Raw genomic sequence first — 230,686 nt, forward strand, 5'->3', positions numbered from 1 at the left:
CTGGGCTGGACTGGTGAGAAAAGCAAATGTAGGCATAAGTAACGATAATGCGGATGAGAAATCCGCACACCGAAAGACTAAGGATTCCTCCGCTATGCTAATCAACGGAGGGTTAGGCGGGGCCTAAGGTACAGCCGACAGGCGACTACCGATGGACAGCAGGTTAATATTCCTGCCCTTGCAATGAGTGTGAAATAGTGACGGAGTGCCGTGGATGGTACGTACTGACGGAATAGTGCGTTGAGCAGAGCCTACGGGCGAAGCGAATCATCGAAGATACTTCCAAGAAAAGCTATTGAAACATCAGCTTATTGCAACCCGTACCGTAAACCGACACAGGTAGTCGAGAAGAATATTCTAAGGTGCTCGAGTGAATCACGGCTAAGGAACTCGGCAAATTAACCCTGTAACTTCGGGAGAAGGGGAGCCTCCTCGCAAGAGAGGCCGCAGAGAAATGGCCCAGGCGACTGTTTAGCAAAAACACAGGGCTCTGCCAAAACGCAAGTTGACGTATAGGGCCTGACACCTGCCCGGTGCTGGAAGGTTAAGAGGGGATGTCATCGCAAGAGAAGCATTGAATCGAAGCCCCAGTAAACGGCGGCCGTAACTATAACGGTCCTAAGGTAGCGAAATTCCTTGTCGGGTAAGTTCCGACCTGCACGAATGGTGTAACGATCTGGGCACTGTCTCGGCCGTGAGCTCGGTGAAATTGTAGTAGCGGTGAAGATGCCGCTTACCCGCCACGGGACGGAAAGACCCCGTGCACCTTTACTATAGCTTTGCATTGTTTTCGGGTCAGGGATGTGTAGGATAGGTGGGAGGCTGTGAGCCGGTGTCGCCAGGCATCGGGGAGCCAACGTTGAAATACCACCCTTCGCTGGCCTGGGATCTAACTGCTCAATGAGCAGGACCGTGCATGGTGGGTAGTTTGACTGGGGTGGTCGCCTCCAAAAGTGTAACGGAGGCTTCCAAAGGTCTGCTCAACACGCTTGGTAACCGTGTGTGGAGTGCAATAGTACAAGCAGGCTTGACTGCGAGATCGACGGATCGAGCAGGTGGGAAACCAGGGTATAGTGATCCGGTGGTTCTGTATGGAAGGGCCATCGCTCAAAGGATAAAAGGTACGCCGGGGATAACAGGCTGATCTCCCCCAAGAGCTCACATCGACGGGGAGGTTTGGCACCTCGATGTCGGCTCGTCACATCCTGGGGCTGGAGAAGGTCCCAAGGGTTCGGCTGTTCGCCGATTAAAGTGGCACGCGAGCTGGGTTCAGAACGTCGTGAGACAGTTCGGTCCCTATCTGTGGTGGGCGTAGGAAGATTGACGGGGGCTGCCTTTAGTACGAGAGGACCGAGGTGGACCCACCGCTGGTGAGCCGGTTGTTACGCCAGTAGCATGGCCGGGTAGCTATGTGGGGAATAGATAAGCGCTGAAAGCATCTAAGTGCGAAACTAGCCCGAAGATGAATCTTCCACATAAGGGTCGTTGTAGACTACGACGTTGATAGGCTGCAGGTATACGTGTAGAAACACATTGAGCTGAGCAGTACTAATTACCCAACAGCTTGCATTATTAATATCATTCTTTATCTCTTCTACTTCCAATATGACATGAAAACTAAGTAAACAGTTTTAAGTAAGCAGTAGTTAATATGATTATTGCGAACTCTGAACTAAATACTTATGACTCAAAAGATCTTGTTGGTGGCTATTGGCCGGGTGTTCACCTCTTCCCATCCCGAACAGAGAAGTTAAGCCCCGAACCGCCGATGATACTTGGGTCAAACCTGGTAAAGTAGGTAGCCGCCACAATACCATAAGAAGAAAAAGCCCGTCTCAAAAGGATGGGCTTTTTTCATTTGAGCCATTGGCCTGGTGTTCACCTCTTCCCAGGCTACGCGCCCCGTCCCGAACAGAGAAGTTAAGCGGGGCTGCCTAAGCCGGGGGCGCCTAGCCAGCGTGGCCCGGCCCCGAACCGCCGATGATACCGGGAGACGCTCTCTTGGGTCAAACCTGGTAAAGTGGGCGGGACGCGTAGTCTAGCCGCCACAATTATTAAAACTTAAAAGCCTCGCAGTAATGTGAGGCTTTTAAGTTTAGCCTCGTATTAGCCTGGTTCGGAGTCGCGACCGACTTGACCTCTTCCCAGGTCGGACAGAGAAGTTAAGCGGGGCCGGGACGCGCAGTCTAGCCGCCACAATTATCAAAAACTAAAAGCCGCTCAGTAATGTGAGGCTCTACGGTACGTGAGTGAATTCCCCACCTAAACTGCGCCGTTTACGGCAGGATCATAGTGTTGCAAAGCTTTCATTCGTTATCGCCAAACAGTAATCCCGCAATCCCGGTTTTTTCCAGTATCATCCTCCCTATTTTTTCACGGGCAATTCCTTCATTAATTTCAAAAGTGTTTCCAAAACCACCTCTCAGAACCTGTGTTTTGAAGCATCTGAGAGACACAGCACTATTTTTGGACATATCCTCCACAAGCTCTAACAAATGCGTTGAAATCATAAAAAAGGATCGCTCCTGACGTGTAAATCCATTCAATACGAGATTAGAGCAATAGTGTCCGTCATCTGCGTTGGTTCCACGAAATAACTCGTCAATAATAACGAAGCATTTTTCTTTGTTGTATAAGGCAGAAGCAATTTCTCTGATGCGCATCATTTCGTTGTAAAAATGGCTATATCCCAGCGCAAGGTCGTCGGTTAACTGAATGGAAGTAAAAAGGCGGTCAAAGTAAGACAGCCGTAATGCTTTGGCCGGAACTGGCCACCCCAAATGAGCCAGGTATACCACCAAACCACATGTTTTGAGAAAAGTGGTCTTACCGCTGGTATTCGCGCCTGTCAGCAAGCATAAGGGCTTGTTACGCTCTGCAAAAAGGTCATTGGCAATTGCATTTTCAATGAGTGGCTGCCACAAACCTTCTGCCGAAAAATAAGATGGTTGTTCTACAAATTCGGGAAAGACAAGATCGTTGGACCGTGCGGTCTTAACGATCGCCAGATAGGCATCCAACCGATAATATATATCCAGGATTTGCCGGAAGCTTTCCCGTTGTGAAATCCTGAGATAATAATCCAGGTAAAAGATTCTGCTTTTTGATAGCTTATGAGGCCTAAGGCCAAAAAGTGCTTTGACTGTGGACCTCTGGAAAAAATTCCTTAGAAACTGGAAATCACTTTGGAGCCCGGACGGAATTTCTTCCATTACAAAATGATCAGTCATTTCTTTCAGTGCCTGAATAAACCTGATGCTTGCCGACAATCCACTCTGGACAAGATAAAACTCCGTTGAATTGCGCCAGGAAAATATCAGGCTGTCGAACCAATGCTGGAAAACGTCCTGCGACATGGTGTAGCCAATAGAGGAATTAAAATAGGTTTCTGCCGCAGAAATATAAGATCGGGAAAGGTTGGTTTCCCATTTGGTACTATCCCGAGCCATGTACTTTAATACCTGCTGAAAGGAAAGAATTTCGTACAGCGAGGTTTTAGGCGAAATGATGAGTTTTTTTAATATATCCCGCCCACCCTGAGAATGTGTGCAGTCGAAAAAATCAAGAGCACTTAGGCGGTTGTGATCAGGTAAAATATGAAGCTCGAGTAGCGTATGCGAAGCCAGGGGGTCCATATTCCGGAGATAAGTTCACTCCAAAAATAGAAAGCAGGAAATAAGGACCCCGTTAAATAAAGTTAAATTACAGCCGGGAAGCTTTTGGGAAAGCGAGCCAGATAAAATAACCGGTCAGCAAAACAATCGTGCTTTGCATGATGTAATCAATAAAAAGTTCTGCTGATGACACGATATCATTCAGAGAGAGATAACAGGGCATTCCCAGGCGCCACCAGTAAGACGGATGCACAACGCAAAGGATGTTAAATAGCAGGATTAAAAAGACCTGTTTCCTGCTGTTCCAGTCAATGATGAAGAACACGAGGGGGATAAGAAACAGGAAAATGTAGTTGCTGTAAGCGCTTTGTTGAACAATCATCATGGTAGCGTATAAAACCACCCATACACGGGATAACATTATACGGAAGTCACTTTTTCTTAAGCGCCATGCGGTCAGCAGTCCTAAACCAACGGAGCTCAGCAAGCCGATCCAGTTCCAGAATTTCTGACCAACCCCAATATTATTATTAAACACCGGATTAAGAATGGCCGGAATATTAGGTGCACGTAAGGTCTGCGCCTCATCCATTGGCTGCGTAAATTCCCATCCTACCAGCGGATATAAAATAGCGAGGGTAACAATACCCACAGCGAGCATCGGGACCAGCAATTGTATTTTTTCCTTTTCAAGAATGAATAACGGAACCAGGATCAGCACGAAGATTGCCTTGGTGAGTAACAGGCCAAATGCAAGTACCAGGGCATATAATACCACTTTGAGCGTACGTTCGCGGACCAGGTAGGCCAGGATCACGAAGAGCCACATCCAGACATCCTCCTGAGCACCGATGATACACAAAATAAGGGAGCCGGGAAGTACCAGATAGATCAGCGATTTGAACAAAAACTGTCCGCGGGTTTGAAACGGACGAAAGAAATGCCAGGATGCCAGAAGTGCTATGCCATCCATAACGGCCATAACCAGGACGATCATTTTGGGATGATACCAAAGCTTTAGCCAGATTCCGATGAAATAGGCATAAAGCGGAGAGTATGGAGACCAGAAATCGCGGTATACGATTTGCCCCATGGAGGCCTTGCTGGCCTCGTCCCAGAAACCGTTAACGTCCGATGTCGTTTCAAAATTGGCAAGCAGGTATATCGCAACAAAAGGCAGCAGTCGGAAACAGATCCATCCGAGCGTGAGTATCCCAGCCGGGCTCTTCTGGTTTAGCCAGGCAGACAGCTGCTTTTTTCTGAGCAGAAACAGCAGAACGAGTATTGTGCAGGCCAGGCTGATGGCGATCTTCCCGTAAACAATACTCATAAAACAGCGGTATTTTGATGCAAGACCACTTTGAGATATACCTGCCTCAGGATCCAGAAGAAACAGGACAGATTTAGCAGTTGCAACGTGTATTCAACAAGGTAGGAAGTATTGCTAAACATGCTGAAAGAGGTATAGGCAGGCTGACCCAGATAGACCCAGACAAAGGGCTGACCCACCGTGAGCCAGTTTAATGCGATGAGAACTGCCACATGAAACGATTTACGTACATCAATGATCTCAAACAGTGCGGCCATCAGGTAAACAATCACATAGGCGCCCATCGCACTGGCCTGGAAGATCATCATACAGACAAAACAGCTGATAAAAATGGCCGGAAGTATTTCACTAATATGCCGTTTCCGTCCCTTATAGGCAAGATAAACCGGAACCAAAATGGTAAACAAAAGCCCGATCCAGTTGATAAGGGTAGATTTTTTTTCATTAACATGAAAGAATAACTCGACAAACGGGCGGCCGACAGAGAATAAATTGGGGGTCATTAACTGTTCCGTATGTTGAATGGGCATCAGGAAAAGGTCTCCTATTTTCCAGTACAAAAACCCGATCGCAGGTAATCCAATGGAGGCCATTACGAGCAAAAGTCTTACCGGGCGCTTTACAAGAACTAGAAGGGCAGGAAGCAGCAATATAAACGTTACCTTAATAGTCAGTAAGGCAATGGCATAAATAATGGCTATACCTACCTCATAATTCGTTTTTTGTTTGATGGTATATCGCCAGATCAGCAATACCGCACCCCAGAACCAGACTTCTTCCTGGCCGTCAACCAGAATATACATGAATGCAGCAGGCAGCATGAGGTATATGAGGGCATACTGAAGGGCACGATCGCTTCTTGCCTTAAAGGTTTGATAGGTAAGCCACAAAATACCGCTTTCCATCAGCACCATGAACAGAACAATCGCCCGTGAATTATGCCATATCCACACAGGCAAGCTAATGATGTAGGCATACAAGGGAGCGTGATAAGACCAAAAGTCGCGGTACACCATACCACCTCTCAGCGCTGCTTCTGCCTTATAATAAAAGAAGGGAATATCTCCACGGGGCTCTTCACTGGTAAGAACAAAGATGGCAATCCATGGGATCAGGCGCAAGATTACAAAACCAAGCAAGAAAACACGTTTTTCATTTTCCTGCTGCCATTTTTTAAAAAGATCGGTGTGGTTGATCACCAGGAAAATCCCTATTGTCAACCCCAAATTAATGATAAGTTTTATGTAAAATACCGTTAATACGTTCATATTGAGTTATATATACTTTTCATAAGCACAAACATGGTGCACAGGCTAATATAGGCGCAAACTTAAGACAACTTTCCTTCATATCGGATACCACAGGCAAAGATTTGAACATTTTGACAATAGTATGTTTGCATACTAATTGTTTAATTTTTATTTTGGCTTTGATATTTCATAAAACTTCAGCTAGTTATGCCGTTTGATTCAGCAATTATCGGGATGGATTTTACCTTAAGTGAGGAGCATCGCGCAGTGAAGGAAGCTGCCCGAGACTTTGCCCGTACGGAGCTTTTACCGGGGGTAATCGAGAGAGATACCGTACAAAAATTTGATCCCGTACTGATAAAAAAAATGGGAGAGATGGGTTTTATGGGGATGATGGTGAGCCCGGAATACGGCGGCGGCGGGATGGACACCCTGTCTTATGTGATTGCAATGGAGGAAATTTCCAGTGTTGATGCTTCTGCTGGTGTGATCATGTCCGTCAATAATTCACTGGTATGCTGGGGCCTGGAATATTTCGGAACAGCATTTCAAAAGCAGAACTACCTTACGGATCTGGCAACAGGTAAGAAGATCGGTGCCTTTTGCCTGTCCGAACCGGAAGCAGGCTCTGATGCCACTTCACAGCATACCTCGGCATTGGAAATGAAGGACCATTATCTGCTCAATGGGACCAAAAACTGGATCACCAATGGAAGTTCGTCCGGAATATGTCTTGTAATAGCCCAGACACATCCCGAAAAACAGCATAGAGGAATTAATGTTTTTATCGTGGAAAAAGGTTGGGAGGGGTTTGTGGTGGGTAAAAAGGAAGATAAAATGGGGATCCGTGCATCAGATACCCATACCCTGATGTTTACGGATGTGAAAGTGCCAAAGGAAAACAGGATTGGAGAGGATGGTTTCGGCTTCAAATTTGCCATGGGTACCTTAAACGGTGGAAGAATTGGTATTGCAGCACAAGCGCTTGGTATTGCGGCCGGAGCTTTCGAGCGCTCCTTGCATTACGCCAGAGAAAGAAAAACTTTTGGAAAACCCATCAGCGAACACCAGGCCATCCAGTTTAAATTGTCGGATATGGCCACACGGATCGAAGCGGCCCGGCTGCTGGTTTATAAAGCGGCCCGCCTGAAAGACCAAGGGAAGGATTATGTGAAAGCGGCAGCAATGGCCAAATTATATGCGTCCGATGTAGCCATGTGGGTTACTACCGAAGCGGTTCAGATTCACGGGGGTTACGGATATGTGAAAGAATATCATGTGGAACGCATGATGCGGGATGCCAAAATTACCCAGATTTACGAGGGTACCTCTGAAATCCAAAAACTTGTAATCGCCCGGGAACTTCTAAAATAATATCATTTAGAGTATGATATGCATTTTATTCTTAATCTAGGATTAAATTCATAGCAAAATATCACTTTTTTTCATTTTTTTGTCTTTATTCACTTGTATTAGTTTTGTACAATTTATTAGATTTGTACAAAAATTGAACATCTGGCTTTTTGGCCGTTAAATATATACAGGTATGGAAGACTATAATAAGATTATTGAATCGCTGGGGGTGAAATTTGTAAAAGCTCGCCACATCAGGATTTTGCAACCCATTACAATTAAAAATTTCTACGACGTACAGAATTCCCTTACCATTCTTTATGATGGAGAGGTATCTTTTGGAGGGGAGGAACCCCAGAAAGTGGAAGAGGGAGATATGCTTTTTATTCCTGGAGGAAAGCATGCAACCGTAACCTATGGGAATATCCAAAGTGCGAAGCCGGTTTCAAATGAGGAATTTATGACCAACCGTGACAATTATATTGAAGCGGGTCATGATCCTGTATTAATCGGAAAATTGCCTAATTCTTTTGGTTTGATATCCTTTGAAGCAAAAGTGTTTGATACCGTTAACTTCTTTACTTCACTTGACGTTCCACCGTTTCTGATCAAAAGGGATGATCAGATAGCTGCTACTATCAACCAGATCCTGACAGAAGATATGCTGGATACACCGGGTAAGGGGCGTATCATCAAAATCAAAACGGAAGAAGTTGTTATTGAGATCATCCGTTATATACTTAAAAACAAGCTGTTTGTTGAACAATTGGTTACAAACAGTACTTATTTCAAAGATCCCCGCCTGATCGATATCTTCGCGTACATCAAGGACAACCTGGGAGGAGATCTTTCCAATAAAGTGCTGGCCAACGTTGCCAACGTATCGGAAGATTACGTAGGGCAGTACTTCAAAATGCTAACCGGTATCAACCCGCAGGACTACATCGAGTACCAGCGTATGGAAAAAGCGGTAGACCTGCTGAGGACTTCTAAAAAGAGCATTCGTGCGATTGGTTCGGATGTGGGTTACAAGGATACTGCATACTTCTGCCGTCGTTTCAAAATGATGTTTGGTATTCCGGCGGGCAAAATGCGCCGCCGTGAGTCACTGATGAACGTCTAGAAAATCGAAAGTAATAAAACCAAAAGCCTGTAATCCAGATGTTTACAGGCTTTTGGTTTTAAGAACATATTCGTTTGGGTAGGATAAATGGTTAGCCCGGCCAGGTAAGAATTATATTCAGGAAGTAAAAATTTTGTAATCCCGTGTCATCTTTTTCAATAAAACGCAACTAATAGTGCGATTTAACAGAAAAAAAGATGAACAGACCACAAATTTTTGTACTCGTTTTTATTTGCTTAACAGGCTATCTAACAAAATCCGTAGCCCAGATTCGAAAAGAACAGACCGAGTTGATTGACCGCTATTTGAGCGTACAGCAGCAATCAATTGGCTTTAACGGTACCGTTATGATTGCCGGGAATGATAGTATCGTCTATCGACGCTCCATAGGAAAAGCGTCTTTGGAGCTCGACGTCCGGTTTTCCCCGGATCCCGTTTTTCGGATAGCATCAATCACCAAACAGTTTACGGCCATGTTGGTGGTATTGGCCGCCGAAGAGGGCAAGTTAGCGCTTGGTGATCAACTCAGGAAATATTACCCCCAACTTGGCCAATCAGACTGGGGTAACATAACTGTCAGACAATTACTTATTCACACCTCAGGCCTCCCGCACAATGAAGGGATAGCGGATTACTGGCAGAAAATTTCGTTTCTTCCACTCTCGGACCAGCAGGCCACAGACGAGGTATTCAAACTGAAACTCTTGTCTGTTCCAGGGGCCAAAACGCAATATTCCAGTCCGGGATACTTTATTCTGGCAAGTATTCTGGAAAAAATTTACCATCAAAGCTACGGCGACATCCTGAGAGAGAAGATTACCGCTCCATTGCGTATGGATCACACGGGAGTATGTACTGCAACGGCCATCATCAATGGAATGGTTTCCCCCTATCATCAATTGGCAGATCGACTGATCACGGCACCACATCGGGACTACGCCTTAATGAAAGGATCTGGCAACCTGTATTCAACCGCAAGCGATCTATTAAAATGGAACATGGCCCTGAATGGCAGCGGGCATTTCAACAAAACGGTCACAGATCAGATTTTCGCTATTCAAAATGCACAACAGGTTAACGGACGTAACGAATCCTATGGCTATGGCTGGTTTCTCCGGAGATCTTCCAGCCGGGAAAGGGATTTTAATTTTACTGGTGGAGGCACTTATGGATGTTCTGCTATTTCGGGATACTATCCCAATGCAAATATATCGGTAGTCATCCTGAGCAATGTTTCGACGTTGCCTGTCGGAGAAATGCAGTCTGGCATTGAAAGCATTGTTTTTGGAGACAGGTTTGATATACCCGTTGTACGTAACGCTGTAAAACTGGAGCCATTGCAGCTATACAAACTCCAAGGAACCTATACAGCCGACAATGGGCACCAGCTGGCAATTTTTTTAAGAGGAGATCAGCTCTATGCTAAAATGGGCCAAAATCCATTTTTCGAGTTGTACGCATCGGATAGCACAGTTTTCTTTGGGAAGAAGGTGCCCGTGCAGGTTGAATTTGAAAAAGATTCAAATGACACCATTAAAGGCCTCACAGCCAGTTTCAAAGGACAATTAGTTCATTTTGTCAAAAACAAATAGCATGGAAAAACAGTTTTTGGAAATGATCGCCATGCATAGAGGTACCATTCACAAGGTGTCAAGGCTTTACCGGGACAGCCCAGAGGACCGCGAGGATCTTTTTCAAGAGATCATTTTACAGTTGTGGCAAGCGTTTCCAAAATTTGAGGGCAAGTCCAGGGTAAGTACCTGGATATATCGAATCGCCCTTAACACCGCGATGGCCTGCTACCGAAAAAAGAGTATAATGTTATCATTTACCGAGCGGCTGCCAGATAAAGAAGCCAGCAACATTGATGGCGAAAACCGGGAAAGAGAGGAGCAGCTGTTTATGATACTAAAAAAGCTAAATGAAGCGGACAGAGCTTTACTAGCATTGTATTTCGAAGAGTTCGACTACAGCGAGATGGCAGAAATTACGGGACTGAGCGAAAACCACATTGCCGTAAAGATGGGAAGAATTAGATCCAGGTTAAAAAAAATCTTAAATCCAGCAAAATGAATATCGATCAACTTAAAAACGATTGGAAAGACTTTCAGCCAGACCATACCGGCATAGAAGAGCCGTCAATGTTAAAAAAGGGAAAAAGCATTAGCCAGTTAAATGCTATCAGGCTGCGGCTTGCAATAGAAATGGTATCGTCGGTATTGTTTCTGGCAGTTTACTATACGATGTTTGATGGGGAAAAAAAGCCTATGTATGCGAACTTATTGCTTGTCGGGTCATTTCTAATGGTCATCATTCATGGTATGACCGGCTACGTGGCGGCAAAAAACATCATATCCGGAGAAAATATCTTGCAGTCAATGACGAGCTATCATAAAAAGCTTAAAGGATACGCCAAGGTTTCCTTGCTTGCACGGACGGCCTCATTGATTTGCCTGTTAATCTTCTTTGGTTGTACCGTAGAGCTCAATGCTGAGAAAAGCTGGATCTTTGCTGCCCTCCTTCTGCTCGTCGCCTTTCAGGCATTTATAAATTACAAACTGTGGGCCGAGAGGATCAAAAAAATAGGTGATTGCATTGAAAATTGGCAGTCGGTAACATAAGCAAAAGGCAACCTACCAACGAAGTTGATGGAATGTGCCCTAAGGCATGTAGGGTACACCAGTATATTCAAAGCAATGCTCTCCGCAAAAAAACTATGAGATGCCGGCCCGGGCAACAGCGCTGAGATGCCAGCTCCTCTTCCGGACCGGCCCCTTGAGCGGCAAACACCTTATTTTTCAAGGGAAAGAGGTTTTTTTGAAATAAGTGCGTAACTGTTCTTAGCCACCCGAACCACGTAATTATTTAATGGGCGTGAGCTGTACCGCAGCAACCTTCCAGTTCCCGCCGGATTTCGTACAAACGGTCATAAAAACAACTTCTCCCCCAAAACTGTTATTGGATATGGTAGCCTTCACAGTCCACGATCCGCTGATCACGCCTACATCACCGTAGGAACGCGTTCTGACTCCAGACAGTATGCCGGTCTGCACATTGACATACCCTTCAGATATGGCGTCTATCAGCATATCCCGGTCAACCATCTGCCCATCCATGCCCACCACTGAGAAATCGTCAGATAATAAACTTTTCAGGGTATTACTGTCCTCATCCAGCAAAGCCTTAAAAAAGATAGCCGAACAGTCGGTTGCATCGGCCGGTTGTCTGTAGGTGGTTTGGGCAAAGTTCAGCAGGGAGGAGCAGGATAATAAAAGGGAAAGGGCAAATTTTTTCATTTCGGTTCTACAGGTTAATGATGAATTCTTACGAAAGCTGTAAAAAACGGGAATACAGTCCAAATTTCTGCTATAAATTTTTTCGATAAGTATAACCTGCCGTGCGGTCATCAGCTCACCGTAATCATTGTTGCAGGAAAAACACTTGCATCCGATCCGTTTCTGTGGCTACATTCGCCAATATTATTAAAACCAACCAAGGCAATGGAGTTTTTCGCAAAGCGGGCCAGACTGTATTTTATATGCTATATGGGCATCATTCTTACCAATTGTTCACCGGCTCCGGACAAGCTTGGTAACCTGGACCTCAAAAAATGGCGGGCAGACCGCGCCGCCTGTAAGAATGAGCGCAAGGCATTGGCAGCCGCGTTCAAATCCGAGGAAAGTAAATTATTAGGGAAGTTCAGTGACGAGATCGGGAAGCTTCTGGGAAGGCCGGATATCAACCAGCTTGGTGACAGGAATACCAAATACTATGTTTATTTTCTGGAAAAGGGCCCCCAATGTGAGGATATGACCAAAAAATCGGAAGCAAGGAAAGTGGTGCTGAAATTTAACGCCGTCGGGCTGCTTTCGGAGATTACCTATCAGGATCGAGCGTTGTAGGTTTTGCTCTGGATGAGCTGATGCAAATATCCGGGAGAAAAATGACCAACCAATGTCTTCAATCCTGTACAGAGCGAAATTCTGATAATCCAGTATTAGCCAAAAACCATGACTACCGCGCCAACCCGCATCCGGCCCATGATGCGTATACGGGAGCCATGCGCCTGCGCTACGTACACGGTCTCACAGGTTACAAGGCACAGGGCGGCGATTGGAACCACGTGATCCTGCATCCCTGGTTTCACGAAAACGATTACCGGTATGCGCGCACGGGAAACGAGCTGGGAACAAGGAAGCGACTGGTGGCGGAAGTGAAAACCGATGCTTCCGAAAATTTGTATATTTGAGAAAATGACTTGCTATGACGATTCTTGAACTAGAAGCCATATTGCGTAAGGAGAAAATTTTCGAGGAATTTGGCCTTAATCGCCTGGCCATCTTTGGCTCATTTGCCCGTGGAGAGGATTACCATGACATTGACATTTTGCTCGAACAAGACATGCATTACAAAGTACGTGACCAATTGAAGGCAAAGTTGCAAACAATACTAAAAACAAAGGTCGACGTCGTTCCTGAGAAATTCGCAGACCCCATTATTGTGTACCGCGCACGGAAAGATTTGAAGTATGTTACAAAGTGAAGATCGGAATCTGCTATCATTATTGGTGATGCTCGAATCTGTCTCGAAAATCGAGATATATGGGAGTGGATTTGATAATGCAGTTGATTTTTTCCAGCACGATGACCAGGCTAAATTCAATGCCAGTTTATTGCTGTTGCTTAACATCGGTGAGCAAATTGGCAAACTTTCAGATGAAATAAGACTCAGAAATGCGTCTTTCCCATTTAACGAAATACGCGGTCTTAGAAATCGTATTGCCCACGACTACACTGGAATTGACTATGAGATGGTGTTTGATATTGTCAAAAAGGACATTCTTGACATAAAGCCATTGCTTACCTCTTTGATACATGATGAGTTACTTATTGGCAAGTTTAATATTGAAGAAATACGTGCGGCAGCTCAAAGTCCATTTTACAAACACATAGACTTCAATAAACTATTACCAAAAGAATAAACACCACCATGCAAACCCACCTCAAAGGCTTCGGCCTGGAAAATTTCAGCGTTTTTAAAGATTACACTTGGTTCGACTTTGCTCCCATCACCATTCTGACCGGGCCTAATAACTCGGATAAGAGTTCTACTATTATTGCAAATGGCAGTTGCGGCCGTAAATTTCGCCTTAATGCAAACTTACCCAAGTAGTCTCGAGTTATCAAAATTCGGCATTTAGGCGCAAATCAACCACCCCATGAACCTCCAAAACTTCAACCAACAAATCGACCCCTCCATCCTTAAACGCGGGAAGGCGTATTCGGATGACGGGCTGGTTGTGAGCATTGAGGAAGAGGAAGACGGGTTGTGGCGTGCTGAGGTGGAGGGCTCCGGGGTTTACGCGGTGGAGGTGGAAATTTCCGGCATTGGGGATATTGAGCGCTATTCGTGCGACTGTCCGCATGATGCGGATATATGCAAACACATTGTGGCGGTGTTTTATGAACTGAAAGATCTGGTGGAACCGGTTAAAATAAAGCCGGTAAAATCGAAGTCTGTTTCTTTCGCTGAGTTGTTGAAAAGGGTGAGTGTTTCGGAGTTGCGTACGTTCGTGGAACTGGTCGCTAAAAATGATAAGCATTTTAAAAACCGGTTTGAGCTTCATTTTGCGCACAAGGATGAGCAGGGAGATGTCGAAAAGAAATATACGGATCTGGTTAAGAAGCTGATCCGGTCCTGCATGAGCCATGGATATGTCGATTACTACTCCGCCCGTGATTTGTCGAATAAAATAGATGGTGTTCTTGCCAAAGCACAGGAAACGATGGATGCCGGGAATTTTAAGAATGCCGTCCTGATTTGCGGCGTGGTTCTGAAACAGCTGATCGTCGATGTCATACCCAGCGCAGATGATTCCAATGGCGATATCGGAGACAGTATTTTCACAGCCACATCCTTGCTGCAGCAGATCGCAGAAGACGAATCTTGCCCAACGGATGTAAAGGAAAGCTTGCACGATTTCCTGGGGAAAGAGCTCGCAAACGACACGTATTTCGATTACGGAGATTTCGGAGATCATTTGTTTGAAACGTTCCGCTATCTATCCGTACAACTGAACCGCTCCGAGACATTTCTTTCATTTGCCCAAAAACTGCCTGCAACGGGATCAGACTCATGGGAAGTCGACTATCGTACCGAATATTTTATCGAACAAACCATCCTTTTTTTTCAGGAAACCGGAAACACCACAGAAGCCGGGAAGCTTATCAGGCAGCATGTAGATATCGTCGAGGTCAGGCAGGCATTGGTGGAAGAGGAAATCGGGAAAAGAGACTACATGGAGGCAAAAAGGCTGGTTTATGAGGGGATCACTGTCGCAGAAAGAAGAAAACACCCCGGTACGGTTTCCGCTTGGCAAAAGATACTCCTTCGCATAGCTGTTCTGGAGGGCGACGTTGTTACGGAACGGCATTTCAACCTCCAGTTTGCTTTTGATGGTAGCTTTAATCCGGCGTATTATCAAGCCTGGATGGATACATTTCCGGAAGCAGAACGGGATACGGAGCTGCGCCGTCTTGTTCAGAAAATCACGGATGAAGTGGAGCAGGAAGCCGAAAAGCATCTGAATAACCAATGGTGGTCTAAAAACAATACTTTGCTTAGGCGGCTCGCACCGATATATGTACAGGAAAAACTTTGGGATAAGCTTTATGAGGTAGTAGAAGCGTATCCCAGTCTGGAGGTACTGCTCGCATACATGAACTATTTGGCCAAAGATTATCCAACTCAGCTAATCGATCTGCTTGTTCCCGCGCTCGTGCTTGCCGGCGACCGGGCCGACTCGCGTTCGGGTTATGCACAGATAGCTTCCAACATGAAGGATATCATGAAGTTGATGCCGGCGAGTAAAGCTAAAATTCTGGAAGCTGCGCAAATTTTAAGAGTAAAATACCCACGAAGACCTGCGATGCTGGATGAATTGAAAGTGATCAGATGAGATTCGCAGCCGTGGCGAATTGCGGGATGCCATTCACCTGTTCTCTGAAAATTGAAATTGACAAAACCCTGTTTGCCCATTCAAACATAGAACTTCCTGAGCCGGATCATTTGCTCTACAGCTTGCGGGACCATATACCGGATAGATCTCCCGTTTTTGATGCAGTTTCGTAAAAACGTGGCAGAAATGTCAAGCAGGGGGGCTTCCACAAATCGTACCGCTGGATGCTGTTTGAAAAGGTGCGGCCGGGAGTTCGGGCGAGGGTATACGTATAGACCTACGTACTCAAGAATTTTGTCGTGATTTTTCCAGTTTGGAAACTGTTCCAGATTGTCTTCTCCCATGATGAGCTTAAACTCATGCTGAGGAAATTTCTCCTGTATTCTTACCAGGGTATCAATGGTATAACTGGGCTTGGGCATGTGGAACTCCACATCCGTGACTTTTAATGCCGAATTGTCAGCAATGGCCCGTTCAACAAGATCGAAGCGATCAAATTCGTGGAGGAGCCCGCTATTTTTCTTGAAGGGATTTTGCGGGCTGACAACAAACCAAACCTGCTCAAGGTCGGTGGTTGTGGCCATGGTATTGGCTATAATCAGATGTCCCGTATGAATGGGATTAAAAGAACCGAAAAACAGCCCGATTTTCATAATGCACAGATTTAGGGGAAGAGTACCGGTTTAATCCGCGGAGATATAATCCAGGACCATCTGCTCGGCTTCCTTAAGGGCCATCTCAAGGTTATCATTCACCAGCACCCGGTCGAATTTATTTTCGAAGCTCAGTTCATAACGCACTTTTCCAAGGCGTGTTTCCAGTGATTTTTCGGTTTCGGTACCACGCCCGCTGAGCCTGCGAATGATCTCTTCCTCCGACGATACCTTCACAAAAACAGCCAGAGCTCTGTCGCGGTAGGTTTCTTTTAATTTAAGGCCGCCTTTTACATCCACATCAAATAAAACATGCTTTCCCTGTTCCCAGAGCCGTTCAATTTCAGCTTTGAAGGTACCGTAGTAATTTCCGGCATAAACTTCCTCCCATTCCGCAAATTCATTAAGCGAGATACGCTCCCTGAATTCTTTCTTGGGAATAAAGTAGTAATCCTTCCCGTCCACCTCGTGTTCCCGCCTTTCGCGGGTGGCGGCAGAAACAGAAAATGCCAGCAGATCAGGAAATTTATTTAACAAATGACGGACAACCGTCGTCTTTCCGGAACCGGAAGGAGCAGAAAAAATGATAAGCTTACCTTTCACGCTAACAGACTTAACTGTTTATTTTAGAAATGATCGTGTTAAGAATACTTTGGGGGCAGGGCTTTTTCTCCAGTTTGAAATTAAGAGAATCCTTGATACATTTTTCGAGCCTATAGGATTCGATACAAGGGATGCATTTGTCCATGTTATCCCTGAAATGGTCTTTTTCTTCCTCTGTCGCCTCGCCGTCCAGAATGGCCTGAATAATTTTCATACATTCGGCATGGTGCTCACAACTATGCTTCATGTGTGGGGGCTGCGCTTCGTCTGTCACCGAAGGCGTATTCAATGAGTCATTCATCACAATATGATAATAAGATAATGGTATATATGCACGCTTGTACCCTATAACCGAATTGATTACAGAAAAAGTTTCACAACTTATGAATCATATCCCATAGAACTGGCATAACTTCTGAGTTTTTCTTTCAAAAGGTTACGCGCACGGTGTAGTCTTGAGCGGACTGTGCCAATGGGGATGTCCAGGATCTTTGCCATTTCTTCATAGGTGAAGCCCTCAATATCACAAAGAATAATAACCGTTCTGAAATCAACAGGCAGTGCATTGAGCGCATTGGCCACTTCATCGCCGATCAGCTCCTGTACGGCGTCGGCCCGCAGGTCGACGGTATAGGTGGTGTCTGACGCTTCTTCTGAGTTGTATGTGGTCTCAACTTCCTGATAATCTACTTTGGACGGCTCCTTACTTTTTTTGCGATAATCGTTAATAAAGCTGTTTTTTAATATTCTAAACAGCCAGGCTTTCGCATTGGTACCCTGTTCGAAAGAAGAAATAAAGCGAAAGGCCTTTAAGTAGGTATCCTGCACCAGGTCATTGGCGTCGTCTTCGTCCATTGTAAGACGGAAGGCGAAGTTATACATGGAGTCAATATGGGGCATGAACTCACGGTTGAAAACTTCGTAGCGAAGGTCGTCCGTATATTCATTGTTCGCGAGCGTTTCTGACATGGCAACTATCATAGGAATGCTGAATTTACAAAGATTAACAACAGCTCCAAATGGTACAAACTAAAATTTGATAAATGGCTGATGAAGCTGTATAAACGCCATCTTTTTCACGACAGGTAAATCCGCTGGTACGTATAAGCCTGAATCGTTAATCAATGTAGATACATCAAATTTCGAGCCAGGGGTAATGGTTCCGACAAATTGGCAGATTACCTTCTTGAAAAAAGTTCCAGGATAATGATAAAGACAAGTGTAAAGATGGCACTGGCAATAATTCTGACGAGGGAGTAAAGAATCATTCCCATATTGTTGATTTCGGCCAGGAACAACACGGCATGATGTATCAGGATGAGCGGGAACATGTAACCAAGAAAGGAAATAAAGCCCTGTGAGCGCATGCCGATATCTATCCTGTCCATTCCTTTTGACTCCATCTGATACCGGATCACAAACGGGCGCAGGTAGGCTATCAGAACCGATGCGGCGGCATGCATGCCAAAGGTATTGGAGAATACGTCGACCACAAAACCAACTCCGAATGCGATCAGCAACAGATACATCCGGTCCGTTTCCACGGGGAGAAGTAAAATGGCCGCGATATACACGAAGCAAAAGCCGTAGTTAAACAATACCATGTTCCGCATGAAAAAGATCTGCAGCAACAGGTATAGCAAAACCATCAAAGTGGATTGTATCGCTTCGCGTAAACTCATTTAGTAGTTTCTGTTCTTTGTTTAAGTTGTTCCTGCTCCCCAAGCTGTTGATTTTTGACTACATATACATAGGAAAGATTCCGAAAGTCAGTAGCCAGCTGCAGGACGATGTTGTAAAAAGTCTGATTAGGGTTTACTTCTACGCTTTCGACTTTTCCTACCATGATGCCCGGCGGGAAAACGGAGTTCTGGTTAGAGGTCACGGCAGAATCGCCTTTGTAAACCTTGGTATATTTTGACACGTCAACCAGGTCAATCAGGTCGGGATCTTTGCCGGGCCATTTGGCATACCCTATCTCGTTACTTCTGACGAGCTTGGTTGAAACCATAAACTGGGAATGCAGTATGGAAGTGATGATGGAATAGTTTTCCGAACAGAAACGTACCTTACCCACCACACCTGTGGCCGAAATCACACCCATACCCGGCGCGATGCCGTGGGCGGTACCTTTATCAATGGTGATTACATTGTTGGGTTTATTGGTCTCGTTGTCAACCACCTTGGCAACGGTATAGGAAAATCTCTCAGCAAAGGCAGAGTCGGGTACATAACCGGCAGGAGCATCCAGCGGTTTTGCCTGGCTCAGCGTAGCCACCAGCGCGTGAAGGTGCGCATTTTCACTGGCCAGGTCGGCATTGATATCGTCCAGGTGGGTATACTCGCTCACCGAGTTGGAGAGTGCGAGCGTTTTGGCTACGTAATAATTGGAGGTATTAAAATACGTCGCTCCCCAATAGGTATTATTGCGCACAACCATCCAGATACTGAGTGTTTCCAGCAGCACGAATACCAGGAAAAATCGATTCCGTACAATGAAATCTACTAATTGGAGCATGGGCTATCCTATTCCTTCGCAGAATGTCACGGATGCGTTTCCAAATGACGTCCTGCGAACGATCCAGCACTAAGATATTAAAACTGGCTTATAAAGCTCAAGATTTTTGAGAACTTCTCCGGTTCCTTTTACAACCGCCTTTAAAGGATCGTCAGCGATGTGGACGGGGAGTTTGGTTTTCTGTGCAATCCTGCGGTCGAGCCCGTGGATAAGAGCCCCTCCTCCTGTCAGATAAATACCATTTTTAAAGATATCTGCCGAAAGTTCCGGCGGAGCAATTTCCAGTGCTTTCATCACCCCTTCCTCAATTTTGGAAATGGATTTATCCAGCGAGTAGGCAATTTCACTATAAGTAACCCTGATCTCCTTGGGAATACCCGTCATCAGGTCACGTCCGCGGATCAGGTAGTCTTCCAACGGTACTTCTAGCTCAGGAGAAGCGGATCCGATCGCCATTTTTATCAGCTCGGCAGAGCGCTCGCCGATCAGAAGATTATGTTCGCGGCGCATGTAATCCACGATGTCACGGGTGAAAACATCACCTGCGATTCTTACGGATTGTTCACAAACAATACCCGACAAAGCAATGACGGCAATTTCAGTAGTACCACCGCCGATATCGACGATCATAACGCCATTCGGCTGGGTAATATCAATCCCGATACCTATTGCGGCGGCAATCGGCTCATGAACCATGTACACCTCTTTTGCGCCGGCGTGTTCACAGGAATCTTTTACAGCGCGTTTTTCAACTTCGGTAATGCCCGAGGGAATACATACCACCATGCGGTGCGAAGGGGTAAAAAACCTGCTTCCTGTATCGATCATCTTGATCATACCCCTGATCATCATCTCTGCTGCTGTGAAATCGGCAATCACACCATCTTTTAACGGGCGGATGGTCTTAATATTTTCGTTTGTTTTTTCATGCATCTGCATTGCCGTATGACCGATGGCCAGCACCTTTCCGGTGGTTTTATCCATTGCAATAATGGAAGGTTCATCAACGACAACGGTATCTTTGTGAATGATAAGCGTGTTGGCCGTACCCAAATCTATTGCTATATCACTTGTCAAAAAATCAAACAATCCCATATATATGTTAAATATTTTATCTCATTGTAATTTTAGGTGTGCAAAATTACAGATAATTACCCACAAACAAAGGCATTTAATAAATTTAGGGGATTGCGCAGTAACAAGCCAGTAGGGCCGTCTTAGGTCTTGTTTAAATATAGAATTTGCAAATCCTGTGTACCTTTGTTTTCACTATGGGAATCAGAGCACTATTAAGCGAGCCATTGGCTAAGTACATCGTTCAAAAGCAAAGGGAATGGATTGAACGGAGTGTGGAAGTTCAGGAAGAATGGCGAAAAAGGCTGGTAAAACAAGCGGGGGCAACTCAGTTTGGAAAGGATCATTTTTTCAGGGACATCCATTCCTATGCCGATTTCAGACAGGCTGTGCCTATAAGCGATTATGAAGACATCAAAGGATATATAGCGCGTATCAAACAGGGAGAGGAAAATATACTCTGGCCAGGGAAACCTCTGTACTTTGCCAAAACATCCGGCACCACATCCGGCACCAAATACATTCCGATTTCGAAAGATTCCATATCCAATCATATCGACTCTGCGCGTAATGCGATACTTAACTATATAGCCGAAACGAAGAAAGCGGCTTTTCTGGACAAAAAGCTTATTTTTCTTTCCGGAAGTCCGGTTCTGACCGAGACAGGCGGAGTGCTCACAGGCAGGCTCTCTGGCATTTCAAACCACCATGTTCCGGCCTATCTGCGCTCCAATCAGCTTCCAAGTTACGAAACCAACTGCATTGAAGACTGGGAAACGAAACTTGAAAAAATCATTGACGAAACGCTGGGTCAGCCGATGTCACTCATCTCTGGGATACCTCCCTGGGTACAGATGTACTTCGACAGGATCATTGAACGGACAGGCAGACAGATCAAGGATGTATTTCCTGACTTCTCCCTGTTTATTTACGGAGGTGTGAATTTTGAACCTTACCGGGCCAAATTATTTGAGTCGATAGGCAAGCCTGTGGACTCCATTGAGCTATACCCTGCATCGGAGGGGTTTCTGGCTTACCAGGATTCTCAGTATGAAGAGGGGATGCTGCTGTTGCTTAACACAGGTATCTTTTACGAATTTATACCTGCCGAGAACTATTATGATGAAAACCCGGTGCGGTTGTCAATAGGGGAGGTAGAGGTTGGCCGGAATTATGCTGTGATCATCAACAGTAACGCCGGGCTCTGGGGATACTCGATCGGCGATACTGTCAGGTTTGTTTCCACAAATCCTTACCGCGTAATTGTCAGCGGGCGGATCAAGCATTTTATATCTGCATTCGGGGAGCATGTTATTGGCGAGGAAATAGAGAAAGCATTGCAATACGCGATGACCCGTCACCCGGAGGTGGAGGTTACTGAATTTACCGTGGCGCCCATGGTGTCTCCGGCGGAAGGCCTGCCGTACCATGAATGGCTGATCGAATTTGCAAGGGAACCGGCTAGTCCGGAGCAATTTGCCCAGGACATAGACCAGAAGCTGACGGAACTGAACGTATATTACGATGACCTTATTACCGGAAATATTCTTCGCCGTCTGATCATTAAGAATTTACCTAAGAATGCATTCATCAATTATATGCGGTCACAAGGGAAACTGGGCGGACAAAATAAAGTCCCGAGGCTTTCCAATGACCGGAAAATTGCGGATGAACTGTCGGGGCTAGCAACTTCCTGACCAACACGTTTTAATGAAGCCCATTGTATGAATAAAAAAGGGATTGCCATTCTGGGTTCAACCGGCTCAATCGGGACACAGGCGCTGGAGGTGATCAGAGCCAACAGTAGTTCTTTTTCAGTAGAAGTCTTAACCGCACGGAGCAACGCGGAGCTGCTTATCCGGCAGGCGATCGAATTCCGGCCAAAGGAAGTAGTAATTACTACCCAGAGCCTATATAATCAGGTTGCCGGGGCGTTGCGCAATCTTCCCATCAAAATATATGCAGGTGATGAAGCCCTGGGCGATGTGGTGCAGTCGGGCTCGGTGGATATGGTATTGACGGCTATGGTAGGTTATTCCGGCTTGCTGCCAACGATTAAAGCCATTGGGGCGGGAAAAGATATCGCGCTGGCCAATAAAGAAACCCTGGTAGTTGCGGGAGAGCTTGTTACCTCTCTGGCAAGGGAAAACGGGGTCCATATTTTTCCGGTTGATTCAGAACATTCAGCCATTTTTCAATGCCTGGCCGGAGAAGCAGATAACCGCATTGAAAAAATCATCCTGACAGCCTCGGGAGGACCTTTCAGAGGAAAGGACAGGGCGTTTTTGGCCGGTGTTACCAGGCAGCAGGCGCTCAGGCACCCGAACTGGAGCATGGGTGCCAAAATTACCATTGACTCGGCAACTTTAATGAATAAAGGCCTCGAGGTTATTGAAGCCAAATGGCTTTTTGATCTGGAACCTTCCCGGATCGATGTAATTGTGCATCCGCAAAGCATCATTCATTCCATGGTTCAGTTTGGCGACGGCAGCATTAAAGCACAGATGGGATTGCCGGACATGAAACTACCCATACAGTACGCCCTTGGCTATCCCAAAAGGCTTCAGTCCGATTTTCCGAGATTTGATTTCAGCAACTATCCCTCACTTACTTTTGAAAAACCTGACCTGGAAACTTTCCGAAATCTGGTTCTTGCTTACGAAGCATTGGAAAAGGGTGGAAATGCAGCCTGTGTTGTTAATGCAGCCAATGAAATAGCGGTAGAAGCGTTTTTACAGGAGAAAATAGGTTTTCTTGAAATATCTGATGTAATTATTGATAGTGTCGCCAAAATTAAGTTTATAAAAAAACCATCTTTTCAGGACTACGTTGAAACGGATCAGGAAACAAGGCGTTTTGCAACAAATATGATACAAGTCAGGATTTAGATGAAAAGCGAATTTTTAAAATATCTTTCGGTAGCACTTGCCAGCACTCTGAAGTTTTTCGGGGGGCCTATCACCGGTGTTGTCCTGAAACTTAACTGGGTAGAAACCGCAATATGTTCTGCTGCGGGGATGATGTTTACGGTATTTCTGCTTACTTATGTAGGAAAGGGGATACAGGCATTGACCGCAAAGAGAAGGAAAACACCCCCCAAAAGATTTACAAGAACAAATCGGCTGGCGGTCAGAATCTGGAAAAAGTTTGGGATCGTTGGGATTGCGTTTCTTACACCACCGTTATTTACACCCCTGTTTGGCCCGATTCTGGCGGTGGCCTTTAAGGTACCGCGTGCTTCTATTTTTTTGTGGATGGCTGTGAGTGCAGTAGCCTGGGGCCTCGGAATTTCCTACATTGCGCACAAGGTTACGTTTATCCAGGAATGGTTCAGATAGCAGGCGCGGCGTCGGTCCGGCATTAAATCCTTGTTTCCGCTCTATATCCCGTACGCCTATCTGCTGACTTCCTTTTTAGGGGCAAGGTCCTTTTTCATAAAATCGCCCTGGGAGAAATACTTTTCTATCAGGCAGTACATCAGGATGAAAAAGTAACGGCTGCCCATTTCCTTTATTTTAAGTTTGGATTCGCCGTATTTCCGGTTGGTCCAGCTGTTGGGCACTACCGCGTAGTTATAACCACGTACTATTGCTTTCAAGGGTAGCTCGATGGTCAGGTTAAAATGGGGTGCAAGAAACGGTTTGATACCTTCAATCGTCTCGCGTTTATAAAGCTTAAAAGCATTGGTGGTATCATTATATTTGATACCCATTACCATTCTTACAATAAAATTAGCGACCCGGTTAATCACTTTTTTAAGTGCGGGGTAATCAATAACCTGTCCTCCTTTTTCCCAGCGCGACCCGAAAACGCAGTCATAGCCGCCTTCTACCATTTTTTTGTAATATTTCACGAGGTCCTCAGGATCGTCTGACATATCGGCCATGAAAACAGCCACACAGTCTCCACTGAAACGTTCCAGGCCATATCTTACGGCATACCCAAAACCGTTGGGACCGGGGTTGGTATAATACACCAGCTCGGGAATTTGCTCGGAAAGTTGCTGAAGAACCGCCAGTGTCCCGTCTTTGGAGTTGTCATTGGTGACACAAATCTCATGCGGGATATCGTATTTGTTTAACGTATTATGCAGCGATGTCAGGGTGTGTGTAATGGACTCCTCCTCGTTATAAGCTGGTATTACGACGCTTAGCTTCATTCGTTGTTAAAGTTGAAAACACTACAAATTAAAGATTATTAATCCGATCTGCCAATTTATGCGGGTGGAAGTATCTGGTCGTACCTGGCCACTGTTTCGGAAATGATGGTGTCGTATCGGTAATCCAGCCATTTATTTACGTTTTCAAACATTTCTTTCCTGTTCTTCACAAAGCCGATGTTTGTTTGGGCATGCACATTACTTAGCCCCGCATGATGCTTGCGGTAAACCCCCATGGTTTCGGGGATATACCCTATACCTCCCTGGGCAGCAAGCTGTATCATGATGGCCCAGTCACCCGCCGCGGCGCTGGCATGCCACGGTGCAAAATCATGATCCAGGAAATGATTTCGGTAAAGCCAGCTGGCGGTTGCCATAAACCATTTGTCTGCCAGAATATCGGCTATTGAGGAAGTAAGTTTCTGATCTTCGGCATTAAATAAATGAGAAGGAGACCCATCCTCATAAATCACCAGCATGTTGTGATGACAAATGTAAAAGTCGGGGTGGGAATCTAAAAAATCGACCTGTTTTTGTAGTTTAAAAGGATCCGTCCAGTAATCATCTCCTTCGCACATGGCCACATACTGGCCGCAGCAGGCTTTTATAAGGCCCAAAACGTTGTTTCTTCCTGCAAATTCCCTTGGCTCAGCCGGCCCCTGATTGACCTCGTGCAAAAATGCGCGTATGCGGCCCGGGTATGCCGCTTCATATTGGCGGATGATTTCGGCTGTCTGGTCGGTAGAGGCGTCATCTCCGATCACAATCTCAAATGGGAAATTTGTTTGCTGGGAAAGTGCGCCTTCCAGCATCTGGGCAATATACTTTTCGTGATTATAAGTAGGGACGCAAACCGAAACCTTCATAATAAAAATAGCATTGGCCCGAGTGAGCCAATGCTGTAATTAAGTTTTTATATCATTAACTGAATACCTCCTGCAACTGCGCTACGGTCGGGAAGTCCGGCGTAACCAGTTCTTTTTCAGGTTGATAGATATAGGCCATCGGGTAGCCACGTTCAATAAAAGTAGGCTCGTCCAGGTTATTATACCGCAGCTGTACCGACCAGCGGATGTTATTGGTGATGTTGTTCCCTGACTGGTGGATCAGGAAAGCGGAAAACACAAGGATGTCTCCCACCTGAAATTCTGTCTGGATGAAGGCATCTTCTTTCAGATCAGCAGTGATACCGCCCTGATAGCCCGATGTACTGGATTCCTGAAGTCCTATCTTGTGGCTACCCGGAATAACCTGAAGGGCGCCGATGTCTGCTCCGGCGTCCACCATCGGGAACCAAATGACCGTACTGTCCAGCGAGCCCTGGCCGGTTCGCCAGTCCTGATGCGCATCCAGTTTCCAGTGTTTGCTGCCGTTCTTTGACAAAAACCTGCTGTTAAACTGCATGGCGGCCCGTGCGCCTATGATCGGACTGCTCAATCCAACTTCTTTCAAAACAGCTTCGATTTTGGGGTCTACGCCCAGCCGGTGCAGTGAAAAAGAATGCTGAACCGTTTTCCCGGTATTGACAAATGCGGTGAAATCCTTTTCAAAAAATTCGAACATAGCATTCTCGAATTCCGACTTGTTGTCAATATCAACAGATTTGCCCGTTACACGTTTGATCTGCACCGCGAATATTTTGCGGGCTTCGGTATAAATTTCGTTGACAATTTCTTTGTCCAGAAAGTTTCTTAATATGACGAACCCGTCTTCATTGAATTGTTTCCGTATTTCACTCATAATTTTTCTGTTTAAGATTTATGATCACTGAAAGTGTACTAGCCACGTTTCCCGATCAAAATTATAACTCAACTTCCACCTGATTTATGACATCAGTCAGCAAAATTTCAGGATCATCCGCATGAAAACCGGGTTGTATTTATTTTCTTAATCTTCCCAGACAGCATAACCGAATCCGGCGGCACCGAATCCGTTCCCGTTGTACAAAAGGTATTTTTTTCCTTTATGCTGATAGGTATATGCGTAGTCAATCATTTGATAATCAAAATCTTCCGGATTTTCAGATTTTGCAATACCCACCAGGTGATCTTTCCTTTCCCAGTTGGTACCGTCTATGGATTCTGCATATCCCAGGCGGTAGCTCTGGTTGCGGTCTGTACGGTAATCGCGGCTATGGCGGTACGAATAGAACATTTTATAGATGCCATCTTCCTTGAAAACGCTTGGACGACCCACTGCATGAAGGAAATCGTCAAAATCCAGGGTGGGAATGTCACTGATTTCCCAGTGAATGCCATCCTTTGAAACAGCAGATTGCGCCCGGTAGTAGGGCTCCGGATAACCGTGTATGTATTCACATTTATGGCCTGAGATATACCACATGCGCCAGGTTCCATCGTCCTCAATCATCACTGAAGGCTGAGCCGCCCAGATCGGGTTCTGAATACTGCGGTCCATGATAGGGCCCCGGAACATTTTCGTGAAAGTAAGGCCGCCATCGTGGCTTACGGAAAGCCCCATAGAAAGCCGGTACGAATTCCAGGTACGGTTCCAGCCGGTATAATACAGCCAGATATCCCCGTTTGGCCGGTTTACGAACCAGGCCGGCATCGCTCCGGTTTCATCATATTCACCCGGGCCTCCCAGTTCAAGAACAGGCTTGTCGTGGATATAAAGGATCTTTTTCGGATCGTCGTAATCAACGTCAATAAAGGTTGGGCGAGACTGGCCGCTGTCATCCCGGGACGAAAAATAAACCCTTAGAAAGTCATCATGTTTGTAGGCAAAGGGAACCTGAGCGTGTGTCCGGCTATGCGGCAAGCTGCCATCCGGTTTATATATAACTCCTTGTTTGATCCACATTTTAGTAAGCGGTTGCAGTATGAAGTAGGCTATTAGAACTACCTATCCATGCTTTAGATTAGAAAATTTGTCCGGGTTGTTAATCATGAATGAAAGTAATCTCCCTATAGTTTGAGATTGAGAATTCAGGTTTTCATAGAGTTCAGCAGTGATGTATTTGCATGCAAAAGAAAATTCCAGCCATACCTGCGTTTCACAATTTTCCATGTCCGCATCGGAAACCTTTGACACAAAATGGGCTGGATACCTCCTTTTACGATAAGCCTCTCCTATGCAGGCACAAACGGATCGGCTAGATCTGCGAATTTGATCTGTAAGTGAAAATCGTTCGGCTGCAGGAAAATTTTTAGTTATTTCAAAAATGCTCATTGCTAATTCAAAACCGAACTTGTACGCCATCAGATCGCGAAAGTCATGTGATGCCATTATCCTGATTTAGTGTGTACTGCCTACTTCTACTAGTCCTCCGCCTTCTCCGCTCTCAGGCGCCAGTTATCTACGAAATCTTTTCCAGGAATGGGCAGGTCTATGTCAACTTCCGGAGCTTTTGCAGTAACGCGGTAGTCCATGACATAAAATGCATTTCCGAAAACATAATGAAGTTTGAAATTTTCAATATTAGCCGGAACGTCCTCCAGGGGTACTTCGGCACGGAAAAGGGGATTGGCCTTCAGCAACGTAGCATAGGAAGGATGCTTTCTCAGCCAGGGCGCTACGCTTTCGTCGCCCACAACTACTTTTCCGCCGGGGCGTACCACACGGGTGAGTTCGTCGAAAGCTCTTTTTCTTTCCGAAAAGGTATTGATCCCGCCGAAATGGAAAACGGCATCGAAAGTATCATCAGGAAAAGGCAGATAAGAGCCATTTCCAAGGAAATAATGTACGTTGAGGTCTTCTGTCGAAAGTTTTTCCTGCGCCAGTTTCAACATATTCGGAGATAGGTCCGACAGCACCGCTGTTCCTCCCGGCCTGATTTTGTCCAGTATCAAAGCAGAGTCTTTACCTGTGCCTGCACCCACTTCCAGCGCCTTCATTCCCGGTTTCAGCTCCATAAGATCAATAAAAAACTTGCGGGTAGCCGCTTCGTCAGAATGGTTCAGCGTTTCAAATACCCAGGATACACCCTTGTCATACCTCAAAAATGCCTGATCGTAAAGGTATTGCTCGCGAGCATCAGCCGGAAGTAATTCTTTAGGATATAGCATGTTAACAATGCCTGTATCTCCCACTTCATATAGGGTACCGTCTTCACTGGTAAGTGTTTTGCCGTCTTCTGATATTTTTAAGGGGCCGCCGGTTAATGGGCATACCAACGCTTTAAGGAAATCCTGATGGGTCATTTGGTGTTTGCTTGTTTATGTATAGGGCCAAAATTACTTTTTTTTCTTATAAGTACTTTCAAAGTCTGGACGGTAATTAGCCAAAGGTTTATAAATGGCCGTGTGTAATTCTGTTTTGATTGATAGCAAAGGCCGTTTATTTCCTTCGTACCTTTGCTATCAAACATTTTGATGTTACGCATTCAGCAATATACCATTCAGTAAAAGTCATGTTTGATCTGCAACAAAAGATAAAGGCACTGGCCAGGGAACAGTCAGCAAAAGTGATCGCCACCAGACAGCACCTTCACAAAAACCCCGAACTTTCATTTGAGGAATTTAAAACAGCAGGTTTCGTAGCCAGGGAATTACAGGCTATGGGGCTCAGTCCGCAGGAAGGCGTTGCCGGTACTGGTGTGGTAGCGCTGATCGAAGGAAAAAACCCGAAAAGCAGGATTGTCGGGTTAAGGGCGGATATGGATGCATTGCCAATCCATGAAGCCAATGACGTTCCCTACAAATCGATCAACCCGGGGGTTATGCACGCTTGCGGGCACGACGTCCACACTTCGTCGCTTTTGGGCACAGCCAATATTCTTCGCCAGCTGCGTGATGAATTTGAAGGGACGGTTAAGCTGGTTTTTCAGCCGGCAGAGGAAAAAGCACCCGGCGGAGCCTCACTAATGATAAAAGAAGGAGTACTGGAAAACCCGAAACCCGTGAGTATGGTAGGGCAGCATGTAGCACCGAATATTCCGGTTGGAAAAATAGGCTTTCGGGAAGGAATGTATATGGCCAGCACCGATGAACTTTACCTTACCGTAGTCGGCAAAGGAGGGCACGCCGCTGCACCGCACCAGCTGATAGACCCCGTACTGATGGCTTCACACATCATTGTCGCGTTACAGCAGATTGTCAGCAGAAACAGGAACCCGTCCAATCCGGCCGTTTTATCCTTTGGCAGGTTCATTGCTGATGGTGTTACCAATGTAATACCCAACGAGGTTACGATCCAGGGAACCTGGCGCTGCATGGATGAGGCCTGGCGCGAAGACGGCCTGAAGCGTATGAAAAAAATGGCTGAGCTGATAGCCGAATCCATGGGGGGCAGCTGTGTTTTTGAAATTGTGAAAGGGTACCCATTCCTGAAAAACCATCCCGAACTGACGCGCCGCATGCGGTCTTCGGCCACGGAATATATGGGCGCAGAAAATGTGATTGACCTGGATCTCTGGATGGCAGGAGAAGACTTTGCTTTTTATTCCCAGGTGGTTGATTCCTGTTTTTACCGACTGGGTACCAGGAACGAAGCAAGGGGCATAGTATCCGGTGTACATACACCAACTTTTGATATAGACGAGGAAGCGCTGGAAATTTCTACCGGGCTAATGAGCTGGCTGGCTATTTCCGAGCTTAGCTTTTAGGAATATAACGTTTAAAGAAGCTCCCGATCTTCAGACTGATAACACCCAGAATAGCTTCTTTAAAAATCCCTGGGGACATTTTGGAAGCGCCACGCGTGCGGTCGGTGAAGATAATGGGTACTTCAACGATCTTGAACCCATATTTCCAGGAATTGAATTTCATCTCGATCTGGAAGGCATAACCAATAAAACGGATGTTGTCCAGATCGATCGTTTTTAATACTCTGGCAGTGTAACAGATGAATCCCGCGGTAGGGTCCATGATTTGCATGCCGGTGACCATACGCACGTAATAACCAGCAAAATAGGACATCAATACACGGTTAATAGGCCAGTTCACCACATTGACACCGGTGATATACCTGGACCCTATAGCCAGGTCGTGGCCTTCGGCGGCGCATGCATGATGCAACCTGATCAGGTCTTCCGGAGGATGGGAGAAGTCCGCATCCATTTCAAAGATATATTCATAACCTTTTTCCAGAGCCCATTTAAAGCCGTGAATGTAGGCGGTTCCAAGGCCCAGCTTACCTTTTCTTTCTACCAGGTGGAGCGCCCCCGAGAACTCCGGCATCAGATTCCTCACCACATTTGCCGTACCGTCAGGAGATCCGTCATCAATAATCAACACGTGGAAAGGATGCGTTAAACTAAAAACTTTTCTGATGATGGCATCAATATTCTCAATTTCGTTGTAGGTAGGAATTACTACAATACTTTTGCTCACGGGTGATCTGATTTAGGGTTGAGTAAGAAAAGGTGCCGGTCAGAGTTTAATGTTATTTATTTTTTCTCGTTTTTCCAGATTCTTATTGACCTCCTGGTAAATCTGTTTCATCTGCTGAGGATGACTGACATAATAGGTATAGCTGCTATTATATACCGTGGTATCTACTTTATGTTTTTTCCAAATGTCTGTTTTCAGTTTATCAAAAACAATAATGGAAGAGTCCGTAGATTTTAACTGAAGCCGGGTTACCCTGGACTCAGCAATATGAATATCAGCAAGTATCAGCGCCATTTTTTCCGGAGACAGCGTACCTTCCGGGGCTGTATCTTCCTGAGAACAAGCGGATAGTACAAGTAGTAGTAAGCCCAAAAAAACTAAAATAGGCGATATATTATTCGCTTTCCGGTGACTAACTCTCAAAATGGCTATCTTTGTTAATGTCAATGATGTCACAAAGGTGGTAATTTTTTCGCAAAACGTATGTTTGAACAGTTTTTGGGAAAGTTGCGGAAGTATGAAATCCGGATGAGAAAAGCCGTTACCAGCGAACGTCACGGAAATTTTCATTCTGTCTTTAAAGGTTCGGGTCTGGAGTTTGATGAATTGCGACCTTATCAGTATGGCGACGACGTGCGGGCTATTGACTGGAATACTTCGGCCAAAGGACATGGAACTTTCATCAAGATTTTTAAAGAGGATAAGGAACAGACCGCTTTCTTCATGCTGGATGTCAGTGCTTCACAGAAGGTAGGAGAGGCAGGGATGCTCAAAATAGATATAGCCAAGGAAATCTGTGGCGTACTTACCTTGTCGGCCATTCAGGAAGCAACCAGGGTTGGCCTGTTGTGTTTTTCTGACCGTAATGAACGCTACATCAGGCCGTCTGATGGGATGAAACATGGCTATGGCGTGTTGTCCGAGCTTTTCAAACTTATTCCTGCTTCGGGGCGGACCAACATTTCCGAAGGCATTTTAATCGCCCTGAACGTCCTGAAAAGACGCAGCCTGATATTTCTGATATCGGATTTCATCGATGACCATTATCAGCATAACCTGAAAGCACTAGCGCTGAAACACGACCTGATCGTGATACATCTGTATGACCCCCGCGAGACCAGTTTGCCCAGCCTCGGCATTATCCCCTTGTATGACGCCGAAAGCCAGAAAACGGTTTGGGTCAATACTTCATCCAGGCAGTACAGGGAAGAGATGGTGAACCGTTTTAAAAAGAGAAGCACCGATCTCCAGCGCCTGTGCCATCAGAACAGGGCCGATTACATTTCCATTAATACCCAGGAGGATTATGTTCCTGCACTGATACATTTGTTTAAGATAAGACGTTACACCAAAGGCTCCACCGCTGTTTCATGAAATACTATCAGAGGAAATGGGCAAATTAAAACTTGCTGAAGAAGTATCAGGCATTGATCCGTTGTACCCTTCGGGATATTTGCAAAGGATTCTCTACTTATGCAGCGTTCTTTTGGGGCTGACAATTGCGGCCTGTCAGGGGCAAAATTCGCTTCCTCAGGGTAGGTTTTTGTCTGACAGTATTGACGTCGGTAAGCCCGTTTTTTATGCTTTGAGCTTCCGTCATTCTCAGGAAAAAGAAGTTTTCTTTCCGGATACTACTTATAATTTTGCCCCGTTCGAAGTTTTATCTCAAAAAATATTTACCTCATCCACAGATGAAAAAGGGATGCTGGACAGCGCTATTTACCAGCTCATAAGTTTTGATGTAGCTGCGGCGCAGGTTTTACAGGTACCCGTCTTTGTTTTTGAAAAGAGAGATTGTACGGCTGTATTATCAGCACCCGATACCGTTTTTCTCAAAAAGGAGGACCTGAATATATTGGAGAGCCAAAAAGCGCTGACACCGGATACGGTATTACTGCCACTGAACCGGGAGTTCAATTTTTCCAAACTCATTGGTACACTTGCTATGATAATCGGCATTGGAGGGAGTATTTACTGGGTATTCGGAAATGACATATCCAAGCAATGGCGGCTCATAAAGCTGCAGAGGCGGCATCTGGAGTATCTCCGGTCTTTCAACAGGCTTCTGAGAAATGCCAGGGATAAGGGAAGCATCAAAGACGCTGAAAAGGCGATCATCGTGTGGAAGAACTATCTGGAACGACTGGAAAAAAAACCATTTGCCACCTACACAACGCGTGAAATAATGGATAATATGCCGGATGAAAATCTGGCGGAGGCGCTCAAAAACATGGACGGGATGATTTACGGGCAGGCCAGATCAAAAAAGATGGATGCTTCCCTTGAAGTTCTTAAGGCAGGGGCAACCAAAATTTACAGAAACAGGCGCCGTCAGATTCTGGACCGTCAGGAATCTTAGCAGAGGGAATTGATATGGAACAATGGTTTTCGTTGGAATGGTTTGGATATAGCGCCTTCAGCTCTTATCAATGGGCATACCCTTACTTTTTGTACGGTATTCCGGTTGTTCCGCTGTTGTTCTGGCTCAGGAATGCCTTACACCGAAAGCAGAAACAACGATTGGTTATTACCCATCATCCGGTACGCGGCCCGCTGGAATGGCTTGTGTTGTTGCGGTTTGTTCAGCCTGTTTTGGTGGGTTTGGGTATTATATTCATGCTGGTGGCACTGGCCAGGCCGCAGGTAATTTCGGAAAGGACCGATCGCTACTCCGAAGGTATTGATATCATGCTGCTCATGGATATTTCCGATTCCATGACCGAGAAGGACTTGAGTCCTAACCGGCTTACAGCTGCCAAAAACGTGGCACGGGATTTCATAAAGGGCAGGTTACAGGATCGTATCGGACTGATCATTTTTGCTGGAGAAGCCGTTTCACTATGCCCTCTTACGACGGACTACGAACTCTTGTATGGTTTCCTGGACGAAATTGAACCCAATATGATCCCTACTGCCGGAACGGCAATAGGAAGCGCTCTTGCCGTAGCCGTGAACAGAATGCGGGAAACAAAAGGAGAAAGTAAGGTTGCGATCCTGATCAGTGACGGAGATAATACTTCTGGAAGCCTTGGCCCGGGCACGGCCGCACAACTTGCAAAAGCCTTTGGAATAAAAATCTATACCATATCTGTCGGTGTTGCCAAAAAGTCGGGAAATACGGATTCAACCATGGTCTCAAATGCGATGGTCGACGAGAGTGAACTGCAGAAAATTGCGGGGATAGGAGAAGGCAAATACTTCAGGGCTACGGACAATAAAGCGCTGGGTAACGTTTTTCAGCAGATTGACCAGCTGGAAAAAATAAAATCCAAAGACGTTGTTTCGCGGGATGTGAAGGATTTTTATCGGGTATACCTGTACTGGGCCGTCCTGTTTTTTTTGCTTGCCATCGGCACAAAAAGTACTTTTATGGCCAATATTCTAGAAGATTAAAATGCTTAAATCTTTTTATAATCATAAAGTAATGGAAGCCGGGCTCGACGAGGTCGGAAGGGGTTGCCTGGCGGGGCCCGTTGTTGCGGCTGCTGTTATCCTGCCGAGGGATTATAGACATGCCTACCTTACAGACAGCAAGCAGCTCTCCAAAATGCAGCGTCTTGAGCTGGAAAAGGAAATTATGAAAGAAGCCATTGCGTGGGCAATCGGCGAAGTCGATAATATTGAAATAGATAAGGTGAATATTTTAAAGGCCAGTTTTCTGGCCATGCACCGGGCGGTTGACCTGCTGCATACCAAGCCCGAACACCTACTGGTGGATGGGAACCGGTTTACGCCTTATCCTATGATTCCGCATACCTGTATCATAAAAGGGGATACAGAATATCTTTCCATTGCGGCGGCATCGGTGCTGGCAAAAAACCACCGCGACGAACTGATGAATCAGCTGTCAGCCCAGTTTCCCCATTATGGCTGGCACAGCAATGTCGGGTATCCCACAATCGAACATAGGAGGGCCATCAGTATTTACGGGCCGACTTCCTATCACCGAATGACCTTTAAGCTGCTCAAAGTGCCGGAAGAAAACAAGGACTAGGCTTTGGGTTTTTTATAAACGGGAACGGTGCTGCACGGCTCACCAAACATCAGGCTTTGCACAACGGGTTTCAGCAGCTTGCTGATTTCCATATACGCCGAGACAGGTACCTCCACCTTGCTGCACCCCTTCACTACCACTCTTTTCCCGGCATATTCCTGCGGATCCAAAGCCCGGATCGCTCTGGAAAATAACTGTGCTTCCAGCGTTTCAAGAGAACCATAAACGATCTCATTTGCATAAGGCTCCAAGTGCGTAGCCAGCAGCATGTAGGCCCAGGTAGGTACAATGGCATCTTCGGAGCAGAGCACGGCAATGTTTTTTCCCTGGTACTGCGTCCAATCATGGGTTTTGAGGAAGTCGCGAAAGTCTTTCTCCTTGAGTATCAGACCCTGAAACAAATTATTTTTTATATCATAAATGATTCTTTCTCCCGGATGGTACAGGTCTTCAAGGTCCAGTGATACAATGCCACTGTTCGCTACGCGGTTGACAATTTCTTCGGTTTCCATATTGATACTTTAATCCTTGTGGTTAACACAGAAATGGAAAAGATTGTTTGATACCACTCAATAAAACGTAAAATCAATTACTGAAAACACTTTTACGCGGAGAGGGTGCCATAAAATCTTTCAGATAATAGGGCTCAAAGGAAGCAACGTTTTCAAACTGCTGATTTTGAAAAGCGAGGCTCGCCAGTATGCCCACAGTTTTGGCAGAAGGTTTAATATCCTCTGATGGAAAAACAGCATTTCCACGATTACCAAAAAGCGGTTGACATTTTGCGGCTCCATCACCAAAAAAAACAACCTTATTGCTTTCTAATTCGGTGTCGAACGAATTTTCGGTGAGTATAATGGCTTCGGTGGGGTGGATCAAATTTCCGTGAAAATCAAAAACGGCAGCGTAAACCTCCATTCTTCTTGCATCAATCATCGGGCAGAAAAGGGTGGTTTCCGGAAAAAAGCCTTTGGTCTGCAGATACATTGCTTCCAACGTGTTGACCGCAAGCATGGGTTTGTTAAGCCCATAACACAGTCCTTTGGCAGTGGAGACACCCACACGCAATCCGGTATAGGAGCCGGGGCCCTTTGCTACTGCAATAGCGTCCAGGTCGGAGAGAAAGAAACCGCTATCCTTCACGACGTTTTCGGCCAGGGTGGTGAGCATGGCCGACGAGGAACGTTCAGTGTAAAGGTCATACCCTGCCAGCAGTTCGGCGTTTCTGTGCAAGGCTACGGAGCAGCCGCGGGTAGAGGTATCAATGCTGAGAATAAGCATGGTGTAACTTTAAAAACCCCGGGAGAGTATTTCTTCCGGGGTTTAGACAGGTTATTTTTTATTTTTTAAAATGCTGCTGTATCTGCCCGTATCCTTAAATAGGGTCAGGGCGGCTTTCACCTCCGGGTCATCCTGGAAAGACGCCTCACGCATCCCTTTTTCCAGATAATAGTGTTTGATGATCTCCTCTTCCAGAATTTTTTTGATCTCTCCTTTGAATAACTGAAGGTCATTATCCTTGTTATGCGTCAGCTTTGATTTCAAAGCTTTCAGTTGGTCTTCAATCGCATCCAGGGATTTTTCCTTTTTCGCGGAAGCTTCCAGGCTATTCAGATCACGTTCAACCTGCGTGGTGTAATCATATTCCTTGTCGGCCAGCCATTTTACAAAAGCAGCATAATCCGAATCGGTTAAATGGAATTCCGCTGCAGGTTTGATGGTAGGATGTTCGAAACGGTACTTAAGCGCGTAGTCAAAGAATAACCGGTTGCGCCCAAGAGCCGAAGCAAGTGGAGAAAACGTTTCTTTTTCCGTCAGAATGTCGGGCAGAATTCCACCCCCGTCGTAAACCACCCTGCCGTTTTTGGTTTTAAATGCTGTCATCAGGGAGTCGGGTATCTTACCAACGCTGCCGTCCTCATTTCTGTGACTGTAATCAATTGCCTGGATACACCTGCCGCTGGGGATGTAATACTTGGCCGTGGTGATCTTCATTTTGGTATTAAAGGACAGGTCGCGGGTCGTTTGTACAAGGCCCTTTCCATAGGTCCGCTGGCCAATCAGTACCCCTCTGTCATAATCCTGGATAACCCCTGAAACAATTTCTGCTGCTGATGCGCTACGGTTATTGGTCAGTACTACAATCGGAATTTCGGTGTCCAGTGCGGGATTATAGGCAGTATATGTTTTATTCCATTCACTCACCTTTCCCTTGGTGGAAACAATTTCTTCTCCTTTGGCAATGAAGATATTTGAAATTTCGATGGCCATATTCAGGAGCCCCCCCGGATTGTCCCGCAGATCCAGTACAAGCGATTTCATTCCCTTCCCTTTCAGGTCCTGGAAGGCATTTCTTACTTCCCTTGAAGCGGTAGCGGTGAAATCCTTGAGGTCGATATAACCAACATCGGAGCTGAGCATGCCGTAATAAGGAACATTGGTTACCTTAACGATATCCCTGGAAAGTGTAATTTCAAGCGGCTTGGTCTGGCCGTAGCGTTTTATAGTGAGTTTGACGTTCGTTTGGGTCTGGCCTTTGAGCAGCTTTCCGGTATCGAAATCTTCCCGCGCGGAAATATCTATATCGTTGATCTTAAGGATCTCGTCTCCCAAATGCAGCCCTGCTTTTTGTGCCGGGGTATCTTCATAAACCATCATCACCGTATGTTTCCCTCCAGACGAACTGACCATAGCCCCAATGCCGTTATATTTTCCGGTGGTCATGGTCATGTAATCTTCTATATCATCCTCTGCATAGTATACCGTGTAGGGGTCCAATGATCTCAGCATATTGTCAATGCTGGTTTTTATCAGCTGATTGGGATTAATCTCATCTACATAATAGGCGTTGAGCTCCTTAAACAACGTGGCGTATATATCCAGGTTTCGCGCAATTTCGAACAGGCGGTCGTCCTGTCTGAAGGATACAAATGCGAGACCAGCCACGAGGGGAACTGCAAACCACGCCGTACGGATATACTTTTTCATCGATGTTCAGGAATTAACAGTATCGCTTTTTGAGGCTGGCGGCAGTTTACTCAAACGAGCTAAAGATTGCCCCATGGCCTTTTCAATAACGCTGAAAGTACTTGTTTCTTTTGCAAGATACAAAAAAGCAATGTAAGCAGGACGGGCGGCGGAGGAGCCTGAGACCAATATTTCCTTTTGCAGGCGGTAAGCTTCACGGCAACGGCGGCGTATGAGATTACGGTCGACGGCTTTTTTGAAGTTTTTTTTGGAAACAGAAAAAAGAACCTGTGTAGGCTCTGCTTCTTTCAGTGGGTCGTACAGGTAGAGTACCCTAAAAGGAAAGAGGTAGAACGTGTGCACATCCGAACTACCTCTTTGAAATAGCCTTCCAATGATTTTGGGGCTACATAATTTTTCATTTTTACGGAAAGTTTGTTTCAAGTTTTTGCTGATATGGTGCCCTCAAGTTTGACAGTCTCTCACTTCAAAGGCTTTGAAAGACAAGCTTTCTTCCTATCTCAAACCATCAAACCCGCTTATTGCTTGTGACGTTTTTCGTCAGATACTGTTAGTTTCCAGCGTCCTTTTTTGCGGCGGCCAGCAACTACTTTGCGTCCGTTCGCTGTAGACATTCTCTCACGGAAACCATGTTTATTTCTCCTCTTGCGATTCGAAGGCTGATAAGTACGTTTCATCTGTATATCAATTTATTGCGCTATAAAATCTACTTTACTCAGAATTTAGGCTTGCAAAGGTAGATAAAGAATCTGATTAAGACAAAGTGTCAGAAAAAAAAACTAATAAATACCTTGAGAATCAGAAAGAAACCGTTAATTCACCCCGCTGATGCATTTATTATTTATAAATAAATTTCTTTTTAAAGAACCATTCCGCACAGCCATTGTCATGTTCAACCGAGGCCCAGGCAGGATCGGTATCTTCATTCATGCTCAGAATGGTATAGGGTGTATTTTTAAGCTTGGGAACATACACGATCTGATCTTTACTGGCCGAAACCAGCTGCGTGCGTGCCATCATCTCACTGTAATACCTTGATGCCCTGCCTGTAAGCAGATCGGACCAGGCCGACCGGTAATTAAAATTACTGCAGTAAACGCTAAAAAAATAAAAGACGACGGCAAAAGAGAGGATTCCCAGTTTTTGGGGAACATGGGCGTTATATTTTTCAAGTACCCAAAAAGTGAGGACAAAGACGTTAAAGGTCCATCCCAGCAGTGTCCAGAAATTGATCAGGCACTGGCCCCTTAAGTTGGGAGGCTGTGCAATGGACCAGTAGGTTGGGAAATAAGTCAGATAGAGGGTTCCGAAAAAGACCAGCAGGGCTATAAACGGGTGTATCTTAAAAAAGCGAAATTCTCCCTTTTGTTTTGAATGATAGAGCTGAGCGGCAACGGGTATAAGTACTAGCGCTAAAATACATAGCGTTGGGGCCATTTTAGTAAAGTTGTGGATGGACCACGCCAAACTGTTTTTAAGAGAGTATATCAGGTTATATTTTAAGGGTGTGGGGTACAGGCCCGACTCTGCCCTGGCACCATTGCCGGGTGCCGTAATGGAAAGAATACCTGAAGCGAGGGCAACCACGAAAAGAAGCAGCTCGTTTATTAAAAATCTTTTTCGGACGAAACTTCCAAACACAAAAAGAGCCCCTGTGAGCGAGACCAGCCATACAAGGCTATACTCGTTCATCCCGATAATAATGAAAAGCGCCACGCACAGGCCTGCCATCCGGAAGGTTCCCTGTACCGGATAATTCCTGATCAGGTAGGCAAAAAGATAAAGTGTGCAGATATCCGCAATAGTATAATAATAGCCTGTATACCAGTAAAAATAACCGGATACGACCGGCAGCTCAGCTATCAGTACGAACATAAAAAGGAAGGTGAGCAGTAACTCCTTCCAGGCAGGTAACTTATCCATTGTCACCGCCTTCATAAATTTCAGAATGGCATGTGCATATAAACCGAACAGCAGCATAGGGACGAGTTTATAACCCAGGTAAGACCCGTAAGCGAGCGGTTGCGTGGCAGAGATAAGGGTGCCTATGTACCTTCCCGACCAGGTTTTCCAATAATGTTCCTGATAGCCAAAATATCCCATATCAATGACAGAGAGGGCATGGCAATAATCATCCGTTGTGGGGAAAACATAAAGAGAAAGCGCGAAAAAAGGGAAGAGCAGAATCACAAAAGCAAGTAGTACGGCTTTGTATTTGTGATCCGGCTTTTCCAGGAAGGAAAAGTAATTCATAACTTCAGGTATGTGGTTGAGTTTTGGCAGGAGGCTCAAACTTAAGCTAAAAATCTTAAACAAGCGATTCCATTTGCTCAAAAGACAAAGTGAGACAGCCTGAAAAGGAAATATCCGCAGGATTGAAAAAGGAGAAGAGCCTAAGTATGAGGACGTTTGGGGATATGCCTGATTTCCCGTCTGGAATGGTACAACATGGGGGGGGTAAGAAACTAGAAAAACTTCGAGAATTCCTCAAATTAATCCGAGAATGAAATAGTCAGGATGCCGGTTATCTCCGTATACCAGTGAGAGAACCGGTTATCCCGGTGCGAACCTTATATACCCTAAACCGTTAAAATATTTTTGTACTGATGGGAGCGACAAGATCCATCGAATTATTACTGCAATCCCTCTTTTTTAGCGTCTTTTTCCGGCATTTCTATATTAAATTTGGGATTAAATCATTACTAATTTTACCTCCTCTTTTTTATGAATCGTAGTATCCTTTTTTGTACCCTCCTACTTTCCTTCCATTTTTATGTCAACCCCGGTTACAGCCGTGCGGTGAAACGTTTTTCGGAAGATGTGAAAATTACATCCGGCTATTCAGCATTTTCTTTTAATGTTTTTAAAGATGCTGATATCCAAAAACTTCTGCTGGATCAGGCGGATCTTGATGCGCATACCTATCACTTGTTTTCCCATGGTCGGCCCGGCAAACTGCTGATCAACGGAAAATGGCTTGATGCAAAGGGTATTGTTACCTTTTTGAAAAATCAGACGGATGTATCCCGGTTCCAAAGGGTAAACATCTACGGCTGTGAATTTGGTAAAGGTGCAGCGGGGCAGGCGGCTGTTTCCTACCTGAGTAAAGTACTCGGCGTTTTGGTTTCTGCTTCTGACGACCTCTCCGGCAAAGATGGCGACTGGGACCTGGAAGTGGGAACTTATGTATCCGTTAAAGGTTTGGAAGGCTTTTCCGGTAATCTGCAATGTGCAGGTACTGTGGGAGGTACCTTGGACAGTGATGACTTTGACGGAGACGGAATATGCAATGACACCGATATCGACGATGATAATGATGGTGTTCTCGACGCAATAGAAAGCCCGGGTTGTTTTTATACTGAAGCAGAGGCAAGGGTCATTTCTTTGGTAACCACGGAGTTGCAAACTGCTTCTTCTATTAGCTATACCTTCGATGGAAATACCACCAATCAATTTTCATTTGCTAACACCAGCCCTGCGCAAGACTGGATAAATAAATCCATTTTTGAAATAACGCCTACTACCCCGATAGCTATTTCCTCGGTAAACTTTGATATGGGTAGTTGGCCGCTTTCTTCCAACGGAACTTCCACTTTTAAGTTACAAGGCTGGAACGGGACCTCCTGGGTTGACCTATCAGCAGCAATGGATGACTATCCTGTGGCTGACTTTAGCATAAACAATACCGAACATCTCGGCACCAAATATGCTAAATACAGAATTACGGGCGTATCAGGGACTCTTCTTAACGCTGGGGGTGGGGTTTATGAGATAACCCTTACACCCTATCAATATATTGCATCTGCTTATCCCAAACCGACCTGTTCAGCAGATCTTGATAACGATTTAAAGAATAATCACCAGGATCTGGATAGCGATGGTGACGGCTCTTCCGACCTTTCAGAGTCAGGCGTGAGCCCTTTGACAGATTTGCTTGCAGGGCCGCCTGCCAATACTCAGCTTGACCCGGCGGGGACCGATGCCAATAACGATGGACTGAATGACAGTGTTGATGCGAATCAGAATGGGGTGGTCGACTATATTTCCACCTATAACCAATATGCCTTGAATAGTATATTGAAAATCGGTGAGGATCTGGATGGTGATGGTAAAACAGAATTGGCAGATTACGATGACGATAACGACGGGATACTGGATGTTGTGGAAAGCCCTGATTGTTTTTACACCGAAGCACAGGCAAAGGTCATAACTTCTGTAACCACTGAGCTGCAAACCGCTGCTTCTATTAATTATACCTTCGATGGAAATACCGACCATCAATTTTCATTTGCTAACACCAGCCCTGCGCAAGACTGGATAAATAAATCCATTTTTGAAATAACGCCTACTACCCCGATAGCTATTTCCTCAGTAAACTTTGATATGGGTAGTTGGCCGCTTTCTACCAACGGAACCTCCACTTTTAAGTTACAAGGCTGGGACGGATCCTCCTGGGTTGATTTATCCACAGCAATGGCGAACTATCCTGTGGCTGACTTTAGCATTCAGAATACCCTTCATACTTCCTCTAAATATGCCAAATACAGAATTACAGGCGTATCGGGGACTCTTTTTAACGCTGGGGGCGGGGTCTGGGAGATTACCCTTACGCCTTATCAATTTGTTCAGGCCTTACATCCTAAATCCACCTGCGCAGCAGATACCGACCTGGATGGGATTTTCAATCATCAGGATCTTGACAGTGACGGTGACGGGTGTACCGACGCCGTAGAAGGCGGTGGCGACTTCGGAATCGACGATCTCAAAGAATCTGAGGTACCGGGTGGTAACTCGGGTGGCGGTTACACCGGAGTTACTTTTGGAGTGGACGATAACCTGGGCAATGTGGTGGATGCCAACGGTGTGCCATCCAGTGCCAATGGTGGACAAACCTTAGGTTTGTCACAGACCAGGGCCGAAATCGGCTCCACCTGTCCAGAAAGGGAGCTTCCTGTAACGCTGATCAGTTTTAATGCAGAGCAAACTGCCGAGGGCACCAGGCTGGTCTGGCGCACAGCAGATGAAAAGGATTTTGACCGTTTCGAGATAGAGTATTCGGAATTGCCCCAGTATGGTTTTAGCAAAATAGGCGAGTTGAAAGGCGGAGATTCCCGTTACGTATATGTAGATGCAGCCGTCCGTGTGGCAGCAAGTTATTACCGGCTGAAGATGGTAGATACGGACGGTACCTACAGTTACTCGAGGATTGTGGCCATCCAAAGCCGGAATGGCCGCGAGCTTTACAGGGTATACCCCAACCCATCCAATGGGAGGATCACCCATGTTGTTACCAACGGGCCGATAGAGTCTTACAAGATCCATGATTCATCGGGCAGGGAGATTTCTGCAAAGATGAGGGGGCAGTCCGGGCAATATGAGTTCGTCTTTGCCGCTCATGTGACACCTGGCTTGTACGTTATCACTTACAAAACCAGCGGCCTGGTAGTTAGCCAAAAGTTTGTTTTGAACGATTAAGGAGACTGATGTAAAACGGGCGTTTGGCAAACTAACCAAGCGCCCGTTGTGTATAGATTTTGAATTAAAATCGGCAGGCACATCATTTTACGGATGGAATCCAGTTAATCGGATGCAGCCGGGGCTTGTCTTTTGGCCAATCCTTTATGACCAGATTGTGATGAATGCCGGATAACCTGAATTAAATCCGCATTTTCCGAACCTGATGTAATAGCTAGCGAATAGATTTTTCGGGCAGCTGGGATTTAACACCTTCATCCAGCGGCATACTGTCCGGATAGGCTCCTGTTTGTTTAAGGAGATTGTTCAGTTCGGTTTTTAGTTTTTTCAGCTGACGCGCATATCTGCGGTCATGAATCAGGTTGTGGTTTTCCTCCGGATCTGCCGCCAGGTGGTACAGCTCCGCCAAATGCTTGTCGGGCTGGCCGTCGCCGGTGGGATAGTGAATGTATTTCCACTCGTCTGTCCGTATACCACGGACGTTGGGAGTATAGGGAAACTGTTTCTCATAATTATACTCATAATACCACGCCTTTCGCCAATGGGTGGTATCCCCCTGAACAAGGCGCTTAAACGACTGTCCATGGATTTTGGGCAAGGCGGGCGCACCGCACAGATCCAGCACACTGGGAGCAAGATCGAGCGTCAGCACCTGCTTGTTAACCACCACGGGCCTGGTCACGGGGGTTAATCCGGGAAAGCGGACGATGAGAGGGATGTGGATACTGGGTTCATGCATGGTTCTTTTGTCAACCATGCCGTGCTCTCCGTTCAGCAGGCCATTGTCCGACGTAAAAATAAAGATCGTATTATCCAGCTCACCCATTTCCTGCAGGGTACGGTAAATTTCCCCGACACTGTCGTCAACCGATAAAATAGTAGCCCAATAGGCATGAATCATTTTTTCAAAGTCTTTCACGGCTTCCGGCGAAGCATCCGGGAATTTCTTTCGCCATTCAAATAACGGCCCGTATATGCCGTGCCAGGTGGTCAGGCGTTGTTCAATCCATGCTGGTTTGTCAGTCAGTTCAAATGCACTTTGAGGGTAAGGGATCGGGACATTTTCAAATGCATGAGCATATTTTGGTTCGGGCGTATAAAAGCTGTGCGGAGCTTTATGGCCAAGCATGAGAAAAAACGGTTTCGATTTCCGGGTACCCAGCCAGTCCGTCGCAAGCTTTGTCACAACATTGGTATAATATCCTTTTATTTCCTTACTGCCCTGACCGTTAATGTTAAATTCTGTGTCCCAGTATTTTCCCTGTCCTTTATGTGTTACAAAAAAATCAAAACCAGGGCGGGGACTGTCATTTTCTTCACCCATGTGCCACTTGCCAATGTAAGCTGTTTCGTAACCTGCCGATTGCAGAACAGCAGGCATATTAGGCCGGTTGAGGGGAAAATCGGTAAAATTATTAACTACCCCGTGCGTATGGGCATACACCCCACTCAGAATGGAAGCACGGCTGGGTGAGCAGAGAGAGGTAGTACAAAAGTAGTTTTTGAAAAAGACCCCTTCAGCGGCAAGTTTGTCGATGTTCGGCGTCTTGAGATACTGATTCCCGGCTACCCCCAGCGCATCCCAGCGCTGATCATCGGTCAGGATTATTACGACGTTTGGCTGCCGGGGCACGGAATCCTTTTGTGTCCGCGGCTGCTTACCTGAAAACCCAAAAATAACCAGGAGGCCAACAGCGCATCCGGAGAGTAGTATTGATCCTATTTTCATATAAAGATACTTTTGATCTTATGGCACGAAGGGTTCACAGCACAAAAGTACTATTTAACCAAATTTTAAAGTACCAATCCTTCCATTCCATAAATGGTTTTCAATAAAAAAGCCGTCACGGGTATGACGGCCTGTTAATTAAGATGCTTCAAAAAGTACTATTCGATGGTATCAAAACCACAGTAAGGTACCAGAGCCTCCGGAATTTTTATCGTACCGTCCGCCTGTTGGTTATTTTCGAGCAAGGCAGCTACTATTCTGGGTAAAGCAAGAGCAGAGCCATTCAGGGTGTGCAGCAGCTGTGTTTTTTTATCAGCCGTTTTGTAACGCAGTTTAAGACGGTTAGCCTGGTATGTCTCAAAATTGGATACGGAGCTGCATTCCAGCCAGCGCTCCTGCCCGGCAGACCATACTTCGAAATCATAGGTAAGTGCGGAAGTGAAACCCATATCTCCCCCGCAAAGCCGCAGGATGCGGTAAGGTAATTCCAGTTTTTCAAGCAATCCTTTCACATGCTCCACCATCTGATCCAGCGCTTTGTAAGAGTCCTCCGGCCGGTTGATCTGCACAATTTCTACCTTGTCGAATTGATGCAACCGGTTCAGGCCGCGGACATGCGCACCCCAACTGCCCGCCTCCCGACGGAAACAGGGTGTATAAGCTACATTTTTTACAGGCAAACTGGCCTCGGGCACAATCACATCCCGATACAGGTTCGTCACCGGTACCTCCGCCGTTGGGATCAGGTAAAGATCATCCTGAGCGTCATGATACATCTGCCCTTCTTTATCAGGTAACTGCCCGGTTCCAAATCCGGAATCTGCATTGACGACAATCGGAGGCTGTATTTCAGTATACCCTGCCTTGCCTGCTTCATCCAGGAAAAAGGCGATCATGGCCCGCTGCAGACGCGCCGCCTTTCCTTTATAAACAGGAAAACCAGCAGCGGCAATTTTGTTGCCCAGCTCAAAGTCAATGATCGGAGCCTGGCCCTGGCCAAGTTTTTTGATGAGTTCCCAATGTGGCAGAGAGCCTGCGGGTAAGCTGGGCTTGCTGCCACTCTCTAGAACGGTGACATTGTCCTCGGCAGACCGGCCTTCGGGCACACTTTCGTGAGGCAGATTGGGTAATTTTACGAGTTCGCTAAAAAGGGCCTCTTCTGCTTCTTTGTGTTGTTCCTCTAACGCTTTTGATTTTTCCTTCAGATCTGCCGTTTCGGCTTTTGCAGCCTCAGCTTCGGTTTTTTGCCCGGCTTTCATCAAAGCTCCTATTTCCTTTGCTTTGGTATTGGATGCCGCCAGCACCTCGTCCAGTTCCTGCTGTATCTCCCTGCGTTTTTTGTCGAGCGAAATAACAAGATCAACAGCCTCGGCGGCGTCCTTAAAATATCTCTTTTCCAGTCCCGCAATAGTGTAGTCTCTATTTTCGCGGATGAATGCTGTTTGTAACATTGGGTGGGTATCTTCGGCATTGGAGCCGGAGGACAATTATATTTTTGGATACTTTATTAAGACCAACTGATAAATCTGCTTACGGAGCCGTGAAAATATCCTTCATTGCGTCTTCGTAGAAGAACAACCGCTCATTTAACACATTCAGGGCCTCGGCCTTATATTTTGAATGGATGAGCAGCGAAAGGTTATGTTCTGATGCACCGTAGGAAATCATTCTTATAGGGATATGCTTCAGCGCATCCAGCACTTTAAGGGCAATTCCCTCTTTGTCTGCGCTGAAATTTCCCACAATGCAGATAATATTCTGGTCGCGGTCATGCTCTTCCAGGTCTGCAAATTCTCTTAAATCCGCACTGATAGCCTGGAGGTTCTCATCATTATCAATGGTTACAGATACCGATACCTCAGAAGTGGTGATCATATCCACCGGTGTCTTGTACTTTTCGAAAATCTCGAATACCCGGCGCAGAAAGCCGTAAGCATTCAGCATACGGGTTGAATGGATATAAATGGCCGTAATATTATCCTTGGCGGCTATGGCTTTTATTTCCCTTTCCGACGTCTGATTGGCGATCAGCGTGCCCGGGGCTTCGGGTTGCATGGTGTTTTTGAGCCTAACTGGAACACCTCGTAGCTTTGCTGGCGTGATGGTGCTCGGATGTAATATTTTAGCACCGAAATAGGCCAGTTCTGCCGCCTCCTCAAAAGTCAGCTCGCGGATCGGGAAAGTGCGTTTTACAATCCGGGGATCATTATTATGCATGCCGTCTATGTCCGTCCAGATCTGAATCTCCTCGGCACGTATGGCCCCTCCGATCAGCGATGCCGTATAGTCCGACCCTCCTCTTTTCAGGTTATCCACTTCCTCACGTGGGTTGCGGCAGATAAAGCCTTGTGTAATGATGGTCTGCTTATCCGGATGCTGGCTTAACATTGCTGACAGCTTTTCTTCAATAGCGGCCAGCTCAGGTTCTCCGTCGGCATCGATGCGCATGAACTCCAGTGCCGGAAACAATACTGAATTCTCACCCTGCTCTTCCAGGTATGCCTGAAACATCTTGGTGCTAAGTAATTCTCCCTCGGCTACAATCTCTTTTTCCTGTTTCGGAGCAAATGGTTTTATCCCAACCAGCGAACGAATATACCCAAACTCGGCATCCACAATTTCCTTCCCTTTTGCAAGTCCGGTTTCGGTAGCGTAAAGTGCTTTGATAAAGGACTCGTAGTGTGCTTTCAGGTCGTCTATCTTGCCTGCTGCTGCTACATCTTCATTTGCCTTTGCCGACTCTCCGATTGAGATCAGCGCATTGGTGGTACCCGATAGGGCGGACAATACCACAATCTTACGACTAGGATCATTGTTCAGAAGTTCGCGGATCGAATGCATACGTTCAGGCTTTCCTACCGAAGTGCCGCCAAATTTCCAGACTTGCATAATAATGAATGTTATTGAATTTTTGAATGAATGAATTTTGTTTCACGGACGGGCGTATTCGGGCTATTATCAGCCCTTCCTGGCTATCCTCGCCTGTTTGTTATTTTCTCCTGAAGACCAAGCATTTTGATGGCCGTTATCGCTGCTTCATCACCTTTGTTGCCATGAACGCCGCCAGATCTTTCCAGGGCCTGTTCCATATTATTAGGCGTAAGTACTCCGAAAATCACAGGCTTGTTTGTTTTAATGCTCACATTGGTAATACCCTGTGCAACGGCGTGGTTGATATAATCGTTATGTTTTGTTTCTCCCTGGATAACCACCCCCAGCGCAACAACTGCGTCTATATCTTCCCTTTGCGCATACCAGTGAGCCCCGAGCGTTAATTCAAAACTGCCGGGAACATTACCTCTTTCAATATTTTTGGCAAGCGCTCCGTAGCGGATCAGCGTTGCGTATGCACCTTCAAAAAGCTTTTCTGTGACTTCACTATTCCATTCTGCAACAACGATGGCAAATTTCCTCTGGCTGATATCCGGAAGGCCTTCTGTCGAGAATACACTCAAATTTTTATCCGCACTTGACATGACTACTTGAATATGGATTAAACATGCATTTTTAACAAACAAAAAAAGGATAAAACCGGTGTCGGCTTTATCCTTTTCGGGAACAGCAATGATCACTCATTATTTGCCGACCTGTCCCTCTAATAATCCCATGTATTTCTTCGCGTTAACCACTTCCGACGACAGAGGAAACTCATCAATAACACGTTTATATGTTGACAAAGCATCCTTTGCCTGATTTGCCTTTTCCTGAGCCAGGGCAAGTTTCATCAGATACACCGGAGTGAAGTACTCGTTTTTGTCGTAATCTGCCGCTTTCTGATAAAAAGATATCGCTTCTGCAGGTTGATTTTTTTCAAGATAGGCGTCACCGATCAGCGATTTGGCGCGTGCCGCAACCAGCAGATCAGAAGAGCTGAAAGATTCCAGATGGTTGATTGCATCGTCAAACTTAGCTTGTTTGAGTAAAGCCACGCCTGCATAAAAATGGGCCAGATTGCTTGCATCAGTTCCTTTGTAACCATCGGCAATCGAAAGCAGTCCCTCGTTTCCGCCGCTTCCGTTCAGTGCTTTCTGCAGAGAATCGGCTTCAAAGTCATAAACCACGCCCGAAAGAGCTATTTGGGCGGCATCTTCCTGGCTATCAATATAAAGACGGTATCCTCCAAAAGCCGCAACGGCTAATAAAATAGCTCCACCAATACCTAATACTACTTTTCGGTTGTTAAGAAAAAAGACTTCTGCCTTGTTGATCTGCCCCGCCAGTGCTTCCGGAGTTTCAATAATTTCAAGCCCGGATGCATCCGTATTTTTCTTGCTCATATCAATTAATTCGATTTTGGAGTGCAAAGTTATGAAAACTTTATTAAGTCAAAACATGTTAGCGCACAATTCTTTACGTTCATCAGGATGCTTCCTGGAATAATAGGTTTGCCAACACCCTGGCGTACGCTGTTTTTAGCTCCTGACGGATGGCCACGCGGGTATCCTATAAACAAAAACTGCACAAGCTCCGGAGAAATTGTGCAGTTGGATAGGCTTCAAGAATAACTTTAAACGTACAATGGATACTGCTTCATCCAGGTATTCACCTCTTCTTTCACACCGGCAATTTTTGAATCGTTGTCGTGGTTCATCAGTACGGTATCCAGCAGGTCGACGATACGTTCCATATCTGTTTCCAGTAAGCCACGGGTAGTCATGGCAGCTGTTCCCACACGGATACCTGACGTTACCATCGGAGATTTGTCATCAAAAGGTACCATATTCTTATTAATGGTGATATCCGCCTTGATCAGGGTATTCTCTGCCAGTTTTCCCGTCAGTCCCGACTCGATACCGTTTTTGGTACGAAGGTCTATCAGCATCAGGTGATTGTCTGTGCCGCCTGAAATAATTCTGTATCCTTTGTCGGTAAATGCTTTGGCCATGGCCTGGGCATTTTTGGCAACCTGTGTGGCGTAGTTATAGTAGCCATCGCTCAATGCTTCCCCGAAAGCAATTGCTTTTGCAGCAATGATGTGCTCAAGAGGCCCGCCTTGTGTGCCGGGAAATACACCTGAATCCAACAGCGACGACATGGTACGTAGCTGCCCTTTCGGTGTTTTGATCCCAAACGGGTTTTCGAAATCATTACGCATCATGATCACACCGCCACGAGGGCCGCGTAATGTTTTGTGTGTGGTGGTGGTAACGATATGGCAATAGTCAAAAGGATCTTTCAGTAAACCTTTGGCAATAAGTCCTGCCGGGTGAGATATGTCGGCCATTAAAAGAGCTCCAACTTTATCCGCTATATCACGCAGGCGTTCGTAATCCCAGTCGCGGCTGTAGGCAGAGGCACCACAGATAAGAAGTTTTGGCTGTTCTCTCAAAGCCGTTTCTTCCACCTTATCCCAGTCGATCAGCCCGGTTTCGGCTTCAACTCCGTAAAAAACAGGGTGGAAATATTTACCCGAGATATTGACGGGTGACCCGTGCGTCAGGTGCCCACCATGCGCCAGGTTAAAGCCCATGATTTTGTCGCCGGGATTCAGGCAAGCCAAAAACACGGCGGTATTGGCCTGTGCGCCGGAGTGAGGCTGAACGTTTGCCCAGGTAGCTCCGAAAAGTTCCTTTAGCCTGTCGATCGCAATTTGTTCAATTTCATCCACAATCTCGCATCCGCCATAATAGCGTTTCCCAGGAAGTCCTTCTGCATATTTATTGGTAAGCACACTTCCGGCCGCTTCCATTACCTGTGGAGAAGTAAAGTTTTCTGAAGCAATCAGTTCTATACCAGACTCCTGGCGATATTTTTCTCTGGTAATCAGATCAAATATGGTTGTGTCACGTTCAACGCTTGTGAGTGTAGACATTGGATTAACGGGAATGTTTGAAAGATGTTTCTGAAACAAAGCGCAAAAATACAAGCATTTATCGGGGAATGAAAATGAACGTTCAGATTAAATTGACAGGGGGAATTGAAAGATTAAATTTATATTCGGGTAAAGCTTACCTTAAAGTAAAAGTTAGGCTTAAATTGGACACAGTTATTTTTAAATTATTTTAATAATATTCAGTTTCCATCGTACTTTTGTGGCGGAATAATTACAAGGACCACAATGGCCCGAAAGTTGTATCCGTACCTATTTATGCAGGAGGAGATCGAATCTTCTGATGAAATAATCGTATAATTTCTACCGGATAGTATCACTATTCTTAAAAACTCTGGACAACATACATCTTAAACACATGGACCAACAAGCGCTCAATACGCAAACCATTCTGATGCAAACCGCCGATCACGCAACCAATCCTACCAGTGGGACGATTGGCCAACCCATTACCTACGAGAAAATCCCAACTCAGATCTTCGCAAACTCTAAGGAAGCCTCCGGAGCCGTAGCCAGAGAAATTGCGGATCTGATACGCCAGACGCAAAAGGAAGGAAGATCCTGTGTACTGGGGCTTGCGACAGGTTCTTCTCCTAAAACGGTATATGCTCAGCTCGTTCGTATGCATAGGGAGGAGGGACTCAGCTTCAGAAACGTCATCTCGTTTAACCTGGATGAGTACTATCAGATGGAGCCTGATTCCATTCATAGCTATCACAGGTTCATGAAAGAACAATTGTTTGATCTTGTTGATATACCCAAAGAAAATTATTTCATTCCGGATGGTACCGTTCCTTCCAAATTACTGAGAGAGTACTGTGCGTCTTATGAAAATAAGATCAATGCGGTTGGCGGGCTTGATTTTCAACTGCTGGGTATCGGTGGAAACGGGCATATCGGCTTTAATGAGCCGGGCTCTCTCATCAATGCAAGAACGAGGCTTATTACACTTGACCACTCCACACGTGCAGCCGCATCTATGGAATTCGGCGGGCTTCATAAAGTTCCCCGTAAGGCGATTACCCTGGGTGTGGCGCCCATTTTAAATGCGCGCAGAATTGTTCTGCTTGCCTGGGGTGAGCGTAAGGCTTCTGTGATCCGCGCGGCTGTGGAGGGCCATGTTACAGAGCTGAACCCGGCATCCTATCTTCAGGCACATCCGGATGTATCATTTGTACTGGACGAAAGCGCTGCCTCTGAACTGACGCGTGTAAAAACTCCGTGGGCGGTTGACACTGTGGTATGGGATAATAAAATGGTGAAAAAGGCAATCACCCATTTGTCCAAAACACTGCGGAAACCGATATTAAAACTTACAGATAAAGATTACAATGACAATGGTATGAGCGACCTGCTGGCGCAATACGGCTCCTGTTACGAAATCAATATCAATGTTTTCAACCAGCTGCAGCATACGATTACGGGATGGCCGGGTGGCAAGCCCAACGCAGATGATACCCACAGACCTGAGCGGGCGCAGCCGGCCAAAAAACGGGTACTTATTTTCAGTCCGCATCCCGACGACGATATTATTTCGATGGGGGGGACTTTCCAAAGGCTGGTGGACCAGGGGCATGAGGTACATGTTGCCTACCAGACTTCGGGTAACATTGCTGTGGCTGATGATGAAGCACTCCGATTTATCGACTTCGTGGTTGATTTTGATAATGGTTTTGGTATTGAAAGTCCTGAAACCAGCAAGTTGTTCCAGGACGCTAAAAACTTCCTGCGCCACACCAAAGACAGTGAAATAGATACACCGGAAATCAGAAAAGTAAAGGGGCTGATCAGAAGAGGTGAGGCGAAGGCTACCTGCCGGTTTGTTGGAATACCCACCAGCCAGGCGCACTTCCTGGATATGCCCTTTTATGAAACCGGTACTGTTCAGAAAAAACCGATAGGAGAAGAAGATATCCAGATCGTTGAAAAGCTGATTGAAGAGATTAAACCTCATCAGATATATGCTGCCGGTGATTTTGCGGACCCGCACGGAACACACAAGGTATGCTGGGATGCGATTGAAGCTGCATTGGAAAGATCCAAGCACAAGAACTTCATGAAGGACTGCTGGGTGTGGCTGTACCGCGGAGCGTGGGCGGAGTGGGATATCTATGAAATTGAAATGGCCGTGCCTATGAGTCCCGATCAGGTACTTAAAAAGCGCCAGGGAATTTTCAAACACCAGTCTCAGAAAGATGGCGTGGTGTTCCAGGGAGAGGATTCCCGGGAGTTCTGGCAGCGTGCGGAGGAGCGTAACAGTGCAACGGCTCAGCTGTATGATAATCTGGGACTGGCCGAATACGAGGCGATGGAAGCTTTCGTAAGGTGGAAATTCTGATTTGTTCTTAAACGCAAGAGGGCCGGATTTCCGGCCCTCTTGCGTTTGTCAATATATTAATGGTTATTCCTTCAATAGATTCCGGCTGGCGCTCACAGCTCAATATCCATCCACATCCGCTGAGCCATTTTTTCAATCATGTTCAAAATACCTTGAACCGCTCCGAAAATGATACACAGGGGTAATATTACTGGCAAGAAAATCAGCCACTGCAGGGCCATCGTGTAATTGAATCGTTTCATAATCGGAGATTTCATAAGGGTTATCAGATCACAAATAGAGGAATTTTTAACTTCGCCTTGGGTATTTTGGTTTTAGACTTCAAGTTTAACGAAAATCAATGAGATTTAATATATAATTTCAATATTTAATGTGATTTTTTATCTAAATCTGTTTCAAATGCGTAAGGCGTTAGGTTGCTCTTTATTTAAAGTCCCATCGCTCTTAAAAAAATTTTGTTTATTTGTTAGAGTATAGTAACCTGTTATTTTATCATGCCGTCGTCCGACATCATTCAGTTATTACCGGATTCCATAGCCAATCAGATCGCTGCCGGAGAAGTTGTGCAGAGGCCTGCGTCTGTGGTAAAGGAATTACTGGAGAATTCTATTGACGCACAAGCGACACAGATTCAGGTCATACTGAGAGAGGCGGGGCGAACCTTGATACAAATTATTGACAATGGGATCGGAATGTCACAAACCGATGCACGGCTCTCATTTGAGCGTCATGCTACGTCTAAGATACGAAAATCAGATGATCTTTTCAAAATCCGCACAATGGGTTTTCGTGGTGAAGCACTCGCATCCATTGCGGCCATTGCTCAGGTGGAGCTTAAGACAAAGAAAGAGGAGGACGAACTGGGTACTTTGATCAGGATTGAAGCTTCCGAAATAAAATCACAGGAAACTGTGGCCTGCCCAACGGGGACCAGTTTTTCAATCAAGAATTTATTTTTTAATGTTCCGGCGCGGCGGAACTTCCTTAAATCCAATTCGGTGGAAATGCGACATGTTCTGGATGAATTTCAGCGCATTGCGCTGGCTCATCCGGAAGTAGCCCTGTCGCTTTACCATAATGATACGGAGATTTTTAATCTGCAGTCGGGGAAACTGGTGCGCCGGATCGTAGATATTTACGGGAAGAGTTACCGCGAACAGCTTGCATCCTGCCAGGAGGAAACCTCGTATATCAATGTAAGAGGTTATATTGGGAAACCGGAATTCGCAAGAAAGACACGCGGCGAGCAGTACTTTTTTGTCAACCAGAGGTTTATCCGGCATAGTTACATGCATCATGCCGTGATCACAGCGTTTGACGGAACCATCCCGGAAGGGAGCCACCCGTTTTATGTCCTGTTTATTGATATTGATCCGGCGCATATCGATATCAACATACATCCGACTAAAACGGAGATCAAGTTTGACGACGAACGTTCCGTCTATGCAATTATCATGGCTGCGGTGAAAAAAGCAGTGGGTGTTTATAATTTATCGCAATCCATTGATTTTGATGATAATATAAATTTTCTGACTCCGTCCGGTACCGAACAGAATCAGAATCTTATTCCCCGTACGGTGACGCCCGACTGGGCGGCGCAGTCGAGGAAACCAGAGTCCGAATCACTCAAGAGTAACCTTACCAACTGGAACAAGCTTTTCGAAGGCCTTCAGAATGCTGAGGACAGAAATAAAGAGCTCGCCGCATTTGAGATGAGCGCGACGAGCGTTTCAAGGCCTTCGGCCTATCAGGAGCAGTCGCGTACGATAGCCAGCAAGGTTAACCGGATGGCTTCTGAGGTAATTGCAGCCCCGGAAAGTGATGCCGTTTTATTCCAGCTGCACAACCGGTACATACTTTCGCAGGTGAAGGATGGCATTATGCTTATTGATCAGAAAGCAGCTTATGAACGCATTCTGTACGAGCGTTACCGTAAAATGCTGACCAACCGTAACGGGGCATGCCAGCAGCTGTTATTTCCTAAAGCCATCCGGGTAACGCCGTCGGATATGCAGCTTGTACATGAAACTAAAAGGGAAATCCGGAGCCTGGGTTTTGAATTTGACGAGCTTGGCCCTAACCAGCTGGTGATACGGGGTATCCCGGCCGACCTCCCCGAGGAAAGTGAGCAGGACCTTTTTGAGGAGCTGATAGAACAATTAAAACAAAGTTATTCGGATCTTAAACTGAATAAGCCCGAAAGCCTTTCGCGCGCTTTGGCCAGGCGTTTTTCGGTTCGTTATGCGGTGAAATTATCCCTTATGGAAATTCATACGCTCATCGATCAGCTTTTTGCATCCACAGATCCCAATCGCACGCCCGGAGGAGAAGCCATCATTGTATTACTTACGCTGGACAAGCTGGCGACTATTTTTAAAAACTAATGAAACAAAAATGCGCCAGCCTTAGTTAATACTGTTATTTATTGATTCTGAATTCTATATGTTAGCCATCACTCCAGCAGTCAGAAATTTATTAATCCTTAATGTCATTTTTTTTCTGCTTGATCCCTACCTGAACCTCACGGGCAGATTTGCCCTGAAATCGGTTCTGTCGGAAGGTTTTTTGCCTTATCAGTTTGTTTCCTATATGTTTCTCCACGGAGGCATAGGGCATTTGTTCGGGAATATGTTCGGGTTGTTCATGTTTGGTCCTCTGCTGGAAAGGATATGGGGTCCGCAAAAATTCCTGTTCTTTTATTTCTTCACGGGTATAGGTGCCGGCCTCCTTTTTTCAGGAATCGATTACTTTGAAAATGCACAACTGAGGGAGGCTGTTGAGATATATACACAATATCCGTCTCCGGATGGCATGGTTGACCTGCTGAGTAAATTCGCTCCGAAGGAGCTCTACCAGGCAAGTTTAGAGTTTCTGAATAAATTTGAGGAAAATCCGACCAATTCTTCTTATATTCAATACAGTGTTTCGTTTGTCCAGGATTACTATAACCATCAGATTAATACCCCGCTGGTCGGAGCGTCCGGGGCAATTTTTGGTATACTCATGACGTTCGGGCTCTTGTTCCCTAATACGGAGCTGTTTATGCTGTTTATTCCCTTCCCTATAAAGGCAAAGTATTTTGTTGCCTTTTATGGATTGTACGAGTTATATGCCGGTTATCAAAATGCTCAGTCAGACAATGTTGCGCATTTTGCACACGTAGGAGGAATGCTATTTGCATATATATTGTTGCGGTACTGGAATGCGCACAAATCAAATTTTTATTAAAAGATGAGCAATATTGTTGACGATATAAAAAGGGAGTTTGCGAAGTCGGAGAATTCACTGATCAAAATTATTCTCATAAATACCGCGGTTTTTCTTGTCCTTTTATTGATCAAAATTATATTTACCCTCTCGCAGTCTGCCCAAATCTACAACTGGCTGCTCGACCAGATACAACTCTCCGCCGACCGATCGGCGTTTCTGTACAAACCCTGGACATTATTTACCTACTTTTTTGCACACGAGGATATATTCCATATTCTGTTTAACATGCTGTTTTTCTACTGGTTCGGTAAGCTGGTGGACGAATATCTGGGTGCCAAACGCGTGGTGGCGCTGTACATCCTTGGTGGTATTGCCGGAGGGCTGGTATTCATAGTACTTTATAATGTTCTTCCTTTTTTTCAGGCGCATCTGGTTGACTCCGGGATGTTAGGCGCATCAGCTGCTGCCTTTTCGGTTGCAGTGGGTGCTTCCACCTTACTTCCTAACTATACGTTCAATCTGATTTTCCTGGGGCCTATACGGATCAAATTTATAGCCATTTTCTATATCATTCTTTCGCTTGCACAAACCATCGGACCCAATGCTGGCGGAAATCTGGCTCACCTGGGCGGTGCGCTGATTGGCTACATTTTCATCAAACTGTTACAAAACGGCACAGATCTGGGAAAGCCGATCTACGCAGTAATGAACGGGTGGTCCAACCTTTTCAGGAAAAAACCGGCTATGCAGGTAACTTACCGGGAAAAACAGGTCTACAGGAGTAAGAGTGTTTATTCTTCCACTACGGTCACAGGAAGCGTAGAAACCCCGGATCAGACTGAAATTGACAATATACTGGACAAAATCTCCAAGTCGGGCTACGAAAGCCTGACCAAGGAAGAAAAACAGAAGTTGTTCAGAGCCAGTCAGCAAAAATAAAAACCAAACAGATAACCTATTTCTGTAAATTTGCACTCATAAAGGTTAGGAACAGGTTGCATCTGATTTACAATAGCTTACACGAATATGCTAATAACACCGGGAAAATTGCTTGCAAAAATTGACTCCCCAGCAGACCTTAGAAAGCTGGACCGCTCTCAATTACCTCAGGTGTGTAATGAATTACGCCAGTTTATAATTGACAACGTATCGGTATATGGCGGGCATTTTGGGGCAAGCCTGGGTGTTGTAGAATTAAGTGTTGCGCTGCATTACGTTTTTAATACACCCGACGACCAACTGGTTTGGGACGTAGGGCATCAGGCCTATGGCCACAAAATTCTTACCGGAAGGCGGGATGATTTTCATTCTAACCGTACTTACGGCGGCCTTTCGGGTTTCCCGAAACGGAAGGAAAGTATCTATGATGCCTTTGGAGTGGGACATTCGTCTACTTCCATTTCTTCGGCTCTGGGGATGGCCGTTGCCTCTGCCCTGGAGAAAAACTACGAAAGACAGCACATTGCAATTATTGGAGATGGGGCCATGACGGCCGGTCTTGCATTTGAGGGAATGAATCATGCCGGTGCAACAGACTCGAATCTGCTGATTATCCTGAACGACAACTGCATGGCTATTGACCCCAATGTAGGTGCTCTGAAGGAGTATCTGACCGACATTACCACTTCCCAGACCTATAACAAACTGCGGGATGAAGTATGGAATATCCTCGGAAAGATGAGCACCTTCGGGAAGAGTGCACAGGAAATTGTTTCAAAGGTTGAAACGGTGATGAAGACAGCCATTCTGCGTCAGAGCAATTTGTTTGAATCGCTTGGTTTAAGGTACTTTGGCCCTATTGATGGTAATGATATCAGCCATCTGACAGAGGTTCTTAAGGATTTAAAGAATATACCCGGCCCCAAGTTATTACACTGCCTTACGGTGAAGGGAAAGGGGTATGGTCCTGCTGAAAAAGATCAGACCAAGTGGCACGCGCCGGGCATATTTGATAAAATTACAGGAGAAATTCAGAAAAAGGTATACGATGTCCCCCAGGCCCCTAAGTACCAGGATGTATTTGGCCATACCTTGGTAGAGCTCGCAGAAAAAAACCCCAGGATTGTGGGTGTTACCCCTGCGATGCCTTCCGGTTCTTCCATGAATATAATGATGGAGGCAATGCCGCACAGAGCTTTTGATGTGGGTATTGCCGAGCAACATGCCGTTACTTTCTCAGCCGGTATGGCTACACGTGGCGAGGTGGTATTTTGCAATATATATTCCACGTTTATGCAACGCGCATACGATCAGGTGATTCATGATGTTTGTATTCAGGAGCTGCCGGTGATTTTTTGTCTGGACAGAGCCGGGCTGGTGGGGGCTGACGGCCCGACGCATCATGGCCTTTATGATATTGCGTTCATGCGGTGCGTTCCCAATATGGTAGTGGCTTCTCCGATGAACGAGCAAGAGCTGCGCAACCTCATGTATACGGCTCAGCTGGATTCGTTCCAAAGCGGCACACAAGCATTTACGATCAGATATCCCCGCGGCAATGGCGTGATGCCACAGTGGAAAACGCCATTAAAAGAAATCAAAATTGGAAAGGGCAGAAAGGTAAAAGAAGGTTCGCATATTGCTATCCTGACACTGGGGCCGGTTGGAAATTATGCAGTGGATGCCTGCGAAATTCTCAGTAAAGAAGGGATAGATGCAGCACATTATGACATGCGTTTTGTGAAACCGCTCGACGAGGAAATGCTTCACGAGATTTTCACCAGGTTCGACCGCGTCGTAACCATTGAGGATGGATGTCTGCAAGGGGGCTTCGGAAGCGCAGTACTTGAATTTATGACCGATAATGGCTATCACTCGCGTGTTAAACGCTTAGGTATACCGGATGCTTTAGTCGAACACGGAGAGCCTTTTGAATTGCACCATGAATGTGGCTTTGATACCGAAGGTATTACCAGAGCCGTTCGTGAACTCATGCACGTTTCTTTGCCGATGGGCCTGTAAATTTATACCGTATTGAAACAGGAGTCTTCTCCCGGTTGGCTGGCATAAGCTCTTCCCGGCCTGCTCCTGCACAGGTTGCCTTGCTTAGGACCCCTGAATGGGACTTCCCCGTTGAAAAAACAATTTTTGATTTCCGATAAAAATTTTCGTGGAGCAACCCTCCCGGGCGGCTGGCACTTTTTTGCATCTTGTTAATATGCTTAAAGTTATTTGGACGATGAGGAGGGTACAAAAAATAACCTCGTTACCTTCCATGTTGCACCAAAAAAGGGTGCCCTTTTGAGACACCCTTTTTTGGGATTGGAAAAAACCTGCCTTATAAAACGGCATCCTTATTGGCAAGGAACACGCGCGTACTTTCCGTGTAGGTAGCTCCTGCCTTGTTTTTATATTTCAGGTCTACATACATGGCCTTAAAACCGGTTTTAGGAAGCGGTTCGGTTACCTGTATTTTGGATTTATTTTTAATACCAAGGCTTCTACTCGTCCAGGTATCATTCCTCAAATCCTGGTCTGGCGAGTTGGCCGACCATACAATTACATCTACAAGCGCATCCGATGTGGCGGTGATATCCAGCTTGATGTTGTTTTTGCTTACAGACTGTTTCCAGTTGCAAACGGTGAAAGGTGTTTTGTTTAATATATATCCATAAAAAGCACTCAGAGCTTCCATAGCCTGTTTCCCGCCGCCAAGGTTATGTCCAGCGTTGGGTACATAGTGCAGATTGTTTTCGCCCGGGATATTTTTAAGGTAATTTTTAATATTGTCCACTACCCAATATTCGTCATTCGTACCCATAAATATCAATTTCGGCATAGTCAGCTTAGCGCGATAGGAGTAGGGATCAATCATTGTTGTAATGGCCTGTCCGTCTGAGGTACCGGTAGACTGCGGAATACCGAGTTTTACATAATCTTCGATCTGTATGCTGTAATCCCCCCAGGATTTGATCTGGTAATCCAAGCTGACAGGCATGTTCAAAATATCGATTACCATGGGTGCTATGGCAGCAACACGCTTGTCATTCGCACCGGTGAGCCAGGTAGTCCATCCCCGTTTGGATGCTCCCGAAACCACAAATTTAGTTACCTCATGATTGAGCTTTTGTTTGGAAAACTCCTGTACTACGTCCATAGCTCTTACGGCACTTTTCACCATTGGAAACAGCAGCGGCCAGCTGTAATCTTTGTCCTTTTTGAAATTATGGAGTGTATAAGATATCAGGGCGTCTTCGGTAAGATCACCAAAAAAGGGCTGATTGGGTGTTTGCTTTAATTGAACAACAATAGAGCTGTTGGCTGCAGCCACAGCTGCAAGGGATTCGATGAGTTTATCGTCCTTTTTGCTGTCCCAATTGGGAAGCTCATTTTTATTGGAACCCCCTGTAATGAAAAGCAAAGCACCATCATGTTTGTTTTCTTTGGGAACAATCACTGTGAGCTGATGTGTCCAGGTAAACTCACGCCATTTCTGAGAGGTAAGTAATATGTTATAAATGCTCAGATTGTTCTTGGTGTATTCGTCTTTCAGCTCCCATTTCAAAGACTTGTCCCCGTTGTTAAGATAGCTTTGAAGGGCCGTCTCCGGTGTGATCTGTGCGTTTGCTGACATTGTAAAAGCCAGATTCAGGAAGAGTAATCCCAATCCGTAACTTAAAAATCTTCTGTAACTTAAAAATCTCTTGAACATGTGGTAGAAGTTTGTGGTATAAAAATTTATTTTTTTGACGGCGACGGCGATTCAGCGATCAGTTTTAAAGCTTGTTCGATGTAAATTTCTCCCGTCATTTCACCAAGACTGGTACGGCTGACATAGTCGTAGCGCTTGAAACTATTGAAATCTACCTTGGTAAGCATGTATCCGAAGGCGTCGTTGGTGAGGCCAAACAGGAAGGGCAGTTTGGTATTCATTTTTCGTTTTACATAATAGCCGATGTTTGGAAGTGCTTCACCCGGAATGGTCAGAATCTGTGCATCTCCGACGTTAAGCAAGTTCAGTTGGGTAGCCACCCGGTTCTCACCAGCCATCTCATTTTTGATCGGCGACTTTTTTAAAATATACCGCATGATCTCCGAATCTACTGGAAATTCAATTTTCCGTGAGGTACAATACAAATCGGGGTTCTCCTGAACGGGTGCGTCCGCCACTATACGCAGCGCTTCGTCGGCCAGCAGCTCACCAATCCTTTTGCATTCTGCATAGTTACTTGCTTCCCCTTTCACCTCGGTACGGTTATCGGCAGTTACCATCCCTCCCTGGGCACCGTTCATAAAAAGTGCAACACCGCCCGCCTTCGCCTCGATCCGGTCGTACAGCGGTCCACATAAATCGGGACTCAAAATGCCTCTACCGGAACCGATCACTTCAGGATGCACCGCATAGTTGACCAAAGTGGCAATGACCTTTCCTTTGTTGGGGCCAGCGGTGGCAGTGGCCTGTATGATCCCGCAACGCGGATCGTAAAGTTGGTCTGCGTAATAATTGTAGGCAATTTTGCCTTTCGCTTCGCCAACAGCGATTTTCAGGGACGCATCTTGCAGGTTATTCGCTGCTTCGTTCACCGCGTCCGCAATTTTTTTTACACAGCCATCAAGGTATTTCATATCTGCAAAGGATTCGCCCTTTTCATTGGGGAAGCCGTAGGCATCAGGGCCACTGTGCGTATGTGTCGCGCCTATCAGAATATTTTCCGGCTTTATTCCCTTGATCAGCGCACGGGACCTGTTGCCCAAAGCGGCCGGCCAGCCGAGGTTATCCACATTCACAATGGCAACCTTGGTATCTCCTTTTTGGAATACCAGTGCCCTCACAAACAGATCTCCGTTCTTTTCAGTTGTTTTTTTCGGGGTTCCGATCCCACCTGAAACAGGCAGCAGCGGGTCGGGAGTAATGTTTCGAAGTGCAGCGCCCACTTTGAAGTGCTGGGCGTAACTCACCAGCGTAACATGGCAAATAAAATAAAGAAGGGTTATAAGTTTTTTCTTGTTCATGGGCGCAAGTTGTTATTTAAATGCGGGTGATTTTTCAATCACCCGCATCGTTATTTTGTTCCAATCTTATTCATGTCCTAGTAAGGCTTTCCTGTTCCTTCCAACAACCATGTTTTTGACCATGCGCTGTTATTAGTAGGGTCACTACCTGCGTATGATGTACGCACCAGGCCGCTTATGGCTGCATTAGCATTGTCGGTATTGGTGTTTAAGTCATCATTAAGGCTATAGTAAAAACGAAGTGGCAAAACTGACCTTGCGGCCGAAGGGCCAGCCTTTAATACGGGCAAGCCTGTCCTGCGCCAGTCGAACCAGGATTCGGCTGCCGCGCTCCAGCTGGCGATCCATTTTTGTTGCATGATGCTTTGAAGACCATTATAAGGCGCACCAGCAATGTAATTGGCAAAACCCGCACCAACGCCCCATGCGTTAAACGATTCCTGAATTCCTTTTGCATAATACGTTTCTGCTCCCGTAATCCATGTATAGGATGCTGCTTCAGCCAAAATGAAATTTACTTCGGCTGCTGATAGAAGTCGCATCTTTAACAAATCACCTGAAGCATTTTTGTACATGCTGTTTATTTGCGATATGTGCGGGTTGTAGCGACCTTGCCCACTTACTCCACCTTCCATTTGAAGATTGTAAAACATTGCCCCTCCAATGGCAGGAGGAATACCAATGTAATCGGTGGCGTAATTTATTGGAGTGCCGTAGGTGGTTTCATAATTTTTAGCTATGTCAGCCGAAATCTCCCATGTTTTACCGTCGGTGCTGGCCCTGCTAACATTTGTACCGGCTACCAGCACGAGTGGCTGCGGCACTTTATCGAACCAAACGGCAATGCGCGGGTCCTTTAAACTTTTAAGCGCTTCTACCAATGTGGAAGCTGGTTTTCTGCGCATATATTCGCCATCGGGTGCGGTACTAAACACCATGTTTGTTGGCCATGCCGCGTTGGCTGTTCCCGGGTAGCTGACATTGGCATCGTCTGCGGCTGAGGTAATCAGCGGATACTTCGCCGGGTCAGAAGCAATTTTAACAATACCTGTTTTGGCAAAATCGGCTTCTTTGGCCTGCAGGCGCATATAATAACGCAGTGCCAGGGAATTGGCAAACTTTCTCCATTTGGACACATTGCCTGCAAACAGGACATCCTGAGTTGCGTTGATAGGCTGGCCGCCTTCTTGCGACAAAAGTGTGTTGGCAGTTTCAAGGTCGGTAAGAATACCGTGATAAATATCCCGCTGCTTATCAAACACAGGTTTGAAATACTTTGAACCTTCTTCCGCACGCAACGCCTCTGTATAAGGAGCATCGCCCCAAAGGTCGGCGATCATACCATAGGTGTAGGCTTTCATAATCAGCGCTACGCCTTCATGGTACTTATATCCGTCTTTCACCGCTTTTTTTTGCAACTCATCGGCATTGCGCAAAATTCCATAGTAGCCTGTCCAAGTCTGGCCGGGCGAAGCCCAGTCGTAAGAATTGAAACCACTTTGCCAACCTGTTTTCTGCATGTGCTGCATGACTCCGGCAAGGTCTCCAAAACCCAGATCAACTACCTGACTACCCAGCATGGTGATTACAGTTGGTAATAACAAGTTGAGGTCGGTTGTTTCCGGGGACGGCGAATTGGGGTTAACATTTAAATCGTCCAAGTCTTTACATGCACCAAGCATTAAAAGTAAACTCAGCGATAGGGATATGATCTTATAACTAAACTTTTTCATACACTTTCTCTTTCTGATTAGAATGTAAAACCAACTTTGAAACCAACAGGCACAATCCACGGGCTAACGTTATAGCGTTCAACTCCCTGAAACAATCCGCTACCTGAGGGTTGGAAGGCGCGTTCAGGGTCAACACCAAACCCTTTCTTTGTCCATACCATAATGTTACGACTGTAAATTCCAATGTAAGCATTGTCCATTTTCGCTTTCTTTACCCATGCTCTCGGAAGGTCATAACTCAACGAAATTTCCCGAAGTTTGAGGTAATCGGCATCAAACACCGCGTAAGAACCAACCGACCAAAGGTTACTTGCGCCCCACGGTTCAAATATGGTTCCGGGGTTTCCAAGATTTTCCTGATAAAGTGTAAAACGTCCATCCGCGCCCATTTCGCCAAACACACCGGGATAGAAAACACCGTCCATATTGCCAGGGAAAGGCATATTAGAACTTTCCGGGAAGCCTCCTGTCGCTGGTGTTGGGCCACCGATTGGATAAACACGTTCTGGTGTAATTAACGTACTGGCATTTTTAACTACCCAGTCGCGGAGTGCGTCGCTGGGTCCACCTGCCACACCTGGAGTAACGGTTTTGTCTGCCCAGTATTGGGTAAGCATGTCATCATTCATGTAACGGAAAGTTTGCGATACAAATTGCCCGCCATGGCGCCAGTCGAACGTCATGCCAAGTGTAAAGCCTTTCCAAGTGAGTGAGCTTTGCAAACCCATGATAAATTTAGGGTTGTAGTTGCCGGTTTTGGAATAAATGTTTGAGTTGGTCAATTCCGGGTCATCACTGAAATTTCCGGTTTTCGGATTTCCGGGAATAATCGGGTAACCATAGTAGGGTGATTCTTTATCGGTAACGCGCAGTGTTTTGCGTGTATATAAATTACCTAATAAACCATCGGCTTTAGAGCCATCTGGCAAAGTTGCTCCTTTGACATATCCCCGGTTCGCAACGTTGGCCTGGTTCCATGGTTCAACATAGGGGATACCATCTGCAAGCTCCAATATCTTGGTTTGGTTTTTGGTAAAGTTCAGGTTCAAATCCCAATTCCAGTCGGCAGTCTTGATGGGTGTGCCGCCAATCATCAGTTCAACCCCTCTGCTTTGCAGCAACCCTGCATTGATGTTAATGGTTGTGGCCCCTGTTGATGGCGCAAGCGGTACCGGGAAAATCTGTTTACGGTCGTTCATGATGTAATAGGTTCCGTCAAAGCGAACACGACCTCCAAACATCTTGGCTTCCACACCGTATTCCTGCGAAGTAATTTGCTCAGGTTTCAGATTAGGGTTAAGTAAGCCCGATTGTTTGTTCAACATAATAGCCTCGCCCCAGTTGCCTCCGTTGGCATAAACCTGCAACAATCTGTAAGGATCAGTATCGTACCCTGTGCGTGCCACGCCTCCCCGTACTTTCAGCATGTCAACATGGTTCATTGGTATGAATTCATTAATCAACACGCTTAGTGAAGCAGATGGATAGAAGAATGAGCGGTTGGCCGCTGGCAACGTGCTGCTCCAGTCGTTACGGGCGGTCAAATCGAGGTAAATCGCTTCTTTCCAGGCTATGTTGGCTGTTCCGTAAACACTGTTCACTTGTTTTTCGTAACGGGCCGAGCTATAATTCAATGCAGTATTGGAAATGTTACTTAAGGTGTATAGGTTGGGTATAATCAAACCTGCACCTGTTTTTGCCGAGTTGCTGACGTTGGACGATTTGCTGTAACGCACATTGCCACCTGCCGAAATATTCACATCGAAATCACCAAATTTGTCTTTGTACGAAAGCAAAGCATCGTTGTTGCGTTCAAAATTGTTGCTGTTGCTGATACCGTAAGACCCGTTCTTCGGCTCCTGTGAATAGCCCTGCCCGATTTTTGATTCCCGCAATTCGTCCAGTTTATCGACGGTCATCCGTGCCATCAGCGAAAGTTTCGAGCTGAAGTTATACGTGGCCATGATGTTCCCGAAAATCTGATTACGGTTAAAACTGTTGTTGACATCATTGGCCAGCATCCACGGATTGTTGCTGTCGCCCGGCAACAGGTTTTTAATGGTATTTCCCTGCCCGATGTTATAATCCTTCAAATCCATGATATTGACATAAGCGGGAGTGACGTAAGCCCATTGCAGGGGGTTTGTGCCACGGTCGCCTGAAGCCCTGTTTTTAGCAAAGCTGTTCACATAGTTGATGTCGGTGCTAACGGTAAGTTTTTCGGTGAGCTTTGATGAAAGCGACAACGATAAATTATTCCGGTTAAGGTCGGTGTTCGGAATCAGCCCTTTGTTTTTCATGCTGGTTACACCGATGCGCGTGTTTACCATCTTTCCCCCGTTGGTTACCTGTACCGAGTTAGTCGTGGTGAAGCCGTAATCCCTGAGGAAATTTTTTACATTGTTGGGATACGACTTCAATTCGATCGGAATTGGTTTTCCGTTCGCATCCAGAGGAGAGTTCCATTGGATTGCATAATAACCTTTATCCAATTCAGCACCCAAACCGAATGGTGATATCAATGGGGACATGATCTGGCTGCCACCGTTTTGCTCAGGGGTAGAGACAACATAACCACCATACTGCTTTTGCACTCCTAAATAGCGCTGCGGTACATCGAAAGTATTATTGGTTGATACACTCACTTTCATTCCCTGGCCATCTTTTGCCTTTTTGGTGGTGATGAGCATAACGCCGTTAGAGGCACGCGAACCGTAAAGTGCCGTGGCGCTTGCACCTTTCAATACCGATACGCTTTCGATACTTTCAGGGTCAATATCTGAAATGGCATTCCCGTAATCCACCGTGCTGTTGCCGCTGCCGAAACCTCCCACGTTGTTGGCACTGTTAAACATGGGCACACCATCAACCACATATAAAGGTTGGTTATCATTGCTCAGTGATTTTGCACCGCGGATAACCACATTAATGGTGGAGCCCGCACCGCCGGTTTCGTTGATGGTTACCCCGGCTACTTTACCTTGCATAGCCGTTAAAAAGTTTTCGCGTGCCACTTTGGTAAATTCAGGACCGGCCACTTTGCCGATGGCATAACCCAGCGATTTTTCTTCGCGCTGAATACCCAGAGCCGTTACCACTACTTCCCTTAGTTCATTCACATCGGTTTCTAAACTTACATCAATGATGCTTCGTGAACCTACGGTTACTTCCTGTGTTTTGTAACCAATGAATGAAAAGACGAGTACATCGTTGGGACCAACGGAAAGGGTATATTTCCCGCTGGCATCGGCGCTTGTTCCTGTGGTAGTTCCTTTTTTAAGGATACTGGCACCAGGAATAGTCGCATTGTTTGAATCGGTTACTTTTCCTGATACGGTTCGTTGCTGCGCTTGCGCGTTATAGAACAATGTCAGGAAAAGAATAACCAAAACCGACTTCATCATGTTTTGACAGAATTGTTTCATAATAAAAATGTATAGGGTTGTGATTATTCTGTTACAGCTTCAAAAGAAAGTATCAGTGCATGTGTATTAACACCCACGGCTTTGTCGCTTGCGGCCATGAACATAATGAGTTGCATACGTGTGTTAGAAATAGACCTCATGACCACTTTACGTTGAAAATCGCGGAAGCCGATAAACTCGGTTCCTGAAAAATCAAGTGTTTTAGCGCCTTTAAACGTAATACCCGCGCTACTGTAAGCCGAAGTAACTTTGAAATCTTCGCTTTCCACGAAAGTGAATTTGGCATCGGCCTGGGGTGTGTACTTGGCAATGCAAAGCCCATAGGTTGCGTTACCAACCAATACATTGGCAGGATAGCCACCTGTGGCAATTTGATAAACAAGGCCACCAAATGCCCCTCCATCGGCTTTCACATCATGCACATATTTACCGTCATAGAAAAAGGTATAAGTGTCATCATAAATAGCTCCCATATTAAATGTGCTTGAGGCAAAAATTCCGTCAGGAATAGGATTGTAAGGAGTAGCACTTGTGAAAGTGGCATCTGCGTTAGCAAGGTAGTCGCCTGCGGCAGTATGGGCTTTTGTCAATTTCCATTTTTTACCCGCATAACCAGCTGTGGTGTGGTCTCCGACAAGGTAATCGTAAGGTCTTAAATCCACAGCAAGGTTAACACTTTTGGTGATGGTTTCTCCACCACTGCTCTTGGCTGTAAGCTTGGCCACATAGTACCCTCCTGCTGCATAAACGTGAACAGGATTTTGTTCGGTGCTGGTTTTGCCATCGCCAAAATCCCACGACCAACTTACGGCACTATGGGTAAGTCCCTGAAAAGCCACCTGCCTACCCTGAAGCGTGTTGTAAATCTCCGCGTGGAACGGAAATACTGGATTATCATTATCATCATCGCACGATGACACCAGGGTGAACATCGCTGCCATGAGAATGACAGACATTAATTTAGGCACAAGTTTTTGCATAGTATAGATATATTGGGTTTAAATTTAATCTGATGATTGTTTGATTAAGGTTGATACTTTTTCACCGTACTCTTCCTTACACTGCCATTGGTTTCGTTTCTTGTCGTAGCTTGCTTCGATGCATATTGGTTCATTGGGGTTTGAGAAGATTAAAGGGGCAATGTTACAAAAAGGCAAAAAGTGATCGTTGGTTTGGTATATTATCATTATGTTATGTATGCATACTATTTTGGTCCTTAAGAAAACCTTATACCCGACGAAGGCAGCCGGATCAACGTGTACTTTTGGTATTACTATTAATTCGCATTTAAGTACTATCGATAATAAAAAAAATTAGTACACCAGAGTGGAAATACTGTAATCATGTTTTATATAAAGATAAACATGATTACCGCATGCGGTCAACAGTATTGCCCGAATGATTTTATGGGCAATGTTATGGCAACGCCACCCGTTATGAAACCGTGGTATCGGAGAAAGCAGCATATAATACAACATACTGAATCTGCCGCAGGAATATCACCCAACAGCAAAAACGCTGAACTACCACAACGAAGGGACTGGCAGCAAACTACCCATGCAGAACAACGTGGTCAACACTAAATACGCCGACGCTTTCGAATATAACAATGGCAACTATCTTACCCGAGTGATGCGGCAGGGGGATTAATTAACCATGCAGTCACTAACCCGCACGGTGCGATGAAACATCTACAATTCATGCAGAGGCTGGAAAATAATAAGAATTTTTTCCGAACATTGAGTATGGAAAATTTTAATAAAAGTGTCTGGAATAGGTTATACAATGACGGAGAACATGTAGCCACGGAATTAGAAGCAATTCTTCCGGGATGCAGACGTTGGGTTGCAATCTATAAAGCCAAGCCGGAACATCCTTTATTGCCATGGAAAAGGCCGGAATATAAATACTCAATATTATATTTTGAGTTAAAACAAGAATTGATAGATGAATATTTCTCTGAGGAAGACAAACAAAGGCAAAGGACGTTTTATGTCGATAATGAGGATGAATTATTTGCCATTTTACATGAACAGGGGGTAGATCTATCTTCATTTACATATCCTTGGAAGTGTGATTATCCTTTGTAAGGAACATTCACGACGCAGTATCCCGCCGGTATACCAGAGGACTTTTCCCGGTGATCCGTTTAAAGAATTTGTTGAAATTGGTCAGGCTCTGAAAGCCTGACTCATAGCAAACCTGTGAAATATTGAGTTCGTTCTGCTGCAACAACTTACAGGCGTGGCCGATCCGGATCTCGTTCACAAACCAGAAGAAATTCTTCTGGGTCTGTTTTTTAAAATAACGGCAAAAAGCATTAGGTGACATATTGGCCACACTGGCCGCTTCTTCCAGCCTGATCTGAGTCGAAAAATTTTTCATCACATACTCATATACATGGTTGAGCCGGACGGTCTCCTGCTCGTTGTACATGTTGAGATAATTGCTGCTTGAAAGCAACTGATACTCCTCCGTTTCCGACAACTCATATAGAATAGAAAAGAGGCTGACCGTTTTTTTGAGACCTTCGGCAAAATAGATTTCGGAAGCCAACCTACCCATCCGTTCCCTAACACCCCCTGTAAACTTCACGCCGCGGCGGGCATTTTCGAGCAATTTCCGAAGACGGACAGTCTGCGGCAGGCGAAGTATCTCGTTTTCCAGCCAGGTTTTTCTCAGATAGATCACCGCCGAGCGCGCGTGCAAGTCGTTTCTTCCCTCATAATATTCCTTCTCGTTAAGCCAGGCATGAGGCAGGTCGGGGCCAACCAGCACCAGGTCGCCGTCGCTGAAACTTTCGACATGGTCACCGATAATCCGTTTCCCGCTGCTTTCCTTCACCAGGACAATCTCGTAGTCCTTATGAAAATGATGCGTGTTATTAAAATAGGGAGCATTGATCTCCTTGATCATGAAGGAGTCAGTAAGCGTATAATCAAGGTCAATCAGCAGCGGCTTCATGAGCGACAGTTTTCAGGGCTCAATAGTACTAATATTACCATCATTAACGCAATTCTGCCGCCATAATACCCTTTATTGGGTTGAATAGTGCCGAAACAAGGTAATATAGGAAGAATCGAACCATTGGTAATGTGCTAGTTTTGTTGTGATAATACCATTGCATTTCACAGGTTCTCCGTACTATCTGAATATATGATGAAAAGAGCCGGGAGAACGGACGCCGTTACTACTCTCTTCAGTGGAGGCGTACGCTCGGTGGCTGCCGTGGATATGCAGAAAGAGGTGAATCTTTCCAGGGGCCGACCCTGCAGGCCAGGACATGGTCTATATCGCGGTTGTCAACGTACTACTCCTGTCTGCAGAAGCGAGGAACAAAGTGTATACCATAACCCATGCAGCATGCGACCGAACGGTTATGGCAACAGAGGGAGTCGACCGGGTAAAATTGGGTATGGTTTTATCAAGATAAAATTTAATATGTTTGTCCGCGTTTTGTTTAGCGCTTTACTGCTCCATCTTGTGAGCCAAAGTCAGACGGTTGTGGCACAAAAGCGGCCGGAACTGCTGAAGCTCCCCTTTGCTTTTTCCGACATGGGCCGTACCCCAATGGAAAACACGCCGTTCTATTTTGACTCAAAACTGATGATGGTGGCCAACCACCGGCCCGGAGGAGCTGATGCCAATGGAAAAGACGCCTACCTGTATATTGATGACATGCGAACCGGCCAGGAGGTGAGCCGTTTCGGTCAAGGGCATTCTTTCGTCAGTGCATTTTCCAAAGGTGCCGAGCTAAATGTTTTCGCGCTGGAATTCTCCGATTTTGGCCGTATCATGAATTCGAAGGGGATCAATAGACTGGTAACCAGGGACCTCAAAAACTGGAAACAGGAAGTGGCGATTTCGCCGGAGGGAGGTGAGCATTTGTTCAATTCGTCGGTGTGCGAAGACGAGCAAGGTTATCTGATGGCCTATGAATCGGACAAGCCGGTGCAGTTCTGTTTCAAATTTGCCCGTTCCAAAGACCTTTCCAAATGGGAGAAAATTCCCGGTCTGGTTTACACAGGCGAGAAAAAGGAGTACTCCGCGTGTCCGGTCATCCGCTACTTCAAGCCATACTATTATGTGATTTACCTGCATGCGGCGGTGAAGGGTCACAACGGCTGGGTTTCCTATCTCTCGCGCTCGAAAGATTTGAAGGAATGGGAGCTCAGCCCGTTTAACCCGATTCTGGAAGCCGAAGCGGGTGAGGGAAAAAATAATTCGGATGTGGATCTGATTGAATACGAGGGTAAAACATTTCTGTATTACGCCACGGGTGACCAGGAGACCTGGAGCACGATACGCGCTGCGATGTACGATGGTCCCATGCGTACATTTTTCGAAGGGTATTTCCCCCAAGGTAAAACGTTTGTGAAACTGTCGGCCAAACAGAACTGATTCTCAGAAATTTAATTGAAAAAGAAGATGACAACCACCCGGAGAAATATGCTAAAATTGACAGGGCTGACGTTTGCGGCCGGGGTGTTTCCGTTACGCGGTTTTGGTTCTTTTAAAAATGCGGTCCGGCAAACTGATTGGCGTACTATGCAGAAATCCGCTTTTGATCCGGAGCGTTTCAGTTGGGCTATTTCATGGCCGGGGCAGGTTTCCCGGTATGATCTGATCTACTATAGCCCGCCAATGGATGCCATGCAGGGAATTCCACTTGGCAACGGCGATGTAGGTGTGCTGTTCTGGTGTGAGGAGTCGAAGATCATTGCGGCCGTCAATAAATCTGATCTATGGGATGACGCTCCGTTTACCGAGTTTCACAATTGGGACAAAAAAGAGGAAGACTACAATACCACGCTGAGACACGCCTGCCGCATCGTCATCGATTTTAAATTGCCGATTTTCAGCACTTTATATCTGACTGATTTTCAGGCGCGGCTGAGCATCTCGGACGGTGTACTGACGATGGGCAGCAGCAGCCCATTCGGGAAAGTGACCTTCAAAGCATTCGTCGATTTCAACACGGGGTTACTGTCTTATGATCTCAAAACGGAATTTACGGAGGCATTGGCGGTGGAAGTGGGCGTTGAGCGGTTTGGTTCACGCACGTTCTCGCATTGGTATTCACAGATTAACAGGGATGCATCTATCGGAACGGCGGGAACAAATGCCACCGTGGACGATGCCGGAATTTATATTCATCAGAAACTGGCGACTGCGGATTTCACGGTCGCAGGCAAAGTTTTAACAGGCAGTGCCGTTTACCGGAGAGAGCACTCCCGTCGGGCGACAATTGTGTTGCCAAGCCAGGCGAAAACGGAAACGGGTTTGGTTTTTCTAGTTTCGGATGCAACCAATGAATCCAACCTTGAAATGGCAAAGAAGTCGCTGGACAAAGTGCAAAGTGTGAATGCTTTTCAGGACGCGAACCGGGAGGCGTGGCGCACCATTTGGACCCGCTCACTCATGGATTACGGTGACGATTACCTGACCAACCTCTGGTACCTGACCATGTTTTACTCCATCGCATCGCAGCGGGGAAAGTATCCGGGACGGTTTAACAATGGCATCTGGGCATGGAGCAGGGATGTTCAGAACTGGAATCATTATTTCCATTGGAACCAGCAGCAGATATACTGGCCGCTGAATGCAGCAGGTCACCACGACCTGGTTGAACCTTATCTAAATTTCCGATTTGATTCCTTGCAGCACGCACGCGACTATGCCAGGAAACATTTCAAAATCGACGGGGCATTCGTGTCCGATGTCACGGATCGCCGTGGTTACAATTCTTCCGGTGAACAGGAAAATCATACACCAATCGCTGAAATCGCCCTTGATTTCTGGAGACAATACCGGTTTACCGGCGACAAGCAGTTTCTGAAAGAAAAGGCGCTTCCCTACATGCTGGATGCATCCCGTTTTTTTGTAACCATTTTTGTAAAAGAGAGCGATGGGCTGTATCACGCCAGGGAAGGAACCGGTTATGAGGGCTGGATCAAATTGAAAGATGGTCTTACCGAGCTCACGTATGTAAAAGCACTCATCCAGGCTACGCTTGATGCGCTAAAAATTGCTGGGAAAACGATCCCGGAAGCCACGACCTGGAAGGAACTGATCTTGAACCTCGCACCGATGCCCCTGGTGCCGGCAGGCGACCAGTCCGTTGCCTCCGAGCAGGGAAAATTCAAACTGCTGCGTGGAAACAACAAGAATATGACGGTGGCCACGGATCAGATCGTGGCGGCGGGCTGGGGGATCAAAGAGAAAAAATGGCTAACCGTGTACCACCCGGCTGACGATGCAAAATTTCAGGACTTTAACCTGCTTGACGGTATCTTTCCGACCGTTGCGTCAGCGCCGGTTTTCCCGTCTGGATTGATCGGCCTGTCGACAAAAAAGCAGAACCCGGCTTTGTTCGAGAGTCTTAAGACTACGGCTCTGCTCTATCCGCAGGGTGTTACCGGCTGGGACACGCAACCCATCGTACTGGCCCGGCTGGGCTTGTCGGAGGCAGTCGCAGCGACGCTTGCGCGATACCCCGAACGATGGCAGATCTATTGCAACGGATGGGGCCACTGGGGCATGGAAAATGAGATTGTGAAAGACGCAGAGTGGTTTTTTCGTACCAACCAGGTTTCCGACGTATCCGATCCCGGCAAGAAGTTTCCTTTTCCCATGTGGCCCTTCCGGCATATGTCTATGGAGGGTATGGCCGTCTTTGCGACTACGCTTAACGAATGCCTGCTGCAAAGTCATGAAGACATCATTCGCATCGCACCCGCTTTTGCAGGGGATCGCTCGGCGAGATTTATGCTGCACGCGGTGGGCGGTTTTAAGGTTTCTGCGCAGATCAATTCAGGAACGGTGCAGTGGGTTTGTATCAAAAGCCTCAGCGGGAACCCGTGCCGGTTGCAACTTCCCTGGCCGTCAGCCGACTTGTACATCGGGAAGAAATCGTATATGCACAAAGTGGAAGATGGCATCGCGCTGTTTGATACCAAAATAAATGATGTGTTCACCATCGTCCCGAAAGGTGTGCCTATTGCTGATATCTTTTATGGAAATGAAACGGCTGTCCCAAACGAAACGGCTCGTCTGCACGCCTCCGGGAAAGCCAAAATCGGTTTGCCGCGTATGTTCTAAATTCATGCTATGAAACTGTATACCAGAAAGATATTATTTACCTGCGTTGCATTGCTGTTCTGTTGTTTGCACATATTCTACGCCAACGGGCAGTCAGTTGCGAAAGCTCATAATCCCGGAAAGGCGTTCATTTCTTTTCGTTTGAGTCCCGGTATTTCGTTGAATGAGAAGCGTTTCGATGAAATGATCGCGCTGTTCAATAAATACAAAGGTGTGACGGATGAAATCACTTTTTTCACATCGGAAACGCATCCGCCATTGCCATTGGATGTGTTCCAAAACAGGATGAAGATTCTGGAAAAACGCATGCAGACGGCGCGGCGAAACGGCTACCGTTCGGGCATCAATGTGCTGAGCACGATCGGACATCACGAGGAAAATCTGGAAAATTCGTTACACGGCGATTACACAAACATTACGGATATTGAAGGCAAGGTAAGCCGCGGGTCGTATTGCCACAACGACGAGAGGTTCAGGGCATATATCAGGGAGATTTATAAATCGATGGCGCTTGCGAAACCCGACTACATCTGGATCGACGATGATATCCGCCTGGCAGGCCACTCGCCCGTTTACCTAACATGTTTTTGCGACCATTGTCTTGATATTTTCGAAAAGGAGCAAGGTAAAAGATATACACGGGAAAGTCTTAAAGCCGCTGTTAACCAGGGAGATACCCAGGGTAAGCTTGGTGTCAGACTTGCCTGGTTACAGCATAACCGCAATTCGATCAACCGTTTATTTCAGCTGATCGAGGAAACTGTTCATGCCATAAAACCCGGAATGCCGCTGGGTTTCATGACCGGCGATCGTTTTTTTGAAGGTTATGATTTTGCCAATTGGGCAAAAACCCTTGCCGGAAAAAGTAATGCCCCCGTTTTATGGCGACCGGGTGGCGGCTTTTACCAGGATAATATACCGGGAGACATGGCAGGCAAATCGCATGATATCGGGCGACAGGTTTCTGTATTGCCCGCCGATGTTGTGTCCATCCAGTCGGAAGTGGAGAATTACACCTACCAGCGTCTGAAAAAGTCGGCGCATATGACGGCGCTCGAGGCGGCCTCGCACATTGCCGCTGGTTGCACGGGTGCGGCGTTCAACGTAATGACTTTCAACGACGAACCGCTCAGCGAATACGAACCGCTGATCGCGAAACTCCATGCGACAAGACCTTTTTATGATCTGATGGTGCAAAAAATGGGGAGGAGTGCGATAGATGGCGTAAGTGTGCAGTGGAATAAAAACAGCTTTGCTTCGGGGAATCTCGCGGATGGGAACTGGTTTACTTCGGGTGTTTCGCTGGCCAGTTATGAGATGGACGAAATCGGCCTGCCTACTGCGTACGATGCTGAAAAGGCCTCGGTGGTCAGGTTAAAGAAGGACAACATCAATGCCCTTTCCAACGAGGAAATCGAACACATACTTTCCAAAGGCGTCTATCTCGACGGCGATGCGCTCCGGCAACTGAACGAACGCGGCTTTGGGGCGCTCACCGGTTTTGACGTAAACGGTATGCAGTCGTGGGACCGTACCGAGCAACTGACGACCCATGCGCTCAACGGGCCTTTCGCCAACAGGAAACGGGACAACCGCCAGGCGATTTACCGTACTGAAACTTTTACGTTCAAGAAAACCAGCGACAGGGCAGAGGTGCTTTCAGTCCTGGTGGATTATGCGGGCAAGCAGACGGCCGATTGCGCAATGGGAATTTTTGAAAACAAACTCGGCGGACGAATTTGTGTATCAGGTTATTACCCCTGGAATGCGGTACATACCTTTTCCAAAAGTTCGCAGATGAAATCCGTCTTTCGCTGGTTATCGAAAGATACACTGCCGGGTTACGTCGCGTCTTTTCACAAGACAAATCTCTGGATCAGGGCTGAGCAAGCTGAGAAAACGGTACTGTCCGTTACCAATGCATCGTTCGATCCGGCGAGGGAAGTGGTGCTGATGCTCCGGACAAAGGCGAAGGCGATCCGGGTTTTTGATATGACGGCAAGAGAAATGAAAGTGGTAGCCGGTATCACCGATGGCCCTTACAGAAAGTTCGTTCTTCCTCCCATAGATCCCTGGCAAATCAGGCTGATCGAAACAGATTAATATGCCGCCCGTTAAGTAACGATTTGAAAAATTCGATTTTAAAGATTCAAGAAAAAACCACTGATAATGAAATACCGGTTACTCTTTCTACTGATGCTGCCGATGCTTGCACAGGCACAAACGACCTGGAAAAACCCGATCGTCAAACAGGGACGGCTCGGCTCGCCGCTCGTCGAAACCAGTCCGTTTGTGTTCAGGAACAAATTATATCTGCTTGAAAATAACCAGCGGTTCTGGGATGTGAAAGGTGCGAAACCGGGTGACTATTTTCATGACGACGAGGTGCGCGTAAAAGATGTGAACACGGGAAAAATTGTCACCGTTGCGCTCAAAAACCATGGTTTCGGAACAGTGCTCGTTTGGAAAGACCGGGTGTACGTGTTTGCGGGAAACTATGGGACCGGCAAACCCTGGCGTAAAATGACGGAGATTACGATGACCAGCTCGGCAGACCTTAAAACCTGGACCAAGCCGGTGACTGTCCTCAAAGCCAGCCCGAATGAATTTTTCTATAACACAGCGGTAACAAGGGCGAAAGATAAATTTATTTTGCTCTACGAAACCGATGACCGTCGCTGGAAACCGTTTACGTTCCGTTACCAGGAATCGAACGACCTGATCAACTGGAAGGAAATACCTGATGCGATTTACGGGAAAGACAAATATGTGGGCGGGCCGGCGCTATATTATGAAGGTGGCTGGTACTACACCCTGTATCTTGAAGCGCTCAAAGGTGCCTATGAAACGCGCATTACCCGATCAAAGGATCTGATAAGCTGGGAGGATGCGCCGGAAGGCAGGCCGTTTGTGACCTTTGACCCAAGTCACAAAAACATTCCGCTCATACGCCCTGACATAGCAGAAAGCAATGCGTCGGACGTGGAGTTGTGTTATTACAAGGGCAAAACCATTCTGTATTTTACGGGAAGTGATCAAACCACGGCGGGGGACCTGCAATGGGCAACTTTTGATGGAACACCTGCTCAACTATTCGCCGCGTTTTTTAGCAAACCTGAGACCGGAGCGGCACCCAAACACGATGCCGACTGGATACCCGTACTGACAGCGCCGACGGGGAATGTGCAGTACAACAACCTGAGGGAAAACGATAAGGGGACAAAGCCCTCTCTCCAGCAGCTGGCTTTTCAGGAACGACAGCTGGGCGCGTTCGTGCATTTTGGTCCGGCCACTTACCTCAAATCTGACATGCTTTCGGTACCGGCAGCCGATTTGTTCAATCCTTCGAAACTGGATGCCCGGCAATGGGTGAAAACGGCGAAGTCGTTTGGTGCAAAACACGTGGTGCTCACGGCCAAGCATCACAACGGCTACTGTCTTTGGCCTACAAAAACAACGGATTACAGTGTTGTGAAGTCGCCCTGGAAACAGGGAAAGGGCGATGTAGTAGCCGAATTCGTAGCGGCTTGCCGGGAGAACGACATGCAGATCGGTTTGTATGTGTCGGGCGGGGATAAACATTTCCCCTGTTCGAGCACCCCCGATCCGCAAGGCCAGCGCAAACTCGTCGGCGACATTCATAAATATTTTCCGGTGTTTATGGAACAGCTCAGGGAATTACTGACCAATTATGGTGAGATCTCGTACCTGTGGTTTGACGGTGCATATGACCCTTTTGGATGGGACGTAACCAATCCTAAAACGAAACGCGCGCTCGGGACAGCTTACGGCGATGCTATAGCAGCCCTCGTGCAAGACCTCCAGCCCAAAGCCGTGATCATGGGGGGAACCCAGCCAGACGTACGCTGGTCGGGAAGTGAGCAGGGCTGGTCGGCGTATCCGCTATGGAACGTACTGGAAAAAGGGGAGGGGCTTGCCCATTGGGTCGGTCCGCAGAACAGCGGCTGGATTCCGGCGGAAGCAAATATCTACACCCGCAACACCTGGTTCTGGACTCCCGATTCTGATAAAACGCTCAGAACTACCGATTTTCTAAAAAAAACATACTTTCGATCGGTAGGGCAAGGGGCCAATCTGCTGATCAACATGACACCGGACACAAGCGGGCTTATCCCGGCTGCCGAGGTGGAGCGGTTGGGAGAATTTGGCAAAAGTATTCAATCTGCGTTGTCTGCGCCTCTTGCCACAGGTGAAGGACAAACGGAAATCAGCCTGGGCAGGAAGCAGCCCGTCAGCCTTTTCGAAATCGAGGAAGACATTAGCGCCGGTCAGCATGTGAAAAAGTATGAGATTCAGGCTTTTACCGACAATACCTGGAAGACCGTGGCGGAGGGAGAAAGCATTGGCCGCCGCCGGCTCCAGGGCATCACGCCCGTGGAAACAGGCAAAGTACGGCTGCTGGTGAAAGAGGGTAACCAAAAGGCCGTGATCAGGAAGTTTGCTGTTTACCATCCTACCGACACAAACCAGTAGTGTCTCCCGCTGACCGAAAATGTTCCTGGGCAACTGCCCTTCCTTGACAAGCAGCGACATGGCCCGGAAGCGGCGCTCTCAGGCTTTGACGCTTTTGGATCTTGCTTAGCGCATTTAAACATCTCTGAGGAACACGCAGTAGTATTATCGAACGTCCGTACATTGTCTGGTCAAACGACTTTAACAGAAGGTATCCGTCTCGCAAAATCAGTCGAGTGTTTGAATGTGAAACTTTGATTTATGGGATAGCAAATTGAGGCTCACAAAATTTATTCAACTGGCGAAATGAAAGACAGTCTCACAAAACGGAGGTTTTTAGAGACATTTAATAGATCCAGCCGTTATCTTGCTTATCTAAGGTATCAGTATTGATACGCTCAATTTGAAGCGGATTGGTCAACCCCAACGAACCCTCACGTCTGCATTAAGATTATTACCTTTATCATCTCGGCATAACCTTTACGTAAAAGAAAAATATTTTTATGTTTTACGTAAAATTTTATACCTTCGTAAAAAAACAATCTATGAAGACGTTAGGCAAAAGATCACTCTCTTCACTCTTCAAACGTGGTATTACTTTTGTATTGTATTTGGAATTCTTATTGCTGTTAACGCCTCCGTTGGTTTTTCTTGATGAAGACGGTATCCGCTATGACTGGCCGATTACGCTGACAACGGTCAGAACCAAACCAATCATCTATCCAGGGAGTGATCTGATTACCGATTTTGAACTACATGGCCGCTCAGATGCCGAAGTGACCAGCGCGGACCAGACGCTCTCCTTTGAGGACAGCACCCTAGGCAGACGATTACTTCAAACCTTGCATAACTTGGTTTATATCGGTTTAATCCTGTTCATCACCTGGCAACTAAGGAGGGTCTTCTCGGGTTTTTCGATAAATCAGCCTTTCGCTAACAACAATGCAGCCCGAATCAAATGGATCGCCTTTGCCGTGTTGTTTCTGGTAGGGTTCGATATGCTTGAAGACGTCCTGCATCAGCTTTATACCAGCTCTACCATTCTGCTTTCCGGAGCCAGGTTCGATGCTTATTCCTTTCATGTTGACTCTCGTACGTTTATGCTTGGCTTGCTACTCCTTATTTTGGCGGAAGTATTCCGGCAAGGTTATGCCTACCAGACCGACAGCGAATCTATTCTTTAATCATGGCAATAATCGTGAATCTGGATGTAGTTATGGCCAAGAAAAAGATGTCTCTCACCGAATTATCGGAGAGACTCGGCATCTCTATGACCAACTTATCTCTGCTCAAGACTGGAAAAGTAAAAGGTGTTCGCTTTACGACCCTTGAGGCTCTTTGTCGGGCTCTGGATTGTAAGCCGGGCGATATACTCGATATAGAATAACTACACAATTCTTCGATCATATGGACAAGAAAACAAGGGCCATTTCCATAACTTTAGGCTGGCTAGTGGCGGTTTGTAATCTGGCTAGTTGCAATACCAATCCAGGAAAAACGAAACCGGAGAAAATAGATTACCTGGTCGAAAGAGCGGCTAAAGAGCATACGTTTATCGGGAATGTCCTGGTAATGGACAAGGGACAAATCATTTATAAAAAAGGCATCGGAAAAGCCAACATGGCCCTGGGCCTGTCCAATAGTGATAGTACCCGGTTTTTACTGGCCTCGCTTTCCAAGCCTTTTACCGCTATTCTGATCTTAAAACTAGCTGAACAAGGGAAGCTCAAACTGACCGATAGGCTGATAACCTATTTTAAAACGGTCCAATCGAGGAAGGCAGATGAGGTCACCATCCACCAATTATTAACCCATACGTCGGGTATTAAGGAATTCATATCGGAAAAGCGTCCTTTTATTGAATCCGATCTAGCACAAATAAGGTTCAATTTTGAGCCAGGGGATGATTTCGAGTATTCCAATTCGGGCTACGTTCTGTTAGCCAAAATGGCCGAGATAGCCTCAGGCAAGTCATACCCTGACTTGGTCAGAGAGTTGATATTTCATCCCCTACAGATGTCTTCTTCAGGAGTAGCCAGGTTATTAGACACTATTCCGAATCTGGCCATTGGCTACCAGGCAGCTGCTCAGACCCAGCTCGTGACCATACCTTATTCCCTTGCAGTTGTCGATGGGGCTGGTTCACTGTATTCAACAGCTGGTGATTTAGTCAAGCTTAATCAGGGGCTAAATTCTGATGCCATTTTGTCCAAAAAGATGCGCGAACTGATGGTATATCCCCATGTTAAAGAAAAGTTTGGTTATGGCTGGTACCTACGCGAACGAGGTGGCATTTGGGACGTGTCCTATCACAAAGGTGATCTACCAGGTTATACGAGTATGCTGAGCCGAAGAAATGGGTTCAATCAACTCATCGTTTTATTGGCCAATGCAGGAGGTCTTGATCTGGCAGATCTAGAGAATGACATTAGTCGCGTATTACAAGCAAAGGAGTAAAGAGCCTTGTATAGGTAAGTGTCTCACGAAGAAAAACATATCGAAAATTCAGAATGATATTGCCAAAGAGAGTGTCGGGGTGCAACTGACGAAAAAGTAACGTCGGGCAGGCGTTTCGGGTGACCCATCCAGCCTGCTTTCAGACAAGGGGTAAAGTTACCCGGAACTCGCGCCCGTCATCTTCGATGACCGGCGCGGGCAGGTTGAGCGTCTGGTACTTAATCAGTATGTTACTTAGGCCCACACCGTTGGACATATCCCGATGGGGCTTGCGTTGCAGGTTGTTGCTGACCGTCAGGCGTTGTTGTTCGGTGGTTCTAAGCGTAATAGTCAGGGGCTGTTCAGGCAGGATGACGTTATGCTTCACGGCATTTTCAAGAAGCAGTTGCAGCGTTAAGGGCGGCAGATGCAAGGCCTTCAAACCGGGCTGGATGTGCGTAACGAGCGTTACTGCATCGCCATGACGGGTCTTCAACAGATGATAGTACGAGTTAATAAACTCTAGCTCATTAGTCAGCGGCACCAGGGCTGCCTCATTGCTTCGGAGAAGATATCGATAGACTGAACTTAGCTCGTAGCAGAAGGTTTCTGCTTTTTGAGGGTCTTCGCCAATCAAAGTCGTGAGGGTGTTGAGACTGTTGAAGAGGAAGTGGGGGTTCACCTGCTGGCGAAGGGCGTCCAGCTGGGCCTGTAGCTGCGCCTTGCTGAGCGTTTCTACCTCCTGACGTGATTGCTGCCAGGCACCAAAATTGTAGATATTTTCATAGGATACCGTAACAACAGCATCTGTGAGCAGCGTGAACAGTACGCAGAACATCAGCCGAAGAGGGTCAGGTACGAAACCGGGCAGGTCGATCCATTGATAAATAAAGTAGGCAAGGCTGAAGTGCAGACACGAACACGTGGCAGTACCGATATACTGCCTGATCGTTTTGGTCAAGTATTGGGCTGGTTCGGGGTTATTTCCGCGCAGTCTGGGGACGACGATGGACCCGTTGACCATGAAGTTACTGATGGAAAGGATCACGATAATGCTTGATGCCAGGCCGAATGTGCGCCAGTTTTGCCAATAAACCGTACCAATAAGTATCCAGTTTAGAAGGCCGCAGCAGAGCGGTATGATGGCGACTTGCAGGAGTATAAAATACCGGGAGTTAGCGAGCGATTTCATCGAAATGTCGAAAGATTCAGGTAGTCAAAGCTACTGAATGCTGCCTGAATAACCAATTACTGTTCGTTCGACACCAGTTGATGCCTGAGAAACAACCGGCCAATTTTGGGCCATTGACTTACCTATTTCTCACAAAATCAAAACACAAGTTCGATGTACTTTACATACCCGCATGGCGATTATAACTCTCACGAGACGTCAGTTTTTTGCGATCGGCGATAGCTGTGCGCTGACCTTCTTGAAAGGCCAAAAAAAGTGTATCGTTTCGATATTTCAGAAATCAATGTGCCATTTTCAACTTGCAAATATTCCTAATGTCAGCCAAATATTGCATTCCCCCGACAACCGACATCTGGACGGTTTCATAGGGACCTTGAATTTTATTCATCAAGGGTAAGTCAAGGCCAAAAATATGCGCTCCATTGGCTTTTATTTCCGTTTCATCCTTCCGGTCATTCAATGCTTGAGCACGCTTTTTCACTTTTGTCCCGGGCGATACAATTGTCGGCCCGATTGCATCTACTGGCCATCTTTATTTATCAAGCACATGAAAAAAGTTTTGAAAGTTCTCGGAATCGTTCTTGGTAGCCTTGTGCTATTGGCGGGATCCTTTTGTACGTATGTAGCCATCTTGGGGGTACCTACCTACGACAAACCCACCGTACCTGTCGTTTCAGTCGAAGTAACGCCCGAACGGGTGTCACGAGGTGAAATAATCTCCCAAATCCAGTGCATGGGGTGCCACTCGGATAACAACAACCAGCTGACAGGCAAATATATGGGCGAAGTACCCGCCCTATTCGGTAAAATCTATTCTAAAAATATCACCCAGGATAAAGAGAAAGGGATCGGCCAATGGACCGACGGTCAACTGATTTATTTCCTGCGGACGGGCCTCCGGGCGGATGGCTCCTACGCTCCAGTGATGCCGCAGTACCCCAACCTCTCGGATGAAGATTTGAGCTCGGTGGTAGCCTGGTTGCGATCGGACCGTTTTCCAGTACAGCCCAATTCAACAGAACCTCAGTCCTCGGACTTCAGCTTCTTTACCAAATTATTGACTCATCTCGTGATGAAACCCTTACCCTATCCTCAGCATTTCGTTGCCCCTGCCGATAGCACCAACTCGCTGGCTTTGGGCAAATATACGGCCGACGCGCTCGGTGATTGTTTCGGTTGCCATTCGGCCAACTTCGTGGATCAGGACAAAATAAATACCGAGCGCACGAAGGGCTATTACGGTGGTGGCAACGAGATGGTAGGCATCGACGGACAAAAGGTGCTTACAGCGAATTTGACGTTCGACGAACAAACCGGGATCGGACGAAAATATACCAGAGAGCAGTTTATAAAAGCCGTCAAATTGGGCGTTAGGCCCGACGGTAGTATCCTTAAGTACCCTATGACCCCCAAGATGGGACTTTCTGATCGGGAGGTAGGGGCGATCTACGACTACCTGAAAACTATCCCGAAGATCAAGAATGACATTGAGAGCAAGAATGCTGAACTGGAAATGAGAAAAAAATGATCTCTGGAGAAGGTATAGGCAATTTACACTCGCCAGGTGGGTCTGACGGCCCGCCAATCCGGCTTGTTGGAGGTGTTATGCCGGGTGAGATCCGGCATAACATTTGCCGATCATCCACATTGGATAACTGCTAAAAATCGCATCTATAATCGCAGATGGGCACCCGGCAGCCCAGTTCACTGCCATCCGCATCATGTAGGAGAGCTTACCATAGCAGCCGGAACCCTATTAGTTAAATAGCCCACGTCCATTAGTCCGTTTCAACGGCAAATTATACCGGTTCAAGGAACAGCCCGCTGGGCAGGTCAGGGGAAGGCCGCAATTTTGGGCTATCAAAACAACCAAAAAAAGCCATGAAAAAATCATTAAACCTTTTGCTCGGCCTTTCACTGGCCATCCTATGTTTCTGCTGCGATCCCGACAAAGAACCCTTAACGCCCACCGTGCCGGCCACTGGCGCCATTACCCCCGTGGGTACTTCCGAAGGGCCTGTCCAGACCGCCTCCATCGGTCCGGCGGGAGGTACGATCCAATCTGCCGACCAGCGCCTCACAATCTCCATACCCGCTGGAGCCTTGACCGAATCCAAGACCATCTCGATACAGCCAATTGGAAACCATTGCCCGGCGGGGGCAGGCCAAGCTTTTCGGCTCACTCCCCATGGTCTTACATTCGCAAAAGCCGCTCGTATTACCTTTCAATACAATGAACACGAAGTAAACGGTTCTGCCCCTGAGGCATTGCAAGTGGCGTACCAAACCGACAAAGGACACTGGCAGGCACCTGTCGTGAAGGGGCTGGACACCACTATCCATACAGTAACCGTAGAAACCACCCATTTCAGTGACTGGGCTTTGTTCAAAAGGATGTTTATCAATCCCCTGACCGCCATTGTAGACCCTGGAAGCAAGGTTCAACTGGATGTTTTTGAAACCGTAGCCCAAACCAGCTCCGATGATGAGCTAGTTTTGCACCTACCCGTACGGACTGACGCCAAACACCTTGATCGCTGGCAATTGACCGGTGAAGGCACGCTGACACCTAATAAGACCTCCGCTGACTACCAGGCTCCCAGCTCCATCCCCGCCACCAACCCAGTCGCTGTTTCGATATTCCTGAAAGTATCCGTTACCATTGAAGGCAGGGAATACAAAGACATCCGGCTGATCTCCAACGTATATGTAGCACCGGAAGGGATTTCAGTGCAGATCGATGGCGGAGACTGGCGGACCTTCCCAGGCGGGGCAAACATCAATGCTAATCATAATGTCGTCACCGGAAAAATCGGTTCCGAATCGGCCTCCGTTATATGGAAGGGTGCACCAAACGGCACTTACCACTGGACTAAAAGCACCGACGTAGCCTTCAATCTGCTAGCAGGCCCTATGATCTACCAGCATATTTATGGCACGCAGGCCACTGTCAGCGGTGGCTCGCTGAAGGTGGATGATTCCCACCCCGATTGGGCACTGGGTACCTTTATACTAAATCCTGCCGGTTGGATCAGAACCTCTACACCACTGGATCCGATGGGTACCGCCAATATCAAAGGGGTTTTTCGCATGAAGCGGGTACAATAGAATTGACAAAAAATAGCAATTCCAATCTATGAAAATCGTAATCATCTTGTTGGGGCTGTTCGTCCTGGGGGTACTTTCAGTCCAAGCTCAATCGCTACGGGTAGGCTACTACGGTGAAACCGTTACCCATTACGGCCTTAAAGTAGCCGCTGAGTGGTCGTTGAAAAGCTATGTTAAAGAGCGCAATCAGGCGCGTAAAGAATTTCTGGTCGGTCCAGCCGTGGCTATGTATCGCCACCCGCAGAACCATATTGGCCTGGTATTCTTTCCGGAACTGACCTACCGCCGGACGAGTCGGCGCGGAGGGATTTTTGAGGTTGGCCTGGCTCCGGCATATGCTTACTATTTTCTTGAAGGAGCTACCTACACCCCCAACGAGTCGGGGGGACTCCGCCGGATACGGTGGGCGGGACAAGACGCCTTTTTGCCCACGGTTTTTGTCGGCGTAGGAAAGGATTTATCACTTCGGCGGCAGGTACCTATCTCGTGGTTTACACGCCTGAACGTCATGCAGCAACGCCCTTACAATACCTCCACACTCATGCGATTCAGCCTGGAAGCGGGCATCAACTTTTCTCTCAAAAAACAATGAAATCTATTTATAGTTACCTTTTTCTTGCCAGTTTGCTGATGCTGCTGGCCTGCGGAGACCGCGACCCACAACCCATCGAAAATAACACACTGTTTCTACGGAACAAAGGAGCCGATATGCCCATTTGGGTTAAAGGAAACCGGGAATCCAGAAAGATAATTCTGTATGTGCACGGCGGGCCCGGCGACTGCGCCATGTGTTACCGCTACTATCTGAAAGGACTGGAAACCGAAACGATGGTAGCATACTGGGATCAGCGCGTAGCCGGGGCATCCTCCGGAAAAGTTGACGAAAGTACCCTCCGGTACGCCCAGTTCAGCGAGGACCTTGGGTATGTGGTACAACTTTTAAAAACGCAGTACCCGGGAGCAGAAGTCTACCTCTTGGCCCACAGCTTCGGCGTCGAGCTTTCCTGGCAATACCTCACCACGGGTACTAACCAAACAGAGATTGCAGGGTTGATGGTGGTGAACGGTATGTTTTCATTTGCTAACTGGCTGGCGGCTGTGCGGGACTGGGCACTGCGCGAAGCGAAGCAGCAGAAAAAAACAGAAGCCGAAACCTACCTGCTGGCCAACCCGGTCACACCTGAAAACGCTGCCTCCATCGAGTGGGAACCTATCTACCGCTGGATGAACAAGCTGGGCGGAAATCCTGTGTCGATCTATAAAGATGGTAAGTACCTCCTGAATTACAGCTTCAACTCTCCTAACACCGCGCTGGCGCAATTTACGCATGCAAAAGCATACACTTATTACGGAAACGTCGAGAGTCGCAGGTTCGAGAAAGGACCGCTGCTGAAAGACATCCGTATACCGGTGGGCTTGTTTTGGGGCGTAAAGGATGGGGTAGTGCCGGTTGAGGTAGGAGACGCCACGAAGACATTACTGACCAACTCCTCGGTGACGGAAGTACGTTTCAGCGAATCCTGGCATGAACCTTTCATTACCGAAACCGAGAAATTCAATCGGGCAGTGCTGGATTTTGTGCGATGAATTAGAAAGCTTGGTTTTTGCAAAGAGTGGCATTTTCTGTCGTTTCATCACACCATTTTTACGCTCCATTCGGCTTCCTGCTGACCATTCTAAGGCGAGCTCCTACTTTTGAAAAACAAAAACCCAATAACTAACTCGGGACAACCCCGAATAACTCCAATATTAGCCATGAAAACAAAATACCCAACTCCCCAACCCATTCGCGTGCAACCCGCGTTCATCTTTACCCTGTTCCCTACCCTGCGCTTGAGGCTACTGATCCTGCTTACGGGACTTTTCCTAGCTACTGCTTGTAAGGAAAAATCACAAGAAGTCACGCCTTCCGGAGCCGTTACGGCTAAGGCCGGGACCGACCAAACGGTGCAGGTAGGTCAAATGGTTATGCTCGATGGCTCGGGCTCGACCGACAGTGAGAGCAAGCCGCTCACCTACCAATGGGCGGTGCTACGCAAGCCTGCCAAAAGCACCGTTACGCTTTCCGAAGCAGCCTCGTTCAAACCAACCTTCAAACCCGATGAAGTGGGTGAGTACGAACTGGAACTCACCGTCGCCAGTCCCAATGGGAAGGCCACCGATAAGGTACTGGTGACGGCCAGTGTGGCTGAGCCGCTGGCTATAAGCGCCAATATTACGGTTAAGACCACCTTGGCAGATCGGATTGCCCACCCCGACCTGCCCGACTACATCGTGACCAAGAATATCGATGTGAGTCACGAGCTGACGATCAACCCTGGTGTGGTGATTGCCTTTGAGCGCGATGTGCGCATGAATGTCAACGACAATGGCGGTTTGTTGATCGCCAGAGGTGAAGCGGCTAAAAAGATCAAGTTTGTGGGCGTGCAGAGAACCAAGGGCTATTGGGTTGGGATCGCCCACTATTCCGGCAGCAACGCCAACATCTTGGAGCATGTGGAGGTAAGCCATGCAGGTAGTCGTCCCATTTTCAGCACCACGAAGGCAGCCTTGTATTTCTCGGGCGGAAGCAAGGCACAGATGGCGATCAAAAACACTGCTTTTACCGACAATGATGGCTATGGAATATATGTCTACGAGGGAGGTATCCTGCGCGAGTTCACCGAGAATGGTTTTCGGAACAACACAGAGGCGGGTATTTTGCTCGACGCAGCCAACGTAGAGAAACTGGATTATTTTTCAACATTTAATGGGAACAACGGGCGTGATGTGGTGGAAGTAACACCCTCCAACCTCAAAAACGGTGACGAAATAACCTGGTCGGGCTTCGCGGATAAAGCTCCATACCGAATCAATGGCGAACTGAATATCAATACGGGTTGGAAACTCAAGCCTGGTGTAACGCTGGAAATGAACCGTGACGCCGTGATCCGTATCAACACCAGCGGCTACCTTTCGGCCATAGGCACCACGAAGGACAAAGTGGTTTTCACCAGCGCGGACGGCTCAGCGGCCTACTGGCGCGGTATCATCTGCTACTCGGCCGATCCTAAGACGGTCCTTGAAAACGCCGAGGTTCGCAATGCAGGCGGCAATATCATCGTATCTGCCAAAAAAGCCAATATCGCCGTCTGGGGAACCAAGGCGACGATGAACATCAAAAACACCAAAATCAGCGGCAGTGGAGGCTACGGGGTAATGGTAGGTTACGGCTCATCAGTCAACACCGATCTCACCACCGCCAATATTTTCGAGTCCAACACACAGGGAAATGTGCTGATTGAGAAATAAGGTCGTGGAGTGCTGGCAGACAGCAGGGAGGCCATGCTGCATCCTGGCCTTTTTCAAGAAGCAAAAAATCGCTTCACCAGTGGCTTTTTCCGTTTCATCAATTCAGGTATCAAATTGGATTATATCCTTGACGAGGTTTGCTAGTAATCTAACATCGTACTTTATGAAAACCAATCCTTCCTTCACCATCATCGGCGGGGGCATCGCCGGACTCACCACGGCTATTGCCCTCTCCAGACTTGGCCTGAATGCCACCGTTTTTGAAGCCGCACCTAATGTTCGTCCGTTGGGTGCGGGGCTGGCCCTTGCAGCAAATGCCATCCAGGCCTTCGAACGGCTGGGCGTTGCCGAAGCGGTCATCCAACGGGGACGTCAACTCCATGCGCTCTCGATTTATGACGAATCCGGAAGGGTGGTGACCCGCACCGACAGCCTGGCTATCAGTAAACGTTACGGTATCGACAATTTTGCCATTCACCGGGCAGAGCTCCATCAGGTATTGCTGGATCATCTACCATCGTCTATTGTTTTTACCAGCAAGAAGGCAATCCGGATGGAACAACAACTTGACGGAGTAACTGTTTTCTTTGAGGATGGTAGCAGCCGCCAAACCGATTATCTGCTGGTAGCTGATGGCATTCATTCACCCATTCGTAGGCAGTTACTGCCCGAGTCGGCCCCGCGGTATGCAGGGTACACCTGCTGGCGCGGAGTGGTGCACCGGCCCGATCTACCCATGACCGAAGCCTCCGAAACCTGGGGGCGCCGGGGTCGGGTCGGCATCGTTCCACTGACAGACGAGCGGGTTTACTGGTTTGCGTGTATCAATGCCTCGCCTCAAAACCAGCAGATGGGATTACTGACGAGTCGCAATCTGGCCGATCATTTCAGGCACTACCACGCACCCATTTCCGATCTGCTGGCCGGTACACCGGACGAAAACCTGCTCTGGAACGACATCATCGACCTCAAGCCTCTGAAGCGCTTCGCCTTCGGGCGTACCTTGTTACTGGGCGATGCTGCCCACGCAACTACACCTAATCTGGGTCAAGGTGCCTGCCAGGCGATTGAGGATGCCGCTGTACTTGCCGACACAATGGGGAAGAACGTTTCGGTCGAAACCGCCTTTCGTGACTTTGAGCAACGACGCCTTTCGCGCACCCGGACCATTACCAACACTTCCTGGCGTATCGGGCAAGTGGCGCAGTGGAGTAATCCGCTCCTGACCCGGACAAGGAACTACCTGTTCCGGCTGGTACCCTCCTCTCTGAGTGAGCGGCAATTGGAAATGCTCTATACGGTTGATTTCTAGTATTCCCCCAGCGATTTATGGCATTTTACCTTCCCGACTGCTAAATTTATTTGTCGTAAATCCATTGGATGAAAAAATTCTTCACGCTTGACCACAATGACTTTCTAGTGATGCTGGCGAGTTCTCCGGTGATTGTCGTGGCTAATTACCTGATCCTGGGGTCATCTTATATGGCGAATCTCGGCGTATTTGTGGGCACAACACTCGGGCTTACCGCATTGTCTGTGGTTGTTTCATGGCTGATGCATGCCTGGATGGAATTTATGCGGTACTGATTCGCTGGCGTGGAGCTGGTAGGGCGCCGGGTAACCTACTGCCTGATTTTCTATTTGGTGGCCACGATGGCTCCAATCGGCTTCTGGTCAAGAAAATGCTGCAAAAGAAGAGAAACCCGCGTGGCTTCCAACGGCGTCGGTCTCAGCAACAACCTGGTCAAATACGCCATGCTGGGCCAGTCAATGCCGCAGATTCTGGAGTTGGACGGGGAGTTTGTCGTGGCTCTCCCTTTGATTCCGGCTACTTCCTAGGCGCGTTCGACTATCTTGTTTTATTCTAAAAGCCGCTTCATCAGTGGCTTTTTCCGTTTCAAGGAATCCATCGTTGGGGGCTAGCCAATCTAAGCCCAAATTTGGCAATCTGAATCCGGTTAATAGACTAGAATTTTAAAAAACAAAACAAAAACAGCCATGAAAAAACTGAATATCCTTTTCGCTACCATGCCCATGGACGGGCATTTTAGTCCGCTCACCAGTTTGGCAGTCCATCTCAAGGGTCAGGGCTTCGACGTACGCTGGTACGTGGGGGGCAGCTACGGTGAAAAAGTTAAAAAATTGGGGCTTCCACATTATCCTTACACCAAAGCCCAGTACTTAAACAAGGAAAATCTAGACAAACTCTTTCCCGAAGCTTCGAAAATCAGGGGAACTGCGGCCCGGATACGCTTTGACATCAACCGGGTGTTTCTGCATCCCACCCCCAACTTTATCGAAGATCTAACAGCAATTTACGAAGAGTGGCCATTTGACCTGATCATCCACGACGTCCTGTTCCTGGGCGGCTCCATGATCCGTGAAATCCTCCCCGTAAAATCCGTGGCGATAGGTGTGTCGCCTTTGTTCGAGTCGGACAGCAATCTGCCGCCAATGGGCTTGGGGAAGGTCCCAGCCCGGAGCTGGCTGGGACGTATGGCGCAACAGGTGTTGAGCTACCTGGTTCAGGGTATCCTGTTTAAGCCCTGTAACGACCTGCATAACAAAATCCGGGTACAACATGGCCTGGCCCCCACATCGGACTCTCTTTTCGATTATGCGGTCCGTTCGGCCGATCTATACTTTCAAAGTGGCGTGCCATCGTTTGAATACCCACGCCAGCGCATTAGCCCTAATGTACGTTTTGTGGGAGCTATGCTGCCTCACACTCGAGGTATCAAACAACACTTTGAACAGGCTGATAAAGCCCTGGAGGCCAAAAGGGTGGTACTGGTGACGCAGGGAACGGTTGAAAAAGATGTAGAAAAAATTCTCGCCCCCACCCTCCAAGCATTCGCTGATGACCCCGACACACTGGTCATTGCTACTACTGGCGGCTCTTGTACGGTTGAACTACGCCAGCGATTCCCACAGGAACATTTTATCATAGAAGATTTTATCGACTTCCACTCCGTGATGAGCTTTGCAAACGTATACGTGACCAACGGTGGCTATGGTGGGGTCATGCTGGGTCTACAGCATAACCTGCCCATTGTAGCAGCGGGCGTACATGAGGGCAAGAGCGAAATCGCTGCACGCGTAGGCTATTGCGGGGTAGGAGTCAATTTGAAAACCGAAAAGCCGAAGCCAACACAAATCCGTCGGGCGGTGAATCAAGTGTTAAACGAGGTCGCATACCGTCAAAATGTGCAAAAAATGAGTCAGGAATTCTCCGAATATAACACCAATGAATTGGCCACGCAGTATATACAAGATTTGGTTGCAAAACCGCTTGAATCCATCATCGCGACACCGTCCTCTCTGCCGGCCATAGGATAAACAGGGTCACATTCAGATTCAAGGTATGGGTATCGTATTTTTTTGGGTTAGTCTTAAATAAATCTACCCGATCTAGAATCGCTGCAAAATCTTAAAAAACAAAATAAATTTCGAATAGCCATGATAAAAACCTTTGCTCCTGCGACTGTTGCTGCAATCCTGTTTTTTGCTTTTATGACTCCCTTCTCATGTATCCAATCGGACACCCAGGAAGTCAGTCCCGATCTCGGTCGGCCACAAAAAGGCGTCGTTTCGGGAAGCGCCACTGATGCGGCAGGTAAGCCGCTGCCCAATGCCACGATCGTGGTCAACAACACGCAGTTTTACAACCACAACGTTCTGGCAGAAACAGATGCTAAAGGAAAGTACAGCCTGTCCCTCACGCCCGGTTCGTGGTATGTGCGGGGAACTACTAAAATCCGGTTTGACAACAAGAACTACGTCCTCGATCTGCATCCCGATTCCGACGCCCCCTTCGCTGGAACAGAGGGTGCAGTGCGTAATTTGAGCCTGAGAATAGCGGGCGAACGCACGGGGCAGTTTGGCAACGATGGCTTTTATGGAGGCCAGGTAGAAGTATTTGCCTCGGGCTTGCCCACTGATCAAATGATGCTAACCCTTCAACCAGTCGGCAATCTGCTGGATGGCTCAACTGGAAAACTAATCACCGCCAAACCCCAGCAGTCGTACCTGGACAACGTGCCGCTGGGTAAGTACAAGGTCACGGCCAGCATTGGTGGACAATTCTTACGGGTGAGGGTACGCAATACCGGGCAAGAATACGGTGCTGCAGTCACCGCGAGCTTCGATCCGGCGTACACTGGAGCCGAAGGACGATACAAACTGAATATCGAAGTTAGTGAATGAGAAAATACGGGGCATAGCCGCAAAATGCGGCCCGTTGGCGGCCTTTCCGGTTTCATCGGGACCCCAATGATAAAGTTTCGCGAAAATAGCCTATTCTTAACTGCACGATTTTAGACCGCCTTACCTCACTTCGTTTTGGATCGATTGAACGATAAATGGCTGCGTATCTTTGGCATTGCCTTGCTACTGGCTATCAGCATCTCCGTAAATGACTATTATGAGCAACCATTCAGTCCCCGGATGGCACTCAAAGCCGTGGTTACCCTGATTTCTATCATGGTGTTCTGGCAGGTGATGCGGGCCTGTATTTTTTATTTCCGACGCCAATACCCTCACAAATCACATACCGTCAAGCGACTGGCCTTTACGTTCCTTTCGGGCAACATCGCGACTACGCTGGTGACTTGGCTGTTTAGTGCTTTGCAGCAATGGGTCACCAGCGGGTCACCGGCTATTTACCCGATCGGTGATGAAATTGCGAGCATAACGATCAGTAACCGGGAAATTGCCCTGAGTATGGACGAATTCGATTTCGTCCAGGCTGTCACTACTTTCATCTTCATCCAGACCATTTACGAAATCGTGTTCTTCATCCATGACTCCTCTGTTCGGGAAAATCGGCTCATACAGTCAGAACAGGAACGGGAAAAACTCCGGGTTGCCAACCTGCAAAGCCAGCTAGACGCATTGAAACAGCAGGTCAATCCCCACTTCATGTTCAACAGCTTGAATGTATTGGATTCGCTCATCGAGGACGATCCCAGGCAGGCCCGTGTATTTTTGGAAGAACTCAGCACGGTGTATCGCTACCTGCTACGCTCCAACGAGCACCACCTAACCGAACTGAACAAGGAGCTCGACTTTATCCAGTCGTACTATCACCTGCTAAAAACCCGACTGGGCGACGGGCTACGGCTCAATGTTAAAATAGATGAGCAATACCAGTACCATAAAATCCCTCCACTTACCCTGCAACTGCTGATTGAAAATGCATTTAAGCACAATATCGTGCTGCCCGATCAGCAGCTGATAATCGATATCATTACCAATAAGGATGGATATTTGCTGGTTAGCAATAACGTGCAGCGCAAGAATGTCCGGGTGTCGTCCAACGGCGTGGGCTTATCCAACATCCTCAATAAGTATGAAATTCTGAACCAACCCGCCCCGGTAATTCAGGATGATGACGGGCAGTTCACAGTAACGCTTCCGTTAATTGAGGCAGCGCGTTAATTTTTTTTAAAATTATTTCCCCATCCACTTCTTGAACTCGGTAGCCCGCTCGCGGCTCACCAGCACCTCGTCGTCAGTGCCGGGTTTAAGCGTCAGTTTTAGCTTATTATTGAAATAAGGATGAATCTGCTGTACTGCACCGATATTCACAATGTACTGCCGGTTGGCACGGAAAAACTGAGTTGGGTCGAGCATCGGATCCAATTCGTCAAGAGTGTAGTCTAGTGTAAATTTCTGGTTAGTGCGGGTACGAAACAGACTGACACCCGCTTCGGAATGAAAATAGGCGATCTCGCCCACTTCAACGGGTACCCACTGCGCTAGGTGCCGCACCAGAAAGCGGCGACGGTAGTCAGGTGGGGCCACCTGCTGGCGGAGTTGCTGCACCAGAGCGTCGATAGCCACAGCGGGGGCAGGGTTTTTACTCAATTTTCGGTGCTTTTCCAAGCTAGCCTGCAGTTCCTGTAGCTTGATGGGCTTGAGCAGATAGTCGATACTATTTACCTTGAAGGCCCGCAGGGCGTATTCGTCGTAGGAGGTGGTGAAGATGACAGGGGCAGTGACGGTGGTCTGCTCGAAGATCTCGAAACTCTGCCCGTCGGCCAGCTCGATGTCCATCAGAATCAGGTCCGGGGCGTCGGGCTGGCCGGGGGCGTGGCTTTCGAGCCACTTCACTGAGGCCCGCACACTAGGTGTTGTTTCCACCACGTTGAGAGAGGGGTCCGCTTCTTTGAGCAAGCGGGTCAGTTTACGAACGGCTAGCTCTTCGTCTTCGATGATTAATACGTTCATTTTGGGAGATGCTATGGGACTGATTGGGAAAGCAGTAAAAATATTCCGTTTCGGTCACTGTAGCAATCACTTACCTCACAAATCCGTCAAAAAGTGATTTGAAACGGAAAAAGCTCAACCTGCAACAGCATTAGAACGATTTTTGAATAGCTCCCCAAGGTTGGTATCGACTATTTTAAGTCAATTGATAAGCGCCTGTATCTGCCATTAGTATCGACATCTGAAAGTCTTTCCGACCTAAGGTATCAAACCAATTTTAACGATTGTCCCGACGGATTCGTTGCCACCATCATTACCGATAAAAACGAAACGTATGGGTTCGTCGGTTGGATACAAACAGTAGAGGAAGCAATGAATGCCGCTGACGAATTTGTAAGAGCCCAGTTCGCTCGCGCAAAGCAATTATTGAAAGAAGGTAAGATTTATGATGCCTACTTTGAGTTTGGGGTTGGCCTTCATGCCTTGCAAGAGGCCACTTCTCCTGCACATTCAGGATTTCAACACTGGGGTGATAATGTATCAGCTACCCGTGTTGTCGGACATGTTAGGCAAGAAATGTTTTATCCCGGAAGTAATAGTAATCTTCAACGAGTTACCAACATGTTTTTAGCCTGGTTTCAAAAAAGCAACTCCCCGCTACCAAAGACTAATCTATTCAAAGCCATTGGACACGATTAGTATGAAAGAAACTATAATTTTGTTAGTACTATACCTTTTATTTCTCGTTTTATCACTAATTTATCGCAAAAGAATGAATTGTGTAGAAAGAAAGTGGGTGTACATCTCAATTCTTTGTATCCACCGTACAATCCAAGCTTACCCTGATTTGTAATCGGAGTCAGCTTGGTTTAGTGTTTTAAATGCATCTATATAAAATAATTCTCAGCTACGACGGGGTGAACTCCATCATCAATAATGGTGCGAATGCATCGGATTATAGTTTTGAGTATTATCTTAGAGACCACCTGGGCAATACCCGCATGGTGATGAATGAGGTGGGAACTATTGTGCAGGAGACGGAATATTTTGCTTTCGGGCTTGCCATTCCTAGAACGGTAGGGAAGAATAAGTACACCTTCTTAGGTAAAGAAAAGCAGCCCGAAACGAACTGGATAGATCTCCAAGCCAGGTTCTTCGATCCGACCATTGGTCGATTTATGGTGATTGAGGGTCAAGCTGAAAATCTGGGGGGGGAAGTTAAGCATAAAGTTTTGTAAGCCGGAATAGGAAAAATGGAATATCCCTAACGCCTCTGGATGATGACCTAAAAGCCTTGATCTTAGCGTTGAAAGATTCAGCTGAAGCGTTAGTACTTCTGTTGTTAAAGAAATTAAGAATGTCCAGATAGTGCGTCTGGATCGACCTGGCGACAGTTTTGAATGAATCAAGGCCGCAATCTTCAACTTCGTTATACCAAAGCGCCAATTTCTTGAATGCTTGTTCTTTGAGTTTGCAAGCCCGAAAGATGGTACCAAGACCACTAGCCAGCTTGTATGCTTGCTCAACAACCGGATAACGCTCAAAAAGTAGCCTCGAACGATGAACCTGTGACAGTGTCCATTTGTCGTGATGCTTAAACAGTAAGTATCTGCTTCTGACCAGCAATTGTTTAAGCGTATCTCCATTGCTCAAAACCTCAGGCTGGTAAATCAATCCGGATTGCCTGGCCGCTTCAATAGCTTCATTTTCTTGATCCAGGGCCTGCCAACGATGTTGAATCCTGATTTCCTGAACTGCATCAAATGCTAGTTTTTGGACGTGAAAACGGTCGATAACCTTCGACGCCTTTGGGAAGCATCGGCTCACAATCATGCCCATGTTGGCCGCCATGTCCAACGTCACTTCTCTTACTTTATCACGAGTACGCTTTGGAATCTTCCTCAAAATCTCAATGACAGAATTAGCTTGCGTACCTTTGACCATCGCTACTAATGAACCTTTACGTCCTTTGGCTGCTTTATCCGTGACAATTGTATATAATTCACCATTGGACAGTGATGTTTCATCTATGCTAAGATGCGAACCTGTGTTGTCGGGATATAATAGCCACTCGGCCGCATGCTCTCGTTGTTCCCAATCTTTGTAATCGCTAATATGGCTTTTATATTGCTCCTGAAGTTGCTTCCCATCCAAATGAAAGTATTTGCCTAATTGAGAACAACTTACAGGATGATTATCAATACAATCCTTTTAAAAAATCCGCGAATTCCTTAGTCATTCGCGTCCCTTTTTGAACCAATTCCCAATCCCTACTAATAGTCTCTCCCGTATCCTTCACTTCCCAACGACGGCGTTTGATACAGAGTGTAACCTTCTGGTTACGAATAGGGAAGTCCTGAATGTATATCTCGGGCAGAAAGCCCTTAGACTCTAATTTTTGATCTTTATATTCGGAGGGAGGAAGATTTTTCTCCTCCAGGTAGATGTGCAGACCCGTGAGGCCTTCGACGATTTTGGAAAGTTCAAAAAATACGGTGATCCCTTCTGGTAATAGGAAGCGAACTAAGGCTTGATATGATTCTTGCAATGGACTCTAAAATTGGTTCATTACAAATGAACTACTTTTTTAATCGCCCCCCAACTTTTCGGACTGATCCGTGATTGATCCTGAAACGGATGGACAATTAGAATTTTCTCCGTATCATTCCCCCAGAAATTCTGCTTGATCCGTTTTTGACTTGATCCCTGATCCCTTAGTTGTTGTACCTATGAAAAAAGCCGCTACGATTTTCGATCGTAACGGCTTGATTTTCTGTGTAGCGGGAGCTGGACTCGAACCAGCGACCTTTGGGTTATGAGCTTCACCTGCTATGGTATAAATTGAACATTATTGGACATAAATTGCACTTATAAGGTACTTTTGGCATGTTTTTGTCCCCTTCAGTCCATGTAAATCCAGTAAATGTTTTAGATATGTTTTAGATACTTTTTAGTAAAACGCCGCAGTCATTCGTATTTTTGTTTCTCTGAAACATGATAAACATGGCAACAGTAAAACTAGTGCTCTGGAAACACAACGAGCGGAAGGATGGTAAATTTCCGATTGCTGTAAGAATTACCAAGGACCGGAAAAGCCGCTATGTCTTTACCGGCAAATATGTTTTCGAAAAAGAATGGGATGCCCAATCTGACAAGGTGAAAAAATCGCACGAAAATTCAGTGCGCTTAAACGCATTCCTGCGAAAGAAGCTTTCGGAAATCGAAACGATCAGTGATAAATCTGAGATCATCGAAGAAAATCTCTCATCGGACCAAATCAAAAGAAAGTTTAAGCGTCAAAACACTAAGGTTTCGTTCTTTCAGTTGGCCTGCGAGAGAATTCGTAACAAGAATTTGGAAGGGATCTACTCCGTAGGGCAGCCGGAGCTCTCCATCTTATATAACATCCATGAGTTCCTGAACTTTAACGCTACTCTTTCGAAAGAAAAAGTGATTGAAGGAATTGATGCCAGGCGTAAAGCAAGAATATCCAAAGCGAGATCAGGCCCACAGAATCTACACGATGACCTGACGACGTTAGCGAACAAAAGCAGCCTTAACTTTGAAGATATTGATACGGCGTTTATAAACCGATTCAAAAGCTTTTGCTCAGCTTTCCTGGGGCACAAAACACGTACGATCACCAATCAGTTAATGTTCATCCGCACGATATACAATCTCGCGATTAAAGAGGGGATCACCGACGCAAAAAAATATCCCTTTGGAGGAGAAAAGGAAATCATAAGAATTCCTTCGGGAAACAAAATAGGTTTGACAACAGAGGAGATCAAACGAATTGAAACCCTGAAACTGGAAGAGAACACTTCAATTTGGCATACGCGTAACATCTGGCTTTTTGCCTATTACTTTGCCGGTGTACGGGTCTCCGACGTAGTATCCTTAAAATGGGCTGACTTCTTAGACGGCCGGTTGTACTACCAGATGAATAAAAATGAAAAACCCGTCAGTTTAAAAATTCCGGAACAGGCTCATAAGATACTGGCCCTTTATATGCCAGAGAAAAGCTCAACGGATGACTACATCTTTCCCTTCATGAAAAAAGCCAATCCTCAAGACAAAAAGGATGTCTTCACAAAAATCCGGAATGCAACAAAGCTTCTCAACAAACATCTGAAAAAAATCGCCGACAAGTGTAAAATTGAAAAGAACTTGTCCAATCATATCGCCAGGCATTCCTTCGGCAATATCGCAGGCGACAGAATTCACCCGCTTATGCTCCAAAAGCTGTATAGACACTCAGACTTGAAGACCACCCTTAACTATCAAGCGAACTTTATTCACAAGGAAGCGGATGAGGCTCTGGAAAAGGTTCTTGGAGAGTAGCCGAGGCTGATAGTCAAGGTTCTGCGCCAAATAAACATTCGTAATAAGGTGTTAGATGTTTCGCCGACATATGACTTTTGTTAGGCTAGACAGACTTGTGGATACTATCATAGCTTCTATCGAACATATTCGAAAGTAACAACACCTTTAAATAACAAATCAACGGTCTGCAGGCTTTAAAACCGACTTATCTAATCCCCTTTCTTATGATCGTGTGGTTTGAGACTGTAAAATGAACTCTGTCTAAAAGTTTTAACTTTATGACAGATCATGGAAAAGACAGAATTTGAACAGATGCGCGACAGAGCGCTCGAACAGTTAATGAAGGGACAGTCATTAACTGGAAAAGAGGGAGTTTTTGCTCCTTTGCTTCAGCAATTTTTAGAAAGTGCTCTCGAGTCTGAAATGAACACCCACCTCAGTGATCAAGAGCGGGAATCGGGCAATAAGCGTAATGGCAAAGGAAGCAAACGTTTAAAAACAACGTCTGGTGAGATACTCCTGACTACGCCCGAGGATCGTAAAAGCACATTTTCTCCACAAATTGTCAAGAAACGTGAAACTGTTCTGGCCGACAACCTTGCACCGCAAATAATCGGGCTCTACAGTAAGGGTATGAGTTTTAGGGATATTTCCGATCATATCCAGCAAATGTATGACGTTGAAATATCTCATGCGACATTGTCAGAAATCACTGAACGGGTCATTCCACTAGTTAAGGAATGGCAGAGCAGGCCGTTAGAAAGCCTTTACACCATTGTTTGGTTGGATGCCATGCATTACAAGGTGAGAGACGGTGGCCGAGTTGTATCAAGAGCCGTTTACAATGTGCTTGGAGTAAATCGAGATGGCTATAAGGACTTAATCGGCATGTATGTATCAGAAAGTGAGGGAGCTAACTTTTGGCTTTCAGTGCTTACTGATCTTAAATCCAGGGGAGTTAAAGACATTTTGATAGCCTGTACCGACAATCTTACCGGCTTTTCCGAGGCAATATTGGCATCTTTTCCTCAGTCTGAAATTCAGACCTGCATTATTCACCAGATCCGAAATTCGCTTAAATATGTTGCTTCCAAGGATCAAAAAACTTTCATGCAAGACCTGAAAACGGTCTATCGGGCAGCTACCAAAGATAAAGCGGAAATGGAGCTGGATAAGCTCAACGTCAAATGGGGAGTCAAGTATCCAGTCGTGATCAAATCCTGGCAGAATAATTGGCACAAATTATCGACCTATTTTGCTTATGATGAGCAAATTAGAAGGCTTATTTATACCACTAACGCGGTTGAAGGCTTTCATCGGCAAGTTCGCAAAATCACTAAAACAAAAGGCGCTTTTCCCAATGACATGGCATTGCTCAAATTGATATATTTAGCAGTAGAAAACATCAGCAGGAAGTGGACGTCCCCTTTGCAAAATTGGGCACTTACAGTTCAACAATTGCATATCAAATTTGGCGACAGAATGCAAATGGATCTTTAATTTTACCTTCCAATATAAAAAGCAAAAATAGCACGTTATCGAATTTATCAAGGGTAAATGAACGGCCTCGTGCCTCAGCCGCCCTTGACAAATCCAATAACAAGCAAAAAAAGCATTTGAAATCGAAAAGAAAAATTAAATTTGAATCAACTTAAATAGCCAGACAGAGTTCAGATTACACTCCCTGTGGTTTCAGCGAAGGCGTGTTACCTGGACCTTTTTATTATCCCGTTGACGCTTATCTGGCTTTCCTGTTGACTCGGCAATTCTCTTTGGCCCTGGTTTGATTCCCATAATTCTAAGTTTTAGTTGTAAAACACTAACCCAAGTTACGATTTTTCAAACATAAACTATAATAAAAGGAAGCAAAAAGCAGTAATAAAAGGAAGCAAAAAGCAGTAGCTAGGTAATTTACATCATTCTGTCGTCAGATTTAAAAACAAGGCATACTAGTTTAAATATCAACCAATTAGAATTTGAAATCGGCCTGAGATCAGCTAGAGCATAAACAAACTAAACCTAATAAATTCGAATTTTAACCATTCGCATACAAGGTATTTGTCAATTCTCCCTTTGAGCCGTCAAAAAGGTTACGTATATTTTGGGTCTCAAAATTTTTTAAAAACCCTTTCAATCAGAAATGTTTGTCTCTCAATACGGAAATTTTAACGGCAACACCTTGGAATCTATGTTCAATGTAATTTTCAAAAGAAAATATATGCCCTAGGGATGTCAGACAATCAAAGCATCATCCGGATACTTCGGACTAGAAGGATTTACGAGACACGGGCATGCATTCCAATGCTATTGCCCTGAAGTGAATACAGAAAATAAGAAACTGTACGAACAACAACGGGACAAAATAACAACCGATGTAGGTAAGCTAAAGACCTACACGGGAAACTGTATTAAGAAAATATTGCAACAAAGCCCTCACGTAATAAACAAAAGCCCTCTAATTAAATGGATCAGACTAGTGACCCAAAAAAAGCCTTCAAGACTCGCCTCAAAAATATGCTGTCAAGCTCGGAATGCCCGCCATTTCTCTTTGTCGGCTCTGGAGTTTCAATTCGCTACTGCTCAATTCCAACTTGGATCGGTCTACTGAAAGGATTTGTTGAGAATAATAAAGAGTGCTTTAAGCACAAATTTGGATACTACTCTTCAAAATGCTCAAATGATCCGCTAAAAATCGCATCAAGTTTAGCGGAAGAGTTTCACGCACATTGGTGGCAATCAGACGAATACGAGGATAGCCGGAATGATTACAGCGAAATTGCTAGCAAAGATATCGAAACAGCATTCAAGATCGAGCTCGCAAAGTATGTAGAAACGCGGAAGCAACTCAACGAAGGCCTTGAAGAAGAAATTTCACTGATTTCTCAGGCAGTGATAAGCGGAATCTTAACCACCAATTGGGACGATTTTCTCCAAGAAATTTTCCCCGAATTTCAAACTCAAATAGGACAAAAAGAGGCCATTTTTGCCGATCATAAGTCAATCGGTGAGCTATACAAGATACATGGATGCACCTCAAAACCTGAATCATTGGTAGTCACATCTAGCGATTACAATAAATTCATGGAAAACAATCACTACCTAAATGCAAAGCTTCTCACCCTCTTTGCTGAGTATCCAATTCTTTTTCTAGGATATTCCTTGTCCGATCCAAATATCGAGCTCATCCTCAAAAATTTAATTTCCTGTCTGGATAAGGATCTGTTTCACATCGAAAAACTCCAAAACAGACTATTCTTCGTAGAGTGGCAAAGCTCACCCTGCAATCCTTCGATAGAAACTTCCAGTTACACTTCGAATTCCATCATAATTCCATTAGTAAAGATTAAGGCTCACGATTACAAAGAAATTTGGGAGGTCCTGGCCGACCTACCAAGAACACTGTCGGTCAAAACGTTACGCCAGCTCCAAAAAATGGTCTTTGAATTTGTCACGACCTCAAAACCGACGGGAAAAATTCTTGTGCAGGGCATTGAAGAGCTTGAGAAAATTGACGAGCTAGAAGTTGTCGTCGGATTTGGGAACATATCAAAACTACAAGAGAGAGGAATTGTAGGCTTAAAGGCTCGTGATCTACTAGAAGACATATTGTTTGGGCAACTTCAGGAACAAAATTATCCTGAAATCGTCAAAAAGGTACTCCCTTCAGTCATTCGGCAAAATGTATTTATACCCTTCTTTAAGTACCAAAGAGCGACATCAAACCTCAACGCAGACAATTCCTTGAAGGCTCACACCTTTAACAATTATACACTTACCAGGGCTAATACGATCACAATCGAGGATTACCGAGTGGATACCGGTAGAACTCGCATGACCAACTTGGGGCAAACTCATGCCACGTTGGAGTCAATGTTGAAAGCATTGACTCCCATTCACGCAGTCCAGGCAATTCCCTATCTACCAAAAGAGAAAATTGATCTAACCGCCCTTCGAAGCTTTTTAAAAGATAACTGGAGTGAATTCGGCGCAAAAGAGAATAGCTACTCCTCTCCATATCGAAAGTGTATCTGTCTGCTAGACTTCCTAGAATACGCCAACCATAACTAAAAAGCTAAGATAGATTCAAGTCCACTTCACCTGTATCACCACAGCTAATACGATATGCTTGACCAATCATTCTCTCCCGAAAACTTTCAGAAAATAATTGATTTAGAAAACCGCAAAGGGAATTATCTCGTTGGTAAATTTTTTCCGAACATAGTAGAAATAGACAACGCAATCAAGGAAGAAAAGCAGCGAACAATAATCAGGACAAAGAGGCTAACTGAGAAAGATTTTACTGCAGATTTGGATGTTGACATTCCTAAAACGTTTGATCTTGAACGACTAAGAGAAAATCGCGATCAAATTCTCCACCTTGAATTGCAAAAAATTAGCGCCGAAATTGACCAACCGGATTACAAAATCGGCATTGAATGTGATATCACAATCTCCGATAAGCCTGTATATAAAACAACAAAGAGCATCGAGAGTATACTCATTCTTAAACAACTACAATACAATCTCCGAAAAATATACAAGGTTAAACAATCAAATCGGTTTTCGATTGTCAATAACGTAAAAATTCTTCTCTCTGATGGATTTCCAAAAATAATTCTCAAAACTGATATCAAAGGATTTTATGAAAACATTCCTCAAAAAGAACTGTTGAGAAAGATTAATAATGAAAACCTTCTCACTCTTTCATCTAGACGTATAATCTCTCAGGTTCTTAGAGAGTACAATGATTTAACTAAGAATACAACTGGTGTTCCTCGTGGTATTGGAATTAGTCCCTACCTAGTCGAACTATATATGCGCGACATAGACTCAAGAATTAAGAACCTTGCTGGCGTGATGTACTACGCGCGATACGTCGATGACATAATTGTAATTTATACACCATCCGACTCTATCAGCCCGCAAGCTCAAAAAGAAAAGATAAAGGTGATACGTATCCATCCGACGAACTCCATCTTCTTCGGCTTTCGGTAATTTTCTAACCTTGTGTCATGAAAACGGATACAGAACAAATGCGCCAGCTTTACGAGCAGTGGTGCTCAGAAGACATTAGCAAGCAGGCTTTTTGCAATCAGAATGGGTTGGGTTACCATAAGTTCAATTATTGGGTTAAGAAATTCCGCAACGACAGCGCAGAGAGCCCCGTTTCGCAGAAAGGATTTTCCAGGATAGTTACCCATTCGCGATTAGAGCAGCCACAGCGTCAAGTGCTGGCGACGTTTGTATTTGCTTCTGGCGCCAGACTGGAATTATTTGCAGCGCTGGATGCGGCGTTTATCAGGGAATTGGCGAACTAAAATGCTGGCTCTGTCGCATACCTGCCGCTATTTTCTTTACCGCAGTCCCACGGATATGCGTTACGGCATTTACAGCCTGGCTGGCCTAGTGCGCAATGAGCTAGGCTTTGATCCATCCTCGGGCGATGTGTTTGTCTTTTTAGGCAAACGTTTGGATCAGATTCGGTTACTTCAGTGGGATCGGGATGGCTTTGCGATGTATGTCAAGAAGCTTGAAGTTGGCACCTTTGAGTGGCCGAAAGGCAATCAGATCTTGATCACAAGCCATCAACTGACGCTTCTTTTACAAGGCGTCATGCTAGATTCTGTCCGTCTGCGAAAGCGGTATATCAGGGCCTGAAGTTGAGTGATAAAGTTCGCTAAAATATGCCTTAACGTATTGTTTAGGTCGCTTTTTAGTTGTACTTTCATGTTATGGAAGATACGGCAACGGACTATAAATTGCTCTATGAACAGGTGCTTCTGGAACATAAAAAAGCCCTCGCCGAGAAGGATGTCGAGATTCAATCCCTGCAGCTGGAGCTCGATAAATATCGCCGCTATCTATTCGGTAAAAAGAGCGAAAAACTTCCCAGTCCGTATCCGGACGCAGCCCAAACTAACCTTTTTGAATTAGGTACTACCCAGCAGCAGCAAGAGGAGTTGTCCCAAACTGTCGAAGTGGTTGAAAAGGCTCCTGTCAAAAAGCGTGAAAAAGGAACTGGCCGCATGCTACTTCCGGAAAACCTGCGTCGGGAGGTAATCATCATCGAGCCTGATCAAGACGTTACCGGCTGTACCATTATCGGTGAAGAAGTAACCGAGGTTCTGGACGTGATTCCAGCCGAACTCTTTGTAAAGCGCTACATCCGTTACAAATATGCCCGTTCCAACGGAGAGGGTGTCGTTACAGGCTCCCTACCTGAGAGAGTCATTGAAAAGGGTATTCCTTCCGACGGCCTGATTGCCCAGATCATCATCGATAAATACGTGTTCGGCCTTCCGCTGCACCGACAGATCGAAAAATATAAACGGTTAGGGGTAACTTTCCCAGCTTCCACGGTCTCAGATTGGCTGATGAAGGGCTGGCAACATCTGGCACCGTTATGGGAGCTCCTTAAGATATTGGTAATCAACCAGAAATACTTACAGGCCGATGAGACCCCACTGAAAGTGCTGGACAGGGGCCATAAAAACGGGATCCATCAGGGCTATATGTGGATTTACAATGCTCCTTGTGACCAACTGACCCTGTTTGATTACCGGAAGGGCCGTGATCAAAGCGGCCCCAGGCAAATGCTTGCTGACTACCAGGGTATCCTCCAGGTAGACGGTTATTCGGTATACGAAAAGCTTTTTAGTAATCACCCGGACATCCTGCTGGTCTACTGCATGGCGCATGCCCGTAGAAAATTCGTGGATGCGCTGCCGTACGATAAACAAAAGGCCAATCATGTCTTGGAGCGCATGCAGCGGCTTTACGCCCTGGAGGAAGAGATGCGCCAGCAGCACTGGATTGGGAGTCAAAGACTCGGCTGAGACAAGAAAAGGTGGCACCCCTCCTGTTTGAGCTGAAGCATTGGATGAGCGAGCAACTACCACTGGTAATGCCTAAAAGCCCACTTGGACAAGCCATTGCTTATTCACTCCAACGTTGGGAAGGCCTGAGCGCTTACGCACTACATGGGCAAATCGAGATCGATAACAATCTAGCGGAAAACGCAATCAGGCCATTAGCAATCGGCAGAAAAGCGTTTTTGTTCGCAGGCTCGCATCAAGCCGCAGAAATGACCGCAGCCATGTACTCCTTCATGGCAACGTGCAAGAAAAATGGCGTTAACGAGCAGCAATGGCTCACCGATGTGCTGGAAAGAATCCAATCCCACAAGCATAAAGACCTCTATCAGTTACTTCCCAATAACTGGAGCAAATATCGGAAACAAGACGTTTAGGCGACTTGTAAACTAAGCTGCGCGTGCAATATGGGTTTGTCGGACGGATACGGTGATACTAACCGAAGCATCCCTTACAATGAATGAGGATGCCGATAAGACACAGCTATTCGATCTTCGGCGACCTGGCAATCCCTCCACACACAACTTCGACTATCTTGGCTACAAATTTTCATTTGGATTTGACAGCACCAGTAAACCTATGCCTTTGAAAGTAAAAATGTCAACAAGAAAATTCGCTAGATATAAATCCCGTATTGATCTTGCCTCAGCGCTTTACTTGAAAACCGCTTCTAAGAACAAAAAGACGGCGAGAAGTCTATTAAGGAAGAGACTAAGGTTTTTGACTTCTAATTTCAGGCTAATAAACAACAAAAAAAATATTCTAGCTGGCATATATTACGGTAACAGTCTAATCAACAGTCAAGATGACTTGTACGAACTGGATTCACATCTGAAAAATATTCTATCTAACAGCGGCTTACCCCAAAATGTAGTAGAGAAAATATTAAGTTCATATTCGTTCGTCGCTGGTTTTAGCCCACACTCCGTTGTAAAATTCAAATCATCTGATTACAAAGACATAAAAAAGGGGTGGATATGAATAAGCGCAAACGAAAATATATAAAATATAAAAAGGAAAGAGTTATTCTTTCCGATGTACTTCCATTTGAAGTTCCTATCACTTTTTCGAATCGTCACTTATATGAATATATTACAAAAAATCAAATCGTATTTAATTCAATAGACAATAAAATCGCTTGCTTAAAGAATAATACCGATGTCACACAAGCTATTATTCGCTTAATATTCGGTATATCACATGAAAAACCGTTTATAGATGGTCAAGTGAATATCGAGAAGGCACATACGATTCCGTTCAGCTATAAAATTAGTCACAAAGAAAACGACTATCGAGAGCTATGCATTGTACATCCAAAAAATCAATTAAAGATCATTGATTTCTATGAGAAATATAAGGAAATGATCCTATACTATTGTTCGCGCAGCGCATTTTCAATAAGGAAACCACATCGTGTCGCAAAGTATACATATTATGCGGACAGAATACATCTTCAAAAACTAGCTGACGCTAGTGACGGAATCATAGATGAAAATGATAAAGAATATGAAAACCTTCGAACGTTTTTTGTATACAAAAAATATAGTAACATTCACAAATTTTATGAATCATATCAGTACCATCGTGCCGAGAAAAGGTTTAATCGTCTTTTAAAATTTGATATATCCAAATGTTTTGATAGCATATATTCTCATACAATATCATGGGCACTGATAGATAAAGAAACAATTAAGCAAAATTTAGACTACAATAGGGGGTCATTTGGTTCTAAATTTGACTCGCTCATGCAGGAACTGAATTATAACGAAACTAACGGAATTGTTATAGGTCCTGAATTTTCAAGAATTTTCGCAGAGCTAATTCTGCAAAAAGTCGACACCAGTGTTGAACAAGAGTTAACAGAGAAGGGACTAAAATATAAGACAGATTTTGAAATATTTCGTTATGTAGATGATTACTTCATCTTTTATAACGACGAGACCTGCTTGCAAGCGATTCTGTCGGCATTTAGATTGAGATTGAGAGAATTTAAACTTTACTTCAATGATGCAAAAACGCAAATATTTGACAAGCCAATTATCACAGGGATCACAATCGCAAAACAAAAGATAAGTGAGCTGATGAATGAAAACTTCAAGTATACCCTACACGATGAATTTGAATCAGGTGCAAATGGTGAAATAAATGTGATTGGGCAAAAAGGAGCTATTCATATCAATTCGAATCGAATAATTACGAAATTTAAAACGATAATATCTGAATCTAATGTAGAATACAAAGATATCTTAAATTATTCATTTGTAATTCTTGAGCGAAAATTAAAAATACTACTTCGGCAGTATTTTAAAATCATTAAAGAGGCTAAAAGTGAACGCGAATTCATCCAGGCAATACTAGAGTTGCTCGATTTTATTTTCTTTCTATACGCAGTATCACCAAAAGTTAATACAACGCTACGGTTGTGCAGAATTCTAAGACTTGTAATTGAAGCCCTCAGCTTAAAAGACAAGTTTAAATCTGACATGAGAAATCTAGTGTTCAAAAAAGTATATGACAATATTTTCTTTATATTGCAAAAAAATCGTTCATCTCAGCATACGCAGGTTGAGACGCTGTATTTGCTGATTACCATAGCTGAATTAGGAAATCAGTATTGGCTAAGCGAAGAGGTATTAGCCGAATACTTGGGTATACAAGCAGTTAATGGCAATTTTACGTCTCCAAACGAGCTGAATTATTTCGCAATAGTCGTTTCTCTATTCTACATGAAGTCCAAGGTTCGATATGACAAGCTACGAGCCTTTATAATTCAGCATGTTGAGAAAAAATTTGAAAATACCAACTCCGAGATTAGGATGCAAAGGTCTGAATTTTCTCACTTACTTATGGATATTTTGGCTTATCCATATACCGATATTATGCTTACTAAAAGAAAGTTGTTAAACTTATACAAAATTTCGGATCAGACCTTACAGAACAAAATTATCGGCGAGAGAAGACACTGGTTTACAAATTGGTCGAACTTCAAGTTTGGCAAGGAGCTTGACTCACGACAAAGCCAAGAGGTCTACTAAAATACTGTTTCCGTCCACCGCTAACGCCTAAGGTGGCACACACACAAGCAGTGCTTGTCAATCCGATACAAGGATATGGTGAGCGACAAGAGCAGCAGGGACGGGCTGCTTTTTTTGTGAACTACGGTTACATTAAACGCTCCTAACAATATTTTCTGCGCCTAACTACTCGAATTATCTAGCAAAATGGGAATGTGAAATATTTTGCCGGGCCCAAACCAACAATTCTCCAGACCATAATGACATCCCCTTTTTGAAGCTCCGAAATCATTCTCAACATATTCCGGTCTCTGCATTGGAGTACCTGAAACCTTTTTCATGATAAATCTTCTCACAACCTCCTTTCTTGAGGGAGTCAAATTGTAGGTCTTGATTCTGTTCGGTCTTTGAAACCTGTATATATCCAATCACCATCTCAAAGTACAGTTTAACATACCAGTTTGTAATAAGCAGTAATTTGTTTTGGTGTACCACTAAAATGAAATTCAAAAGCGGTGAAATCGGTCTTTTTGAGATCTAGAGGAGAAGGAAAATCAGTGGATCAGAGAGTACATAAAAACCACCGTTTCTTTTTGCTTCAACCAGCATAAATATAATCTATGATCCGCCAATAATGCAGGGATGTTATCATTGGGAAAGTTTCACCTATCTGCAATCAAATCGGTTACCAGCATAGGACAATTATAATCCGAGAAATTAGGAGTGCATTTTTGCAGGCATTTGTCTACACCATTAATCATGATTTTCTTAATTGCTTCCAAATCATTGATTTTCTGATCTATCAAAGAGACCTTTTCAAGGATCTTCTCAGAGACATTTCCACATGATGCCTGGTTATTCTCGATCATATCCAGGAATTCGGCTGCTTCATTCAGTGTAAAACCAAATCCTTTAATACGTTTGATCTGCAAAAGCCTTTGCAATGTACCTTGGGAGTACTCTTTATAATTATTAAAGCGACGTTCCTTACGACCCACTGCGATAAGCCCCTGTTTTTCGTAAAAACGGATGGTATCCCTGGATAACCCGGCTTGTTTTGATAATTCTCCGATCAGCATAATATATTTGATTTGGTTATTGACCGTGGACTATACTCCACTGTTTAGCTTTACAATTTAAACAACAACATTAAGAATGGTCGTCATAAAATCTTTACTTGTCTTCATTTTGGCCGGGCTTTGTGAAATTGGAGGGGGATACCTGGTTTGGTTGTGGCTCAAAGAGGATAAGCCGGTTTGGTATGGCATCGTGGGTGGGATCATCCTGGCTTTATACGGTGTGGTCGCTACGCTTCAACCAGCTGGCTTTGGCCGGGTTTATGCCACATATGGCGGTATCTTCATTGTGATGGCCCTGATCTGGGCTTGGCAGGTCGATGGGTTTAGGCCAGACAAATACGATCTGATTGGAGCTGCCATTGCCTTGGTTGGCGTTTGCATCATTTATTATGCACCCCGGCAGTAAATACAAAAACAAAGAGCGCCCCTAAATCGGGGCGCACTGGTTTATGCCTTCTTCCATTTAATTCCACAGCCAATCGCTTTTGCAGTCGGAACAGCCACTGGCTGACCAGCTAGCAGTTCATTGACAGCATTTTGAACATATTTCTGGCTTGCCTGCCCTCCATCCTGGGCATTGTTATCAATCGCCCCAATGTACTTGATAATAAAATCGCTTCCCTGACGCTGGACAACGAAAACGGTAGGGGTATGTGTAGCACCAAATGTTTTAGCTACCTGCTGGGTTTCATCAATCAAATAAGGGAAACCGTACTTTTTATCAGCTGAACGCTTTTTCATAGCTTCATAGCTGTCACCGGGTGAAAGCTGACCGTCATTGGCATTGATGGCAATGACCGGGTAGCCTTTGGAGGCAAACTGCTTATCCAAATCAATCACCCGCTGCTCATAAGCCTGGGCGACCGGGCAAGTATTGCAGGTAAAAACCAGTACATACCCTTTCGCGGTCTTATCAGAACCCAGTGAGATGGTCTTTTCATCCACATTTTTAAGAGAGAAATCCATAACCTTATCCCCTACCTGGTAACCAGGCTGTAAAACTAAAAAGGCGCTAACGGCCAAGAATGTCGCGGTCACCGTGCATAAAAAAAATGCTGTTTTCATGTCTTTCGTATTTTATTGAATAAATGGTTTTAGCTCAGCGGCAAGCTCAGCTACCGTAAAAGGCCTTTCAAAACCTTTACGTAATTTGTTTTTTTTATTGATAATCAAGGTAAACGGTAGTGCGCCAGACCAATCGGAAGATACTTTATCAATCCAGGCATTGTAGTCTGTCTCGTCCAGTAAAACGACCTGCGCGGATTTAATCCTTTTCCTTGCAATAAATAGTTCCACTTTTTTTTCAAGCAAGGAAGCCGCATCCAGGCTTACCAGGATGACTTTCACTTTGCTGGCAGCATATTGGGTGCTGATCTTTTCGAAATGAGGTATCTCTGCAACGCACGGAGCGCACCAGGTTGCCCAGAAATTAACGATCAAGATTGAATCGTTTGGGGTTTCAAGAATTTGCTGTAAGTCCGGGTACTTGATGATCCGTATAGGCTGGCCGTAGCTGCTTTCCGCTATTAAAATCAGTAAAAGGAAAAACAGCCATCTATGATGTAAAGCCATAAACAGTATTTAGGATTACGTAAAAATATTTATATGAGTCCCGCAAGGGGCTCATAGCAGATTATACCAACCGTGGTGGGTGCCAAAAGTCAAAATGAGGGGAATGGTAAAGCTTCTGGACTTTTGCAGAACATGCTGTAAAAGCGGTTAATTGTTGGTTAACCTGAATGTTGAATTCAGCAGCCAGTAAAGCTGCACAGGCAGAGCACCCAAAAAATGGGTTAGATAGCTCTTTGTCAGCCGTGTCTTTATTTGGGATTGATTTGGATTTCTTTTTACAGCACTGCATGCAGCTCTTTTTGGCAGGAGTATAGCCGCTACTTGCCCCTATCGCAGGTAAAAACGATAGCAGCAAAACATAGCAAGCCAAAACCAGAGCTGATATTTTCATAGTGTTGATTTTCAGAGAGCAAAGGTATGAAATAATACTCCTTTTGAAATGCTCAACGGGGTTTGGGCAACTTGTCGAGTTCCATAACCAGGTACACCATTTCCTTTGTCTCAACTGAATTGCCCATCTTTAAGGAAACAGGCCCTTCGCCTGGCTGGTACGTCAATTGGAAATTCAGCCAGGGGCAACATAAACGCTCAAATTGGATGAAGTCGAACAAATCTTTGCTCAGGGTACTATCAGCATTATCGAAAACCAATTCGTAGCTGGTTGGTTCCTCGATAGTTTTATCTATCTTCTTAAATAGCGTTTGGTGCAACTGCTGCATACGCTTGATCTGGTCCTTATCTGTCAATTTACAGGCAAGTGCAATTTTCTCTTTCAGCTTTGCTGTATGCTCCATTTCCTTTACTGTTTGTCCCAGGCAGGCCAAGGTTATCAGCCAAAGAAGCCCACTTAACGGGATTGTTTTCATGACTTTTTTAAGCAAAGATAAACCGTGGAGTATAGTCCACGGTCAAGCAACGGAGCTACTAATTTTAAATGATTTATTAATTGCGAATTACAAACGAATTCATAATGAGGCACATAAGGCCGTTTGGACTTATCATTTACAATGTCAATTCAAGCTAAGGGCCTTGGATCAAATCAATAGTGCTAAGATATCGCTTAAATTGCGCGGCAAAGTCATATATATGAAAATAATAAGGACACTTCCCCTGATTGCATCATTGCTAGTTTGCTCAATAGCATTTGCCCACGAATTCTGGCTTGAACCCGTAAAGTTTTGGCTCAAAATAAATGAAAAAGTACGCATTGACTTGATGGTCGGTGAAGACTATCAGGGGCAACATACTAATGGGCACAAATACAAAATTTCAAAATTAGACCATTACTCAAATGGTGAAAAACAGGATATTCGCACCAAAGTTTACGGTGATAGCCTTAGTAGTATTGAAATATCTTTTCAGCAAGAAGGCAGCCAACTAGTCGCTTTTAACAATACCAACAAGTTTATTCAGCTAGAAGCCAGCAAGTTCAATGAATATCTTCGGACGGAGGGCCTGGACAATGTTGCAAAGCTTCGGCAGGACAAGAACGATACCTTGCAGCCGGGAAGGGAACTGTATCAACGCTGCGTCAAAACGTTGGTACAGGTAGGTAATAAATTAGACGGTTCTTACGCAGTCAATACAGGAATGAAACTGGAAATCATACCTAAAAAAAAACCCTACGCACAAAAATCAAAAGCTCCAATCACTTTCAAGATCCTCTTTGACAATAAGCCTTTGAACAACGCATTAGTACTTGCCTGGCATATGGTCGACGGCAAAACAACGCATGAAAAACTCCGAAGCGACAAAGCCGGACTGGTTTCTTTTCCCATTGATCAAACCGGTAAATGGATGATAAGCACCGTACACATGATCGCAAGTGGCAAAAATAAAGAAGCCGACTGGCAAAGCTATTGGGGAAGTTATACTTTTGGGTTCTACTGATCAGTGAGTTGTATTCAGTACTGTTCACTAAACCTTAAAGCTTACAAGTATCCTTTCGACAACCGGATCAAAGGTTTATAACGCTGCCCCGGCAATCCAATAGAAAGGTGCGTGCTGACTAGATAGGTTTGTCGCAGACTATTTTACCCCGACAATCTACAATGGATTAAAAGATGTAATCTATCACTTTTGATAACAACTATTAGTCAGCATCAGCAGTCAAGATTCTCTTCTAAAAGAATTCCAAATCATAGCGGTAAATTTCCGAAATGAAAATCCTGATCATAGAAGATGAACCCGAACTTGCTGCCGACATTGGAGCCTACCTATCGGCGCAGGATTACCTGTGCGAATATGCCGGCACATGGGCGCTGGCAAGGGAAAAGGTCGAGCTATACCGCTATGAATGTATCCTCTTAGACTTAATGCTGCCTGGCGGCGACGGGCTGGATATTCTTGACATCCTTAAAGAACAAGGTCAGCAGGACGGGGTAATTATTATTTCAGCCAAGAACGACTACGAAAACAAAATCAGAGGCCTTCATGCAGGCGCGGACGATTATCTGGCTAAGCCCTTCCATTTACCTGAACTGGCAGCGCGCATTTACTCAGTCATCCGGCGCAGGAGCTTTGCCAACCAAAACAATGTTGTGCAAAACGAGCTGAAAGTAGATTTGTCATCAAGGGTTGTGACTGTCAATGGAGCGGTAGTTTCATTAACCCGCAAGGAGCTGGATCTGCTATTGTATTTTATCAGCAATAAAAACCGTGTGATCGGCAAAAGCGCATTGGCTGAGCATTTGTCTGGCGACATTGCCGATATGTTTGATAACCATGATTTTGTTTACGCGCATGTAAAAAACCTTAAAAAGAAATTGACCGAAGCTGGTTACGGTAATTATCTCAAAACGATTTACGCGACTGGCTACAAATGGGAAGGATGAAAAAATTGCTGGACCAAAGCCTTCGCCCGCTGGTGATTTATGCGATGGTCGTACTGATCATAAGCATTCCCGTTTATTTTTTGACCATCAACTGGATCTGGGAAAATGAACTGGATAAACACCATTATGCGATCCGCGAAAAACTTGAAAAAAGACTGACCAGCATGGATCTTCCAGACAGCTCGGTGAGTGAAATGATCAATATGTTAGATAAAGTGCAGCCGGGATTTTCATTTACCCAAACTGCTGCGCCCAGTCCCGACAGCAGTTACACGCTTATCCGGTTTGATACTTTCATGAATGACCGTGAACAGTTTCGATGTTTGACGACCGATATCCGGGTGAATGGAACACTCCTGCGGGTCCTGATTGAAACCAATATGGAAGAAATCGACGAAACGATCCTGGCGATCGCAGCAGTTACTATTTTCTTCTTTATCCTGCTATTGGCCGGCTTTGTTTACCTAAACCGCAAGACTTCACTGCGCGTCTGGCGGCCATTTTATGAAACACTGGCCAGTCTCCATGCTTTTAGATTGGAAGGTGGTAAACCGGCAGCATTACCTGTTTCACAAGTAACCGAATTTACTGACCTGAATCAAAGCCTTGACAGGCTTATGGAAGCAAGTTTAGCCTCGTACAGACAACAAAAGGAATTTACTGAAAATGCCTCCCACGAGCTGCAAACACCATTAGCAATCATCAAATCCAAGCTCGACCTGCTGCTGCAAAGTCGCTCGCTCGACCAGTCGCAAATGCAGATCCTTGAAGATGCCTATCAGGCCATTAACCGCGTCACAAGGATCAATAAAAACCTTTTACTCCTGGCAAAAATCGAGCATGCACAGTTTGACGGGCAGCAGGACATTTCCTTACCGACATTGCTTACTGCGCTGAGCGTGCAATTTGCCGACAGGTTTGAAAGCAGCGGCATTCGCTACATTCAGCAAGTAAGTGAAATGACTTTGCAGGCCAATCCGATGCTTTTGGAAATCCTGATTACAAACCTGCTTGTGAACTCGTTGCGCCACACCCCGGCAGGTGGCAGTGTTTCCATACGCGCGGAACAGCGCAAACTAATATTTGCAAACACGGGCACATCACCGCTTGATGAGCAAAACCTTTTCCGGCGGTTTGCGCAGGCATCCTCTGAGCACGCTGGTAGTGGGCTTGGACTTGCTATCGCCCGTGAGATCTGTGAGCGCTACAACTGGCAGATCGCGTATGATTTCGACTGCAGCCATCATCATTTTACTGTCAGCTTCTAAAATTCTAAATTTCTTCCAAATCAATGTGGACTTTCGCCATCAGATCAAACGAAACGAATCTGAATGGCATTCAAAAAATCATTAATCCTGCTCGTATTGATGGCGGTGCTGCACAGCGCCCAGGCGCAGGTGAGTAAGGTCACACTGTCGGGACAGGTCTCTTCGCTTCCTAAGAAGGAAATGCTGCCTTTTGTTAACGTGATTTTGAAAACTGCAAAGGACAGCGCGTTTGTGACAGGCACTATCACAGCTTCCGATGGACGTTTTACACTATCCGATATTGCACCCGGAAATTACTTGGTAGAATGTGCTTCCCTGGGTTTCCAAACAATTAAAATGCCAGTCACGGTAGGCGCATTAAGCGCTTTTCTTGACCTAGGCGTGCTTGAAATGAGTGAAAACGCCCAGGTTTTGCAGGAAGTGACTGTCACCGGGGCTCAGGCCGATGGCGTGGATGCCCGTCTTGATCGGAAAGTTTTCGATATCAGCAAAAACATCAGCCAAAGTGGTGGGTCGATTCTGCAAGCACTCAAAAATCTGCCTGGTGTGACGGCTGGTGAAGACGGCAAGGTGATGCTACGCGGGAGCGACAAGGTCGCCGTATTGGTTGATGGCAGGCAAACGGCTCTGACCGGTTTTGGAAACCAGACCAGTCTTGATAACATCCCTGCATCAGCGATTGAAAGGATTGAGATCATCAATAACCCTTCTGCCCGGTATGATGCCAATGGCAACGCGGGTATCATCAACATCATTTACAAAAAGAACAAACAAGAAGGCTTTAACGGAAAGATCGGCTTGACCACAGGACTTGGCGCATTGTGGGTGCGAAAAGAGAATTTCCCCGGCATTCGTCCTCAGTCGCGCAATACGCTGAAACTAAACCCCTCCGTAGCCCTGAATTACAAAAAGAAAAAGTGAACATCTTTTTTCAGGGCGATTACCTTCACACGCCTACGCTGAACAAGAACGAATTTACTGACCGTTACTATGATTCGGGCGATACAATACGGCAGCAGTTAAAGCGCAACCGCAGCACGAATGTGGTAACATCCAAAGCGGGCATAGATTGGAACTGGAATGAGCAAAATGCATTGTCGGTTTCCGCCCTATTCAGCAGGGAGAAGATCCTGGACCGAGGAGACCAGCCTTTTTTCAATGCAGATCTTACCGAGCGGCGGCGTCTCTGGCAGTTTCTGGAAGATGAATTGAAAACAACGGTTACCGCAACAGCCTCCTACCAACACAGATATGCACAACCAGGCCGGTTGCTCAATATTGGCTTTAACTATACATTTCACCGGGAAGATGAAAAGTATTTTTTTACCAACATGATGCCCGATTTCACTGGTCAGGATGCATTCAAACTGCTTTCGGACGAGAATGTGTTCGATTTGAATGCAGACTATATCCGGCCCTTGCGATATGGCCGCTTTGAAGGTGGATTGAAACTGCGCAGGCGATTTATCCCGACCAATATGCAGTTTTTCCCGGGCCTGAATTCGCCTCTTGATAGTCTTGCAGGCGGGTGGGCCAATTACAAGGAAACGATTCCCGCCTTGTATGGAAACTATGTTTTTGAAAACCGCAAGTTCGAGCTGGAAGCGGGTCTACGGGTAGAGTATATCAATCTGCGCTACACGGTTAACCCCACGCACCCTACTTACAAAAGCGATGGGTATTCCTATGCCAAGCCTTTCCCTAATGTGCGCCTGGCTTATAAGCTTAATGAGCATGATAAAATTTCCCTTTTCTATAACCGCCGTGTCGACCGGCCTAACGAAGTGGATATCCGTATTTTCCCAAAATACGACGATGCCGAAATCATTAAAATCGGTAATCCTGCATTGAAACCACAATTCACCAGCTCCTTGGAGGCAGGATACAAAACCAGCTGGGCCAGTGGGTCATTCTATGCAGCAGCTTATCATAAGCAGACCAATGGTACCATTACACGGATTGGGACAACCGTGCCCGGCAGCACATTGATTTACAATATTTTTCAAAATGCGGGCAGAAGCTACAATACGGGTGGTGAGCTAGTGTGGCAGCAGGATTTGGCCCCGTGGTTCTCACTTAATGTCAATGGCAATCTTTATCGTAACAGCATTGATGCATTTACAGTGGAAAACCTGTATCCGGTCCGTTCGGTATACCGCGCCGCCAGGCAGCAGCTTACCTCCGGCAGTGCAAAAGTCAATGCATTATTAAAAGGAAAAAAGACTGAGTTTCAGGTAGCAGTTATATACCAGGCACCTGACATCGTCCCGCAGGGCCGAACCGGTTACCGTTTCTCCGTTGATGCGGGGGCAAAACGCCAGTTGCGTAAAGGCGAGCTGTTTGTGAATGCAACCGATCTTTTCGGAACGCTCATTATTCGCAAAACAGTTTACGGCGACGGCTTTCATTACACCAGCCGGGATTATTACGAGACCCAGCTTATCCGGGCTGGTTACAGTTTCAAATTTTAACCTTCATCAACACGTGCCATCACTAAACATGCGTGCATTCATAATCCTTATTGTTTTGTCCAGCTGGGCGAGTGCTTCATCTGTGATGCCAGGTGATACACTGCCGGCCCGAAAACCCGTTACACTCCGGTCATTTTATCCGCCCGCTTCGCTGATTATCGGTGGCTTGTTATCAACAGGGCATTCCGAAGAAGCCATTAGAAACGAAGTGGCCGAAGAACGGAACCACCTCATTCCCCGGTTCCGCACCAAAGTTGATGACTATCTTCAATTTTCACCACTGGTAGTTGCCTATGGCCTTGACGCCTTTGGCGTGCATTCTAAAACAGATCTTATTAACCGGACTGTGATCCTGATCAAAGGAGAAGCGATGGCACTGACAACTGTCACCCTATTAAAGTCTGCCACTCATACGCTCCGGCCTGATGGCAGCAGCTACAATTCGTTCCCCTCGGGCCATACCACGCAGGCCTTTGCAGCAGCCACTTTTTTGAATGAAGAATATAAAGACCGATTTCCATGGATGCCCTATGCCTCCTACACAGTAGCTTCGTCCGTAGGAATCCTGCGGGTGGCCAACAACCGGCATTACATCAACGATGTGCTCGTTGGCGCTGGTATTGGATATTTATCCATGAAAGTGGCATACTGGACACATCAGTACAAATGGGGAAAGGCAAGCCGGAAACACAAGCTGGCTTATTGATCTGCTTTGGAGCTTGCTTGTATCCGTGCTTCCAATTGCCTGAAATTTTCCTGCTTTTGAGCAGCTAGTCTGTCCTGACAATAGGCAGTGCAAAACTGGTGAGACCGTAGCAGCTTTGCGGATCCTGCTAGCCAACTGGCAGCAGGGATATCTGTTTTCAACCTGCGCCTGGTTTCCTCTCGCATTAAGGCATCTTTTCCGGCAAACTCCGTTGTACCAAAATGATATAAGTCCGCATCGCAGACGATAGATTCTAACAAATTGTTAGGCTTTTGTGGTAGCGTGGTTGCCAGGATGCACCCAATGACAAGCTCTATAAGGTTATCCTCAATGAATAAACTGTTTGCGAATTCACGGAAAATCGAAGTGCCCCGCTGCTCATGGCCCTGCGGGTCACCGTTCACATAACCCAGGTCATGAAACCAACTGGCGGCAATAACCACAAACCGTTCAGAATCAGCTAGCTGATAGTATTCAGCAATTCGTGAAGCATTTTTTACCACGCTTAACGTATGGTTTAGGTTATGGTAGGCCAGCTCGTTACCACAGGCTGATAATTGAGCCGAAACAAAAGCTTTAATTTGATCCAACAGGGAATCAGTTTTCATTAAAGTAAGCAGATTTGAAGGTGTCGCCACGGGCATTCGAAATCCCATTTTAACAATAAACCTATCAGCCGATTTTGAATTCTTTTTGAATTCCGTTATGCAGTTGAATTTTGTACTTTACAATTCATCATTTTATCAGGCCCAACTATGTGGAAATACTATGCTTTGCTTTCTGCCTTGTTTGCGGCAGCTACTGCTATCTTGGCAAAAGTGGGTGTCAAAGGTATCAGTGGTAATGTGGCTACTGCTGTCCGAACCATTGTGATTCTGTTCATCGCTTGGGGAATTGTTCTTTTCAGCGGCCAAATCAAGGAGGTCAAAGACATTAGCCGGACGAACCTCATTTTCCTTGTATTGTCAGGAATTGCAACAGGCCTGTCATGGATATTTTACTTCAAAGCATTGGAAACAGGGGATGTTTCAAAGGTCCCACCGATTGACAAGCTCAGCGTCGCCATTGCCATCGGATTATCTATCTTGATTCTGAAAGAGCCAATCGAACCTAAAACAATCTTTGGCGCGTTGATGATTGATGCAGGTACAATCGTAATTATTTGGTAGTGAGCGCACAGGATCTGGGCGTAATTATCCACGAAATCGTTTGGTAAAGTCTTTATAACTCAGCACAATAAACAAAACGGTGTAAACCGCATTTAAAAAATAAAAACGCTGGGTCAATACATCTTCTTTATAATTCAACATCTGAAAAGGGGGGTTAAATTAAAAGTTAGAACCAAAAGTACCGCGGGTTTCGCGTAGCAAAATTGACGGGGAGTAGATCAACTGTATTCAAATCTCAGCGCCATCTTTGAAGATTTCATCGAGATTGAAGGCTTGAAAATCTACTTTTTCTGAAAAGTCATATTCTCCAAGCATATTGATATGTTCCCAGCTGTGGGTAGATGTGGCCAGTATGTTTTTTAATAATACTTCCCGGTCTGCCGGTTTCTTACATTCTGCCAGACTTCCTGATAAGTGAAGCAGGTTCCAACAGTTAATTGAATTGGCGATCAACCTTTTGCAGCCTTCTGCCGTAAGCTGTTCGCGGTATGTGGCCCCGATCAGCTGTTGATTGTTGCCGTGGGATATTGCTTTGGCGAACTTATTACTGTTCTCAACTTTGCTCAAAACCCTTTCAACGGATTTACGGACAGCTGGCTGATCCATATACTGAAGTATATAAAGGGTTTTGTAAATCCTGCCAAGTTCTTTAAGTGCTTTATAAAGTGGGTGCTGCCTGGAATAGGAATTCAGTCTCCTAATCAATGTGGACGCTTTTGAGTAGCCCAGCTTTATCGTTGTAATAAACCTTAAAATCTCATCCCAGTGCTCGATAATCAGTTCAAAGTTTATCTTTGAATCTGGCTTTACCTGGTATCCAAAGTCCCGGTAGGTTGTGACTGAATCAATCGAGAACAAATTATGCTCATGGATTTTGGCAAGCCTGGGGCGGAAGGCTATTCCGAGCAAAGCAGTAATAGCAAATATGATCTCAGAAAACCCGCCTGTATCTGTCGAATGTGCGTCGGATTGGATCACACGGTTATGCATCAGGCCATCAATCATATAGGGTGCTTCATGATCCGATGAACTGAATGCTGTTGAATAGAAAAGCTGACCTGCTTCGTCCAAATGAGAGTATACGGTTACACCTTTTCCATTACCAAAATATTTAAATGACCATGCTGCTCTTAACGATGCAACGGAAACGTCATATTTTTGCCCGTCACTGCTCGTATGGATAAAACCAGGGTGAATCCGGAACTTGTCAGTCAAAGGCAGCTTGTTGCTGAATTCGACAACCAGGTCATTGGCCTTCAAAGTCATATCAGGTGAAAAGTACTGAACCGAAGTCGTTTGTAATGCATTGGCTGCTATATTCTTAGAAATCATTGACATTTTAGGGATGCCAATGTTGCAGCCCAATCCGATAATAGTAGCAAAAAATAGCTTTTCCGCTGGTCTAGGCGGCAAATAATCAATACCCTTATGCTGAAAAGCAGTATTGAATCCGCTAATCTGGTCAATTGTTGTTAAAACTTCCAACAACGACACAGCCCTGGTTTGTGGGTATAGGTTCTGTGGATCCTCAATTTCATTTTCGTCAGGTTTGTACCGGTGCATATGCCATTGCCCTTCTGCATCAACATATACCTGCTGGTTCTGTCCATTACCTATGTGTTGATTGACAAGCCTAAACTGAAAATTTAATTCTTCATTCAGTTTTAACAAAATTGGAGCAGGCTTTTGCAGATGGCTTAGTGATGCCCGTTTTAAAAGAAAATCCTTATCCTTAACCCATTGTAGTTTTGTAATCATGTATTCTTCAAAAGACCGGTACAAATACGAGGATCGGACATTTAAAGCACCTGCCCGGATATGGTCGCGCATTTCTCTGAACAACAATACTTTATAAAGTGATATCCTGATTTTACCATCTGGGGTTATCACGCGTTGCTTTTCTTCAAGAGATAAGAAATCAATCGGTACACTGTTGTGCTGCTGTATATTGCCATCCTTCATTTGAAAATAATCAATGGCATCCAGCAATTGTTTCTGGGATGTTTCAAAATCAAATGCCAGGACTTTGATTAAGTCAGATACGCGGATTTGTAGACGCAATGACCCTTTTTCGAGCGCTTGGTAATAGTCCTCCCGGTCACTGATCCGCTGATTGACCAGTTTCAAATTATTCAACCTTTGCTGATCTTCCAAAAGTACCTGAGAAGAAACCTTCCGTTTTCTTAATAGCTCATCAATCAGTTCTACTTTCTGGCTTGCTTCCATTACCTGATCATGGATAATCCGCTCCACTTCGCTCAAAACATCAATATGCGTAACGCTTCGGATAGAAACGGAGCTCACTAAACGTGAGGTATTCATCCTGTTTTCAAACAGGCTTTCCTTGATTTTATTCTCACAATCGTTTACGGCACTGGTAACAGCCTGGTTAAAAGTGAGCACAAGCGCGTCACCCAATTGGTAGTACTGGTGGATTATGAATGAGACCAGCAGCAGGTAGCGGGTATTGTCCCGGTCGGCAACCTGGAATATCTGGTTATCAATCACATATTCAGCATAAAACTTTATTGTTTCTTCCGGAAGATTAAGCCTGGTGATGATGGGCAATAGTTGGAAGTACATTTCCTTCAACCGGACAAAATTGTCTATTCTTCCTTTGATTACGGATGGCTGCATGGACTGGGTAATCCTTTTAAAAAATGTAAGCTGATATCTCTGGACTTTCACATGTTTTTTCTCTTCCTGTTGATAAGAATCATGTTGCACAAGCAAAGAATCCAGTAAATTTTTGTCCTCCTGTTGAAGATACTGAACCATAATTGCCTCCAAATCTTGCTCAAATTGCCTAAATGACTTTTCAAGTAAAGCTCTTAGTGTGGCATATGGCGGTATTTCGATACGATGTCCATCCAAAAAGGTTATTACTGATTCCATTATAAGAACCGGTTCGGTCCGGAGCGAAACCAGCCTTTTCATTTCCTGGGATATCAGCTGAGAAGCATCTTTATCATAACCTGTATAGCCTAGTTGCTTGAGTATCTCTTCTTGATGGCGGAAATAGGTGGTTCTGAAATAATCTGTAAAATCAATCTGATTAGGATCAACCATTATTCCACTGACGATATAGTTAATGTCAGCCTGAATAAATCGGTTAGACAGAAAAAAGCGACTAACTACACGGAAATACCCGAGCTGCAACAGAAAACCGACCTGTGTTGTTGGCGTTTGCAAAGTTTTTAGATAGGCGCTTGCCCATTCCGGAATTTGAAGAAACAGTCCCTTTTGCTCGCTCAGGAGTTGGGGCGGGTTATCAAACCTGGTTCGTTCTTCCGGTGTCAGATATTCTTTTCTAGCCATATCACCTATGTATTTTAACGACCGTATTTTTACATAACTCCAAACCCCGATATTTCTTACAATTCAATTATTTATATTGCCATATAATTAAACTAAATGTAATATATTTGATTTTAACAAGTTTTGTAAACAAATGATCAAATTAGGATACGCCCGGGTCTCTACCCAGGAACAAAATCTGGACCTTCAGCTGGACGCCCTAAAAAAAGAGGGATGCAAGCAGGTCTTTACCGATAAGGTCTCCGGAGTAAAGGCTACCAAGCCAAACTTTGAAAAATTGATGGAGTATGCACGGCCAGGTGACACCATTGTAATTTGGAAACTGGACCGGCTTGGGCGCAGCACCATTAAGCTCATTGAGCTAATAGAAGAGTTGAAAAATAAAGGAGTAAATCTTAAATCACTTTCTGAATCTATTGACACCAGCACGGCCACTGGTAATCTATTTTTTCAATTTATGTGTGTGCTTGCCGAACACGAGCGCAACATTATCCGCGAGAGAACAAAAGCTGGTCTGGAGTCAGCCCGTGCACGTGGCAGATCCGGGGGAAGGCCAGAAGGATTAAGTGAGCGCTATCGAAAAATCGCACCTGAGGTCAAGGAGATTTATGAAAAGAACAACCGGAGTACGGATGAAATCCGAGAGATGTTCAAAATAAAAAGCCAACCTACACTTTACAAGATTTTAAAGTACGCTGGGGTAGATATAAAAGGGTTTTTAAAGAAACGGGTGTAATATTCTAATGAAATTCACACCGTCAAACTTTCTCCAAAATTGACCATTACCTTAGCAAAAAACCGTAGATGAAATTACTGGTTATCGAAGATGAAGAAAGCTTGCTGCAAAGTATTGTTGAATACTTTACGCAGGAAGACTTTTTATGTGAAGGAGCGGGTTCTTATAGGCAAGGTATTGAAAAAATGGAGGACTTTCAATATGATTGCATTATCCTGGACATTAACCTTCCTGGTGGTAGCGGCCTAGAGCTTCTAAAATATCTTAGAAAAAACAAGAAAAGTGAAGGTGTAATCATTATTTCTGCCCGAAGCTCACTGGACGATAAAATTGCTGGCCTGGATCTGGGCGCGGATGACTATCTCACGAAACCTTTTCATTTGTCCGAACTGTTTGCCAGGGTGAAATCACTGATACGGCGTCAATATGCGTCCGGTTCGGATACACTTGAAATCAGCCATATGAAAGTAAATTTACTTTTAAAAACGGTTGAATGGGGTGGAAAACAAGTAGTTCTTACCAAAAACGAGTATGACCTGCTGCTTTTTATGCTCACCAATAAAAACCGTGTAGTAAGCAGACAAGCCATTGCTGAACATATATATGGAGAAGAAACAGACAATCTCGCCTCCTTTGATTTTGTATACTCACATGTAAAAAATCTGAAGAAAAAAATGAAAGAAAAAGGTTGTGGAGATTTGCTTCAAACGGTGTACGGACTAGGTTATAAGCTTTCTATATGACCAAAACGCTGGAACAAAAAAACACCCGGTATCTTTTCATATGGCTGCCACTTGTGCTGCTTGTTGGCTCGGCACTATTTTATGTTATGCTTGTTTTCCATGCGCACCACATGCGGGAAAAGCAGCTGGATCTAAAACAAGCTAACATATGGAAAGCTTTCACGCTACACCCTGAATCTATGGTTCTGCATATTGCAGGCGAGTATGATATCGATGCCAATAAGCGTGTTATTAACGACTTGCCTAATCAGCCACGCGATACCAGTTTATTTGATCACGAAAAAAAACAGTTCGTCGAATTTGCAATACTGACAAGACAAATGAATTGGAAGGGGGAGCCCTATAGGCTAACGACTTATGTTTCTTCCAAAGAAGTTTCACACTTAATTATTAAGGTCTTTCTTGCAGAAATCGCTATCCTTTTATTTCTGCTTTTAGCCATCGTAATTGTCAACCGAAGGAGCTCGCGTGTGCTTTGGCAACCATTTTTTCTTACACTGAAAAAAGCCGCTGCGTATGATTTGGTACGTAACCCTTCAATGCATCTGGACTCCCAGACTGGAATTGCCGAATTCAATCAACTGAATCATGAGCTGAATGACCTGGTGGGAAAAGTGAACAAAGTATATACGAATCAAAAACAATTTGTTGAGAATGCATCCCATGAGATGCAGACCCCTGTGGCTATTATCCGATCAAAAATTGAGTTTCTTATCAATGATCCGGCTTTAACCGAAAGAACGGCAGTTTTATTGGCCGACATAACAGCGGCTAACGAGAGATTGAGCCAATTAAACAAAAGCCTATTATTACTGGCCAAGATCGATAACAATCAGTTCCCACAAGTGGAACAGGTCGATGTTTCACAGGTCATTGAAAAAATTCTTGAAAATTATCATGAACACTATGAACATTTCCCGAAATTGACAAAATCCATTCAACCACAAATAATCATTGTAGCGAATCTTTCTCTTTTTGAAATCCTACTTAGCAACCTGGTAGGTAACGCCGTAATACATAATATCCCTAATGGCAGGATTCATGTGGAGTTGAACACCGAAAAACTGATGATTGTTAACACAGGTAATGAAATCAAAGATGATCCTGAGAAGCTTTTTGAAAGGTTTAAAAAAGGTGACGATGCATCTAAAACCACGGGACTAGGGCTTGCATTAGTCAAACAAATTACCCAGTTATACCAGCTCAAAATTCAATATGAATATGAAAATGCAGAACACCGCATCACAGTATTTTTTTGTTAAACCAAAGCCTACAAAGTTTCTCCAAAATCAATAAATAGTTTCGCGTTCGTTTCACAGAACGCTTACTATTTATGCCATATCTAAAAATAACGAGCACATTTTTTTTGTTGTTCCTTTCCTATTTAGTCTATGGACAAAAACCAGACACGACTGTCTCCCTGCGCGAAGCGCTGCTACTGGCCGAAAAAAACTACCCGCTGCTTAAATCCAAGTACTATGAATCAGAAGCGGCAAAGAAGGACGTAGCGCTGAGCCGAAATACCATTATCCCATCGTTGGATCTAAGTTACCAGGCCAATCTGGCGACCTACAATAATATTACGGGAATGCTTGATCCATCCGGTATTTTTCCAATAAGCGGGCCACCTTCCGCCGAGAATAAATATCAGCCTGTCTTTGGCAGCGCAGCAGGATTTTCCATGAACTGGCAGGCAATCACCTTCGGGCATCGCGATGCCCAAACCGCATATGCAACAGCCGGAGTAAATCAAAAGGAATCGGACTCAAAAATGGAATTGTTCAGACATCTGGCCAAAGTGACCAATACTTATCTGGATGTTGCATTGGCAAAGCAGCTGATTGCTATAAACCAGAAAAATATTAAAAGAGTTGAATTTGCATTGATCCAGTCGCGCACACTCACAAGTAAAGGACTCAAGCCCGGTGTGGATACGGCTTTGTTTCAATCGGAACTTTCTAAAAGCAAGATTGAATTACTGAATGCCACAGAAAAATTTGAAACCCAAAAAATATTACTTTCCCAATTTTTGGCGGTTAATGAGGCAATTAATACAAAGGACAGCCTATTCTTTGAAAAGTTCCCACAGGCGCACGCAGCTATTTCCTCTGATTTTAGCAGTCATCCTTATATCAGCTATCCGAAAAGTATTTTAGAATACAGCCTGGCGAAGGAAAAATTAATCAAACGATCCTATCTGCCTAAGATAAATATATGGAGCACGGCTTATGCCCGAGGTTCAGGGATCAAGTATGATGGCACCGTAAAGGCAAGTGATGGTTTGGGATTTAGTCGTTTCAATTACGGCTTGGGATTTCAGATTGTTTACCCAATATTAAAATTTTCGGATAAAAATATACAAATCCAGCAGCAAAGCCTGATGACGCAATCTATCCAGCAAAAAGTGGAAGAGAATCTGCTTATTCTGGATAAGAAAGACCAGATCAGCCAGCTGACCTACAACAATGCTTATCTGATCGCCACTGAAACAGCTACGCAATTACAATCTGCACAGTATGCTTTCAAGGCAATGCAAATCAGATATAATACCGGTCTGGTGAATTTCAGTGACCTTATTCAAGCCCAGTATAATCTTTTGAAAGCCGAAACCGATTCACAGCAGTCTTATTGGTACATCTGGAAAGCGCTATTGAATAAGGCTGTCACAAAGGGTGATATCAACATATTTTTAAATGAACTGAAATAGAAAGTTATGCTTCAACTCATACGTTTTGCATTAAGGAAGCCCGTTTTTATAGTGGTTGCCATTGTAGGGATGCTATTCTTTTCTATTCTGGCCATAAGGAAATTGCCCATCGATATATTTCCAAAAATGGGAACGCCCACTATTTATGTGGCACAGACCTATGGCGGATTATCGCCACAACAAATGGAAGGTTTTCTTGCTTCGTACTACGAGTATCATTTCCTGTACATCACCGGAATCAAATTTGTTGAAAGCAAATCAGTCCAGGGTGTATCGCTCATTAAATTGCAATTTCACGAAGGGACGGATATGGCAACTGCCATGGCTGAAACCATTTCCTATGTCAACCGTGCCCGCTCCTTTATGCCCGCCGGTACGTTTCCGCCCTTCGTTATGCGTTACGATGCAGGCTCACTTCCGGTTGGTCAGCTGGTTTTCAGCAGTGCTACCCGTTCACTGAATGAAATCCAGGATCTGGCATTGTTTAAAGTGCGGCCCATGTTTGGTGCGTTGCCAGGCGTTTCTGCTCCCCCGCCATTAGGAGGGAATCAGCGCACGATTCTGATCAAAGCAAACCCTGAACGGCTAAGAAGCTACAATATTTCACCCGACGAACTGGTGGCATCCATTGCCAAAAACAACGTGCTCTTACCCGCCGGGAACGTGCGTATTGGTGATCAAACACTGATTACGCCTTCCAACAGTGTGGTTGACAATTTTAAGGAACTAGAACAGATCGCGGTTAAAGAGGTAAACGGAACATCTGTTTTTGTCCGGGATGTGGCCAGTGTGGAAAATGGAGCAGACATTACATCCGGCTATGCGCTCATCAATGGGAAGCGTTCCATTTACATTCCGGTTACCAAACGGGCCGATGCTTCAACCTGGGATGTTGTGCAACGCATTAAAGAAAATCTTCCACAAATGCAGGCTGCCATTCCCGATGACATCAAAGTATCCTACGAGTTTGACCAGTCAGGGTATGTGATCAATTCCTTGAAAAGCCTGCTTTTCGAAGGCGGCTTGGGGGCTATACTAACCGGACTTGTGGTTCTGCTATTTCTACGCGATGTCAGAAGCGCGCTCATTGTCGTACTCACAATTCCGCTGGCTCTGCTTGCAGCTGTCGTGGGACTTTATTTGGCTGGGCACACCATCAATATGATGACATTGGGTGGACTGGCACTGGCAGTGGGAATTTTAGTTGATGAAGCGACGGTAACCATTGAAAATATCCATCGGCATCAGCAAATGTCCAAATCAACATCAAGGGCAATCCTGGATGCATGCTTGGAAATTGCGGCTCCCAAACTACTGATCTTGCTTAGCGTACTTGTAGTGTTTTTACCCGCTATATTTATGACAGGCGTGCCTAAGGCGATGTTTATCCCCTTGTCCTTATCGGTTGGGTTTGCCATGACCGCATCCTTTCTGTTGTCACAGACATTGGTCCCCATTCTAGCTAACTGGCTTCTTAAAAATGAAACAGCAACAAAATCAGAATCTTCCTTTGATCGGTTTAGTGAAAAATATGGTAAAACGGTGATGCATTTTGGTGCTATAAAATTTATCGCTCCTTTGATTACCTTACTTTTCGTTGGTACTACGGTTCTTTTATACAATGCATCGGGGAGAGATATTTTTCCGAAAATTGATGGTGGCCAGTTTCAGCTACGTTTAAGGATGCCAACAGGGACCAGGATCGAAAGAACAGAGGATGCTACGAAAAAAATACTGGGACTGATTAACAGCTTAGCGGGAAAAGAGAATATTGCCATCACTTCCTGCTTTGTAGGTTTACAGCCATCTACGTACGCGATCAATTCGATTTTTCTTTGGACAAGTGGGCCGCATGAAGCCCTCTTAAAAGTAAATCTTTTGAAAGGGTCAGCCATAAACATTGAAACTTTGAAAGAACAGATCAGGGATAAGGTAGTAAACGAGATCCCCAATGCTGTAATTTCTTTCGAACCGGCCGACCTGGTTGATCAGGTGATGAGCCAGGGATCCAATACACCTGTTGAAGTGCTGGTTCAGGGGAAGGATCTAACGCAAGGCAGAGTATTTGCAGAACGGTTAAAATCTCAAATGAAAAGAATTGGGTTTTTACGGGATGTACAAATTGGCATCCCGCTAGATTACCCTAGTATCCAAATCAATTATGACCGGGTCCGAATGGGACAAATGGGCCTTTCTATCGAACAGGCCGGAAAGGCGGTCACTGCTGCCGTATCATCAAGCCGAAATACCCAGCCCGTTTACTGGCTTGACAAGGCGGGTGGTAATTCCTTCCAGGTGCAGGTAGAATATCCGCAATATATGATGAACAGCCCTGAGCAGATCGAACAGATTCCTATCAGTAGTGACAAGGGGGACAATCTGTACCTACGCGATATTGCCGATTGGAAAAAAACCATTTCAGTGGGCGAATACGACCGGATGAACCAACAGCGGTTTATCACTATAACAGCAAATATTTACAACCAGGATCTGGGAGAAGCTGTAACGCATGTGAACCAGGCCATATCCAAGCTTGGTGAACAACCGCATGGTATGAAAGTTTATATGCGTGGCCAGTCTGATTTATTGACCCAAACTTTAAGGGAACTGTCCATCGGTCTGCTGCTGGCAGTGACTGTAATTTTCCTGATGCTATCGGCTTATTTTCAATCACTGAGAATACCGATGATCGTCTTATCGGTTATTCCTGCTGTGGTAACCGGCTCGTTGTTGCTACTTTTTGTGGCGGGACATAGTTTAAATATTCAGTCTTTTATGGGTTGTATTATGGCCATCGGGGTTTCCGTGGCTAATGTCATCCTCTTGGTCACCAATGCAGAAGCCATTCGAAAGCAAAGGCTGTCTGGTCAAGATATAGGTATCCAGGCTGCAAAAACCAGGCTTCGTCCGATCCTGATGACCGCTATTGCCATGGTAGCCGGTATGATACCGATGGCGATGGGCGTTGGTGAAGGCGGCCAGCAAACTGCACCTTTGGGTGTGGCCGTTATCGGCGGTTTGATATTTTCAACGCTAAGTACATTATTGATCACTCCCCTGATCTATAACGCCTGGATTGGCAACAAAAATTACGTAGGCGTTTCTCTTGATCCTGATGACAATGAAAGCAAAAACTTTGGCCAGTAAAACAACGAATGATATGCTTAGAATTTTCTTTTTCAGCTGTGTCTGCATGTTTCTCTTTTATTCTTGCAACAGCAAAGAGCAGTCCGGTGCCAAAACCACTGAAACCAACCCGGATGGTAAAGATTCGGTAGCGATTTACATTGCAAAAAGCGATTCTGTCGAAAAAAAAATTACTTTACCCAGTGAATTGCTGCCTTATGAACGCGTAGAAATCCGTTCAAAGATTCAGGGTTATTTGAAAAAAATAAATGTTGACATCGGAAGCAGGGTGCGTAAAGGGCAGTTACTAGCTCTTATCGATGCGCCGGAAATTGCTTCGCGTCTAAGCGAGGTAACCGAAAAGATCCAGTCTGCAAAAGCTAAATATTTAGCCAGCAAAGACAATTTTGACCGTATTTATTCTGCTTCTCAAACCGAAGGTGTCATTGCAGCCAGTGAACTGGATAAAGTTAAAAATCTCTTTATGGCCGACAGTGCGGATTATAAAGCCGCTATCTTCACCGCTGCTACCTATAAGCAAATGGGAAATTACCTGGCGATCACCGCACCTTTTAACGGAGTGGTAACCAAACGAAATGTGCATGAAGGTACTTTTGTGGGAAACCCCGGTGAGCTTCCACTTTTGGAAATTGAAGATAATTCCCGGCTAAGACTTCGGGTAGCTGTTCCAGAGATATATACCGGCACCAGTTTGAAAAAGCAAAGCATCAAATTTACAACCAAAGCGATGCCTGAAAAAGTATTTGACGCCAAACTGGTCCGTAAATCAGAAAATATAGACAATGCCACGCGGAGTGAAATTTGGGAATTTGAAGTAACCAACACGAAAAAGTTACTGAAAACGGGTATGTATGCGGATGCCAGACTAGAGGTTCAGCGTTCACAACCAGGCGTTACATTACCATCATCCGCTATTGTGACCACTTTGGAAAAAAAGTTTGCCATTAAAATAAAGCAGGGGAAAACGCAGTGGATTGACATAAACCAGGGGCTTAACCTGGGAGACAAAATTGAAGTATTTGGCAATATCATGCCCGGAGATACGCTGATACTAAAAGCCAATGAGGAATTAAAAGCAGATGTTTCGGTTATCGCAAAGCTTGTAAAAAATTAGTTTACATACTTCTAAAATCAAAAACAATATTAGCCCTTTATTCAGCTTAAAAAATAATTAAATCGCACTTTTATAAACCAAGTTATGAACTACTTTTCACGAAGAGACTGGTTTAAAGCCAGCACTTATTTTACTGTTGCCGGATTGGCAAGTATGAACGCTGTGCAAGCTTCGACGATTGCCAAAACACCTGCACTTACCAAGGAAGAGATTGCAGCTATTGAAGCTGCTATGGGTAAAAAGGGCAACTATAATGAAGGACAAGCGGTTCATACCACTCCGCTTCCACGCAACGATTTGAAAGTCACTGTCAAAGGTGAACCTGTTCCAATTCCATTTGGGTTTGGGGGATGGGCGTCTATCAAAAAAACAGTAGATGGGAAATCAGCCGTTTTAATGAGCGATACAGTTCTGCTGGAAGAAGAAGTGAATCCCTTGATTTCAGCGGCGCATGCCAACGGCCTTGAAATCGGGGCTATTCACAATCATTTTTTCTATGAGCAGCCACGCATATTCTACATGCACATGCATGGCATGGGTACGCCACAAGAGCTTGCCAAAAAGTTTGCTGCCACCATTAAAGATGCCAAAATCTCCCCGGCTAACCAGCCTGTGCCTTCTGCGCCACCCACCACTACGGGCAAGGAACTCTTTGATATACCAGCCCTTGACGGCATTGTCAAGTATACCGGCGTAGTAAACGGCCCAACTTATAAATATACTGTTGGCCGTGACGATCTGACGGTTATGGCCATGGGTGCAGAAATGACAGCTGCCATAGGACTTAACTCCTGGGCAAGCTTTGCTGGAAACAAAGACAGCGCCCATATAGCGGGTGACATTGCCATGCTGGAAGATGAAGTTAATACGGTCATCAAAGCGCTTCGGGCCAATAACCTAGAAGTAGTGGCATTGCATAATCATATGTTTGGTGAGAACCCAAGGATCATATTTCTGCATTATTATGGGCGTGGACCGGCCACTACGCTTGCAAAAGGGTTCAGATCGGCCCTGGATGTTCTAGGAAAACCTGTTAAAGCGACGCATTCAACGCACTAGGAAATGGACTGGATTACCCGCGAACGCCCCAAAATCGATAGGATCGCCTGCCCGTGGCTGATCAAAAACTTTGTGGACAAGGAAGCCACATTCCACCTCGGGATACCAACAGCCACGGAGGGCGCTAAGGCTAATTTTGTCAACATCGGGGGCGTATCGCTGGGGTTGAAAAAGGATATCCAGCCCAACATAACTCTGGTCCCCGAAGTGGGCGCGTATTGGTACGATAGGAAAATCCTCGGTGTGCCCAAGCGGGGGCCTGGGTTTCAGTACGGCCAGATGCTGGCAACTAGTTTTTGAGTAGTGGTGTTTGTAAAGGAGGCCAGAAGCGCCCGTAGAATGACTTTGAAAACAGTTTTACCCTTCCTTTTCCTGCTGTTGAGCAGCCGTTTGTTTGCCCAGTCACTCGGCGTGAACGAAGCCGACTATGGTCTGAATGTCCGCCGGTCCATCGGACCGATTGTGCTAGACGGACGTCTGGATGAAGCCGCCTGGGACAAAGCGGACACGGTGTCGAACTTTTGGCAGTTTTTTCCGTATGACACCGTCCGGGCCGGTGCCCGAACCCGCGTACGGGTGTTGTTCGACTCGGAGTTCCTATACATAGCCGCCGAATGTTATCAACCCGGCCGGTACGTGGTCACTTCGCTCAAACGCGACTTTGCCCGCGGGCAGTCAGACCTGTTTGAGGTTAACATTGACCCCTTCGGCGATAAGCTTAACGGCTTCAATTTTGCGGCAAGCCCGTACGGCGTGCAACGCGAGGGCCTGATCACCAATGGACAGGAGTTTGCCACCGATTGGGACAACAAGTGGTACGTCCGGGTAGGCAACGCCGCCGATCGCTACACCGTCGAGATGGCCATCCCCTTCAAAACGCTCCGCTACAAGCAACGGCAGACTGGGGACGGGCCAGACGTGTGGCTGATCAACTTCATCCGCAGCGACATCGCCCGCAACGAGCAATCGGCCTGGGCACCCATACCCCTTAATTTTACCGGACAGGCGCTGGCGTTCTCGGGCCGGCTGATCTGGGAGCAGCCCCCCCCCAGGCCCGGTGCCAACGTCTCGCTGATTCCGTACGGGCTGGCCGAAACGGGCCGGGATTACCCGTCGGGGATACCTCCCCGACGGGGCGTCAACGCCGGATTCGATGTGAAGGTGGCCGTCACCCCTTCGCTCAATCTGGACCTGACCGTAAACCCAGACTTCGCGCAGGTAGAAGTCGATCAGCAAGTGACGAACCTGAGTCGGTTTGAGTTGTTTTTCCCCGAACGGCGGCAGTTTTTCCTGGAAAACAGCGACCTCTTCGGCTCATTCGGCACGAGCGTTACCAACCCGTTTTTCTCCCGGCGCATCGGCCTTGTCCGCAATCCCCGCACTGGGTTCAACGAGCGGGTGCCGATTCTGGCCGGGTTACGGCTGAGCGGCCGGTTGGACCGGAACTGGCGGGTCGGGGTGCTGAACATGCAGACGGGCCGGCGGTCGCTGGCCGATTCTGTCACGCTGCCACCGATCAACTACGGGATGCTGGCCGTGCAGCGCCGGATTTCGACCCGTTCGTTTTTGAGCGCACTGCTGGTAAACAAGGACCCCGTAGGGATAATGCCAGCCGGTGCCGCCCAACCGTATAACCGGGTCGCCGGCCTGGAGTATTCCCTGGCTTCGGCCAATAACCAGTGGCGGGGCAAAGCGTTCTACCACCGCTCGTTCAGCCCGGACCGGCCGGCTCAGCCCTACGCGGTGGGCGCCCTGCTGTTCGTTGACAAGCCAGCGGTCAACGGGCGGGTTGGCGTTTACGACATTGGCGATAACTTCCGGGCCGACGTGGGGTACGTCCCCCGCGCGAGCCTGCTGAAATTCCATGGCGAGGTCTTTAGGGTGCTTTTCCCGAAAGGGCGGCTGGGCCGGCACATCAACCGGTTTTACCTGGGACCAAACTGGGATTTTATTTATGGGAAACGGCAGAACCGCCTGATTGACTGGGACGCGGGACTGTTCGGGGGCATCACGATGCAAAACCAGTCGCAGCTGAGTTTTGTGTTTCTGCGCTGGGATTACACCTACCTTTTCTCGCCCTTCGACCCATCCAACACCGGCGGGATTGCCCTTCCCGCCAACACCTCGTACCTGTACTTCAGCCACAGGCTGACCTACGTGTCCAACGTTAGGAAGCCTTTTTTCTATAGTTTCAACGGTCGATACGGGCAGTACTTCAACGGTCGGATCACGCAGTTGCACACCGTCATGAGTTACCGGCAGCAACCTTACGGTGTTTTCTCGCTTGATTTCACCTATAACGGTATTCGGCTGCCCGCGCCCCACAGTCAATCGGACCTGCTGCTGATCGGCCCCAAGGTCGATCTGTCCTTCACCCGGTCGTTGTTTCTAACGGCCTACGTCCAGTATAACAACCAGATAAACAATGTCAACACCAACATCCGGTTCCAGTGGCGGTACAAACCCGTCTCGGACCTGTTCGTGGTGTACACCGATAACTACTTTGCGTACGAAACCCTCGATGATGACAACCGGCTGATGCGGGCCTGGCAACCTAAAAATCGGGCTTTGGTGATCAAATTCACGTATTGGCTGAATCTGTAACCAAAAACCTCTTTTGTCATGATGTCGGGTTAGGCTAAAAATTGTACATAAATGACGGCCAGCCTTTTGAAAGCTTTTTTAAGAAGCAAATATGAGCATCAATATAGTTGAAAGAAATGTGTCTATGCTTTATGGCAGCCAGTTCCAGAGAGCATGTTTGAGAAAAGGTAAATTTTATATCGTCAATATTTAAAGATGGCGGTGAGATTTACACGTAGCAAACGGCTCACTAGAAAAACAGCTCTACCGAACCCGCGGTACTTTCGGTTCAATCTTTTAATTTAACCCATTATTCCGAAAGGCGGTTAAGAAATAGTTCTTTGACGTGGTTCCCTTTTGGTTTACACTTTTGCGGGTTAGTAAATATTTAAAACTTCAATTCTTATCCCGTTTGTCGGTAATATTCGGCCTCAAATGCTGCGGGATTCAAATAGTTCAAAGACGAATGCAGTCTTCTTGTATTATAATATCCCTCGATGTATTCAAATAGAGCAGACTTCAATCTTTCAATGCTCTCATAACCACCTCTGGGCATATCTAATTCGGCCTTCAGCCTACTCCAGAACGACTCCGCCCATGCGTTGTCGTATGGGTCATCGGCACGGGACATGCTTTGTCTCAGTTTGAAAGTTTTTATTACTTTCTTCATTTCCCGTGATAAATATTGTCCGCCACGATCCGAGTGCACGATCATACCAGGTTTGGCCCTGCGCTTCAACAGTGCTCTCGACAACGGTTCCCTGACAAGACTTTCTTGCATATTGTCAGCCAATTGCCAGCTAACAATTTGCCGGGAATACAAATCCATCCAGGTGCAGAGATAAGCCCACTTCCCGCCTTTCAAAGGCATGTAAGTAATGTCCGATGTCCAAGCTGCATTGGGTCGATCTGGCTTTGACTGGTTAAGCAGAAGGTTTGGACAAACTCGTTTTCCGTGTTTACTATCAGTTGTCCTTGGAATAAACCTAGGTGGTTGAATAGCCCTTAAACCCTCTTTTCGCATGATTTCAGCGACTTTTCGGCGACTAATCTTGATGCCTTTTTGTTTCAAGGATTCTTTGATACGTCGACTGCCATATCGCTTCAAATTACGGATAAACTCGATCCGTATTTCATGCTTTGGGCGGTTGTATTTTTTGTCCGCATTATAACTTTCTCCTCGCCGGTACCGGTAATAAGCTGTGCGGCTTACTTCAAAAAGCGAACACAGATAACTTACCTTATTTGTCCTCGAAAGTGATATTATTAAGTCATAGACGTCTCTCAGTCGGACGTGCTGAAGAGACCCAACGCCTTTTTTAAGATTTCACGGTCGGTTTTCAGGCGTTCAACTTCCGCTCGTAGCCTAGCATTTTCAGCAGCAAGTTTTGCAGCCTTACTACCTTCACTCTCCACATTCTTTGTTTTTGTCTTCATAGTTGCCATTCTCTTCCAACGATATAGAAGATTTTCAGCAATTCCAAACGTCTCCGAGATTTCCTTCGCGCTTCTTCCAGAAGCCAACATTCTCGCTACTTCCTGCTTAAAATCAGCATCGTAACTCTTTCTGGTTTTGCTCCCCTTCTGAACTCCCATTTTGCATCAGGTTGTGCAAAAATGTGTGCCGCTTTTTGGAGCCACCTCATATGACTATTAAACCTTCTATTACAGGTTGTAGATAGTACTTGCTTAGCTCTTTCTTGAAAAGAGTTTCCTCGTCATAAATAACTACTCCGGGCCTAGCCTCGTCTTCATAGTCTATAGGAACCCATACATACTCCTTCTTTTTCTTGTTTTGCGGTTTCTGTGCCCTGTCCCACGCTGCCTTCCGTTTGTGATTTCGATCACTGGATGTTCTATCCAGTCACCTTTATAATTGTTTCGCATCATTGTTCTTGATTTAGGAACAACCCAAAGGTATTTCACTGTTAAAAATTTCGGTAGGACAGCATCGATCGATTAATAAGTATGCTGTTTTTCAGTGTTTTGCAGCCAACCTTTGAATTACAAGCAATGTAAAGGCGGTCAGACCGCAAAAAAAGGAAAGTTGCAGATGACTATCTACTTCACTGTCCTAGCATGTAGATTCCTATTGTTTAGATTTCAAGCAAAATTCAGTTTAATAGAAAATTTTCTTACATTATCGTGATTTATTAGAAAAATTTCCAGTAAAATGCTTATTTTGCATTAGTTAATGGAAAGAATTCTTATGATTAGATTACAAGAGATGCTTTTTGGATCCTCTAATAAAGCTGAATCTGCTAAAATTAGTGCATTAGAGAAAAAGGGTGTGATACTTAAGATAGCTCCACGTATCTACACATCAAACCTACAAGAGCATCCCGAGGTTATTATTAAAAGAAATTGGTTTAGGATTCTATCCAATCAGTTCCCAGGCGCAATTTTAAGTCACCGTAGTGCATTGGAGTTTAAGCCGGTGAACGGTGAGCATATCTTTGTTACATACAGCTACACAAGAAAAAACCACTTACCTGGTCTCACAATCCATTTCCAGCAAGGGCCGGTTCGACAAGAAAATGACAATGTATTTTTTGAAAACCTATATGCTTCACAGGAAGCACGAGCCTTTTTGGAAAATATGCAAGAGACCAGAACGAGAAACGATCTTTCTAAAACGCTTCCGATCTCTGACATTGAGGAAAGGCTCGATCTAATCATTAGATCCAGGGGCGAAGAAGCAGTTAATGCTATCCGGGACGAAGCTCGAAGACTGGCTCCCATTTTAGGCATGGAAAAGGAGTTTTCGAAACTTAACCTTGTGATAAGTACGCTTTTGAATACCGGCGATTCTAGGAGCCTCCATTCGCCTGTTGCCATAGCACGATCGCTCGGAGAGCCATTTGACCCACAAAGAATCAAGCTATTCGAGATACTATATCAAGCTTTAAGCGGTAAAACATTTCCTGCTTATGCCGATAAAAACCTCTCGCTGATAGCATATCGAAATTTCGGGTTTTTCGAGAGTTACTTTTCTAACTACATTGAGGGAACCGAATTTGCTGTTAATGAAGCGCAACAAATTATTCAAACCGAAACGCCGCTGCCTGAACGGGACGAAGATTCTCACGATATATTAGGTACTTATCAAATCGTCTCAGACCGGAGGGAAATGTCGATAACTCCCAGTTCGCCTGATGAGCTATTACAGCTGTTAAGAAACAGACATGCTACATTACTACGAGCCCGCATCTCCAAAAAGCCAGGACAGTTCAAGGATAAAAATAACCGGGCAGGCAACACTGAATTTGTAGATTGGCAATTGGTCGCAGGCACCTTAAAAAAAGGATTTGACTGGTATTCCCTTCTTAAGGATCCCTTTGCCAAGGCAGCTTATATGATGTTTATGATCAGTGAAGTTCACCCCTTTCTTGATGGAAATGGTAGGATTGCAAGGGTGATGATGAATGCTGAACTCTCGTCAAAAAGTCTTTCAAAAATCATAATTCCTACTGTTTACCGAGAAGACTACATGGGTGCATTACGAAAGCTCACCCGTCAGTATGATCCCACTCCCTACATCCGCATGCTTCTAAGGACCTTTGAGTTCAGTTCGTATATCTATGGGGAAGATCAGCTCAATATGGAAAACGAATTAATCCAGTCCAACGCCTTCCAGGATCCAGAAGCTGCGAAGCTAGTAATTATCCCACGCTAAGCGCTAGGCTTTCAATAGATCGAGCAAACCTTACTTATGCCAGGAAACCCATCTAAGCTAGCATGAAGTGTTTCTGGAATATTTAACGCCTTCATTTTGGAATATTTTTTTTAAATATTTTGGAATATTTTTCATTTAATTTTTGGAAATTCGACTAGCTTTGTCCTAAACGAACTTATACCAAAATGAGAAAAATCTTAACTTATGCAGAAGCGCATGAAATCGTATCACCGATGTATGACGACTTGGCTGATTGCATCCAAAGTAGTTTTGCTGAACATCTGACTATGTGCGATTTGGCCAATCAATTTGGCAGGCCTGTCTCCTATGAAAATAGGACCAAGGCTAATATCATACATGACCACCTAAAATCTCATGTGACTGAAAAGTTTCTCAATAGTAATGTGTTTGAGGTTGACAAATGGAACAACATATTCGGCGTCAAGGTAAACGATGACATATTTATACGGTTCAACAAAATCAATGAGAGCCGCAAAATTAGCTGCCGTAAAACAAATCAGTATATCAGCTATATGAGGCAAGGGGAAATTCAAGGGTTTCCCGCAAGTCCAACATTACTTTTTGCTGGATACTTGCCTGACGAGAACTGGACTTCAATTAGGGGAATATATTTATTATGCCCTGATAATGAGAATGTTCTTCATTGGTCATATGAATTGGATCGTCGCAATAGCAGCGAACAACTATCAGTCTTTGAAAGAAACGAAGGGCGCAAAAGAAAGGTTAAGCTAAAACTCTCCGATGATGAAATCTACAAAACACTCAACATCAGGAAATCTGGCACGAATGACTAAGTATGAAATTCAATGAAAAAACATTAACCCTCGCCCGAGAATCTCGCGGGTATACTCAAAAGCAACTTTCTGAAAAATCAGGGGTTGCCCAAGGCACTATTTCCAAAATTGAACTAGGCCAGCTCTCTGCGCCTGAATATTTAATAGAACTATTTAGTAAGGCACTAAACTATCCAGTCGATTTTTTTGCTCAGGAGCCTTACTTCTATGTTCGAGGACATTACCGGTCAAAACAGTCCATATCAGATAAAGCATCAAAGATGTATTTGGCCAAAATGACCATTGTTGAACGCATTTTTACGACTTTACAGACTGCCGTCGAGCTGCCGGAGCCTAATGTGCCCAGTTGGGATATTGATGTAGATGGCGGCAATCCAGCTATGGCCGCTTTATTTGTTAGGGATAAATGGAAAATACCCAAAGGCCGCATCAACAACTTAACTGAATTGGTTGAAGACAATGGAATTTTAGTGATGCTACTTGATCTTGGTGAAAAGGATGGTTTTAGCACATACTCAGACATTAAGTACCCTGTCATATTCCTTAACAACAGACGAACCTCAGACCGGCTTAGATTTACACTTGCCCACGAGCTGGGGCACTTAGTGTTACACTGGGGCAAGAAGGATCATGGCCGTGACGAAGAGCAGGAAGCACACGAATTTGCAAGCGAACTACTAATGCCAAGCCAAGACATAAAGCCGTATTTGAACAAGCTCAATTCTAGCACATTGACTGATCTAAAAAGGTACTGGAAAACATCAATGGCTTCTATCGCCCGAAAAGCAAAAGATTTGGGTACAATAACCCAAGACCAATATTATTATATGATGAAGGGCTTTTCAGCCAATGGTTACCGTACTTTCGGTGAGCCGGAACTATTTGAGCCTGAAAAACCAACAATTTTGAGTGATATCGTTGAACTGTACCTCAATGATCTGAATTACACGAAACAAGAATTGGCAAGCCTTTTGCACCTTTCAATGGACGACCTCGACGAATTGCTTTTTAACAAGGCGAAACTCTTTCAGATATCAAGAAATTAAGCCCCTAAATGGGGCTTAATTAATATGGTAGGTAGTCATCATATGCCCACCAACATACCTTGAAGGTAACTAGCACTTCATCACGATTTTCATCTAGCATATAAAAACCCGGCTGATAATCTCCATCATCAATGCTATTGTAGGTTGCAGATGCCTGCTTTTCACCATCCTCTTTACTTGATAGCACTTGTAAAGGCCTATCATCTTGTGGCATAGAGTCGATAACGTTGTTCCAAACAACTGGTCTTATTACTCGCCTGTCATCTAATATCTCATCAACTTCAAACTTGGAAAGAAATTTAATCTTAGTAAAATATTCATCCCAGTACGCAGGACTAGACTGCGGGTTTGTCTTGTCTTCATAAAGAAAAAACCGCCATACTTCCCCACTTTCGTCCAAATGTTTCACCGAATTTTCCACCAAAATCGAAGCTGGTCTTTTTTGCAGGTAGTTATATAGGGGACACCTTAACGGAAAATTAATGCATCCCTGCATTTCTGAATAAAAAAGCAAAAAAAGCGGACTATAATCTAATTATAGCGACAGCAATAAGGCAAAGTAGTCAGAGATCTCACCAGCTAATCGAGTTTGAAAAGTAATCCTTAAATCGGTTTGGCCTCAAAGTATTTGCGGGCAAAGTAGTTATCCTGATTTTGAAGGTTTCAGATCGTGTTGTTTGGATATGTTATCCAGCCCTTATGATTGCTGCTTTTCATCAATCTCTTATTTCAAACTTTGGTCACCTAGTACCGTAAAAAGCAGATTGCTTAGAAATAAGGCTGTGTAGTCTTTCTGGCCCAACGCACCAACGTCTGTCAGCTTGGGAAGATAGTTGCTGAAAAACTGCTGAAAATGCGATGTCTCTATCAAGGTGCTGCTCAGGGACCTGGGATACTGATAGTCAGGATTATATTCTGTGACGACCTCGGCAATTTTAGCACACAAGTCTTTATAGGGTTTAAAAACCTCTGACTTATTGATCTCTTTAACTTCCTTTACCAGGTACACTTTACTGCTTTCCGAAATGATGATCTGGTTGAGGTACCTTTTATTGTAATCCATCATGCCACTACTTTCTGGAAGTTCCTGGGTGAGCAGCTCGATAATGGTCTTCAATTTTTCTTTCGGATCCGTCATATTCTGCAGTCTAAACATGACCAGAAACTCCATGTAGCTCCAATACCAGTTCAATATGTAAAGTAGTAAGCGGTGTTTGTTTTCAAAGTACCGGTAAATTGTCGCTTCGGTCGTATTGACCTCTAACGCAAGCTTTTTGAATGTAAAATGCTCAAAGCCAAGTTCATAAATCAGGTCTATCGCGCTTTTTATCAATCGTTTACCAAGCTCACTGCTTTCAGGGTCCCGCAGGTAGACTTTTTCGTTTAAGTGAAAGCTTAGATGAAAATTCATATCGAGCAAAATTTGAAATTAGTGTAACACAAGCTAAAAATAGCTTTTGTATTGCAAATAGTTAAATAAATATTTAAACAATAGTAATACTACTATTTAAATTAGTAACAGTATATTTGCATAAAATAGAATGATAAGACAATGGAGAAAATAAAGCCCTTTAAACGGCTATGGGACTTAATCTTAACAGACAGGTCCGATATTGGATCGATCTACTTCTATGCAATATTGAGCGGAGTAGTCAATTTAAGCCTACCACTTGGTATTCAAGCTATTATCAGCTTTGTCCTGGGGGCCTCGATGGTCACTTCCATTTATGTATTGATTACGTTAGTCGTAATCGGGGTGGCCGCTGTCGGCCTGATGCAGATCAATCAAATGAAGATCATTGAAAAAATACAGCAAAAGATTTTCACGCGTTATGCTTTTGAATTCGCTGACAAAATCCCCCGGTTCGACCTGATAAAAACGGACGGGTTCTATCTGCCGGAAAAAGTGAACCGGTTTTTCGATGTATTGAGCGTACATAAAGGTATCTCCAAACTATTACTTGAAGTCCCTATTGCCAGTATCCAGATCGTTTTCGGTCTGGCCTTACTGTCAATTTACCATCCTTTCTTCATTCTTTTTGGACTATCCCTGCTATTGGTGCTTTCGCTGATTTTCCGACTAACGGGCGCAAACGGTTTAAAGACTTCCCTGCAAGAGAGCGTCAATAAGTACAAGACCGTCGGCTGGCTTGAAGAAATGGCAAGAATTAACAATCCCTTTAAGCTTGCCTATGATGCCCATTTCAATTTGACTAGGACCGATACGAACGTAAGCAAGTACCTGCAATCGCGTACAGACCATTTCGGTGTGTTACTTTTTCAATATAAAACACTCATGATCACCAAAGTGGCCATCACCTTGGCGATGCTGGCAGGAGGCTCTTACCTTTTGCTCGAACAGGAAATCAATGTTGGTGAATTCATTGCGGCTGAAATCGTGGTGTTGACCGTGATCAATGCAGTTGAGAAATTGATCATCAATTTAGATAGTGTATACGATGTGGTCACTGGCCTGGAAAAGCTTGCGACCATTACTGAAAACCTCTCTGAACAAACGGGAAGCATTACTTTGGACTCAGTTGAAAAAGGCATCGGCATTGATCTGATTGATTTTTCTTTTGCATTCCCCAGCGGTAAGACAATATTCAGCGGTGTCAACATTCATATTCCATCAGGGAGCCTGGTAGGCGTATATGCAACCGGCATGTCAGGCAAATCCACTTTCTTAAAGATACTCGCCGGACACTTTCAGCAATTCTCCGGCTCTTTACTGATCAATAAGGTGCCCCTCAGAAATTACCGGTTGCCGTCGCTTCGCAAAAGACTAAGTCTGTACCTGAATGAAAAGGATATATTTATCGGATCGGTTCTGGAAAATATTCTTGTGGGCCGAAACCATATCAGCTCGCAGGAAATAGTAAATCTGGCCGAGAAGACCGGCCTTTCTGGATTTTTGGACGCATTGCCTGAAGGGTTTGAAACCCAGGTAGCCCCCAACGGCAAGAACCTGCCAAGTCAATATGTCAAACGCATTTCCCTGCTCAGGGCTTTGCTGGACAATCCGCTCCTTTTACTACTGGAAGATCCCTGGGAGGGCATGGGCGGACCTGAAAAGCAGAAAATGATGGGGTACTTGGCCAGTAAACGCGGCCAGTCCACGGTAGTTATTGCAAGCAGTGACCCCGGATTTCTAGCACAGTGCGACTACCATATTGTACTCAGTAACGCAACAGCCACTATAACACCAAACGTAGAAGATGGATCCGCTTTCTTATAAAATCCCGCTCAAATCCCTGGATACCATTTACCTGCAGGACCAGGAAAGCAAGGTCAGGTATTGGTTTTACGGCATCGTTATCCTGCTGGGACTGACGCTGTTTTTACCATGGACACAGAACATCAAGGCCCGGGGCGACATTACTTCGCTTTACCAGGAACAGCGCCCTCAAAACATTAACTCCCCTATTCCGGGTAAAATCGTCAGATGGGCTGTCAAGGAAGGGGACTTCGTAAAAAAAGGCGACACGATCTTGCAAATCTCGGAGATCAAAGAAGACTATCTGGACCCCAATCTGGTCAGCCGTACCCAGCAGCAGGTGGAAGCAAAAAAAGGTGCAATCAATTTCTATAAAGGAAAAGCGGCCACCTCCGTCTCGCAGATGGAAGCCCTCAGCTCCGCGCAAACTTTTAAGATCAGTCAACTTGAAAACAAGCTGGGCCAGCTTAACAACAAGCTCACAGGCGAGCAGGCTGAGCTGGAAGCCATCACCAATGAATTTAACCTGACCAAAGATCAGTACGAGCGCCAGCAGAAAATGTTCGAGCAGGGGCTGGTTTCACAGACTCAGCTCCAGCAGCGCAACACCACGTTTCAGAATGCGTTGGCTAAAAAAATAGCTGCCGAGAATAAGATAGCACAGACCAGGCAGGAGATGCTCATTGTAAAGATCGAACAAAACGGCGTGCAGCAGGAATATACCGAAAAGATCAGCAAGGCAGAAGGCGACCGGTTGCAGAGCCTGAGCAATATCGCATCCGGACAGGGGGAAATGGCCAAACTGGAAAACCAGGTTGCCAACTACACCATTCGAAATGGCATGTATGTTATCCTGGCCCCGCAGGATGGCCAGATCGTCCAGGCAAATAAGGCGGGTATTGGGGAGATACTCAAAGACGGGGAACGTATCACGGTGATCGTTCCGACACGGGTAAACTATGCGGTGGAAATGTATGTGCGCCCGGTAGACTTGCCGCTGGTCAGCACCGGGCAAAAAGTCAGGTTCATGTTTGATGGCTTCCCCGCTATCATATTCAGCGGCTGGCCCCAGAACAGTTACGGGACCTTTGGCGGAAAGGTGGTCGCATTCGAGCACACGATCAGCACCAATGGGATGTTCAGGGTGCTTGTGGCCGAAGATGCCACTGACCGGCCCTGGCCGCAGCAACTGAAACTGGGAACAGGGGCGCAAGGGATTGCCCTTCTGAAAGACGTCCCCCTTTGGTACGAGCTATGGCGTAACATCAACGGATTCCCACCGGATTATTACACTTTGAAGGAGCCCGGGTCCAAAGGTTCGGGTAAAGAAAAATAAAATGAGGCTGAATTATGAGAAGCTTGGCAATACAATTAGGCCTTCTGGTTGGGCTGACGGTTTTAACCCCGGCGAAATCGCAGGATTCTACCAAAACATTAAATGCGGCGCAAGTCATGGAGCTGGTGCGAAAGTTTCACCCAGTGGCCATACAGGCTGGTATCCATATTGATAAGGCCCAGGCCGACCTGTTGATCGCCCGCGGCGGGTTTGATCCCATCCTGGGTGCTTACGTATCGCGCAAGCGTTTTGAGGGAACTAATTATTACAACGCGACCTCGCCCGAAATCACCATTCCTACCTGGTATGGGATCGAAGTGCACAGCGGCGTAGATAACTACACCGGGGAGCGGCTCGACCCGACGATAACCAAAGGACAATCGGCTTTCCTGGGTGTGAGCGTTCCCCTGGCACGGGACCTGGTCATGGACAAGCGGCGGGCATTCTTGAAGCAAGCCCGCATTTTCAGGTCCCTGGCTGATACCGAGCAAAAACTGGTGCTGAATGATTTGTTGATGGATACCATGGATGCGTATTGGCAGTGGGTCGGTTACTACAATCAGTCTCTGATTGTTAAGGCTAATGTTGAAATCAACACGCAGCGGCTTGATTTTGTCCGCAAGTCGCTGCTCAATGGCGAGCGTGCTGCCATTGACACCATTGAAACATTGGCCCAGTTACAGAGCTTTCAATATCAACAAAATCAGTATCAGCTTGAATTTCGCAATGCAGGTCTGCGGCTTTCTGCGTTTCTATGGAATGATGCGGGCGAGCCATTTACGCTGCCTGAAGCGGTTGTACCTCCCGCCGACTGGGACAATGAACAAAACATAAAAGACTTCGAGCTAGACCTGTCCAGTCTGCTTTTGACGGCCGCACAAACACATCCTGAAATGCGTAGTTATGATTTTAAGCTACGTGCCCTGGACATTGAAAAAAAGCTCAAATTCCAACAACTTTTACCAAAAGCCGATTTCCGATACAACCACCTGAGCAAAGGGTATAATGCACTGGCAAGCGCCGGAGAGTACGCAATTTTTGATAACAACTACCAGTACGGATTCAAGTTTGAAATACCCCTGCGGCTTTCAGCAGGACGCGGGGAATACAAGAAGGCGCAGCTCAAAATCCAGGAGACCAGGCTGGGACGAATGCAAAAACAGCTGGAGCTGGAAGTGAAAGTCAGACAATACTACAATGAGTTTAATGCGCTTAGGCAGCAGATCAGCCTGCAAAATTTGAACTATGCAAACTACCAGCAACTGGTGAAGGCCGAAGAAGTTCGGTTTTCCAATGGTGAAAGCTCGTTATTCCTGATCAACAGCCGTGAAAATAAAGCGCTGGAAGCCCGGCAAAAACTCATCGAGCTGAAAACGAAATATTTTAAAATAGCATATGCTCTCCAATGGAGTGCGGGATTGCTGGACTAAACAATTCTAAAATCTAAACAAACATCAAGATTAAATACTGCCCGGTGGTTATTGCCCGGTAGCCCAGAGTCGAAGGATGTAATACAAAGTGCCGGTCAGCCACGGCTACCAATATATGCTTTGTAGCTGGCACATTTTAATTTTCTAGAATAATGGTGGTGATAATGGTGTGCGTTGTTGGCGTTTTGCACCCGTATGCCCTCTCCCAATCTGGAGATTCGGCCGGCCAAACGTTTCTTGTTTTGATCAGACCACATAAGACTGCCTACTAAACTGTGCTAAGTATACAATCAACTTAAAACGAAAGCCACTTACCTGATATGGTATACGAGTAAGGGCAGACGCGTTTCCACAACCAATCTTTTTGTCATACTTGGATTTGTGATATACTGTTCTAAAAAGCCTCTTTCACGGGTAGAAACAACTAATAAGTCAGCGCCTTCCTGGTAACAATACCTTCTAATACCCTCAATAAAATTTATATCCTGTGCGATAACAACGTCCATATCTGCTATATCGAGCTCCTGGATGTTTCTTAGCATATGCTCTTCATTTGTATGGCTCCCAAGCTGGTGGAACGGATTAATGTGAACCAGGATAAGTTTGGCACCAAGCTGCTTTGCCAGCGCCTTTATCTGATGCAAAATCTCAGTTTCTCGCGGGTCAAACCGCGTAGCATATACAATATTTTTAAACTCCTTTACTGTAGCCTGGGGCGGGATAACCAAGACAGGACAGAGCGCATCCAACGCAACACGGGCTGACAAACTGCCGATCAGTTTATCCATAAATGTCCCCTGCCCTGTCCGGCCAATGACAATCAGATCAGCATTGATCTCATCTGCCTGCCGCAATATCGCAGTCTGGACCGCATCCGACTCCCAAATACCGTGCACCTGATATCCTTCTGACTGAACGCCAGCTACATATTCGTCCAGTTGCTGCTTGTACGAGTTTTCCAATTCGTTGAAAATTACACGCGTACCCTCTGTGATTGGTATTGCAATGCCCTTATCCGCAGACTGGGAGGTATGCATAATGGCCAATTCAGCGCCTGTTTTATCCGAAATTACTTTGGCCGCTTTCAGTACTTTTTGTGAATTTTTTGAGAAATCAATAGGGACCAGTATTGTTTTCATAAAGTATTGGAAATGTTTGATATTGCACGTAAGATAAGCTTGTGGATTACTCGTACTTTTTACCAACTATGATAGCAGGCGATCTTCTGTTTGCTGGTAATGTTCATGGGTTTTTACCGGAGTGCTTTTTGATTTGTTCATGCGTATCTGAAACACATCAACCAGCAGCGAAAATGCCATAGAGAAGTAAATGTAACCCTTTGGGATTTCAAGCCCGAAACCCTCACTCACCAACGAAAAGCCAATTAGTAACAAAAATGACAAAGCGAGCATTTTAAATGCGGGATGCCGGTTTACAAAACTAATGATCGTTTCGGCAGCTACCAGCATCAGTATCACTGTCGCAATAACCGCCACATACATTACCCAAACTTCCCTTACCATACCAATGGCGGTAATTATCGAGTCGATGGAAAAAACCATATCCATGATTAGTATCTGCGTAAGGACTTCTACGAATGAGGAAGCTTTTATCTGTTTACTCTGGTCGCCTTCCTCCCCTTCCATTTTATGATAAATCTCAGTTGAACTCTTATAAAGCAGAAATAAACCTCCGGCAAGTAGCACCAGCTCTTTACCGGAAAACCCTTCGCCATAAACCACAAATAAGTCCTTATCAAGCCTCATAATGAGTGAGATGAGAAGCAAAAGCCCAATGCGCATCACACCAGCAAGTACCAGACCGTACTGCCTGGCTTTCATCTGTTGATCTGCCGGGAGCTTCGCTGCGATAATAGATATAAAAATGACGTTGTCAATGCCTAGAACCGCTTCCAAAGCGACCAGCGATAACAGTGAAATGATGATTTCGAATTCCACGGATAATGTTGTTTAAGTTTGCCCTTTAAATATGAGTGCGGTCTGAACTGCCTATCAAAGCGAATTTCATCATACTTATCATTGGAAAATCTAAATCGCGACAAAATGATTACTTCCTGGCCAAACTCGACCCATAAAAACAGGGTATAAGAAAGCTTTGGAACCTATCATGTCTACTTTGCTCTTGTCAAGATCCAGCAGACTACAAACCATATAAATGCTTGTAGCTTTGCTGATGTTAATGAGCAGAAAATAGCCCAGGAGCGCGTCACGCCATGGAGGTATTCATTGCAGAACATAAAAATCTGAAATGCCAACCTCAAAACTTTGTGCAAATATTAAATTCATAAAAAATAAACCGAAATCTTCGTTAGAAATACTAGTTAGTATTCTGAACATCTAGAACTCAAAATTTTATTTTAATTCCATAATTTTGATTCTGAATGTTTTGATGACTATCTGGACTTATTCTATTATCACGGATATATAGATATTTTAAATTTCTCAAACCCTTTATTTCAGCAGGTACAGAATTGAAGTCATTTTCGTTTAAGTAGAGCATTTCCAAATGCGCCAAGCTACCAATATTCTTAGGCAACCTTTTTAAATGGTCATTTTCTAAATGTAAAATTTTGAGACTTGGTAACAGGCTAAGCGTCCTTATCGCAGTAGCTACCTTGAAATGTTTTTCATCATTTAAAAATAGTTCCTCTAATTTAGTTAAATTACTCAATGACTTAGGTAGAATTTTAAAATCGTTGCCACTTAAATCAAGTACTTTCAAATTCCGTAAAAATGCAATTTCACCAGGTATTTCTTTTAAATGATCGTTTTTGAGACTTAAATATTGCAGATTTTCAAATTTAGCCCAATTAACATTTTGCATCATTGAATTTTTGTTGCTCAAATTTAAACGGTAAACTATTTCTGGATTTTTAAGAGCCTCACCCAAGGACGTATATTCTTTATTTATTAAAGTAGAATCTACATTACTTATTGACATTGATACTAGCTTTGACTGACCCAATACAATTTGCGAATAGGTACAAAGTATAATAATAAGGTGGCTGTATTTCATTTTCATTATTTTATTCCACGATTTTTTGACTGAGATTTTTCTCTATTTATTCCTATAAGATTGACGCTATCATAAAGTAAAGTAACATTGACCAACAAGCGATCAAGTTCCTGTTCAAAGAACTGCTCGGTGTAATCATTCCATTTACCTGGGTGGTTCATAAGCTCTTTAAAGCTACTAGCAAGTGTAGCAATATATTCCTTTTTTTGCGGAGTATCATTTATAAATATTGGGGGATATAACTCGTACATTAGCATCCAGTTTTTTGCAATTCTTGTCACTCTTCCATTTCCATCCACAAAAGGGTGAATTCTAATTAGCTCATGATGAAAATATATTGCCCTAATAACAGGATTTGAAATGAATTGAATTTTGTAAAAAAGTTCAGAAACCAATTGCGGAACGTCTGTTGGATCGGGACAAATATAGGCTCCAATTTGAACAAAGGTTTGTCTGTACCGGTTGGGATGGATAGCATTAGTTTCGGGAGAGGCTAAACGAAGAAGCTGAAATAACTGCATTTCCCTTTCAAAATTATAGTGCAAAATTATTTCTTCTATAACAAAATCAAGTGATACTTTTAAGTTTTGTAAATACTCCTTGGCTTCTTCTTCATTTTGAGCTTCCATTTGAGCATTTTTAATACTCAATAGTTCTTTTAGATTATTAACTCCTTCTAAATATATGTCCAATAGGTCATCGTCGAGGTGGTGCCGGCTGTAGATAATCAGTCTGTAAATTGACTTTATTGTGTTGTCAATTTCGTCTATCTTTTTTTGGTTCATCTTAATTACCTCTATTGGTAGTAGTTCCATTATCACTTGCATTTAATCGTTTTAATTTTATTATACCACTAAACAGGCGAAGGCAATTGAAAAATAATAGATCCCTTGGGGAATGTTAAACAGAAAGCTTTTTACAAGAAGCGAAACGCGTACCGTTATTAAAAAACACAAAATCTGATAAAAATCACCTTATCCAAATTACCCACTTTATCCCTTATTTTCATAAATTCAACGCCAAAGGCGGCGCACTTCAGTTGTCAATATAGGTTCCACCCCATAATGTTCAGTTCCAAAACAAGTCCCATAGGTTTAGGTGTATTGAGGTTTGGTATTTGCCAACCAGCACATATTTGCACTTTTTTACCTACATTATACATTCCTCCAATTACAGCAACAGCAGCATCATTACTTCCGCTTACCCAGTCACCCATTAAATACCACTTTTTTGAGAGTTTGATTTCATAGCCGACCATTGCCCCAAAGGTGTTTCCTTGCCCAACAAACATTTGATTGGTATGGTAAATCCCACCAACAATTCTACTTTTATTTTGCATGAAATGATAGATTCCGATACCATAGTTATAGTAATTTAATTCTTTCTTCTGTATTTTACTGCTTAAGTTATAGCCTATTTGTGTGCCAAAATTGATATCAAAATATTCATTAATAGCAAATTGTTTTTGAATAGTTCCCATCAAAACGGGATACAATGAACCTTTTTGTGAGTTGTCATTGTGTAATAACCGCCATTCTGGGTTAAAGTAAATTCCTTTTCCCACCAAGTTCACCCCTACATCCCAGCCCTTGCCAAGTCCATATACAAAATGAGCCTTAGACTCTAACTTATCCGAATAGATATTAAGTTGATGTTGATAGAAAACCTTTTTATCGATTGTTATATCTCCTGATGGTATATTGAATAAATTCTGTTGTCCGAATGAAGCTTTGGAAATAACAAGGAATAAAATTAATGTCTTATTTAAGTAATTCATAAAGTTTTATTTCTTGTTAAGTATTTTTGTTTAGTCGTACCCTTGTCAATAGTTAGGATTGTACCGGTCGTTTCAGGGCTTTGCGATGATGGAACATCCATCGATCATCGGACCACCCAACAACAAATACTTTTTTTGATAAACAAATGAACAATACCGCTAGTTGTACTTGATAATCTGTCAAAGCTCAAACTTAGGATACCATAGGTAGCGATGCACAAAGCAACTCGTTGAATATTACCAAAAGATTCCCAGTCGAACTTATACGAAAATTCCGGAGTCAAGGACATTATAGGTAGTGGTTAAATTGAGGATGGGCATCGGACCGTGATTGAGAAGAGAATGAAACGTAATAGACAAGGACGGATTATTTAGGCCTGTTAATTAGGTTTATCTTGTATCCTAAATTCAATTTTCACGAGTTAAATTTTTTGGCTTTCATTTGTTTCAATTTTGATTTCATTTTGGGTTAACATTTGACCGGATGCATAAGCTCCAATTATTACTCCGAAAGACGCGAGTAATTGGCTTTCAACAAAATTCTTAGTTGTGAAAGCCATTGTTATAATAGCCGTCATTAGCGTTAGGATCAAAGTAGCTTTTATCATATCTGAATTCATTCCAATTTTTGATTTGGGTGTTAAAACTATTCTACGCCAATAGCTGCTCTATAATCGATAGTTGTTCAATTGTTATTTCTATTGCAACCTGCTAATCTCACTCGGCTATCATTTTTCTGAAAGTAAGGTGTAGTGTACCTATTAAGGCTTTTACTATTCTAACGACGCTAGGGCAGTAACCGAATTCGTATAATGGAGTCCACGGATATCTTACACCCCAAAGATTTTGCCAATGACAGATTATCCTGGATCTCTAACCTGGCCTTTGACAATGCCGTGATTTGTCGTTCGCTTACACAATCACTGACACCAAAGCGTTCCTGCGCGCTGAAGCTTCTTAGTGTGTGGAAGTTAATATTGTTTGTAATCAGGCTTAATAAGATGTCCCGGGCATCTTCTGCTTCGAAGATACCGGACATCAATGTGATATTGTCTGTAATTTCCATAAGGCTTGCACTATTTGCTTATTGAGAGATAGTCAATTTCCCTGCCGCAGTTAAAAACTTTGCAGCGGACACAAAATTTTATGTCCGCTGCTGTATACATAAGGACAGGATGCTTTGAAAAATATAAAATTTTCTATTTTGGCATGTTCTGGGCAGCTACCGGATCTTACAGTGTTTGCCTGACCAAAATCTATCACCACATTTGCATTACACTGTTTTTTACATCGGTAATGACGTAGCTCTAAAAGATGATTCAAGGGTGGTGACCCGTATCATTTCTATAAATCAGGCAATCCTTGCGGATCATCCAGCATTTATATGCGATATAATTGCGATTTTATCCTCACCCTGTTGCATGTACTCCTTCATTTCGGAAAGCTCCCGCTGAAGATTTTTTATCTTTCCTTCACGGCTTTTAATATCTTCTTCGTTCATCTGGGAATGAATTTTACGTTCATGGTATTTGATTTTTATCTGGACCATTGTAGTAACCAGCTCAATGGCATCATCAACCTGAAACTCACCCTTTATTAATTGGATTGTCATTTTTCGTTGGCTGTTATGTTCCTGAATATATATTTACCATTAGGATTGACACGTTATTGGCCTTGACCCATTGAAAACCCGTCCTTGCCATCGAACATATAAAGGTTCTCTGTCTTGATAGTGTCTACGTTTTCTGATATAGACCTGGTAAGAAGGCGAGCTATAACTTCCTTATCTGTCAGCTTGCCATACTTTGCCTTGAAACGGCACCGCCAGTGGTCGGTCAAAAAAGTTTCCTCAAATCCATTGGGCCAAACTTTAATCCCCCTGTTCGTAATCATTGCAAGCTCAATACCGTCCACCTCTATACGTTTCATGGTAATCGCCAGCTCATCCGGGTCTTTGCCAACCCAGTCAACAAATAGATCAACTCCGACAAGCTCCTTGACTGCCCTGGCCTGGCGCTGATATTTTGGAAGTACCAGCGCTGAATTCCCGCTAAAAGATACCTCCTTCAAAGCGCGCGGTTTCTTCCCAAGATTTTCTATAACTGCCAAAGCAAATTCTTTCGTGCCCACTTTCAATCTGCTGGTCTGATCTCTAAATATATCATAGGTATGCGTTCCATCCTCTATGGTTTTGAGCCAGGCGTTGTGTACTCGTTCAGCTACTTTAGTTTGCCCGATGTGGTTTAACATCATTACAGCACCTTGCAGTAAACCTGATGGATTAGCCAGGTTTTGGCCCGCCCTTCTCGGCGCCGAGCCGTGGATAGCTTCAAACATGGCACATTCTTCCCCAATATTGGCTGAACCCGCTAAACCAACGGACCCTGCTATTTGAGCAGCCACATCACTTAGCACATCACCATACAGGTTGGGCATTACCAGTACATCGAAGAGCTCCGGGGTATCAGCCAGTTTTGCCGCGCCAATATCGATGATCCAGTGCTCATTCTCTATATCCGGATATTGCTTTGATATTTCATCGAAGACGCTATGAAACAAGCCATCAGTTTGTTTCATAATGTTATCTTTGGTGAAACAGGTAACCTTTTTTCTGCCTTGCTGCTTGGCATATTCGAAAGCATACCGAACAATTTTTTCACAGCCCGGCCGGCTAATTAATTTCAGGCATTGAACGACTTCGTCTGTCTGACGGTGTTCTATCCCGGCATATAAATCTTCCTCGTTTTCCCTGATGATAACAATGTCCATATCTGGATGCTTGGTATTGACAAAGGGATGAAGGCTCATGCAGGGCCGCACATTGGCGTAAAGCCCTAAAAACTTGCGGGTCGTTACGTTCAAACTTTTGTAACCGCCACCTTGCGGGGTGGTGATAGGCGCTTTTAGAAAAATCTTATTGCGGCGAATCGTATCCCAGGATTCTGGTGCTATACCAGCGGTGTTTCCTGCAAGATAAACTGTTTCACCAACTTTAATTTCTTCAATGTCAATCTTTGCACCCGCAGATAAAATAATCTTCAAAGTAGCATCCATGATTTCAGGGCCAATCCCATCGCCCTTGGCAATTGTAATTTTTGTCATATGATCTTGAACGGTTTGTGGCATCAAAAATAAGCGCTCTAAAACATATATTTTTATTTATATTTACAATACTATCCATAAAAAAAAATTATGAATTATACATTGAATCAGCTACGGATATTTTCAGCGGTTGTTAAAACTGAAAGTATTACGAAAGCTTCCGAGGAATTGCACTTATCCCAGCCCGCTGTTTCTATCCAGCTAAAAAATTTTCAATCACAATTTGACGTCCCCTTAACCGAAGTTGTTGGAAGGAAGATCTACATTACGGACTTCGGTCATGAGATTGCCGTGGCAGCAGAAAATATCCTGAACCAGGTATATGCAATCAATTATAAGACTTTGGCTTACAAAGGACAATTGATTGGTAGACTGAAGATCTCAGTAGTTTCTACCGGCAAATATGTCATGCCATTTTTTCTATCCGATTTTTTGCAGCAGCACCCAGGTATTGAGCTGCTGATGGATGTTACCAATAAAAACAAGGTAATAGAAAGCCTTGAAAACAATGATGTTGACTTTGCCCTTGTCTCCATCCTGCCATCGGCAATCAATATTGAATGCCTGGATCTTTTGCCCAATAGACTGTTTCTGGTTGGAAAAGCCAATCAGCAGTGTAAGCATTCAAATGATGTGAACGAGGTGTTCAAAGATCTTCCTCTCATCTTTAGGGAAAAAGGCTCTGGAACGCGTCAGGTCATGGAGGTCTTCATTGCCGAACATAAAATTTCTGCATTAAAAAAAATGGAACTTACTTCTAATGAGGCTGTTAAACAGGCAATCTTGGCTGGATTAGGATATTCAATTATGCCCTTGATAGGAATTAGAAACGAACTGCTTAATAACGAATTAAGAATAGTAATGGTTAAAGGGCTGCCCATAAACACGATGTGGAGCTTGATCTGGTTGAAGGGTAAGAAACATTCCAATGCATCTTCCTCATTTTTAGAGCAAGTTAACCGGCATAAATCCACCATTATCCAAAATAATTTCAAATGGTGCGAGACATTTTAGAATATCCTGATTGAAATATAGTTACCTGAACATGAATTAGTTTACGCCTTACATTGTAACATAATTCCTCCATAAGTGTATTTAGGGTTTTTATGAGTAAGTGAAGATAATGCTGCCCACACGTAGGTCAGTTCGAGAAAAAAAAATGTTCTTATAGAAGATCTGGCGATTCAAACTCGCCAGTTGGCAATAGTTAAAAGTACATTACCATTTTACGGCAGGTGAATACGTAGCATTGGGCGGATTAGTCTCAACCGCAGATGAATCTGCCGCTTGCTCTGTATCCGGACCGGTGGGAACAGAAGGCTCAGGCGTATTGTCAGATTTCTGCTTGCATGAAATGAAAACAAGCATCGCCAGGCATATTGACAGGATATAGTTCATATTGCTATGTTTAATAGGAGATAGAAACGGCAAATTCAACATCTATGACAGACAGCGAGCTGCTGACTATTTTCCAACCCGGTTCTGCAACGCTTCGGGATAACGCGCCCCTTCAATTTTAATTTCCGAAGCTGCACTTTCAATTTCAGCCCGGTCCTGCTCGCTAAGTTGAACAGCTGCCCCGCCCAAGTTCTCTTCCAATCTATGCAGCTTTGTTGTCCCCGGAATAGGCACAATCCAGGGCTTTTGCGCGAGCAACCAGGCCAATGCAATTTGCGCGGCGGTGGCAGGCATTCCTGTGGCAGGCAATCCTGTTCCACCTTTTTGCTGCGCAATACGATTAAGCAAATCCACCATTACCTGGTTTGCTTTACGTGCTTCTGTGGTGAACCGGGGTACGATATTTCTGAAATCGTTTTTGTCAAAGGTTGTGTTCTCGTCGATCTTGCCGGTCAAAAACCCTTTGCCTAGCGGGCTGAATGGCACAAAGCCGATCCCGAGCTCTTCCAGCGTCGGCAAGATCTCATTCTCAGGCTCTCGAAACCAGAGTGAATATTCACTTTGAAGCGCGGCAACTGGCTGAACCGCATGCGCCCGGCGAATCGTCTGCGCGCCTGCTTCTGAAAGTCCGAAATGTTTGACTTTTCCAGCCTGGATCAACTCTTTTACTGCTCCGGCCACATCTTCAATTGGCACCTGTGGATCGACCCGGTGTTGATATAGCAAATCGATGCGGTCTGTTCTAAGGCGTTTGAGTGACGCTTCAACAAATGCCCGTATACTTTCAGGCTTGCTGTTAAGCCCGCCTTTCGAGTCGCCACCTTCAAAGCCAAATTTTGTCGCAATCACTACTTGATCCCGAAAAGGTTCAAGTGCTTCGCCCAGCAGCTCTTCATTTGTAAATGGCCCGTAAGCTTCGGCAGTGTCAAAAAAAGTTACACCACGCTCGAATGCAGCCCTGATCAGTGCAATACCATCATTTTTATCTGTTGCCGGGCCGTAGCCGAAGCTTAGTCCCATACAACCCAGGCCAAGTGCCGACACTTCAAGCCCGCTTTTTCCTAATTGTCTTTTTTCCATTGTGTTCCTACTTTTTCGTTGATGATCCTGAATTGAAAGCCTTACTTCTTGGGGGCGTAAGCGCCGCTTTGAAGCCAGGTAATCCAGGCTTTTTTAAATTCGGCATGTGTTACCGGTGGCAATGTCCTTCCTTCTCCCGGATCCCAGCCTGCCAGCACAAGCCCATCATCGGCATGCTCGATCAGCTTTTTGATATCCTTGTTCCCATTTTGCTTTTTGTCAACCAGCTGTTTAGCCAGCTCATGCGCACTTTTTCCTTGAAAAACCATTTTCATGGCAGCAGGCGGCAAATGCCACTCAGGGTTGCCGGGCGGCATATGAAGGCCAGCTATGTTGGTTTCCTGATGGCAATTCGAACATTTCATGGCATAGACGCCCTTTCCATCCAAGCCACGTTTGGGTCCCATCGCATGCAAATGGCTGTCATCCCCTTGCAGCGGCACATCCCCAGCCGGATGGCAGTTCATACAGCGCGGGCTCATCAGCGTTTTATAAACAATCTCAAAAGCTTGTACGGATTCTACGCTATCACGGTTAATGGTGCTGAATGTAATCTGTTTTACCGTCGCATCATTTCGGAATGCAGATGCCCCGACGGCGACGATAAAAATGAATATTGACAGCACGGTAGCGGCCTTTTTTGGAACAAATTGTTTTATTCCATTTTCTGGTTTTTGCTTCATAAGGTGAGTTTGAAAATGGATGTTGTTAACCCTTCGTACCTGTTTTTTTCTGCAACTCGGCAGCCGTGTGGATCGCCTCGCGAATCCGCAGGTAGGTGCCACAGCGGCAAATATTGCCCGACATCGCATCATCAATATCCTGGTCAGTTGGATTGGGCTTTTCGCGCAGCAGCACCGCAGCCGACATAATCTGCCCTGAATGACAATAACCGCATTGCGGCACGTCAAATTCCTGCCAGGCTTTCTGGACAGGGTGTGAATTTGTTTCAGACAACCCCTCGATCGTCACCACTTTTTTCCCAGCCGCACGGCTCACCTTGGTCACACAAGAGCGTACTGCTTCGCCATCTAAATGCACCACACAAGCCCCGCACTGCGCGACCCCACAACCATATTTAGTACCTTTTAGACCAGCCAGATCGCGGATCGCCCACAAGAGCGGCATTTGTGGATCAGCTTCCAAAGGGTAATCCTTCTTGTTGATATTCAATGTGATTTTGGCCATGGTGAAAAGGTTTAATTGATGGTGAGATTAGGCTTATATTTTTAGAAAAAAAAGCAGTTACAGCTGGTAACAACTACAATCCAAATATTTGACTTACAGAAACTTTGTATAGAACTCAGCGAGCTTGTCAACAGCCTGATCTACATACTCTGGCTTCCAATAGGTCTGGATGTGTGTTGCCCCATCGATAACAAACAGCTCCTTGCTTTTTGAATTAGTAGCTTTGGGGAATGCTTCATCGGTCATGTATTTTGTGTCCGCTTTGCTTCCAGCCATCATGAGTAAGGGCTGATCAATTAAATCCATGTTCTCGGTAGCGTCCCAGGTCATCAAATCCAGTAAGTTGCTCATAGGGTACAGAAAAGTGGAGTTGGGATGTGCATGCGTTCTATAATAGTAAATGTACCCTTCGCGATACAGATCTGTGGAAACCTTGGCAATTTCTTCATCAGTGATACTGGCCACTCCGGCGTAAATAATTTTGCCATCTGCGGCCTGCTGCGCGCGGGCATCGGAAGCCTGTTTTAAACGCTGTGAAATGGTTGCCAGGCCTGAATTCTGAAAGCCGTTGCGCCGGACTTCGCCCGAGTTAAACATGCTCAGGGTTGCAACCGCTTTTAGTCTTTTGTCAGATTGGGCAGCTTTTAACGTATATCCACCACCGCCACAAATCCCCAAAGCGCCAACACGGTTCACATCCACTCCCTTGTAGCGGGTGATAAAGTCGGCCATCCCACGAATGTCTTCGGTCCGAAAGGCAGGTCTATCGGTGTGACGGGGCTTGCCGCCACTAGCTCCCTGGTAGGCTGCATCCGCAGCAATGGTGATGTATCCTGCCCCTGCCAGCCGCTGCGCATACAGCCCGGCTGTCTGTTCTTTAATACCGCCATTGGGATGGGCAATGACTAATGCTGGATATTTTTTTGCAGGGTCATAATTCGTTGGAGTATATACGTTGGCGGCAATATCAATCCCATTCAACTTATATTTTACGGGGTGGATGTTGACTTTGCCTGCTATGTTTTCTGAAATAGCACCATCATAAACCAGCGTAAACGGGTTTTTAGCTGTTGTAGCCTGAGCGTTTGCTACCTGCACTTCTGACATCGATGCTAACAGGCTCATTGTTGCGATTGCTATATTTTTCATTCTATTTATTACTACTTAATACTTCGTTTAAAACTGTATCTGCCGCTGTGGTTTTCTGCTTGCCGATTGTTGGGGCAATGACAGTGACAAACTCTTTTAATTGGGCAGGCGACCAACCTGTACGTAGTGAAATGCTCAAATGGCTTTTTAGCATCGGCTCTGCCTGGCCAATGGCGCTGATTACCGAAATGGTCACCAGTTCCCTTTGGCCGTAAGTCAGCACATCTCTTTCAAAGATGTCTGCAAACAAATGTTCCTTTAAGAATGTATCTATGGCAGGCGCAAATGCGCCATAGCCCGAAGGCTGCTCGGGCTGTGGCGTTCCTGTCAGTTCACCTAGTATTTTTTTGCCGCGCTCATATTTGTTGCTATCAGCTGGGACAACAGATGCTTCTTTTCCCATGTTGTTATGGATGCCCCTGGCTTTCCTTTCTTCAATGACCTGCATAAATGTTTGCAAGCCGCGAATGCTCCGTGGAAAACCACAATAGGCATAGGTATGCACCAGGACTTCCTTAATCTCATTGACACTCAAACCTTGATCAAGGCCCGCGCCAAGCTGTTTTTTTAGCTCTGGGATCTCACCTTGTGCTGTCAGGGAAGAAATAATAATGATACTCTTCTCTTTGGGGGCTAATCCTTCTTTTGAGCTGGCCACGTTCTGTGCCTTTATACTGTTAACAGTCATTAAAACCACCGCTAATACCGTTATAAAGGCAGCTGGTTTTAACCTGATGGTTCTCAATTTGTTTTTGCTTAAATCCATAGTCTGATGATTACTTATCCAGGCGTTTTTCTTTTAACCATTTCTCCAACACGCCTGCAACTTGCTCACTGTTTAAATCCGACATCAGAAAATGGGTATTGCCTTTAATACCTATCTCTGGCAAATGGACAATAGTAGCATCGCCTCCGTGGCTGTTTACCACCTTTGCCCACTGGCGCGCCGTAGCCAATACATTTTTCCAAAAATTAAGTGAAGCTGCTTTCGTTTCGTCTTTCGGGATGAAATCACCGAAATAAACCACAATGGGTATCTTGGTCAGTTTCTTGAACTCATCAAGGGGGACTCCTTTACCGCCACGGTTGCCTTCGGGCTCCTGGCCTTCGGGAAAAGTAAACCCACCCGGCTCATAGGCCACAACAGCTTTAACATGCTGGTTTTTAATAGCAGTCTTCCATCCCGGCGAACCACCGGCCGAATGGGTAAACAATATCCCGTCGCCAGATTTATCCATCACTGCCGACATAGCATTTACAATCGTTGCTTCATCGACACTGCCCGTGTTGGGCGTCATCATCCGGAAAAAATTATCCAGCGATACGCTGTCTTTGGGAAACTGCACACCCTCATTAAAATCTGGATACAAGCCGATCCGGAACTGGGTGAACCAGGTCTGGTCATCGGGTGTGGCCGTGATCTGTCCTGGCTTTGATGTTTGCCCTGCGTGGCCACGCCCGGGTTGGTCTACCAGATAAACACCGTAGCCTTTTCTTAGAAAGATATTGGCAAAGCCTTCCCTTCCATCGGCCGTGGTTTGCCAGCTGCGGCGCGACTGCCCGTAGCCATGCAGAAAAACCATAGAAAGTCGCTTTGCCTTTGGCGGGATCTGGTAAAACACGTCGGCATGGTCCCCGTGGCGGGTTTGTCCGCCCTGCGCTACATTCCAGGGTTTGAGCGCGTCGAACGTGCCTTCACTTTTGGTTACGCTGCCACCAGCCGAAAAAGCGCCCTGCTCCTGGATGATTAAAGGTTTCTGACTTTTAGTTTTCTGTGCCTGGCCTTGCAAGCTTACTATGGAGCATACCACACATACAAGGCTTAGTATTGCTTTATTTCTCATATCTATTGCATTTAGTCTGCGACGCTTGAATCAAATTGTTCGCATTAAATCATTTTAAGCTTTTCAAGCCATTGCTTGATCTCATCCTCGGTCTGGCGCGCTTTCTCATCCTTGATCATCAGCAGCTGCCCGTCCCTTTCAAGACCGCCCCGGGTCGAATAAGCTTCCAGTATTTTACTGTTCGGGCATAGCTGCCTGACTGTTTCGAACGTGCTACCAATGCCGTAGCCACCGTTCGTATTGAAGGGAATGATGGTCTTTCCGCTCAAATCGTATTGTTTCAGAAAACTTTTCATCGGCGGTGGGAGCTGCATCCCCCAGGTCGGAAAACCGACAAAGACCACATCGTACTGGCCGATACTATCAATTTTAGTTTTCAAAGGCGGCAGATATCCCGACTGGTTTTCACTGGCTACCTGCGCGACAGTTGCCTGATAATTCTCAGGGTACGGCTTTTCCAGCTCAATCGCCACCAGTTTTCCACCTACGTTCTTCTGGATCATTTCCGCAACTGCCTTGGTATTCTTCGTGCGGGATAAATAGACGATCAGGATCTTGTCAGCTGCCACATCAGTGCCCGTTTCAGCATCGATCCGCTCAGTTTGAGTAGAAGAGCAAGCCGAAACCAAGAACAAAAAAGCCAGCAGCAGGTGTGCTAATGGAGCGGTTAGTTTCATGTTTTCTGATGTTTATTATCCTCCCACCTTGGTAAATGAGAGTGATCCCAGTTTCCAACCTTCTTTTTGCTGCACATACACTTCCGTTACTTCAAACTCGTTGGTGACTTCCCTGCCGCCAACGACCGCTAACAGTGTAATCCTGTTCAAAAGGATAGCCGTTGATCCAATGATGTTTACGGATACTTTATGGATATCTGCCTTTTTGTAATGAATGCCCCCGGACTTGATGATATTGACTTCCTGCTGTTTGCCCCATGATCCGCCCATGTGAACAAAGACGGCCTTTTCATCAAAGAGCGCAGCCAGTGAGTCTGCATTCTTGTCTGCCATCCACTGCCATTTAGTTTTAGAAAGTGCAATGATTTTCTGCTCGGCGCTATTTTCAGCTTGCGCGAATGCTCCCTGAGATCCTAGCATCAAGCCTGCTGCAAGTATCAGGCAGGTAAGGGTTCTGGTGATTGTTTTATTTACGTTCAATTTCATTGTATCTCCGGTTTAATGTTTGATAACATGCGTATCGCGCACACTGCTGAATGTAAGCGCCAGCAGTTTCCAGTCAGCGCCCCGTTTCTTATAAACTTCCGTAACTGTAAATTCAACTTTCGCCTCGCTACCCCGAACTGTTGATTCCAGCGTAATACGACTCCAAATGATAGCCGTATCGTCAAAAAGCTCCACCGCTACATCGTGCACGTCGGCTTTTCTGTACCAGATGCTTCCGGTCTTGATGATTTCGAGCTCTTCGTCTTTTTTCCAGGTACCGCTCATATGGACAAATTTTGCTTTGTCATCAAAGAGTTTGGCCAGCTCGTCCACGTTCTTATCAGCCATCCATTGCCACTTCTTTTTTGAAAGGTCAATGATTTGTTGCTCCTGGCCGGCTGCGCCTTGTGCTAGTGACGATTGAGTACCTGCCAGCACGAAGCATAGCCCCAAAAACGTAGCTGCCAGAACAGATTTGAAAAATGATTGAGAATGCAATTGCATGAGTAATAAGTTGATTTAAAGGTTAAATATTAATTTCTCGCCCTCTTATAGGCTATTTATCATCCAGCTTTCTTTCACCTAGCCATTTCACCATATTGGGATCACGGTGATCGAAAAAGCTACTCGCATTGGTATCCAGAGATTTGATCGCGTCCATATCTTGCGCGCTCAGCTGGAAATCAAAAATGTTCAGGTTCTCTGCAATTCTTTCTTTACGGACTGATTTCGGAATTGCAATCACCCCCCGCTGCGTGAGCCAACAGACGACTACCTGCGCGATTGTTTTGTTATATTTTTGACCGATTGAGGCTAGAAGCTCATTTTCAAATAAGCCGTTTTTGCCTTCCGCAAATGGGCCCCAGGACTGGATCTGCACATTGTTTTCTTCCAGGAACTGTTGTGTCTGGATCTGCTGGTGAAAAGGATGCGTTTCAATCTGGTTGACTGCCGGGACAATCTCGTTATGGATGATCAGGTCAATGAGCCTGTCAGGTTGGAAGTTACTTACACCAATCGCCCTGATTTTACCTTCCTTGTATAGTTCTTCCATAGCCCGCCACGCTCCATACACATCGCCAAATGGCTGGTGGATCAAATACAAGTCCAGGTAGTCCAGCTGTAACTTTTTCAGCGATACTTCAAATGCCTTTTTGGTATCCTGGTACCCGTTGGATTGTATCCAGAGCTTGGTAGTGATAAAAAGCTCTTCCCTGGCAAGGCCACTTTTCTTTATTGCATTCCCTACGGCTTCTTCGTTCTGGTAGGCTGCTGCCGTATCAATCAGACGGTAACCTGTATCGATCGCATCCAATACACTTCTCTCACATTCTGCCAGGTCCGGTACTTGAAAAACCCCGAACCCCAGAATTGGCATTTCTACGCCGTTATTTAATTTTACTGTTTCCATAGTGGTTTCTTGTTGATGATGCAAAATTCCGCCTTTCCAGGGGCATATATGGTATATAGATTCCCGTTTTCTCTACCAATATTCCCGGTAAAGTTTGGGTCAACCCCTGGTAGGAAAGCTATGCTGCAACTACTTTCGGTCTATTTCTTCGCAGCCTTCTGCATCACATCAAGCCGTGCTTTCTTAGGGTCGGGCCCGCCCATAGCCGAGCCGTCAGAGCGGAACTCAATGATTTCGTTTTTCCCTGGATCATAAACCGGCCACTTTGGTAAGCCCTTACCATTCGGGTCTGATGTCTTAGCAAAATTGGCCCAATACGTGTTCATCATCGTAGCAACCTGTTTGTCTGTTGGTGCAATTGTAGCTCCGTTGCGCTCCATCAGATTGCCAAAAACATAAGCGATTTCGGAAGCATGTCCTGCGCCAAAACGCATCCGCTGTTGCATAGCAGCTGCAACATAGGAGAAAAGATAAACGTAGGCTTTGTCACCTTTGGCTGTTACCGCACTTGCTGTAAACCTGGCTGGCTTTGCCCAAACTTTATCGGTGTTGACCATCGAAAGCATTTGGGCAAAGTCTGCTTTACCATCCGGATCATAGGCTATGACCATTTCCTTGCGTACGGGCTCAAATTGGGCGAGCAATTCATCCTTTGACTTTGCATTCACAAAGCCAGCCGGTACTTCTGCACTATTCGAACCAATGATGATTGGAACACGGATCTGCCTGCCAGCCTTATATGCACTCTCGAATGTCTCTACAACTAATTTTCCGTCCAGGATCGGCCCTGCATAAATCAGCGCCCCGCCCTGGCCATTGCTTTCTTGTCCATTATCGACAATATCTTCCACAGAAAGTGAGCGGAGTTTGGCCAAAGCTTCTGCATCCTTACCCTGGATATCGTGTTTAGCGGCAAAGTTTACACCTATTGTCTCAGCTGAAACAGGATAGTATTTATCGGCGTTTTCCTTACTGATCGGCCTGCTTGACAACACGCCGTCGCGGCCACCGCCCGACTCGATAATTGCCTTTTGAAAAAGGCCTTTCGCAGATGGGATCGTCAGCAACGAATGCACTGAAACACCACCAGCCGATTCTCCAAAAATCGTCACATTCTTTGGATCACCACCAAATGCGGCAATATTCTGCTGCACCCATTTAAGCGCCGCGATCTGATCCATATAGGCATAGCTCCCTTTGGGCTCATTGGGATGCTCAGCGCTTAATGCAGGGAACGCAAAATGCCCAAGCCGCCCCAGGCGATAATTGAAATTCACCAGAATGACGCCTTGTTTGGCAAACTGAGTGCCGAAAGTTTCAGGGTAAGAACTTCCACCGCCCACAAACCCGCCTCCGTAAATCCATACCATGACAGGTAGTTTGGCTCCCGGCTTGGCTGCACTAGGCTTCCATATGTTTAGAAACAGACAATCTTCCGATGTGTTTTCCCGGATCTTACCCGCCTGTCGTGGCCAGCCTGCCTGGGCACAATCTGCGCAAAACTTGATTGCATCCTTTACGCCCTGCCATGCAGGAAATGGCTGTGGGGCTCGCCATCGGAATTCTCCAACTGGTGCTGTCGCATAGGGTATTCCTTTAAAAACATCAACGTCTGCTTCTGTAAGCCCCCGTAAAGTTCCAGCGCTTGTCTGGACCGAAGGACTTGCGCTGGCATCCGTATTGGTTGATGTTTGCTGGGCCTGCAAACTGAAACTTAAAATGAAAGTTAAACCTGTAAGTATCTTTCTCATTTTTTGGATATTTCCGCAGTTTAATTGGATTGTAAATTTCGGCTTTGCTTTGAGAGCAAATGGTATACAGATTCCCGATTTGTCTACCAATATTCCTGATTTGCCTTTCCGGATTTTTCAGCAGGTAATGAATTGGGTAACTTTGGGTACCTAAAAATTTCAGACTATGGAAGACATCATTCGTTTCGAAACTGTAAACCAATACAATGCATTTAACCAGCAGGAAACATTGCACCCGCTAGTAACTGTGATTGATTTGTCAACCGCAAGTCCCAGAAACAAGACCAGCCAATACATGGGCTGCTACGGGATTTTCTTAAAAGATGTCGTCTGTGGTGATCTTCGTTACGGGAAAGAATATTATGATTATCAGGAAGGCACGCTGGTCTTCATGTCTCCTGGACAGGTTTTCACCGTAGAAAATGATGGGGAGCTCTATCAACCCAAAGGCCACGCGCTCGTCTTTCATCCTGATCTGCTTTTAGGTACGTCACTGAACGGAAAGATGCAGGAATTTTCCTTTTTTGGTTATCAGGTCAATGAAGCGCTGCATTTGTCCCAGCGTGAAAGGCAGATAGTGATGGATTGTTTTGGCAAGATCAAGTATGAGCTCGAACATGCCATCGATAAACACAGCAGAAAACTCATTGTCGCTAACCTTGAACTGTTCCTTGATTATTGCATACGGTTTTACGACAGGCAGTTTCTTACGCGCGATACCATACACAGGGGAATCCTGGCAAAATTTGAGGCCCTTTTAAGCAGCTATTTTAGCTCAGAGAAACCTCAAACTATTGGCTTGCCGTCTGTCTCGTATTGCGCCGAAGAGCTCAACTTGTCAGCAAAATACTTTGGTGACCTGATCAAGAAAGAAACCGGCCAGACTGCCCAGGAATACATTCAAATGAAGGTGATTGAAGCCGCCAAGGAAAGGATATTTAGTAGCGACAAAACCGTTAACGAAATCGCCTTTGAACTGGGCTTTAAATATCCCCAGCATTTTAGCCGCCTATTCAAACAGCGGATCGGGCAAACTCCAAATGAATACAGGATTTTAAGCAATCTCAATTAATCTAAAACCTCGCGAAATGCAGCGATCAAAAGGACTGAACCGTTTGCTGTTAGCATTCCTGCTGACGCTCACGCATATTTTTGTAAGCGCCCAGGTAAAAGATGCCCGGTCGCCGAGCACGTCGATTTTTCCAAAAGGACAGCTGGCCCCAGCTAGCAATTTCACTGGAAAAGCATGGGTTCACCCATTGATACCAGCTGATAGCGTATTCAACATCCCGGTGTCTTCTGTGACCTTTGAGCCAGGTGCCAGGACCTATTGGCATTCACATGGAGGTGGCCAGGGAATTATCGCCATCGATGGTGTTGGCTATTATCAGGAAAAAGGCAAACCCATCCAAGTCCTAAGAAAAGGTGATGCGGTGAAATGCCCACCCGGCACGCCGCATTGGCACGGCGCTTCTCCCGAAACTGGCTTTGTTCAAATGGCAGTGACGCCTAATCATGCTAACGGAAGGGTTAAGTGGCTCCAACCGGTAACGGCTGCTGAATATACCAATACCAAGTGATTTGAATTTGACACTTCATAGAAGGCAAATCCGCACGCACGGACGAAAACAATGCTTACTTAAAAGCCTGGTCAATAGTTGGCCAGGCTTTTTTGGTACACCCAATTTATTTCAGTCTACAAGTAAGACGGCTATCCTGCGCTTTAAAGTTGAATTACGTATTAAGGTGCACCCTAGCTGTTTAGTGAACTGAAATATATAGTCTATTCACTTAGAAGGCAGGATTCAGTTGATCATTCAAATTACGCTTTAACGACCGTTTTTCTGTACTTACTGCCGCTCTTGCAAACCTCATTAAAAATCAGCCCACAACTTCGCAATTATTTACGAGATATCCCGTGCTGACAACATTCATACAAAGAAAGCCACTGTTCGTACATCATTTTCCTGGGTTCGATAAATAATTGAAAATTAAACGCTTGAAAGGACTTTATTTGATTTTCCTTTTTAATGAGAGTTCCAAAATGAACATTTCTCACTTCGTATGGTTCGAACTGAGATTACCGAACTTTTCAAACATAAACCCGAGGCGTGTAAATCTCCCGAACTATGCAAGTCATCTGCCTTGAAGAATCCGCGTTCTATGAACTGGTCGAACAGGTCGTCGCACGGTTAACGGAAAAGCACAAGCAGCATGCAGAAAAATGGGTGGCACAGGATGAAGCGATGAACCTTCTCAATATTAAATCCAGAACCACCTTACAGAAACTCAGGGATGAAGGCCAGCTTCGCTTCTCTCAGCCCCAAAAGAAGATTATTCTCTACGACAGAGATTCCATTGAACAATATCTGAACAAACACGCCCGTAATACATTTTAGTCATGGATACAGAAAACGAAAAACCAGACCCTGAGTATATCCGAAAGTTCAACCAGGGTTATATTCTGGCCAAGTACATGCCGGGACTGTCTGAACAGATTTCGAAATCAAAAAGTCAGACCCCTAATTTACAGGCCATGAAGGACGGTAGGCAGCAATTCCTTTCGGAGGAAGCGGTCAGCAAGGCTCCTTCCTGGCTAAAACCTGATCCGCAAAAGTTGGACAAAAATCTTCTGGGCAAGACAAAAGGCCGTCAAATTGACCCTGAACGATGATTCTCCATCATTCCATACCTGGCTCTCTTCCTTTTCCGGTTTTAGCAGGTGAATTTGTACCCTTCCGTTCGTTGTCGAGCAGCGTCCGCATAAAATCCTGAGAATTTTGCAGGTCTTTTTCCTTGCCCTTTATCTGGTCTAACTGCTCCTTGGTTTTTCCCTTGAACGGATTGGGGTGTAGTGTCTCCCGGGTCGCATCCCGAATTTGAGTGGCTGTATCTTTGTCCAGATCCCAGCTTTTAATGCCCTGCTCCATTCTCTTAGTCAGATCTGCCTCTAACTCTGTCTTTAGCCCTTCAAGGCTCCTGCGGTCTTCCCGGTTGACCCATGCTTCCCTGGCTTTGGTCAACCCGGCAGGATTAAATTCCAGCCGGTGAGAAGTTTGCCTGATATCCTCGGTGGGGATGTTTTTAATGCGCTCATCAATCAGTCGAGACTGCCGGGCTGTTTCGTCAGCCATATTCTTGAAATAATCGAAACCTTCCGGAAAAGAGTGTTCCAAATCCTCTTTGTTTTCGTGATCCTTCATTTGATATAATATTTAGTTGACAACATATTTGAATTATGATAATATTCTCAAGTAGTTAACTATCAGCAGACCAGCCATGAACCTTGATAAACAGCCCGCTGAAAGCGTTCGTAATTCCCATCCTGATTCACAGCCGTATCACACAGTCCCTTGTAAAACCATTTCATGGGAAGACTTACACCGGTCCGCCACTGTGCTCACCGAGTTTTCCCAAGAGGCAAAAAAGGAAATCGAATACTACCTGGGTTATTTGCCCGATGAGAGCATCACCATTCGTTTTGAGCCTTTTCTGAGAAGCCTGATCCAACAGAAAAATGCCGGGCTTTTGCCCTATGAGCAGTACAGCAAGCTGGCAGAGCAGCATGTCCGCCTGATCCGCAACGAAGATGTACGCTATAACCTGGTGGATGATTACGATCAGCAGCTTTACCAGACGTATTTCCGAGAATATCTGCCCTACGGTGCGCTGGCAAAACAGCGTTTGATTGATATGATGGGTTACGCACCGGAGCTTAAACATTCGCTTCTTGCTGAATTGTACCTTCGTAAAATACTCGCCAATGAGCTCATCCGGCTTCCATTGGAAATGACTCCGGTCGACTACAGAGCAATGACCCTGATCAGGTACCGGCAGATCCTACTTTCAAGGGGTAAAGACGCTGCCGACAACTGGCCGGTACTGAATTGTGAGCCGGATAGTGAGTTCAGTCGCTGAATCATCATAGCCACGCCCGTTTCACCTGCGGGATCGTATCACAGGCAACCGTTCAAGTAGTTCCTTATGCTTACCTACCGGTAAAAGTACCTCGTGCTGCCCAAGAAAAACCCGGTCCGATTCTACCCGGTCAACATGTTTCAAGTTGATACAAATAGAACGAGAAGCCCGGTAAAAATTATCGTTTAAATAGAACAACACATTTTTAAAAGGTACAGATAAAAGCACCCCTTGATGAACACTTCCTGGCGCGATCCTGGCAAACTCCTCGTTGGTTAAAATTAGCTCACTGTATCCACCGCTGGCATTGATCAGCATAATCTGTCCTGTATTGACCCGTACATACGCCTTGTCATGCCAGACAAATACATCTTCAGGTGGTCTTTTGCCCGCTGGAATTCTCCACTTATAAAAATTATCCAGCGCAAGATCGATCTGCATGGACAACTCCCGCGGCCTGAAAGGTTTGTGCAAAAAAGCAGCTGGACTGGTCTTGCGGGCACGATTATAAGTTTCCATTTCGGTGTTAGCGGTCAGATAAATCAAAGGGATCCATTCGATATCCGTCAGTTCCTTTGCCAAGGCAATGCCGTCAAGTTGACCATTCAGCCTGATGTCAATAAGAGCCAGATCAGGCGACTCCTGTTTTCTAACCCGGATCGCTGTCTCATAATCGCGCGCTTTACTGCAGACATTATAACCAGCTGCTATCAGCGCTTCTTCAATGGCCCATGCAGTCAGCTCATCGTCTTCGACAACCAAAATCCTTAATGCGTTGCTTGAATTCATAAGAGGGTATTTATAAAATTGGATGGATTCTTTGGTATTATTAGGGTTCAAATACCAGCGTAAAGTGGTTACCCTCCTTGCTGGCAGATAATTCTGCTTTCAATCGTCCCGCCAAAACGGCTATCAGTTGAAGGCCAAAGCCTTTTTTCACTGACTCATAGCTGAATCCCGGCCCGTTATCTTTCATTTCAAAGACAATGCTTTCGCCTTGCTGAACACATGAGATCATTAAACTGGGCTCTTGCTGATGTGGGAGCGCATATTTGCAGGCGTTCGTCATCATCTCGTTGAGGATTAAACCAAACGACGCCGCTTGATCCGCATGCAGCCATATTTTCTCCACCAGATATTGCGGCTGGAATGACTCCATTCCAAAAATCTTAAATACACTGGCAGCGAGCCGGGGAATGTACTCTGCCAGATCGACCTGAACGGGTTGATTGCCATCATAGAGCCGCTGGTGGACCAATGACACTGCATGAATACGCAGTAGACTTTCTTCCAAAACCTGTTTTCCAGCGCTATCGTCCTGCATGCGGTTGGATTGCAACGAAAGCAGGCTGGTAATTTGTTGAAGATTATTTTTTACCCGGTGGTTCTGTTCGGCTACCAATAGCTGATTCTGATTGCTGGTGCGGCGGTATTTGCGATAGAGCCAGTAAAATACCCCACCAAAACCTATCGCCGAAAGGCTCAGTATCATAGCGAGCCGCGTCAGCCATTTTTGAGACTTTAAATTTTCCGCCTGAAGTGCAAGCTCCTTCTTTTGGGAAGCAAGCATTGCTGCTTTTTTTTCAGTTTCATATTCGACCGAAAGACGTGACACGGCTCCTTCCCGATCCTCAGTCAGTGCTTTTGCGGCCAGATCATGATAATCCTTGTAGTAAGCCAATGCTTGTTTATAATTAGCCATTTGTTCGCAAAGAGTGGCGGAGGACTTGAGTAGGTTACTCCTTAGCTCAAAGCTATGGAATCGTGAAGTGTCCATAACATAACGAGCCTGTTGCAACCACTGCTTCGCTAATGCCGTGTTGTGTACGTTGAGATAGGCATCTGCTAATCTATTTCTTGTAGTGATTATCTCCGTAACTAATTTTTCTCGGGTAAAGATCACATTTGCTTTTTTGAGATTGGAAACATGCTTGATGCGATCCGCTTCGTTTAGGCCAGGCCCGTAAAGTGAATAAAGATTGGCAATGTCAACTGGATTTCCTAACGCCAATGCCAGCCCCAGCGCTTCGTTATAGTGATAATCCGAGCTATCACCATAAGCCTTGTTACTACCTTTCATTTCACTATGGAGTGCAAAAGCTCCCCCCATCACTACGTTTGCTCCCATTAAATTGTGACGGACACCACCTAGCTTTGCAAAATGCATTGCCAGACGGGCATTCTCAAATGCCTCTCTTTCATGTTTCAGACGAATATGATATTCTGCCAGTCTTAAATATATTTTGCTCATGCTTTCCCATCCGCGGCGAGACTCCCAGATCCTTAGGGCCTGAATAAAATATTTTTGGGCCACGAGCTGCTCTCCTACTCCCATATAAGCTTTACCCAACTGGTAGCCCTGCTCCGCAATCTTCAACGAATCTCCGCTTGCAAGCGCGTCATTGTATTCCCGGATCTTTCTGGTGATCCTTTCGTTTGAGCTCGACACAAGATCTTGCAAAATGGGTAATAGCGGAGAAGCCTTTGCACAGGTTGGATCTATGAAATTACCTGGCGCTAATATCATCACGACAAACCATGCACGGCCATACGGCTTTTCTAATCTTCTATCCATATTTTTAAGTTTTTGCACTACTTGACCTTAAATTATAGCGTGCAGCCAATTCAGAATATATCCATTCCGATCCATCACTTGATATGACGTGTCCTTCTTACTTAACTTGAATTCATAAGAGGGTGTTTATTTAAATTGGAAGGTTTTTCTTTGGCAATATTATGGTTCAAATACCAAGGTAAAATGGTTACCTTTTTTATCGGCAGATAACTGAGCTTTTAACCGGCCCGCCAAAACAGCAATCAGTTGCAGCCCAAAACCTTTCTTTACTGACTCATAGCTGAACCCGGGCCCGTTATCTTTCATTTCAAAGACAATGCTTTTGCCTTGCTGTACACATGAGATTATCAAACTGGGCTCTTGCTGATGAGAGAGCGCATATTTGCAGGCATTGGTCATCATCTCGTTAAGGATCAACCCAAATGATGCTGCTTTATCTGCATGCAGCCATATTTTCTCTACCAGATAGTTTGGACGGAATGACTCCATTCCAAAAATCTTAAATACGCTGGCAGCTAGCCGGGGGATGTACTCCTCCAAATCAACCTGGACGGGCTGGCTGCCATCATAAAGCCGTTGATGGACCAATGACACCGCATGAATACGCAGTAAACTTTCTTCCAGTACCTGCTTACCTACACTGTCCTGCATCCGGTTAGATTGTAGTGATAGCAGGCTGGTAATTTGTTGAAGATTATTTTTTACCCGGTGGTTTTGTTCTGCTACCAATAGCTGATTCTGATCACTGGTGCGGCGGTACTTTCGGTAGAGCCAGTAAAATACCCCGCCAAAACCTATCGCCGAAAGGCTCAGTATCATAGCGAGCCGGGTCAGCCATTTTTGAGATTTCAGGTTTTGTGCTTGAAGTGACAACTCTTTCTGTTGGGAAGCAAGCGTTGCAGCCTTCTTTTCGGTTTCATATTCGACCGAAAGACGCGATATCGCACCCTCCCGATCCTCAGTCAGTGCTTTTGCTGCCAGATTATGATATTCTTTGTAATAGGCCAGTGCTTGTTTATGATCCGACATTTGTTCATAAAGATTAGCAGTGGACTTGAGTATGTTGCCTCTTAACTCAAAATTCTCAAAGCTGGAAGTATCCATGACTTGTTTAGCCTCTCTCAACCAATTTTTGGCGAGTGTTGGATGATGTGTATCAAGATAGGCATCAGCCAAACTTAAGCGAGTTGTGACAATCATGGATGTTACTTTTTCTCGAGTGAAGATTGCTTCCGCCTTCTTCAGATTGGAAATATACCTGGTGTGGTTCAAATCATTTATGCGAGGCCCGTACAGCGAGTAGACATTGGCTATGTCGCCTGGATTCCCTAAGCTCAATGCTAGCTCCAACGCCTGGTCATAATAATAGTGAGAACTGTCTAAATCACGTTTATGATTGGTCTGCATTTTATATCTAAGCCCGTAAGCTCCAGCCATCGAAATATCAGCGCCCATCAAACTGTGACGCACACCACTCAGTTTTGCATAATGCATTGCCAAGGAGGCATTTGAGAATACCTCCTTGTGGTGTTTAAGACGAAAATGATATTCTGCCAACCGTAAATGTATCTTGCTCATACTTTCCCACCCTTTACGTGGCTCCCAAATCCGAAGTGCCTGCATGAAGTATTTTTGGGCAGCTAGGTGATCCCCCACTACCATATAAGCTTTTCCCAACTGGTAGCCTTGTTCGGCAATCTTCAACGAATCCCCGCTTGCAAGCGCCTCATTGTATTCCTTGGTCTTTTGAGCAAGCCTTTTGCTAGAAGCTGAAGTGACATCTTGTAAAATGGGTAATTCCGTTGAGGCTTTTGTATGGGCTGTATCAATGAAATAACCAGCGGTTAATATCATCACGGCAAACCATGCATGGCTATACAGCCTGCCTTGTTTTCTATCCATGTTTGTTATGCGATTACAGTACGTGATTTTAAATCTAAGAATATTATTGTAATAATCAGACCCCATTATCTAATTATAAACCAGCGTTTTGACGTACCGCTTGGCTCTAAACGTATGGCGGTTTGTCTTCAAACAACAAAACCAGCTGTCCGTATGAAATATTAGCTGTCTCATCAAGCAACTTACAGGTTACAAAATATTCTGTTTTAATTGAATAAATTTTCAACACCCTCCCTGTATGAATAACTTCGACCTTGACAGATCACTGATAGAACTGGCTTCCCGTGAGGGAAACTCCCGCTGGACCATACGCAGCGCGGTAGAAGGCACGCAGATTTTCGGCGGTATCGGATCAGGTAAAACATCGGGTTCAGGAAGGATGATCGCCATCAAATATCTCAAAGCCGGTTTCGGTGGTTTGGTGCTGACTGTAAAGCCAGATGAAAAAGAAATGTGGCAGCAGTTATGCCGTATCAGCGGGCGAAGCAATGACCTTGTCATCATAGAACCTGGAGGTGAGCACTATTTCAACTTTCTGGATTACGAGTCCGGTCCCAAAATTCGTGGGGCCGCTCTTACCGAAAACATTGTCCAGGTACTCAAAACGGTCATCCGCGCGGGTGAAGAGCAAAGTGCAGGCAAGTCTGACGACCCGTTCTGGGAAAAGGCGCTGGACATGCTCATCTTCAACGTGATCGATCTATGCCAACTTGCCTATGAGAAGCTATCGGTTCAAAGCATGTATGACATCGCGACTGCGATCCCCAAAATCAATGAAGACGGCACCATGCGTTATACGGGCGAGGAAAGTAATGCCTATTACCAGGCGATCACGGCTGCAAAGGACAACATCGTCAGTAAAATGGATCACTGGTACAGCTCAAAGTCTTTTGAGGAGCGTAGCGCGATAGATGCCGGGCAAAGTTTTGAAGCAGCTTTCTTCGAAAAAGTCCCGCAAGCCCGGCTTTACAAATTCGTTGAGCAGTTTTTCTCCGACAACTTTATTCCATTGAGCGAAAAAACACGCTCGATCATCGATTTTACATTTTCGGGCTTTCTATTCCGGCTGCTTCGTGATCCGGTCTACACCTTGTTCTGTGATAAGAAATCCACTGTAACACCTCAGGACAGTCTGAACGGCAAGATCATCTTGATCGATCTGCCCATTAAGATCTACCACAAGGTCGGACGCGACTGCCAGATCCTTTTCAAATACATCTGGCAAAGGGCCATGGAGCAGCGCGATGTCAGGTTGAATGACCGACCGGTATTCCTGTGGGCCGATGAAGCCCAGAATTTTATCCACGAGCATGACGCTGATTTTCAGGCGACCGCCCGTTCAAGCCGGGTGGCAACGGTCTACATCTCGCAGAACCTTCCCAACTATTATGCCTGTATGGGTGGGTCAAAAGCCGAATTCAAAGTCAAATCATTCCTTGGAACACTTGCCACCAAGATCTTTCACGCCAATGCCGATATAGAAACCAACCGGTACGGTTCAGAATTGATCGGTGATACTTTCTTTGAAGACCAATCTGAAAGTGTCACTTACGCACAAAATTTTTCACAAACCCGCGGAAAGTCTCTCAAACTCGAACGCGCTGTCAGACAGGAAGAGTTTGTGAGCTTAAAAACCGGCGGGCCTGCCAACAAATACTATGTAGAGGGATATTTCCACCGGCAGGGCGATTTGCTGTTCCAAGGACGCAACTATACCAAAATGAGCTTCAATCAGAATTATAATCCCCTCTAAACAATAATCACATGAAAACTAACCTGTATTACCGCGCCGTATTCCGTCGCCAGAGCATGTTGAATGAATTCGTCATGGACTTCTTTTTGTACTTCTGCTCTTATCCCCGCCTGATGCTGGAAGTCTTCGTCCGTAAGAATTTTGGTGAACGTTATTTTTCGTTCTTCTCCGCCCTGATGATTGGGTATTTCGGAGAAGTTGACCACCTGATTCCGTGGCAAATTGACCACCTAATTAACTGGCGGCCGGTAGTAGAAAATGCTAGTAGAAGCGATTCAAAATTAGTAAATAAAAGTTATAATTATTCGTAGCTGGTTTCGAGCTCCGTTTTTCGTTTTCTTCTCATTGATTCCCCCTTTAATTCAACCCGGTGTGCATCATGTACTATACGATCTAAAATGGCATCAGCAATGGTTTTTTCTCCTATTACTTCATGCCATTTGCTAACAGGCAACTGAGAAGTAATTATCAGGGATGTTTTTCCGTGCCTGTCTTCTATGATTTCCATCAGTGCTGCCCGGCTCTGGGCATCGAACGGCTGGATACCAAAGTCGTCCAGGATAAGAAGTTGTTGCCGTTCTATTTTTGTAATTTCTTTGATATAGGATCCATCCGCCTTGGCCATTTTGAGTTTGGCAAACAATTTGGGAGTACTGGCATACATTACGCGGTAGCCAAGTATACATGCCTGATGACCAATCGCAGATGCTACATAGCTTTTACCGATTCCGGTACTGCCTGTGATCAGTAGGTTTTCATTTCGGCCAATAAAGGAGCATTCTGCTAGGCGCATGATCTGATTACGGTCAATACTTCTATCAGCATGATAGTGGATATTTTCGACCATGGCCTTATAGCGGAACCGTGCGTACAAGATCTGGCGTTCGACCCGACGGTTATTTCTGTCATCCCATTCAGCGTCAACTAGATGAGCTAAAAGCTCATCCGCCGTGTAATCATTAGTCTTTCCACTTTCCAGGCTACTTTTAAAGGCATGGAACATGCCGTAAAATTTTAGCTTGCGTAACTTTTCCAAAGTGTTTGTGTTCATTTTTATTAATTGTTTAAAGGATTATTGATAATAGTCTTCGCCTCTGATATTATCGTGTTTGGGCATGGGTAATTCGTCTGCAAACAGGCTGTCTTCATATTGATCCATATTTTTTTCCAGTATAGTCTGGATTGTTTTATAGTTGTAGATACCATAGCTTAAAGCCCTTTGGCACGCGCTGATCAGGCGTTGTTCACCAGCTTTCTTCGCAAAAGAGAGGATACCAATACAGGAGCGGTAGGCCTGTTCGGGATGCTGTTTGCGATCCAGGATTTTAAGAATATACAACCTGACATCTTCATGGATCGAGGAAGCCCACTCCAAGAATCGATCTGGTGTCCAGTCTGTTACGAAGCGGTGTGTACTGGCCAGATGTTCTTTATCGGTAGAATAATTATAGGGACTTTTAAGCCTTTTATGAAGGGCGATACGTTCGTAATGATAATATGCTTCAACCACAGAATTGGAATACAACAACTTGACTTTCTTGCCGATAAACCGGTATGGGACACTATAATAGTGCTTGTCAACGCTCAGGCAGACATGTCCGTTCTTCATTACAGTGGCATGTAGCTGTTTTTTGAACTCATAATGCAGGATCGGAAGCGGGGCCAGAGCACTGCGCTCAATTTCTTCAAACTGGAGTCTGCGACTGTAATTACGGCCCCGAAGCAGTTGGTTATTATGAGCCTCGAGAGCAATCAATATAGCTGCGTTTAACTCTGTCAGTGAGTTGTAAACCTGCTTTCTTAAAGGCGCATAAATACGGCTGTAAACGATTTTGACAGCACCTTCCACCAACGCCTTATCTCTTGGCCGGTAAGCGCGTGCAGGTAATATCGTAGTCCCATAATGATCAGCAAAATCGGCAAAGGCCTCGTTCAGCGTAGGTTCGTATTTATTGCTTTTTATAACAGCAGCTTTAAGGTTATCCGGAACAATTGCTGCCGGCACACCACCGATATAATGAAGTGCATTCTCGCAAGCTGCGATCAGATCTTCTTTTTGCTGGCTACTGACTGCTTCCACGTAAGTGAGTTGACTCGCTCCCAGGATAGCCACAAACACTTCAACCTCAGTTAATTCACCAGTCTCTTTATCTACAATACTTAATTTAACACCTGCAAAATCGATGTACAGCTTATCGCCGGCCTTATGGTCCTGATGCATCACAGGGTTAACGCGGGCCTTCCATTTGGTCAGATGAAAGCAAAACTGGGTATAAGCAAATCCTTCCGGAAATTCCTTTTTATAGGCTTCCCAAAGCATATGACGGGTAACACCTGTCCGTTTTAATTCTTTGTCTATTTGCGGAAAACAACGTTGCAGATTCAACAATCTGTCTTGCGGTGGCTGCTGTTTAACCGTTCCGAAAAAGTCATCCAGCTCTTTATCATTCAGGCTGTTGATCTGTTCAAAGGTAAGTCCGCTCGCATCAAAAGTGGTCATGTACTTCTTAGCGGTATTGCGGGAAACACCTGTCTGTTCCGCTATCCAGAGCTTGCTGCGGCCCTGGCTGTACATCCGTAAAATCTGTCTTATTTTGCTCATGCTGATTGTCGAATTGGCCATACCTTTTACACGATTGGTTCGTGCCAAAAATATGGTTGATTCTACAGCATTTTCTAATCTCTCAGGTGGTCAGTTTACTCCGGAATCAGGTGGTCAGTTTGATCCGAAATGGGGTGGTCAATTTCGCCCGGAACAGGTGGTCAGTTTAAACCGAATTGGGGTGGTCAGTTTCACCGAATTTTCCACTGATGATTGCGTTGCTACTGTTCATACTGCCGATGCTACGCCATTTTTACAACCTGTGGATGCCGGATTCCTACCGTCAGGACTATGCTTCTGAAAGTTTTTTTGCCTACAACCTGAGCTGGTATATTTTCATAGTATGTTTTGTGATCTTCTCTTTTCTGCGGGAATCAGAACTGGCCCGTTTACCATCGGTATTTGATTTTGCCCGGTTCAGTCTCTCTACCGGTGAGATCCATCCGCTATTTTTTAAGATCAAACTTTTCGGTAAAACTGCCGATGTCAGGACAATCGAAACAATCCTGGAACCCGGTCTTTTCCTTATCATAGGTTCCATTCTTTGGAAATTCGACCAGGGTATTGGAATATTCATCATCGTATGCAGCATCTTTTATTCAATCGGTTATATGGCCGCCTACCATCAGGGAGACAATTTTGTCATGGACAAAATAGACGAGATGATTTGCAGCGAAGAGCTGGTCTCCTCTTTCGTGGAAGGTAAGGATTCCTCGAAAACGCGTGGGGTACACTACTACGGAAGACGCCCTGCGGATCCTGATGTGAGAAGAAAGGTAGCTGACAGTTTTTTTGAATCTGAGGACGTGGTCGAGGCCCTGTGAGCAGTCCTAAGCTGTGCTTAGGGAAGATGTCTGATGATTTTCAATTTACATAACCGGTATCCGCGAACTGTGCTTAGGGTATACCATTCACGAGCTTTAACGGCAGCACAATCCGGGGTGGACAAACGCTAAACCATAGTAACCTGCCAGCCATGATCCGAATGATCCAGAGCAGCCATGCAGACCACGCCAAATCCTACTTTACCCAGGCACTCTCTAAAGCCGATTACTATATCGACGGACAAGAACTCACTGGAAAAATCCGGGGTAAACTCGCAGAACGTTTAGAAATAAACGGTGATGTAAGCCATGAAGTTTTTTCTGCCCTGTGTGATAACATCAATCCAGCCACCGGCAAACCGCTGACACCACGAAGTAGGCAGGAGCGTACCGTTGGCTATGACATCAACTTCCATTGTCCTAAATCAGTCTCGATCCTGCATGCGCTCTCTGAGGACAACCACATCCTGGATGCTTTCCAGGATTGTGTCACCCAGACCATGCAGGACATCGAGGCCGACATGAAAACACGCGTCCGAAAGGACGGTGTTTATGACGAGCGTTTGACGGGTGAAATGCTCTATGCAGACTTCATCCATCAGACGGCAAGGCCCACGGATGGCTCTCCGCCTGACCCGCACCTGCATGCGCACTGTTTTGTTTTCAATGCCACCTGGGACGGGGTGGAAGAGAAAGTGAAAGCCGCGCAGTTCCGCGACATCAAGCGTGACATGCCTTACTACCAGGCCCGCATGGAAAAAAGGTTGTCCGACAGTTTGATCGGCCTGGGTTACGGGACACGCCTGAGTGAAAAGTCCTTTGAGCTTGATGGTGTGCCACCAAGGGTGATCGATCTGTTTTCAAAACGCACCGATGAAATCGGACGGGTTGCCAAAGAAAAAGGCATCACCGATGCCAAAGAACTCGACAGCCTTGGCTCTCGCACCCGTTCAAAAAAACAGAAGGGGCTGACCATGGAAGAACTAAGAGATCACTGGCGCGGTCAGATCCGTGACCTTGGGCCGGACGAATCCGGTGAAGGGCAAAAGGCCGTCCGCTTTGCGCCCGAGCGGCAGCGTGAGGTCAGCATACCGCAGCACTGCGTAGACCATGCGATCTCGCATGGCTTCGAGCGTGCGTCGGTCATTGGTGACCGGCGGCTGCTGGCCTCAGCTTACCGGTACGGGATGGGCGACCGCTCCATCACACTGAACGGCATCGACAATGCTTTCAAAAGCGACGCCCGGCTCATCCATGTCATGGATGGCGGGCGCAACATGAACACGACCAAAGAGGTGCTTGCCGAAGAGCGCCGCATGGTCGCCCTTGCCCGCGCAGGGCGCGGCAAGATGCTGCCGCTTTACAAAAAGGCCCCAAAGGTAGCGCTCGATGGTCAGCAGGCACAGGCTGTAAGCCATGTGCTGACCACTACCGACCGCGTCTCGATCATCCGGGGTGCAGCAGGCAGCGGTAAGACCACGCTGATGAAAGAAGCGGCGGATCATATCGCGAAGGCGGGCAAGACCGTCACGGTCGTTGCCCCGACCGCCGAGGCATCGCGGGGCGTACTCAAAGAAGAAGGCTTTGAAAACGCACAGACCGTAGCGCAGCTACTGGTCGATAAGAAAATGCAGGGCCAGCTCAAAGATCAGGTACTCTGGGTAGATGAAGCCGGGCTGCTTGGCACCAGGGACATGACAGCTTTGCTGGAAATATCCCATCAGCAGAACGCCCGGTTGGTGCTGGGCGGCGACACGCGCCAACACTCTTCGGTGGTGCGCGGGGATGCCTTGCGTATTCTGAACACCGTCGGTGGCATCAAGTCCGCCGAAGTCAGCAAGATCTATCGTCAGAAAAGCGAAAGTTACCGCTCGGTTGTGCAGGATCTGTCAGCGGGTAATATCAAGCAGGCTTTCGAGAAGCTCGAGCAGAATGGGGCCATTAAAGAGGTTGACCCTATGGAGCCTGATGCCGCGTTGGTTGATGACTATGTCAGTATTCTCAAAGAGGGCAAGTCTGCGCTGGTGATCTCACCCACGCACCAGCAGGGCGGCGCGATCACAAAATCGATCCGCACCAGATTGCAACAGGAAGGACAATTGGGAAAGAAAGAAATCAAAGCTACCCGTTACACCAACCTGAATTTGACCCAGGCACAGAAAGCCGATTATCGGAACTTGCCACAGGGGCAGATGGTGCAGTTCAACCAGAACCTGCCCGGCATCCGCCGTGGCAGCATCTGGACAGTTGGGCAAAGCTCCGACCACAGTGTCTACATCCAAGACGAACAAAACCGGCAGGTGATGCTGCCTGTCGAAAACAGCGGCAGCTATGAGGTCTACAAACAAGGCGAGATCGCCCTTGCCAAGGGTGATCTTATCCGCATCACGCGCAACGGGTTTGACCAGGACAAAAAACGACTCAATAACGGGCAGATATTGCAGGTTGAATCCGTCAAAAAAAGTGGGGATATCACCCTGATGAATGCTGCCAGCCAGAATCGCTATCAGATCAGACAGGATTTTGGGCATCTGACGCATGCTTACTGCATCACCTCGCATGCCTCGCAGGGCAAAACGGTAGATGAGGTGCTGCTCTATCAGCCCTCATCGACCTTTGAAGCCACCGATGCCAAACAGCTTTATGTATCCGTCTCACGCGGGCGCGAGCGTGTCAGCATTTATACCGACGATAAGCAGAGCCTTTTAGAGCATGCCAAAAGGATCGGTGACCGCAAGTCGGCCATCGAGCTGCTCACCAACAATGACAAGGTCTGGCAGCATGGCATGCAGCGCATTAGGGAGGAAATGTACAAACGTGAGCACAGGCCGGTGAAGGAACCTGTCGATATCCAAAAACCTATGCGTGTGAAAAAAGACAAAGGCTATGAACCAGGGATTTAAACTCCGTTTTGACCAGATGCGCGAAAACGCTCCTGCGCAGGCGCAGCCTGACGCACAGGACCAGGCCACATCTGACCGCCCCGTCTATGAGGCGGCCTCGGTGCGCAATTTGCATCTGGTCTGGCTGGATGGCAGGGAATCGTTTTTAAACTATGCCTACCTGGTCCACGCAGAGTTCAGTCACGGTGATGATCTCAACGAGATCCTGCTGAACTTTTCAGGGTATGTGGTAGCGCTCAGGGGTTATCTTTTGCAGGCTTTGTTTGCCGAACTAGTCGATCATCTGCCACGGGTGATCCTGCAAGAAGATCCCCGCTACCTGGCCACTGGCCAGGTCAGTGGGCCTGTTGTCACCGAGATCATGGTGGCAAAGCCGTCGTGATTTGAAAAAATGCCGGGCAAGTTTCCCTGCCCGGCAGAAAGTTCAGCTTTCCCGTGGCTGGTATTTAAGTACCACCAGCGAGATCTTTTGCCCGAACAGGTTCAGTGAGATGTTCATACTGCCGGTTTCTTCGTTGAGCCAGGCTACGCCTGTTTTATTCCAGTTTTTCTTGTCACTATCCGCTTTGTCGGTCGTGTAGAAAATGTTGTGGGTTGGGTGTTTCTTTTCGGTTTGGTTTTTAGTAGTCATCATCAAATCTCCTTTTTGTTAGTCGATGATGGCAGCGTAAATAGCGCATAAGGATGTGACAGCTCCCCGAAGCGAAGCGGAGTCGTCAGATGATTTTTTATGCAGTAAAAAAATCAGGGATAGGCGTCCGTCACAGCCGACTGCGCTAAGCTGACAGCATGAATCGATAGACAAAAAGGTGATTTCTTGAATGGTCGCGAACAAATCCGAAAGGGTATGACCGGCTTACCTGGTTTCATGAATGATCTGTGCGGGATATGGCTTGCTTGGGAATTACGGAGTTCTGCTCGGCTTCACATGAGCAAGGTAGCTCGTAGGCCAGGGTTGTTTGTGCTGCTGGTAATACGCTTTTACCCAAATGGAACGATATTACAACCGATACGGTACTTGTCGGCAAGCTATTTGTCCAGTTTTTTATAAAAAATACTGGACATTATTCGTTGGTTGTATTATACTTGTACCCATGAAAACATCTGACTATGTAGCTTTTAGTGTTAATAAACTACCCAAAGGGTATGTTTTTACCTATGAGAGCCTTATTGACGATGTCAATAAACGGGAGGCTGTGATAAAGGCGCTCAACCGTATGGTTTCCGCAGGCAAGCTGGCAAAACTGGCAAAAGGCAAATACTACAAGCCGGAACAAACCCCTTTCGGAACCTTGTTGCCGGACGTGGCTCAAGTCGTTAAAGACCTTCTCGAAGAAGGCGGCAAGCCGATTGGCTATTTAACGGGACTAAGCATCTACAACAGGCTTGGACTTACCACGCAGGTCAGCAACATTATTCAAATTGGCAGAAATGATATTCGTTCCTCTTTTCACAGGGAACGGTATACCATTTCATTTATCAAACAAAAGAACATCATTACCAAAGACAATATACCCTTACTGCAAATGCTGGACACGATCCGGTACATCAAAAAGATACCCGATACCTCTATCGAATCGGCTCTCAAGCGGCTGATAGCCCTTTTAAAGGGCCATTCGGAAAATGAACTGTCACGGATGGTACGCCTGGCATTGAAATATCCGCCATCCACCAGGGCATTGCTCGGTGCCTTGCTGGATCAGCTTGGCATGACTACCTTATCAGGGGGGCTTTACCCAACATTGAACCCCATTACGCAATATGAGCTTATTGGGGCCGACAAGGTTCTTGATTATACGGAAAAGTGGAACATCAAATGAATTTACACGAAAACAAAACACTTTTCCGTCAGGCGGTACAAGCAACAGCGGACCGCATGCAAATTCCGGCAATATATGTTGAAAAAGACTATTGGGTAACCTACGCCCTTTATACGATCTTCCAAGATGAAATTGGCAAAGAAACGATATTCAAAGGTGGCACCGCGCTATCCAAATGCTTCAAGATGATCGAACGTTTTTCCGAGGATATCGACCTTGTCGTTATTCGAAAAGAAGGAGAAACAGATAACCGGCTTAAAACCAAGCTCAAAACAATAAGTGCCTGCATTGAACCCGTTCTGCCCGAAATCGAGCTTGAAGGGCTTACTCATAAAAGAGGTATGAACAGGAAAACGGCTCACCAGTTTCCAAAGGAGTTCACCGGAGCTTATGGCCAGATACGGGATGTCATTGTCCTGGAAACCACATGGCTTGGAAACTACGAGCCGTACGGTGAGCAGACTATTGCTTCGTTCGTGGGCGGGATGATGCTGGAGGCCAACCAGCATCAGATCGCATCACAGTATCACCTGTTACCATTCACGGTTCAGGTACTATCACCTTTGCGCACTCTATGCGAAAAAATCATGAGTCTTGTCCGGTTTTCACATACGGATACACCCATAGCCGATCTGCGTAAAAAGGTACGCCATCTTTACGACCTTCATCAACTATTGCAACTGGAAGAATATTCCGGATTTCTCCGCTCCGAAGCATTTGAGAAAATATTAATAGATGTCGGAAGAGACGACTTCAAAAGCTTTCGGAATAATAACCAGTGGCTCAAGATACACCCTGCTGATGCTATGATGTTCGGCAATCTGGAAAATACATGGAACCAGATCAAAGATGCTTACACCAGAGATTTTAAAAATCTTGTATTTGGCAAGCTGCCTGACGAAGCATCCATTCTCGATTGCCTGAAATCAATTCAGTCCCGTTTAAAGACAGTATCATGGATTGAATTTGAGCATTGAACTGTCCTTTATAGGGCCATTTTCAAAACCTGATTCCAATCCGCACCTATTTCCTGCGGAACATGTCGGATAACCCGCTTAGTAAATTTGTTCCCGATAAACTCCTCGATCCGTTCAGCAATTGAATTGCCACCAGCATCATTATCCACTGCAAGTACGATTTGTTCCAGCAGCGGCATTTTGGCTATCACACTTACCAGAAACTCAAACTGCTTGTCACGCATGCCGCCGGAGACAGCGGCGTAAGCCGTGTTTACCGGTTTGAAAAGCGTATAATGGCTTAAAGCATCGATAGGACTTTCGGCTAATACCAAAGTAGTATCTGAAGGCTCGATAGCTCCCAGCCAAAGCGCCTTTTCGCTGCCGCGCATAAAGACGCCTTTGTCGTGGTTTTTCAGTTCGAGACCGCAGATTCCCTGACCGTCCTGGTGCGGAAAAACAACATTGCCGTAATAGTCCTGAAAAATCTTCCCGCGAAAGCGCTCGTTTACGAGTACTTGTGAGGGAATTTTTCGCTCGTCGGTAAGATAAGGATGGGTGATGATCGGTTTCATTCTTTGAAACGCTTTCAAAATACGCTGCCTGTCATAGACCTGTTCTTTCACATCAGGCACATTGTAGTGTGACAAAGTCTGGCCGTGGCTTTCCCATCCGGCCAGATGTTCGGCGATTTCAGGCAGCGTTTTTCCGGTTCGTCTTTGGATAAAATCGACAATTGTGCCGTTGTCCTGATTATCTCGGACGGAAAAGTAAATCCAGGTATCTGCTTTTCTTGATATAATGATCTTATCACCATTGTTATGGCGCATAACCAGTGAGCTGCGGGTAGACTTTCTGCTATCCAGCTCATAACCCTGCGCTGCGGCATACTGGCCGAGGTTGATGGATTCTTTGAAAAAGGCAAAGTCATTTTTATGGGTCATACTGACCTCCTTAGTATTCTGTCGGAAGCAGAAGGACACTGTCTGTCAAAAACAGTCGGATTTTAGGAAGTTTGAAATCCGTATAGCTGATATGCTCTGAATAAACGGTGTCATCGTTGCCGTTTCCGCAGGTAAGCATCGCGGTCTGATCTGGGTTGACTGTAAGCTCCCAGACCTGGAAAGGTTCGATTTTAACTGCTGGCTGTTCATATTGAAGGGCGAAAATCCGGTCTATGAGCCAGTAACATTGTGCTTCGGTGGCCAGGAATTGAATACCGTCGGTATAGGTGAACTGACGAAAGAGCTGGTGTCTGTACCAGTTCACCGTTCCTGTGAAGGTTCTCAAAGTCTGTGACAGGTGGATGGCGTCTTTGTTTTCCATGATATTTCCCTTTCTTTTTGTGAAGGCCTGATTGCCTTGTGCAGACCGTCCACGGGCTGTCTGCCAGCGGCTTTGCAAGCTGTTTTTTGTCTCGCGAGGAAGCCGCAAGGCGGGGAAAAAACCGCTTGCAAAATGCGGCAAGCCCGTAGGCTGCACATGGAAGGCAATCTGGACTTCACAGATCGAAAGGAAGTAAAATCAAAGACGGCAACTTCGAACAAACTTTGGAATCATGTTGAATGAGCCAATACAAACTCAGCCGCCTTTTGTGCATGGGAAGCAGCAGAAAAGATAAGACGCTTGTCATCCTGCAAAGCTTTCAACCAATGCTGGATGTAGGCTGCATGTTGCTCTTGTGGAATAGGCTCAATGCCCAGTATTGCAGAGAGATAGCAGGAGCCGATTTCGGCGACAAGTTCTTCTTTGGCGTACCCTTGGTCACCGAAATGTTTTCTGCCGAAATCCCGGTCAAGGCGTGTGGGATGCTTTGTCCAGTGGCAAATTTCATGTCCGAGCGTGGAATAAAATCCTTCGGCACTTTCAAAGCTTTCAAACGGTGGCATCTGAATGCGGTCAGTGGTTTGGTTGTATGACGCATTGGTACCGGTGTATATGTCTGCCTTGGTATTGGCAAAGAATGTTTCGAGTTCCTGATTACGTTGAGCGAGATTCAGCTCTTTTCTTTCCGGAATATTGTAATAATGCGCTGGTAAATCCTTGATTTGTGAAACGTTGAAGACCGTATAGGTTTTTAGGAAAGGAATTTTCCGGGTTTCTGATTGACCATCCTGACTTTCTTCTTCTTTGATCATATGATCGGCATAGACAATCTGGGTTCCTTTCTCGCCTTTAATCACCGAGCCTTTCAGCTCCAGGGCCTGTTTAAAGGTCATCCAGTGGGAGAGCGTGTAGTTTTTCTCACAGGCTGCCGCCCAGAGAAGGATTGTGTTGATACCGCTGTAAGGTTGGTCGTTCCAACGAAGCGGCAGCGTGACGTTTGTGGAAAGATATCCTGAACTCCAGGGTTGACGCCAAGTCAAGTTGCCTTTTTCAAGATCGGCCAGGATTTTGTTGGTAACACGGCTGTAAATGTCAGTTTGTGGCTGGGTGTCAATTTTCAGATCGTCCTCCTGGTTTTGGTTTCTGGATGTTTTCTTTTTAGGTTTTGAGGATTTCATGTTTGCTTCTCCTTAGCTGTCAGGGTTACGGGGAGTTCTTCATCCGGCAGGCAAGCGAGCAAACAGCAAGAATTTTGCCCCGCGAGGAAGGCCCAGAGGCCGGGGAAAATTCTTGTTAGAGCAGTGAGCGGTGCCGGATAAACTCACCGTGCAGGCCCTGATTGCGGAGAAGCAAATACGTCCGTTAGCCTGGTAAAAGAGAAGGATGACGGGCACCAGTGTGATCAAGTCCCGGTATCAGGCCATTGTCCGCAAACGAATAATATCCATCTCTGGTCAGGATTAAATGATCCAGGATCGAGAGTTCAAGAAGTTTTGCGCCCTCGATAATCCGGGATGTAATGACTTTATCAGGCTCACTGGGGTGGGCTATGCCGGAAGGATGGTTATGGGCAAGGATCAGTTTGGACGCGTGGGCTTTCAACGCAGTACCAAAGATCAGCTTGGGGTCAGCAAAACAATAATTGATTCCGCCTGAACTGATGTGGGAAATGCCCAGACAATTACATCTATTATCCAGCAGCATGATCTTGAACTGCTCTACAAGCTCTATTTTGCCGGAATCCCAGCTGCTGCGGAAAAGCTTATCGGCGATCCGGGAGGCATCAACATGCACCCTTTCATGATAAGGAGTTTTGTTGCGGTAGGTGATTTCGATCTCAGATGCCTGGAATTGGGATTTGATTTCTTCTGTCATTTCAAATTCCCTTCAAAGGCAGGTTATTTCTGTGCCATTCGCTTACATTCTTGTGTGGCGCATACATCGCGTTCATCTTGATATGCCGAAGCGCTGGTTCCGCTTTCAGCAGCTCGCTTAAAAGCATGGCTGCCTGTCGTCCGGCCTTATCATTGTCCATCCAGCTATACAGGGCCTTGTAGCTGTAATTTTTGATGTAAGGGGCTGCAATTACGACGTTGCTGCTCTCGTGCAATATGATTGTGTCATGCTCCCATGTTTCGCGGTTAAGATGCGCAAGCACCGACAGGAAATCGAAGATATTTTTGAAAACGTGTATTTGTCTGGACTTCGGATTTGTTCCGCGAAAGAATGTAATACCACCTGGATGGATAAACCCATTAAAAAGTGGGTTATGAAGCTGGTAACCGTCGCTTTCGTTTTTTACACCCAGGGCTATAAACGTTCTGCCGGTAGTGCGGTTAAAGACTTTCAATTCCTTCGTAAATCGCTGTGCGGTTGAGACAGGGATACCCAGGCTTTCCAGGTACCTGATCAGCCCGATGAAGCCAATTGGAGCAGCCGATTTGATGCTCAAAACTGTTTGAGCGGTTCCGCTGATTTCTTCACCAGAATTGTTGCCTGGTTGCAGTGTGCAGAACCGCTCATTGTTCAGATTGGAAATCCATCGTGTTACATCAGCGGGCGTATTTGCTTCTGCAGTGTATTTCAGATACTGAAAGGCAAAATCCCTCAAATCTCCGCCGATTGACAGGGTATAGTCATACCATGTATTCGTCTTGAAATAGACCCAGAAACGCGGTTTTTGTTCTTTACTGATCGGGCAGCGGTATAACGCCTTTGACTTTCCCGTATAATCCGCTTTGATTTGAAGCTTGTCGAGAATTTTAGTTATGGCTATACTATCGGCATGGTCCTTGTCCATTGCACTCCTCCCAGGAAAACGATGTGATGCGGGCACAGGAGGGGGAAAGTTTCTCTAGAACTTTTCCTCTCCGCTTTTAAATATGATTTATCAGGGCATAAACTTTAAGTTCAGGTATCTATCCAAATCATCCCTGTGATAGTGAATTTCTCCGTCAATCATTTTCGGGTTCAGATCATGCCTTTTGATGGAATCCCAAACAGCCATCACACCTGCTGTGGTATCAATATAGTTTGCAGCATCCTTGCGTTTCAACAAATGCTGCCTGTCAGTGTTGTCGATTTTCATTCAAGCTCCTCAATCTATGTCGGGTTCGGCATCAAAAGAATCAACCGGAGATAACCAATCGTTCATAGAATTACTATCATAGATTGTCAATTTTACCTTAATATTCTTTGTCTGTTAAAGGTCGGAAAAAGCTTTGCTGAAATATACCATATTGAGTCCTGGATACGCCCGGATATTTTAGAAGATCATATTTAACGCGCCATTATTGTCGGCTTACATTCCCGGGTTCATGCTAACTCTATTGCTCACCATCAAGGCAAGGAGCTTGGCATGAGCGATCAGACTCGTTTTTCGTCCGTTGGATTTTTACGTCTGCCGGAAATTTTAAAACTGATTCCCGTAAGCAAAGCAACCTGGTGGAACGGTTGCAGGTCCGGACGTTTTCCAAAACCCTATAAGCTGGCACCACGCATCACGGCATGGAAAGCCTGTGATATTTTTGACTGTATCGAAAAATTCAAATCATCGAATTGATCGCCACACCCGGAATCTGCTCAGGTTTTATCCTCTTTTGACAGCTTCTTTCCAGGAATGCACCCATTTTTTTGAAAGCATCCTGCTGTTGCCGCTTTAACTGGGCACGTTGATAGGTTTCGACAATCTTGTCTTCGATTTTTTGATTGAGACACTTTTTAACGATATACGGCATGATACCCAGTTCCTGCATCACTGTAGCCGTTGTGCGGCGTAGATCATGGATGACCCAGCGGCCATTGGGTAGGACCAAAGCCTGATCGTCCTGAACCCGGCTTTTTGCGCCCGGTTTCTTTTGCCGGTCTGTTACTTGTTTGGTTAAAACCTGGCGGGTGGCAGGCCCGCGCTCTGACCGGCCTGGTACCAGCCAGTCAGTGGTTCTTGTCTTTTCAAGCGCTCTTAATTGTGCAACTGCAAAATTGGAAAGATACACGTCATGGCTATTTGTATTCTTGGCATGCTCAGAAGGGATGTGCAACTGCCGCTTCTCAAAATCAATGTGTTTCCACTTCATGCGCAGAACTTCATTTACCCTGCAGCCTGTCGCCAAAAGTAACCATATCAGATGTTGGTATTCAGACCTCATGGTGGAGCGTGGTAAAATCCCGCTGAGTGTTTTTATTTCCTGATTGTTTAAAAATCGCTTGCGGGGCTTTTCTCTTCCGCCAACCCTTTCCTTGGTCAGTCTGCGTGTAGGGTCCTGGCTGATAAGTTCTTCACTATCCGCATAACCGAAGAATTGCTTCAGGTTGGACAAAAGCCGGTTTGCCCATACTTTGGGCTTTACGCTTAAGGACGCGGTCGAGAATGGCTTTCATGTCATTCCGTGTGATCTCGCCAATTGGCTTTCTGCCGATGAGTGGAAAGACATCCTTTTCAAATGCCCGCTCTATTTCTTTTCCCTTATCCTTTCTGTTTTGCAACTCGGCTGTCTTCCATGAGTCAAACACAGCTCTTACGGTGTTTTTTTGTTTTTCCTCTCGCTGCGTAAGATCTTTTAGCCTACATGAGGGCTCCATATGCCGAACCTTTCCTGATACTTTCTGACATTGACCTTCCTTACATGAATGGCATCGATCTTAATTCACAGCTAAGCACCGACATTGAAATAAGGCGGACGGGTGTCCCCTACCTTTATCTAACGAACCGGGCAACTCACGAGCTGATCATCGACGTGTACAGCAAGCTGGCACAAGGCTACATCATTAAACCCAGTTCTCCAAAGGAGCTTATTTCGACGCTGAAAGCCATTATGGATTATTGGCAGGTATGCGCTATGCCCTCCTGAATTCCAGCGATCGGTGTAATGTGGGCCGTTCATAGTGAATCAAAGCCCATCGCTTGTTCAACTATAAATCACCAAGGCGTACGGAGGTATGGTCAGGCGGATTGCCTTCCCGTTTCTTACTTCAATATTTAATTCAGCCGGACTCAAGTCCGTGGCAAACAGACATTTCATCGAGGTATCGATTGGATGCATCGCCTCATCGACTGTAACGTATATAAAAGCGTATTTTTCCTGGTCTAAATTTATAGCGCATAGTATTTCATGGTCACCGAAAATCCGCGACCACGCGATCACCTGCTTAACGCCGGTTTGCTCATCCGGATAGCTAAATATACTTCCATTCCGTGATGTAGAGCGGAGAAAAAAGGCGCCGGATATCAAAGCAGGATACATTCGAATCGAGCTATCGAGCCGCTCCATTTGAGAAGGCTGTAACTTTTCCAGACAGCCCTCACGGACACCCAGAAAGTCGGGATTCAAATGAATGTCGAGCAGGTTTTTGCATCACTGGAATCAGGTGCGTTAATGCACTTCATGGAGATACATTATTTTGAGTAGAATAAAATATTATTCTAAATATTCGCAAAACAATTTTTATTGACAAAATTTTATTCTACATTTAATAAATATTTTAAAATAATATTATGAACAAGGGGTCTGTTAAGTTTTCTAATGACACCAAAGGTATTGGGTTTATATCTCTGGAACATGGTGGAAATGATGTTTTTGTACACACTACGGGTCTCAGCGACGACATACGCGAGAACGACAGTGTGTCTTACGAAGTTGAAGAAGGAAGAAAAGGCCTGAACGCAGTTAATGTTTCCATTAGCTAATCGGGCATATCATACAAAGCAACATAATCCTCCCGGTGTGGAGGATTTTTTGTTTTAGACTCAATATTATGAAATCTATCATCAACCGGCTCCTAAGATCGACTTGGCAGACTGTGGTACAGCTACTGACCCAGCTTCCAGTTACGCTTTTTAGTAAGGCGCTGCTTTGCTTAACGATAATTCTTTCGGCGATTCTTTACTTTTTGCTTCGGTTCGTATTGCGGTACCGGAAAGCGGTTATCCAAAAGAATCTGATAAGTTCATTTCCGGCCAAATCTGCCGGTGAGATCCATAAGCTTATGAGCGCTTATTACCGTCACATGAGTGACCTGCTGCTTGAACCTTTTTTGTTTTACTTGGCACCGGGCACGCTCAGAAAACGCCTGGCCAATTACATAAACCCCGAAGTCTTGCAGTTGCTTTACAAAGACCGCCGGTCTGTCATTGCCTTTGCATCACACTACGGAAACTGGGAGTACCTAATTAATCTCCCAGAAGTGACCGACTATCCGGTCTACACCGCGTATTCACCCATCAAAAGTAGGCCTCTGGACAGTTTGATGATCAGACTGCGTTCATTTCTGGGTGTCAGGCTGATTCCCAAAAAGGGGTTCTACCGACAGGCGTTGGTGCTGTTGCGGCAAACTGCTATCCCAAATTTGCTGGTGGTCATTGCGGATCAGCGCCCTGCGCCGGGAAACGACAAATTCCATATTTCGTTTTTGGAACAGGAAACTGCCGTTCAAACAGGCGGGGAGAGGATGGCAGTGTTATCACATGCAGCAATCGTGTATGTCGAATCACGAAAAAAATCGCAGTTCAGTTATGAGTTTACATTTCGGCTGATGGAAAATCCGGACCGGTCAACACCCCTAAGCATCACCAAGACCTACTACCATTTTCTTGAAAAGAGCATTAAGTGTACACCAACTTATTGGCTGTGGTCACACAACCGGTGGAGGATTCCGTCAGCCAATGCAATCCACGCATCTCAAATTACTTAATTATGGCCGCACATCTTGTCCGGAAGGACACTATTTTTCAACCTGATTCGAGTCGTGTAATCGCGCGATTTCTATACAATGGCGACGACCGGAGTAAGGAACTTATATTGATTATTCTCGCTCTTGATGCAAGCGCCCAGGTACGCCAATTGAACAACGTCCTGAGGAAATACGCAAAACGGCACCGGAACATCCTGAAAGTTTTCGAACGGCATTTTCGAAAACTCGACGCTCTGCTAAACACTATGAGAATCAACCCACAGGAACTGGAAACAAACCAGCGCCTGCTAATCGGTGCCTATTTCACGATGGAATACTCCATCGAAGCCGCTGCATTTTTCAACCCATCCATTGTAGCCGATCCCGACCAGTCCGGCATCGAGCCCGGCGAAAGACGTGTAATCCTTAGCTTTCGGGCTACGGGGGAAGGCCATATATCTTCAATCGTATTCCGGTCGGCACTCATTGACCAGAATAATGATATCACCATCGATACCCCCGGTCGATTACTCGACTCTCCCGAGCATGTGCGGAACCACATATATAAGAAACAGTCGTTTTTGTCAAAATTGGGCGAAATGCAGGATTTGGATAATCCTGCGTACCCGGCTATTGAAGGAAAGTTAACTGAAACCTTTACCTACGAAGAGCTCAAACGGTATGTAGAAGAAACCAGCAGGTTGCCGGGAATGGATATTCCGGGCGCGCTGTTTCTTAGAGAAGTAATGTGGCTGGCCTCCTCGCATTACGAAATGGATTTTTCCCTGGACACCGACATTTCAGAACGCGTAATCTTTCCTATCGCTGATACGGAAAAACGGGGTATCGAAGACGCCCGGTTTGTCTGTTTTACAGACGACAAGCAAGAGCAGACCTACTATGCTACTTACACTGCATATGATGGCGTCAATATCCTGCCGAAGCTATTGACTACCCGGGACTTTTACCACTTCAAAGTTCTACCGCTTCATGGAGAGATCGCGCAAAACAAGGGAATGGCATTGTTCCCTCGCAAGATCAATGGTAAATACGCCATGCTTTGCCGTATCGATGGGGTCAACAATTACATTGCTTACTCGGAAAATATCAGCATTTGGCGAAAGGCCATTCTGATCCAGGCACCCAAATTTCCCTGGGAATTTGTTCAAATCGGAAATTGTGGCTCACCCATTGAAACCTGGGCCGGATGGCTGGTATTAACGCACGGAGTAGGCCCGATGCGCGAGTACGTGCTAGGTGCATCGCTGTTTGAATTGGAGAGCCCTGAAAATGAGATAGGACGTCTGATTAACCCCCTATTAATCCCCAATGCAAGCGAGCGTGATGGTTATGTGCCGAATGTAGTGTATTCCTGCGGCGCATTTGTGCACAATCAGAGTCTGATTATTCCTTATGCGACTTCCGACTACGCTTCTACCTACGCCGTGGTCAATTTGGAAGAATTATTAGAAGACCTTATCCGGGACAAAAATTAGCGACGAAGTATCTGTTCATAAACCGCCACATAATTGTCCACCATCTTTTCTTTGGAAAACATGGTTTTCGCCCATTGGCGGCATTCCTGCCTGTCAAGCTGCGCTATCTTTTCAACGGCCTCAATCGCCTCACCGGTTGTATGGACCAGGAACCCGGTTTTTCCGTCTACAATCAGCTCGCACATCGACCCACGGTTAAAGGCGATTACCGGCGTGCCACAAAACATCGACTCGGCGACGCTTAAACCGAAGGGTTCGTCGAACTGAATTGGATGAAGCAGGGCGAGCGCCTTTCCCAGCAATGTTTTGCGCTGAGATGGCCCGACGTTACCAAAATAAAAGACGGATCTTTCATCGATACAGGGCTTGATCTTTTGCTCGAAATAGGCATCGTCCTGAATCAGCCCCGCGATCAACAGTACCCGCCCTGACTTCCTGGCTATCTGAATTGCTTCCAGGGTTCCTTTCTCCGGATGGATACGCCCGAAAAACAGCAGGTAGTCCTTCGAACTTCTCTCGAAAGGGAAGTCTTTGCCATCGACACCATTGTATACTGTGGCGATGTAGTCCAGCTCGTCGCTGCGGTCTGCATTGCTGATTGATGCGTAAAAAGATGACGCGTTATATTTCCGATATACGTCCAGTATTTTGGAAGAGGAAAAACCATGGATTGTCGTGAGCATCGGTGTTTTGATCAGCTTCGAGTAGGTCAATGGTAGAAAATCGAAGTGATTGTGGATTAAATCAAATCGCGAGGCATTTTCCATTAAATGGCTGATATGCAAACATTCGGCCACCTTCGGGTCGATGTCCCTGTCTTCCGCATAGGGAGCGTGCGAGGTTCCTTCCAGTTTTGCCGTGGTCACCGAATCGGTAGTGGCAAAGAGCGTTACTTCTACGCCCTTCTCGACAAGCCCTTCCGTCAGATAGGAAGCCACCTGCTCCCACGGGCCATATTTTCGGGGTGGTGTGCGCCAGGCGATCGATGAGAGTATAGCTACCCTCATACCAGTTTGGCTTCCATCTGAGTGACTTCTTCAAATGCTTCAAGCACACTCAGATGCGAGATTAGATAGGCTAGTGTGCTTTCAGCTCCCTGGTTTCGGTTCACACCTGTGCTTTCCAGCCCGTCGCAGCAGCCTTTTGTTTCAAAATCATAAAGGCTTACCCGAAGGTCGTTTTCTCCCAAGAACCACATAAAACAGGTGTGTAGCTTCTGAATGTAAGACTGTTCATTGGTAAGGCGGAAAGCCTGATGAAACATCAATACCATCGCAAGCGCATCCAGTGGTTGCTGGGCAAACATCGATTGCTCGAGGTCTCTGCCGTACCAGTTCTCGTTGCCGACCACCGACAAATAGCCGTTGCGAAGCGTCACACCCGAAAGGAAATCCATGCTTTCTATCGCTACCTCAGAAACGCGGATATCATGCAAAAACTCCGCAGCATGTAGGAGCGCCAAAGGCAAAAATGCATTGTCATAGGCTAGCAGCGATTCAAACCATTGCCAATCACTGCTGCGGTTGATATCATATTCAGCGAGAAGCTTGCCGGTCAGGGTCTCCAGTATTTTGAGCATGCCTTCGTCCGTCGGACTACTTTTCAGGTAGTGGCATATCCCGACGATGGTGTTGGCAATGCTTCGGATAGATTTAAGACTGGTAAAATTCGGCACGGCGTCGAAGAAAATCTCACGGCCTGTCTGGTAATAGGCGTCATTAGGCGCATTCCCGAGTAGATAGCCCAAAGACCAGATCGTGCGACCAAAAGAGTCTTCCGAGCCCACTTCGTCCAGGAAGTTCCGGTTGAAGCTCAGGAAGTTTCTGAACATGCCGTCCTGAGTTTGCATGTAATTGATGTAGCTCAGATAGGTGGGCGACAATTTTAAGGCGAGCGGATGCTTGTTTCTTTTGTAGGTCATCAACACCATCAGCAAGGCCCTTGCATTATCATCCAGGCAATAGCCTTCTTTCAGGTTCGGGATCCCGTATTTGGCGTGCTGGATAATGCCGGTGTCGTCGGTGAGGCGCCTCACATGATCGAGCAGGAATGGCGGGAGCGCAAGCGGGTCCAGAATCATCGGACTGCCCGATTCAAGATCCAGTCCGATTTTCGCTATTGATTCCGCCAATTCCAGGTATTTTTCCCCGATTTTCGGCCAGGTTATTTCGCGGCCATAATCAAATGCATTTTTGCGGAGCTGCCGCATCTGGTCGGGATGATCCAGCAGTTCAAGCAATATCTCGGTGAGTGCCGGAGAATCGTGGAAATTGAAAAGGCGACCCCTGCCATCGGCAAGGAGTTCTGCCGCATGCCAATATGGTGTAGAGATCACCGCATTGCCGGCGCCGATCGCATAGGAAAGTGTTCCGCTGGTGATCTGAGCCTCGCTGGTGTAAGGAGTGATGTAGATATCGGAGGCCGAGAGGTATTTGAAAAGCTCGGACTGACTGATGAACTCGTTCAGAAACACTACGTGCTTTGCGATGCCCAGTTGTTTGACCTGGCCTGCAAGGAAGACACGGTATTCTTCCCCGGCATGCCTGACTACGTTGGGATGTGTTTTTCCCAGCACAATGTAGACAAGTTGCGGATACTTCTTTACTACCTCGGGCAAGGCCCTCAATACTGTCTCGATCCCTTTATTACGCCCGATAAACCCGAAGGTCAATAGGACCTGTTTGGAGGATAGTTTGAACTCTTTCTTGGCCATAAGTTGGCCGAAGTGTATGTCCGGCACGCCATGTGCTATCAGGGCGATCTTGTCTGTGAGTACCCCGTAGACGTCCGATAGCATATCGACCGCGGTCTGGCTCATGACAACCACCGACTGTGCAATTTTACATATCTCTGTCATAACTGCCTTCTGATTGTAGGAAGGTGTTTTTAGGACAGTATGTAGCGTCACGATCAGCGGAATTTTGAGCCGGTACAATAGTGGAAGGATGTAGATGCCGTCCTGTCCACCGAATATGCCGAATTCGTGTTCGAGGATGCAGATATCGGCCCCGCTCATGTTAATGACATTGGCCGCTTCGAGGTAATCGGTCTGCTCTTCCTGCCGGATAGTGAGTTTGACCTCTTTGGGATAATCGTAATGAAGGCCGTTGTCGTCTATCGCGATCACAAAGCCTTGCGAGCCGCCGACCAGGGCTTCCTCTCCCACGGTAGAATGATATAAATTTTGGGTGAAAGTGCCGATTCCGCATTCCCGGGGTGGATATGTTCCTATAAACGCAATTTTCATTTTTTCGTCTGTTGATTTGTTGTAAGGTAACCTAATTAAACGGTATTACCCGGGAATATTTCAGCTGTCACCGAATACTTCAGAAAATCTCTATGAATTCATAAAACATGTTGAATATCAATTAAAAGGACCTACCTTACAACAAAACTGAAAACCATGTTAAAAGAACAAACCCAGCCGAAAAGCGACAAGAAAAAGCCTGCCAAAAACCTGAAAGAAAAGCGCGCGGACAAGAAGGAGAAGCGGGACAATAAGTCGAAAGGAGACTAGATGACGAGCGTTTCAGTCAAGCATAGGATAGACTACTCCTACGATCACAAAGTACTGCTGTCCCCCCACAGATTCCGCTTGGTACCGCTGCCCGATACCCATGCGATCATTGAAGAATACAATTTTGTATTGTGGCCTGCTAATAGCCTCTACTGGCAACACGATGTTTATGGCAATAAATTAGCGCGGGCCGATTTCGCCAACAAAACAGATTTTATGTCGGTGGAAGTCACCCTTGACATCAAACTAAACAGTTTGAACCCCTTCGATGTATTGGTCGACGATGAAGCGCAGCGCTTTCCATTTTTGTATCCTTCGATCGTAAAAAATGCATTGCTACCTTATTTACAAATCGTAGACAGGAGTTCTGTCCTCACTGCATTCGTTGGCTGCACCGAAAAGTTTCATGGTGAAACTCTTTCTTTCCTGGTAAAACTCAATCAACATGTTAGTAACCATATCCGGTACGTTCATAGATTAGAGCCAGGCGTGCAGTCATGTGGGATGACCCTGAAAACCCGGACTGGCTCTTGCCGAGATTCAGCGTGGCTCATGGTTCAGGTGCTTCGACGTTTAGGACTGGCGAGCAGGTTTGTATCAGGTTATCTGATACAATTAGGTACCACATCGGGCGACTCTGTTGAATTGCATGCCTGGGCGGAAGTTTTCATACCGGGGGCCGGCTGGATTGGTTTGGACACGACTTCAGGCCTGTTCACCAGTGAAGGCCATATCCCGCTTGCGATTGGACCCGGTCCGGAGCAGGTGGCACCTGTTGAAGGATTGACCGAGCAATGCTCGGCTTCAATGACTTATCAATTTAAAATTGAATCTTCAAAATGCTTGTAACACGAGCATCTGGCGCCGTCGTGACCCTTCTTAGCTGACGGTATCCAGATAACGCCTAACTTCGTCGAAAATATGCTTGTTGCTTTTGTTGGGAACGTTACACTCCAGTAATTTCCTGAGAAGTTCAATCGGCTTATCAGTCAGTACTTCTAATTCCTGCATCAATGACAGATTGAGCCTCTCCGAACTAAGGTGCCTGTTACCTTCCATGATGGGATAAACTTTATCGGCAATTTGTTGAGCCAGTTTCATGTCGTTTAATTTTCGTTCATTCCAAGAATCTCTTTAAGTGCAAGAACATTGTCAATGCCTAGTTTCGCAAAAATGGCAGCTTTGAATGTGCTGATCGTTGAGAGATGCAGCCCTGTTTTTTCAGCGATGGACGAGGTCGACATTCCTTGTACGAGGTAGTCGGCAACTTCTTTTTGTCTTCGCGTAAGCAGATCCCATCGTCTTTGCGGGGTATGGCTGGCAATCAGGTACTCGAATATGACCGCCATATGCTCAGCGCCCAGATACCGCTTCCCGCCCATGACAGACCTAATGCAAATCAGCATTTCCGATATATCCGCATATTTGGACAGGTAACCATTTACCCCCTTCTTAAAGTAATCGATGATCACCTCGGGTTGTATTTCAGGCCCATACACGATCACCTGCGAACCGGAATATTTCCGCCTGATTTCTGAGATGGACGGATACCCCTCCTCTTCAAAATCCGCATGCAACACATAAATAACCAGATCAGGCTCCGGCCGCCCTGCATTTTGATCATAATCCCGGATATTGTTTGATTCTACAATCTCCGCTTCCTCAAAATTCTTCCTGAGAAGAATCGCCAGACCCATGCGCATTACCGGGTGAGTGTCAAAAATTGCAAACGTCGGACGGCGCGGTGCCGGGTGGATATTCATGGATAAAGGTAGCTGCAATTAACGTAGCAATCACCCTTTCTTCAGCTTATTAAAAAGTTTTTAGCATCTCGAAAACGATTGATATCACTCTCGAATTTCTTTGAGAATTTTCTACAATAAATATTGATTTTCAGCGTTTTACATCAAACGGCCTATGCCAGAGCAGATTTAGCATCCCTGTATCTTCCAAAGTTATTTTACCACAAGGACTAAAAAAGGAAGATATGAGCACAGAGAAAAAAATCAAGTTTGTCGCAATCGACAAAACCCTTTTCTTCCCCACCCTTAAAAAAAGGGTTGAGCAGTATTTTACAGAAAATCATAAATCAAGGTACGCCGACGGAATGATGGTGCTCAAAACGATCATCCTGCTGGCGTGTTACGTACTGCCCTTTGTCGCAATACTGGCGTTCACGCCCGGAGTATGGGTTAGTACGCTGTTATGGCTGGTAATGGGTGCTGCCATTTCCGGGATCGGAATGAGCGTCATGCATGACGCCAATCACGGCGCATTCTCCAGAAGGCCAGCGGTAAACAAATGGCTGGGTTTTACAATATGCCTGGCCGGCGCAGGCGTATCGAATTGGAAATGGCAGCACAATGTCCTGCACCATACCTACACTAACGTCGCTAACCTGGACGAGGACATCAAGGACCGGGGCGTTATGAAACTTTCGCCGCACGAGGCGGTGAAATCCATTCACCGGTTTCAATGGATGTATGCATTCTTTTTTTACGGGATTCTGACATTATACTGGGTGCTTCTGAAAGATTTTATTCAATACGCCCATTTCATTAAATCCGGACTGAACCGACAGACAAAACGCGAAAACCTGCAAATGCTCACAGGAATGATCGTGATAAAGCTGCTTTACTTGGGCATATTTTTCGTGCTTCCTACACTGGTTTTTCAAATTCCCTTCAATGCGATCCTGACCGGATTTTTACTCATGCATTTTGCCGCCGGCCTTGTGCTGACGGTGATCTTTCAGCTTGCCCATTCGGTGGAAGGAACCCAATACCCATTGCCCAATCCGGAAGGCATTATAGAAAAAGACTGGGCTGTGCATCAGATGGAAACCACTGTCAATTTCTCTCCGCGAAATAAATGGCTCAGCTGGTATGTCGGAGGACTTAACTTTCAGATCGAGCACCACCTCTTTCCGAAAATATGCCACATACATTATCCGGCCATCGCTCCCATCGTCAAAAAAACAGCCCAGGAATTCGGACTGAAATATATGGAGCATCAAACTTTTATAATTGCCCTGAGGTCCCATATCGCGATACTTAAAAAGTTCGGAATACCCCGTTTTAATGAAGGAATTGTTTAGCTTCAATGCACACTTCTAGTTCTCGTCCGCCCTGAAATGCATGCCGAGCGAAATATCAGAGTGGCAGCAATCTTTCTACTTCCCGTTCCCACAACCGGATTGCTGTGACATTCGTAAGCACATCCGTCCGGAGTACCGGCTCAAAGAAACAACATTTACAGACACCGCCCGCATGAACGCACACCATCATATCATCTCCATCGGCGCCTCCGATTCCGGCATTGACGACATCGCGACCTTCTTCGATCAAAAACCGCTCGCCGGAGTCGCCTATGTAATCATACAGCATTTACCGCCACACTTCCGCGCTAGACTGGCTGAAATACTGGCCAAGGATTTATATCTGGTGATCAGTGAGGCGCAAAACGGAGTGCTGGTCGAAACAGACCACGTCTACATCATTCCCGAAGGCAAATCGATGAGCATCCGGAAGGGAAGGTTATACATCACAGAAAAACCGTATAATCCCAGGCTGCATAGCAGCACCGACAGTTTTTTCGCCTCCCTCGCAGCAGATCAAGGGGAAAAAGCCATAGGGGTAGTCCTTTTTGATATTGGCGAAGATTGCCTTGAAGGGATAAGTGCGATCCGGGATGCCGGAGGTATTGTCATCGCGCGACGGCAAGACGCCATTCTCCTTGCTCCCTCCATCAATGAGGTTGACTTTGTCACTGAGCCCGCCCTTATACCCCAAATCATAGAAGATTATGTAATGCAAAGCCGCAAAACACTGCTGGATCAGAATGAAGAAGTGACCATGGAAATGATATTAGATGCGATCCGCGAGAATACCACATTTGATTTTTCGGGTTACAGATTGGACATTCTATCGCACAAGACCCGAAAAAGAGCTTTGGATCAAAACTTCTATTCGCTGGCGGATTACCTGTCTTTTCTTAAAGTCACGTCGACAGAAATGCATGCACTATCCAGGGAATTTCTTACCGGCGGGATTGCCGCTCCGGTCAATGAAAACACCCCAAATTCTCCGGGAACAAATCCGGAACCCGAAATTTTCGGATTCAAACGGGATGGGGATAAACTGGAAAATAAAGTTACCCATGAAGAACAATTGATGGAACTTGAAAAAGAGCTTAATGAATTGAAAACAAGACTGTCCCTAGTGCACAAATCAGATGTATCGATGAACAATTTGAAGGTCGCAAACGCGTTGATGCGACTGGCTAATGGGCGGCTACGACATGATAATCATGAAATGCGATCAGCAAACCACCAGCTAGACGCAAAAAACAAAAAGTTAACCGAAGCTAATGAAGAGCTAGACAACTTTGTCCACCTGGCGTCACACGATCTGTTGGCACCGCTTGCTCATATTGAAGGTAGTATCGCACTAATCAACGAGATAGGCGTGAATGATACCCAACTAACCGAGATGATCGGTATCATCAACGCATCCGTAAAGAGATTTCGCGCACTGGTGGAAGATATGGGTAACGTGGCGAAGGCCGAACATGATTTAAAATCAAAGGAAAAGGTCGATATAGAAGAAATAATCCAGAGCGTATTGTGGCCGCTGGAAACCAAGATCAAACAATCCAACACTCAAATAATTGTCAGTCTGCGGGAAAGATCCATTTACTTTTCCAAAAAGAACCTCAGGAGTATTGTCTTCAATCTGGTTTCCAACAGTCTTAAGTTCAACGAAAGCCTGCAACCATCGATCCATATCGTTACGGAGAAGATCAACGGCCAGGTCGTCCTCTCCGTGGAAGACAACGGGATGGGTATCCCTACACCCGAACTGGAGCATATCTTCAAACTCTACGGAAGAGCGAGATACGACATAGAAGGCAAAGGGGTGGGGCTTTACCTAACAAAACGGATGATAGATGCGTCTGGGGGAAGCCTGGTGGTTGAGAGCACTCCTGGTGAAGGAAGCAAATTCACCATTAGTTTCGCAGCTAAATAGTGTCTCAAAACGGGAAAGTTCCCTACGATCTTCTTCCGGCATCAAAAGCCGGGACGGTGATGTTGCCTGGTGCTTATTTGATAATGTCAGATAGCTGATTTTTAAAATCGACGCGCCGCTGCCGCGTAACTGCTCACGTTCTAGCCCATTCCAACACAGTACAAGAAGGCCTTTTTCTAACCAACATAGCTATACGTTGATCTCTCTATCATTAGCCTTTCCGGGCAGTATATGCGTATCTTTATAGATGGTCCATCAAAACTTGCTGCTCGTACTGATTCTTTTCTTTTTCATAGCCTTACTATATCTGTGGAGCGAAAGGTTGAAAATTTCTTACCCGATTCTACTTGTACTGGGAGGACTGGCTATTCCGTTAATTCCGGCAGTGCCCAATGTCAGTTTGAACCCCGAAATCATCTTTTTGATCTTTCTTCCTCCATTGCTTTTCGAAGCGGCCTGGACCACGTCCTGGAAAGATTTCTGGGCCAGAAAAGAGTAGATCTTCTCACGGGGGTTCGGTCTTGTATTTTCAACGTCTCTGGTCATAGCCCATCTGTCAGTGGCCATCATCCCCGGCTTTACGCTTGCTTTGCCTTAAAAAAGATCAAGGTTACCCGGGATTATGATTCGAATGACTGTGTAATGAAGATTAACGCGCAAAAAATAAAAATCGCTTTGACGAATATCGTGGTCAATGCCATTGAAGCTATGAATCCACGGCTAGGCGAGTTGAAGCTGGTCACCAGGTCGACAGACACGACGCACCTGATCCGCATTGAAGACAATGGATGCGGGATCAATGATGCGGGCATGAAAAATCTGTTTAAAAGAGGTTTCTCCGATAAAGCGGGTGGTATAGGAATCGGCCTCTTCTCGACTTTGAAAATTTTGAGATCCAGTCATGTGGATATATATGTGCAGTCCCGGGCCGGCTCCGGAACATGCTTCATCCTGACATTCAACAAGAAACATAATCCCGGAAAATCGACCCGAAGGCTGCTGTAAACCCGACATTATCAGCTATATTGTAACAGGATGGCTTTGGATTCATTGCCGACTACAGTAACTTCGCTTATCGATTATGATATTGTATATCAAATACATGGTTAGCCTGAGATGTAAAATGATGGTCGAGCAGGAACTGAAAAATATCGGCTTGCACTATGTGGTTGTGGAGCTGGGAAGCGTCGAAATTCTTGAAGATATCACACTCGAGCAGCGCGAAGCACTCAAAAGGAATCTGCTCAAATCGGGCCTGGAGCTACTGGACGATAAGAGGAGTATTTTGATTGAGAAAATCAAAAATGTCATCGTGGAAATGATACATTACCAGGATGAACTTCCTAAAACTAACTATTCGGATTACATCGCAGAAAAACTGGGGTACGACTACACTTATATTTCCAACATCTTTTCCGAGGTGAAGGGCATCAATATCCAGCAATTTATTATCCATCACAAGATAGAAAAAGTTAAAGAACTGCTGCTCTACGGAGACTTGAACCTCACAGAAATCTCTTACAAGCTACACTACAGCAGCGTGGCGCACCTTTCCAATCAGTTCAAAAAGGTCACAGGTCTTACTCCTACCTTTTATAAAAAACTTCGGAGAAAGCGCGACGATAACCTGGAAAATATCTGAGGCTTATTGGCCTTCCTCTGAAAAGTATTGATTTCCGTTTCTGACAATCAGTGATCAATGTAACTTTTCAACTCAGTTATGTAACACATAAGGGCCCGCCGGTGTCGACCTTTGTACAGGTTGATTCAAATCTAAAAACCCTGCGGGGCTCAACAATGAAAAAGTTCTCAATAACACTTATACTATGTGCAATGACCATCACGTCGTTCGCACAAACGTTTGGTTTCGGACCGAAGGCTGGCGTAAACCTCAGTAATTATCAAGGCGGTAATATTCAAACTGACGCTAAGGTGGGCTACCATTTTGGGGGTATGCTTAATTTTGGTTTTGGAAATGTCTTTTCTATTCAGCCTGAAGTGCTTTTCTCCACCCTGGGGGCCAAGGTAGAGAGTAGTGGCAGCAAAGCGGACTTCAAGATCAACTATCTGACGGTGCCCGTCATGCTGAAATTCAGGACAAGAAGTGGTTTTTATCTGGAAGCAGGACCTCAAGCGGGCTTCCGGTTATCTGAAAGTGTTCCTGACCAGACCATTGATCATTTCGCTAAAAATCTGGATATATCCCTGGGTGCGGGTTTGGGTTATCAGTCTAATATCGGGCTTGGAATCGGGTTTCGCTATGTGGCAGGGCTATCAAAAGTGGGCGACTTCTCTTCACAGGAAATCAATCCGGACTTCAAAAACAGCGTTATCCAGGGCAGCTTATTCTGGGTGATTCCCATCAAAGAATAGTATGCTTCTGCATAAGCGTCGCAGATACGTTAAAAATAGGCTTCATGTATGAAATCAGGAAAATATAGCGGATATGAATACGGACCGTGAGGAGATAGAAAAAGCAAAGGCGCACATTATTGTGGAGATTATCGAGTACGTACCCAATGCGGTTCAGAGCAGAACTATTATCAAAAAAATGACTGGTAACGTTACAGTTTCGGCCTTCGATGCCGGAGAGGAAATCGCCGAGAAATCTTCCGCCTTTGATACCTATATTCAGATTATCGACGGTTCTGCTGAAATTGTCATCGATGGTAAAAAACACAGACTTACATTGGGCCAGGGGATTGTGATTCCTGCGCATCAAAGGAACTCTTTTTTCGCCAAAGAGCCTTTCAAAATGATTTCGACAGTTATAAAAAGCGGGTATGAGTGATCGGCATCTACTGCCAATTAAACTTATTACTATGAAAACGGAAAAAGTGTCGCTTAGGTTGGTGCTGGTCATGTCCTTAGGCCTCGTTTTTGGATTGTGGTTTGCATTCGGCAAAGTATATCGTATATGTAGAAACGTTAGAAAAAGAAGAGGAGAATACGGAGGCGCAATGGATAAGCTGAACCGCGTGACAAATTTCAAGCGTCAAGTCGATAAAATCGTCGCAGGTCTTCCGGCAAAAGCACATCGCAATAGAAGGAGAGCCCGGCTGTAAAGCAAGAAAGAGTAAGCAGTTATTGTTTAAATAAATAGAATATGAAAACTGGAAAAGCATTTTTTGGATGGGTGATCATGGCATCACTTTTCGTTGCAGTCGGAACAATGTTTGCGCCGAAAAACACATCTTACAGAATAAGACGACTGGTAGAAAAAGGGAGGAGGTTCTTGGGGATGCGAGATCCGTCAGTGGCAAAGCCAGATTTGTTGAAAACAGCGTCCGAAGGCAGGCCGTAAGTTCGCGTCTGATAACATTCAAATAATCACACTTAATATAATAACATGAAAACTAATGAAGATTTGCAACGGGATGTCCGCGATGCAATCAGATGGGAGCCATTGTTGCGCGAAACAGATATATTTGTTACCGCGAAAGACGGTGTGATCAACCTTTCTGGCACCGTGGATAGCTATGGCAAGAAATCGGAGGCGGAAGAGGCCGCCAGGCGCGTGAAAGGCGTCAAAGTCGTGACCGAGCAGATAAGTGTTAAACCAAAAGATGATACGACTATCCGGGATGATGCTGATCTGGCTAACGAAATAGTGAACGGCTATCAATGGACACAGGAAATACCTTCGGGTCGTGCCATAGTAAAAGTGGAAAATGGCTGGATAACCCTGGAAGGGGATCTGCAATGGAACTATCAGCGCGATGCAGCGGAACGGTTGATCCGGGAATTTCCGGGAGTAAAGGGCGTGTCCAACAATATCAAAATTAAATATGAACCGACGTCCGAAATTGATAAGGCGGCGATAGAAAGTGCTTTTACCCGTAGCAGCTCCATCACTCAAGAAGGCATTCATATCAGAGTGGTTAAAAGTAAGGTCATTCTGACAGGCACAGTGAGCTCATGCTATGAAAAGGATGAAGCGGCGCGGCAGGCTTGGAAAGCACCCGGGGTCGAGATCGTTTATAACGAATTAATAGTAGAACAACATCCCGTTACTGTGGACAGATAACAGTGTGCTCCCAGCGGGAGAAAATATTCATTTCAAACAAGATAGAATCATGAAAAACAACACAATAATAGCTTCTCTGAGCTTAATCCTGCTCGCCTTCCCCTTAACCGCGCAAGTGGTCTCAAAAGACTCCCTTGCAACCCTAAAAGCGGAAAGGCAAATGCTTGAAATAGGCAAAAGGTTAAACGAAAACAAAACGCAGCTGGCCAAGCTTGAAAACGAGCGTGAAGGAAAGTTGATGGAGGTATCGCAAACATCCGAGAACGCACAGAAATCGGCGGATGCTAATAAGCAGGCCGCAGATAAACTTAGAGACGAGTCACAAGACCGCAAATTGGCCCGTAGGGCTAACAATAGCGCTGGCTCAGCCAAGTCGGATGCGAAGAAAGCCCGAAAGGCCGGGTATAGTCTGAAAAAACTCGACAGCGATATTAATTCTCTGAAAGCTAGTATTCAGAAGGATGAAAAGGAACTGGCCGACATGCAGCCTAATATACTCCCGGAGCCGATGTATTGAAATCCGAAGGTTGTATGACTTCTATCGACCTAATAATATGAACGAGCCCATATTTGATAACAAGTACTTTGATGGACAATGTGTCTATGCTAATGAGAATCCCGGTCAAAAGCTGGTTATCAGACGTTACTATAAGAGAATCTATTATTGTCGGGCGGTAGATGGCTCAGAGAAGGAGTATGCCCTTTTTGAAAGGGAAATTTCGCCCGATTATGAAAGTGGTAAACAGCTGTATTGCCACTTTCCGAGAGAAGACGTTTAATAGCTAATCACTAAAATGAAAACTGAATTCACATCCTTCACCAACGGTGCTTTCAACAATCAAGGAACCACCTGATGCATCGATAATACGTTTCGTAAGGTAAACCCGACACGGTTTCCTTATGAGATGTATGACTCTTTAAGGATCGAAGATATGATCCAGTCTGTTGTGGGCAGGCCCAGGCCTTTAGACCATGTAGCATGAGCGCATTTTCGGAAGAATCAACCCCATAAGGGGCTGGCGTAGAACACCTCTTAGCTACACGCGATCCTGTTAATGGCTATTATACTCTATTTGCCTTGTATGGTACAGTAATTGTACAGCTACATCCCCGGGCAGATCCCTAACACCTAGTCTGCTTAAAATCAAAACAAATGAACACGTTAGCTGACACAACCGAACTGATCGAGACTACAACCGGTCCTCTGATGGGGAACGAAGCCTCCCTTACGCCACAACGTGTATCGAAGTAATCGCTCAATGGCTTGGTCCGCTTTCAGTAAGTGAGAGTACCCAGCCCATTGCGGACGAGTTGGACAAATTAAAATCACTGCTTGCTTCGGTCCCCACAAATGCCGGCACCATTGTGGAACAAATGAAGGAGGTGGCTACGAAAGTTTCGCGGATTGCTCTGGAATTAGGCGCGGAGGGCGAAATGCCTTCTTTGCTTACGGCGTTGGCGACCGCCCTGAGAATGGGGACAGATTTATAAAGCCGAACGGCCAAGTTAGCAGGGCTGCTTATCCAGATCTACCAGATCTGTCAATTTAAATAACCGTTTAGTTATGAATGTAAGTAAAGTAAAACAGGTACACGAGTTTGGTCAGAGCATCTGGCTCGACTTTATAGACCGCAAGTTCATTGTCTCGGGTGGATTGCAGAAGCTGATCGATGCGGACGGCGTAAAAGGCGTGACGTCCAATCCTGCAATTTTTGAAAAGGCAATCAGCAGCAGTTTGGATTACAACGCGGATATTGCGGAACATTTAAAAGGCGATATAACCAATGAGGAAATCTTCTTCAAGCTGGCCATATCCGATGTAAGGCAGGCATGCGACATTTTGTGGCCGGTCTACAACGAGGAGTGACTTGTTGGGGCCGATGGGTATGTCAGCCTGGAAGTTTCCCCGTTCCTAGCTACTGACACCCTAGCGACCATCGACCAAGCCCGCCAGCTATGGCAGGAGGTAGGCAGGGATAACGTGATGATCAAGATTCCCGGAACCGAGTCGGGCCTGATTGCAACCCAGACGGCGATTAGCGAAGGTATTAACGTAAATGTGACATTGCTTTTCGGTCTTGACCGGTACGAAGCCACGACAGAAGCCTACATTTCTGGACTTGAAAAACGGGCTGCGGATGGTTTATCCATTGACCACATTTCCTCTGTCGCCAGTTTCTTTCTGAGCCGTATCGACATTCTGTTCGATCCATTTCTGGACGATAAGGGACTTGGCGAATTGAGGGGTGAGGTCGCAATTGCTTCCGCAAAATTGGCGTATCAGACTTATGAACGCGTTTTCAGCACAGACCGTTGGAAGGCCCTGGGAGCAAAAGGTGCAGTGCCGAAACGGCTGCTCTGGGCAAGCACAAGCAACAAAAATCCTGCGTTTACCGACAACACACACTACGTGGAAGCGCAGATCGGTGACAGCACCGTCAATACGCTTCCAATGGAAACATTAGAAGCGTATCACGACCACGGCAATCCAGCTAGCAGGCTAAAAGCTGATCTTGACAAAGCTATCGAGGTCATGGCACGGGTGAAAGCGGCCGGAATCGACATGGTCGCAGTAGCGAAGCAACTTGAAGAGGAAGGGATTGAAAAGTTTAACCAGCCGTTTCAGAAACTGTTGGGCGCGATCGAAATACAAAAGCAAGGCAATCAATCAGATTAAATCAATTAAACAATGTCAAACGATAAAAATGCCCCGAAAGGAGACAAGAAAAAGCCAGTCAAGAACCTGAAAGAAAAGCGCGCTGACAAAAAGGATAAACGCGACGGTAAAAGCAAGTACGATTGACACATCAGATCAACGACACATAAGACTGGCCGGCTTTTCTTCGCCGCATTTGATCAGGCTTGACCCTACGCTCATTCGCATATTGTCCCCGAATCCTATTCTTTAACCCTACTGCCTGCCCACCATATGCACTGGCAGCAGGATGTGTATGGAAACAAGGAGGACGTGTTGATCCATTCAATTTTAGCGCAGGTGGTCTGATAATGGTGAGATCCGAGCGATAACTTAAAGCTACCAAATATGATTCTAGAGAATAAACTACCACTACGATACTTGATCGGCATTGTAAAATACGAGCTTACTGCCGTCCTGGTATTGAGTCTGATCACTCATTTCGGAGCCTTCCGGCTTACCAACTTCCTGCCGGACATGCCGCTGGCTATTCCGGCCTTTCTGGGAACATCCATTTCGGTCCTTTTGTCATTCAAAATGAACCAGTCGTACGACAGGTGGTGGGAAGCAAGAAAAATCTGGGGTGCTATTACCAACGATTCGCGAAGCCTGATTATGCAGCTGCTGGCTTTTGTGACGCACGATCATGACGGAATCGTAAAACGGATCGCCTACCGGCAGGCAGCCTGGGGATATACGCTTGGGCGCTCCCTAAGAGGAAACGACCCGCTTGCTGACCTGCAACACTTAATCGACGCTGATGATCAACGGAAGATCCTGGCACACACCAACAAACCTTTGGCGATATTGCAGCTTACGGTGCAGGACATCCGTGCAATGCGCGCAATGGATGCATTGGACGTGCATGCGCACATTCACCTTCAGGAGGCAATTATCCGGCTAACGGATTCGATGGGCGGCGCAGAGCGGATAAACCGGACGGTGTTTCCCTCGACATACCGGCTAATCCTGCACTTGATCATTTATCTGTTTGTGATCACACTCACAATTTCGCTGAGCAGCATTGACAACGTGCTCGTCATTCCGCTGCTGATGCTGATTTCCGCCGGGTTTTTCTGCATCGAAAAGATCGCGTACCATTTACAAGACCCATTTAAAAATAGCCCAAGTGATATTCCAATCACGGATATCGCCAAAAACATAGAAGTCAACACAAGGCAATTGCTGGGTGAAGAAGTGAAGACCAAAGAATCAAGCTTGGAAAGTTATTATGTAATGTAAATGCTTCTATAAAAAAATGAAGTACGACTCATATTAAGCAGTTTACCCATTCGTTTTTCTTGATTGTATGCATTATAAGGTGTGAGATAATGGCAGCGTCGAATCACGTGCTATTTACAACATTTTGGGTGTGACCTGAGAAGGAAAAAAAGATCTAATTGGAATTTATCTCTCTGAGAATGAAGGTGCTAAATTTTGGCTATCTGTTTTAACAGACTTAAAACAACGCGGCGTTGAAGATATTCTGATAGCTTGCATAGATGGCTTAAAAGGTTTCCCAGAGGCAATTGAAGCGGTGTTTCCCAAGACTAAAATTCAACTATGCATAATTCACCAGATTCGTACCAGTATACGGTATGTTCCTGAAAAGGATAAAAAGTCTGTCATTGCCGACTTGAAGCCTGTTTATAAAGCAGTTAACCACGAAAAAGCCTACGAGAAATTACTTGAATTCGATGACAAATGGGGAAAGAAATATCACCTGGCTATGAAAACCTGGATGGACAACTGGGTGAATTTATCGACCTTTTTTGAGTTTACCGCTGAAATAAGAAAGGTAATTTATACTACAAATGCAATTGAAGGAATGCATAGGCAGATTAGAAAAATCACCGCAGCGGCGGCCGCCAAGACAACAGGAGCATTTACCTATAAGTAAGGTTTCTCGCTCTTGTCTTACTTAACCAGTTGAATCTCTCCGAGAAAATTACCTAATTTCTCGAACGCTTCACGCTGTTGCACGGCTAGTTCCGCACGCTGATACGTCTCCATGATTTTGTCATCCGTTTTCTGGTTCAGACACTTCTTGATGATATGTGGCATGATGCCTAATTCTTGCATTAATGTGGCTGTAGTACGGCGTAAATCATGTATTACCCATTTGCCGTTGGGCAAGATCAGGGTTCTGTTATTAACCACACGGCCTTTTACACCGATATCTTGCTGCCGATCGGTTACTTGCTTCGTCAAAACCTGACGGGTAATTGCTCCATCGCCGGTACGATTAGGAACCAGCCAATCAGTCATTCGAGTGTCATGTAACTGCTGAATCTGTAATAAAGCAAACTGAGAAAGATATACGTGATGGCTGACAGTATTTTTTGAGTGCTCGGATGGAATGGTCATTAACCCCTTATCTAAATCAACATGAGACCATTTTGCGCGCAAGACTTCATTAACACGGCATCCTGTTGCCAGAAGCAGCCATATCAAATACTGATATTCGGCTCTCAGCCCTGAAGAAGGTAAAATTTGATGAAGCTGTTTGAGCTCTTCTAGGGACAGATACCGCTTTCGTGACTTCTCTTTTCCGCCAACACGTTCCTTAATTAACCGGCGTGTGGGATTAAGTGTAATAAGTTCTTCATCATCCGCATATCCGAAAAACTGTTTGAGGTCTGATAGCAGCCGATTGGCCATGCGTTTTGATTTGCGATTCAAAGGACGCTCTAAGATAGCTTTAATGTCTGAACGCTCGACTTCACCGATCAACTTGTTGCCGATCAGAGGAAACACGTCCTTTTCAAATGCCCGCTCAACTTCTATTCCAAAGTCTTTTCGGTTTTGGAGTTCTGCACGTTTCCAGTCAGCAAATACTGCTTTGACTTTATTGCGCTGTTTTTCCTCCCACTGATTAAAATCCTTGACCTTGTCGAATTTCCGGATTTCCGCTTCGAGTAATGGGTCGAGTCCTCGGGCCAGCAGTTCCCTCTTCTCGGAGGCCAATTTTCTTGCTTCTTTTAATGAAACATCCGCTAATGGTCCAAGCGACTGTTTTCTCCGCTTGTCCGTTATCGGCGATGTATAACGAAATACCCATTGCTTTGCGCCATAGCTTCGAATGAACAAATAGAGACCGCCACCGTCGTTGAGCATTTGATCGGCATCGCCTGATTGTAAACGTTCCACCTGTTGAACTGTCAATAAATGCAACTGTGCCTTAGGCATTTAGTCCTCCTTCGTGGGCCAAATAGTGTACCAAGAATCTTTGGATTGGGTTGGACGGGGTTAAATCGCAACAGGCTAAGTATACTATAAATCAATATTTTCTATCAAGAAATTATCTTCCGTTAAACCCGGAAAAACAATAGCTGGCACAGATGGCATGCAAGAGGTCACCGGTTCGAGACCGGTTAGCTCCACCATTTAAAATCAATGATTTAGCTAAGGTTGTCCCTCCTGTCTATCAGCTCCCCTTTCTTGCCGTGTACCATCCCGTGTACCAATAAATACTTGCTGGCCACGCAGAATTAAGGCGACTGCCTCGTTGATAGGGAAGGAACCAATCTGGGCATTCGCCATTCAATTATTTCAAACAACGACACCCGAAATTTAACTTGTATGAGATTTCCAATAAATACTAGCTAACTGTTGTAGTCAGAAATATCACGAAGATTTTATATATGCTCCTCTTCGCCCACTTTTTGCAGACATCGGAGTTAGATTGAAGAGCATTTTGGTTTATATCAATTAATGTTGTTAAGTTTTTTTTTGACAAGGAAGGCCTCTAACTTATGCCACAAGTCATCTGGTCTAACAGGCTTTAGCAAGTAATCATTGATACCAGAAGATATTTGAAGGCTCTGGGATATCACCTCAGTCGAGGCAGTTACTGCTAAAATAGGAGTAGAAGTGTTTTTAGAATTATCCATCTTTCGAATACGCTTTGAAGCTTCAAAACCATCCATTCTAGGCATATTGATGTCCATTAGTATTAGATCGTATTCAAAAGCCTCCACCTTTTCAAGTGCCTGAATTCCATCGGAACTAGAATCCACCTTGATCCCCCAGCGTTCCAGCAATCTTTTCATAACCAAGATATTTAAGGGCTCATCATCGACAATCAGAACACGAAAACCTGCTAATGTTCCAATAGCGGGGACTGAAAGATTTTTCGAAGGGAAATTCCCTCCCAGGAGGGTATAAATCAGACTGAAACTGACCTTCGTGCCATGCCCCTCCCGGCTTTCGATAATCAATTCCCGTCCATGCAAACGAACAAGCTGATAAGCGATCGTTAAGCCTAATGTTCCGTGATTTTGTCGCCTGCTCTCTTCGGGTGCAGTTTGAAATGGATTAATCACCCTGGTCAATTTTTGCTCTGATATCCCGATTCCTGTATCATTAACACTGATCGCCAACCGGATGGAATCTGGATTCACACGCTCAGCACTCAAGTTTAGTGAAACCTGACCGACCTCGGTAAATTTGAAAGCATTTTCAAGGAGGTGAAAAAGGATCTGGCTCAGCCGGAATGCGTCACCACTGAGCTTGACGTCCGTTAGTGTCAGGTCGGAACTGAAAGTAAATTTCAGTTTCTTCTGGTCAGCACTAGGCCGAAAAGATTGATAGATATTATAAAGCAGCTCGCCGGGGTAAAATGGCTCATTTTTGAGCTGTATACTGCCTCTTTCCAAATTTGTGAAATCAACGATTTGATCAATAGTTGCCAGCAGGTTAGTTGTGGAGAAATCAAGTATGTTAAAAGCCTCCTTTTGTTCTGGTAACTGAACGCCTTTAAGAAGCAGGTCGGTTGCACCTTGCACGACATTCAAAGGAGTTCGCAACTGATGCGACATCGTTATCAGAAAGTTGCTTTTAGCTATTGTTTGCAGACGTGCTTCGGCCAGAGCCTTCTCAAGATTGTTCTTCAGCGTATGTCTTTTTTGATCAACCTGCAAAAGCGTCTGAAAGAAGGAAAAATGGATATAGACCAGTAGTAGAAAATTACTGACAATTAAAAATGGGAAGGAGAATTGATTAGGTATAAGGTTGTTTCCTGGCAACTGATAATTGAAGTAGTTTTTCAGAATGACTTCACTCACCAAAGGCAATACGCTCAAAACGGAGTATAATGCTCCCTTCTGGGGGCCTAATAAAAAGTAGCCACTGGAAAGCACAATAAAACAATATTGGACAATTACCACATTGATCCCGTCTTGGACAAGTAAGGTGCTCGACCAACTGATAAGCGTCATGAAAATTAAAAAAAAGTGTGCCGCTATTTTCCAAGATCTGGCAAATAAAAGAAGGGCAAGACAAATTAACCAAATAACCGGAAATACTTGAGTAGCGAAAAATGGTTTATACGGAGCATGCGTTTGCAGATCGACAGCCAGCAGTGAAAGCCTTATACTAAGAAAAGTGAGGATACAAACAAACAATATTTTGACTCGTGCCCTGTCTAGCAGGTTTTGTTGACTGTGTATTATAAACTTATAACGACTTATCATATGACTCGGTTGGGTAAGGCTGAATCACCTAGATTCGTACTTAATGTGTTAGAGGGTTAAACGTTTAAATTTAAGGAAAAGAAGAGACTGTAAAATTAACTCTGTCTAAAAGTTAAAACTTTTAGACAGAGCATGGAAAAGAATTTGAACAGATGCGCGACAACCATTATGGGGCTTCTCAAGGTGCTGGTTGTCAATCAGAAATACTTACAAGCCGATGAAACTCCATTGAAAGTACTCGATAGGGACCATAAAAATGGGATCCATTAGGGCTATGGCTATGTCCAGCACGGCCAAATTGAGATCGATAATAATCTTGCAGAGAACACCATCTGCCCCTTAGATGTGGAAAGAAAGGCCTTTTTTGTTTACTGGCTCCCACCAAGCAGCCGAGATGACTGCAGCGATGTACCGTGAAACGGACCGTCCTTTATGGCAACATGCATGAAAAACGGTATCGATGAGCATCAATGGCTCACCGGTGTGCTGGAAAGAATCCAATCTCACAAGCACAAGTATCTCTACCAATTACTGCCAAACAGCTGGAGCAAGTATCGGCAACAGCACGTTTAAGCGACTTGTAAATTGAGCTTTGCCTGCAATAGAGGTTGCCGGGCGGATATACGAACCTTCTCAGCCAACTAAAATAATGGTCTTTTTTTAATCGATTATAAGTCTTTCGGTTATAGAATGGGCTCATCATGAGCCGATCCTGTCAGTCTATTTTCGTTACCCTCTGCTGCCTGCAAGTGGCTTTGGCTGTGGCCGCCTGCTTGCCGGGCGAAAACGATGTACTGGACCGCTATAACCAGATCAACCAGCGGACCGCTGTTGAGAACGCCGGTTTGAGTCTTGCCCAGGCGGCCAGCGACATGTCTGCTTATCTGGTGGCGGGCAACCTGGTGCGCCGCGCTCCGCTGGACGATATTGGGATCACAACCCTGTCAACTGTCCCGGACGAAGATAACCCTATGCCCAAAACGCAGCCGGGAATCAAGGTCGCCACCTGTTCGTTCGTGCCGGGTGAGGATCTGCCGGAAGACCGTTCACAGCGCAAACTGAGCGCGGTGGCCTATTTTACAGCGCAACCCAAAGGCTTACCGCCTTTGCAAATGATCTTTCCGACGATGACCAGGGCCCTGGCGCAGCGTTTCGGCGGCGCGTCTGTCGGTCTGGTTGATGGCAGCGGCAGTGTCCAATACCCCAAAGTGGCCCAAGATGCGGATTGCATGCCAACATTGACGGATGCCGCTCCCTTTTCGCCGGTCTATGCTGCAGGTTTTAAATACGAAGGCGCAATCGGTACATTGATCCCCGACGCCAAAAAGACGACCTGGCCCAGCGTCTACCGTGATATCACCATCCCCTGCCCATCGCCTTATCAGGGTGTAGTGAAACGCAAGCAGCATTGCCGTCTGATCACCGATGAGAATAGCGTGACACCTGAAGTAGGCATCATTGATCTGGCCAGCAAGAAGTCCGGCGGCAAGGCAGAGAATACCATCAAGCGGATTGAAAAAACCTGGGATTGCGATCCGCCGGATGGGCAGCAGCTCACGCCTAGTGCCGCAGAGATCAATGATTATTGCCGTGACCCCAATGCCGGATTGAGCCCCCAGACCGAAAACAGCATCCAGCTGAGTGCGGAGAATATCAAGGAACTGCTCGATAACGGTTCCAGTCAATATTATACCTTCAAGTGCCGTAAGAATGCCAATGATACCAACAGTTGTGATACCAAGCCATTCAATCCAAATACCAATGTACCAAGCACAACATTCCTGCGCTGTGATCCGCAGCCTGTTCCGGAGCAGTATGTGATCAACCCGGTTGTGCCGATGCAGGTAGATGTGACCGGCAAGGTCATCAGCGAAACCCCGGCCGCGGCAAAGACCGGTGCGATCCTGGGCAACCGCAGCTGCGGCCAGGGTTGGACGGGTGATCTGATTGCCGGTTACCAGGTACGCGCCTGCCGTTTGATCAAAGTGGTGGATGGTGTGCAGACACCCATGAAACTCGCGCAAACGGTGTATAAAATCGGGTATGTCGGTGCGCGGTGTATGGCCCCGCCGAAAGAAGAAACATACGATTGCCCGCACCCTTATGATGGAAATGTGGTACTGCGTGAATCCCATTACATGACCAAGCCATTGGCCCTGCAATTGGGAACTGCTCCGGCTGGGGAATGGTCTCCAAGTACCATTCCCTGGAGTCGGGCTGGGCTGTTCGGGGATGCCACGACTGAAACACGCGCCCGTGCCAGACAGGAAGACTATATTGTTTCCTATCTTCCACTGGAAGGGTGGCAGAACCCCGATTTCAGCTCAAGACTTGGGCAGGCCATGGCCGGTTACATGAAGAAAGAGATTACAGGTTGTAAACTGGCAGGACAGACATGTGAGTTCCCACCGGATCCCATCAAGCTCGGCATTGTGTTTGACCGGTCGGGGAGTATGAAACCAGAGCCTCCCTCTCCCGTGCCAACCCTGACGACGAGCACCAGTCGGATGGAATGCCGGGCTACTTTGAATGATATCTTTACCGACCGTACAGCTGCCTGTGGATTGTTGCGTGATAATGCCCGCGATGAATATCCACAGGATGGCCAATTGATCGAATCTGTCCTGGGGGAGTATCTGATCAATCGCTACGATTCAAAATATTACAGGCTGATGATGGATGCGATCAACAATAAGCAGTCATGTAATGCTTCGATCGACATCGGTTATTGCGTTCCGGGTAAAAGTACCCAGCAAAGCTCCTGTTCACCCGGAACATGCGTCGCACTTCGTTCAACAGTTACAGGAAACTATCTTGATATTGCCGAAGAACAGCTACAAACAGCTTTGGGATATATTCCGACAGGAAGCAATGTGACCTATACCGAGTTTGTATTCGATAATAACGTCGAACCCTCCAAGACTTTCAATCTCTGTAACTATGTCACCGATCCCAATTGCGACTTTGGTTATGAAGTTAACCAGATGCGAAATGACATGCTGGCAAACAAAGGAACAGCCAAAGCGGGAACGCCATTGATTGAAGCGGCTGATCAGACGTTGAAAACCATGTTTGGTGATCACTATGCGGATGCAGGGGTTGTCAATACAGAACCGGGTATATTACTGCTTTTCACCGATGGAGCAGAGCGGGATGGTATCAATGAAAAGGATGGCTATATCTTCAAAAGTGATTATCCATACCCATTTGGCTCGCTCTGTGAGGCAAGGTTCCCAGGAGCTGGCGTAGATGGAGATAACTATGATTTCTGCCGTTACATAGGACTTCACGAAGGATCCGGGTCACCAGATATGGACCCCGCTCAAGTCATTAGTAAAATAGAGCCATATTATTTGACAAACCAATGCGGTGATCCTTCCAATGAAGGTACTCCAACATGTCGGCACGTCCTCAGGCTTTATGATGCTGACGGTTTGGTGCGAGAAAACTGGAAGGATTGCTTCAAGACCGGAAATTCAACCCGAGGGACATTTATTGACTTTGTGAAAGACAAGTTGCCCAATCTGAGAGTATTTATTCTCAACCTGGGCAGCCGAGAACTGGCCAATTGCCCCAGTGACCCCAACAGCAATATTCAAATGATTGATGTAGAAGATGCTATCGGCTATCAGACAGCTTTTAATAATGCGTTCAAAAGCGTGAATACAAAACCTGCAAATCCACAGGATGTATGTCAGCGGATGCGCCAGACATACACAAACGCCGCCGATTATTAATCGACGGCGTTGAGCAAAGAAGAGAATTGGAGATTAATTGACGACTAAGCTGTAAACCTTATCCTGCCCACCATAGCCTGTGGCTTTGTCACCGACCAATCGCCATTTCAGATTGGAGTTGTTAACAACATTCAGTACATCATTCAGATTATTGGCGCCATCGGCGAGGATTTGGGTTTTTGTGCCCGAAAAGCGCATGTCTTTGATAGCGTACTTGCCATCCGAAGTTTTGCCAATATTTTTCCCTTCGACAGAAACCCCGGTATTTAGTTCGTAATTCTTCAGATATACGATTTGGTTTGAGAATTCTTTTACGTTCTCGGCTGTGATCAGATTATTCTCAAAGCTTACTATTTCACCTTTTGCTTTGGTGCTGGCACTTATTTTGGCTTCCACCAATTTATCATCGGCTGCCGTCTCGCCGTATACTTTCTGCCAGAAGCGAACCGTGCTGTCTGCTTTATAGAAACTCACCGAACCTGCCTTACCGGTAATACTGTAAGAAGTTACTTGAACAGGGTCGGTACCCGGCCCGTTGCCTTCACCTTTCTGATCAACGCCAGGCTTGTCACAGGCGGTCATCAAAGCGCCAAGCGCGATTACAGAAGCGGTATTCTTGAAGTTTTTCCAAACTGACATATCATCCTCCCCTTGTGGATGCCTGACAGTATAGCAAAAAAACCGTTGCAATTCAAAGAGTTTGGAAAGGGGTGAAAAAAGTCGAGGATCTTGCATATAAATAGCTGTTTTATAACATATTAATACCTGTTAAATTAACTCATTGGTTTAGTGATACTAATTCCCAATAGACAATACACCACATCCAACTCCAGCGAATCGGGCCAGGGTCCCGCTCTGCTGGAATTGGTCTTACTCAACACTTCAAGGGGCTAAAGTGCCTTCAAGCGTTTAAGTAAGGTATGAATGGTACCTGGATGCCAGCGACTAGTGCCACGAAAGGTTGGAACCCCTCGTATGTTCAGCTCCTTCGAAACAGCACGCACGGATTGCACCCCTTTTTCCTTCAATTTTTTCAGTAATGGCAGCAATTTGAGAGCAAAGTCTTCTGCAGCTTTACGGTTGATTTTCGAGAGCGTTTTTCCATTTTGTCCAAGTACTGTCCCTCGTTTTTTTGCTACGTCCAATGCCTCTTTCGTTGCCTCGCTAATTTTTCGCCTATGCTCTTCCGCTACTGCTGCCAGTATATGAATTGTAAAACGGTTTGCGTGAGGATTGTCCGTTACTACAATGTCAACGTTAGACTTAACAATTCTCGCGATCTGTTCCACGTCACGTCCCAATCGGTCAAGTTTTGATACGATAAGAGTCGCTTTCATTTTCTTGCACATTTTTAAAGCTTGCATCAGGCCAATCCTGGATTTTCGTGTAGATTTGATCTCAATGACCTGATCGATTAATTCATAATCGTTGAGTTTGCAATAATTCATGATAGCTTCCTGCTGCGCCTCCAGCCCCAGCCCACTTCTTCCTTGCTTGCAAGTGGAAACCCGATAGTATGCAATTGCCTGTTTCATAAGCCATTACCCCTCTGCCCTGTCTAGTGGTAAACGATCGTTTATATTTGTACAGAATTTGTTTAAAAAACGGTTAACCGATTCTGGAAAGAGGTTGAACTACAACGAGTTGAGAAGGAGCGAAAAGCAAAAATTACCAGGAAAGTGTCTATATGTAAACGATCGTTTACATATAGACAAATTTTTCCGGAAGAATTTAGATAGGTATAAGGATAAGGGTTATTGAGTATCGAATTTAAGCATGTCCTCAAACTCACCCGGACTGGTGCTGAGGCATTGATTTATATCTAAATCAATTTATAAGTACCCGAGACTTTCAGGTCAGAGGAGAGAGAAATGAAAATAAAAATAGCCCTGCTTTTACTTATAACCAGCTTATCAACCACTGCCTGTGGTGGCCGTGCTGCCAACCCAGTCATGACCATGCAGTACGGCGACCAAAAGAAAAGCTGCCGTGCCCTGGAAAGCGAAATGATCGGCGTACAACAAGAAATATCCCGCCTTGTTCCTAAAACTGATAAGACCGGCAAGAACGTGGCATTAGGGGTTGCCGGAGCGTTCGTTCTGTTCCCCTGGTTCTTTATGGATTTCAGCCATGCCGAAGAAGAAGAGGTGAATGCTTACCGCCAACGTTATAATAATCTGGCAAGTTTGGCAGCCGACAAGGGCTGTGATATTGATACCAGGCCCATCCCAGTTATCAAATCCCATACATCCGAACGTTTCAAAGAAGATTCTAAGCTGAACTAGGTTTATAGCTGCCGGGTTTCAGGATGTTTAGACTTCTGCTCTTTCGAAACAGAATCCTCAACTCATGCTTTCTCCATTTGGTTTATTTTTCAATACAAGAATAAACTAATAGTTTATCTTTGTGGAAAATTATAAACACAAGTATTGACAAAGTTTGTTTTTCTTAGTATAAATAAACTATGAGTTTACCAAATGAGAAAAAATTAAACCATTTGCTACGCGACTGGCCGTCAGAAGCAGTTGTCGTTACTTCGTGGCTTAACGATCAGGGATATTCCAATCAACTGCTTAACCGTTATAAAAAAAGCGCCTGGATCGAATCTCTGGGTACAGGAGCTTTGATCAAAACCGGCGATAAGGTCGGCTATGAGGGGGCCGTGTACGCGCTGCAAAACCAGCTGAATCTCTCAGTTCACCCGGGCGGACGAACAGCATTGTCTTTACTTGGCAAAGCGCACTACCTCGAATTATCTCAAACGAAAGTTGATCTGTTCGGTGATACCTTTGAAACATTGCCCGGCTGGTGTGAAAATAGGGATTGGGGAGTAAAACTGGCCTATCATAAATCGAATTTTCTCCCAGGTAATATCGGCTTGACAGACTTAGAGCTTAAGTCCTTTTCAATCAAAGTATCGTCTGCCGCCAGGGCCATGATGGAATGCCTGTACCTTGCAAAAACCAACCCGCAAATCATAGAATGTTATGAGCTGATGGAAGGAATGAACAATTTGCGGCCAGGCTCTGTGCAGCAACTGCTGAATCAGTGTAATTCGGTGAAAGTAAAGCGTCTTTTCCTTTATATGGCCGAAAAGGCTGAGCACTCATGGGTTCAGCATTTGGTAGTTGAGCAAATAGATATGGGTAAAGGCAAACGTAGCCTAACAAAAAATGGCAGCTACGTGTCTAAATATCAAATAACGGTTCCGAAAGAGTTGGAAGAACATGGAAAACAAAATTTATAAACGACAAGTCGCGTTGCTACTCGACGTATTACCTGAGGTCGCCAAAGAGGAGTGCTTTGCTCTTCATGGCGGCACAGCGATTAATTTGTTTGTCCGCAATATGCCGCGCCTGTCCGTAGATATAGATCTAACCTACCTTCCCATTGAAGACAGAAAGATAACCTTGCTGAATATCGGGCAAGCTCTCGAAAGAGTTAAAACAAATATCGAAAAGGCGATCCCTCGGGTTCATGTCCAGCATAAGAAGGACATCGGTAAACTTCTCATTTCCCTGCCTGGTGCAGAAATTAAACTGGAAGTGAATCTTGTTGGTCGTGGGTCTTTCAAGACGCCGGTACAGATGGTGCTTTGTGAAAGGGCCCAGCAAGAATTTGATGTGTTTACAAGTATCGCTGTTGTCCCTTTTGGACAGCTTTTTGGAGGAAAGGTATGCGCAGCCCTGGACAGGCAACATCCCCGAGATTTGTTCGATATCAGATATCTGTTGGCAAACGAAGGCTTTTCCGATGAAGTACGCCAGGGATTCATTTACTGTCTTCTGGGTAGCGACAGGCCGATGAATGAGCTAATAGTACCAAACTTTCAGGATCAGCGCTTAGCCCTGGCCAATCAGTTTTCCGGCATGAGTGCCGAGGAATTCAGCTACGAGGAGTATGAAACTGTGAGGGAACAGCTTGTAAAGGTTGTTCTGAAAAGCCTTACACCATCCGATAAGGACTTTCTCCTCAGTTTCAAAAACGTGGACCCCGACTGGTGTATTTATGATTTTGAGAGGTTTCCATCCATTCAATGGAAGCTCCGTAATCTGGATATTCTCAAAAAAACAAACCCTGAAAAACATCAGGAACAATTCGAAAGGCTGAAAGAAAAGCTTGATTAAAGAAACGGACTCGTTGTGCAAGAATTCTGAATAAAAAATTTTTTTGTATTAATGAAACCCAAAATTACTTTCTCAGCCCAGGATTTTGTCTGGCGTAATCCTATATGAAGAGGTAATTAGTGATATAAGACGGATCAAGTCAAATTCTTGGGGGGAATTAAGCATAAAGTTTAGAAAGCCGGAACAGGAAGAACTTGATGTCTCTTACGCCTCTGGATGATGATCTAAATGACTTGATTTTTGCGTTGAAGGATTCGGCAGACGCATTCGTACTCCTATTGTTGAAAAAATTTAGAATGTCTGAGTAATGCGCTTGAATAGACCTGGCGACGGTTTTGAAGGAGTCTATCCCACAGTCTTCTACTGTGTTATACCACAATGCAAGCTTTTTAAAGGCCACTTCCTTCGATCCGCAAGTCCGAAAGATGCTTCCGAGCTCCAAAGAGATATTGTAAGCTTGCTTGATTAAGGGATAACGTTCAAAGAGTAAATGGGCACGTTTTGCCTGCGATGAAGTCCATTTATCCTGATGCTTAAATAACAAATACCTGCTTCTGGCTAATAATTGTTTTACAGTGTCTCCGTTTTCGAGAACTTCCGGTTCAAAGCTGATTCCAGCCTCCTTTGCAGCGCCAATCGCTCCATTCTCCTGATCCAACGCTTCCCAACGGTATTTGATCCTAATCTCCTGTACAGCTTCATATGCAAGTTTTTGGACATGAAAACGATCGATTACACGATCTGCTTTGGCAAAACAGCGTTTCACGATCAGGTTCATGTTGGCCGCCATATCAAGAGTTACTTCGGTAACTGTGTCCCGTATTTTCTTGGGAATCTTCTTTAAAACCTCAATAACCGTCTCGGCCTGAGTTCCTTTAATCATCGCAACAAGTGCGCCCTTTCTGCCTTTGGCTGCTTTATTGGTAACAATGGTGTATAATTCTCCGTTAGAGAGGGCGGTTTCATCAATGCTTAATTGAACTCCTGTATTCTGAGCATACAACATCCAATCTTCCGCATGCTCTACCTGATCCCACTGGCGATAATCACTGATATGATTCTTATACTGCTGCTGAAGCTGTTTCCCATCCATATGAAAGTATTTGCCTAGTTGGGAGCAGCTTACAGGATGATTATCAATACAACCCTTTTAAAAAATCCGCAAATTCCTTAGTCATTCGCGTGCCCTTTTGAACCAATTCCCAATCTCTACTTATGATCTCACCGGTATCTTTGACCTCCCAGCGGCGGCGTTTGATACAAAGTGTAACTTTCTGATTTCTAATAGGAAAGTCTTGAATATAAATCTCAGGCAGAAAACCTTTTGACTCTAATTTTTGATCTTTAAACTCAGTGGGAGGTAGGTTTTTCTCTTCCAGGTAGATCAGAAGACCAGGGATGGCTTCAACGATCTTGGAGAGGTCAAAAAAATCTAAGATGCCTTCCGGCAACAGGAAACGAACTAAGGCTTGATACGACTCTTGCAATGGACTCTAAAAATTGATTCACCGCAAAAAAACTACTTTTTTAGTCGCCCCCCAACTTTTCGGACTGATCCTATAAGACATTTCAAAACTTTAGAAATCCTGATCCTTCAATTGTTTTAGATATGTTTTAGATACTAACAAAAAAGCAGTCACATTTTCATGTAACTGCTTGATTTTCTGTGTAGCGGGAGCTGGACTCGAACCAGCGACCTTTGGGTTATGAGCCCAACGAGCTACCAACTGCTCCATCCCGCGGTGTCGTTGAATTGGAGTGCAAACATACAACAATTATTAAATATTAAACAATTATTTTTGTTGAAATTTAAAAAATTGATTTTTCTGACACCCCCCAAATTGCATGAATTCTAATTTTAGTACTTCCCGGCTTAAGGGGAATATCCATATCGTGCTTGTTATTAGGTTGTTATGGGTCATGTTTCTGTTTCTGATCTGCCGTATACTTTTTTATGCGTTGAATACCGCGTTTTTTCCGGGAATTACCATTCCGGGTGCTTTAAGGTTATTTGTCGGCGGTTTGCGGTTTGATACCGTTGCCGTGTTGTATACCAACATCCTGTATATTCTCCTAATGCTTATTCCTTTTACCTTTAAATACAGAAGAGGGTATCAGAAAGGTCTGGATTATTTATATGTTTTTACCAACAGTGTGGCGCTGCTGGCCAACTGTGCTGATCTTATCTATTACCGTTTCACCATTAAGAGAAGTACCTGGACAGTGCTGAAAGAATTTTCCAACGAGGATAACCTGCACTTACTGCTGGGAGGATTTGCCGTCCGATACTGGTACATTGTGCTCATCTGGCTGGTTATGATTTTTTCTCTGGTTTTTGTCGCCAAAAGAATACAGGTTCAAAAGCGAGCACATGATCCTGGCTGGCAATTTTTTCTGGCACATCTGGTACTGATGGCTTTGTCTGTTTATTTGTTTATCGGAGGAGTTCGGGGCGGATTTTTACATAGTACCCGACCAATCACCTTGAGTAATGCAGGGGAATACGTTCAAAAACCCAAAGAAATGTTTATTGCTTTAAATACACCCTTTTGTATATATAAAACAATAGAATCGACAGATTATGAGAGGGTTAGTTACTTTTCCAGTGCCAGGGAGCTTCAGGAGGCTTTTGATCCGGTACACCAGCCCGGCGCGGTTCAGTCCCCCTTTAAGCCCATGAACGTGGTGATACTGATCTGGGAAAGTTTTGGCAAGGAAATGGTTGGGGCTTACAACCATGACCTGGAAAACGGGAAATACAAGGGTTATACGCCTTTTGTTGATTCGCTAATGGGGCATAGTAAAATTTTCTGGCATTCGTTTGCCAACGGAGCGAAATCCATTGAAGCAATTCCATCGGTGCTTACCAGTATACCGGGTATCAAGGAACCGTTTATTACTACCCGATATACAGACAACAAGCTCCCGAGCTTGCCCAGGATGTTGGGAGAAAAGGGTTATCATACCTCGTTTTTTCATGGTGCCCCCAATGGTTCCATGGGCTTTCAGGCCTTTGTGAACCTGATCGGCGTGCAGCAGTATTATGGCAAAACCGAATATGACAACGATGCCGATTATGACGGTATCTGGGGTATCTGGGATGAAGAATTTCTTCAGTTCTGGGCAAAAAAAATGAATACCTTTCAGCAGCCCTTTCAAAGTACCCTGTTTACGGTTTCCTCTCATGACCCTTTTAAGGTACCTGAGCGATACCGGAACAAATTTCCCAAAGGCCCGCTGCCGATCTATGAAACGATGGGATATTCGGATATGGCGCTGAGGAAGTTTTTTGAAACGGCCAAAAAAATGCCCTGGTATAAAAATACCTTGTTTATCATCACGGCAGATCATGCAGCAACATTTGCCCATTTCCCAAAGTACCAGACATCCGTAGGAAATTTTTCTATCCCGATTATCTTCTTTTCACCATCTGACAGCACCATGCGCGGTATCGACAGCACCAATCTGGTTCAACAGATTGATGTGATGCCGTCGGTATTAGGGTATCTGAATTACGATAAACCATATTTTTCTTTTGGTAAAAATGTATTCAAAAAACAGGCTTCCAATTATGCAGTTAACTACGACGGGGTATATCAATGGTATAATGGGCCCTATGTTTTGCAATTTGATGGACAGAAAGCCGTAGGTTTGTATAATTATCAGCAGGATAAGTTATTGAAACACAACCTGGCCGGACAGCTGCCTGTGGTGCAGAAGCCAATGGAAAATCAGGTAAAGGGATTTATACAGCAATATATAAACCGGATGCTGGACGATAAAATGGTGCCCTGAGGCATCTCTAAACTCCTTACACTCAATTTCTGTAAGGACATATTTGAATTTAATTATTAAAAATAAGATTGTTAAGTCTGGGCCGGGGATGTAAAATAGGTTAGAGGTTATGCCCGTCGATTGAAAATAGAATAAATACGAATGGAAAATAAAGAAGAAAATATCCCGCCTTTCAGAAATCACAGAGCAGGATTTGTAAGCATCATCGGAAAGCCCAACGTTGGGAAGTCCACACTGATGAACGTATTGGTTGGCGAAAAGATGTCCATCATTACTTCAAAAGCACAAACGACACGGCACCGGATTATGGGTATTCTTAACGGAACCTATGAAGATATCCCTTTTCAGCTGGTATATTCTGATACCCCAGGCGTGGTTAAACCGGCTTACAAGCTCCATGACTCCATGATGACCTTCGTCAAAGGTTCTCTGGAAGATGCTGACGTGGTACTTTTTGTAACAGAAATAGGGGAGAAGGCCGCTAATCATGAAGTAACACCCTTGCTGATCAGAACGGATGCACCGGTAATACTGGTACTGAATAAAATTGATTTATCGAGCGAAGAAGAGGTAAAAAGAAAAACCGAGGAATGGGAGCAGGCCATTCAACCTGCCGCCATAGTACCTATTTCTGCACTTTTAAATGCAAATATTCAGACGCTTTTTGACGCAATCGTGACCAGGTTGCCTTTTCACCCGCCCTATTTTGCAGATGATGAACTAACAGATAAGCCAGAGCGTTTCTTTGCTTCGGAAATTATTCGTGAAAAAATTTTTATGAACTACCGTCAGGAGATTCCATACAGCTCGGAGGTAGTGATTTCTGAATTCAAAGAAAAGGACGATATCATCGTTATCCGTGCCGAAATACTGGTGGAGCGTAAAAGTCAGAAAGGCATTATCATCGGGGAAAAGGGTGAGATGCTTAAGAAAGTAGGCACCCAGGCGCGGCATGATCTTGAAGAATTTTTTGGCAAAAAAGTATTCCTGGAACAACATGTAAAAGTAGAGCCCGACTGGCGCAGTAAGGAAAACAAGCTGAGACAGTTTGGATACGAAGAGTAACGTACAATTTATAAGAATGGAGGAGAGAAAACAAATGCTCTCCGGATCACAAAAAAGGTTTAGTGTAATTATGGCAAATGTAATATCAATAGTAGGGCGCCCGAACGTAGGCAAATCCACGCTTTTTAACCGCCTTACTGAAAGCCGCAAGGCAATAATGGATAACCAGAGCGGCGTAACCCGCGACCGCCACTACGGGTATGGGGAATGGACCGATCAGTACTTCACCGTAATTGATACCGGCGGGTATGTGGTGGGCTCGGAAGATATCTTCGAAGGGGCGATTAGGGAACAGGTAGAAATGGCGATCGAGGAATCCAAGGTGGTGCTGTTTATGGTAGATACCATGACGGGTCTGACGGATCTGGATAAAGATTTTGCGAATATCTTAAGACGTTTTAACAAGCCGGTTCTGCTGGTAGCCAATAAATCGGAAACACAGGAACGGTACCAGTCGGCTGCGGAGTTTTATGAGCTGGGTCTCGGCGATATGGTTTATGCGATTTCGGCCCAGACCGGCTTTGGTACGGGCGAATTGCTCGATGAGGTAGTCAAACACTTTGAAACCGCCGGAATTGAAAATCCCGAAGCAGGTATTCCAAGAATTGCGATCATGGGGCGCCCCAATGTCGGGAAATCGTCCTTTCTGAATGTCCTGACAGGAACAGAACGCAGTATTGTGACCGACATAGCGGGTACCACCCGGGACGCTATCCATACACATTACAATGCCTTTGGAATGGAATTTATTCTGACCGACACGGCCGGTATCCGCAGAAAATCAAGGGTGAAGGAGGACATTGAATATTATTCCACGCTTCGTTCCATCAAAGCAATGGAAGAGTCGGACGTATGTATAGTATTGCTGGATGCTACGCTAGGGTTGGAAGGGCAGGACCTGAATATTATTGGCCAGGCCGACAAAGCCAAAAAGGGGATCGTGATTATGGTGAATAAATGGGATTTGATTGAAAAAGATTCCAAAACCGCCGATAGATATAAAAAGGAGCTTTTGGAAAGGTTGGCCCCTATGAATTACATGCCGATCATCTTTGCGTCTGTAGTAGAAAAGCAAAGGATTCATCAAGTAATGGAAAAGGCGATGGAGGTATTCCAGAACAAAACCAAGAAAATCACTACCTCGAAATTGAATGAGGTAATGCAGGCTGAGATCGAAAAATATCCTCCACCGGCACACCGCGGCAAATATATTAACATCAAATATATGATTCAGTTGCCAACACCCTCGCCAACGTTTGTGTTTTTCAGCAGCAATCCTAAGCATATCCAGCCGCCTTACCTGCGTTATCTGGAGAACCGCATGCGTGAAAATTTTGATTTCTCAGGCGTTCCTATCACTATTTTCTTCAGAGAAAAGTAGTGTTTATCAGGATTTAAAAAAGGCGCAGGCTGGGATTTCCGGGCTGCGCCTTTTACATTTCATCTGTTTTTTTCTGCTGTTCGGCATGCATTAGAGGCACTCTGCCTTTTTTTATTTTCAAGATGCAACGCCATCCGATAAATTTGCATCTATCAGTTGAAAATGAAGGAGAAAGCAGAGAAGCAGGAGGGATGAAAAAAATTCAAAAAAAATGTTAAAAACAAGGTACTATGTATTGCAAGATACCTAACAAAACATATATATTTGTACCATCAATTAGTTACAACAGGCTTGGCATTAAATTTCTGAACAGTTGAAACAATATTAGCTATGAAAATCCTGAAATTATTCCTTCTTTTTCTTCTGGTAAGTCTGCAGGCCAGAGCTACCGGTTATACGCATAACATGTTTGTAGCACATAAAAAACTACAGGCAGGAAAAGAATGCAGCATAGTAATATCCAAGGACCATACTAAGAAAAACCACAAGCCAGCGAAGCAGGTGGTGAAAACAGTAAATTATCATGAGGCTTCCAAATCACTTACCA

General features: G+C 45.5%; 217 protein-coding genes, 1 tRNA gene, 2 rRNA genes and 3 pseudogenes (2 of these 223 only partly in view). 120 read left to right on the forward strand and 103 right to left on the reverse strand.

All coding sequences use genetic code 11. From position 1 onward, the window contains the following. Positions 1–1,572: ribosomal RNA gene (locus KOE27_RS22725) — 23S ribosomal RNA — on the forward strand (it extends 1,245 nt beyond the left edge of the window). A 127-nt stretch (positions 1,573–1,699) separates the two neighbouring features. Further along, positions 1,700–1,811 (forward strand): 5S ribosomal RNA (gene rrf / locus KOE27_RS22730). 495 nt (positions 1,812–2,306) lie between these two features. On the opposite strand, the gene KOE27_RS22735 is transcribed toward rrf, so the two are convergent. The 3 genes from KOE27_RS22735 to KOE27_RS22745 form a co-directional block, all read right to left on the reverse strand. Next, positions 2,307–3,635, reverse strand: coding sequence for a MutS-related protein (locus tag KOE27_RS22735; protein WP_215241056.1), 1,329 nt, complete (start codon positions 3,633–3,635; stop codon positions 2,307–2,309). A gap of 67 nt (positions 3,636–3,702) precedes the next feature. Further along, complete coding sequence (locus KOE27_RS22740; RefSeq protein WP_215241057.1) at positions 3,703–4,944, reverse strand: hypothetical protein; 1,242 nt, start codon at positions 4,942–4,944, stop codon at positions 3,703–3,705. Then, positions 4,941–6,212 (reverse strand): hypothetical protein, encoded by a 1,272-nt coding sequence (locus KOE27_RS22745; protein WP_215241058.1) that lies wholly within the window; start codon positions 6,210–6,212, stop codon positions 4,941–4,943. The genes KOE27_RS22740 and KOE27_RS22745 overlap by 4 nt, the downstream gene beginning before the upstream one ends. Positions 6,213–6,428: 216 nt before the next feature. Between KOE27_RS22745 and KOE27_RS22750 the strand changes: the two genes are divergently transcribed. The 5 genes from KOE27_RS22750 (at position 6,429) to KOE27_RS22770 (ending at position 11,291) form a co-directional block, all read left to right on the forward strand. Next, a complete protein-coding gene (locus KOE27_RS22750; RefSeq protein WP_215241729.1) occupies positions 6,429–7,568 on the forward strand; it encodes an acyl-CoA dehydrogenase in 1,140 nt (379 codons plus the stop codon). Between the two features lie 172 nt (positions 7,569–7,740). Then, positions 7,741–8,670 (forward strand): helix-turn-helix domain-containing protein, encoded by a 930-nt coding sequence (locus KOE27_RS22755; protein WP_215241059.1) that lies wholly within the window; start codon positions 7,741–7,743, stop codon positions 8,668–8,670. Between the two features lie 197 nt (positions 8,671–8,867). Beyond that, positions 8,868–10,262, forward strand: coding sequence for a serine hydrolase (locus tag KOE27_RS22760; protein ID WP_215241060.1), 1,395 nt, complete (start codon positions 8,868–8,870; stop codon positions 10,260–10,262). A gap of 1 nt (position 10,263) precedes the next feature. After that, the gene (locus KOE27_RS22765; protein ID WP_215241061.1) at positions 10,264–10,743 is read left to right on the forward strand and encodes an RNA polymerase sigma factor; all 480 of its coding nucleotides are present in this window, start codon (positions 10,264–10,266) and stop codon (positions 10,741–10,743) included. Further along, positions 10,740–11,291, forward strand: coding sequence for a hypothetical protein (locus KOE27_RS22770; protein ID WP_215241062.1), 552 nt, complete (start codon positions 10,740–10,742; stop codon positions 11,289–11,291). Before KOE27_RS22765 ends, KOE27_RS22770 begins: the two co-directional genes overlap by 4 nt. Before the next feature lie 240 nt (positions 11,292–11,531). Here KOE27_RS22770 and KOE27_RS22775 read toward each other — a convergent pair whose 3' ends face one another. After that, a complete protein-coding gene (locus tag KOE27_RS22775) occupies positions 11,532–11,966 on the reverse strand; it encodes a nuclear transport factor 2 family protein (RefSeq protein WP_215241063.1) in 435 nt (144 codons plus the stop codon). Between the two features lie 204 nt (positions 11,967–12,170). Between KOE27_RS22775 and KOE27_RS22780 the strand changes: the two genes are divergently transcribed. The 5 genes from KOE27_RS22780 (at position 12,171) to KOE27_RS22800 (ending at position 15,628) form a co-directional block, all read left to right on the forward strand. After that, the gene (locus tag KOE27_RS22780; protein WP_229252892.1) at positions 12,171–12,572 is read left to right on the forward strand and encodes a hypothetical protein; all 402 of its coding nucleotides are present in this window, start codon (positions 12,171–12,173) and stop codon (positions 12,570–12,572) included. A 41-nt stretch (positions 12,573–12,613) separates the two neighbouring features. Continuing rightward, positions 12,614–12,919: a hypothetical protein gene (locus tag KOE27_RS22785; RefSeq protein ID WP_215241064.1), complete on the forward strand. Its 306-nt coding sequence runs from the start codon at positions 12,614–12,616 to the stop codon at positions 12,917–12,919. A gap of 14 nt (positions 12,920–12,933) precedes the next feature. After that, positions 12,934–13,212: a nucleotidyltransferase family protein gene (locus KOE27_RS22790; protein ID WP_215241065.1), complete on the forward strand. Its 279-nt coding sequence runs from the start codon at positions 12,934–12,936 to the stop codon at positions 13,210–13,212. Beyond that, the gene (locus tag KOE27_RS22795) at positions 13,199–13,651 is read left to right on the forward strand and encodes a HepT-like ribonuclease domain-containing protein (RefSeq protein ID WP_215241066.1); all 453 of its coding nucleotides are present in this window, start codon (positions 13,199–13,201) and stop codon (positions 13,649–13,651) included. The genes KOE27_RS22790 and KOE27_RS22795 overlap by 14 nt, the downstream gene beginning before the upstream one ends. Before the next feature lie 237 nt (positions 13,652–13,888). Next, entirely contained in the window at positions 13,889–15,628 is a 1,740-nt protein-coding gene (locus tag KOE27_RS22800; RefSeq protein ID WP_215241067.1) for an SWIM zinc finger family protein, read from the forward strand. Between the two features lie 80 nt (positions 15,629–15,708). Here KOE27_RS22800 and nadD read toward each other — a convergent pair whose 3' ends face one another. From nadD to KOE27_RS22835, 7 genes are all read right to left on the reverse strand, one after another. After that, complete coding sequence (nadD, locus tag KOE27_RS22805; protein ID WP_215241068.1) at positions 15,709–16,281, reverse strand: nicotinate (nicotinamide) nucleotide adenylyltransferase; 573 nt, start codon at positions 16,279–16,281, stop codon at positions 15,709–15,711. A gap of 30 nt (positions 16,282–16,311) precedes the next feature. After that, entirely contained in the window at positions 16,312–16,884 is a 573-nt protein-coding gene (gene gmk / locus KOE27_RS22810) for a guanylate kinase (RefSeq protein ID WP_215241069.1), read from the reverse strand. Positions 16,885–16,894: 10 nt separating this feature from the next. Continuing rightward, positions 16,895–17,185 (reverse strand): phosphohydrolase, encoded by a 291-nt coding sequence (locus KOE27_RS22815; RefSeq protein ID WP_229252894.1) that lies wholly within the window; start codon positions 17,183–17,185, stop codon positions 16,895–16,897. A gap of 80 nt (positions 17,186–17,265) precedes the next feature. Continuing rightward, entirely contained in the window at positions 17,266–17,865 is a 600-nt protein-coding gene (locus KOE27_RS22820) for a sigma-70 family RNA polymerase sigma factor (protein WP_215241070.1), read from the reverse strand. Between the two features lie 197 nt (positions 17,866–18,062). Continuing rightward, entirely contained in the window at positions 18,063–18,566 is a 504-nt protein-coding gene (locus KOE27_RS22825; RefSeq protein ID WP_215241071.1) for a hypothetical protein, read from the reverse strand. Beyond that, positions 18,563–19,402, reverse strand: a complete 840-nt coding sequence (gene mreC, locus KOE27_RS22830; protein ID WP_215241072.1) for a rod shape-determining protein MreC — start codon at positions 19,400–19,402, stop codon at positions 18,563–18,565. The genes KOE27_RS22825 and mreC overlap by 4 nt, the downstream gene beginning before the upstream one ends. 69 nt (positions 19,403–19,471) lie before the next feature. Continuing rightward, positions 19,472–20,497 carry a rod shape-determining protein gene (locus KOE27_RS22835; RefSeq protein ID WP_215241073.1) on the reverse strand — a complete coding sequence of 342 codons (1,026 nt, stop codon included), beginning with the start codon at positions 20,495–20,497 and terminating at the stop codon, positions 19,472–19,474. 176 nt (positions 20,498–20,673) lie between these two features. Between KOE27_RS22835 and KOE27_RS22840 the strand changes: the two genes are divergently transcribed. Genes KOE27_RS22840 through KOE27_RS22850 form a run of 3 tightly spaced genes read left to right on the forward strand, consistent with a single transcriptional unit; the run spans position 20,674 to position 23,814 of the window. Further along, positions 20,674–22,173, forward strand: coding sequence for a GH3 auxin-responsive promoter family protein (locus KOE27_RS22840; protein ID WP_215241074.1), 1,500 nt, complete (start codon positions 20,674–20,676; stop codon positions 22,171–22,173). Between the two features lie 27 nt (positions 22,174–22,200). Next, positions 22,201–23,364, forward strand: coding sequence for a 1-deoxy-D-xylulose-5-phosphate reductoisomerase (locus KOE27_RS22845; protein ID WP_215241075.1), 1,164 nt, complete (start codon positions 22,201–22,203; stop codon positions 23,362–23,364). Continuing rightward, positions 23,365–23,814, forward strand: coding sequence for a hypothetical protein (locus KOE27_RS22850; protein WP_215241076.1), 450 nt, complete (start codon positions 23,365–23,367; stop codon positions 23,812–23,814). 56 nt (positions 23,815–23,870) lie between these two features. On the opposite strand, the gene KOE27_RS22855 is transcribed toward KOE27_RS22850, so the two are convergent. The 6 genes from KOE27_RS22855 to KOE27_RS22880 form a co-directional block, all read right to left on the reverse strand. Then, positions 23,871–24,635, reverse strand: coding sequence for a glycosyltransferase family 2 protein (locus tag KOE27_RS22855; RefSeq protein WP_215241077.1), 765 nt, complete (start codon positions 24,633–24,635; stop codon positions 23,871–23,873). 56 nt (positions 24,636–24,691) lie between these two features. Then, a complete protein-coding gene (locus KOE27_RS22860) occupies positions 24,692–25,501 on the reverse strand; it encodes a glycosyltransferase family 2 protein (RefSeq protein WP_215241078.1) in 810 nt (269 codons plus the stop codon). A 55-nt stretch (positions 25,502–25,556) separates the two neighbouring features. Next, the gene (locus KOE27_RS22865; RefSeq protein ID WP_215241079.1) at positions 25,557–26,375 is read right to left on the reverse strand and encodes a phytanoyl-CoA dioxygenase family protein; all 819 of its coding nucleotides are present in this window, start codon (positions 26,373–26,375) and stop codon (positions 25,557–25,559) included. A gap of 147 nt (positions 26,376–26,522) precedes the next feature. Then, positions 26,523–27,458: a hypothetical protein gene (locus tag KOE27_RS22870; RefSeq protein WP_215241080.1), complete on the reverse strand. Its 936-nt coding sequence runs from the start codon at positions 27,456–27,458 to the stop codon at positions 26,523–26,525. A gap of 42 nt (positions 27,459–27,500) precedes the next feature. Further along, the gene (locus KOE27_RS22875) at positions 27,501–27,884 is read right to left on the reverse strand and encodes a four helix bundle protein (RefSeq protein WP_215241081.1); all 384 of its coding nucleotides are present in this window, start codon (positions 27,882–27,884) and stop codon (positions 27,501–27,503) included. A gap of 32 nt (positions 27,885–27,916) precedes the next feature. Beyond that, entirely contained in the window at positions 27,917–28,798 is an 882-nt protein-coding gene (locus tag KOE27_RS22880; RefSeq protein WP_215241082.1) for a class I SAM-dependent methyltransferase, read from the reverse strand. A 209-nt stretch (positions 28,799–29,007) separates the two neighbouring features. On the opposite strand from KOE27_RS22880, the gene KOE27_RS22885 reads away from it, so the two are divergent. Beyond that, positions 29,008–30,201, forward strand: coding sequence for a M20 metallopeptidase family protein (locus KOE27_RS22885; RefSeq protein WP_215241083.1), 1,194 nt, complete (start codon positions 29,008–29,010; stop codon positions 30,199–30,201). Here KOE27_RS22885 and KOE27_RS22890 read toward each other — a convergent pair. Both KOE27_RS22890 and KOE27_RS29700 read right to left on the reverse strand, forming a co-directional pair. Next, positions 30,191–30,928, reverse strand: coding sequence for a polyprenol monophosphomannose synthase (locus KOE27_RS22890; RefSeq protein ID WP_215241084.1), 738 nt, complete (start codon positions 30,926–30,928; stop codon positions 30,191–30,193). The genes KOE27_RS22885 and KOE27_RS22890 overlap by 11 nt on opposite strands. Before the next feature lie 39 nt (positions 30,929–30,967). Beyond that, positions 30,968–31,300 (reverse strand): DUF4296 domain-containing protein, encoded by a 333-nt coding sequence (locus tag KOE27_RS29700; protein ID WP_229252895.1) that lies wholly within the window; start codon positions 31,298–31,300, stop codon positions 30,968–30,970. 111 nt (positions 31,301–31,411) lie between these two features. On the opposite strand from KOE27_RS29700, the gene KOE27_RS22900 reads away from it, so the two are divergent. From KOE27_RS22900 to KOE27_RS22915, 4 genes are read left to right on the forward strand one after another with little or no spacing between them, the layout of a single operon-like run. Beyond that, a complete protein-coding gene (locus KOE27_RS22900; protein WP_215241086.1) occupies positions 31,412–32,302 on the forward strand; it encodes a DUF58 domain-containing protein in 891 nt (296 codons plus the stop codon). 16 nt (positions 32,303–32,318) lie between these two features. Then, positions 32,319–33,287 carry a hypothetical protein gene (locus KOE27_RS22905; protein WP_229252896.1) on the forward strand — a complete coding sequence of 323 codons (969 nt, stop codon included), beginning with the start codon at positions 32,319–32,321 and terminating at the stop codon, positions 33,285–33,287. 14 nt (positions 33,288–33,301) lie between these two features. Further along, on the forward strand, positions 33,302–34,321 hold the full coding sequence (locus KOE27_RS22910; RefSeq protein ID WP_215241087.1) for a VWA domain-containing protein: 1,020 nt from the start codon (positions 33,302–33,304) through the stop codon (positions 34,319–34,321). 1 nt (position 34,322) lies between these two features. Then, on the forward strand, positions 34,323–34,922 hold the full coding sequence (locus tag KOE27_RS22915) for a ribonuclease HII (RefSeq protein ID WP_215241088.1): 600 nt from the start codon (positions 34,323–34,325) through the stop codon (positions 34,920–34,922). On the opposite strand, the gene KOE27_RS22920 is transcribed toward KOE27_RS22915, so the two are convergent. The 6 genes from KOE27_RS22920 to KOE27_RS22945 all read right to left on the reverse strand — a co-directional run bounded on the left by KOE27_RS22920 (position 34,919) and on the right by KOE27_RS22945 (position 40,163). Beyond that, a complete protein-coding gene (locus KOE27_RS22920) occupies positions 34,919–35,434 on the reverse strand; it encodes a DUF2480 family protein (RefSeq protein WP_215241089.1) in 516 nt (171 codons plus the stop codon). The genes KOE27_RS22915 and KOE27_RS22920 overlap by 4 nt on opposite strands. Positions 35,435–35,507: 73 nt before the next feature. Then, positions 35,508–36,203, reverse strand: a complete 696-nt coding sequence (tsaB, locus tag KOE27_RS22925; RefSeq protein WP_215241090.1) for a tRNA (adenosine(37)-N6)-threonylcarbamoyltransferase complex dimerization subunit type 1 TsaB — start codon at positions 36,201–36,203, stop codon at positions 35,508–35,510. Positions 36,204–36,254: 51 nt separating this feature from the next. Next, the gene (locus KOE27_RS22930; RefSeq protein ID WP_215241091.1) at positions 36,255–37,910 is read right to left on the reverse strand and encodes a S41 family peptidase; all 1,656 of its coding nucleotides are present in this window, start codon (positions 37,908–37,910) and stop codon (positions 36,255–36,257) included. 6 nt (positions 37,911–37,916) lie between these two features. Next, positions 37,917–38,333, reverse strand: a complete 417-nt coding sequence (rnpA, locus tag KOE27_RS22935; RefSeq protein ID WP_215241092.1) for a ribonuclease P protein component — start codon at positions 38,331–38,333, stop codon at positions 37,917–37,919. Between the two features lie 95 nt (positions 38,334–38,428). Continuing rightward, complete coding sequence (gene rpmH, locus KOE27_RS22940) at positions 38,429–38,587, reverse strand: 50S ribosomal protein L34 (RefSeq protein ID WP_215241093.1); 159 nt, start codon at positions 38,585–38,587, stop codon at positions 38,429–38,431. Between the two features lie 160 nt (positions 38,588–38,747). Next, positions 38,748–40,163, reverse strand: coding sequence for a hypothetical protein (locus KOE27_RS22945; RefSeq protein WP_215241094.1), 1,416 nt, complete (start codon positions 40,161–40,163; stop codon positions 38,748–38,750). 471 nt (positions 40,164–40,634) lie between these two features. On the opposite strand from KOE27_RS22945, the gene KOE27_RS22950 reads away from it, so the two are divergent. Further along, a complete protein-coding gene (locus KOE27_RS22950) occupies positions 40,635–43,385 on the forward strand; it encodes a DUF4347 domain-containing protein (protein WP_215241095.1) in 2,751 nt (916 codons plus the stop codon). Between the two features lie 214 nt (positions 43,386–43,599). Here the strand turns inward: KOE27_RS22950 and KOE27_RS22955 are convergent, their stop codons facing one another. From KOE27_RS22955 to glyA, 6 genes are all read right to left on the reverse strand, one after another. Continuing rightward, positions 43,600–45,114: a sulfatase family protein gene (locus KOE27_RS22955; RefSeq protein ID WP_215241096.1), complete on the reverse strand. Its 1,515-nt coding sequence runs from the start codon at positions 45,112–45,114 to the stop codon at positions 43,600–43,602. A 158-nt stretch (positions 45,115–45,272) separates the two neighbouring features. Further along, positions 45,273–46,565, reverse strand: a complete 1,293-nt coding sequence (serS, locus tag KOE27_RS22960; protein ID WP_215241097.1) for a serine--tRNA ligase — start codon at positions 46,563–46,565, stop codon at positions 45,273–45,275. A 79-nt stretch (positions 46,566–46,644) separates the two neighbouring features. After that, positions 46,645–48,003 (reverse strand): aspartate kinase, encoded by a 1,359-nt coding sequence (locus KOE27_RS22965; protein WP_215241098.1) that lies wholly within the window; start codon positions 48,001–48,003, stop codon positions 46,645–46,647. An 83-nt stretch (positions 48,004–48,086) separates the two neighbouring features. Continuing rightward, positions 48,087–48,590 carry a 6,7-dimethyl-8-ribityllumazine synthase gene (gene ribH, locus KOE27_RS22970; protein WP_215241099.1) on the reverse strand — a complete coding sequence of 168 codons (504 nt, stop codon included), beginning with the start codon at positions 48,588–48,590 and terminating at the stop codon, positions 48,087–48,089. A gap of 99 nt (positions 48,591–48,689) precedes the next feature. Beyond that, positions 48,690–49,391, reverse strand: coding sequence for a tetratricopeptide repeat protein (locus KOE27_RS22975; protein WP_215241100.1), 702 nt, complete (start codon positions 49,389–49,391; stop codon positions 48,690–48,692). Positions 49,392–49,621: 230 nt separating this feature from the next. Then, the gene (glyA, locus tag KOE27_RS22980) at positions 49,622–50,926 is read right to left on the reverse strand and encodes a serine hydroxymethyltransferase (RefSeq protein ID WP_215241101.1); all 1,305 of its coding nucleotides are present in this window, start codon (positions 50,924–50,926) and stop codon (positions 49,622–49,624) included. Between the two features lie 412 nt (positions 50,927–51,338). Here glyA and nagB point away from each other — a divergent pair, with 412 nt between their 5' ends. Then, positions 51,339–53,282, forward strand: coding sequence for a glucosamine-6-phosphate deaminase (nagB, locus tag KOE27_RS22985; RefSeq protein WP_215241733.1), 1,944 nt, complete (start codon positions 51,339–51,341; stop codon positions 53,280–53,282). Between the two features lie 92 nt (positions 53,283–53,374). Here the strand turns inward: nagB and KOE27_RS22990 are convergent, their stop codons facing one another. Next, positions 53,375–53,524: a hypothetical protein gene (locus KOE27_RS22990; protein WP_215241773.1), complete on the reverse strand. Its 150-nt coding sequence runs from the start codon at positions 53,522–53,524 to the stop codon at positions 53,375–53,377. A gap of 252 nt (positions 53,525–53,776) precedes the next feature. On the opposite strand from KOE27_RS22990, the gene mutL reads away from it, so the two are divergent. From mutL to dxs, 4 genes are all read left to right on the forward strand, one after another. After that, positions 53,777–55,666, forward strand: a complete 1,890-nt coding sequence (mutL, locus tag KOE27_RS22995) for a DNA mismatch repair endonuclease MutL (RefSeq protein WP_215241102.1) — start codon at positions 53,777–53,779, stop codon at positions 55,664–55,666. 58 nt (positions 55,667–55,724) lie between these two features. Next, a complete protein-coding gene (locus KOE27_RS23000; protein ID WP_215241103.1) occupies positions 55,725–56,510 on the forward strand; it encodes a rhomboid family intramembrane serine protease in 786 nt (261 codons plus the stop codon). A gap of 3 nt (positions 56,511–56,513) precedes the next feature. Next, positions 56,514–57,431 carry a rhomboid family intramembrane serine protease gene (locus KOE27_RS23005; protein ID WP_215241104.1) on the forward strand — a complete coding sequence of 306 codons (918 nt, stop codon included), beginning with the start codon at positions 56,514–56,516 and terminating at the stop codon, positions 57,429–57,431. Positions 57,432–57,518: 87 nt separating this feature from the next. Continuing rightward, the gene (gene dxs / locus KOE27_RS23010) at positions 57,519–59,453 is read left to right on the forward strand and encodes a 1-deoxy-D-xylulose-5-phosphate synthase (protein WP_215241105.1); all 1,935 of its coding nucleotides are present in this window, start codon (positions 57,519–57,521) and stop codon (positions 59,451–59,453) included. A gap of 316 nt (positions 59,454–59,769) precedes the next feature. On the opposite strand, the gene KOE27_RS23015 is transcribed toward dxs, so the two are convergent. From KOE27_RS23015 to KOE27_RS29905, 5 genes are all read right to left on the reverse strand, one after another. After that, positions 59,770–61,143 carry a PhoPQ-activated pathogenicity-related family protein gene (locus tag KOE27_RS23015; RefSeq protein WP_215241106.1) on the reverse strand — a complete coding sequence of 458 codons (1,374 nt, stop codon included), beginning with the start codon at positions 61,141–61,143 and terminating at the stop codon, positions 59,770–59,772. Between the two features lie 26 nt (positions 61,144–61,169). Continuing rightward, positions 61,170–62,444 (reverse strand): hypothetical protein, encoded by a 1,275-nt coding sequence (locus KOE27_RS23020; RefSeq protein WP_215241107.1) that lies wholly within the window; start codon positions 62,442–62,444, stop codon positions 61,170–61,172. Positions 62,445–62,521: 77 nt separating this feature from the next. Next, a complete protein-coding gene (locus tag KOE27_RS23025; protein ID WP_215241108.1) occupies positions 62,522–64,177 on the reverse strand; it encodes a SusD/RagB family nutrient-binding outer membrane lipoprotein in 1,656 nt (551 codons plus the stop codon). Positions 64,178–64,194: 17 nt separating this feature from the next. Continuing rightward, positions 64,195–67,602, reverse strand: a complete 3,408-nt coding sequence (locus tag KOE27_RS23030) for a SusC/RagA family TonB-linked outer membrane protein (RefSeq protein WP_229252898.1) — start codon at positions 67,600–67,602, stop codon at positions 64,195–64,197. Between the two features lie 23 nt (positions 67,603–67,625). Beyond that, positions 67,626–68,582, reverse strand: coding sequence for a PKD domain-containing protein (locus KOE27_RS29905; protein WP_215241109.1), 957 nt, complete (start codon positions 68,580–68,582; stop codon positions 67,626–67,628). Between the two features lie 702 nt (positions 68,583–69,284). Between KOE27_RS29905 and KOE27_RS23040 the strand changes: the two genes are divergently transcribed. Then, entirely contained in the window at positions 69,285–69,692 is a 408-nt protein-coding gene (locus KOE27_RS23040; protein WP_215241110.1) for a hypothetical protein, read from the forward strand. A gap of 7 nt (positions 69,693–69,699) precedes the next feature. Here the strand turns inward: KOE27_RS23040 and KOE27_RS23045 are convergent, their stop codons facing one another. Next, entirely contained in the window at positions 69,700–70,566 is an 867-nt protein-coding gene (locus KOE27_RS23045; RefSeq protein WP_215241111.1) for an AraC family transcriptional regulator, read from the reverse strand. 192 nt (positions 70,567–70,758) lie between these two features. On the opposite strand from KOE27_RS23045, the gene KOE27_RS23050 reads away from it, so the two are divergent. From KOE27_RS23050 to KOE27_RS23080, 7 genes are all read left to right on the forward strand, one after another. Next, entirely contained in the window at positions 70,759–72,003 is a 1,245-nt protein-coding gene (locus KOE27_RS23050; protein ID WP_215241112.1) for a glycoside hydrolase family protein, read from the forward strand. 48 nt (positions 72,004–72,051) lie between these two features. Further along, positions 72,052–74,703, forward strand: coding sequence for a glycosyl hydrolase family 95 catalytic domain-containing protein (locus KOE27_RS23055; RefSeq protein ID WP_215241113.1), 2,652 nt, complete (start codon positions 72,052–72,054; stop codon positions 74,701–74,703). Positions 74,704–74,712: 9 nt separating this feature from the next. Further along, positions 74,713–76,806, forward strand: a complete 2,094-nt coding sequence (locus tag KOE27_RS23060) for a hypothetical protein (RefSeq protein WP_215241114.1) — start codon at positions 74,713–74,715, stop codon at positions 76,804–76,806. Positions 76,807–76,872: 66 nt separating this feature from the next. Further along, positions 76,873–79,197, forward strand: a complete 2,325-nt coding sequence (locus tag KOE27_RS23065) for an alpha-L-fucosidase (RefSeq protein ID WP_215241115.1) — start codon at positions 76,873–76,875, stop codon at positions 79,195–79,197. Between the two features lie 524 nt (positions 79,198–79,721). Next, positions 79,722–80,360, forward strand: coding sequence for a DUF2975 domain-containing protein (locus KOE27_RS23070; protein ID WP_215241116.1), 639 nt, complete (start codon positions 79,722–79,724; stop codon positions 80,358–80,360). Between the two features lie 2 nt (positions 80,361–80,362). Then, positions 80,363–80,563 carry a helix-turn-helix domain-containing protein gene (locus KOE27_RS23075; RefSeq protein WP_215241117.1) on the forward strand — a complete coding sequence of 67 codons (201 nt, stop codon included), beginning with the start codon at positions 80,363–80,365 and terminating at the stop codon, positions 80,561–80,563. 20 nt (positions 80,564–80,583) lie between these two features. Further along, entirely contained in the window at positions 80,584–81,633 is a 1,050-nt protein-coding gene (locus KOE27_RS23080; protein WP_215241118.1) for a serine hydrolase domain-containing protein, read from the forward strand. 139 nt (positions 81,634–81,772) lie between these two features. Here KOE27_RS23080 and KOE27_RS23085 read toward each other — a convergent pair whose 3' ends face one another. Together KOE27_RS23085 and KOE27_RS23090 are read right to left on the reverse strand one after the other, a co-directional pair. Beyond that, entirely contained in the window at positions 81,773–82,804 is a 1,032-nt protein-coding gene (locus KOE27_RS23085) for a sensor histidine kinase (RefSeq protein WP_215241119.1), read from the reverse strand. Between the two features lie 280 nt (positions 82,805–83,084). Continuing rightward, on the reverse strand, positions 83,085–83,285 hold the full coding sequence (locus KOE27_RS23090) for a hypothetical protein (protein WP_215241120.1): 201 nt from the start codon (positions 83,283–83,285) through the stop codon (positions 83,085–83,087). Between the two features lie 66 nt (positions 83,286–83,351). Between KOE27_RS23090 and KOE27_RS23095 the strand changes: the two genes are divergently transcribed. The 11 genes from KOE27_RS23095 to KOE27_RS23145 all read left to right on the forward strand — a co-directional run bounded on the left by KOE27_RS23095 (position 83,352) and on the right by KOE27_RS23145 (position 94,642). Continuing rightward, the gene (locus tag KOE27_RS23095; protein ID WP_215241121.1) at positions 83,352–84,332 is read left to right on the forward strand and encodes a c-type cytochrome; all 981 of its coding nucleotides are present in this window, start codon (positions 83,352–83,354) and stop codon (positions 84,330–84,332) included. Positions 84,333–84,685: 353 nt separating this feature from the next. Next, the gene (locus tag KOE27_RS23100) at positions 84,686–85,912 is read left to right on the forward strand and encodes a hypothetical protein (RefSeq protein WP_215241122.1); all 1,227 of its coding nucleotides are present in this window, start codon (positions 84,686–84,688) and stop codon (positions 85,910–85,912) included. 28 nt (positions 85,913–85,940) lie between these two features. Beyond that, positions 85,941–86,504 (forward strand): hypothetical protein, encoded by a 564-nt coding sequence (locus KOE27_RS23105; protein WP_215241123.1) that lies wholly within the window; start codon positions 85,941–85,943, stop codon positions 86,502–86,504. After that, positions 86,501–87,499 (forward strand): alpha/beta fold hydrolase, encoded by a 999-nt coding sequence (locus KOE27_RS23110; protein WP_215241124.1) that lies wholly within the window; start codon positions 86,501–86,503, stop codon positions 87,497–87,499. Before KOE27_RS23105 ends, KOE27_RS23110 begins: the two co-directional genes overlap by 4 nt. Before the next feature lie 246 nt (positions 87,500–87,745). After that, a complete protein-coding gene (locus tag KOE27_RS23115; protein WP_229252900.1) occupies positions 87,746–89,203 on the forward strand; it encodes a PKD domain-containing protein in 1,458 nt (485 codons plus the stop codon). Positions 89,204–89,366: 163 nt separating this feature from the next. Next, positions 89,367–90,515, forward strand: coding sequence for an FAD-dependent monooxygenase (locus tag KOE27_RS23120; RefSeq protein ID WP_215241125.1), 1,149 nt, complete (start codon positions 89,367–89,369; stop codon positions 90,513–90,515). Between the two features lie 68 nt (positions 90,516–90,583). Then, a complete protein-coding gene (locus tag KOE27_RS23125) occupies positions 90,584–90,790 on the forward strand; it encodes a hypothetical protein (protein WP_215241126.1) in 207 nt (68 codons plus the stop codon). 66 nt (positions 90,791–90,856) lie between these two features. Then, positions 90,857–91,042 carry a hypothetical protein gene (locus KOE27_RS23130; RefSeq protein ID WP_215241127.1) on the forward strand — a complete coding sequence of 62 codons (186 nt, stop codon included), beginning with the start codon at positions 90,857–90,859 and terminating at the stop codon, positions 91,040–91,042. A 159-nt stretch (positions 91,043–91,201) separates the two neighbouring features. Continuing rightward, positions 91,202–92,542: a nucleotide disphospho-sugar-binding domain-containing protein gene (locus tag KOE27_RS23135; protein ID WP_229252901.1), complete on the forward strand. Its 1,341-nt coding sequence runs from the start codon at positions 91,202–91,204 to the stop codon at positions 92,540–92,542. A 120-nt stretch (positions 92,543–92,662) separates the two neighbouring features. After that, on the forward strand, positions 92,663–93,409 hold the full coding sequence (locus KOE27_RS23140) for a carboxypeptidase-like regulatory domain-containing protein (RefSeq protein ID WP_215241128.1): 747 nt from the start codon (positions 92,663–92,665) through the stop codon (positions 93,407–93,409). A gap of 135 nt (positions 93,410–93,544) precedes the next feature. Further along, positions 93,545–94,642, forward strand: coding sequence for a sensor histidine kinase (locus KOE27_RS23145; protein ID WP_229252902.1), 1,098 nt, complete (start codon positions 93,545–93,547; stop codon positions 94,640–94,642). Between the two features lie 12 nt (positions 94,643–94,654). On the opposite strand, the gene KOE27_RS23150 is transcribed toward KOE27_RS23145, so the two are convergent. Beyond that, positions 94,655–95,434, reverse strand: a complete 780-nt coding sequence (locus tag KOE27_RS23150) for a LytR/AlgR family response regulator transcription factor (RefSeq protein WP_138484641.1) — start codon at positions 95,432–95,434, stop codon at positions 94,655–94,657. A gap of 351 nt (positions 95,435–95,785) precedes the next feature. On the opposite strand from KOE27_RS23150, the gene KOE27_RS23155 reads away from it, so the two are divergent. Both KOE27_RS23155 and KOE27_RS23160 read left to right on the forward strand, forming a co-directional pair. Then, positions 95,786–96,112, forward strand: coding sequence for a phospholipase C/P1 nuclease family protein (locus tag KOE27_RS23155; RefSeq protein ID WP_215241129.1), 327 nt, complete (start codon positions 95,786–95,788; stop codon positions 96,110–96,112). 182 nt (positions 96,113–96,294) lie between these two features. Next, positions 96,295–96,651, forward strand: coding sequence for an RHS repeat domain-containing protein (locus KOE27_RS23160; protein ID WP_215241130.1), 357 nt, complete (start codon positions 96,295–96,297; stop codon positions 96,649–96,651). Here KOE27_RS23160 and KOE27_RS23165 read toward each other — a convergent pair. Then, positions 96,632–97,567 (reverse strand): ISAon1 family transposase, encoded by a 936-nt coding sequence (locus KOE27_RS23165; RefSeq protein ID WP_215240549.1) that lies wholly within the window; start codon positions 97,565–97,567, stop codon positions 96,632–96,634. The two genes, KOE27_RS23160 and KOE27_RS23165, sit on opposite strands and share 20 nt — an antisense overlap. A gap of 43 nt (positions 97,568–97,610) precedes the next feature. After that, positions 97,611–97,961, reverse strand: a complete 351-nt coding sequence (locus tag KOE27_RS23170; protein WP_215240550.1) for an ISAon1 family transposase N-terminal region protein — start codon at positions 97,959–97,961, stop codon at positions 97,611–97,613. Between the two features lie 455 nt (positions 97,962–98,416). On the opposite strand from KOE27_RS23170, the gene KOE27_RS23175 reads away from it, so the two are divergent. The 9 genes from KOE27_RS23175 (at position 98,417) to drt3b (ending at position 109,646) form a co-directional block, all read left to right on the forward strand. Continuing rightward, positions 98,417–99,757, forward strand: coding sequence for a tyrosine-type recombinase/integrase (locus KOE27_RS23175; RefSeq protein ID WP_215241131.1), 1,341 nt, complete (start codon positions 98,417–98,419; stop codon positions 99,755–99,757). Between the two features lie 270 nt (positions 99,758–100,027). Further along, entirely contained in the window at positions 100,028–101,239 is a 1,212-nt protein-coding gene (locus tag KOE27_RS23180; protein WP_215241132.1) for an IS256 family transposase, read from the forward strand. 963 nt (positions 101,240–102,202) lie between these two features. After that, on the forward strand, positions 102,203–103,807 hold the full coding sequence (locus KOE27_RS23185) for an SIR2 family protein (RefSeq protein ID WP_215241133.1): 1,605 nt from the start codon (positions 102,203–102,205) through the stop codon (positions 103,805–103,807). Between the two features lie 54 nt (positions 103,808–103,861). Next, entirely contained in the window at positions 103,862–104,734 is an 873-nt protein-coding gene (drt3a, locus tag KOE27_RS23190; protein WP_215241134.1) for an antiviral reverse transcriptase Drt3a, read from the forward strand. Between the two features lie 17 nt (positions 104,735–104,751). After that, positions 104,752–105,057, forward strand: coding sequence for an IS66 family insertion sequence element accessory protein TnpA (tnpA, locus tag KOE27_RS23195; protein WP_215241135.1), 306 nt, complete (start codon positions 104,752–104,754; stop codon positions 105,055–105,057). A 1-nt stretch (position 105,058) separates the two neighbouring features. After that, positions 105,059–105,397 (forward strand): IS66 family insertion sequence element accessory protein TnpB, encoded by a 339-nt coding sequence (tnpB, locus tag KOE27_RS23200; RefSeq protein ID WP_255573920.1) that lies wholly within the window; start codon positions 105,059–105,061, stop codon positions 105,395–105,397. A gap of 59 nt (positions 105,398–105,456) precedes the next feature. Further along, a complete protein-coding gene (gene tnpC, locus KOE27_RS23205) occupies positions 105,457–106,575 on the forward strand; it encodes an IS66 family transposase (protein ID WP_255573921.1) in 1,119 nt (372 codons plus the stop codon). An 11-nt stretch (positions 106,576–106,586) separates the two neighbouring features. Further along, the gene (locus KOE27_RS29910; protein WP_255573923.1) at positions 106,587–106,988 is read left to right on the forward strand and encodes an IS66 family transposase; all 402 of its coding nucleotides are present in this window, start codon (positions 106,587–106,589) and stop codon (positions 106,986–106,988) included. A 600-nt stretch (positions 106,989–107,588) separates the two neighbouring features. Then, positions 107,589–109,646, forward strand: a complete 2,058-nt coding sequence (drt3b, locus tag KOE27_RS23210) for an antiviral reverse transcriptase Drt3b (RefSeq protein ID WP_215241137.1) — start codon at positions 107,589–107,591, stop codon at positions 109,644–109,646. A 641-nt stretch (positions 109,647–110,287) separates the two neighbouring features. Here the strand turns inward: drt3b and KOE27_RS23215 are convergent. Beyond that, on the reverse strand, positions 110,288–110,704 hold the full coding sequence (locus tag KOE27_RS23215) for a MerR family transcriptional regulator (protein WP_082214150.1): 417 nt from the start codon (positions 110,702–110,704) through the stop codon (positions 110,288–110,290). A 76-nt stretch (positions 110,705–110,780) separates the two neighbouring features. Here KOE27_RS23215 and KOE27_RS23220 point away from each other — a divergent pair, with 76 nt between their 5' ends. After that, entirely contained in the window at positions 110,781–111,110 is a 330-nt protein-coding gene (locus tag KOE27_RS23220) for a YnfA family protein (RefSeq protein ID WP_215241138.1), read from the forward strand. 41 nt (positions 111,111–111,151) lie between these two features. Here KOE27_RS23220 and KOE27_RS23225 read toward each other — a convergent pair whose 3' ends face one another. The 4 genes from KOE27_RS23225 to KOE27_RS23240 form a co-directional block, all read right to left on the reverse strand. Beyond that, on the reverse strand, positions 111,152–111,769 hold the full coding sequence (locus KOE27_RS23225; protein WP_215241139.1) for a thioredoxin family protein: 618 nt from the start codon (positions 111,767–111,769) through the stop codon (positions 111,152–111,154). 12 nt (positions 111,770–111,781) lie between these two features. Then, positions 111,782–112,276, reverse strand: coding sequence for a TlpA family protein disulfide reductase (locus KOE27_RS23230; RefSeq protein WP_215241140.1), 495 nt, complete (start codon positions 112,274–112,276; stop codon positions 111,782–111,784). Positions 112,277–112,337: 61 nt separating this feature from the next. Then, positions 112,338–112,667 carry a hypothetical protein gene (locus tag KOE27_RS23235; protein ID WP_215241141.1) on the reverse strand — a complete coding sequence of 110 codons (330 nt, stop codon included), beginning with the start codon at positions 112,665–112,667 and terminating at the stop codon, positions 112,338–112,340. A 52-nt stretch (positions 112,668–112,719) separates the two neighbouring features. Continuing rightward, positions 112,720–113,142: a tetraspanin family protein gene (locus tag KOE27_RS23240; RefSeq protein ID WP_215241142.1), complete on the reverse strand. Its 423-nt coding sequence runs from the start codon at positions 113,140–113,142 to the stop codon at positions 112,720–112,722. Between KOE27_RS23240 and KOE27_RS23245 the strand changes: the two genes are divergently transcribed. The 6 genes from KOE27_RS23245 (at position 113,141) to KOE27_RS23265 (ending at position 119,555) form a co-directional block, all read left to right on the forward strand. Continuing rightward, the gene (locus KOE27_RS23245) at positions 113,141–114,166 is read left to right on the forward strand and encodes a DUF4198 domain-containing protein (protein ID WP_215241143.1); all 1,026 of its coding nucleotides are present in this window, start codon (positions 113,141–113,143) and stop codon (positions 114,164–114,166) included. The genes KOE27_RS23240 and KOE27_RS23245 overlap by 2 nt on opposite strands. Before the next feature lie 269 nt (positions 114,167–114,435). Next, complete coding sequence (locus KOE27_RS23250) at positions 114,436–115,110, forward strand: response regulator transcription factor (protein WP_215241144.1); 675 nt, start codon at positions 114,436–114,438, stop codon at positions 115,108–115,110. Beyond that, positions 115,107–116,378, forward strand: coding sequence for a sensor histidine kinase (locus KOE27_RS23255; protein WP_215241145.1), 1,272 nt, complete (start codon positions 115,107–115,109; stop codon positions 116,376–116,378). Before KOE27_RS23250 ends, KOE27_RS23255 begins: the two co-directional genes overlap by 4 nt. 63 nt (positions 116,379–116,441) lie before the next feature. Then, complete coding sequence (locus KOE27_RS29715) at positions 116,442–117,299, forward strand: TonB-dependent receptor (RefSeq protein ID WP_229252904.1); 858 nt, start codon at positions 116,442–116,444, stop codon at positions 117,297–117,299. Then, a complete protein-coding gene (locus tag KOE27_RS29720; RefSeq protein WP_229252907.1) occupies positions 117,296–118,849 on the forward strand; it encodes an outer membrane beta-barrel family protein in 1,554 nt (517 codons plus the stop codon). The genes KOE27_RS29715 and KOE27_RS29720 overlap by 4 nt, the downstream gene beginning before the upstream one ends. Before the next feature lie 28 nt (positions 118,850–118,877). Next, positions 118,878–119,555 (forward strand): phosphatase PAP2 family protein, encoded by a 678-nt coding sequence (locus KOE27_RS23265; RefSeq protein ID WP_215241146.1) that lies wholly within the window; start codon positions 118,878–118,880, stop codon positions 119,553–119,555. On the opposite strand, the gene KOE27_RS23270 is transcribed toward KOE27_RS23265, so the two are convergent. Further along, positions 119,549–120,163 carry an HD domain-containing protein gene (locus tag KOE27_RS23270; RefSeq protein WP_215241147.1) on the reverse strand — a complete coding sequence of 205 codons (615 nt, stop codon included), beginning with the start codon at positions 120,161–120,163 and terminating at the stop codon, positions 119,549–119,551. The two genes, KOE27_RS23265 and KOE27_RS23270, sit on opposite strands and share 7 nt — an antisense overlap. 147 nt (positions 120,164–120,310) lie before the next feature. Here KOE27_RS23270 and KOE27_RS23275 point away from each other — a divergent pair, with 147 nt between their 5' ends. Beyond that, entirely contained in the window at positions 120,311–120,724 is a 414-nt protein-coding gene (locus KOE27_RS23275) for an EamA family transporter (protein ID WP_215241148.1), read from the forward strand. A gap of 228 nt (positions 120,725–120,952) precedes the next feature. Here the strand turns inward: KOE27_RS23275 and KOE27_RS23280 are convergent, their stop codons facing one another. Further along, on the reverse strand, positions 120,953–124,042 hold the full coding sequence (locus KOE27_RS23280; RefSeq protein ID WP_215241149.1) for a Tn3 family transposase: 3,090 nt from the start codon (positions 124,040–124,042) through the stop codon (positions 120,953–120,955). Between the two features lie 133 nt (positions 124,043–124,175). Between KOE27_RS23280 and KOE27_RS23285 the strand changes: the two genes are divergently transcribed. The 9 genes from KOE27_RS23285 to KOE27_RS23325 all read left to right on the forward strand — a co-directional run bounded on the left by KOE27_RS23285 (position 124,176) and on the right by KOE27_RS23325 (position 136,152). Further along, positions 124,176–124,778: a recombinase family protein gene (locus KOE27_RS23285; protein WP_304488616.1), complete on the forward strand. Its 603-nt coding sequence runs from the start codon at positions 124,176–124,178 to the stop codon at positions 124,776–124,778. Between the two features lie 68 nt (positions 124,779–124,846). Next, positions 124,847–125,521, forward strand: a complete 675-nt coding sequence (locus KOE27_RS23290; RefSeq protein WP_082218139.1) for a response regulator transcription factor — start codon at positions 124,847–124,849, stop codon at positions 125,519–125,521. Continuing rightward, positions 125,518–126,783 carry a sensor histidine kinase gene (locus KOE27_RS23295; protein WP_082218138.1) on the forward strand — a complete coding sequence of 422 codons (1,266 nt, stop codon included), beginning with the start codon at positions 125,518–125,520 and terminating at the stop codon, positions 126,781–126,783. The genes KOE27_RS23290 and KOE27_RS23295 overlap by 4 nt, the downstream gene beginning before the upstream one ends. Positions 126,784–126,854: 71 nt before the next feature. Further along, positions 126,855–128,228: a TolC family protein gene (locus KOE27_RS23300; RefSeq protein ID WP_082218137.1), complete on the forward strand. Its 1,374-nt coding sequence runs from the start codon at positions 126,855–126,857 to the stop codon at positions 128,226–128,228. Positions 128,229–128,234: 6 nt separating this feature from the next. Further along, positions 128,235–131,375 carry an efflux RND transporter permease subunit gene (locus KOE27_RS23305; RefSeq protein WP_215241150.1) on the forward strand — a complete coding sequence of 1,047 codons (3,141 nt, stop codon included), beginning with the start codon at positions 128,235–128,237 and terminating at the stop codon, positions 131,373–131,375. A 13-nt stretch (positions 131,376–131,388) separates the two neighbouring features. Beyond that, a complete protein-coding gene (locus KOE27_RS23310; RefSeq protein WP_170916763.1) occupies positions 131,389–132,489 on the forward strand; it encodes an efflux RND transporter periplasmic adaptor subunit in 1,101 nt (366 codons plus the stop codon). 153 nt (positions 132,490–132,642) lie between these two features. After that, positions 132,643–133,548 carry a DUF1259 domain-containing protein gene (locus KOE27_RS23315; RefSeq protein WP_229208604.1) on the forward strand — a complete coding sequence of 302 codons (906 nt, stop codon included), beginning with the start codon at positions 132,643–132,645 and terminating at the stop codon, positions 133,546–133,548. A 3-nt stretch (positions 133,549–133,551) separates the two neighbouring features. Next, positions 133,552–133,848 (forward strand): chromate resistance protein ChrB domain-containing protein, encoded by a 297-nt coding sequence (locus KOE27_RS29725; RefSeq protein WP_229208603.1) that lies wholly within the window; start codon positions 133,552–133,554, stop codon positions 133,846–133,848. 39 nt (positions 133,849–133,887) lie between these two features. After that, positions 133,888–136,152 carry a DUF5916 domain-containing protein gene (locus KOE27_RS23325; protein WP_082218133.1) on the forward strand — a complete coding sequence of 755 codons (2,265 nt, stop codon included), beginning with the start codon at positions 133,888–133,890 and terminating at the stop codon, positions 136,150–136,152. A 382-nt stretch (positions 136,153–136,534) separates the two neighbouring features. Here KOE27_RS23325 and KOE27_RS23330 read toward each other — a convergent pair whose 3' ends face one another. Together KOE27_RS23330 and KOE27_RS23335 are read right to left on the reverse strand one after the other, a co-directional pair. Continuing rightward, positions 136,535–137,419 (reverse strand): IS3 family transposase, encoded by an 885-nt coding sequence (locus KOE27_RS23330; RefSeq protein WP_082218032.1) that lies wholly within the window; start codon positions 137,417–137,419, stop codon positions 136,535–136,537. After that, the gene (locus KOE27_RS23335) at positions 137,416–137,727 is read right to left on the reverse strand and encodes a transposase (RefSeq protein WP_082218033.1); all 312 of its coding nucleotides are present in this window, start codon (positions 137,725–137,727) and stop codon (positions 137,416–137,418) included. The genes KOE27_RS23330 and KOE27_RS23335 overlap by 4 nt, the downstream gene beginning before the upstream one ends. A gap of 598 nt (positions 137,728–138,325) precedes the next feature. Here KOE27_RS23335 and KOE27_RS23340 point away from each other — a divergent pair. From KOE27_RS23340 to KOE27_RS23350, 3 genes are all read left to right on the forward strand, one after another. Continuing rightward, positions 138,326–139,807, forward strand: a complete 1,482-nt coding sequence (locus tag KOE27_RS23340) for a Fic family protein (RefSeq protein WP_082218034.1) — start codon at positions 138,326–138,328, stop codon at positions 139,805–139,807. Between the two features lie 185 nt (positions 139,808–139,992). After that, positions 139,993–140,622, forward strand: coding sequence for a hypothetical protein (locus KOE27_RS23345; protein WP_082218035.1), 630 nt, complete (start codon positions 139,993–139,995; stop codon positions 140,620–140,622). A gap of 2 nt (positions 140,623–140,624) precedes the next feature. Continuing rightward, positions 140,625–141,668, forward strand: a complete 1,044-nt coding sequence (locus tag KOE27_RS23350; RefSeq protein ID WP_082218036.1) for a helix-turn-helix domain-containing protein — start codon at positions 140,625–140,627, stop codon at positions 141,666–141,668. Between the two features lie 19 nt (positions 141,669–141,687). Here KOE27_RS23350 and KOE27_RS23355 read toward each other — a convergent pair whose 3' ends face one another. Together KOE27_RS23355 and KOE27_RS23360 are read right to left on the reverse strand one after the other, a co-directional pair. Next, on the reverse strand, positions 141,688–142,077 hold the full coding sequence (locus tag KOE27_RS23355; RefSeq protein ID WP_215241151.1) for a hypothetical protein: 390 nt from the start codon (positions 142,075–142,077) through the stop codon (positions 141,688–141,690). 315 nt (positions 142,078–142,392) lie between these two features. After that, complete coding sequence (locus KOE27_RS23360; RefSeq protein ID WP_082218038.1) at positions 142,393–143,079, reverse strand: TetR/AcrR family transcriptional regulator; 687 nt, start codon at positions 143,077–143,079, stop codon at positions 142,393–142,395. A gap of 141 nt (positions 143,080–143,220) precedes the next feature. Between KOE27_RS23360 and KOE27_RS23365 the strand changes: the two genes are divergently transcribed. The 3 genes from KOE27_RS23365 to KOE27_RS23375 are packed head-to-tail and all read left to right on the forward strand — an operon-like array spanning position 143,221 to position 147,651. After that, complete coding sequence (locus KOE27_RS23365) at positions 143,221–144,906, forward strand: ATP-binding cassette domain-containing protein (protein ID WP_082218039.1); 1,686 nt, start codon at positions 143,221–143,223, stop codon at positions 144,904–144,906. Next, on the forward strand, positions 144,887–146,221 hold the full coding sequence (locus KOE27_RS23370; RefSeq protein WP_082218040.1) for an HlyD family secretion protein: 1,335 nt from the start codon (positions 144,887–144,889) through the stop codon (positions 146,219–146,221). The genes KOE27_RS23365 and KOE27_RS23370 overlap by 20 nt, the downstream gene beginning before the upstream one ends. 14 nt (positions 146,222–146,235) lie before the next feature. Continuing rightward, positions 146,236–147,651 (forward strand): TolC family protein, encoded by a 1,416-nt coding sequence (locus KOE27_RS23375; RefSeq protein ID WP_082218041.1) that lies wholly within the window; start codon positions 146,236–146,238, stop codon positions 147,649–147,651. Between the two features lie 311 nt (positions 147,652–147,962). On the opposite strand, the gene KOE27_RS23380 is transcribed toward KOE27_RS23375, so the two are convergent. The 8 genes from KOE27_RS23380 to KOE27_RS23415 form a co-directional block, all read right to left on the reverse strand. Further along, positions 147,963–148,790: a universal stress protein gene (locus KOE27_RS23380; protein WP_082218042.1), complete on the reverse strand. Its 828-nt coding sequence runs from the start codon at positions 148,788–148,790 to the stop codon at positions 147,963–147,965. 66 nt (positions 148,791–148,856) lie between these two features. Further along, entirely contained in the window at positions 148,857–149,609 is a 753-nt protein-coding gene (locus KOE27_RS23385; RefSeq protein WP_082218043.1) for a TerC family protein, read from the reverse strand. A gap of 406 nt (positions 149,610–150,015) precedes the next feature. After that, on the reverse strand, positions 150,016–150,612 hold the full coding sequence (locus KOE27_RS23390) for a leucine-rich repeat domain-containing protein (protein WP_215241152.1): 597 nt from the start codon (positions 150,610–150,612) through the stop codon (positions 150,016–150,018). A gap of 80 nt (positions 150,613–150,692) precedes the next feature. Further along, positions 150,693–151,502: a Fic family protein gene (locus KOE27_RS23395; protein WP_170916753.1), complete on the reverse strand. Its 810-nt coding sequence runs from the start codon at positions 151,500–151,502 to the stop codon at positions 150,693–150,695. A gap of 227 nt (positions 151,503–151,729) precedes the next feature. Next, the gene (locus KOE27_RS23400) at positions 151,730–152,464 is read right to left on the reverse strand and encodes a hypothetical protein (RefSeq protein ID WP_082218046.1); all 735 of its coding nucleotides are present in this window, start codon (positions 152,462–152,464) and stop codon (positions 151,730–151,732) included. A gap of 422 nt (positions 152,465–152,886) precedes the next feature. Further along, the gene (locus KOE27_RS23405; protein ID WP_082218047.1) at positions 152,887–153,084 is read right to left on the reverse strand and encodes a hypothetical protein; all 198 of its coding nucleotides are present in this window, start codon (positions 153,082–153,084) and stop codon (positions 152,887–152,889) included. A gap of 749 nt (positions 153,085–153,833) precedes the next feature. Beyond that, positions 153,834–154,076: a hypothetical protein gene (locus KOE27_RS23410; protein WP_215241153.1), complete on the reverse strand. Its 243-nt coding sequence runs from the start codon at positions 154,074–154,076 to the stop codon at positions 153,834–153,836. 53 nt (positions 154,077–154,129) lie between these two features. Next, positions 154,130–155,566 (reverse strand): NADP-dependent isocitrate dehydrogenase, encoded by a 1,437-nt coding sequence (locus tag KOE27_RS23415; RefSeq protein WP_082218050.1) that lies wholly within the window; start codon positions 155,564–155,566, stop codon positions 154,130–154,132. A gap of 90 nt (positions 155,567–155,656) precedes the next feature. Between KOE27_RS23415 and KOE27_RS23420 the strand changes: the two genes are divergently transcribed. Then, the gene (locus KOE27_RS23420; protein ID WP_082218051.1) at positions 155,657–156,580 is read left to right on the forward strand and encodes a LysR family transcriptional regulator; all 924 of its coding nucleotides are present in this window, start codon (positions 155,657–155,659) and stop codon (positions 156,578–156,580) included. A 204-nt stretch (positions 156,581–156,784) separates the two neighbouring features. On the opposite strand, the gene KOE27_RS23425 is transcribed toward KOE27_RS23420, so the two are convergent. The 12 genes from KOE27_RS23425 to KOE27_RS23480 form a co-directional block, all read right to left on the reverse strand. Beyond that, entirely contained in the window at positions 156,785–156,964 is a 180-nt protein-coding gene (locus KOE27_RS23425; protein WP_082218052.1) for a hypothetical protein, read from the reverse strand. Positions 156,965–157,030: 66 nt separating this feature from the next. After that, positions 157,031–158,044: an aldo/keto reductase gene (locus KOE27_RS23430; RefSeq protein ID WP_082218053.1), complete on the reverse strand. Its 1,014-nt coding sequence runs from the start codon at positions 158,042–158,044 to the stop codon at positions 157,031–157,033. 41 nt (positions 158,045–158,085) lie between these two features. Further along, positions 158,086–158,727 (reverse strand): hypothetical protein, encoded by a 642-nt coding sequence (locus tag KOE27_RS23435; protein WP_082218054.1) that lies wholly within the window; start codon positions 158,725–158,727, stop codon positions 158,086–158,088. Positions 158,728–158,752: 25 nt separating this feature from the next. Continuing rightward, positions 158,753–159,232: a (2Fe-2S)-binding protein gene (locus KOE27_RS23440; RefSeq protein ID WP_082218055.1), complete on the reverse strand. Its 480-nt coding sequence runs from the start codon at positions 159,230–159,232 to the stop codon at positions 158,753–158,755. A 93-nt stretch (positions 159,233–159,325) separates the two neighbouring features. Further along, the gene (locus KOE27_RS23445; protein ID WP_082218056.1) at positions 159,326–160,381 is read right to left on the reverse strand and encodes an alpha/beta hydrolase; all 1,056 of its coding nucleotides are present in this window, start codon (positions 160,379–160,381) and stop codon (positions 159,326–159,328) included. Between the two features lies 1 nt (position 160,382). Further along, positions 160,383–161,147 (reverse strand): carboxymuconolactone decarboxylase family protein, encoded by a 765-nt coding sequence (locus KOE27_RS23450; protein ID WP_170916754.1) that lies wholly within the window; start codon positions 161,145–161,147, stop codon positions 160,383–160,385. A gap of 10 nt (positions 161,148–161,157) precedes the next feature. Then, entirely contained in the window at positions 161,158–162,225 is a 1,068-nt protein-coding gene (locus KOE27_RS23455) for an alpha/beta hydrolase (RefSeq protein WP_082218057.1), read from the reverse strand. A 44-nt stretch (positions 162,226–162,269) separates the two neighbouring features. Continuing rightward, the gene (locus KOE27_RS23460) at positions 162,270–162,902 is read right to left on the reverse strand and encodes a flavodoxin (protein ID WP_082218058.1); all 633 of its coding nucleotides are present in this window, start codon (positions 162,900–162,902) and stop codon (positions 162,270–162,272) included. 15 nt (positions 162,903–162,917) lie between these two features. Next, positions 162,918–163,388, reverse strand: a complete 471-nt coding sequence (locus KOE27_RS23465) for a nuclear transport factor 2 family protein (RefSeq protein ID WP_082218059.1) — start codon at positions 163,386–163,388, stop codon at positions 162,918–162,920. A gap of 12 nt (positions 163,389–163,400) precedes the next feature. Further along, on the reverse strand, positions 163,401–163,892 hold the full coding sequence (locus KOE27_RS23470; RefSeq protein ID WP_082218060.1) for a nuclear transport factor 2 family protein: 492 nt from the start codon (positions 163,890–163,892) through the stop codon (positions 163,401–163,403). Positions 163,893–163,944: 52 nt separating this feature from the next. After that, entirely contained in the window at positions 163,945–164,799 is an 855-nt protein-coding gene (locus KOE27_RS23475; RefSeq protein ID WP_215241154.1) for an aldo/keto reductase, read from the reverse strand. Between the two features lie 140 nt (positions 164,800–164,939). Next, positions 164,940–166,550, reverse strand: a complete 1,611-nt coding sequence (locus KOE27_RS23480) for a carboxylesterase/lipase family protein (RefSeq protein ID WP_215241155.1) — start codon at positions 166,548–166,550, stop codon at positions 164,940–164,942. Positions 166,551–166,716: 166 nt separating this feature from the next. Here KOE27_RS23480 and KOE27_RS23485 point away from each other — a divergent pair, with 166 nt between their 5' ends. The 4 genes from KOE27_RS23485 (at position 166,717) to KOE27_RS23500 (ending at position 169,224) form a co-directional block, all read left to right on the forward strand. Continuing rightward, the gene (locus tag KOE27_RS23485) at positions 166,717–167,622 is read left to right on the forward strand and encodes a helix-turn-helix domain-containing protein (RefSeq protein ID WP_215241156.1); all 906 of its coding nucleotides are present in this window, start codon (positions 166,717–166,719) and stop codon (positions 167,620–167,622) included. Positions 167,623–167,638: 16 nt separating this feature from the next. Continuing rightward, the gene (locus KOE27_RS23490) at positions 167,639–168,130 is read left to right on the forward strand and encodes a cupin domain-containing protein (protein WP_215241157.1); all 492 of its coding nucleotides are present in this window, start codon (positions 167,639–167,641) and stop codon (positions 168,128–168,130) included. A 549-nt stretch (positions 168,131–168,679) separates the two neighbouring features. Next, on the forward strand, positions 168,680–168,949 hold the full coding sequence (locus KOE27_RS23495) for a helix-turn-helix domain-containing protein (protein WP_215241158.1): 270 nt from the start codon (positions 168,680–168,682) through the stop codon (positions 168,947–168,949). A 2-nt stretch (positions 168,950–168,951) separates the two neighbouring features. Further along, positions 168,952–169,224: a hypothetical protein gene (locus tag KOE27_RS23500; RefSeq protein WP_215241159.1), complete on the forward strand. Its 273-nt coding sequence runs from the start codon at positions 168,952–168,954 to the stop codon at positions 169,222–169,224. A gap of 7 nt (positions 169,225–169,231) precedes the next feature. Here the strand turns inward: KOE27_RS23500 and KOE27_RS23505 are convergent, their stop codons facing one another. Then, complete coding sequence (locus tag KOE27_RS23505) at positions 169,232–169,753, reverse strand: hypothetical protein (RefSeq protein WP_215241160.1); 522 nt, start codon at positions 169,751–169,753, stop codon at positions 169,232–169,234. 76 nt (positions 169,754–169,829) lie between these two features. On the opposite strand from KOE27_RS23505, the gene KOE27_RS23510 reads away from it, so the two are divergent. Then, positions 169,830–170,468 carry a hypothetical protein gene (locus tag KOE27_RS23510; protein WP_215241161.1) on the forward strand — a complete coding sequence of 213 codons (639 nt, stop codon included), beginning with the start codon at positions 169,830–169,832 and terminating at the stop codon, positions 170,466–170,468. 21 nt (positions 170,469–170,489) lie between these two features. Here the strand turns inward: KOE27_RS23510 and KOE27_RS23515 are convergent, their stop codons facing one another. From KOE27_RS23515 to KOE27_RS23525, 3 genes are all read right to left on the reverse strand, one after another. Next, positions 170,490–171,257, reverse strand: coding sequence for a response regulator (locus KOE27_RS23515; protein ID WP_215241162.1), 768 nt, complete (start codon positions 171,255–171,257; stop codon positions 170,490–170,492). Positions 171,258–171,297: 40 nt separating this feature from the next. Next, positions 171,298–173,043, reverse strand: a complete 1,746-nt coding sequence (locus KOE27_RS23520; protein ID WP_215241163.1) for a sensor histidine kinase — start codon at positions 173,041–173,043, stop codon at positions 171,298–171,300. 159 nt (positions 173,044–173,202) lie between these two features. Continuing rightward, a complete protein-coding gene (locus tag KOE27_RS23525; RefSeq protein ID WP_215241164.1) occupies positions 173,203–174,945 on the reverse strand; it encodes a sensor histidine kinase in 1,743 nt (580 codons plus the stop codon). A gap of 238 nt (positions 174,946–175,183) precedes the next feature. Between KOE27_RS23525 and KOE27_RS23530 the strand changes: the two genes are divergently transcribed. Beyond that, complete coding sequence (locus KOE27_RS23530) at positions 175,184–176,698, forward strand: type IV secretory system conjugative DNA transfer family protein (protein WP_215241165.1); 1,515 nt, start codon at positions 175,184–175,186, stop codon at positions 176,696–176,698. Here the strand turns inward: KOE27_RS23530 and KOE27_RS23535 are convergent. The 3 genes from KOE27_RS23535 to istA form a co-directional block, all read right to left on the reverse strand. Continuing rightward, positions 176,695–176,919 carry a hypothetical protein gene (locus tag KOE27_RS23535; protein WP_215241166.1) on the reverse strand — a complete coding sequence of 75 codons (225 nt, stop codon included), beginning with the start codon at positions 176,917–176,919 and terminating at the stop codon, positions 176,695–176,697. The genes KOE27_RS23530 and KOE27_RS23535 overlap by 4 nt on opposite strands. An 80-nt stretch (positions 176,920–176,999) precedes the next feature. Further along, positions 177,000–177,749 (reverse strand): IS21-like element helper ATPase IstB, encoded by a 750-nt coding sequence (istB, locus tag KOE27_RS23540; RefSeq protein ID WP_215236847.1) that lies wholly within the window; start codon positions 177,747–177,749, stop codon positions 177,000–177,002. A 21-nt stretch (positions 177,750–177,770) separates the two neighbouring features. Next, positions 177,771–179,321: an IS21 family transposase gene (gene istA, locus KOE27_RS23545; protein WP_215236846.1), complete on the reverse strand. Its 1,551-nt coding sequence runs from the start codon at positions 179,319–179,321 to the stop codon at positions 177,771–177,773. Between the two features lie 188 nt (positions 179,322–179,509). Between istA and KOE27_RS23550 the strand changes: the two genes are divergently transcribed. From KOE27_RS23550 to KOE27_RS23560, 3 genes are all read left to right on the forward strand, one after another. Continuing rightward, complete coding sequence (locus KOE27_RS23550) at positions 179,510–180,124, forward strand: hypothetical protein (RefSeq protein ID WP_215241167.1); 615 nt, start codon at positions 179,510–179,512, stop codon at positions 180,122–180,124. Positions 180,125–180,276: 152 nt separating this feature from the next. Continuing rightward, positions 180,277–183,027, forward strand: a complete 2,751-nt coding sequence (mobF, locus tag KOE27_RS23555) for a MobF family relaxase (RefSeq protein ID WP_229252912.1) — start codon at positions 180,277–180,279, stop codon at positions 183,025–183,027. Beyond that, positions 183,011–183,409, forward strand: a complete 399-nt coding sequence (locus KOE27_RS23560; RefSeq protein WP_215241168.1) for a hypothetical protein — start codon at positions 183,011–183,013, stop codon at positions 183,407–183,409. Before mobF ends, KOE27_RS23560 begins: the two co-directional genes overlap by 17 nt. 42 nt (positions 183,410–183,451) lie before the next feature. Here the strand turns inward: KOE27_RS23560 and KOE27_RS23565 are convergent, their stop codons facing one another. Then, positions 183,452–183,661, reverse strand: coding sequence for a hypothetical protein (locus KOE27_RS23565; RefSeq protein ID WP_215241169.1), 210 nt, complete (start codon positions 183,659–183,661; stop codon positions 183,452–183,454). A 460-nt stretch (positions 183,662–184,121) separates the two neighbouring features. Between KOE27_RS23565 and KOE27_RS23570 the strand changes: the two genes are divergently transcribed. Both KOE27_RS23570 and KOE27_RS23575 read left to right on the forward strand, forming a co-directional pair. Beyond that, positions 184,122–184,847, forward strand: coding sequence for a DUF6088 family protein (locus KOE27_RS23570; RefSeq protein ID WP_215241170.1), 726 nt, complete (start codon positions 184,122–184,124; stop codon positions 184,845–184,847). Further along, on the forward strand, positions 184,844–185,824 hold the full coding sequence (locus tag KOE27_RS23575; RefSeq protein WP_215241171.1) for a nucleotidyl transferase AbiEii/AbiGii toxin family protein: 981 nt from the start codon (positions 184,844–184,846) through the stop codon (positions 185,822–185,824). The genes KOE27_RS23570 and KOE27_RS23575 overlap by 4 nt, the downstream gene beginning before the upstream one ends. An 8-nt stretch (positions 185,825–185,832) precedes the next feature. Here the strand turns inward: KOE27_RS23575 and KOE27_RS23580 are convergent, their stop codons facing one another. From KOE27_RS23580 to KOE27_RS23605, 6 genes are all read right to left on the reverse strand, one after another. After that, positions 185,833–186,747 (reverse strand): DUF3991 and TOPRIM domain-containing protein, encoded by a 915-nt coding sequence (locus KOE27_RS23580; protein WP_215241172.1) that lies wholly within the window; start codon positions 186,745–186,747, stop codon positions 185,833–185,835. Between the two features lie 10 nt (positions 186,748–186,757). Further along, on the reverse strand, positions 186,758–187,129 hold the full coding sequence (locus tag KOE27_RS23585; RefSeq protein ID WP_215241173.1) for a DUF6876 family protein: 372 nt from the start codon (positions 187,127–187,129) through the stop codon (positions 186,758–186,760). A gap of 230 nt (positions 187,130–187,359) precedes the next feature. Then, positions 187,360–188,307, reverse strand: a complete 948-nt coding sequence (locus KOE27_RS23590) for an ArdC family protein (protein WP_215241174.1) — start codon at positions 188,305–188,307, stop codon at positions 187,360–187,362. Between the two features lie 184 nt (positions 188,308–188,491). Further along, positions 188,492–189,004: a JAB domain-containing protein gene (locus KOE27_RS23595; RefSeq protein WP_215241175.1), complete on the reverse strand. Its 513-nt coding sequence runs from the start codon at positions 189,002–189,004 to the stop codon at positions 188,492–188,494. 1 nt (position 189,005) lies between these two features. After that, positions 189,006–189,929 carry a toprim domain-containing protein gene (locus tag KOE27_RS23600; RefSeq protein ID WP_215241176.1) on the reverse strand — a complete coding sequence of 308 codons (924 nt, stop codon included), beginning with the start codon at positions 189,927–189,929 and terminating at the stop codon, positions 189,006–189,008. 90 nt (positions 189,930–190,019) lie between these two features. Next, positions 190,020–190,217 carry a hypothetical protein gene (locus KOE27_RS23605; RefSeq protein ID WP_215241177.1) on the reverse strand — a complete coding sequence of 66 codons (198 nt, stop codon included), beginning with the start codon at positions 190,215–190,217 and terminating at the stop codon, positions 190,020–190,022. 270 nt (positions 190,218–190,487) lie between these two features. Between KOE27_RS23605 and KOE27_RS23610 the strand changes: the two genes are divergently transcribed. Further along, entirely contained in the window at positions 190,488–190,691 is a 204-nt protein-coding gene (locus KOE27_RS23610; protein ID WP_215241178.1) for a helix-turn-helix transcriptional regulator, read from the forward strand. Here the strand turns inward: KOE27_RS23610 and KOE27_RS23615 are convergent. Further along, positions 190,675–191,448, reverse strand: a complete 774-nt coding sequence (locus tag KOE27_RS23615; RefSeq protein WP_215241179.1) for a tyrosine-type recombinase/integrase — start codon at positions 191,446–191,448, stop codon at positions 190,675–190,677. The two genes, KOE27_RS23610 and KOE27_RS23615, sit on opposite strands and share 17 nt — an antisense overlap. Continuing rightward, entirely contained in the window at positions 191,411–191,710 is a 300-nt protein-coding gene (locus KOE27_RS23620) for a phage integrase central domain-containing protein (RefSeq protein WP_215241180.1), read from the reverse strand. Before KOE27_RS23620 ends, KOE27_RS23615 begins: the two co-directional genes overlap by 38 nt. On the opposite strand from KOE27_RS23620, the gene KOE27_RS23625 reads away from it, so the two are divergent. After that, positions 191,698–191,979: a response regulator gene (locus KOE27_RS23625; RefSeq protein WP_215241181.1), complete on the forward strand. Its 282-nt coding sequence runs from the start codon at positions 191,698–191,700 to the stop codon at positions 191,977–191,979. The two genes, KOE27_RS23620 and KOE27_RS23625, sit on opposite strands and share 13 nt — an antisense overlap. Positions 191,980–192,036: 57 nt before the next feature. On the opposite strand, the gene KOE27_RS23630 is transcribed toward KOE27_RS23625, so the two are convergent. Then, entirely contained in the window at positions 192,037–192,459 is a 423-nt protein-coding gene (locus tag KOE27_RS23630; protein WP_215241182.1) for a hypothetical protein, read from the reverse strand. 164 nt (positions 192,460–192,623) lie between these two features. Here KOE27_RS23630 and KOE27_RS23635 point away from each other — a divergent pair, with 164 nt between their 5' ends. The 3 genes from KOE27_RS23635 (at position 192,624) to KOE27_RS23645 (ending at position 195,294) form a co-directional block, all read left to right on the forward strand. Continuing rightward, positions 192,624–192,815: a cold-shock protein gene (locus KOE27_RS23635; protein WP_215241183.1), complete on the forward strand. Its 192-nt coding sequence runs from the start codon at positions 192,624–192,626 to the stop codon at positions 192,813–192,815. Between the two features lie 68 nt (positions 192,816–192,883). Continuing rightward, entirely contained in the window at positions 192,884–193,819 is a 936-nt protein-coding gene (locus KOE27_RS23640; RefSeq protein ID WP_215241184.1) for a lysophospholipid acyltransferase family protein, read from the forward strand. 245 nt (positions 193,820–194,064) lie between these two features. Further along, complete coding sequence (locus tag KOE27_RS23645) at positions 194,065–195,294, forward strand: glycoside hydrolase family 130 protein (RefSeq protein ID WP_229252913.1); 1,230 nt, start codon at positions 194,065–194,067, stop codon at positions 195,292–195,294. Here KOE27_RS23645 and KOE27_RS23650 read toward each other — a convergent pair. Together KOE27_RS23650 and KOE27_RS23655 are read right to left on the reverse strand one after the other, a co-directional pair. After that, positions 195,291–196,301: a glycosyltransferase family 4 protein gene (locus KOE27_RS23650; RefSeq protein WP_215241186.1), complete on the reverse strand. Its 1,011-nt coding sequence runs from the start codon at positions 196,299–196,301 to the stop codon at positions 195,291–195,293. The two genes, KOE27_RS23645 and KOE27_RS23650, sit on opposite strands and share 4 nt — an antisense overlap. After that, the gene (locus KOE27_RS23655; protein ID WP_215241187.1) at positions 196,298–198,541 is read right to left on the reverse strand and encodes a glycosyltransferase family 4 protein; all 2,244 of its coding nucleotides are present in this window, start codon (positions 198,539–198,541) and stop codon (positions 196,298–196,300) included. Before KOE27_RS23655 ends, KOE27_RS23650 begins: the two co-directional genes overlap by 4 nt. 270 nt (positions 198,542–198,811) lie before the next feature. Between KOE27_RS23655 and KOE27_RS23660 the strand changes: the two genes are divergently transcribed. Continuing rightward, complete coding sequence (locus KOE27_RS23660; protein ID WP_215241188.1) at positions 198,812–199,660, forward strand: transglutaminase family protein; 849 nt, start codon at positions 198,812–198,814, stop codon at positions 199,658–199,660. 30 nt (positions 199,661–199,690) lie between these two features. Here the strand turns inward: KOE27_RS23660 and KOE27_RS23665 are convergent, their stop codons facing one another. After that, entirely contained in the window at positions 199,691–199,912 is a 222-nt protein-coding gene (locus tag KOE27_RS23665; RefSeq protein ID WP_215241189.1) for a hypothetical protein, read from the reverse strand. Positions 199,913–199,917: 5 nt separating this feature from the next. Continuing rightward, entirely contained in the window at positions 199,918–200,574 is a 657-nt protein-coding gene (locus KOE27_RS23670) for a response regulator transcription factor (RefSeq protein ID WP_215241190.1), read from the reverse strand. A gap of 224 nt (positions 200,575–200,798) precedes the next feature. Between KOE27_RS23670 and KOE27_RS23675 the strand changes: the two genes are divergently transcribed. The 10 genes from KOE27_RS23675 (at position 200,799) to KOE27_RS23720 (ending at position 208,382) form a co-directional block, all read left to right on the forward strand. After that, complete coding sequence (locus KOE27_RS23675; protein WP_215241191.1) at positions 200,799–201,908, forward strand: fatty acid desaturase family protein; 1,110 nt, start codon at positions 200,799–200,801, stop codon at positions 201,906–201,908. Positions 201,909–201,948: 40 nt separating this feature from the next. After that, a complete protein-coding gene (locus KOE27_RS23680) occupies positions 201,949–203,838 on the forward strand; it encodes a chemotaxis protein CheB (RefSeq protein ID WP_215241192.1) in 1,890 nt (629 codons plus the stop codon). Between the two features lie 247 nt (positions 203,839–204,085). Continuing rightward, the gene (locus KOE27_RS23685; protein ID WP_215241193.1) at positions 204,086–204,337 is read left to right on the forward strand and encodes a cation:proton antiporter domain-containing protein; all 252 of its coding nucleotides are present in this window, start codon (positions 204,086–204,088) and stop codon (positions 204,335–204,337) included. Positions 204,338–204,480: 143 nt separating this feature from the next. After that, on the forward strand, positions 204,481–204,843 hold the full coding sequence (locus tag KOE27_RS23690; RefSeq protein ID WP_215241194.1) for an ATP-binding protein: 363 nt from the start codon (positions 204,481–204,483) through the stop codon (positions 204,841–204,843). A 76-nt stretch (positions 204,844–204,919) separates the two neighbouring features. Then, the gene (locus tag KOE27_RS23695) at positions 204,920–205,480 is read left to right on the forward strand and encodes a helix-turn-helix domain-containing protein (protein WP_215241195.1); all 561 of its coding nucleotides are present in this window, start codon (positions 204,920–204,922) and stop codon (positions 205,478–205,480) included. 155 nt (positions 205,481–205,635) lie between these two features. Further along, a complete protein-coding gene (locus tag KOE27_RS23700; protein ID WP_215241196.1) occupies positions 205,636–206,211 on the forward strand; it encodes a porin family protein in 576 nt (191 codons plus the stop codon). Positions 206,212–206,284: 73 nt separating this feature from the next. After that, positions 206,285–206,629, forward strand: coding sequence for a cupin domain-containing protein (locus KOE27_RS23705; RefSeq protein WP_215241197.1), 345 nt, complete (start codon positions 206,285–206,287; stop codon positions 206,627–206,629). Positions 206,630–206,660: 31 nt separating this feature from the next. After that, positions 206,661–206,903 (forward strand): hypothetical protein, encoded by a 243-nt coding sequence (locus KOE27_RS23710; RefSeq protein ID WP_215241198.1) that lies wholly within the window; start codon positions 206,661–206,663, stop codon positions 206,901–206,903. Between the two features lie 284 nt (positions 206,904–207,187). Beyond that, positions 207,188–207,865: a BON domain-containing protein gene (locus tag KOE27_RS23715; protein ID WP_215241199.1), complete on the forward strand. Its 678-nt coding sequence runs from the start codon at positions 207,188–207,190 to the stop codon at positions 207,863–207,865. Between the two features lie 49 nt (positions 207,866–207,914). Continuing rightward, positions 207,915–208,382, forward strand: a complete 468-nt coding sequence (locus tag KOE27_RS23720; RefSeq protein WP_215241200.1) for a hypothetical protein — start codon at positions 207,915–207,917, stop codon at positions 208,380–208,382. 739 nt (positions 208,383–209,121) lie between these two features. On the opposite strand, the gene KOE27_RS23725 is transcribed toward KOE27_RS23720, so the two are convergent. Beyond that, positions 209,122–209,370: a hypothetical protein gene (locus KOE27_RS23725; RefSeq protein ID WP_215241201.1), complete on the reverse strand. Its 249-nt coding sequence runs from the start codon at positions 209,368–209,370 to the stop codon at positions 209,122–209,124. Positions 209,371–209,429: 59 nt separating this feature from the next. Here KOE27_RS23725 and tal point away from each other — a divergent pair. The 3 genes and pseudogenes from tal to KOE27_RS23740 all read left to right on the forward strand — a co-directional run. Further along, positions 209,430–210,542 (forward strand): annotated as a pseudogene (gene tal / locus KOE27_RS23730) (transaldolase). 366 nt (positions 210,543–210,908) lie between these two features. Further along, positions 210,909–211,802, forward strand: coding sequence for a bestrophin family protein (locus tag KOE27_RS23735; RefSeq protein WP_215241202.1), 894 nt, complete (start codon positions 210,909–210,911; stop codon positions 211,800–211,802). Positions 211,803–211,839: 37 nt separating this feature from the next. After that, positions 211,840–212,448, forward strand: a pseudogene (locus KOE27_RS23740) (IS256 family transposase); the annotation flags it as partial. A gap of 29 nt (positions 212,449–212,477) precedes the next feature. Here the strand turns inward: KOE27_RS23740 and KOE27_RS23745 are convergent. Continuing rightward, positions 212,478–213,749, reverse strand: coding sequence for a tyrosine-type recombinase/integrase (locus tag KOE27_RS23745; RefSeq protein ID WP_215241203.1), 1,272 nt, complete (start codon positions 213,747–213,749; stop codon positions 212,478–212,480). A 518-nt stretch (positions 213,750–214,267) separates the two neighbouring features. Further along, positions 214,268–215,779 carry a response regulator gene (locus KOE27_RS23750; RefSeq protein WP_215241204.1) on the reverse strand — a complete coding sequence of 504 codons (1,512 nt, stop codon included), beginning with the start codon at positions 215,777–215,779 and terminating at the stop codon, positions 214,268–214,270. Between the two features lie 546 nt (positions 215,780–216,325). Here KOE27_RS23750 and KOE27_RS23755 point away from each other — a divergent pair. From KOE27_RS23755 to KOE27_RS23765, 3 genes and pseudogenes are all read left to right on the forward strand, one after another. Beyond that, positions 216,326–216,451, forward strand: a pseudogene (locus KOE27_RS23755) (hypothetical protein); the annotation flags it as partial. A 15-nt stretch (positions 216,452–216,466) separates the two neighbouring features. Continuing rightward, positions 216,467–216,607, forward strand: a complete 141-nt coding sequence (locus KOE27_RS23760; protein WP_215241205.1) for a transposase domain-containing protein — start codon at positions 216,467–216,469, stop codon at positions 216,605–216,607. A gap of 128 nt (positions 216,608–216,735) precedes the next feature. Further along, positions 216,736–219,771: a hypothetical protein gene (locus tag KOE27_RS23765; protein ID WP_215241206.1), complete on the forward strand. Its 3,036-nt coding sequence runs from the start codon at positions 216,736–216,738 to the stop codon at positions 219,769–219,771. A gap of 33 nt (positions 219,772–219,804) precedes the next feature. On the opposite strand, the gene KOE27_RS23770 is transcribed toward KOE27_RS23765, so the two are convergent. Beyond that, a complete protein-coding gene (locus KOE27_RS23770; RefSeq protein ID WP_215241207.1) occupies positions 219,805–220,506 on the reverse strand; it encodes a hypothetical protein in 702 nt (233 codons plus the stop codon). A 155-nt stretch (positions 220,507–220,661) separates the two neighbouring features. Continuing rightward, positions 220,662–221,306, reverse strand: coding sequence for a recombinase family protein (locus tag KOE27_RS23775; RefSeq protein WP_215241208.1), 645 nt, complete (start codon positions 221,304–221,306; stop codon positions 220,662–220,664). A 336-nt stretch (positions 221,307–221,642) separates the two neighbouring features. On the opposite strand from KOE27_RS23775, the gene KOE27_RS23780 reads away from it, so the two are divergent. The 3 genes from KOE27_RS23780 to KOE27_RS23790 all read left to right on the forward strand — a co-directional run bounded on the left by KOE27_RS23780 (position 221,643) and on the right by KOE27_RS23790 (position 223,898). Continuing rightward, positions 221,643–222,056, forward strand: coding sequence for a hypothetical protein (locus tag KOE27_RS23780; RefSeq protein WP_215241209.1), 414 nt, complete (start codon positions 221,643–221,645; stop codon positions 222,054–222,056). A 179-nt stretch (positions 222,057–222,235) separates the two neighbouring features. Next, positions 222,236–223,018 carry a type IV toxin-antitoxin system AbiEi family antitoxin gene (locus KOE27_RS23785; protein WP_215241210.1) on the forward strand — a complete coding sequence of 261 codons (783 nt, stop codon included), beginning with the start codon at positions 222,236–222,238 and terminating at the stop codon, positions 223,016–223,018. After that, on the forward strand, positions 222,999–223,898 hold the full coding sequence (locus KOE27_RS23790; RefSeq protein ID WP_215241211.1) for a nucleotidyl transferase AbiEii/AbiGii toxin family protein: 900 nt from the start codon (positions 222,999–223,001) through the stop codon (positions 223,896–223,898). Before KOE27_RS23785 ends, KOE27_RS23790 begins: the two co-directional genes overlap by 20 nt. A gap of 157 nt (positions 223,899–224,055) precedes the next feature. Here the strand turns inward: KOE27_RS23790 and KOE27_RS23795 are convergent, their stop codons facing one another. The 3 genes from KOE27_RS23795 to KOE27_RS23805 form a co-directional block, all read right to left on the reverse strand. Further along, positions 224,056–224,991 carry an ISAon1 family transposase gene (locus KOE27_RS23795; RefSeq protein ID WP_215241212.1) on the reverse strand — a complete coding sequence of 312 codons (936 nt, stop codon included), beginning with the start codon at positions 224,989–224,991 and terminating at the stop codon, positions 224,056–224,058. A gap of 43 nt (positions 224,992–225,034) precedes the next feature. Then, positions 225,035–225,385, reverse strand: coding sequence for an ISAon1 family transposase N-terminal region protein (locus tag KOE27_RS23800; protein WP_215241213.1), 351 nt, complete (start codon positions 225,383–225,385; stop codon positions 225,035–225,037). A gap of 182 nt (positions 225,386–225,567) precedes the next feature. Then, positions 225,568–225,640: transfer RNA gene (locus tag KOE27_RS23805), tRNA-Met, on the reverse strand. A 103-nt stretch (positions 225,641–225,743) separates the two neighbouring features. Here KOE27_RS23805 and KOE27_RS23810 point away from each other — a divergent pair. The 4 genes from KOE27_RS23810 to KOE27_RS23825 all read left to right on the forward strand — a co-directional run. Further along, positions 225,744–227,693 (forward strand): LTA synthase family protein, encoded by a 1,950-nt coding sequence (locus KOE27_RS23810; protein ID WP_215241214.1) that lies wholly within the window; start codon positions 225,744–225,746, stop codon positions 227,691–227,693. Between the two features lie 141 nt (positions 227,694–227,834). Next, positions 227,835–228,758, forward strand: a complete 924-nt coding sequence (gene era / locus KOE27_RS23815; protein WP_215241215.1) for a GTPase Era — start codon at positions 227,835–227,837, stop codon at positions 228,756–228,758. 70 nt (positions 228,759–228,828) lie between these two features. After that, positions 228,829–230,139, forward strand: coding sequence for a ribosome biogenesis GTPase Der (gene der, locus KOE27_RS23820; protein ID WP_215241216.1), 1,311 nt, complete (start codon positions 228,829–228,831; stop codon positions 230,137–230,139). A gap of 330 nt (positions 230,140–230,469) precedes the next feature. Beyond that, positions 230,470–230,686, forward strand: partial view of a hypothetical protein gene (locus tag KOE27_RS23825; RefSeq protein WP_215241217.1) — the 5' portion only. The gene runs 194 nt beyond the window's last position; 217 of the gene's 411 nt are visible here — the first part of the coding sequence; the start codon lies at positions 230,470–230,472; the stop codon falls past the right edge of the window.

It is taken from the genome of Dyadobacter sp. CECT 9275, from assembly GCF_907164905.1.
In the GTDB taxonomy this organism is placed as follows: domain Bacteria; phylum Bacteroidota; class Bacteroidia; order Cytophagales; family Spirosomataceae; genus Dyadobacter; species Dyadobacter helix.

Excerpts from the sequence above, each read along its gene's own strand:
- KOE27_RS22735 (WP_215241056.1), bottom strand. The coding sequence starts at position 3,635 with ATGGACCCCCTGGCTTCGCATACGCTACTCGAGCTTCATATTTTACCT.
- KOE27_RS22740 (WP_215241057.1), bottom strand. The coding sequence starts at position 4,944 with ATGAGTATTGTTTACGGGAAGATCGCCATCAGCCTGGCCTGCACAATA.
- KOE27_RS22745 (WP_215241058.1), bottom strand. The coding sequence starts at position 6,212 with ATGAACGTATTAACGGTATTTTACATAAAACTTATCATTAATTTGGGG.
- KOE27_RS22750 (WP_215241729.1), top strand. The coding sequence starts at position 6,429 with ATGGATTTTACCTTAAGTGAGGAGCATCGCGCAGTGAAGGAAGCTGCC.
- KOE27_RS22755 (WP_215241059.1), top strand. The coding sequence starts at position 7,741 with ATGGAAGACTATAATAAGATTATTGAATCGCTGGGGGTGAAATTTGTA.
- KOE27_RS22760 (WP_215241060.1), top strand. The coding sequence starts at position 8,868 with ATGAACAGACCACAAATTTTTGTACTCGTTTTTATTTGCTTAACAGGC.
- KOE27_RS22765 (WP_215241061.1), top strand. The coding sequence starts at position 10,264 with ATGGAAAAACAGTTTTTGGAAATGATCGCCATGCATAGAGGTACCATT.
- KOE27_RS22770 (WP_215241062.1), top strand. The coding sequence starts at position 10,740 with ATGAATATCGATCAACTTAAAAACGATTGGAAAGACTTTCAGCCAGAC.
- KOE27_RS22775 (WP_215241063.1), bottom strand. The coding sequence starts at position 11,966 with ATGAAAAAATTTGCCCTTTCCCTTTTATTATCCTGCTCCTCCCTGCTG.
- KOE27_RS22780 (WP_229252892.1), top strand. The coding sequence starts at position 12,171 with ATGGAGTTTTTCGCAAAGCGGGCCAGACTGTATTTTATATGCTATATG.
- KOE27_RS22785 (WP_215241064.1), top strand. The coding sequence starts at position 12,614 with ATGACCAACCAATGTCTTCAATCCTGTACAGAGCGAAATTCTGATAAT.
- KOE27_RS22790 (WP_215241065.1), top strand. The coding sequence starts at position 12,934 with ATGACGATTCTTGAACTAGAAGCCATATTGCGTAAGGAGAAAATTTTC.
- KOE27_RS22795 (WP_215241066.1), top strand. The coding sequence starts at position 13,199 with ATGTTACAAAGTGAAGATCGGAATCTGCTATCATTATTGGTGATGCTC.
- KOE27_RS22800 (WP_215241067.1), top strand. The coding sequence starts at position 13,889 with ATGAACCTCCAAAACTTCAACCAACAAATCGACCCCTCCATCCTTAAA.
- nadD (WP_215241068.1), bottom strand. The coding sequence starts at position 16,281 with ATGAAAATCGGGCTGTTTTTCGGTTCTTTTAATCCCATTCATACGGGA.
- KOE27_RS22815 (WP_229252894.1), bottom strand. The coding sequence starts at position 17,185 with ATGAATGACTCATTGAATACGCCTTCGGTGACAGACGAAGCGCAGCCC.
- KOE27_RS22820 (WP_215241070.1), bottom strand. The coding sequence starts at position 17,865 with ATGATAGTTGCCATGTCAGAAACGCTCGCGAACAATGAATATACGGAC.
- KOE27_RS22825 (WP_215241071.1), bottom strand. The coding sequence starts at position 18,566 with ATGAGTTTACGCGAAGCGATACAATCCACTTTGATGGTTTTGCTATAC.
- mreC (WP_215241072.1), bottom strand. The coding sequence starts at position 19,402 with ATGCTCCAATTAGTAGATTTCATTGTACGGAATCGATTTTTCCTGGTA.
- KOE27_RS22835 (WP_215241073.1), bottom strand. The coding sequence starts at position 20,497 with ATGGGATTGTTTGATTTTTTGACAAGTGATATAGCAATAGATTTGGGT.
- KOE27_RS22840 (WP_215241074.1), top strand. The coding sequence starts at position 20,674 with ATGGGAATCAGAGCACTATTAAGCGAGCCATTGGCTAAGTACATCGTT.
- KOE27_RS22845 (WP_215241075.1), top strand. The coding sequence starts at position 22,201 with ATGAATAAAAAAGGGATTGCCATTCTGGGTTCAACCGGCTCAATCGGG.
- KOE27_RS22850 (WP_215241076.1), top strand. The coding sequence starts at position 23,365 with ATGAAAAGCGAATTTTTAAAATATCTTTCGGTAGCACTTGCCAGCACT.
- KOE27_RS22855 (WP_215241077.1), bottom strand. The coding sequence starts at position 24,635 with ATGAAGCTAAGCGTCGTAATACCAGCTTATAACGAGGAGGAGTCCATT.
- KOE27_RS22860 (WP_215241078.1), bottom strand. The coding sequence starts at position 25,501 with ATGAAGGTTTCGGTTTGCGTCCCTACTTATAATCACGAAAAGTATATT.
- KOE27_RS22865 (WP_215241079.1), bottom strand. The coding sequence starts at position 26,375 with ATGAGTGAAATACGGAAACAATTCAATGAAGACGGGTTCGTCATATTA.
- KOE27_RS22870 (WP_215241080.1), bottom strand. The coding sequence starts at position 27,458 with ATGTGGATCAAACAAGGAGTTATATATAAACCGGATGGCAGCTTGCCG.
- KOE27_RS22875 (WP_215241081.1), bottom strand. The coding sequence starts at position 27,884 with ATGGCATCACATGACTTTCGCGATCTGATGGCGTACAAGTTCGGTTTT.
- KOE27_RS22880 (WP_215241082.1), bottom strand. The coding sequence starts at position 28,798 with ATGACCCATCAGGATTTCCTTAAAGCGTTGGTATGCCCATTAACCGGC.
- KOE27_RS22885 (WP_215241083.1), top strand. The coding sequence starts at position 29,008 with ATGTTTGATCTGCAACAAAAGATAAAGGCACTGGCCAGGGAACAGTCA.
- KOE27_RS22900 (WP_215241086.1), top strand. The coding sequence starts at position 31,412 with ATGTTTGAACAGTTTTTGGGAAAGTTGCGGAAGTATGAAATCCGGATG.
- KOE27_RS22905 (WP_229252896.1), top strand. The coding sequence starts at position 32,319 with ATGGGCAAATTAAAACTTGCTGAAGAAGTATCAGGCATTGATCCGTTG.
- KOE27_RS22910 (WP_215241087.1), top strand. The coding sequence starts at position 33,302 with ATGGAACAATGGTTTTCGTTGGAATGGTTTGGATATAGCGCCTTCAGC.
- KOE27_RS22915 (WP_215241088.1), top strand. The coding sequence starts at position 34,323 with ATGCTTAAATCTTTTTATAATCATAAAGTAATGGAAGCCGGGCTCGAC.
- KOE27_RS22920 (WP_215241089.1), bottom strand. The coding sequence starts at position 35,434 with ATGGAAACCGAAGAAATTGTCAACCGCGTAGCGAACAGTGGCATTGTA.
- tsaB (WP_215241090.1), bottom strand. The coding sequence starts at position 36,203 with ATGCTTATTCTCAGCATTGATACCTCTACCCGCGGCTGCTCCGTAGCC.
- KOE27_RS22930 (WP_215241091.1), bottom strand. The coding sequence starts at position 37,910 with ATGAAAAAGTATATCCGTACGGCGTGGTTTGCAGTTCCCCTCGTGGCT.
- rpmH (WP_215241093.1), bottom strand. The coding sequence starts at position 38,587 with ATGAAACGTACTTATCAGCCTTCGAATCGCAAGAGGAGAAATAAACAT.
- KOE27_RS22945 (WP_215241094.1), bottom strand. The coding sequence starts at position 40,163 with ATGAATTACTTTTCCTTCCTGGAAAAGCCGGATCACAAATACAAAGCC.
- KOE27_RS22950 (WP_215241095.1), top strand. The coding sequence starts at position 40,635 with ATGAATCGTAGTATCCTTTTTTGTACCCTCCTACTTTCCTTCCATTTT.
- KOE27_RS22955 (WP_215241096.1), bottom strand. The coding sequence starts at position 45,114 with ATGAAAATAGGATCAATACTACTCTCCGGATGCGCTGTTGGCCTCCTG.
- serS (WP_215241097.1), bottom strand. The coding sequence starts at position 46,565 with ATGTTACAAACAGCATTCATCCGCGAAAATAGAGACTACACTATTGCG.
- KOE27_RS22965 (WP_215241098.1), bottom strand. The coding sequence starts at position 48,003 with ATGCAAGTCTGGAAATTTGGCGGCACTTCGGTAGGAAAGCCTGAACGT.
- ribH (WP_215241099.1), bottom strand. The coding sequence starts at position 48,590 with ATGTCAAGTGCGGATAAAAATTTGAGTGTATTCTCGACAGAAGGCCTT.
- KOE27_RS22975 (WP_215241100.1), bottom strand. The coding sequence starts at position 49,391 with ATGAGCAAGAAAAATACGGATGCATCCGGGCTTGAAATTATTGAAACT.
- glyA (WP_215241101.1), bottom strand. The coding sequence starts at position 50,926 with ATGTCTACACTCACAAGCGTTGAACGTGACACAACCATATTTGATCTG.
- nagB (WP_215241733.1), top strand. The coding sequence starts at position 51,339 with ATGCAAACCGCCGATCACGCAACCAATCCTACCAGTGGGACGATTGGC.
- KOE27_RS22990 (WP_215241773.1), bottom strand. The coding sequence starts at position 53,524 with ATGAAACGATTCAATTACACGATGGCCCTGCAGTGGCTGATTTTCTTG.
- mutL (WP_215241102.1), top strand. The coding sequence starts at position 53,777 with ATGCCGTCGTCCGACATCATTCAGTTATTACCGGATTCCATAGCCAAT.
- KOE27_RS23000 (WP_215241103.1), top strand. The coding sequence starts at position 55,725 with ATGTTAGCCATCACTCCAGCAGTCAGAAATTTATTAATCCTTAATGTC.
- KOE27_RS23005 (WP_215241104.1), top strand. The coding sequence starts at position 56,514 with ATGAGCAATATTGTTGACGATATAAAAAGGGAGTTTGCGAAGTCGGAG.
- dxs (WP_215241105.1), top strand. The coding sequence starts at position 57,519 with ATGCTAATAACACCGGGAAAATTGCTTGCAAAAATTGACTCCCCAGCA.
- KOE27_RS23015 (WP_215241106.1), bottom strand. The coding sequence starts at position 61,143 with ATGTTCAAGAGATTTTTAAGTTACAGAAGATTTTTAAGTTACGGATTG.
- KOE27_RS23020 (WP_215241107.1), bottom strand. The coding sequence starts at position 62,444 with ATGAACAAGAAAAAACTTATAACCCTTCTTTATTTTATTTGCCATGTT.
- KOE27_RS23025 (WP_215241108.1), bottom strand. The coding sequence starts at position 64,177 with ATGAAAAAGTTTAGTTATAAGATCATATCCCTATCGCTGAGTTTACTT.
- KOE27_RS23030 (WP_229252898.1), bottom strand. The coding sequence starts at position 67,602 with ATGAAACAATTCTGTCAAAACATGATGAAGTCGGTTTTGGTTATTCTT.
- KOE27_RS29905 (WP_215241109.1), bottom strand. The coding sequence starts at position 68,582 with ATGCAAAAACTTGTGCCTAAATTAATGTCTGTCATTCTCATGGCAGCG.
- KOE27_RS23040 (WP_215241110.1), top strand. The coding sequence starts at position 69,285 with ATGAAACATCTACAATTCATGCAGAGGCTGGAAAATAATAAGAATTTT.
- KOE27_RS23045 (WP_215241111.1), bottom strand. The coding sequence starts at position 70,566 with ATGAAGCCGCTGCTGATTGACCTTGATTATACGCTTACTGACTCCTTC.
- KOE27_RS23050 (WP_215241112.1), top strand. The coding sequence starts at position 70,759 with ATGATGAAAAGAGCCGGGAGAACGGACGCCGTTACTACTCTCTTCAGT.
- KOE27_RS23055 (WP_215241113.1), top strand. The coding sequence starts at position 72,052 with ATGCTAAAATTGACAGGGCTGACGTTTGCGGCCGGGGTGTTTCCGTTA.
- KOE27_RS23060 (WP_215241114.1), top strand. The coding sequence starts at position 74,713 with ATGAAACTGTATACCAGAAAGATATTATTTACCTGCGTTGCATTGCTG.
- KOE27_RS23065 (WP_215241115.1), top strand. The coding sequence starts at position 76,873 with ATGAAATACCGGTTACTCTTTCTACTGATGCTGCCGATGCTTGCACAG.
- KOE27_RS23070 (WP_215241116.1), top strand. The coding sequence starts at position 79,722 with ATGAAGACGTTAGGCAAAAGATCACTCTCTTCACTCTTCAAACGTGGT.
- KOE27_RS23075 (WP_215241117.1), top strand. The coding sequence starts at position 80,363 with ATGGCAATAATCGTGAATCTGGATGTAGTTATGGCCAAGAAAAAGATG.
- KOE27_RS23080 (WP_215241118.1), top strand. The coding sequence starts at position 80,584 with ATGGACAAGAAAACAAGGGCCATTTCCATAACTTTAGGCTGGCTAGTG.
- KOE27_RS23085 (WP_215241119.1), bottom strand. The coding sequence starts at position 82,804 with ATGAAATCGCTCGCTAACTCCCGGTATTTTATACTCCTGCAAGTCGCC.
- KOE27_RS23095 (WP_215241121.1), top strand. The coding sequence starts at position 83,352 with ATGAAAAAAGTTTTGAAAGTTCTCGGAATCGTTCTTGGTAGCCTTGTG.
- KOE27_RS23100 (WP_215241122.1), top strand. The coding sequence starts at position 84,686 with ATGAAAAAATCATTAAACCTTTTGCTCGGCCTTTCACTGGCCATCCTA.
- KOE27_RS23105 (WP_215241123.1), top strand. The coding sequence starts at position 85,941 with ATGAAAATCGTAATCATCTTGTTGGGGCTGTTCGTCCTGGGGGTACTT.
- KOE27_RS23110 (WP_215241124.1), top strand. The coding sequence starts at position 86,501 with ATGAAATCTATTTATAGTTACCTTTTTCTTGCCAGTTTGCTGATGCTG.
- KOE27_RS23120 (WP_215241125.1), top strand. The coding sequence starts at position 89,367 with ATGAAAACCAATCCTTCCTTCACCATCATCGGCGGGGGCATCGCCGGA.
- KOE27_RS23125 (WP_215241126.1), top strand. The coding sequence starts at position 90,584 with ATGAAAAAATTCTTCACGCTTGACCACAATGACTTTCTAGTGATGCTG.
- KOE27_RS23130 (WP_215241127.1), top strand. The coding sequence starts at position 90,857 with ATGGCTCCAATCGGCTTCTGGTCAAGAAAATGCTGCAAAAGAAGAGAA.
- KOE27_RS23135 (WP_229252901.1), top strand. The coding sequence starts at position 91,202 with ATGAAAAAACTGAATATCCTTTTCGCTACCATGCCCATGGACGGGCAT.
- KOE27_RS23140 (WP_215241128.1), top strand. The coding sequence starts at position 92,663 with ATGATAAAAACCTTTGCTCCTGCGACTGTTGCTGCAATCCTGTTTTTT.
- KOE27_RS23150 (WP_138484641.1), bottom strand. The coding sequence starts at position 95,434 with ATGAACGTATTAATCATCGAAGACGAAGAGCTAGCCGTTCGTAAACTG.
- KOE27_RS23155 (WP_215241129.1), top strand. The coding sequence starts at position 95,786 with ATGAATGCCGCTGACGAATTTGTAAGAGCCCAGTTCGCTCGCGCAAAG.
- KOE27_RS23160 (WP_215241130.1), top strand. The coding sequence starts at position 96,295 with ATGCATCTATATAAAATAATTCTCAGCTACGACGGGGTGAACTCCATC.
- KOE27_RS23175 (WP_215241131.1), top strand. The coding sequence starts at position 98,417 with ATGGCAACAGTAAAACTAGTGCTCTGGAAACACAACGAGCGGAAGGAT.
- KOE27_RS23180 (WP_215241132.1), top strand. The coding sequence starts at position 100,028 with ATGGAAAAGACAGAATTTGAACAGATGCGCGACAGAGCGCTCGAACAG.
- KOE27_RS23185 (WP_215241133.1), top strand. The coding sequence starts at position 102,203 with ATGGATCAGACTAGTGACCCAAAAAAAGCCTTCAAGACTCGCCTCAAA.
- drt3a (WP_215241134.1), top strand. The coding sequence starts at position 103,862 with ATGCTTGACCAATCATTCTCTCCCGAAAACTTTCAGAAAATAATTGAT.
- tnpA (WP_215241135.1), top strand. The coding sequence starts at position 104,752 with ATGAAAACGGATACAGAACAAATGCGCCAGCTTTACGAGCAGTGGTGC.
- tnpB (WP_255573920.1), top strand. The coding sequence starts at position 105,059 with ATGCTGGCTCTGTCGCATACCTGCCGCTATTTTCTTTACCGCAGTCCC.
- drt3b (WP_215241137.1), top strand. The coding sequence starts at position 107,589 with ATGAATAAGCGCAAACGAAAATATATAAAATATAAAAAGGAAAGAGTT.
- KOE27_RS23215 (WP_082214150.1), bottom strand. The coding sequence starts at position 110,704 with ATGCTGATCGGAGAATTATCAAAACAAGCCGGGTTATCCAGGGATACC.
- KOE27_RS23220 (WP_215241138.1), top strand. The coding sequence starts at position 110,781 with ATGGTCGTCATAAAATCTTTACTTGTCTTCATTTTGGCCGGGCTTTGT.
- KOE27_RS23225 (WP_215241139.1), bottom strand. The coding sequence starts at position 111,769 with ATGAAAACAGCATTTTTTTTATGCACGGTGACCGCGACATTCTTGGCC.
- KOE27_RS23230 (WP_215241140.1), bottom strand. The coding sequence starts at position 112,276 with ATGGCTTTACATCATAGATGGCTGTTTTTCCTTTTACTGATTTTAATA.
- KOE27_RS23235 (WP_215241141.1), bottom strand. The coding sequence starts at position 112,667 with ATGAAAATATCAGCTCTGGTTTTGGCTTGCTATGTTTTGCTGCTATCG.
- KOE27_RS23245 (WP_215241143.1), top strand. The coding sequence starts at position 113,141 with ATGACTTTTTTAAGCAAAGATAAACCGTGGAGTATAGTCCACGGTCAA.
- KOE27_RS23240 (WP_215241142.1), bottom strand. The coding sequence starts at position 113,142 with ATGAAAACAATCCCGTTAAGTGGGCTTCTTTGGCTGATAACCTTGGCC.
- KOE27_RS23250 (WP_215241144.1), top strand. The coding sequence starts at position 114,436 with ATGAAAATCCTGATCATAGAAGATGAACCCGAACTTGCTGCCGACATT.
- KOE27_RS23255 (WP_215241145.1), top strand. The coding sequence starts at position 115,107 with ATGAAAAAATTGCTGGACCAAAGCCTTCGCCCGCTGGTGATTTATGCG.
- KOE27_RS29715 (WP_229252904.1), top strand. The coding sequence starts at position 116,442 with ATGGCATTCAAAAAATCATTAATCCTGCTCGTATTGATGGCGGTGCTG.
- KOE27_RS23265 (WP_215241146.1), top strand. The coding sequence starts at position 118,878 with ATGCGTGCATTCATAATCCTTATTGTTTTGTCCAGCTGGGCGAGTGCT.
- KOE27_RS23270 (WP_215241147.1), bottom strand. The coding sequence starts at position 120,163 with ATGAAAACTGATTCCCTGTTGGATCAAATTAAAGCTTTTGTTTCGGCT.
- KOE27_RS23275 (WP_215241148.1), top strand. The coding sequence starts at position 120,311 with ATGTGGAAATACTATGCTTTGCTTTCTGCCTTGTTTGCGGCAGCTACT.
- KOE27_RS23280 (WP_215241149.1), bottom strand. The coding sequence starts at position 124,042 with ATGGCTAGAAAAGAATATCTGACACCGGAAGAACGAACCAGGTTTGAT.
- KOE27_RS23285 (WP_304488616.1), top strand. The coding sequence starts at position 124,176 with ATGATCAAATTAGGATACGCCCGGGTCTCTACCCAGGAACAAAATCTG.
- KOE27_RS23290 (WP_082218139.1), top strand. The coding sequence starts at position 124,847 with ATGAAATTACTGGTTATCGAAGATGAAGAAAGCTTGCTGCAAAGTATT.
- KOE27_RS23295 (WP_082218138.1), top strand. The coding sequence starts at position 125,518 with ATGACCAAAACGCTGGAACAAAAAAACACCCGGTATCTTTTCATATGG.
- KOE27_RS23300 (WP_082218137.1), top strand. The coding sequence starts at position 126,855 with ATGCCATATCTAAAAATAACGAGCACATTTTTTTTGTTGTTCCTTTCC.
- KOE27_RS23305 (WP_215241150.1), top strand. The coding sequence starts at position 128,235 with ATGCTTCAACTCATACGTTTTGCATTAAGGAAGCCCGTTTTTATAGTG.
- KOE27_RS23310 (WP_170916763.1), top strand. The coding sequence starts at position 131,389 with ATGCTTAGAATTTTCTTTTTCAGCTGTGTCTGCATGTTTCTCTTTTAT.
- KOE27_RS23315 (WP_229208604.1), top strand. The coding sequence starts at position 132,643 with ATGAACGCTGTGCAAGCTTCGACGATTGCCAAAACACCTGCACTTACC.
- KOE27_RS29725 (WP_229208603.1), top strand. The coding sequence starts at position 133,552 with ATGGACTGGATTACCCGCGAACGCCCCAAAATCGATAGGATCGCCTGC.
- KOE27_RS23325 (WP_082218133.1), top strand. The coding sequence starts at position 133,888 with ATGACTTTGAAAACAGTTTTACCCTTCCTTTTCCTGCTGTTGAGCAGC.
- KOE27_RS23335 (WP_082218033.1), bottom strand. The coding sequence starts at position 137,727 with ATGGGAGTTCAGAAGGGGAGCAAAACCAGAAAGAGTTACGATGCTGAT.
- KOE27_RS23340 (WP_082218034.1), top strand. The coding sequence starts at position 138,326 with ATGGAAAGAATTCTTATGATTAGATTACAAGAGATGCTTTTTGGATCC.
- KOE27_RS23345 (WP_082218035.1), top strand. The coding sequence starts at position 139,993 with ATGAGAAAAATCTTAACTTATGCAGAAGCGCATGAAATCGTATCACCG.
- KOE27_RS23350 (WP_082218036.1), top strand. The coding sequence starts at position 140,625 with ATGAAATTCAATGAAAAAACATTAACCCTCGCCCGAGAATCTCGCGGG.
- KOE27_RS23360 (WP_082218038.1), bottom strand. The coding sequence starts at position 143,079 with ATGAATTTTCATCTAAGCTTTCACTTAAACGAAAAAGTCTACCTGCGG.
- KOE27_RS23365 (WP_082218039.1), top strand. The coding sequence starts at position 143,221 with ATGGAGAAAATAAAGCCCTTTAAACGGCTATGGGACTTAATCTTAACA.
- KOE27_RS23370 (WP_082218040.1), top strand. The coding sequence starts at position 144,887 with ATGGATCCGCTTTCTTATAAAATCCCGCTCAAATCCCTGGATACCATT.
- KOE27_RS23375 (WP_082218041.1), top strand. The coding sequence starts at position 146,236 with ATGAGAAGCTTGGCAATACAATTAGGCCTTCTGGTTGGGCTGACGGTT.
- KOE27_RS23380 (WP_082218042.1), bottom strand. The coding sequence starts at position 148,790 with ATGAAAACAATACTGGTCCCTATTGATTTCTCAAAAAATTCACAAAAA.
- KOE27_RS23390 (WP_215241152.1), bottom strand. The coding sequence starts at position 150,612 with ATGTCAATAAGTAATGTAGATTCTACTTTAATAAATAAAGAATATACG.
- KOE27_RS23395 (WP_170916753.1), bottom strand. The coding sequence starts at position 151,502 with ATGGAACTACTACCAATAGAGGTAATTAAGATGAACCAAAAAAAGATA.
- KOE27_RS23400 (WP_082218046.1), bottom strand. The coding sequence starts at position 152,464 with ATGAATTACTTAAATAAGACATTAATTTTATTCCTTGTTATTTCCAAA.
- KOE27_RS23405 (WP_082218047.1), bottom strand. The coding sequence starts at position 153,084 with ATGAATTCAGATATGATAAAAGCTACTTTGATCCTAACGCTAATGACG.
- KOE27_RS23410 (WP_215241153.1), bottom strand. The coding sequence starts at position 154,076 with ATGACAATCCAATTAATAAAGGGTGAGTTTCAGGTTGATGATGCCATT.
- KOE27_RS23415 (WP_082218050.1), bottom strand. The coding sequence starts at position 155,566 with ATGACAAAAATTACAATTGCCAAGGGCGATGGGATTGGCCCTGAAATC.
- KOE27_RS23420 (WP_082218051.1), top strand. The coding sequence starts at position 155,657 with ATGAATTATACATTGAATCAGCTACGGATATTTTCAGCGGTTGTTAAA.
- KOE27_RS23425 (WP_082218052.1), bottom strand. The coding sequence starts at position 156,964 with ATGAACTATATCCTGTCAATATGCCTGGCGATGCTTGTTTTCATTTCA.
- KOE27_RS23430 (WP_082218053.1), bottom strand. The coding sequence starts at position 158,044 with ATGGAAAAAAGACAATTAGGAAAAAGCGGGCTTGAAGTGTCGGCACTT.
- KOE27_RS23435 (WP_082218054.1), bottom strand. The coding sequence starts at position 158,727 with ATGAAGCAAAAACCAGAAAATGGAATAAAACAATTTGTTCCAAAAAAG.
- KOE27_RS23440 (WP_082218055.1), bottom strand. The coding sequence starts at position 159,232 with ATGGCCAAAATCACATTGAATATCAACAAGAAGGATTACCCTTTGGAA.
- KOE27_RS23445 (WP_082218056.1), bottom strand. The coding sequence starts at position 160,381 with ATGAAAAATATAGCAATCGCAACAATGAGCCTGTTAGCATCGATGTCA.
- KOE27_RS23450 (WP_170916754.1), bottom strand. The coding sequence starts at position 161,147 with ATGGATTTAAGCAAAAACAAATTGAGAACCATCAGGTTAAAACCAGCT.
- KOE27_RS23455 (WP_082218057.1), bottom strand. The coding sequence starts at position 162,225 with ATGAGAAATAAAGCAATACTAAGCCTTGTATGTGTGGTATGCTCCATA.
- KOE27_RS23460 (WP_082218058.1), bottom strand. The coding sequence starts at position 162,902 with ATGAAACTAACCGCTCCATTAGCACACCTGCTGCTGGCTTTTTTGTTC.
- KOE27_RS23465 (WP_082218059.1), bottom strand. The coding sequence starts at position 163,388 with ATGAAATTGAACGTAAATAAAACAATCACCAGAACCCTTACCTGCCTG.
- KOE27_RS23470 (WP_082218060.1), bottom strand. The coding sequence starts at position 163,892 with ATGCAATTGCATTCTCAATCATTTTTCAAATCTGTTCTGGCAGCTACG.
- KOE27_RS23475 (WP_215241154.1), bottom strand. The coding sequence starts at position 164,799 with ATGGAAACAGTAAAATTAAATAACGGCGTAGAAATGCCAATTCTGGGG.
- KOE27_RS23480 (WP_215241155.1), bottom strand. The coding sequence starts at position 166,550 with ATGAGAAAGATACTTACAGGTTTAACTTTCATTTTAAGTTTCAGTTTG.
- KOE27_RS23485 (WP_215241156.1), top strand. The coding sequence starts at position 166,717 with ATGGAAGACATCATTCGTTTCGAAACTGTAAACCAATACAATGCATTT.
- KOE27_RS23490 (WP_215241157.1), top strand. The coding sequence starts at position 167,639 with ATGCAGCGATCAAAAGGACTGAACCGTTTGCTGTTAGCATTCCTGCTG.
- KOE27_RS23495 (WP_215241158.1), top strand. The coding sequence starts at position 168,680 with ATGCAAGTCATCTGCCTTGAAGAATCCGCGTTCTATGAACTGGTCGAA.
- KOE27_RS23500 (WP_215241159.1), top strand. The coding sequence starts at position 168,952 with ATGGATACAGAAAACGAAAAACCAGACCCTGAGTATATCCGAAAGTTC.
- KOE27_RS23505 (WP_215241160.1), bottom strand. The coding sequence starts at position 169,753 with ATGAAGGATCACGAAAACAAAGAGGATTTGGAACACTCTTTTCCGGAA.
- KOE27_RS23510 (WP_215241161.1), top strand. The coding sequence starts at position 169,830 with ATGAACCTTGATAAACAGCCCGCTGAAAGCGTTCGTAATTCCCATCCT.
- KOE27_RS23515 (WP_215241162.1), bottom strand. The coding sequence starts at position 171,257 with ATGAATTCAAGCAACGCATTAAGGATTTTGGTTGTCGAAGACGATGAG.
- KOE27_RS23520 (WP_215241163.1), bottom strand. The coding sequence starts at position 173,043 with ATGGATAGAAGATTAGAAAAGCCGTATGGCCGTGCATGGTTTGTCGTG.
- KOE27_RS23525 (WP_215241164.1), bottom strand. The coding sequence starts at position 174,945 with ATGGATAGAAAACAAGGCAGGCTGTATAGCCATGCATGGTTTGCCGTG.
- KOE27_RS23530 (WP_215241165.1), top strand. The coding sequence starts at position 175,184 with ATGAATAACTTCGACCTTGACAGATCACTGATAGAACTGGCTTCCCGT.
- istB (WP_215236847.1), bottom strand. The coding sequence starts at position 177,749 with ATGAACACAAACACTTTGGAAAAGTTACGCAAGCTAAAATTTTACGGC.
- istA (WP_215236846.1), bottom strand. The coding sequence starts at position 179,321 with ATGGCCAATTCGACAATCAGCATGAGCAAAATAAGACAGATTTTACGG.
- KOE27_RS23550 (WP_215241167.1), top strand. The coding sequence starts at position 179,510 with ATGATTGCGTTGCTACTGTTCATACTGCCGATGCTACGCCATTTTTAC.
- mobF (WP_229252912.1), top strand. The coding sequence starts at position 180,277 with ATGATCCGAATGATCCAGAGCAGCCATGCAGACCACGCCAAATCCTAC.
- KOE27_RS23560 (WP_215241168.1), top strand. The coding sequence starts at position 183,011 with ATGAACCAGGGATTTAAACTCCGTTTTGACCAGATGCGCGAAAACGCT.
- KOE27_RS23565 (WP_215241169.1), bottom strand. The coding sequence starts at position 183,661 with ATGATGACTACTAAAAACCAAACCGAAAAGAAACACCCAACCCACAAC.
- KOE27_RS23570 (WP_215241170.1), top strand. The coding sequence starts at position 184,122 with ATGAAAACATCTGACTATGTAGCTTTTAGTGTTAATAAACTACCCAAA.
- KOE27_RS23575 (WP_215241171.1), top strand. The coding sequence starts at position 184,844 with ATGAATTTACACGAAAACAAAACACTTTTCCGTCAGGCGGTACAAGCA.
- KOE27_RS23580 (WP_215241172.1), bottom strand. The coding sequence starts at position 186,747 with ATGACCCATAAAAATGACTTTGCCTTTTTCAAAGAATCCATCAACCTC.
- KOE27_RS23585 (WP_215241173.1), bottom strand. The coding sequence starts at position 187,129 with ATGGAAAACAAAGACGCCATCCACCTGTCACAGACTTTGAGAACCTTC.
- KOE27_RS23590 (WP_215241174.1), bottom strand. The coding sequence starts at position 188,307 with ATGAAATCCTCAAAACCTAAAAAGAAAACATCCAGAAACCAAAACCAG.
- KOE27_RS23595 (WP_215241175.1), bottom strand. The coding sequence starts at position 189,004 with ATGACAGAAGAAATCAAATCCCAATTCCAGGCATCTGAGATCGAAATC.
- KOE27_RS23600 (WP_215241176.1), bottom strand. The coding sequence starts at position 189,929 with ATGGACAAGGACCATGCCGATAGTATAGCCATAACTAAAATTCTCGAC.
- KOE27_RS23605 (WP_215241177.1), bottom strand. The coding sequence starts at position 190,217 with ATGAAAATCGACAACACTGACAGGCAGCATTTGTTGAAACGCAAGGAT.
- KOE27_RS23610 (WP_215241178.1), top strand. The coding sequence starts at position 190,488 with ATGAGCGATCAGACTCGTTTTTCGTCCGTTGGATTTTTACGTCTGCCG.
- KOE27_RS23625 (WP_215241181.1), top strand. The coding sequence starts at position 191,698 with ATGAGGGCTCCATATGCCGAACCTTTCCTGATACTTTCTGACATTGAC.
- KOE27_RS23620 (WP_215241180.1), bottom strand. The coding sequence starts at position 191,710 with ATGGAGCCCTCATGTAGGCTAAAAGATCTTACGCAGCGAGAGGAAAAA.
- KOE27_RS23635 (WP_215241183.1), top strand. The coding sequence starts at position 192,624 with ATGAACAAGGGGTCTGTTAAGTTTTCTAATGACACCAAAGGTATTGGG.
- KOE27_RS23640 (WP_215241184.1), top strand. The coding sequence starts at position 192,884 with ATGAAATCTATCATCAACCGGCTCCTAAGATCGACTTGGCAGACTGTG.
- KOE27_RS23645 (WP_229252913.1), top strand. The coding sequence starts at position 194,065 with ATGAGAATCAACCCACAGGAACTGGAAACAAACCAGCGCCTGCTAATC.
- KOE27_RS23650 (WP_215241186.1), bottom strand. The coding sequence starts at position 196,301 with ATGAGGGTAGCTATACTCTCATCGATCGCCTGGCGCACACCACCCCGA.
- KOE27_RS23655 (WP_215241187.1), bottom strand. The coding sequence starts at position 198,541 with ATGAAAATTGCGTTTATAGGAACATATCCACCCCGGGAATGCGGAATC.
- KOE27_RS23660 (WP_215241188.1), top strand. The coding sequence starts at position 198,812 with ATGACGAGCGTTTCAGTCAAGCATAGGATAGACTACTCCTACGATCAC.
- KOE27_RS23665 (WP_215241189.1), bottom strand. The coding sequence starts at position 199,912 with ATGAAACTGGCTCAACAAATTGCCGATAAAGTTTATCCCATCATGGAA.
- KOE27_RS23670 (WP_215241190.1), bottom strand. The coding sequence starts at position 200,574 with ATGAATATCCACCCGGCACCGCGCCGTCCGACGTTTGCAATTTTTGAC.
- KOE27_RS23675 (WP_215241191.1), top strand. The coding sequence starts at position 200,799 with ATGAGCACAGAGAAAAAAATCAAGTTTGTCGCAATCGACAAAACCCTT.
- KOE27_RS23680 (WP_215241192.1), top strand. The coding sequence starts at position 201,949 with ATGCCGAGCGAAATATCAGAGTGGCAGCAATCTTTCTACTTCCCGTTC.
- KOE27_RS23685 (WP_215241193.1), top strand. The coding sequence starts at position 204,086 with ATGGTCCATCAAAACTTGCTGCTCGTACTGATTCTTTTCTTTTTCATA.
- KOE27_RS23690 (WP_215241194.1), top strand. The coding sequence starts at position 204,481 with ATGAAGATTAACGCGCAAAAAATAAAAATCGCTTTGACGAATATCGTG.
- KOE27_RS23695 (WP_215241195.1), top strand. The coding sequence starts at position 204,920 with ATGATATTGTATATCAAATACATGGTTAGCCTGAGATGTAAAATGATG.
- KOE27_RS23700 (WP_215241196.1), top strand. The coding sequence starts at position 205,636 with ATGAAAAAGTTCTCAATAACACTTATACTATGTGCAATGACCATCACG.
- KOE27_RS23705 (WP_215241197.1), top strand. The coding sequence starts at position 206,285 with ATGAATACGGACCGTGAGGAGATAGAAAAAGCAAAGGCGCACATTATT.
- KOE27_RS23710 (WP_215241198.1), top strand. The coding sequence starts at position 206,661 with ATGAAAACGGAAAAAGTGTCGCTTAGGTTGGTGCTGGTCATGTCCTTA.
- KOE27_RS23715 (WP_215241199.1), top strand. The coding sequence starts at position 207,188 with ATGAAAACTAATGAAGATTTGCAACGGGATGTCCGCGATGCAATCAGA.
- KOE27_RS23720 (WP_215241200.1), top strand. The coding sequence starts at position 207,915 with ATGAAAAACAACACAATAATAGCTTCTCTGAGCTTAATCCTGCTCGCC.
- KOE27_RS23735 (WP_215241202.1), top strand. The coding sequence starts at position 210,909 with ATGATTCTAGAGAATAAACTACCACTACGATACTTGATCGGCATTGTA.
- KOE27_RS23745 (WP_215241203.1), bottom strand. The coding sequence starts at position 213,749 with ATGCCTAAGGCACAGTTGCATTTATTGACAGTTCAACAGGTGGAACGT.
- KOE27_RS23750 (WP_215241204.1), bottom strand. The coding sequence starts at position 215,779 with ATGACGCTTATCAGTTGGTCGAGCACCTTACTTGTCCAAGACGGGATC.
- KOE27_RS23760 (WP_215241205.1), top strand. The coding sequence starts at position 216,467 with ATGGCAACATGCATGAAAAACGGTATCGATGAGCATCAATGGCTCACC.
- KOE27_RS23765 (WP_215241206.1), top strand. The coding sequence starts at position 216,736 with ATGAGCCGATCCTGTCAGTCTATTTTCGTTACCCTCTGCTGCCTGCAA.
- KOE27_RS23770 (WP_215241207.1), bottom strand. The coding sequence starts at position 220,506 with ATGCAAGATCCTCGACTTTTTTCACCCCTTTCCAAACTCTTTGAATTG.
- KOE27_RS23775 (WP_215241208.1), bottom strand. The coding sequence starts at position 221,306 with ATGAAACAGGCAATTGCATACTATCGGGTTTCCACTTGCAAGCAAGGA.
- KOE27_RS23780 (WP_215241209.1), top strand. The coding sequence starts at position 221,643 with ATGAAAATAAAAATAGCCCTGCTTTTACTTATAACCAGCTTATCAACC.
- KOE27_RS23785 (WP_215241210.1), top strand. The coding sequence starts at position 222,236 with ATGAGTTTACCAAATGAGAAAAAATTAAACCATTTGCTACGCGACTGG.
- KOE27_RS23790 (WP_215241211.1), top strand. The coding sequence starts at position 222,999 with ATGGAAAACAAAATTTATAAACGACAAGTCGCGTTGCTACTCGACGTA.
- KOE27_RS23795 (WP_215241212.1), bottom strand. The coding sequence starts at position 224,991 with ATGGATGGGAAACAGCTTCAGCAGCAGTATAAGAATCATATCAGTGAT.
- KOE27_RS23810 (WP_215241214.1), top strand. The coding sequence starts at position 225,744 with ATGAATTCTAATTTTAGTACTTCCCGGCTTAAGGGGAATATCCATATC.
- era (WP_215241215.1), top strand. The coding sequence starts at position 227,835 with ATGGAAAATAAAGAAGAAAATATCCCGCCTTTCAGAAATCACAGAGCA.
- der (WP_215241216.1), top strand. The coding sequence starts at position 228,829 with ATGGCAAATGTAATATCAATAGTAGGGCGCCCGAACGTAGGCAAATCC.